Annotated in this window: 178 protein-coding genes, 3 tRNA genes, 1 other RNA gene, 1 pseudogene and 2 riboswitches (1 of these 185 running past the window's edge); of the genes and pseudogenes, 66 read left to right on the top strand and 117 right to left on the bottom strand. The window is 70.6% G+C overall.

The genetic code is table 11. From position 1 onward, the window contains the following. Positions 1-504: 504 nt before the first annotated feature. From E1202_RS03680 to E1202_RS03665, 4 genes are all read right to left on the bottom strand, one after another. Entirely contained in the window at positions 505-4,206 is a 3,702-nt protein-coding gene (locus tag E1202_RS03680) for an FkbM family methyltransferase (RefSeq protein WP_132680978.1), read from the bottom strand. A gap of 240 nt (positions 4,207-4,446) precedes the next feature. Further along, positions 4,447-5,790: a glutamine synthetase family protein gene (locus tag E1202_RS03675; RefSeq protein WP_132680976.1), complete on the bottom strand. Its 1,344-nt coding sequence runs from the start codon at positions 5,788-5,790 to the stop codon at positions 4,447-4,449. A 62-nt stretch (positions 5,791-5,852) separates the two neighbouring features. Beyond that, positions 5,853-7,466 (bottom strand): SLC13 family permease, encoded by a 1,614-nt coding sequence (locus E1202_RS03670; protein WP_132680974.1) that lies wholly within the window; start codon positions 7,464-7,466, stop codon positions 5,853-5,855. A gap of 58 nt (positions 7,467-7,524) precedes the next feature. Beyond that, positions 7,525-9,102, bottom strand: coding sequence for an alpha/beta hydrolase (locus tag E1202_RS03665; protein WP_132680972.1), 1,578 nt, complete (start codon positions 9,100-9,102; stop codon positions 7,525-7,527). Between the two features lie 83 nt (positions 9,103-9,185). Here E1202_RS03665 and E1202_RS03660 point away from each other — a divergent pair, with 83 nt between their 5' ends. The 5 genes from E1202_RS03660 (at position 9,186) to panB (ending at position 16,879) form a co-directional block, all read left to right on the top strand. Then, positions 9,186-10,931: an NAD+ synthase gene (locus E1202_RS03660; RefSeq protein WP_132680970.1), complete on the top strand. Its 1,746-nt coding sequence runs from the start codon at positions 9,186-9,188 to the stop codon at positions 10,929-10,931. Positions 10,932-11,123: 192 nt separating this feature from the next. Beyond that, complete coding sequence (locus E1202_RS03655) at positions 11,124-14,111, top strand: DEAD/DEAH box helicase (protein WP_132680968.1); 2,988 nt, start codon at positions 11,124-11,126, stop codon at positions 14,109-14,111. Continuing rightward, positions 14,104-14,907, top strand: coding sequence for an SWIM zinc finger family protein (locus E1202_RS03650; protein ID WP_132680966.1), 804 nt, complete (start codon positions 14,104-14,106; stop codon positions 14,905-14,907). The genes E1202_RS03655 and E1202_RS03650 overlap by 8 nt, the downstream gene beginning before the upstream one ends. Positions 14,908-15,109: 202 nt before the next feature. After that, positions 15,110-15,901 carry a transporter substrate-binding domain-containing protein gene (locus E1202_RS03645; protein WP_132680964.1) on the top strand — a complete coding sequence of 264 codons (792 nt, stop codon included), beginning with the start codon at positions 15,110-15,112 and terminating at the stop codon, positions 15,899-15,901. A 123-nt stretch (positions 15,902-16,024) separates the two neighbouring features. Further along, on the top strand, positions 16,025-16,879 hold the full coding sequence (gene panB, locus E1202_RS03640) for a 3-methyl-2-oxobutanoate hydroxymethyltransferase (RefSeq protein WP_132680962.1): 855 nt from the start codon (positions 16,025-16,027) through the stop codon (positions 16,877-16,879). A gap of 45 nt (positions 16,880-16,924) precedes the next feature. On the opposite strand, the gene E1202_RS03635 is transcribed toward panB, so the two are convergent. From E1202_RS03635 to cobC, 16 genes are all read right to left on the bottom strand, one after another. Next, a complete protein-coding gene (locus E1202_RS03635; RefSeq protein ID WP_235877634.1) occupies positions 16,925-17,332 on the bottom strand; it encodes a DUF4326 domain-containing protein in 408 nt (135 codons plus the stop codon). 119 nt (positions 17,333-17,451) lie between these two features. Beyond that, positions 17,452-18,117, bottom strand: a complete 666-nt coding sequence (gene npdG / locus E1202_RS03630; RefSeq protein WP_235877649.1) for an NADPH-dependent F420 reductase — start codon at positions 18,115-18,117, stop codon at positions 17,452-17,454. Positions 18,118-18,197: 80 nt separating this feature from the next. Further along, entirely contained in the window at positions 18,198-19,649 is a 1,452-nt protein-coding gene (locus E1202_RS03625) for an RNB domain-containing ribonuclease (RefSeq protein ID WP_132680958.1), read from the bottom strand. Positions 19,650-19,655: 6 nt separating this feature from the next. Beyond that, entirely contained in the window at positions 19,656-19,814 is a 159-nt protein-coding gene (locus E1202_RS03620; protein ID WP_324265350.1) for a hypothetical protein, read from the bottom strand. Positions 19,815-19,925: 111 nt separating this feature from the next. Next, positions 19,926-20,375: a hypothetical protein gene (locus E1202_RS03615; RefSeq protein WP_132680954.1), complete on the bottom strand. Its 450-nt coding sequence runs from the start codon at positions 20,373-20,375 to the stop codon at positions 19,926-19,928. A gap of 44 nt (positions 20,376-20,419) precedes the next feature. After that, entirely contained in the window at positions 20,420-21,433 is a 1,014-nt protein-coding gene (locus E1202_RS03610) for a C40 family peptidase (protein WP_132680952.1), read from the bottom strand. A 5-nt stretch (positions 21,434-21,438) separates the two neighbouring features. Beyond that, positions 21,439-22,023 (bottom strand): hypothetical protein, encoded by a 585-nt coding sequence (locus E1202_RS03605; protein WP_132680950.1) that lies wholly within the window; start codon positions 22,021-22,023, stop codon positions 21,439-21,441. 18 nt (positions 22,024-22,041) lie between these two features. Beyond that, a complete protein-coding gene (locus E1202_RS03600) occupies positions 22,042-23,958 on the bottom strand; it encodes a hypothetical protein (RefSeq protein ID WP_235877631.1) in 1,917 nt (638 codons plus the stop codon). A gap of 11 nt (positions 23,959-23,969) precedes the next feature. After that, a complete protein-coding gene (locus tag E1202_RS03595; protein WP_408006076.1) occupies positions 23,970-26,861 on the bottom strand; it encodes an ATP-binding protein in 2,892 nt (963 codons plus the stop codon). Further along, positions 26,836-27,381 (bottom strand): hypothetical protein, encoded by a 546-nt coding sequence (locus tag E1202_RS03590; protein ID WP_132680948.1) that lies wholly within the window; start codon positions 27,379-27,381, stop codon positions 26,836-26,838. The genes E1202_RS03595 and E1202_RS03590 overlap by 26 nt, the downstream gene beginning before the upstream one ends. A gap of 6 nt (positions 27,382-27,387) precedes the next feature. Then, positions 27,388-27,678 carry a hypothetical protein gene (locus tag E1202_RS03585; protein WP_132626116.1) on the bottom strand — a complete coding sequence of 97 codons (291 nt, stop codon included), beginning with the start codon at positions 27,676-27,678 and terminating at the stop codon, positions 27,388-27,390. Between the two features lie 691 nt (positions 27,679-28,369). Then, positions 28,370-28,760: RNase P RNA component class A (gene rnpB, locus E1202_RS03580), an RNA gene on the bottom strand. 55 nt (positions 28,761-28,815) lie between these two features. Further along, positions 28,816-29,925 carry a bifunctional RNase H/acid phosphatase gene (locus tag E1202_RS03575; protein WP_408006075.1) on the bottom strand — a complete coding sequence of 370 codons (1,110 nt, stop codon included), beginning with the start codon at positions 29,923-29,925 and terminating at the stop codon, positions 28,816-28,818. Continuing rightward, positions 29,922-30,647 carry a zinc ribbon domain-containing protein gene (locus tag E1202_RS03570; RefSeq protein WP_132680944.1) on the bottom strand — a complete coding sequence of 242 codons (726 nt, stop codon included), beginning with the start codon at positions 30,645-30,647 and terminating at the stop codon, positions 29,922-29,924. The genes E1202_RS03575 and E1202_RS03570 overlap by 4 nt, the downstream gene beginning before the upstream one ends. Next, positions 30,644-31,519 (bottom strand): Nif3-like dinuclear metal center hexameric protein, encoded by an 876-nt coding sequence (locus tag E1202_RS03565; RefSeq protein ID WP_132680942.1) that lies wholly within the window; start codon positions 31,517-31,519, stop codon positions 30,644-30,646. The genes E1202_RS03570 and E1202_RS03565 overlap by 4 nt, the downstream gene beginning before the upstream one ends. Continuing rightward, positions 31,500-32,546: an Rv2231c family pyridoxal phosphate-dependent protein CobC gene (cobC, locus tag E1202_RS03560; RefSeq protein ID WP_132680940.1), complete on the bottom strand. Its 1,047-nt coding sequence runs from the start codon at positions 32,544-32,546 to the stop codon at positions 31,500-31,502. The genes E1202_RS03565 and cobC overlap by 20 nt, the downstream gene beginning before the upstream one ends. A gap of 70 nt (positions 32,547-32,616) precedes the next feature. On the opposite strand from cobC, the gene E1202_RS03555 reads away from it, so the two are divergent. From E1202_RS03555 to E1202_RS03545, 3 genes are read left to right on the top strand one after another with little or no spacing between them, the layout of a single operon-like run. Further along, positions 32,617-33,072, top strand: a complete 456-nt coding sequence (locus E1202_RS03555) for a low molecular weight protein-tyrosine-phosphatase (RefSeq protein ID WP_132680938.1) — start codon at positions 32,617-32,619, stop codon at positions 33,070-33,072. Then, a complete protein-coding gene (locus E1202_RS03550) occupies positions 33,072-33,941 on the top strand; it encodes a fructosamine kinase family protein (protein ID WP_207918445.1) in 870 nt (289 codons plus the stop codon). The genes E1202_RS03555 and E1202_RS03550 overlap by 1 nt, the downstream gene beginning before the upstream one ends. Positions 33,942-33,988: 47 nt before the next feature. Then, the gene (locus E1202_RS03545; protein ID WP_132680934.1) at positions 33,989-34,924 is read left to right on the top strand and encodes an SURF1 family cytochrome oxidase biogenesis protein; all 936 of its coding nucleotides are present in this window, start codon (positions 33,989-33,991) and stop codon (positions 34,922-34,924) included. A gap of 49 nt (positions 34,925-34,973) precedes the next feature. Here E1202_RS03545 and E1202_RS03540 read toward each other — a convergent pair whose 3' ends face one another. Further along, on the bottom strand, positions 34,974-35,912 hold the full coding sequence (locus tag E1202_RS03540) for a cobalamin biosynthesis protein (RefSeq protein WP_132680932.1): 939 nt from the start codon (positions 35,910-35,912) through the stop codon (positions 34,974-34,976). A gap of 138 nt (positions 35,913-36,050) precedes the next feature. On the opposite strand from E1202_RS03540, the gene E1202_RS03535 reads away from it, so the two are divergent. From E1202_RS03535 to E1202_RS03520, 4 genes are read left to right on the top strand one after another with little or no spacing between them, the layout of a single operon-like run. Beyond that, the gene (locus E1202_RS03535) at positions 36,051-37,697 is read left to right on the top strand and encodes a TIGR02677 family protein (protein ID WP_132680930.1); all 1,647 of its coding nucleotides are present in this window, start codon (positions 36,051-36,053) and stop codon (positions 37,695-37,697) included. Further along, positions 37,694-38,893, top strand: a complete 1,200-nt coding sequence (locus E1202_RS03530; RefSeq protein ID WP_132680928.1) for a TIGR02678 family protein — start codon at positions 37,694-37,696, stop codon at positions 38,891-38,893. Before E1202_RS03535 ends, E1202_RS03530 begins: the two co-directional genes overlap by 4 nt. Continuing rightward, entirely contained in the window at positions 38,890-43,008 is a 4,119-nt protein-coding gene (locus E1202_RS03525) for a TIGR02680 family protein (RefSeq protein ID WP_132680926.1), read from the top strand. Before E1202_RS03530 ends, E1202_RS03525 begins: the two co-directional genes overlap by 4 nt. Before the next feature lie 36 nt (positions 43,009-43,044). Beyond that, positions 43,045-44,256, top strand: coding sequence for a DUF2399 domain-containing protein (locus tag E1202_RS03520; protein ID WP_207918444.1), 1,212 nt, complete (start codon positions 43,045-43,047; stop codon positions 44,254-44,256). 46 nt (positions 44,257-44,302) lie between these two features. On the opposite strand, the gene E1202_RS03515 is transcribed toward E1202_RS03520, so the two are convergent. Beyond that, complete coding sequence (locus E1202_RS03515; protein WP_132680922.1) at positions 44,303-44,788, bottom strand: GNAT family N-acetyltransferase; 486 nt, start codon at positions 44,786-44,788, stop codon at positions 44,303-44,305. 83 nt (positions 44,789-44,871) lie between these two features. Here E1202_RS03515 and E1202_RS03510 point away from each other — a divergent pair, with 83 nt between their 5' ends. Beyond that, positions 44,872-45,423 (top strand): VOC family protein, encoded by a 552-nt coding sequence (locus E1202_RS03510; protein ID WP_132680920.1) that lies wholly within the window; start codon positions 44,872-44,874, stop codon positions 45,421-45,423. A gap of 12 nt (positions 45,424-45,435) precedes the next feature. Here the strand turns inward: E1202_RS03510 and E1202_RS03505 are convergent, their stop codons facing one another. The 3 genes from E1202_RS03505 to E1202_RS03495 all read right to left on the bottom strand — a co-directional run bounded on the left by E1202_RS03505 (position 45,436) and on the right by E1202_RS03495 (position 49,194). Then, positions 45,436-46,482, bottom strand: a complete 1,047-nt coding sequence (locus E1202_RS03505; RefSeq protein WP_132680918.1) for a saccharopine dehydrogenase family protein — start codon at positions 46,480-46,482, stop codon at positions 45,436-45,438. A gap of 76 nt (positions 46,483-46,558) precedes the next feature. Then, entirely contained in the window at positions 46,559-47,140 is a 582-nt protein-coding gene (locus tag E1202_RS03500) for a TMEM165/GDT1 family protein (protein ID WP_132680916.1), read from the bottom strand. Between the two features lie 482 nt (positions 47,141-47,622). After that, complete coding sequence (locus tag E1202_RS03495; RefSeq protein WP_235877627.1) at positions 47,623-49,194, bottom strand: alpha/beta hydrolase; 1,572 nt, start codon at positions 49,192-49,194, stop codon at positions 47,623-47,625. Between the two features lie 203 nt (positions 49,195-49,397). Here E1202_RS03495 and E1202_RS03490 point away from each other — a divergent pair, with 203 nt between their 5' ends. Continuing rightward, positions 49,398-50,111 (top strand): maleylpyruvate isomerase family mycothiol-dependent enzyme, encoded by a 714-nt coding sequence (locus E1202_RS03490; RefSeq protein ID WP_235877625.1) that lies wholly within the window; start codon positions 49,398-49,400, stop codon positions 50,109-50,111. 181 nt (positions 50,112-50,292) lie between these two features. Here the strand turns inward: E1202_RS03490 and mshB are convergent, their stop codons facing one another. The 3 genes from mshB to E1202_RS03475 form a co-directional block, all read right to left on the bottom strand. Further along, positions 50,293-51,135 (bottom strand): N-acetyl-1-D-myo-inositol-2-amino-2-deoxy-alpha-D-glucopyranoside deacetylase, encoded by an 843-nt coding sequence (mshB, locus tag E1202_RS03485; RefSeq protein WP_132681034.1) that lies wholly within the window; start codon positions 51,133-51,135, stop codon positions 50,293-50,295. Positions 51,136-51,213: 78 nt separating this feature from the next. Next, the gene (locus E1202_RS03480) at positions 51,214-52,176 is read right to left on the bottom strand and encodes a DUF3048 domain-containing protein (protein WP_132680913.1); all 963 of its coding nucleotides are present in this window, start codon (positions 52,174-52,176) and stop codon (positions 51,214-51,216) included. 64 nt (positions 52,177-52,240) lie between these two features. Further along, a complete protein-coding gene (locus E1202_RS03475; protein WP_132680911.1) occupies positions 52,241-52,972 on the bottom strand; it encodes a Clp protease N-terminal domain-containing protein in 732 nt (243 codons plus the stop codon). 105 nt (positions 52,973-53,077) lie between these two features. Between E1202_RS03475 and E1202_RS31235 the strand changes: the two genes are divergently transcribed. Then, entirely contained in the window at positions 53,078-53,254 is a 177-nt protein-coding gene (locus E1202_RS31235; protein WP_165943724.1) for a hypothetical protein, read from the top strand. A gap of 11 nt (positions 53,255-53,265) precedes the next feature. Then, a complete protein-coding gene (locus tag E1202_RS03470; protein WP_132626080.1) occupies positions 53,266-53,481 on the top strand; it encodes a hypothetical protein in 216 nt (71 codons plus the stop codon). A 601-nt stretch (positions 53,482-54,082) separates the two neighbouring features. Here E1202_RS03470 and E1202_RS03465 read toward each other — a convergent pair. Further along, the gene (locus tag E1202_RS03465; protein WP_132680909.1) at positions 54,083-54,829 is read right to left on the bottom strand and encodes a D-Ala-D-Ala carboxypeptidase family metallohydrolase; all 747 of its coding nucleotides are present in this window, start codon (positions 54,827-54,829) and stop codon (positions 54,083-54,085) included. Positions 54,830-55,025: 196 nt separating this feature from the next. Beyond that, positions 55,026-55,829 carry a thioesterase family protein gene (locus tag E1202_RS03460; RefSeq protein WP_132680907.1) on the bottom strand — a complete coding sequence of 268 codons (804 nt, stop codon included), beginning with the start codon at positions 55,827-55,829 and terminating at the stop codon, positions 55,026-55,028. Positions 55,830-56,074: 245 nt separating this feature from the next. Between E1202_RS03460 and E1202_RS03455 the strand changes: the two genes are divergently transcribed. Next, complete coding sequence (locus E1202_RS03455; RefSeq protein WP_132680905.1) at positions 56,075-56,563, top strand: YbaK/EbsC family protein; 489 nt, start codon at positions 56,075-56,077, stop codon at positions 56,561-56,563. A gap of 66 nt (positions 56,564-56,629) precedes the next feature. Here E1202_RS03455 and E1202_RS03450 read toward each other — a convergent pair whose 3' ends face one another. Then, positions 56,630-57,205 (bottom strand): TetR/AcrR family transcriptional regulator, encoded by a 576-nt coding sequence (locus E1202_RS03450; protein ID WP_132680903.1) that lies wholly within the window; start codon positions 57,203-57,205, stop codon positions 56,630-56,632. Positions 57,206-57,270: 65 nt separating this feature from the next. Between E1202_RS03450 and E1202_RS03445 the strand changes: the two genes are divergently transcribed. The 5 genes from E1202_RS03445 (at position 57,271) to E1202_RS03425 (ending at position 60,867) form a co-directional block, all read left to right on the top strand. Beyond that, a complete protein-coding gene (locus tag E1202_RS03445) occupies positions 57,271-58,317 on the top strand; it encodes a DMT family transporter (RefSeq protein ID WP_132680901.1) in 1,047 nt (348 codons plus the stop codon). Beyond that, complete coding sequence (locus E1202_RS03440; RefSeq protein ID WP_165943723.1) at positions 58,256-58,738, top strand: class I SAM-dependent methyltransferase; 483 nt, start codon at positions 58,256-58,258, stop codon at positions 58,736-58,738. The genes E1202_RS03445 and E1202_RS03440 overlap by 62 nt, the downstream gene beginning before the upstream one ends. Before the next feature lie 13 nt (positions 58,739-58,751). Further along, positions 58,752-59,246 carry a DUF1059 domain-containing protein gene (locus E1202_RS03435; RefSeq protein WP_132680897.1) on the top strand — a complete coding sequence of 165 codons (495 nt, stop codon included), beginning with the start codon at positions 58,752-58,754 and terminating at the stop codon, positions 59,244-59,246. A 336-nt stretch (positions 59,247-59,582) separates the two neighbouring features. After that, complete coding sequence (locus E1202_RS03430) at positions 59,583-60,212, top strand: LysE family translocator (protein WP_165943722.1); 630 nt, start codon at positions 59,583-59,585, stop codon at positions 60,210-60,212. A gap of 76 nt (positions 60,213-60,288) precedes the next feature. After that, positions 60,289-60,867, top strand: a complete 579-nt coding sequence (locus E1202_RS03425) for a dihydrofolate reductase family protein (protein WP_132680893.1) — start codon at positions 60,289-60,291, stop codon at positions 60,865-60,867. A gap of 58 nt (positions 60,868-60,925) precedes the next feature. Here E1202_RS03425 and E1202_RS03420 read toward each other — a convergent pair whose 3' ends face one another. After that, positions 60,926-61,522, bottom strand: a complete 597-nt coding sequence (locus E1202_RS03420; RefSeq protein WP_132680891.1) for a TetR/AcrR family transcriptional regulator — start codon at positions 61,520-61,522, stop codon at positions 60,926-60,928. Positions 61,523-61,532: 10 nt separating this feature from the next. Further along, positions 61,533-62,027: an FAD-dependent oxidoreductase gene (locus tag E1202_RS03415; RefSeq protein WP_235877623.1), complete on the bottom strand. Its 495-nt coding sequence runs from the start codon at positions 62,025-62,027 to the stop codon at positions 61,533-61,535. 125 nt (positions 62,028-62,152) lie between these two features. Between E1202_RS03415 and E1202_RS03410 the strand changes: the two genes are divergently transcribed. Next, positions 62,153-62,962, top strand: coding sequence for an SAM-dependent methyltransferase (locus E1202_RS03410; protein ID WP_235877621.1), 810 nt, complete (start codon positions 62,153-62,155; stop codon positions 62,960-62,962). Positions 62,963-63,076: 114 nt separating this feature from the next. Here E1202_RS03410 and E1202_RS03405 read toward each other — a convergent pair. From E1202_RS03405 to E1202_RS03395, 3 genes are all read right to left on the bottom strand, one after another. Next, positions 63,077-63,148: transfer RNA gene (locus E1202_RS03405), tRNA-Val, on the bottom strand. A 94-nt stretch (positions 63,149-63,242) separates the two neighbouring features. Then, positions 63,243-63,707 (bottom strand): peroxiredoxin, encoded by a 465-nt coding sequence (locus tag E1202_RS03400; protein ID WP_132677399.1) that lies wholly within the window; start codon positions 63,705-63,707, stop codon positions 63,243-63,245. A 110-nt stretch (positions 63,708-63,817) separates the two neighbouring features. Next, positions 63,818-64,252 (bottom strand): DUF3052 domain-containing protein, encoded by a 435-nt coding sequence (locus E1202_RS03395; RefSeq protein ID WP_093420851.1) that lies wholly within the window; start codon positions 64,250-64,252, stop codon positions 63,818-63,820. A gap of 302 nt (positions 64,253-64,554) precedes the next feature. Here E1202_RS03395 and aceE point away from each other — a divergent pair, with 302 nt between their 5' ends. Continuing rightward, positions 64,555-67,329 carry a pyruvate dehydrogenase (acetyl-transferring), homodimeric type gene (gene aceE / locus E1202_RS03390; RefSeq protein ID WP_132680889.1) on the top strand — a complete coding sequence of 925 codons (2,775 nt, stop codon included), beginning with the start codon at positions 64,555-64,557 and terminating at the stop codon, positions 67,327-67,329. A gap of 204 nt (positions 67,330-67,533) precedes the next feature. After that, complete coding sequence (locus tag E1202_RS03385; RefSeq protein WP_235877620.1) at positions 67,534-68,577, top strand: isocitrate/isopropylmalate dehydrogenase family protein; 1,044 nt, start codon at positions 67,534-67,536, stop codon at positions 68,575-68,577. Here the strand turns inward: E1202_RS03385 and E1202_RS03380 are convergent. Beyond that, positions 68,564-69,211: a nicotinamide mononucleotide transporter family protein gene (locus E1202_RS03380; RefSeq protein WP_132680888.1), complete on the bottom strand. Its 648-nt coding sequence runs from the start codon at positions 69,209-69,211 to the stop codon at positions 68,564-68,566. The two genes, E1202_RS03385 and E1202_RS03380, sit on opposite strands and share 14 nt — an antisense overlap. A gap of 98 nt (positions 69,212-69,309) precedes the next feature. After that, positions 69,310-69,437: riboswitch (FMN riboswitch) on the bottom strand. Positions 69,438-69,599: 162 nt separating this feature from the next. On the opposite strand from E1202_RS03380, the gene E1202_RS03375 reads away from it, so the two are divergent. Then, positions 69,600-69,827 carry a DUF3263 domain-containing protein gene (locus E1202_RS03375; protein WP_093420858.1) on the top strand — a complete coding sequence of 76 codons (228 nt, stop codon included), beginning with the start codon at positions 69,600-69,602 and terminating at the stop codon, positions 69,825-69,827. Between the two features lie 18 nt (positions 69,828-69,845). On the opposite strand, the gene E1202_RS03370 is transcribed toward E1202_RS03375, so the two are convergent. Both E1202_RS03370 and E1202_RS03365 read right to left on the bottom strand, forming a co-directional pair. Then, positions 69,846-70,709: a peptidoglycan recognition protein family protein gene (locus E1202_RS03370; RefSeq protein WP_132680886.1), complete on the bottom strand. Its 864-nt coding sequence runs from the start codon at positions 70,707-70,709 to the stop codon at positions 69,846-69,848. Between the two features lie 125 nt (positions 70,710-70,834). Beyond that, a complete protein-coding gene (locus E1202_RS03365; protein WP_165943720.1) occupies positions 70,835-71,596 on the bottom strand; it encodes a mechanosensitive ion channel family protein in 762 nt (253 codons plus the stop codon). A gap of 242 nt (positions 71,597-71,838) precedes the next feature. On the opposite strand from E1202_RS03365, the gene E1202_RS03360 reads away from it, so the two are divergent. The 5 genes from E1202_RS03360 (at position 71,839) to E1202_RS03340 (ending at position 76,715) form a co-directional block, all read left to right on the top strand. Beyond that, positions 71,839-73,053, top strand: coding sequence for a PucR family transcriptional regulator (locus E1202_RS03360; protein ID WP_207918438.1), 1,215 nt, complete (start codon positions 71,839-71,841; stop codon positions 73,051-73,053). Positions 73,054-73,257: 204 nt separating this feature from the next. Continuing rightward, the gene (locus tag E1202_RS03355) at positions 73,258-74,178 is read left to right on the top strand and encodes an ACP S-malonyltransferase (protein ID WP_132680882.1); all 921 of its coding nucleotides are present in this window, start codon (positions 73,258-73,260) and stop codon (positions 74,176-74,178) included. Continuing rightward, the gene (locus E1202_RS03350) at positions 74,175-75,155 is read left to right on the top strand and encodes a beta-ketoacyl-ACP synthase III (RefSeq protein WP_132680880.1); all 981 of its coding nucleotides are present in this window, start codon (positions 74,175-74,177) and stop codon (positions 75,153-75,155) included. Before E1202_RS03355 ends, E1202_RS03350 begins: the two co-directional genes overlap by 4 nt. 79 nt (positions 75,156-75,234) lie before the next feature. Further along, on the top strand, positions 75,235-75,474 hold the full coding sequence (locus E1202_RS03345; protein WP_132680878.1) for an acyl carrier protein: 240 nt from the start codon (positions 75,235-75,237) through the stop codon (positions 75,472-75,474). After that, the gene (locus E1202_RS03340) at positions 75,471-76,715 is read left to right on the top strand and encodes a beta-ketoacyl-[acyl-carrier-protein] synthase family protein (protein ID WP_132680876.1); all 1,245 of its coding nucleotides are present in this window, start codon (positions 75,471-75,473) and stop codon (positions 76,713-76,715) included. Before E1202_RS03345 ends, E1202_RS03340 begins: the two co-directional genes overlap by 4 nt. A 161-nt stretch (positions 76,716-76,876) precedes the next feature. Here the strand turns inward: E1202_RS03340 and E1202_RS03335 are convergent, their stop codons facing one another. Further along, positions 76,877-77,458: a hypothetical protein gene (locus E1202_RS03335; RefSeq protein ID WP_132680874.1), complete on the bottom strand. Its 582-nt coding sequence runs from the start codon at positions 77,456-77,458 to the stop codon at positions 76,877-76,879. A 60-nt stretch (positions 77,459-77,518) separates the two neighbouring features. After that, on the bottom strand, positions 77,519-78,034 hold the full coding sequence (locus tag E1202_RS03330) for a DUF3145 domain-containing protein (RefSeq protein WP_132621199.1): 516 nt from the start codon (positions 78,032-78,034) through the stop codon (positions 77,519-77,521). Positions 78,035-78,416: 382 nt separating this feature from the next. On the opposite strand from E1202_RS03330, the gene E1202_RS03325 reads away from it, so the two are divergent. Then, positions 78,417-79,661, top strand: coding sequence for a hypothetical protein (locus tag E1202_RS03325; protein WP_132680872.1), 1,245 nt, complete (start codon positions 78,417-78,419; stop codon positions 79,659-79,661). Here E1202_RS03325 and E1202_RS03320 read toward each other — a convergent pair. From E1202_RS03320 to E1202_RS03310, 3 genes are all read right to left on the bottom strand, one after another. Then, complete coding sequence (locus E1202_RS03320) at positions 79,658-80,260, bottom strand: hypothetical protein (protein ID WP_235877643.1); 603 nt, start codon at positions 80,258-80,260, stop codon at positions 79,658-79,660. The two genes, E1202_RS03325 and E1202_RS03320, sit on opposite strands and share 4 nt — an antisense overlap. Positions 80,261-80,390: 130 nt before the next feature. Further along, positions 80,391-81,395 carry a hypothetical protein gene (locus E1202_RS03315; RefSeq protein WP_235877618.1) on the bottom strand — a complete coding sequence of 335 codons (1,005 nt, stop codon included), beginning with the start codon at positions 81,393-81,395 and terminating at the stop codon, positions 80,391-80,393. Then, positions 81,392-81,883, bottom strand: a complete 492-nt coding sequence (locus tag E1202_RS03310; protein ID WP_132680868.1) for a SigE family RNA polymerase sigma factor — start codon at positions 81,881-81,883, stop codon at positions 81,392-81,394. The genes E1202_RS03315 and E1202_RS03310 overlap by 4 nt, the downstream gene beginning before the upstream one ends. A 442-nt stretch (positions 81,884-82,325) precedes the next feature. On the opposite strand from E1202_RS03310, the gene E1202_RS03305 reads away from it, so the two are divergent. The 6 genes from E1202_RS03305 (at position 82,326) to E1202_RS31230 (ending at position 87,621) form a co-directional block, all read left to right on the top strand. Continuing rightward, positions 82,326-84,464 carry a carbon starvation CstA family protein gene (locus E1202_RS03305; RefSeq protein WP_165943719.1) on the top strand — a complete coding sequence of 713 codons (2,139 nt, stop codon included), beginning with the start codon at positions 82,326-82,328 and terminating at the stop codon, positions 84,462-84,464. Continuing rightward, complete coding sequence (locus E1202_RS03300) at positions 84,461-84,667, top strand: YbdD/YjiX family protein (protein WP_132677385.1); 207 nt, start codon at positions 84,461-84,463, stop codon at positions 84,665-84,667. Before E1202_RS03305 ends, E1202_RS03300 begins: the two co-directional genes overlap by 4 nt. Positions 84,668-84,835: 168 nt before the next feature. Then, positions 84,836-86,008, top strand: a complete 1,173-nt coding sequence (gene pobA, locus E1202_RS03295) for a 4-hydroxybenzoate 3-monooxygenase (RefSeq protein ID WP_132680866.1) — start codon at positions 84,836-84,838, stop codon at positions 86,006-86,008. 43 nt (positions 86,009-86,051) lie between these two features. After that, a complete protein-coding gene (locus tag E1202_RS03290) occupies positions 86,052-86,750 on the top strand; it encodes a class I SAM-dependent DNA methyltransferase (protein WP_207918436.1) in 699 nt (232 codons plus the stop codon). Between the two features lie 414 nt (positions 86,751-87,164). Continuing rightward, the gene (locus E1202_RS03285) at positions 87,165-87,365 is read left to right on the top strand and encodes a cold-shock protein (protein ID WP_132621185.1); all 201 of its coding nucleotides are present in this window, start codon (positions 87,165-87,167) and stop codon (positions 87,363-87,365) included. A gap of 94 nt (positions 87,366-87,459) precedes the next feature. Continuing rightward, on the top strand, positions 87,460-87,621 hold the full coding sequence (locus tag E1202_RS31230; protein WP_165943718.1) for a hypothetical protein: 162 nt from the start codon (positions 87,460-87,462) through the stop codon (positions 87,619-87,621). Positions 87,622-88,356: 735 nt separating this feature from the next. Here the strand turns inward: E1202_RS31230 and E1202_RS03275 are convergent. The 3 genes from E1202_RS03275 to E1202_RS03265 all read right to left on the bottom strand — a co-directional run bounded on the left by E1202_RS03275 (position 88,357) and on the right by E1202_RS03265 (position 89,242). Next, a tRNA-Ile gene (locus E1202_RS03275) sits at positions 88,357-88,431 on the bottom strand. Positions 88,432-88,593: 162 nt separating this feature from the next. Continuing rightward, positions 88,594-88,890 (bottom strand): hypothetical protein, encoded by a 297-nt coding sequence (locus tag E1202_RS03270; protein ID WP_132680864.1) that lies wholly within the window; start codon positions 88,888-88,890, stop codon positions 88,594-88,596. A gap of 145 nt (positions 88,891-89,035) precedes the next feature. Then, the gene (locus E1202_RS03265; protein ID WP_132679158.1) at positions 89,036-89,242 is read right to left on the bottom strand and encodes a hypothetical protein; all 207 of its coding nucleotides are present in this window, start codon (positions 89,240-89,242) and stop codon (positions 89,036-89,038) included. A gap of 734 nt (positions 89,243-89,976) precedes the next feature. On the opposite strand from E1202_RS03265, the gene E1202_RS03260 reads away from it, so the two are divergent. Continuing rightward, positions 89,977-90,819 carry an SAM-dependent methyltransferase gene (locus tag E1202_RS03260; RefSeq protein ID WP_408006078.1) on the top strand — a complete coding sequence of 281 codons (843 nt, stop codon included), beginning with the start codon at positions 89,977-89,979 and terminating at the stop codon, positions 90,817-90,819. Positions 90,820-90,950: 131 nt separating this feature from the next. Next, positions 90,951-92,099: a magnesium and cobalt transport protein CorA gene (locus tag E1202_RS03255; protein WP_235877615.1), complete on the top strand. Its 1,149-nt coding sequence runs from the start codon at positions 90,951-90,953 to the stop codon at positions 92,097-92,099. Between the two features lies 1 nt (position 92,100). Here E1202_RS03255 and E1202_RS03250 read toward each other — a convergent pair whose 3' ends face one another. From E1202_RS03250 to dnaG, 6 genes are all read right to left on the bottom strand, one after another. Further along, on the bottom strand, positions 92,101-92,301 hold the full coding sequence (locus tag E1202_RS03250; protein ID WP_132680860.1) for a DUF4177 domain-containing protein: 201 nt from the start codon (positions 92,299-92,301) through the stop codon (positions 92,101-92,103). Positions 92,302-92,383: 82 nt separating this feature from the next. Further along, positions 92,384-92,953 carry a thymidine kinase gene (locus E1202_RS03245; RefSeq protein ID WP_132680859.1) on the bottom strand — a complete coding sequence of 190 codons (570 nt, stop codon included), beginning with the start codon at positions 92,951-92,953 and terminating at the stop codon, positions 92,384-92,386. 99 nt (positions 92,954-93,052) lie between these two features. After that, positions 93,053-93,125: transfer RNA gene (locus E1202_RS03240), tRNA-Asn, on the bottom strand. A 112-nt stretch (positions 93,126-93,237) separates the two neighbouring features. Continuing rightward, positions 93,238-93,999 (bottom strand): trans-aconitate 2-methyltransferase, encoded by a 762-nt coding sequence (locus E1202_RS03235; protein WP_132680857.1) that lies wholly within the window; start codon positions 93,997-93,999, stop codon positions 93,238-93,240. A gap of 81 nt (positions 94,000-94,080) precedes the next feature. Further along, the gene (locus E1202_RS03230) at positions 94,081-94,608 is read right to left on the bottom strand and encodes a hypothetical protein (protein WP_235877613.1); all 528 of its coding nucleotides are present in this window, start codon (positions 94,606-94,608) and stop codon (positions 94,081-94,083) included. Next, complete coding sequence (dnaG, locus tag E1202_RS03225) at positions 94,605-96,497, bottom strand: DNA primase (protein ID WP_132679151.1); 1,893 nt, start codon at positions 96,495-96,497, stop codon at positions 94,605-94,607. The genes E1202_RS03230 and dnaG overlap by 4 nt, the downstream gene beginning before the upstream one ends. Before the next feature lie 69 nt (positions 96,498-96,566). On the opposite strand from dnaG, the gene E1202_RS03220 reads away from it, so the two are divergent. After that, complete coding sequence (locus E1202_RS03220; RefSeq protein WP_132680855.1) at positions 96,567-97,460, top strand: sigma-70 family RNA polymerase sigma factor; 894 nt, start codon at positions 96,567-96,569, stop codon at positions 97,458-97,460. Here E1202_RS03220 and E1202_RS03215 read toward each other — a convergent pair. The 6 genes from E1202_RS03215 to E1202_RS03190 all read right to left on the bottom strand — a co-directional run bounded on the left by E1202_RS03215 (position 97,457) and on the right by E1202_RS03190 (position 103,444). Then, the gene (locus E1202_RS03215; RefSeq protein WP_132680853.1) at positions 97,457-98,023 is read right to left on the bottom strand and encodes a carboxymuconolactone decarboxylase family protein; all 567 of its coding nucleotides are present in this window, start codon (positions 98,021-98,023) and stop codon (positions 97,457-97,459) included. The two genes, E1202_RS03220 and E1202_RS03215, sit on opposite strands and share 4 nt — an antisense overlap. 78 nt (positions 98,024-98,101) lie before the next feature. Next, complete coding sequence (locus E1202_RS03210) at positions 98,102-99,193, bottom strand: serpin family protein (RefSeq protein ID WP_132680851.1); 1,092 nt, start codon at positions 99,191-99,193, stop codon at positions 98,102-98,104. A 238-nt stretch (positions 99,194-99,431) separates the two neighbouring features. Next, entirely contained in the window at positions 99,432-99,617 is a 186-nt protein-coding gene (locus E1202_RS03205; protein ID WP_093420954.1) for a hypothetical protein, read from the bottom strand. A 175-nt stretch (positions 99,618-99,792) separates the two neighbouring features. Next, on the bottom strand, positions 99,793-101,067 hold the full coding sequence (locus tag E1202_RS03200) for a deoxyguanosinetriphosphate triphosphohydrolase (RefSeq protein WP_132680849.1): 1,275 nt from the start codon (positions 101,065-101,067) through the stop codon (positions 99,793-99,795). A 249-nt stretch (positions 101,068-101,316) separates the two neighbouring features. After that, positions 101,317-101,970, bottom strand: a complete 654-nt coding sequence (locus E1202_RS03195) for a YdcF family protein (RefSeq protein WP_165943717.1) — start codon at positions 101,968-101,970, stop codon at positions 101,317-101,319. An 88-nt stretch (positions 101,971-102,058) separates the two neighbouring features. Then, positions 102,059-103,444 (bottom strand): glycine--tRNA ligase, encoded by a 1,386-nt coding sequence (locus E1202_RS03190; protein WP_132680847.1) that lies wholly within the window; start codon positions 103,442-103,444, stop codon positions 102,059-102,061. A 181-nt stretch (positions 103,445-103,625) separates the two neighbouring features. Between E1202_RS03190 and E1202_RS03185 the strand changes: the two genes are divergently transcribed. After that, positions 103,626-104,081: an ArsR/SmtB family transcription factor gene (locus tag E1202_RS03185; protein ID WP_132680845.1), complete on the top strand. Its 456-nt coding sequence runs from the start codon at positions 103,626-103,628 to the stop codon at positions 104,079-104,081. Further along, positions 104,078-104,503, top strand: a complete 426-nt coding sequence (locus tag E1202_RS03180) for a Fur family transcriptional regulator (RefSeq protein ID WP_132680843.1) — start codon at positions 104,078-104,080, stop codon at positions 104,501-104,503. The genes E1202_RS03185 and E1202_RS03180 overlap by 4 nt, the downstream gene beginning before the upstream one ends. A gap of 189 nt (positions 104,504-104,692) precedes the next feature. Here E1202_RS03180 and E1202_RS03175 read toward each other — a convergent pair whose 3' ends face one another. The 17 genes from E1202_RS03175 to hemW form a co-directional block, all read right to left on the bottom strand. Next, positions 104,693-105,394: a TIGR03943 family putative permease subunit gene (locus E1202_RS03175; protein WP_132680841.1), complete on the bottom strand. Its 702-nt coding sequence runs from the start codon at positions 105,392-105,394 to the stop codon at positions 104,693-104,695. Further along, the gene (locus E1202_RS03170; protein ID WP_132681010.1) at positions 105,394-106,338 is read right to left on the bottom strand and encodes a permease; all 945 of its coding nucleotides are present in this window, start codon (positions 106,336-106,338) and stop codon (positions 105,394-105,396) included. Before E1202_RS03170 ends, E1202_RS03175 begins: the two co-directional genes overlap by 1 nt. Before the next feature lie 204 nt (positions 106,339-106,542). Next, on the bottom strand, positions 106,543-106,968 hold the full coding sequence (locus E1202_RS03165; RefSeq protein WP_132680839.1) for a hypothetical protein: 426 nt from the start codon (positions 106,966-106,968) through the stop codon (positions 106,543-106,545). 3 nt (positions 106,969-106,971) lie between these two features. After that, complete coding sequence (locus E1202_RS03160) at positions 106,972-107,802, bottom strand: isoprenyl transferase (RefSeq protein WP_132679134.1); 831 nt, start codon at positions 107,800-107,802, stop codon at positions 106,972-106,974. Between the two features lie 61 nt (positions 107,803-107,863). Next, on the bottom strand, positions 107,864-108,676 hold the full coding sequence (gene recO / locus E1202_RS03155; protein WP_132680837.1) for a DNA repair protein RecO: 813 nt from the start codon (positions 108,674-108,676) through the stop codon (positions 107,864-107,866). A gap of 43 nt (positions 108,677-108,719) precedes the next feature. Continuing rightward, positions 108,720-109,160, bottom strand: coding sequence for a DUF2752 domain-containing protein (locus E1202_RS03150; RefSeq protein WP_235877611.1), 441 nt, complete (start codon positions 109,158-109,160; stop codon positions 108,720-108,722). Between the two features lie 3 nt (positions 109,161-109,163). Continuing rightward, positions 109,164-109,889: an RDD family protein gene (locus tag E1202_RS03145; protein ID WP_132680835.1), complete on the bottom strand. Its 726-nt coding sequence runs from the start codon at positions 109,887-109,889 to the stop codon at positions 109,164-109,166. 123 nt (positions 109,890-110,012) lie between these two features. Continuing rightward, positions 110,013-110,918 carry a GTPase Era gene (gene era / locus E1202_RS03140; protein WP_132680833.1) on the bottom strand — a complete coding sequence of 302 codons (906 nt, stop codon included), beginning with the start codon at positions 110,916-110,918 and terminating at the stop codon, positions 110,013-110,015. Between the two features lie 127 nt (positions 110,919-111,045). Continuing rightward, a complete protein-coding gene (locus E1202_RS03135) occupies positions 111,046-111,411 on the bottom strand; it encodes a cytidine deaminase (protein ID WP_132680832.1) in 366 nt (121 codons plus the stop codon). Next, complete coding sequence (locus tag E1202_RS03130; RefSeq protein ID WP_132680830.1) at positions 111,404-112,726, bottom strand: hemolysin family protein; 1,323 nt, start codon at positions 112,724-112,726, stop codon at positions 111,404-111,406. Before E1202_RS03130 ends, E1202_RS03135 begins: the two co-directional genes overlap by 8 nt. 10 nt (positions 112,727-112,736) lie before the next feature. Continuing rightward, positions 112,737-113,297, bottom strand: a complete 561-nt coding sequence (ybeY, locus tag E1202_RS03125) for an rRNA maturation RNase YbeY (protein WP_132679432.1) — start codon at positions 113,295-113,297, stop codon at positions 112,737-112,739. After that, on the bottom strand, positions 113,294-114,355 hold the full coding sequence (locus tag E1202_RS03120) for a PhoH family protein (protein WP_132681006.1): 1,062 nt from the start codon (positions 114,353-114,355) through the stop codon (positions 113,294-113,296). Before E1202_RS03120 ends, ybeY begins: the two co-directional genes overlap by 4 nt. Positions 114,356-114,473: 118 nt before the next feature. Then, positions 114,474-114,839 (bottom strand): histidine triad nucleotide-binding protein, encoded by a 366-nt coding sequence (locus E1202_RS03115; protein WP_132680828.1) that lies wholly within the window; start codon positions 114,837-114,839, stop codon positions 114,474-114,476. 286 nt (positions 114,840-115,125) lie between these two features. Beyond that, complete coding sequence (locus E1202_RS03110; protein ID WP_132680826.1) at positions 115,126-115,860, bottom strand: 16S rRNA (uracil(1498)-N(3))-methyltransferase; 735 nt, start codon at positions 115,858-115,860, stop codon at positions 115,126-115,128. Positions 115,861-115,868: 8 nt separating this feature from the next. Beyond that, positions 115,869-117,041 (bottom strand): molecular chaperone DnaJ, encoded by a 1,173-nt coding sequence (gene dnaJ / locus E1202_RS03105; RefSeq protein ID WP_132679438.1) that lies wholly within the window; start codon positions 117,039-117,041, stop codon positions 115,869-115,871. A gap of 61 nt (positions 117,042-117,102) precedes the next feature. Continuing rightward, positions 117,103-118,125 (bottom strand): heat-inducible transcriptional repressor HrcA, encoded by a 1,023-nt coding sequence (gene hrcA / locus E1202_RS03100; protein WP_132679440.1) that lies wholly within the window; start codon positions 118,123-118,125, stop codon positions 117,103-117,105. Positions 118,126-118,309: 184 nt separating this feature from the next. Next, complete coding sequence (gene hemW, locus E1202_RS03095; protein ID WP_132680824.1) at positions 118,310-119,533, bottom strand: radical SAM family heme chaperone HemW; 1,224 nt, start codon at positions 119,531-119,533, stop codon at positions 118,310-118,312. On the opposite strand from hemW, the gene E1202_RS32895 reads away from it, so the two are divergent. The 11 genes from E1202_RS32895 to E1202_RS03045 all read left to right on the top strand — a co-directional run bounded on the left by E1202_RS32895 (position 119,429) and on the right by E1202_RS03045 (position 134,067). Continuing rightward, the gene (locus E1202_RS32895; protein ID WP_408006074.1) at positions 119,429-119,692 is read left to right on the top strand and encodes a putative leader peptide; all 264 of its coding nucleotides are present in this window, start codon (positions 119,429-119,431) and stop codon (positions 119,690-119,692) included. The genes hemW and E1202_RS32895 overlap by 105 nt on opposite strands. Before the next feature lie 119 nt (positions 119,693-119,811). Then, the gene (locus E1202_RS03090; RefSeq protein ID WP_132680822.1) at positions 119,812-121,509 is read left to right on the top strand and encodes a nitrite/sulfite reductase; all 1,698 of its coding nucleotides are present in this window, start codon (positions 119,812-119,814) and stop codon (positions 121,507-121,509) included. Next, entirely contained in the window at positions 121,506-121,661 is a 156-nt protein-coding gene (locus E1202_RS03085) for an Insertion element protein (protein WP_132621128.1), read from the top strand. The genes E1202_RS03090 and E1202_RS03085 overlap by 4 nt, the downstream gene beginning before the upstream one ends. Beyond that, on the top strand, positions 121,661-122,389 hold the full coding sequence (locus E1202_RS03080) for a phosphoadenylyl-sulfate reductase (RefSeq protein WP_132680820.1): 729 nt from the start codon (positions 121,661-121,663) through the stop codon (positions 122,387-122,389). The genes E1202_RS03085 and E1202_RS03080 overlap by 1 nt, the downstream gene beginning before the upstream one ends. 66 nt (positions 122,390-122,455) lie before the next feature. Further along, on the top strand, positions 122,456-123,382 hold the full coding sequence (gene cysD, locus E1202_RS03075; RefSeq protein ID WP_132680818.1) for a sulfate adenylyltransferase subunit CysD: 927 nt from the start codon (positions 122,456-122,458) through the stop codon (positions 123,380-123,382). A 139-nt stretch (positions 123,383-123,521) separates the two neighbouring features. Continuing rightward, positions 123,522-124,865 (top strand): sulfate adenylyltransferase subunit 1, encoded by a 1,344-nt coding sequence (locus E1202_RS03070; protein WP_235877609.1) that lies wholly within the window; start codon positions 123,522-123,524, stop codon positions 124,863-124,865. After that, entirely contained in the window at positions 124,862-125,617 is a 756-nt protein-coding gene (locus E1202_RS03065) for a sirohydrochlorin chelatase (protein ID WP_132680816.1), read from the top strand. Before E1202_RS03070 ends, E1202_RS03065 begins: the two co-directional genes overlap by 4 nt. Positions 125,618-125,749: 132 nt before the next feature. After that, the gene (locus E1202_RS03060) at positions 125,750-125,974 is read left to right on the top strand and encodes a hypothetical protein (RefSeq protein ID WP_132680814.1); all 225 of its coding nucleotides are present in this window, start codon (positions 125,750-125,752) and stop codon (positions 125,972-125,974) included. A 265-nt stretch (positions 125,975-126,239) separates the two neighbouring features. After that, positions 126,240-130,868, top strand: a complete 4,629-nt coding sequence (locus tag E1202_RS03055; protein ID WP_132680813.1) for a type VII secretion system-associated protein — start codon at positions 126,240-126,242, stop codon at positions 130,866-130,868. 6 nt (positions 130,869-130,874) lie between these two features. Further along, positions 130,875-133,214 (top strand): ADP-ribosylglycohydrolase family protein, encoded by a 2,340-nt coding sequence (locus E1202_RS03050; RefSeq protein ID WP_132680811.1) that lies wholly within the window; start codon positions 130,875-130,877, stop codon positions 133,212-133,214. 76 nt (positions 133,215-133,290) lie between these two features. Then, positions 133,291-134,067, top strand: a complete 777-nt coding sequence (locus tag E1202_RS03045; RefSeq protein WP_132680809.1) for an enoyl-CoA hydratase family protein — start codon at positions 133,291-133,293, stop codon at positions 134,065-134,067. Between the two features lie 67 nt (positions 134,068-134,134). Here the strand turns inward: E1202_RS03045 and E1202_RS03040 are convergent, their stop codons facing one another. The 12 genes from E1202_RS03040 to E1202_RS31225 all read right to left on the bottom strand — a co-directional run bounded on the left by E1202_RS03040 (position 134,135) and on the right by E1202_RS31225 (position 144,606). Beyond that, positions 134,135-134,497 (bottom strand): barstar family protein, encoded by a 363-nt coding sequence (locus E1202_RS03040; protein WP_408006073.1) that lies wholly within the window; start codon positions 134,495-134,497, stop codon positions 134,135-134,137. Between the two features lie 50 nt (positions 134,498-134,547). Next, the gene (locus E1202_RS03035; RefSeq protein ID WP_132680807.1) at positions 134,548-134,961 is read right to left on the bottom strand and encodes a ribonuclease domain-containing protein; all 414 of its coding nucleotides are present in this window, start codon (positions 134,959-134,961) and stop codon (positions 134,548-134,550) included. After that, positions 134,958-135,191, bottom strand: a complete 234-nt coding sequence (locus E1202_RS03030) for a hypothetical protein (RefSeq protein WP_132679645.1) — start codon at positions 135,189-135,191, stop codon at positions 134,958-134,960. Before E1202_RS03030 ends, E1202_RS03035 begins: the two co-directional genes overlap by 4 nt. A 136-nt stretch (positions 135,192-135,327) precedes the next feature. Beyond that, positions 135,328-136,215 carry a 3-hydroxyisobutyrate dehydrogenase gene (gene mmsB, locus E1202_RS03025; protein WP_132680805.1) on the bottom strand — a complete coding sequence of 296 codons (888 nt, stop codon included), beginning with the start codon at positions 136,213-136,215 and terminating at the stop codon, positions 135,328-135,330. Positions 136,216-136,264: 49 nt separating this feature from the next. Continuing rightward, entirely contained in the window at positions 136,265-137,299 is a 1,035-nt protein-coding gene (locus E1202_RS03020; protein ID WP_132680803.1) for an enoyl-CoA hydratase/isomerase family protein, read from the bottom strand. A gap of 47 nt (positions 137,300-137,346) precedes the next feature. Then, entirely contained in the window at positions 137,347-138,510 is a 1,164-nt protein-coding gene (locus E1202_RS03015) for an acyl-CoA dehydrogenase family protein (RefSeq protein ID WP_132680801.1), read from the bottom strand. 58 nt (positions 138,511-138,568) lie between these two features. Beyond that, the gene (locus E1202_RS03010) at positions 138,569-140,068 is read right to left on the bottom strand and encodes a CoA-acylating methylmalonate-semialdehyde dehydrogenase (protein ID WP_132680799.1); all 1,500 of its coding nucleotides are present in this window, start codon (positions 140,066-140,068) and stop codon (positions 138,569-138,571) included. Between the two features lie 219 nt (positions 140,069-140,287). Then, positions 140,288-140,809: an EF-hand domain-containing protein gene (locus E1202_RS03005; RefSeq protein ID WP_132680797.1), complete on the bottom strand. Its 522-nt coding sequence runs from the start codon at positions 140,807-140,809 to the stop codon at positions 140,288-140,290. Positions 140,810-140,922: 113 nt separating this feature from the next. After that, the gene (locus E1202_RS03000; protein WP_132680796.1) at positions 140,923-141,573 is read right to left on the bottom strand and encodes an MOSC domain-containing protein; all 651 of its coding nucleotides are present in this window, start codon (positions 141,571-141,573) and stop codon (positions 140,923-140,925) included. 58 nt (positions 141,574-141,631) lie between these two features. Continuing rightward, on the bottom strand, positions 141,632-142,678 hold the full coding sequence (locus tag E1202_RS02995; RefSeq protein ID WP_132680794.1) for an NAD(P)H-dependent flavin oxidoreductase: 1,047 nt from the start codon (positions 142,676-142,678) through the stop codon (positions 141,632-141,634). A 415-nt stretch (positions 142,679-143,093) separates the two neighbouring features. Further along, positions 143,094-144,407: an isocitrate lyase gene (aceA, locus tag E1202_RS02990; protein ID WP_132680792.1), complete on the bottom strand. Its 1,314-nt coding sequence runs from the start codon at positions 144,405-144,407 to the stop codon at positions 143,094-143,096. Further along, positions 144,373-144,606 (bottom strand): CreA family protein, encoded by a 234-nt coding sequence (locus E1202_RS31225; RefSeq protein WP_165943716.1) that lies wholly within the window; start codon positions 144,604-144,606, stop codon positions 144,373-144,375. Before E1202_RS31225 ends, aceA begins: the two co-directional genes overlap by 35 nt. Between E1202_RS31225 and E1202_RS02985 the strand changes: the two genes are divergently transcribed. Further along, complete coding sequence (locus E1202_RS02985) at positions 144,526-145,992, top strand: helix-turn-helix transcriptional regulator (RefSeq protein ID WP_132680790.1); 1,467 nt, start codon at positions 144,526-144,528, stop codon at positions 145,990-145,992. The genes E1202_RS31225 and E1202_RS02985 overlap by 81 nt on opposite strands. 48 nt (positions 145,993-146,040) lie before the next feature. Here the strand turns inward: E1202_RS02985 and E1202_RS02980 are convergent, their stop codons facing one another. The 5 genes from E1202_RS02980 to lepA all read right to left on the bottom strand — a co-directional run bounded on the left by E1202_RS02980 (position 146,041) and on the right by lepA (position 152,152). Next, entirely contained in the window at positions 146,041-146,925 is an 885-nt protein-coding gene (locus E1202_RS02980; protein ID WP_132680789.1) for a LysR family transcriptional regulator, read from the bottom strand. Positions 146,926-147,001: 76 nt separating this feature from the next. Then, complete coding sequence (locus E1202_RS02975; protein ID WP_132680787.1) at positions 147,002-149,347, bottom strand: arylsulfatase; 2,346 nt, start codon at positions 149,345-149,347, stop codon at positions 147,002-147,004. A 294-nt stretch (positions 149,348-149,641) separates the two neighbouring features. Then, positions 149,642-150,010, bottom strand: coding sequence for a Uma2 family endonuclease (locus tag E1202_RS32760; protein WP_328590938.1), 369 nt, complete (start codon positions 150,008-150,010; stop codon positions 149,642-149,644). A 6-nt stretch (positions 150,011-150,016) separates the two neighbouring features. After that, positions 150,017-150,214: a hypothetical protein gene (locus E1202_RS32755; protein ID WP_328590937.1), complete on the bottom strand. Its 198-nt coding sequence runs from the start codon at positions 150,212-150,214 to the stop codon at positions 150,017-150,019. An 84-nt stretch (positions 150,215-150,298) separates the two neighbouring features. Beyond that, entirely contained in the window at positions 150,299-152,152 is a 1,854-nt protein-coding gene (gene lepA, locus E1202_RS02965; protein ID WP_132680785.1) for a translation elongation factor 4, read from the bottom strand. A gap of 243 nt (positions 152,153-152,395) precedes the next feature. On the opposite strand from lepA, the gene E1202_RS32750 reads away from it, so the two are divergent. Then, positions 152,396-152,725: a DUF397 domain-containing protein gene (locus tag E1202_RS32750; protein ID WP_328590936.1), complete on the top strand. Its 330-nt coding sequence runs from the start codon at positions 152,396-152,398 to the stop codon at positions 152,723-152,725. Here E1202_RS32750 and E1202_RS02955 read toward each other — a convergent pair. Both E1202_RS02955 and E1202_RS02950 read right to left on the bottom strand, forming a co-directional pair. Beyond that, positions 152,722-153,102 carry a VOC family protein gene (locus tag E1202_RS02955; protein WP_132680781.1) on the bottom strand — a complete coding sequence of 127 codons (381 nt, stop codon included), beginning with the start codon at positions 153,100-153,102 and terminating at the stop codon, positions 152,722-152,724. The two genes, E1202_RS32750 and E1202_RS02955, sit on opposite strands and share 4 nt — an antisense overlap. 173 nt (positions 153,103-153,275) lie before the next feature. Beyond that, positions 153,276-153,989, bottom strand: a complete 714-nt coding sequence (locus E1202_RS02950; RefSeq protein WP_132680779.1) for a GntR family transcriptional regulator — start codon at positions 153,987-153,989, stop codon at positions 153,276-153,278. An 85-nt stretch (positions 153,990-154,074) separates the two neighbouring features. Between E1202_RS02950 and E1202_RS02945 the strand changes: the two genes are divergently transcribed. Together E1202_RS02945 and manD are read left to right on the top strand one after the other, a co-directional pair. Next, entirely contained in the window at positions 154,075-155,412 is a 1,338-nt protein-coding gene (locus E1202_RS02945) for an MFS transporter (RefSeq protein ID WP_132680777.1), read from the top strand. Between the two features lie 21 nt (positions 155,413-155,433). Then, entirely contained in the window at positions 155,434-156,645 is a 1,212-nt protein-coding gene (manD, locus tag E1202_RS02940) for a D-mannonate dehydratase ManD (RefSeq protein WP_132680775.1), read from the top strand. A 59-nt stretch (positions 156,646-156,704) separates the two neighbouring features. On the opposite strand, the gene rpsT is transcribed toward manD, so the two are convergent. Continuing rightward, the gene (gene rpsT / locus E1202_RS02935; protein ID WP_132680773.1) at positions 156,705-156,965 is read right to left on the bottom strand and encodes a 30S ribosomal protein S20; all 261 of its coding nucleotides are present in this window, start codon (positions 156,963-156,965) and stop codon (positions 156,705-156,707) included. 208 nt (positions 156,966-157,173) lie between these two features. Here rpsT and E1202_RS02930 point away from each other — a divergent pair, with 208 nt between their 5' ends. After that, on the top strand, positions 157,174-157,980 hold the full coding sequence (locus tag E1202_RS02930) for a TSUP family transporter (protein WP_132680771.1): 807 nt from the start codon (positions 157,174-157,176) through the stop codon (positions 157,978-157,980). A gap of 105 nt (positions 157,981-158,085) precedes the next feature. On the opposite strand, the gene holA is transcribed toward E1202_RS02930, so the two are convergent. Then, complete coding sequence (holA, locus tag E1202_RS02925) at positions 158,086-159,072, bottom strand: DNA polymerase III subunit delta (protein WP_132680769.1); 987 nt, start codon at positions 159,070-159,072, stop codon at positions 158,086-158,088. Positions 159,073-159,169: 97 nt separating this feature from the next. Continuing rightward, positions 159,170-159,307, top strand: a riboswitch (SAM riboswitch). Positions 159,308-159,321: 14 nt separating this feature from the next. Here holA and thrC point away from each other — a divergent pair. After that, positions 159,322-160,590, top strand: a complete 1,269-nt coding sequence (thrC, locus tag E1202_RS02920; RefSeq protein WP_132680768.1) for a threonine synthase — start codon at positions 159,322-159,324, stop codon at positions 160,588-160,590. An 85-nt stretch (positions 160,591-160,675) separates the two neighbouring features. Here thrC and E1202_RS02915 read toward each other — a convergent pair whose 3' ends face one another. The 10 genes from E1202_RS02915 to E1202_RS02870 form a co-directional block, all read right to left on the bottom strand. After that, complete coding sequence (locus tag E1202_RS02915) at positions 160,676-163,018, bottom strand: DNA internalization-related competence protein ComEC/Rec2 (RefSeq protein WP_207918434.1); 2,343 nt, start codon at positions 163,016-163,018, stop codon at positions 160,676-160,678. Further along, complete coding sequence (locus E1202_RS02910; protein WP_132680766.1) at positions 163,015-163,821, bottom strand: ComEA family DNA-binding protein; 807 nt, start codon at positions 163,819-163,821, stop codon at positions 163,015-163,017. Before E1202_RS02910 ends, E1202_RS02915 begins: the two co-directional genes overlap by 4 nt. A gap of 123 nt (positions 163,822-163,944) precedes the next feature. Continuing rightward, positions 163,945-164,805 carry a DegV family protein gene (locus tag E1202_RS02905; RefSeq protein WP_132680764.1) on the bottom strand — a complete coding sequence of 287 codons (861 nt, stop codon included), beginning with the start codon at positions 164,803-164,805 and terminating at the stop codon, positions 163,945-163,947. Positions 164,806-164,840: 35 nt separating this feature from the next. Beyond that, entirely contained in the window at positions 164,841-165,461 is a 621-nt protein-coding gene (locus E1202_RS02900; RefSeq protein ID WP_132680762.1) for a histidine phosphatase family protein, read from the bottom strand. Then, positions 165,458-165,841, bottom strand: coding sequence for a ribosome silencing factor (gene rsfS, locus E1202_RS02895; RefSeq protein ID WP_132680760.1), 384 nt, complete (start codon positions 165,839-165,841; stop codon positions 165,458-165,460). The genes E1202_RS02900 and rsfS overlap by 4 nt, the downstream gene beginning before the upstream one ends. A gap of 362 nt (positions 165,842-166,203) precedes the next feature. Beyond that, a complete protein-coding gene (gene nadD, locus E1202_RS02890; RefSeq protein ID WP_132680758.1) occupies positions 166,204-166,815 on the bottom strand; it encodes a nicotinate-nucleotide adenylyltransferase in 612 nt (203 codons plus the stop codon). A gap of 280 nt (positions 166,816-167,095) precedes the next feature. Then, positions 167,096-167,317, bottom strand: a complete 222-nt coding sequence (locus E1202_RS02885) for a ferredoxin (protein WP_132680756.1) — start codon at positions 167,315-167,317, stop codon at positions 167,096-167,098. Positions 167,318-167,348: 31 nt separating this feature from the next. After that, positions 167,349-168,557 carry a cytochrome P450 gene (locus E1202_RS02880; RefSeq protein WP_132680754.1) on the bottom strand — a complete coding sequence of 403 codons (1,209 nt, stop codon included), beginning with the start codon at positions 168,555-168,557 and terminating at the stop codon, positions 167,349-167,351. Between the two features lie 86 nt (positions 168,558-168,643). Next, the gene (locus E1202_RS02875; protein ID WP_132680752.1) at positions 168,644-169,225 is read right to left on the bottom strand and encodes a TetR/AcrR family transcriptional regulator; all 582 of its coding nucleotides are present in this window, start codon (positions 169,223-169,225) and stop codon (positions 168,644-168,646) included. A 2-nt stretch (positions 169,226-169,227) separates the two neighbouring features. Then, positions 169,228-170,556, bottom strand: a complete 1,329-nt coding sequence (locus tag E1202_RS02870) for a glutamate-5-semialdehyde dehydrogenase (RefSeq protein WP_132680750.1) — start codon at positions 170,554-170,556, stop codon at positions 169,228-169,230. A gap of 210 nt (positions 170,557-170,766) precedes the next feature. Between E1202_RS02870 and E1202_RS02865 the strand changes: the two genes are divergently transcribed. Then, complete coding sequence (locus tag E1202_RS02865; RefSeq protein WP_132680748.1) at positions 170,767-172,887, top strand: RecQ family ATP-dependent DNA helicase; 2,121 nt, start codon at positions 170,767-170,769, stop codon at positions 172,885-172,887. Here the strand turns inward: E1202_RS02865 and E1202_RS32745 are convergent. Both E1202_RS32745 and E1202_RS02855 read right to left on the bottom strand, forming a co-directional pair. Continuing rightward, positions 172,865-173,041, bottom strand: a pseudogene (locus E1202_RS32745) (DUF885 family protein); the annotation flags it as partial. The gene E1202_RS02865 and the pseudogene E1202_RS32745 overlap by 23 nt on opposite strands. Positions 173,042-173,059: 18 nt before the next feature. Next, on the bottom strand, positions 173,060-174,313 hold the full coding sequence (locus E1202_RS02855) for an RNA-guided endonuclease InsQ/TnpB family protein (RefSeq protein WP_132680746.1): 1,254 nt from the start codon (positions 174,311-174,313) through the stop codon (positions 173,060-173,062). A gap of 194 nt (positions 174,314-174,507) precedes the next feature. Between E1202_RS02855 and E1202_RS02850 the strand changes: the two genes are divergently transcribed. After that, positions 174,508-175,779: an MFS transporter gene (locus E1202_RS02850; RefSeq protein WP_132680745.1), complete on the top strand. Its 1,272-nt coding sequence runs from the start codon at positions 174,508-174,510 to the stop codon at positions 175,777-175,779. 1 nt (position 175,780) lies between these two features. Here E1202_RS02850 and proB read toward each other — a convergent pair whose 3' ends face one another. From proB to rplU, 4 genes are all read right to left on the bottom strand, one after another. Next, entirely contained in the window at positions 175,781-176,896 is a 1,116-nt protein-coding gene (gene proB / locus E1202_RS02845; RefSeq protein ID WP_132680743.1) for a glutamate 5-kinase, read from the bottom strand. Continuing rightward, on the bottom strand, positions 176,893-178,392 hold the full coding sequence (gene obgE / locus E1202_RS02840) for a GTPase ObgE (RefSeq protein WP_132680998.1): 1,500 nt from the start codon (positions 178,390-178,392) through the stop codon (positions 176,893-176,895). Before obgE ends, proB begins: the two co-directional genes overlap by 4 nt. 182 nt (positions 178,393-178,574) lie before the next feature. Beyond that, the gene (rpmA, locus tag E1202_RS02835; RefSeq protein WP_093421130.1) at positions 178,575-178,832 is read right to left on the bottom strand and encodes a 50S ribosomal protein L27; all 258 of its coding nucleotides are present in this window, start codon (positions 178,830-178,832) and stop codon (positions 178,575-178,577) included. Between the two features lie 14 nt (positions 178,833-178,846). Further along, the gene (gene rplU, locus E1202_RS02830) at positions 178,847-179,155 is read right to left on the bottom strand and encodes a 50S ribosomal protein L21 (RefSeq protein ID WP_132680741.1); all 309 of its coding nucleotides are present in this window, start codon (positions 179,153-179,155) and stop codon (positions 178,847-178,849) included. Positions 179,156-179,593: 438 nt separating this feature from the next. Here rplU and E1202_RS02825 point away from each other — a divergent pair, with 438 nt between their 5' ends. The 4 genes from E1202_RS02825 to E1202_RS02810 all read left to right on the top strand — a co-directional run bounded on the left by E1202_RS02825 (position 179,594) and on the right by E1202_RS02810 (position 186,505). After that, entirely contained in the window at positions 179,594-181,294 is a 1,701-nt protein-coding gene (locus E1202_RS02825) for a hypothetical protein (RefSeq protein ID WP_132680739.1), read from the top strand. After that, on the top strand, positions 181,291-182,262 hold the full coding sequence (locus tag E1202_RS02820; RefSeq protein WP_132680738.1) for a glycosyltransferase family 2 protein: 972 nt from the start codon (positions 181,291-181,293) through the stop codon (positions 182,260-182,262). The genes E1202_RS02825 and E1202_RS02820 overlap by 4 nt, the downstream gene beginning before the upstream one ends. Before the next feature lie 132 nt (positions 182,263-182,394). Further along, entirely contained in the window at positions 182,395-185,622 is a 3,228-nt protein-coding gene (locus E1202_RS02815) for an arabinosyltransferase domain-containing protein (protein ID WP_235877607.1), read from the top strand. 94 nt (positions 185,623-185,716) lie between these two features. Next, positions 185,717-186,505 (top strand): helix-turn-helix transcriptional regulator, encoded by a 789-nt coding sequence (locus E1202_RS02810; RefSeq protein ID WP_235877605.1) that lies wholly within the window; start codon positions 185,717-185,719, stop codon positions 186,503-186,505. On the opposite strand, the gene E1202_RS02805 is transcribed toward E1202_RS02810, so the two are convergent. The 4 genes from E1202_RS02805 to E1202_RS02790 all read right to left on the bottom strand — a co-directional run. Continuing rightward, on the bottom strand, positions 186,490-187,395 hold the full coding sequence (locus E1202_RS02805) for a hypothetical protein (RefSeq protein WP_132680734.1): 906 nt from the start codon (positions 187,393-187,395) through the stop codon (positions 186,490-186,492). The genes E1202_RS02810 and E1202_RS02805 overlap by 16 nt on opposite strands. Before the next feature lie 69 nt (positions 187,396-187,464). After that, a complete protein-coding gene (locus E1202_RS02800; RefSeq protein ID WP_132680732.1) occupies positions 187,465-190,473 on the bottom strand; it encodes a translation initiation factor IF-2 N-terminal domain-containing protein in 3,009 nt (1,002 codons plus the stop codon). 167 nt (positions 190,474-190,640) lie between these two features. After that, entirely contained in the window at positions 190,641-191,435 is a 795-nt protein-coding gene (locus E1202_RS02795; protein WP_132680730.1) for a TIGR03936 family radical SAM-associated protein, read from the bottom strand. A gap of 219 nt (positions 191,436-191,654) precedes the next feature. Continuing rightward, on the bottom strand, positions 191,655-192,547 hold the 3' portion of the coding sequence (locus tag E1202_RS02790; protein WP_132680729.1) for a TIGR03960 family B12-binding radical SAM protein. 1,072 nt of this gene lie beyond the right edge of the window; the window shows 893 of its 1,965 coding nt (coding positions 1,073-1,965); its start codon lies beyond the right edge, outside the window; the stop codon is at positions 191,655-191,657.

The following is a 192,547-nucleotide window of genomic DNA, read 5'->3' as shown; positions in this document are numbered from 1 at the left end:
GCATCACTGGTCAGGGGCATAAAAGAACACTAACCAAAACAGTCCACTGTTGAGTTCTCAAAGAACACACCCACACCATCGCCACAACCCCATTCAGGGCCATGAACTCCGGGGAGTCATTTCCTCGTTCTTGTGTTGGTAACTCTAGCAGGCTCTCTTTTCGGCGTTTTCAGGGGGGTCCCCTTACTTTCTCGCCGGAAGCGCGAGCCCTATTCGAGTTATCAACTGCCGGTCGGATGCGGAACCGGAGCTCCGCCTCTACCCGGCGACCGCCTTACGTTACCCGGTGCGCTTCGCGGTGTCAAACCGCGCGCCCCGAACCGGTTTGCGCTGTCACGTGGGCCCGGACCGAGTCCGGAACCTCGTGGCGCTCCCGGTGCCGTTCGCCGCGAACACTCCGCGTCGTTCGGCTTTCCGTGCGACGAAGAGAAAGTTACGCACACTCTGCGTCAATGTCAAATCGCCTGCTCAGGCCTTGACGCCACCCGTTCGGCCCAGCGCGGGTCACTTCTGCTTCGGCCGCAGCCAGAGCTTCACGCTGCTCCCCCCGCCGGCCGCCTTCATCGCTTCCAGCAGGTCAGAGGCCTCGACCGGACGGTCGCGGCCGACCGGCACCAGCTCGTAACCCCACGTTCCGAACTCACGGAGCGCAGCTGCCGGATCATCGCCGAGGCCGCTGATCGCGTCCGGTGTGAACGAGCACACGATCGAGGGACGATCGCGGCGCAGCATCCGCACCAGGCCTCCCAGGACCCGGTGCACCCTGGCTCCGACGTCCACGTGCACCACGGAGAGCTTGAGCTTCTCCAGCGAGGCGTGGTTCTCCAGCTCCTTGTCCAGCCGGAACGCCGGCACCCGGTCGCCTTGTTCCCCGGCGTCCGGTGCGATCGGGCTGACCGACACGCCGCCGGCGAGTGCGGGTTCTTCCGCGAGCTCCCCCGGGCCGTCCCAAGCCGCGCCCTCGATGAGCAGCAGCCTGTTGGCCCACGCCGAGGGCACGTTCATCTCGACGTTGTGCTTGAGCAGGGCGCGGGCCTGCCGGCTGGGCTCGACCGCGACGACCGCACCGCTGTTCCCGAGCCTGCTCAGCACCCGCACGGTCTGGTAACCGACGTAGGCGCCGACGTCGAGGAACACCCCGTCCGGTTCGAGCAGCGAATCGATGAGCGCGGAGACGTCGGCGTCCCAGGAGGGGTTCGACGACAACCACGGCAGCATCAGCGCGTCGTCGGCGGGCAGGCGCATCAGCCCGGCGTCGCAGAGAACCGGCGTCGTGGTGCCGTCGGCTCCCCCGGTGGCGCGCTCGTGCTCGCGCAGCAGGATCCGTTGCAGCACGTCGGTGCGCTGAAGCGCGTTCGCCGCGTCGCCCGCCGCGCTGCGGACACCGGATTCGAGGTCGTGCCGGGGCTGCCGGGCCTCCATCGCGTCCATGCGGTCGAGGACCTTCTCCAGCGCTCCGGTGAGGCCGTCGATCCGCTCGGCGAGCGCGTCGACCCGCTCGTCCGAACCGCCGGTGCTCGCCGGGACCCCGGACTCCTCCAAGCGCCGGAGCCTGCGGTGCTGATCGGCGAGGTCAGCGCGGGCGCGGACCAGGCCATCGTCGGTGCCGACCAGTTGCGCGCCGAACTGGTCCTGCCTGCGCAGCAGCTGCGCGAGCTCGGCGCGCATGCCTTCGACGTCGCCGTCGCCGTCCGACTCGTACTGTCGGCGCAGCAGCTCGCCCGCGGTCTGCTCGACCCCGTCGACCAGCGAGCGGAGGACATCGCGGATGTGGTCGTCGTAGTGGCTCAGCGCGCGCAGCACCGCCTTGCGCAGGGTCGGTGCGATCGCGTTGCTGCTCTGCCCCACGTCCGGCGCCCGGTGCAGCGCGTGCCGCGCCACCAGCAGCGGGCGCAGCGGGTCGTCGAACTGGCCGTGCTTGTCACCGGACCACTTGGTGCGCCAGTTGCGGTAGGCGTGCTCGACGCGCTCCCGCAGGCGGGCGCCCGCGCGGGCCACGGTGTGCGTGCCCAGCAACGTCTCCCTGGCCGCGATGCCGAAGGCCGCGGTGCCCTCCGGATCGTCGGCTGCCTCGCGCATGATCTCGGCGGCGGCCTCGAGGTCCGGTTCGCTGACGCCTTGGCAGGGCACGAGGCGCGCGCACTCGGCGCCGAGGAGTTCGGCGACCGCGCCGTGCTCACCGGCGATCACCGGTACGCCGTGCGCGGCGACCTCCAGCAGCCGCAGGGCGTGGTCGTCGCCCGCGTCGCCCCGGTGCAAGGAGACGAAGCAGTCCGCTACCGCGAGCAGCGCGTGCAGGTCGACGTCCGTTTCGACGAGCCTGACGCGAGGGTCGGCCGCGGTGGCCAGGCGGAGCCGCTCAGCGGCCTCCGGGTGGCGGGCGGCGCTGTTCACCGCCATCAGCAGGCGCACGTCGTCGCGCTCGGCGAACGCGGTGAGAAACGCCGAGACGAGGCCGAGCGCGTTGTCCGCGCGCTCGGCGGCGTGGTCGACGTGAGCGGCGATGACGAACTCCTCGGAGAGCTCGAACCGCGCGCGGGCTCCCTTGCGGGTCGGCAGGTCGATGCGCTCGCGCTCCGGCGCGGGCAGCGTGACCACGCGCGTCTTGAGCCCGTTCCGGCGGACCGCGGCGCGGCTGCTCTCCGACAGGACCCAGGTCTCGGCCGCGTCCGAGTCGAGGCCATCGCTGCCGGTGTGCACGTCGATGACGTAGCGGCCTGCCGGCACGGACAGCCCGGGGGCGCAGCGCAGCACCACCGGGTAGTACGCGGTGTCGGCGGAGGGCAGTCCGGAGGCGCCGACCGCGGTGCGCATCAGGTCGGCGAGCGGCCCGCTGCCCAGGACGGCGACCCCGAGCTGGTCCACGAGCGCCAGGTCACCGCCGGTGCGGCGGTGCACGGCCTCGGCGGGCACCCGGCCGCTGGCCACGCCGACGCCCGCGCACCACTCGTGGAACGCCTCGGCGTCGGCGCCGAACGGATCGGGGTAGTCGCGGCGGAGGAGGTCGTCGTCGGCCCAGACCGCCGCCGTCCAGCGGGATCCGCCCGAAGTGCGCTGGCGGTCGTCGGCCGGGGCGCACGCCCACTCCTCGAACGCCGGGGCTCCGTCGGGTTCGAACGGGCTCGGCGGTGCGTCACCGTCGCCGAGCCAGACGTCGAGGTACTGGCTGCGGAGGCTGTCGGGCAGCTGGACGCCGTCCGCCAGGGCGTCGAAGGGGTGCGGTTGTTCGCGGCTGTAGCCGGCGTCGACCAGTGCGTTGCGGTAGCTCGCGCACAGCCCGGCCAGCACCGGGTTCTCCGACAGCAGCAGTCGCGGGTTGTCGGCGTAGTCGGCCGACAGCAGCCACGGGCGCTGCGGCTGGAAACCGTCGAAGTGCACGCTGCGGAGCACCGATCCGTCCACGACGTGCTCGCCGTCGGCGACGTCCAGGTCCCGCTGCGCGGCGTTGAACACCGACAGGCCGACGCCCGGATCGCGGATCACCTTGTGGTCGACGAGCGCGGGAGCTCCGTCGAGGACGGGCGCGGTCATCGTCGGGTCGTGGCGCAGCTGCTCGATCCAGGTGGTCAGCAGGTCCTCGGCACCGGGGCGGACCGCGAAAGCGCTGGAGTCGAAGGTGCCGGATTCGGCGAGGTCGGCCGGGCTGGGGCGCAGCCCGTCGGCGGCCAGCGGGTGCAGCACGCGGGGAACGAGGGCGACCGGGCGCTCGGCGGTCAACCCGGTGAGGAGCTCGGTGAACGGGCCGAAGACCTGCACCCAGGGTTCGAAGTGCAGCACCGTCGATCCCGACCGGAGCAGGTGCTTGAGCAGTCGCGGACGCAGCACACCGCGGAGCTGCTCGGCGGTGCAGCCGATGGCCAGCCTGGCGAATTCCTGCGGGTCGACGCCGATGTCGGTGATCGACAACGCGTCGGGCTCCTCGCGGACGGCGCCGGGCTCGTCGACGATGAGCAGCACGAACCCGGATCCGGGGTGGTGCTCGCGGAAGCTCTTGCGCAGCACGCGCGCGGCGGGCAGCTGGTCGCGGCAGGCCAGGGTGCAGCCGAGCAAGGTGATCGCGGAGGACCGGCTCGCTGCCGGCTGCTCAGCGGGCCACTCCGGTTCGACGGACTCCGACGCCTGCTCCAGAACGCCCGACTGGAGCTCGACGGCGGACTCGCCGGAGCGCGTTTCGTCGTGCTCGGGGTGCGGCTGCGAATCAGTCACGCCCGCAACCTATCGCCCCATCGATCCCAGAAGAACTCTGTGGTCCCGTCAAGCAAGCGGCGAAGCCGGTTTCTCCTTGCCCCACCAGAACCCCCGGCACCGCCGGGGGTTCTGAGCAGTGCTGTGGCGAGCACGCCGCGACGCCGTGTATTGGACATACATCAGGAGTGGCGCGCGGAGTCCACAGCGCCGCTCAGGTTCCCCCACCCGCACCGCCGAGCAAGAAGAGCACAAGTTCAGTCACAGGACCGGGAGCATCGAGGAGAGTTCGTACGGGGTGACTCGGCTTCGGTAGTTATTCCACTCCTCCCGCTTGTTGCGGAGGAAGAAGTTGAACACCTCTTCGCCGAGGGTTTCGGCGACGAGTTCGGAGTTCTCCATCTCGCCGAGCGCTTCGGTGAGGTTCTGCGGCAGGTTGGCGTAGCCGGCGGCCTTGCGCTCGTACTCGGTGAGGCTCCAGACGTCGTCCTCGGTGGCCGGCGGCAGCTCGTAGCCCTTCTCGACCCCGCGCAGGCCGGCGGCGAGGATCACCGCGTAGGCCAGGTACGGGTTGCAGGCCGAGTCGGGGTTGCGGACCTCGACGCGACGGGACGAGGACTTGCCCGGCGAGTACATCGGCACTCTGACGAGCGCGGACCGGTTCGCGTGGCCCCAGCAGACCGCGGTCGGGGCTTCGCCGCCGACGACGAGTCGCTTGTAGGAGTTCACCCATTGGTTGGTCACGGCGCTGATCTCACGCGCGTGGTGCAGGATGCCCGCGAGGAACGCCCGGCCGGTCTCGGACAGCTCGTACGGGTCTTCGGGGTGGTAGAAGGCGTTCTGGTCGCCTTCGAAGAGGCTGAAGTGGGTGTGCATGCCCGAGCCAGGCTGGTTGCTGAAGGGCTTGGGCATGAACGAGGCGCGCACGCCCTGGGTGATCGCGACTTCCTTGACCACGTAGCGGAAGGTCATCACGTTGTCGGCCATCGTGAGCGCGTCGGCGTAGCGCAGGTCGATCTCCTGCTGGCCGGGCGCGCCCTCGTGGTGGCTGAACTCCACGGAGATGCCCATCGCTTCGAGGGTTTCGATGGCGTTGCGGCGGAAGTGCGGGGCGGCGTCGTGGCTGGACTGGTCGAAGTAGCCGCCCGAGTCGGCGGGCTCGGGTTCGCTGCCGTCACCGGGAAGCCCCTTGAGCAGGAAGAACTCGATCTCGGGGTGCACGTAGCAGGTGAAACCGGATTCGGTGGCGCGCGACAGGGTCCGGCGCAGGACGTGGCGCGGATCCGACCAGCAGGGCGACCCGTCGGGCATCTGGATGTCGCAGAACATCCGGGCCGAGTAGTGCTCGCCGTCGGCGGTTTCCCAGGGCAGCACTTGGAACGTGCTCGGATCGGGCTTGGCGACCATGTCCGACTCGTAGACGCGGGCGAAGCCCTCGATCGCCGAGCCGTCGAACCCGATGCCCTCGGCGAAGGCGCCCTCCAGTTCCGCGGGCGAGATCGCCACTGACTTGAGCATGCCGAGGACGTCGGTGAACCACAGCCGCACGAAGCGGATGTCACGTTCCTCCAGAGTGCGGAGCACAAACTCCTGCTGGCGGTTCATAGCCGCACTCTAACTTCCTGGCCTCGGGATCGTCTTGATCGGCGTGGCCGGTGCCGAGGTGCTCACCCGAACCCGAGCGCGGCGACCATCAGCGGCAGCACGAGTCCGATGACGAGCGCGCCGGCCACGTCGAACACCGCGCCGGAGCGGATCATCTTGGTGATCGGGACAGCCCCCGATCCGTAGACCACGGCGTTCTGGGGCGTGGAGACCGGCAGCATGAACCCGAACGACGCCGCGAAGGTGGCGGCCAGGGCGGGCACGAACGGGTTGGTCCCCGCCGCCAGGGCGACCGGGATGACGATCGGCACCACCACCGAGGCGGCGGCGGTGTTGGAGGTCGTCTCGGAGACCGCCACCGCCAGCACGATCGCGAAGACGGTGATCGCGACGCCGCTGGTCAGGCCGAGCGCCCCGGCCGTTCCCTCGCCGATGGTCTTGGCGAGCTCGGTGTCGGCGAGCAGCGAGCCGAAGATGATGCCGGTGCCGAACAGGACCACCGTTCCCCAGTCGATGCGGGAGGCTTCGGTCCAGGTGAGCGTGAAGCGGCGCTGGGACCAGTCGGTGGGCAGCAGGAACAGCAGGGAGGCGCCGAGGACGGCGACGATGCCCTCGTCGAGGCGGTCGCTGACGGCGTCGTAGGCGGCCGAGTCGTTGCCCGCGATCAGCGCGACGAATCCCGGTGTCACCCAGAGCACGACGGTGATCGCGAAGGCGATCAGGGTGTTCTTCTCCGCGCGCGACAGCGGGCCGAGCTTGGCGCGCTCCCCGGCGACGTACTCCTCGACCCCGGTCAGCTCCTTGATCTCCGGGCGGTTGAGCAGCAGGAGCGCCACGGCCAGCACCGCGAACATCAGCAGGCACACGGGTGCGGCCATGGCCATCCACTGCAGGAAGGAGATGCGCTGGCCGGTGACCTCCTCGATCAGGCCGCGGCCGATGAGGTTCGGCGGTGAGCCGATCGGGGTGAGCAGTCCGCCGACGCTCGCGCCGTAGGCGAGCATGAGCATCAGGGCGACGCCGACGCGCAGTCGCAGCGGGTCGAAGGGCTCGCCTTCGGGGAGCTGCTTGCGGACGAGTTCGGCGATGACGGCGAGGATGCCGACGGCGGTGGGCAGCAGCATCGCGACCGTGGCGGTGTTGGACACCACCGCCGAGAGCACGCAGGTGATCACGCCGAACGCGGTGATGACCCGCCAGGCGCTCTTGCCGACGCCCGGCAGCGACAGGATGGTGAAGGCGAAGCGCCTGGCCACGCCGTGCCGCAGCATCGCCTGGGCGAGGATGAACGCCCCGATGAAGGTGAACACCGTCGAGGAGCCGAACGGTTCGAGCACGTCGTCGGGCGGCATGACGCCGAGGACCACGATCGCCGCGACCCCGATGAGCCCGCCCACCGGGATGGGCACCGGCTCGCACACCCACAGCACGATCACGCCGAGCAGCACGGCGGCGAGCTTGTGCTGGGCGGGTTCGAGCTGGGTCGGCAGGAGCAGGAACAGGATGGTCAACGCCGGGGCGAGGAACAGGCCGGTGGTGCGGCGGGCGCGTTCGAACCGCTCCTCCGCCGGGGAGAGCACCTGCTCACCGAGGCTCTTGTACGTGCTGCCGGAGAGCAGGACCGAGGTCACGCTCTGCTCCGCGGGCTTGCCGCCCGTTCCGTCCGCTTGATCCATGCACCGACGATAGGTGCCATGTGACCTGTTTCACCACCGCTCTCTTCGAGCGGATCGATCAACCCGTGCAGCGGGTTCCCTCCGGCGGCACCTGGAGGTCGACCAGGTACCCGGTTCCGGCATCGTCCACGCAGCTCACTCCCTGCAGGTAGACGGTGTGCTGGGTGCCCTCGTAGGTCAGCAGCCTGCCGTGCAGCGCCTGCGCGAGCTGCACGCCCGCCTCGTACGGCGTGGCCGGGTCCGCGGTGGTGGAGATGACCAGCACCGGCGGCAGCGCGCCGACCTGCGGCTGGGTGGGCTCGCCGGTCACCGGGACCGGCCAGAACGCGCACATGTCGCGGGCCGAGCTCGGCGGGTTGCCGTCGTCGAGGAACGGCGCGGCCTGCCGGTAGCGGCGGTCGGCCTTGCGGACCTCCTCGGGATCGGTGACCCGCTTGTCGTCGACGCAGTGGATCGCGTCGAAGGCGTCGGTGGTGTTGCTGTAGCGACCGCTGGAGTCCCGGCCGAAGTAGCTGTCGGCCAGGCTCAGCATCGTCTGGCCGCGGCCCTGCTCGAGCTCGGCGAGTCCGGTGTCGAGGCTCTCCCACAGCGTCGGTGCGTAGAGCGCTTGGATCGCCGCCATGGTCGCGTCCGGATAGGACAGTTCGCGGCCGTAGCCCGCCTGCACCGGGTTGTCGACCAGCGGGCGGGTCAGCCGCTGGAACTGCTGGACCGCCTGCTGCGGGTCGTGGCCGAGCGCGCACCGCGAGCGGGCCCCGCACCACTCGGCGAAGTCGTCGAAGGCGCGCTGGAAGCCCGCGCCCTGCGCCACCAGGGCGTCCACCGTGGTCTGCCCGGGATCGATCGCGCCGTCGAGGACCATCGCGCGGACGTTGCCCGGGAAGCTCTCGGCGTACTCCGAGCCGATCCGGGTTCCGTAGGAGTAACCGAGGTAGTTCAGCTTCGGTTCGCCGAGCGCGGAGCGCAGCACGTCCAGGTCGCGCACCACGTCGCGGGTTCCGACGTTGGCGAGCATGTCCACGCCGGTGCGCTCGGCGCACTTGCCCGCGTACTCGCGCTCCTCCCGCTCGGACTGGGCGACACCGGCCGAGGAGGTGTCGGCGTCGGAATCGAGGCGTTCGGCGTCGCGCTCGGAGTCGGTCAGGCAGCGCACCGCCGGTTCGGAGGCGCCGATGCCGCGCGGGTCGAAGCCGACCAGGTCGAAGCGCTCCCCCAGCTCGTTGTCGCTGACGCTCGTGGTCAGGCTCGCCGCCGCGCTCATCCCCGACGCGCCGGGACCGCCCGGGTTGACCATCAGGGACCCGATGCGCGACTGCTGGTCGGTGGCCGGCTTGCGCAGGACGCCGATCCGGATCGTCTTGGCCTCCGGATGCGCGTAGTCCATCGGCACTTCCAGCCGCGCGCACTCCAGAGCCGGGTCCTGGAACGCGGTCCGGTCGGCGGAGGTGGTGGCGTAGTCCGAGCACGGGCCCCACGCGAGTTCCTGGCCGTAGTACCGGTCGAGCCCGGTGGGGATCGGGCCGACCGGCCCCTTGCGCTCGTTGTGCGGCCGCAGGGCTTGATCGCTCTGGACGCACCCTCCGGCGACCAGCACGAGCAGGGTCATCGCGGCGAGCACTCGGTGTGGTCGGGCCATTCCGAGATCGTGACATGAACATGCCCATGTGATTCATGTCGGGCAGGGGCACACCACCTGGGTGGGTGCGCGAAGATGGGCGCATGCCCCAGTTGCGGATCGCACTCGCACAGGTCAACACGTGTGTCGGCGACGTCGCCGGCAACAGCTCGATGGTCCGGGACTGGACCCGTCGGGCTGTGCAGGACGGCGCCCACGTGGTGGCGTTCCCGGAGATGACGCTGTCCGGTTATCCGATCGAGGACCTGACGCTGCGCAAGTCGTTCGCCGCCGCGAACCGCGACGCGCTCGAGCAGCTGGCGCGCGATCTCCAGGCCGACGGCTGCGGTGACGCGCTGGTCGTCGTCGGTCACCTCGGGCGCGACGACGAGGGGCCGCGCAACTCCGCCTCGCTGCTCTACAGCGGCGAGGTCGTGGCCACCTACAACAAGCACCACCTGCCCAACTACGGCGTCTTCGACGAGGCGCGCAACTTCGCGCCCGGCTTCGAGCTGCCGATCGTCAAGCTGCACGGCGTCGACGTCGGTCTCGTGATCTGCGAGGACATCTGGCAGAACGGCGGCCCGGTGGCGGCGCTGGGCAAGGTCGGCGTGGACATGGTCGTGTGCATCAACGCCTCGCCGTACGAGCGCTCCAAGGACGACCAGCGGGTGCCGCTGGTGTCGGCCCGCGCGGTCGAGGCGGGGGCTCCGCTGGCCTACGTGAACCTGGTGGGCGCGCAGGACGAGCTGGTCTTCGACGGCGATTCGCTGATCGCCGACGCGGAGGGGCGGATCATCGCGCGGGCGCCGCAGTTCGCCGAGCACCTGCTGGTCGCCGATCTGGAGCTGACCTCGGGCGGGCACACCTCGACGACGGTTCCGGCCGAGCCGGGTCCGATCCGGATGCCCGCCTTCGACGTGAGCCGGACCGTCCTGCAGCCCGAGCCGGTGCCGAGCTACGAGCCGCGTCCGCTGCCGGTTCCCGCCGAACCGCTGTCCGACGAGGCCGAGGTGTGGGGCGCGCTGGTCACGGGCCTGCGCGACTACGTGCACAAGAACGGCGCGCGGACGGTGACGTTCGGGTTCTCGGGCGGCATCGACTCGGCGGTGTGCGCGGCGCTGGCCGTCGACGCGCTGGGTCCCGATTCGGTCTACGGCGTGTCGATGCCGTCGGTGTACTCCTCGGAGCACTCGCGCTCGGACGCCGCCGACCTGGCTCAACGGCTCGGCTGCCACTACGAGACCCACGCGGTCGCCGACATGGTCGACATCTACGTGCGGCAGCTGGAGCTGACCGGGCTGGCCGAGGAGAACGTGCAGGCCCGGGTGCGGGGCGTGCTGCTGATGGCGCTGTCCAACCAGCACGGTCACCTGGTGCTGGCCACCGGCAACAAGACCGAGCTGGCGGTGGGCTACTCGACGATCTACGGCGATGCGGTGGGCGCTTTCGCGCCGATCAAGGACGTGCCGAAGACGCTGGTGTGGAAGCTCGCCCGGTGGCGCAACGACGCCGCCGAGAAGCGCGGCGAGGTGCCGCCGATCCCGGAGAACTCGATCAGCAAGGTCCCGTCGGCCGAGCTGCGCCCGGACCAGACCGACCAGGATTCGCTGCCCGAGTACGACGTGCTGGACGTGGTCCTGGACGGCTACGTGGAGGGCGACAAGGGCTACCAGGACCTGGTGTCGGACGGTTTCGACGCGGAGCTGGTCGAGCGGGTGCTGCGGATGGTCGACCGGGCGGAGTTCAAGCGCCGGCAGTACCCGCCGGGCACCAAGATCACGTTCAAGGCGTTCGGCCGCGACCGCCGGTTGCCCATCACCAACCGCTGGCGAGAGATCGCGCCGTAGGCGTCCCGGCTTCGGCCCCGAACCGACCGGGCACGAGGGAGTTCGACCACGGGCGGTTCGGACCAGAACCGCCCTGATCCCGCCGCCGCCACCCGAACGTGAGGGGAAGCGCGGACCCTAGACTCGCGGGAACTCGTTCCGGGAGCCGCTGGGCGGCTGACCGCGTTTCGTCCGAGGCATTGGGGGCCGGTTGTGTGGGTTGTGCATGCGCTGTGCGACTCCGCGGACCGGTTGCTGGTGTGGGCGGAGGACTCGGAGCTGCCCGCTCGGCATCCCGGCCGGGCTCCTGCCGGGGTCCTGGCGCATCCGTTCGGGGTCCCCGCGGACGAGCTGCTCGAGGTCCTCGCGGTCGAGGGCGTCGCCGTCGACGGCGTTGAGCTGGCGCTCCCGTCGTTCGCCGCCGCGCCGGTGGCGTCGCCGGAGCTGGTCCGGGACCCGCTGACCGCCGGCGCCGCACCGCGCGGCAAGGTGCGGTTGCGGCACTGGCAGGTGCCCGCCGTGGCGATCCGGCCCGCCGACCTGCCCGAACTGCTCGCCACCGACCTGCCCGGATGCCGGATCGGATCGGACGCGCGGTTCCTGCGCGAGCTCGCCGATTTCGCCGGATCCCTGGTCACGGGTGGCAGGGTGCTGCCCTCGCTGGTCTTCGAGGACGAGCGGCCCGCCGCCCGCTGGACCCCGGCGCTGTCGGGTTCCGACTCGGCGCGGTTCGTCGCGCTGCGCGAGTCCATGCCGCACGCGCTGCGCGCCGCCGGCGGCGACGCCCCGGAGAAGGTCCTGCACGCGGCTCTCAACGCGCTGGTCGACGGCATCGCCCGCAGTCGGCTCACCGGTGAGCTCACCGACGGCAGAGGGGTCGCGGCGTCGTGGCTGAACGCGCTGTCCGGTGAACCGCACTTCGACGGCGACCGCGCGCAGCTGCGCAAGCTCGCCCACCAGCTGGAGTCCTGGCGCAGCGGCCTCGCCGGGCAGAGCCCGCTGCGCACCTGCTTCCGGCTGCACGCACCGGACGACGACGATCCGGACTGGATCGTGGAGTTCATGCTGCAGGCCGTCGACGACCCGGGCGTGCTCATCTCCGCCCAGGACGTGTGGGCCGACAACACCCAGGTGCTGCGGCGCTGGGTGGATCAACCGCAGGAACTGCTGCTCGCCGAACTCGGCCGGGCCAGCCGGATCTGCCCCGAGCTCGACACCGCGCTGCGCTCCTCGCACCCGACCGAGCTGGTGCTCGACACCGAGGACGCCTACGAGTTCCTCAGCCGCGCCGCCCAGCTCGACCAGGCCGGGTTCGCCGTCCTGCTGCCGTCCTGGTGGGGCCGCAGTCAGCGCCAGCTCGGGCTGAAGCTCAACGCCACCAGCTCCGGGACCGCGGGCACGGTGACCAAGGAATCTGGCATCGACAAGAACGCCCTGATCGACTACCGCTGGGAACTGGCGCTGGGCAACGAGACCCTGACCAAGGACGAGCTCGCCGAACTCGCCGCCGCCAAGGTCCCGCTGGTGCGGATGCGCGGCCGCTGGGTGCAGGTCGACCGCAAGCGGCTCGCCGCCGGGCTGGCGATGCTGGAGCCGGACGCGACCGGCCAGATGACCGCGCTCGACCTGCTCAAGCAGGCCGGCGGCGAGGGCGAGGAGCAGCGGCCGCTGCCCGTGGTGGAGGTCAACGCCACCGGATGGCTCGGCGAGCTGATGTCCGGCCAGGCCGACCAGCACCTCGAACCCGTCGACCCGCCCGACGGTTTCGGCGCGGCGCTGCGCCCGTACCAGCGGCGCGGACTGGCGTGGCTGGTGTTCCTGAACCGGCTCGGCCTCGGCGGTTGCCTGGCCGACGACATGGGCCTGGGCAAGACCGTGCAGCTGCTCGCGCTGGAAGCCCTCACCCGCCAGGAGGAGTCCCGTCCTCCGACGCTGCTGGTGTGCCCGATGTCGGTGGTCGGCAACTGGCAGCGCGAGGCGGAGCGCTTCGCGCCCGGCCTGCGGGTGCACGTCCACCACGGCGGCCGCAGGCTCAGCGGCGAGGACCTGCGCGAGGAGGTGGAGCGCTACGACCTGGTGGTCACCACCTATCCGCTGGCCGCGCGGGACTCCGAGGCGCTGCGCGAGATCCGCTGGGAGCGGGTGGTCCTGGACGAGGCGCAGAACACCAAGAACAGCAATTCCCGCCAGGCCAAGGCCGTTCGCGGCCTGTCGGCCCGGCAGCGGATCGCGCTGACCGGCACGCCGGTGGAGAACCGGCTGGCCGAGCTCTGGTCCATCATGGACTTCGCGAACCCGGGGATCCTCGGTTCGCTGAGCACCTTCCGCGCCCGCTACGCCGTTCCGGTCGAGCGCGACGGCGACACCGACGCGGCCGCCAGGCTGCGCCGGGTCACCGGTCCGTTCGTGCTGCGGCGGGTCAAGACCGATCCCGCGGTCATCAGCGACCTGCCGGACAAGATCGAGATGAAGCAGCTCTGCAACCTCACCTCCGAGCAGGCGACGCTCTACCAGGCGGTCGTGGACGACATGCTCGCGCGCATCGCCGAGAGCGAGGGCATGGAGCGCCGGGGACTGGTGCTGGCGACCATGTCCAAGCTCAAGCAGGTCTGCAACCACCCCGCCCAGCTGCTCGGCGACGGCTCGGCGCTGTCCGGCCGTTCCGGCAAGCTGGCGCGGCTGGAGGAACTGCTCGAATCCGTGCTCGCCGAAGGCGACAAGGCCCTGGTGTTCACCCAGTTCGCCGAGTTCGGCGGGCATCTCGTGCCGCACCTGTCGGCGCGCTTCGACACCGAGGTGCCGTTCCTGCACGGCGGGACGCCGAAGAAGGCCCGCGACGCCATGGTCGAGCGGTTCCAGGACCCCGAGGGGCCGAAGATCTTCCTGCTGTCGCTGAAGGCGGGCGGCACCGGGCTGACGCTGACCGCCGCCAACCACGTCATCCACCTCGACCGCTGGTGGAACCCGGCCGTCGAGGACCAGGCCACCGACCGGGCGTTCCGCATCGGGCAGCGCCAGGACGTGCAGGTGCGCAAGCTGACCTGCATCGGAACCCTGGAGGAGAAGATCGACACGATGATCGAGGACAAGAAGGCGCTGGCGCAGCTGGTGGTGGGCAGCGGCGAGAACTGGCTGACCGAGCTGTCCACCCAGCAGCTGCGCGAGCTGGTCACGCTGGACGCGGAGGCGACCGGTGCCTGAGCAGTGGAAGTTCGAGGCGCGCGGACCGATCCGGGTCACCGGCGGCATCAAGGCGCGCAGCAAGCGCGGCACGATCGCGCAGACCTGGTGGTCGCAGCGGTTCATCGAGGTGCTGGAGTCCTTCGGCATGGGCGGCCGGCTGCAGCGCGGCAAGAACTACGCGCGCTCCGGCCAGGTGCTGAACATGACCCTGTCGACCAGCGTCGTCGTCGGCCTGGTGCAGGGCTCGCGGGAGGAGCCGTACCGGGCGCGGATCGGCATCAAGGCGTTCACCTCGCAGCAGTGGGCGCACATCGAGCGGGAGCTGGCGGGCCAGGCGCTGTACGCCGCGAAGCTGCTGGCCGGGGAGATGCCGACCGACCTGGAGGAGGTGTTCGCCGAGCTGGGGCTGGAGCTGTTCCCGTCGACGATGCGCGAGCTGACCATGGACTGCACGTGCCCGGACTGGGAGATTCCGTGCAAGCACCTGGCCGCGACCTGCTACCTGCTCGCGGAGTCCTTCGACGAGGACCCGTTCCAGATCCTGGCGTGGCGCGGCCGCCGCCGGGAGGAGTTGCTCGACCGGCTGCGCGCCTTGCGCGGCACCCAGCAGGTCACGCCCGAGGAGACCTCGGAGGAGGCACCGCTGTCGGACCACCTCCACGACTTCTGGACCGGTCCCTCCCCCGCCGGAACCCCCGAATCCGCCACGAGCGGGACTCCCGTGCTCGACGAGCTGGAGCCGCTGCCGCTGAAGGTCAACGGCACCGCGGTCACCGACCTGCTGCGGCCGGCGTACCGGGCGTTCACCGGATGAGCGGTGCGGGGAGGGGAGTACCCCCAGGTGGCTCCCCTCCCCGACTCAGCACGACTCCCACGCGCTCCAACCGTGAGACGCCTCCCACCGCACGAGGTTGCCTGCCGGGATTTCCCGTTATTACCGAACCTCACAGCCCCGGGTCTGGCTTTCCCGGCGCCGGCGGGTTATGCCTTGTCCTGCACGAAGATCGGGAGGCCGCATGCGCTGGGTGAAGTTCGGTATCGGGTTGGTCATGGCCGCGGCGGTCACGGTGGGGTGCTCCGCACCGCCGCCTGCGCCGCAACCGGCGCCGAACCGGCTGCAAGAGGTCGAGCAGCGCGGTGAGCTGCGGGTGTGCAGCACCGGCGACTACCGGCCGTTCACCTACCGCGACGCCGCCGGGGCGTGGAGCGGCATCGACATCGACGTCGCCCGCGACATGGCGACCAAGCTCGGCGTGCGCGCCACGATCGTGCCCACCACGTGGAAGACGCTGCTGGACGACTTCGTCGCGCGCTGCGACATCGCCGTCGGCGGTGTGTCGGTGACGTTGGAGCGGGCGCAGCAGGCGTTCTTCAGCACGTCGTTCGGGGTGGACGGCAAGACGCCGATCACGCGATGCGAGAACGTCTCCCGCTTCCAGACGCTGGAGCAGATCGACCAGCCCGGCGTGCGGGCCGTGGTCAACCCGGGTGGCACCAACGAGAAGTTCGCCAAGCAGAACCTCGAGCGGGCCACCATCGTCGAGCACCCGGACAACAACACGATCTTCCAGCAGATCATCGACGGCCACGCGGACCTGATGATGACCGACGCCTCGGAGACCCGCTGGCAGGCCCGGCAGCACCCGGAGCTGTGCCCGGTGCACCCCGATCAGCCGTTCACCTTCGCCGAGAAGGCCTACCTGCTGCCGCAGGGCGACGTGGCGTTCCAGCAGTGGGTCGACCACTACCTCGACATCGTCCGCAACGACGGCACCTACCAGCGCTTCGCCGCCCCCTGGATCGGCTGACCGGCTGTGATGTGAGGCAGCAGTCATCGCCTCTCCGAGGTCCGCGTGCGACGCTGGCGAGTACAACCATCCGCGACGACCCGGGGACCCGTTTCGGGCCTCGAGGGAAAAGGACGGTCAACGATGACTGCTGCCCACAACCAGGGCGAGACCGCGGCCCCGTACGGATCGGGACCGACCCGGCGCAAGGTGCGCATCCACCACCTCCAGCAGCTCAAGGAGCGCGGCGAGCCGTGGCCCATGCTCACCTCCTACGACATGTACAGCGCCCGCATCTTCGACCAGGCCGGCATCCCCGTCCTGCTGGTCGGTGACTCGGCGGCCAACAACGTCTACGGCTACGAGACCTCGCTTCCGGTGACCGTCGACGAACTGCTGCCGCTCACCCGCGCCGTGACCGGTTCGGCCGAGCGCGCGCTGGTGGTCGCCGACCTGCCGTTCGGCTCCTACCAGGCCTCTCCCCAGCAGGCGCTGGAGACCGCGACCCGATTCATGAAGGAAGGCCGCGCGCACGCGGTGAAGCTGGAGGGCGGTCGCCGCTTCGCCCCGCAGATCGAGGCGCTGACCGCGTCGGGCATCCCCGTGATGGCCCACATCGGCTTCACCCCGCAGCACGAGCACGGCCTGGGCGGCTACCGCGTGCAGGCCCGCGGCGACCAGGCCGACCAGCTGCTCGAGGACGCCCTGGCCGTGCAGGAGGCCGGCGCGTTCTCGGTGGTGCTGGAGATGGTCACCGCCGAAGCCGCCAAGCGCGTCACCAACGAGCTGCGCATCCCCACCGTGGGCATCGGCGCCGGCCCGGACTGCGACGCCCAGGTCCTGGTCTGGACCGACATGGCGGGCATGAACACCGGCCGCACGGCCAAGTTCGTCAAGAAGTACGCCGACCTCGGCGGCATCCTCTCCGGCGCGGCCGAGCAGTTCGCCGAAGAGGTCAAGGGCCACGCCTTCCCCGGCCCGGAGCACTCCTTCCACTGACCCGATGAAGCCGGGGTGTGCTTGGCACGCCCCGGCTTTCGGTCGTCAGTGCGCCCGGTGGGCGAGGACGTCGGCGTGGCAGGGCTTGGGGGCGCACCAGCAGCCCAGCGCCCTGCCTGCGAGCTCGCCTTCGCGGAGGCGTTCGAGGAGGTCCGGGCGGCCGTCGAGCCATTGCTCGTAGTGCCGGACCATGGCTTCGCGGTCGGTCTTGGCCTCGGAGACGAACGGGCTGGCGAATTCCGACTGCGGCCACGAGTGCCGCGGACCGGAATGTCCCACGTAGGTCACCAGGTCCTGCTCGAGGAGCCACGGGACGAGGTGCTTGTGCGGTCCGTCCTTTCGGACGTTGACCACCACCGCGTGCCCGTCGAGCAGGGCGTCCGCCCGCTCGCGCTCATCATCGCTCCAACAGCTCGCTTCCTCCGGCAGCACCCGAACCACCTCCGCCTCCACGGTGCCACCTCACCCGCACTCCCACTCACCCCGATCTCCGCGGAAACCCCGTTCCGGGCTTCCACTGAAATCGGGAACTTCAGTGGGTGGTGGCGAGGCGAGGTGGGTGGCGGTAGGGGTCAGACGTCCGTGATTCGGAGGCCCGCGTGGGCCTTGTAGCGGCGGTTGATGGCGATGAGGTTGGCCGTGAAGGCCTCGACCTGGTGGGCGTTGCGGAGGCGGCCTCCGTAGATGCCCCGGACGCCGGGGATGACGTCGGCCAGTTCGCGGACGGTGTCCGTGGCCCCGCGGTCGTCGCCCAGGACCAGGACGTCGAGGTCGACGTGGCCGACGGCGAGGTCGGCGAGGGTGACCGCGGAGACGTGGTGGAACGCCGCGGTGACGCGGGAGTCGGGCAGGATCTGCTCGGCCTGCTGGGCGGCGCTGCCCTCCTCGACCGGCAGCGCGTAGGGGCCCTTCTTGTCGAAGCCGAGCGGGTTCACGCAGTCGATGACGATCTTGCCCGCCAGCTCGGTCTGCAGGGACTTGAGCGTTTCGGCGTGGCCCTCCCACGGCAGTGCCGCCAGCACCAGATCAGAGGCCGCCGCGCAGCCCGCGTTGTCCGCACCGGTGACGTCGCCGCCCGCGATCTCCTTGATCTCCTCGGCGGCCTGCTGAGCGCGCTCCGCGTTGCGGGACCCGATCACGACCTTCAGCCCGGCCTTGGCCCAGCGGATCGCCAGCCCTCGGCCCTGAGCCCCGGTACCGCCCAACACTCCGACGGTCATCTCCCGCACGCCAGTCACCTTCACGGCCCCTCTCGTCGCCATCGACCTTCACGATCCACAATCGACCCACCGGCCACGAGAATGCCACGAGGTGTGCGTCAGGCCACTTGGAACTCGACGTCGCGACGCTGCGGATCGGCGGTCACCAGCCGCACGCGAACCTGCTGGCCCTCGCCCAAACCACCACCGGTGCAGCGGGCGATGATCGGCGGATCGGCGACGAAGACCTCACCCGCGACGCCGTTGGGCACCCGCAGCACCGTCGCCGGGAACTCCTCACCGACGCGCGAGACCAGCGACCACGCCTGCGTCTGGGCGATGCAGGCCCGCTCGACCTGCGCCGCGACCCGGTCCGAGCCGCCCATCGCCGAGGGGAGCTCGCCCAGCGCCTCGGTGACCCACTCCGGGATCTCGCGCCCGGCCGTCACCGCCAGGCAGATCTCCGCGCAGTACCGGTCCACCAGCCGCCGGATCGGTGCGGTCACGTGCGCGTAGGAGGCTCCGATGCCCGCGTGCCCGGACTTGGCGGGCGCACCGGAGTCGAACGCGGTGTAGCCGGCGCCGCGGAGCAGCCGGGTGGCCGCCACGTGCACCGCCAGCGCTTCCGGACGTGCCGGGTCGAGCTCGGCGAGCGCCTCGGCCGCCGACAGTCCGACCGGCCAGTGCACCCCGAGCTGGTTGGCCGAGCGCCGCAGCACGTCGACGGTGGCGGCATCGGGTTCGGGCACCGTGCGCAGCACACCGACACCGGCATCCAGCATGATCCCGGCCGCGCACATGCCGGTGAGCAGCGAGATCTCGGCGTTCCACTCCTCCACGACCAGCCTCGGCCGCAGCGCCAGCCGCCAGCCGCCCTCGCCGTCGGACTCCACCTGCTGCTCGGGCAGCCCCAGCTCGATCGCACCGCGCCGCAACGCCTGCTCGCGGCGCAACCTGCCGATCTCCGGCAGCAGCTCGATCGACGGGTGCGCGCAGCCGTGCGCCAGGGAGCGCTGCACGCCGTCGTAGTCCAGGCGGGCGACCGAGCGCACCAGCGCGCGGCGCACGTCCACCCGCTCCGGAGAACCGTCGGGATCGAGGTCGATGGTCCACAGCACCGCCACGCGCACCTGGTCGGGCAGCAGGCTCGCGGCGTCCTCGCTCAGCCGGGTCGGGTGCAGCGGGATGTTGCCGTCCGGCAGGTAGAGCGTCTGCCCCCGGCGCCGCGCCTCCAGGTCGAGGGCACCACCGGGCGGGATGAACGCGGCGACGTCGGCGATGGCGTAGTGGATCCGGTATCCGCTGCCGCGGCGTCGCAGCAGCACGGCCTGGTCGAGATCCTTGGCGCCCGGTGGGTCCACGGTCACCAGCGGCAGATCGGTGGCGTCGTGGCGGAATCCGGTCGGCAGCGGCTGGGCGACGGTCTGCTCGACCTCGGCGAGCGCGCTGGTCGGGTAGTCGCGGGGCAGGTTCAGCTCACGCCGGACAGCGGCGAAGTCCAGCCCCAACGGGTGCGCGGCAACGGGAGGAACAGCGTGGACGCCGTCCGGGGACCTCTCCGCCGCCGCCACGAGAACTCAGTCCTCTTCTTTCCAGCGGCGGTCGGCCTCGTCGGCCGCCTCGTTGCGCTCCTCGGCTATCTCGAGCGCGCGAGCAGCGGTCTGCTGGTCCGGGTACGGGCCCAAGCGGTCGGCGGCACGGCAGCCCGATTTGGGCTCGACCTGCCGATGCTTCAAACAGAAGTACCAACCTCCGCGGGCCATGCCCCGAGCCTCGCACGACATCGCCCGGCTGTCACGCTTCGCGCGCCGGGTCGACCGGGATGTTCGAACGGCCGTCACGAGTCGTCACCAGGCCGGCGGTGGCGGCGGGGCCGCCGGGGGCTGGACGCCGCGCGGCGGGATCGGGTCCAGGCAGGACACCAGCACCTGGTGGTCCTCCGGGTTCTCGATCCGGCGGCCGTCGCGCATCCGGTACTCCAGCTCGCCGTCGTCGCCGACCTCGACGGTGCAGCCGACCTCGGCCAGCTGGTCGTCGTCGAGGTTGGCGAGCCGCTCGTAGCGGGACGGCACCACCCGGTAGACGGGCCATTGGACGTGCCCGAACGCCTGGTGGAACTCCGCGAGCAGGTTGCGCATCTGGTGCTGCCACGGCAGCGGCATCGCCTCGGCGAGCGAACGCGGTAACACGGCGTAACCCGACGAACTTCCGGGCGGAGCCTGGTTCAGGTAGTCACCGAGCGGCGTGCTCGACGCGGGCGGACCGGTCGGCCGCGGGATCGGGTCCGGCGTGAACATGAGCAACCCTTTCCGGAGTTTCAGCAGGCCGACGCCATTGTGACCTAACGCGCGCCTCCGGCGGCGGGTACCGCGCCGGGCGGCGCGGGCGTGTCCGCTGCGGGCCGGACGACCACCGGCAGCAGCTGCCCGCCGTCCCACAACTTCGTGACCTCGACTGATTCACCCGGTTGCGGTGCGTGCAGCAGCTGATCGTCGCCCAGGTAGAGCCCGACGTGGTGAATTCCGTTCGGGTCGCGGCCGTATCCCCAGAACACGAGATCACCCGGTTGGGCCTGTGCCAGCGGCACGTGGACGCCGCCCTGGAAGTACTGGGTCTGCGAGTACTTCGGGATCTCGACGCCCGCCGCCTTCCACGCCTGCTGGGTCAGACCCGAGCAGTCGAACGACGCCGGACCCGCCGCGCCCCACACGTAGGGCTTGCCGAGCTGGCCCTTCGCGTACGACAGGGCCTGGCCCGCCAGCACGCTGGCCCCGGGCAGGTCCTCGCAGCCGGAGATGCCGGGGACGTTGCCCTCGACGCTGACCAGGTGCGCCGCCATCGGCTCCCAGCGGTGGTAGCGCAGCGGGAACGCGGAGCGCTCGACGCGCTGAGCCGCGGTGCCGGGCCGCAGCTCCTCCCAGCCGGGAACGGCCAGCAGCACGTCGTAAAACTTGTTGATCTGGTAATCGACGTCGGTGACCTGCGCGACCGTTCCCCAGCCCATCGACGGCCGCATCTGGAAGATGCCCAGCGAGTCGCGGTCGCCGTGGGTCAGGTTGGCCAGGTTCGACTCGGTCTTGCCCGCCTGGATGGCGATCTGCCACGCGCGCGGCGGCAGTCCCCGCTGCTTGCCGACCTCGATGATGCGCTTGGCCAGCGCGACGGACTCCGGCTTGAGCGAACCGGCGTCCTGCTCACCTCTCCCGGCGCCGTTGCCCCACGGCCCGAGATTGGCGCTGCAGTTGGACCAGCCCTGGTTGCCGCCGCTGCTGCTGATCAGCATCGTCAGCGCGCCGAGCCCGATCATTCCTGCGAAACCCGCGAGCACGATGAAAGCGACCACGAGCTTGCGCATGCGCGTCAACCTTCCTTGTCGTACTGGGCCACCCGCCAACCGGCCGGGGTCCTGTTCACGGTCACGTTCAGCACCCCGATGTCGCTGGGCAGCCGGACGACCATCGAGCCCTCGGTCGAGCTCACCGCGGACGGAGCTCCGGTGATCACGTTGCCCGCGTTCACCGGGTCGACGGTCGACAGCTCGGTGAGGAACTCGTCAGTGGTCAGCGGGCGCAGGCCGTTCAGCCACTGCTGGCGGTCGGCGCCGACCGGGTGATTCACCCAGGCCTCGCCCCACTTCTCCACGATCGCGACGCCCGCCGGGTCCGGCGCGGTCGGGGTGGGCCCGGCCTGCGGCACGGAGATCGTCGGCGGTCGCTTGGTCGTGGGCACCACGGCGGAGCGCTGCGGCGGGAGCGTGTACTCGGTCGTCCGCCCACCGGCGGCCACGTTGCGGCTCGGCGGCGGCTCGGGCAGCAGGAATCCGACGACGGTGGCCACCGCACCCACCACGACCAGGGCGGCCGCCAGGTGCTTGGGCGAGCGCAGCGGCCAGCCCCAGAACCTGCGGTACACCGCGGCTCGCCCGCGGTGCGTCCGGATCGGCATCAGCTCCCCCTCTTGTGGTCAGCCATCGGCCACTTCCAGTCCCCGGGACGGCCGGTAGATCACGTGCACCGGACGGCCCTGCACGACCTCGCGATCGGCCAGGCGCGGCGAGTCGGCGCCGGCCGGTTGGTCCGACACCCGCTCCACCGTCGCCCGCGACGGGATCAACACCGGATCTTCGTCGTTCCCGTCCCACTTGGCATCCGCCACCGGGTTGGTATCGACCACCCGACTGGCTGCCCGCATCTCCGGGACGCCCTGCATGCCGCCCGGTCGGCGCGGCGAGCCGCCACCGGCCGGCAGCGCTCCGGCCGTCGCACCGCCCGAGCCGATGGAGCCCTGCGGCGCGGAGTCGTCGTCGCGGTCCAGCCGCTGGGCGACGGCAGGCAGCAGCGCCTCCGGGCGCCTCCGGCGCGGCCGGTCGCCGTACTCGTCGTCGGTATCGCTGTCGCGGACCTGCTCCCAGAACTCCCCGCCGGAGGGGTTCTCGCCCCGACTGCCGAAGCGGGCGAAGACCCCGCCCTGCGCGCGCGGCGCCGCGCGTCCGACCGTGCCCACCGACAGCTCGACCATCTGCGCGATCCGCCGGATCGGTCTGGCGATCATCAGGAACACGATGGTGATCAGGGCGGCGAGCAGGATCTGGGTCAGCGCGGAGAAACCGCGGGTCGGGTCGAAGATCCAGGTCAGGAGCAGGGTGTGCAGACCGGCCAGCGCCGAGACCATCACGACGTTGAGCACCGCCGCACCCGCGACGCGACCGATCATCCGCAGGATCTGGTGGTAGACCAGCGCGATCAGGCCGATCAGCGGACCGGCCAGGATCAGCACCCGCAGCAGCACCTGGGCCAGCAGGATGGTGGCCTTGGCCAGCAGCTGGAACGAGGCGTAGGCCAGCGACTGCACGCTGCTCAGCACGCCCGCGCCGACGCGGCTGCCGTCGATGCCCTGGAAGTAGCCGTAGGCGCTGCCCATCTTGCCCGCGACGTCCTCGAACGCCTGCTTCTTGGCCTCCGGCGAACCGCCGTCCGCCCCGGCGTTGACCTCCTGCTTGGTCCACGCCTGGGCGCGCAGCAGTTCCCGGCCCAGCTGCTGTGCCTGCGGGGAGTCCGGCGAACCGAACTCGCCCCGCAGCCAGTTGCGGTAAATCACCTGATCGTGCAGCAGCGTTGGCAGGGCGTTGGCCTCGTCGACGCCGACCTCGTGCAGGAAACCGGCCTGCACCGCCGAGGTCCCGGTGATCACGATCTCGTCGAGCGCGTGGGTGTAGACCAGCGGCGTCAGGTAGGTCGCCGAGGCGAACCACAACCCCGCCAGCGCCCACATGCCGCGCTTGCCGATGCTGGCCAGGTCGCCCTGCCAGATGTAGCGGAACAGCACGACCGCCAGCACCAGCGCGACGAGGCCGAACCAGGGCGCGAACACGCTGTCGTAGAGCGCGACCGTGCCGGTGGCGATCACCTCGTCCAGCGGGTCCATCAGGTCGCCGTTGAGCAGCGCGTAGTGCAGCCCGTTGGTGGCGCCCACCAGGTTCTTGGCGAGGTTGAACAGCTCGTTGCCGACCCAGGTGTCGACCAGCGCGTTCGGGTTGGTCACGCCCTGGGGACCGCAGCCGAGGTCGTAGGTGTGCCAGATCAGACCGGCGTAGCCGACCTCGTCGTAGGCGCTGCCCGGGTTGCCCGCGCCCATCGGAGCCGGGTCCAGCGCGCCCACCATGCCCGAGCCGGGGCGCTCCGGGTTCGGAGCCTCCTTGCAGTCCAGGCTCTGGCCCCAGGCCGGGGCCGCCATCAGCGACTGGATCGCCAGCAGACCCGCGATCAGCAGGTAGGCCCTACGGCGTCGGGGCGTCAGCACTTCCGCCGAACGCGTCCGGCGATTGACCACCAGCACGGCGACCACCGCTGCGAGCGCGGCGGCGATCACCACGATGCTCACGACCGCGCCGCTCACCTCGCGTCGTCCCCACCCCGCTCGCCCGGCCGGCGGGTCGAGCTCTCGGTGCCGTCATCGAAACCGATGCCGACGCTTTCGAGTTCAAACTCGTCGAACGATTCGAAATCGTCCCCGTAGTCGTCCTCCGCCGGGTTCAGCGCGGACGTGCTGGAGTCGGAGTTCACGCCGTCGCCGTCCGGTGCCGGGCTCAGCGCCCGCGGTTCGGCGTCGGGTTCGGAGGCCGGTGTGGTGTCCAGCGCGTCGCGCAGGTGCTCCAAGTGCGAGCCGGAGAAGTCGATGCGGATCTTCTCCACGCCGCCCGCGCCGTCGCCGAAGATGAACTGGCGCGGCGCGCGGTCCCGCTGGGTGGCGTTGCGCGCCGGGCCGGGACGGCGTCCCAGCGCCGAGACGACCTGCTCGTAACCGGCGTCGACCGGCACCTTGAGCAGCCGCAGCGCGTCGGCCTGGGCGCTCTCGTCGTCGAGCCGGCCGATGAACACCGAGTCCAGCAGCGACACGAAGCCCTGGATGCGCAGGAAGTCCGCCGGGATCTGGCTGGACAGCAGCACTCTCACGTTCCACTTCCGCGAGTCTCGCGCGAAGCGGTTCATCAGGACTCGACCGGTCGGCACCTCGGAGAGGAAGAACGCCTCGTCGATCCAGACGCCCTTGCGCTCGCCCTTGGGCCGCTCGTAGATCGACCGCTGGGTCAGCCACGCCGCCAGGTTGAGCATCTCCACGCCGAGCGCTTCGGCGTCGGTCCAGTGCTCGCGGCCGACGCCGTCCTTGGGCAGCGTCAGACCGGCCATGGTCAGCACCGTCAGCCGGTCGTCGCGGGTCTCGGAGTACGGGTCGGCGTTGCTCTCCGGGATGAGCAGCGCCATCCGCTCCCGGATCTCGTCGAGGAAGTCGGCGACGACCACCGCGTGCTCGTGGTGCTCGCTGGCGTCGCGGCGCAGCGCCTCGAAGACCATGCCCGGGTGCGCGTCGACCCGTCCGCCGACGGCGCGGACCGCGCGCAGCAGCACGATCCGGGTCTGCGGCAGCTTCGCGACCTCGTAGGGCAGCAGGCCGGTGAGCACGTCGAGAACCAGGCGGCGCCGGGTCGCGGCGGCCAGCGCGCGTTCCCGCCGCCAGCCTCGCTCCGGGTCCTCCTCGTCGACGAAGTGCTCCAGCTCCGGTTCGGCGACCACCCGGTACGGGTTGAGGATGCCGGGCTGGGCGTTGAGCAGGTTGATGTTGCGCGCGTAGGGCTTGAGCTCCGGCAGGTTGCACAGCTCCGAGAGCGGCCCCGACGGGTCCAGCAGCGTCCAGTGCGCACCGGCCCGCAGCGTCTTGTAGACGATGCCGCCGCCGAGGAAGGACTTGCCGCCACCGAGCCCGGCGACCATCGCCGTCAGACCGGAGGCGTCGCGGACCTCCTGCGCCATCCACGGGTCCCAGGCGACGGGACGCCGGGTGGCGGTGCAGGTCTCGCCGAGCAGGATGCCGCGCCGGTCACCGACCTCGGCCGTGGCCTGCGGCACCGCGGAAGCCGCCCACACCACCGAACCGCGCCGCAGGTAGGCGGTGTTGGCCAGCGGCTCGCCCGGGATGAACTCGCGCGCCATCGCGTACTGCGCCTCGGGGTGCTCGATGGCGACCTTCGGCTTGTACAGGTCGAGGATCTGCTGGGCCAGCCGCAGCGCGTCGCGCTCGGTGGGTCCGGACACCGACATCCGCCACCAGGACTTGACCCGGGTGGCCAGGGCGGTGAAGCCGGAGGTCATCTCGTCGTCGATCTCCAGCACCCGGCCGGCCTGGCGGGCCAGCGAGGTCGGCGGCTCCAGGCCGTGCTCCTCGGTGTAGTGCCGGACCTGGGAGCGGACCTTGTTCATCTGCCGCTGGAGCTCGCCGCCGACGTCCTCGGGACGCCGCACGTAGATCCGCGCCGACCACTCCACCGGAGCGGGCAGCCGGTCGGAGTGCTGCATCCACGGGTCGTCGATCTCCGGGATCTGCAGGCCGTGCGTCTGACCGACCGTGAGCACCGCGACGTGCCGGGTGACGCCGGCGTTGGAGCCGGTCCGGCCGCGCACGGTCACCGTCGGCGAGTACGGGTCCTGGTGCATGTCGGAGGCGTCGGTGAACGACGCGAGGTCCTCGGGTTCCCACGGCGCTCCGGGCACCGCGGGCAGGTTGCGCGGAGCCGGCAGGCCCAGCGAGCAGGACCGGTGCATCAGCCAGGAGATCTCCTCGGCGGTCACCGGGCGGCCGTCCAGCCCGGCGGAGCCGATCACCTGGTCCAGGTGCTCGATCTCGCTGTCGAGCGCGACGAGCTCGGCGTCGACGGCTTCCGGGAAGACCTTGTGCAGCAGCGGGGCGGCGCGTTCCACCGCGCGGTCCACGACGTTGCGGGTCTGCACCTGGACTCCCAGGTAGACCTCCTTCTCCGCCATGGACCGGCCCATCAGCTGCTGCTGCTCGCCGACCATGTAGTCGTCGAAGGACAGCGCGCCGTCGGCGTCGGGAAGCGGGTTGCGCGCGTTGTGCACGTGCGCCTCGGCCCACATCCGGATCGGGTACGGCCGGTTGGTCACCCGCAGGTGCAGCCAGCGCCCTTGCAGTTCCGCGTACTGGCCCGCGATGGCCGCGACGAGGTCCTGGCGCTGCGAATCCGAGCGGAAGGACCAGCGCTGCGGGGAGAGCCGGTACCAGGCGAAGACGTCCTGGCCCGTTCGCAGCAGGTGCCCGTCGATGGTGCGCGCGGCGATCGACGGGGTGTAGGTCGGGATGGACTGCTCGTCACCCAGACCTCGTGCGCGCTTGCGCGGCTTGCCGTTGCCCTTGGCACCGCGGATCTTGCCGCTGGAGCCGCGGGGTACCTGCTGCGGCTGCTGCTCACCGCCTCGACGGCGACCGAACACCGCGAACCTCCTTGCTACGCGTGCGCCTGCTTCCGACCTGCTGCCCGCTCCGGGTGGAGCGCGGCTGAGCCTGCCGGGCTTGTTGCCTTCTGGCCTGCGACTGTCGCGGGGCCTGCCCCTGCCGCTGCTGTCCGCGGCGGGGGCGCTTGTTCTTGGGCACGGGACGACGCCGCCGGACCCGGACTCGGGCGGCGCTGGCCGCCCCGCCGGTGGACTGCGACTTCTCGCGGGGCGCGGTCAGTTCGCGCATCCACATCTGCATCACCGCGCCGAGCGGGCGCTCGTGCCCGATCTTGGCGCAGATGAGCCTGGTCAACGCCACCGTGATGACCAGGGCCCAAGCCGTGGAGAAGAAGCCGAAGCCGATGTTCATCCGGCGTTCGATGGCCAGCACCAGCAGGAACACCACCGTGCCGACACCCCACGCCACGTAGCGCGCACGCCAGGGGAAGGTCGCCTTCGGCGGGCCGAGCCAGACGGCGTCTACCCGGTAAACCTCGTCATCGGTGCGTATCCGCACTGGACATCACCCGTTGGTGCTGAAGAGCTGTGCGATGAAGGTGCCGATGTCGATTCCCGCGTTGGTGACCGCGATGCCGACGATGGCCAGGGCCACGAGCACACCGCCAACACGGCGCATCACGCCGGCGTTGTCGCCCTTGCCACCACCGAGCCACAGCAGCAGGATCGCCACCGTGAGCAGCAGCAGCGGTAGCACGTTGTTCAGGATCCAACCGCGGATGCCGTCGGTGCCCAGTTGTGTCTGCTGAGCGAGTACGTCCAGGTGCGCCAGTGTTTCCAGCGGCATGGCGGTCATCTCTTTACCCCTGAGTACGCGGAGTGTCTGCGGGCCGGTACCTCAACGCGTCGCGGTGATCCGCAACGCGCAGATACGAGTAGAACATGACATGGTCACCAGAAGTAGTGGTTGCGAGCTCGGGTGTGGCGGGTTACAGCGCGACGGCGAAACGGACATCACGCGGTGAATAGGCCATTCGAGCAAGCCCCCACTGGCTGGTCATCGCGGAATAGGCGCTCGTTCGGCCGGTTTCGAGCCTGATCCTCGTGGCTGTTCACCCGCTTGCGAGCCCCTTCGTAACGCACCGTGAACGTTCCGGTGGTCCAGTGGATTTTCCGCACATCGCGCCAGGAAGCACCCGACCGGATCACTCGACGTGATCGCCGAACCCGAAAGAACGAGGTGATCTTGACGCGCACGAATCAGGGTAACGGCACCCACACGAAGAGTTCCCCCCAGGGCATGGGTTGCGACCCGTAGACCACAAGCACGAAAACCACTGCAACGAACGGACCAACACCGTCCGAAGCTGCTTTCCGGTACCCACCGTCAGGCAAGCACCGAAGGTGCTTCCTCTTTCACCACCCGAGCAACCGGCACCGCCACGCACGAAGACCACAGAGCAGTTGATCAGTACGGCCGAGCCACCCCGGGACGGACCGCTCGGGCCGAACGCGCCCCGAGCGCGAGGAGAAACCTTGAGAGAATGCGGAAGAGACGGTCTGTAAGCCGGATTCTGTTCCCGGTGGTCTCACGACCTGCCGTTCGGTGACCATCTATCTAGGCCCGCCGTCGCCGACGAGCTCGTGCGGCCTACCCGCGAACCTCGGGCGAGCAACCCTCGAACGTCCGCGCAGGCGTCGGAACGCCCATCTTGGCCTTGCTCCAGGTGGGGTTTACCTAGCCACCTCGGTCACCCGAGGTGCTGGTGGTCTCTTACACCACCGTTTCACCCTTACCCGGCGCGAGCGCCGGGCGGTCTGCTTTCTGTGGCACTGTCCCGCGGGTCTCCCCGGGTTGCCGTTGGCAACCACCCTGCTCTGTGGAGTCCGGACTTTCCTCGACGGGTCGTGACCCGCCGCGGTCACCCGACCGACTCTTCCGCACCGGCGATTTTACCGCCGTGCCCGCTCCTCGTTCCGGCCAGCCCGGGGTTCAGGCCCAGTGGGAGATGTCGTTGACCAGCCGGACCGAGGCGTTGCCGTCCGGGTAGAACTCCACGATGGACAGCGACGCCAGGTCCAGGTGCAGGCGGTAGAAGACCTCGGGCCCCACGTCCAGGCCCATGCGCAGCAGCGACTTGATCGGGGTGACGTGGCTGACGACGATGATCGTCTTGCCGGCGTAGCGCTCGACGAGGTCGTCGCGGGCGGCGGCGACCCGCTGGTGGACGGCCGCGAGGCTCTCGCCTCCGGGCGGCACGACGGCGGGGTCGCCGATCCACTTCCGGTGCAGGTCGGGGTACGCGTCGGCGGCTTCGAGGAAGGTCAGGCCCTCCCACTCGCCGAAGTCGGTCTCGATCAGGCCGTCGTGGAGCTCCAGCTCACCGCCGGTGGCGTCGGCGACGGCCTGCGCGCTCTGGCGGGTCCGGGTGAGCGGTGAGGCGATGATGGGGGCGGGGCCGTCGGGGGTGACGACGCCGTCCATGGCGGCGAGGCGCTTGGCGGCGGCCTGGACCTGCCGCTCCCCCAGCTCGGTCAGCTCGACGTCGCCGCGACCGGAGTAGCGCTTGTCGACCGACATGGCGGTCTGGCCGTGCCGCACCAGCAGCATCTTGGTGGGCGCGCCCTGCAGGTTCTGCCAGCCGGACGGGCGGGTGCGCGCCGAGGCTCTCTCGGTCTCGGTGACCGTCCCGGTTTCGACGGTGTTGCCGTCCATCGCGTCGTTGGCGAGCTTGTCGGCGGCGGAGTTCTCTGCGCGCGGGATCCACTCGTAGTCGACCCGCTCGAAGTCGGCGGCGAGCTCGCGCGCGACGGCGTTGAGCGGCTGGAGGTTGGCGTGCTTGACCTTCCAGCGGCCGGTCATCTGCTCGATGACCAGCTTGGAGTCCATCCGGACCGACACCTGCGCGGCGCCGAGCTCGTGGGCGGCGCGGAGTCCGGCGATCAGCCCCTGGTACTCGGCGACGTTGTTGGTGGTCTCGCCGAGTCCGATGGCGTGTTCGGCGAGGACGGCGCGGGTGTCGGCGTCGAGCACGACCGCGCCGCAGCCGGCGGGGCCGGGGTTGCCGCGCGATCCGCCGTCGGCCTCGACGACGACTCTCACTTGTTCTCCCGGACCATGATCGCGCCGCACTCCTCGCATCGGACCACGTCGTCGGCGGCGGCTTCGCGGACCTCGTTGAGGGCGTGCCGGTCGAGTTCGATGCGGCAGGCCCCGCAGCGGGCGCCCTGCAGCAGCCCGACGCCGATCCCGCGCTGGGCACGCACCCGCTCGTAGAGGGCCACGAGGTCGTCCGGCAGGGACTTGGTGATGAGGTCGCGCTCGTTCTGCCTGCGGGTCTCGGCGACCTCGAGCTCGTTGAGCGCCTCGTCGCGGCGGGACTGGATGTCGCCGAGCCGCTGCTCGGCTTCGCTGACGGCCTCGCGGGACTTGGTCACGTTGGTCTCCAGCGCTTCGCGCTGCTCCATGACCTCCAGCTGCTCGTCCTCGAGCACGGCCTGCCTGCGCGCGAGGGTCTGCAGCTCGTGCTCCAGCTCCTCCTGCTGCTTGGCCGGTCCGCCCGCGGCCATCAGGTCGCGGTCGCGGGCCTCGCGCTTGCGGACGTTGTCGACCTCGGTCTCCAGCCGCTTGACCTCGCGGTCGAGGTCGTTGAACGCGGTCTGGGCGACCACGAGCTCATCGCGCTTGGTCTGGACCTCCCGCTCAGCGGCACCGATCTGCTCGAGTTCCGGCAACGTGCGCCTGCGGTGCGCGACGCGGTTGATCTCCGCGTCGGCATCCGCGAGATCGAGCAGCCGTCGTTGTACGGCGGGGTCGGCTTTCACGCGAGCGCCCTCCCTGGGTCTGGTGTCGCACCGGCGTGCACGGTCCACGGGTCGGTGCGTCGGGTGGATACGAGGACTTCGACTGTATCCGGCAGCGCGGCGGACACGAGGTCCGCGGCCTGCTGGCACCAGGGCCATTCGCTGGCCCAGTGCGCCACGTCGACCAGGGCCGGCACCGAGGCGCCGGGCACGTCGGCCTGGGCGAGGTGCTCGCCCGCGGGGTGGTGGCGCAGGTCGGCGGTGACGTAGGCGTCGACCCCGGCTTCGGCGGCCGTGGTCAGGAACGAGTCGCCGGCTCCGCCGCAGACGGCGACGCGGCGGATCTCGCGGTCCGGGTCACCGGCGCCGCGCACGCCCCACGCGGTGCTGGGCAGGCCGTCGGCGACGCGGCGGACGAAGACCCGGAACGGTTCGGGCCGGGCGAGTTCGCCGATGCGGCCCAGGCCGGTGTCGGCTCCGGGAGCGGTGGGCAGCAGCGGCCGCGCCGCGGTCAGGCCGAGGGCGCCGGCCAGCGCGTCGGACACACCGGGGTTGGCCTTGTCGGCGTTGGTGTGGGCGCAGTAGAGGCCGATGCCGGAGCGGATCAGCCGGTGCACCACGCGTCCCTTGTGGTCGTCGACCGGGACGCCGTGCACGCCGCGCAGCAGCAGCGGGTGGTGCGAGATCAGCAGCTGCGCGCCGAAGTCGATGGCCTCGTCCACCGTGGCCTCGATCGGGTCGACGCAGAACAGCACGCGCTGCACGACCGAGTCGGGGTCCCCGCAGACCAGGCCGACGGCGTCCCAGTCCTCGGCCAGCCCGGTGGGGTACGCCTGCTCCAGCGCGCCGATCACGTCCCGAATACGCACCGTTTCACCCACGTTCCACTGCATCGCGAAAAGCCTTGACCAACAGCGAGTTCTGCTCCGGCGCGCGCACCGCGACCCGGAGGTGATCGGTGTCGAGACCGGGGAAGGTGTCTCCCCGGCGCACCGCGACGCCGCGGTCCCGCAGCGCCTCCCGCACCTTCTGCCCGTCCGGCACCCGCAGCAGCAGGAACGGCGCCTCGGCGGTGCGCACCACGTCGACGCCGGGCAGGTCGGCGAGCTCGGCCAGCAGTCCGGCCCGGTGCTCGGTGAACTCGGCCGCCGCGCGCTGCGATTCGTCGATCGCGTGCGGTTCGCAGCAGGCGCGCACGGCGGTCAGCACCAGCGAGTTGACCGGCCAGTGCGGGCGGTTCCGGCCGAGCTCGGCGAGCAGTTCCGGGGCGCCCAGCGCGTAGCCGGCGCGGAGGCCGGGCAGACCCCACATCTTGGTGAGGCTGCGCAGCACCAGCAGTCCCGGTTCGGCGAGGTGCGCGAGGGATTCGCGTTCGCCGGGCACGGTGTCGATGAACGCCTCGTCGACGACCACGGTCCGACCGGGCCGCAGCAGTTTCCGGATCTCGTCGGCCGGGTGCAGCACCGAGGTCGGGTTGGTGGGGTTGCCCAGCACGACCATGTCCGCCTCGTCGGGAACCTGGTCGGCGTGCAGCCGGTAGCCGTCGGCGGGGTCGAGGACGACGCGCTCGACCTCGACGCCGGCGTTGCGCAGGGCCAGCTCGGGTTCGGTGAACGAGGGGTGGATCAGCGCGGCCAGCTTCGGGCGCAGCGCGGGCAGCAGGGCGAATCCCTCGGCGGCTCCCGCCAGCACCAGGACCTCGTCGGGGTGCCGGTCGTGCCTGGTGGCGACGGCTCGGCGGGCGGCGTCGTCGGCTGCGGCCGAGGGGTAGGAACCGAGGTCGTCGAGGGCTTCGGCGAGGCGGGCGCGCAGCCACTCCGGTGGCCGCTCCAACCGCACGTTGACGGCGAAGTCGGCGAGTCCGCGCGCCGCGTCCACGTCACCGTGGTGGCGCAGTAGTTCCCGATCGTCCCCGCTCATCGGGGGCAGTTTAAACGTGCTCGTCGGAACGCTTCAGAGCACGGGGCGCGCTCGTCCGTACCCTCGGGGCGTGCATGTGTCTTTTATCTGTACGGGCAACATCTGCCGGTCGCCGATGGCGGCGCTGATCTTCGCCGAGGAACTGCGCCGAGCCGGGCTGGACTCGCAGGTCGAGGTCTCCAGCGCGGGCACCGGTCCGTGGCACGTCGGCGAGCCCGCCGATCCGCGCACCGAGAAGGTGCTGGCCGCCCACGACTACCCCACCGATCACGTCGCCGCGCAGATCGACGATCGGCACCTGGGCGCCGACCTGCTGGTCGCGATGGACGAGGGGCACCTGCGCGCGGTGCGCAGGCTGGCAGGTGATCCCGACCGGGTGCGGCTGCTGCGCTCCTTCGACCCGGACGCGGACGGGACCGAGGTGCCCGATCCTTACTACGGCGGGCCGAACGGGTTCGACGACGTGCTGGCGATCGTGGAGGCGGCGATGCCGGGGCTGGTGGCGTGGGTGCGGGAGCGGCTGTGATCGCTGACGAGGTCTCCCGGATCACCGGGCGCGGCGTCGCCGAGACCCGGCGGCTTTCGGGCGGGGACACCGCGGCGGCGTTCGCGGTCCGCCTCGACGACGGCACCGAGGTGTTCGCCAAGTCCACCTCGCCGTCGATGCCCGGCGCTGCCGAGGCGGAGGCGGCCTCGCTGCGCTGGCTCGCCGAGCCCGGTGTCGTCGCGGTGCCCGAGGTCTTCGGCGACGGCGCGAACTGCCTGGTCACCGAGCACGTCCCCAGCGCGTCGCCGACGGCGCGGGCGGCCGAGGAGCTGGGTCGGGGCCTGGCCCGGTTGCACGCCTCCGGGGCTCCGGCGTTCGGGACCGCGCCACCGGGCGGCCCCGCCGACGCCTGGATCGGGCTGGCACCGATGCGCAACGAGCCCGAGGACGACTGGCCGACGTTCTACGCCCGGCACCGGGTCCAGCCCTACGTGCGCCGCGCGGTCGACCAGGGGGCGCTGAGCTCGGAGCCGGCGACGGTGCTGGAGCAGGTCTGCGAGGACATGGCCGAGCTCGCCGGCCCGGCCGAGCCGCCGTCGCGGCTGCACGGGGACCTGTGGAGCGGGAACGTGCACTGGGGCTCGGAGCGGGCGTGGCTGATCGACCCTGCGGCGCACGGCGGTCACCGCGAGACCGACCTGGCGATGCTGCACCTGTTCGGGTGCCCGCACCTGGAGCGCATCGTCGCCGCCTACGAGGAGGTCAGTCCGCTGGCCGAGGGGTGGCGCGACCGGATCGCGCTGCACCAGCTGTTCCCGCTGCTGGTGCACGCGGTGCTCTTCGGCTCGGGCTACGGCGATCAGGCCGCCCGGTCCGCTCGGCGAGCGCTGGCGACGCGGTCACACTGAGACGGGGTCACAGACTCTCCCCTGGCGGGGCCGCCTACCGTGTGGGTGTGCGTCTCAAGTTCTTGCTGCGGCCCGGGTGGCTGGGTGCGATCGCGCTGGTGGTGGTGTTCGCCGCGTTGTGCTTCACGACGCTGGCGCCGTGGCAGTTCGGGCGCAGCGAGGAAACCGAGATCCGCAACAAGGCCATCGCGGAGTCCTTCCACGCCTCGCCGAAGCCGCTGAACGAGGTTCTGCCCGCAGGTCGCGCGCCCGACGTCACCACCGAGTGGTCGCAGGTGCTGCTGACCGGTCAGTACCTGCACGCGGACGAGACGCTGGCCTGGCAGCGCACGGTGCTCGGCGAGCCCGCGTTCGAGGTGCTCACGCCGTTCCGGCTGGACGACGGGACGACGGTGCTGGTCGATCGGGGCTTCGTGCGCCCGGTCAACGGCACCCAGGCGCCCGACTACGCCGCCGCGCCCTCGGGACCGGTGACGATCACGGCGCGGATCCGCGCCGACGAGACCGACAGCAAGCAGCGTCCGCTGTTCGACCACGACGGGCACCGCTGGGCCTACGCGGTCAACGCCGGGACGATCTCCGAGGGCACCGGCGTCCCGCTGCGCCCCGGCTACGTCGCGCTCGCCGAGGGCCAGCCGGGCGTGCTCGGCGCGCTGCCGCTGCCCCGGCTGGAGTCGGGGCCGTACTTCTCCTACGCCCTGCAGTGGATCGCCTTCGGCATCATGGCGATCATCGCCATCGGCTACCTCATCTACACCGAGCTCCGGCCCGAAGCGGCCCCGGCGTGGCGCCGGGAGGCCGACGAGGAAGCATCCGGCGACGGCCCCGAGCCCCGTTCCACCGCGGTCTCCCGCGACGGCGGGTCGCGCTACGCGGGATCGCACACCCCGACCCGGAAGCGCCGCCGCAAGCTCTCGGTGGCCGAGGCCATCGCCGAGGAAGAGCGCCGCGAGGCCGAATCCCTCAACAAGCCCACCGACTGACCGCTGCCACCGGCGTGGGCAGCGGGCGACCACGCCCCAGGCGTCGGAGTCAGCGGTCGCGGCGGAGGATGGCTGCGGTGGCCGCCACCGCCCCGGTGACCGTGCCGATCAGGCGGGAGAGCTCGACGCTGCGCGTCACGTCCCCGGCGTCGGCCGTGCGGCCCTCGCCCATGATCGGGCGCTGCTCGGTGACGTAGCCGTAGATGGTGCGCCCGCCGAGGCGGATCTCCAGGGCACCGGCGAAGGCCGCTTCGATCTGCCCGGCGTTCGGGCTCGGGTGGGCCGCCGCGTCGCGCCGCCAGGTGCGCCAGGCACCGCCGCCGGACCCGCCGACGACGGGTGCGCACACCGCGGTGAGCGCGGCGGCGAAGCGGGACGGCAGCAGGTTCAGCAGGTCGTCCAGCCGAGCCGACGCCCACCCGAACTCGCGGTAGCGCGGCGATCGGTGACCGACCATCGCGTCGAGCGTGTTGGCCGCCCGGTAGGCCATCAGCCCCGGAATCCCGGCGACGGCTCCCCACACCAGCGGCGCCACGACGGCGTCCGAGGTGTTCTCGGCGATGGACTCGACGGTGGCGCGGGCCAGGCCCTGCCCGTCGAGGACGGCGGCGTCGCGCCCGCAGAGGTTGCCGAGCCGGTCGCGCGCGGCGTCGATCTCGCCGGCGTCGAGCAGCCGCGCCATGGCGGTCCCCTCATCGGCCAGCGACGTGCCGCCCAGCACCGCCCAGGTGACCACCCCGGTCGCGGCCGCCTCCAGCACGGGGCTGCGGCGGGCGGTGCGCTGCACCAGGGCTCCGAGCACGGCGGTGCCGCCGACGAGCACGCCTGTGTAGACGATTCCCGCGGAACGGCGGTCCTGGTAGAGCGCCTTCTCCGCGGTCTGCGCCGCGCGTCCGAACAGCGCGACCGGATGTCCGCGCCGGGGGTCGCCCAACGCCGCGTCCGCCGCCACGCCGAGCAGCAGCCCGACCGCTCGTCCCGCGCTCACCGGCACCTCCAGCACCCGAAGGAAAGGATCTCGACCACCTCGAAAGCAGCACCGCACGCTACCCCGCGAGCGGCTGTGACCGATCACGGCATCCCAGGTGACCGGCTGTGTCCGGGCGACGGGATATCGTGGCGGACCGTGACGGCCCCTGATCACGAAGCCGATGTGCTGCGCGCCGGTGTCGCGGGAAACGCGACCGACGTGCCGCCACCTGCTGCCGAGACGCCGCTGGACGACGCCCAGCGCCTGCAGCTGTTCGTCTACCTGCAGGCCCCGGAGCACCGCACCTACCTGGCGATCATGCGGCTGTTCACCTCGACGCTGCTGGCGGACCTGTCGGCCGGTGAGGTCGCGGCCGCGCTGGCCGCGGCCGAGCGCGAGGGCCGGGTGGCCGTCGGGGAGTCCGATGTGGACACCGTGATCGACCGGCTCAAGCAGCTGGTCAAGTGGGGCAACCTGGTCGTCGGCCGTCGGGAGACGATCGCCTCCAGCATCGCCGAGTTCCAGCACGGCAGCGTCCGGTACCAGGTCAGCAAGCTCGCCGTCCGCGTCCAGCGGGACGTCGACGCGCTGCTGCGGGTGCCCGAGGGCGCCCGCGAGGTCTCGCGCGAGCTGCTGCCCGCGATCGACCGGGGGCTGGCCGGCATCGGCAAGGCCCTGTCGGACGCGCTGGCCGCCGAGCGCCACGACCCGAGCACCAAACCCGCGCGGCAGGCCCGCGAGCGGCTGGCGGAGCAGGTCACCACCGTGTTCCTGCAGCACGCCGAGCTCGCCGCCACGGTCCGCGACTTCTACGCCTACCTCGGCCAGGTGGTCACCCGCCACCAGCTGGCGCCCGACGAGATCTCCGGGTTCCGGAACCTGCTGGTCGAGTACATCCAGATGGTCGTGGAGGACGTGCTGCGGCACACCGAGACCATCGCCGGTTCGCTGGCCGGGCTGACCGGCGTGCGCGGCGAGCTGCTGCGGCTGCTCGGCCCGGCCGACCAGCTGGGCACCGACGTCGAGCGGGCGCGCGGGCGCACCCCGGCCGACTGGCAGGAGCTGACGGACTGGTTCGTCGACGCTCCCGGCCGTCCCAGCCAGGTCGCCGCGCTGCGGGAGGCGACCGCGCGCGCCATCGGTTCGCTGCTGGCCAGCGTCAAGCGCGCCACCTCCGGCGGCGGCCTGGTGCCCGGCAGGCGCGGCGAGCTGCTGAAGCTGGCGAAGTGGTTCGACCGCGCCGACGAGAGCACCTCGCACCGGCTCTACGCGGCGGCCTTCGGCCTGCATTCCGCGCGGCACCTGCAGCCCGCACCGGACTACGACTCCGACAACGACAAGGTGCCGTGGCGCGACGGCCCGGTGCAGGACGTGACGGTCAGCGTCCGCAGCCGCGGCGATCGCGGGGCGCGGGGCCGCACCTCGCGGGTGCTCGACGACCCGATGACCGAGGAAACGCTGCTGCAGCAGGCCCGCCAGGCCGATCAGCAGCGCAGCGCGGCCGTGGCCGAGCTCGCCGAAGCCGGTGCCGACGTGGGCCGGCGGACGCTGTCACCGGACGCGCTGGGCGTGCTGTGCGAGCTGCTGACGCTGGCGATGGCGCAGCGCGACGGCTCCGACGACAAGGGCACGGCGCTGGACCCGGTGCACCGGCTGCGCGTGACCATCCGTCCCGAACTCGGTCAGGACACCCGGATCTGCAGCGCGGCAGGCGAGTTGACGCTGCGCGACACGGTCCTGGAACTGGCCGGTGATGGCGGAGTGCCCGACCCCGAGGCACCTGCCCGAGGAGCCGCCCGATGATCTCGACGTTCGAAGAGCTCCCCGACATCGACGCGGCGAACGTCGTGCGCTGCGCCCGAGTGCTGCTGCGCAGGCCGCTGCTGCGGGCCGACGGCCCGGACGGCGACCTGCTGCCGATGATCTACCGCCAGCGGACCGCGCTGCAGGACGTCTTCTCCGGGCTGCTCGGCTACCGGTTGGTGGTGGAGCGCCGCTTCGCGCGGCTGTACAAGTCGGGTCCGGGCGAGGACGCCGGGCGCGGCGTGGAGTCGCTGAGCCCGCGCGGCTACGCCTACTTCGCGCTCACCCTGGCCGCGCTGACCGGCATCGGCCGCCAGGTGCTGCTGTCGCGGCTCGTCAGCGACGTGCGCGCGGCGGCGTCCGAGGTCGGCATCGAGATCGCCGACGACCCGGCCGACCGACGAGCGCTGACCGCCGCGCTGCGGCACCTGGTCGCGCTGGGCGTGATCACCGAGACCGAGGGTTCGGTGACCGCCGAGTCCACCGCCGAGGCGCTGATCACCATCGACACCGACATGCTCGGTCAGCTGGTCGCCGGCCCGCTGGCGGAGGCGAACGACCCGCAGCAGCTGGTGGAGCTGGCGTCGGCGGCCGGCCCGCGTCGGACCGAGCACGCGGTGCGGCGCAAGCTGATCGAGGACCCGGTCGTGCTCTACGCGGACCTGCCGCCCGAGCAGGCGACCTGGCTGCGCGAGCACGTCATCAACGAATCCCGCTTGCTGGAGCGGTTCTTCGGCCTGGTCGGCGAGGCCCGCGCCGAGGGCGTGGTGGTGTGCGATCCGGAGGACTACCTCACCGACCTCGCCTTCCCGGGCCCCGGCACGGTGGCGCGCATCGCGCTGCTGGCGCTGCCGGAGCTGCTGGACCGGGGCGAGCCGGACTCGGCGGGCAGGCATCCGGTGAGCTGGCAGGACTTCGCCGACGTCTGCGAGGACCTGGTCGCCGCGTACCCGTCGGCGTGGTCGCGGGCGGCCACCGAGGACCACCAGGACCTGGTGCGCGCGGTCATCGACCTGCTGGGCAGGCTCGGCCTGCTGCGCGAGTCGGAGGGATCGTGGTTGCTCAGCCCGGCGGCGCACCGCTGGCTCCCGCAGCCGGACGCGACACCGGCGCAGCAGCAGCGCGAACCCGAACCACCCGCGCCCGAGGCACCGGGCTGGTCATTGTTCGACGAGATGGAAGAGGCGGCCCGTTGAGCGCACACAACACCGAAGCGGCCGTTGCGGAGACCGCCAACCGGTGGCGACTGCACCGCGGCGGGATCGTCAACATCTGGCAGTACGCCGAGACGACGTTCGACCTCGACGGCGGACGCGCGATCTTCCAGGGCACCAACGGTTCCGGCAAGTCCCGGACCTTGGAGCTGCTGCTGCCGCTGTGCCTGGACGGCGACCTGCGGCAGCTGGGTTCCAAGGGCTTCGACACGGTCAGCATCCGGCGGCTGATGCTCGACGAGTACCCGGGCGGACCGAACCGCATCGGCTACGCCTGGATCGAGCTGCGCCGCGAAACCCCCGAGGGCGGCGAGGAATTCCTCACCTGCGGGCTCGGCGTGAAGGCGTCGAAGACCTCGCAGTCGATCAGCGACTCGTGGCGGTTCATCACCAGCCGCCGGGTCGGCATCAACCTGCACCTGGTCGGTGCGGACCGGGTTCCGCTGGGTGCCGCTCAGCTGCGGGAGCTGCTGGGCGCGGACTGCGTGCTCGATGACCAGTCGTTCCGCGCGAAGGTGGCCGCCACGGTCTACGGCGTGCCCGCCGCGCGCTACGGGGACCTGCTGCACCTGCAGCGCACGCTGCGCAACCCCGACGTGGGTCTGAAGGTGCTGGAAGGGCAGCTGGAGCAGATCCTGTCCGACGCGCTGCCGCCGCTGGACGCGGGCTTGATCGAGCGGCTGGCGACCTCGTTCGACGACCTGGAGTCGATCCGGGAGAACATCGTCCGGCTCACCGGCGCGGACAAGGCGCTGACGGCGTTCCTGTCGACCTACTCCGGTTACGCGTTCGGCGCGCTGCGCGACCGCGCGGAGGCCATGCGCATCGCGCAGCAGAAGCTGGCGTCGCTGCGCAAGGAGCTCGCGAGCCTGGACAAGCAGTTCACCGGCAAGCGCGAGGACCGGGAGACCGCGCAGCGCACCATCACCGAGCTGGAGCAGCGCGAGAGCGAGCTGGAGTCGAGCATCGACGCGCTGCGCTCCCACCCGGCCTACTCGGAGCTGCAGAACCTGCGCGACCGCGAGAAGCTGGTCGAGAGCTCGCGTGCCGCAGCGGTTTCCGCGCTCGACACGGCGACCCGGCACCGGGCGCAGGAGACGCGGTCGGCGGAGTCCGTCCTGGGCGTGCTGCGCAGGCTCGCCGGTGACGCCGAGGCCGCCGGGCAGGCCGCGACCCGCGCCGGGCAGCAGCTGGGCACCGCGGGACTGGGCGGTGCGGGCGTGCCGCAGCCGCCGCCGGTTCCGGCCGCCGAGCTGGTCTCCGAGTCCGATTCGGTGCGCACCTCACCGGAGCCGGACGCCGAACCGACCGATGTGGACCGCTACCAGCCGCCGCAGCTGGACGCCGACGCGCTGGCGTCTCAGTTCCGCGCCGTGGTGGGAAGTTCCGCGCAAGCCGCCACCGAGGCGCGGGAGCGCGCCGCGCTGACGCTCGCGCTGCACCAGCAGGCCCGCGAGCTCGACGCCGAGCAGGCGCAGGTGGCCGAGCTCCAGCGCAACGCCCGGCAGTCGCAGCTGACCTCGACCGAGGCCGCCGGCCGCCGCAACCAGGCGCAGCAGGAGCTCTCCGACGCCGCCGCGGTGTGGGTGGAGCTGGCCCGCAAGTGGGCCACCGAGTGGCCCGCCTCCTCCGAGGAGCCGGCCCCGGAACCGCCGAACGTCGAGGACCTGATCAACGACCGAGGCGCCAGCCGCAAGGCCCGCGAGCAGGCCCGGCAGTGGGCGCGTCCGCAGCTGCACGAGGCGCGGCGCGCGGTGTCGGCGGTGGAGCAGGAGATCACCGAGCTGCGCGCCGAGAACCGCATGCGCGAGGGCGAGCTCGCCGAGCTGCGCGCCGGTCACGAGCGCCGCCCGGACCTGCCCGCCTGGGCCGAGGCCGAGCGCGACCCGTCGCAGGGCCGGGCCTTCTACGAGCTGGTCGACTTCGCCCCGTCGCTGAGCGACGACGACCGCGCGGGCCTGGAGGCGGCGTTGCAGTCCAGCGGGCTGCTCAACGCCTGGGTCACCGCCGACGGCCAGGTGCCCGGCCTGGCCGATCTGCTGGCGGCCCCGGCCGCTCCGGTCGATCCGACGACCGGGGGCACGCTCGCAGCGCTGCTCTCCCCCGCCGCCGTGGCGGATTCGCCGGTGCCCCGCGAGCGGGTCGCCGGGCTGCTGGCGACGGTGTCGACCGGTGGTGGCACGGGACTGTCGGTGTCCACCGACGGGTCCTGGAAAGCCGGTGTGCTGAGCGGGACGTGGCGCAAGGACGCCGCCGAGTACGTCGGTGCCGGTGCGCGGGAGGACGCCCGGTCCCGCCGGATCGCCGAGCTGGAGGACGAGCTGGCCCGGTTGCGCGAGGCGATCGGTGAGGCCGAGCGGCGCCAGCGCGAAGCCGGTGAGCACGCCGCTGCGCTGGAGCAGCACTTGGAGGTGTTCCCCGACGACGGCGAGCTGCTGACCGCGCAGGCGAAGCTGGCCACCGCGATCGAGACCGCGGAGGACGCCGAACGCCAGGTCGTGCAGCTGCGCGAGCAGCACCTGGAGGTCGAGCAGCGCTGGCAGGCCTCGCAGTCCGAGCTGGTCCGCTCCGCCGGTGAGGCCGGGCTGCCCGCCGAGACGCAGGCGCTCGACGCGGCGCACCGGGCGGCCGTGGAGGCGCGTTCGGGGATCGACGCGCTGCGCGAGGCCATCGAGTCGCGCTGCCTGCCGACGCTGGCCGAGCTGCGCGAGATCTCGCTGCACCACGACGTCGCCGTGGCCGACCGGATGGAGGCCGAGTCGCAGGCCGAGCGCCGGTGCGCCGAATACGCCGAGCAGGCGGGCGGTCTCAGCGAGCTGACCTCGGCGGTCGGTGGCGCGGCGCAGGAAGTCGCCGACAAGGTCAGCGGTTTCGAGCGCGAGCGGGCCGAGCTGCGGGAGAAGCTGCCGCAGGAGCGCGAGCGGATCAGCACCCTGCGCGAGGCCGCCGCCCGGTTGGAAGCGCAGCTGGAGAACAAGCAGGCGCAGCTGGCCGGACGCGAGCAGGACGCCGAGTCGACGACCACCGCTTTCCGCCAGGCGCTGGGCATCCCGGGGCTGTGGACGGCGGCCGACGTCGCCGAGGAGGTGCCCGGCGAGCTGGAGGAGGCCGCCGAGCTGCTGGCCGGTTCCGACCGCAAGGGCTCGACGGAATCGACGGTGCTCAACCGGTTGCAGACCCTGCAGCACTCGCTCAGCGGCAACTACGACATCACCGCCTCCGACCACCACGGCCTGCTCACCGTGACCGTCACCGGCGAGGAGGGCCCGCAGCCGGTCGCCGAGGCCGCGCGCCGGGTTTCCGAGCGGCTCGGCGAGCAGCGCGGATATCTCAACGAGCGCTACCAGTCGATCTTCGCGGACTACCTGATCCGGGACTTGGCTGAGCGGCTGCGCGGGCAGATGACCATCGCCGAGGACCTGTGCAACAGGATGAACGAGGTCCTCGACGGCGCGCGGTCCAGCCAGGGCGTGCACGTCCAGCTGGACTGGCAGCCGTCGGCGGCGCTGGGCGACGACATCAAGCAGGCCATCGATCTGGTGCGCACGCCGTTCGCGAACCGCAGCGATGACCAGGACGCGCTGCTGCGGCGGGTGTTCACCGACCTCATCGAGTCGGAGCGCGACAGCGCCTCCGGCGGCTACGCGGAGATCCTGTCGCGGGCGCTGGACTACCGGTCGTGGTTCGCCTTCACGGTGCGGGTGCGCGACACGGGGCCGGACAGCAAGCCCCGCGTCCGCCGCCTGCGGCAGCTGTCCTCCGGCGAGACGCGGCTGATCTCGTACGTGACGCTGTTCGCCGCCGCGGCGGCGTTCTACGACGCGGTCAGCGTGGCCTCGGACGGGCGCGGTCCGCTGCGCCTGGTGCTGCTGGACGAGGCGTTCGAGCGGCTCGACGATCCGACGATCGCGCGGATGCTGGGCCTGCTGGTGGATCTGGACATGGACTGGCTGATCACCTGGCCCAGCGGCTGGGGCGTGTCGCCGAAGATCCCGAAGATGCACATCTACGACGTGCTGCGCCCGCGCAGCGGCCACGGCATCGCGACCACGCACACCACCTGGACCGGCACGGACCTGCAGCGTCCGAACGCCTGACCGGGAAATCAGATCGGAGGTTTCGCCGTGGCGGGCATGGACGAGGTCCGGGACGCGCTCGACGTCGCGGAGTTGCAGGGCCTGTGGGCGGCTGCGCGGGAGGCGATGTCGGGCTCGAAGCCGACGTTCCGGCTGGAGCTGCCCGACGACGCCACCCGCGCGGCGGTCGGTGAGCTCTACGGGCGCCCGATGTGGGGTGAGGGCACCCGGATCAGCGTGTCCAAACTGGACGAATCGCTGCGGAACCGGTTCGGCGTCGGGCTTTCCCAGGTGATCGAGGCGCTGCACGGCTCGGTCGCGGTGGCCGAGCCCGCGCCGGAGTCGGCCGACGAGCTGCTGCCGGTGCTCGACGAGCACGGGCTCGCGGGCGCGTCCTGGGCGGTGCCGTGGTTGCGGTGGATGCGGCAGTACGGGCGGATCGCCGAGTCCGAGCTGACCGGCATCACGCACGCCGCCGCCCGGGTGCTGACGGCGATGTCGCTGACCGAACCGCCGCGTTCCTGGACCTCGCGGGCGGCGCTGGCGGGGCGGACCGGCTTCCCGCACTCGCTGGACGACGGGACCGCGCTGAGCAGGGTCGTGCTCAAGGCCGCGGCGCTGGCCCAGGGCATCGACCCTCCCGGCAACGAACGCGACCGCAGGGCCCTCTGGGAGCGCTGCGGCGTCGCTCCCGACGCCGTGTCGTCCACGGTCCTGACCTGGGCGCTGCCGGTCTCCGGCGACGATGCCTGGTCGGCGGGGGTCCGCGCCCGCACCGAACTCGGACTGCCCGCGCACCTGACGCACCTGGACCTGGACGCCGCCCCGGCCCGGCTGGTCGCGGACGGGACGGCGATCGCGGTCTGCGAGCACCCCCGCGTCTTGGAGGCGGCCGTCCGAGAGGGCCTGCGCCACCCGGTGATCTGCCTGTCGGGCCTGCCCTCGACGACGGCCCGCGAACTGCTCGACCGGTTGTCCGGCGACGGGGCCGTCCTGCACGTGCACACCGACTTCGACTGGCCGGGCATCGCCGCCGCCCTCACGGCGCAGCGCCACGGCGCGACGCCCTGGCGCATGTCCGGCGACGACTACCGCGCGGCCCTCGACCGAGCGGCCCAGGACCGCACGGACCTCCCGAACCTCATCGGCAGCCCGGTCCCCACTCCGTGGGACCCCCAGCTCGCCGATCTCATGTCCACCACGTCCCGGGCCATCGAGGAGGAGCAGACGCTCGAGCCCCTCCTCACCGACCTCCGCAACGGCCTCTGACCCGGCCGACTCGAACTTCGCGCGAAACTCGAAATCCCGTTCGGGGTCAGAAGCGCCGGTACATGACGTGGAGGCCTACGTAGCCGCGGGTCGGGTGGTGGAAGGCCTCGGGCAGGGTCGTGGCGATCTCCATGCCGAGGGACTTCCACAGCTCGACGGCGCGGGTGTTGGTCTCGACAACGGCGTTGAACTGCATCGCCCGGAACCCGTCCGCCTCGGCCCGCTCCAGCACGTGACGCCCCAGGGCGCGGCCGACACCGCGTCCGCCGGTGTCCGGGTCGACCATGAAGCTCGCGGTCGCCACGTGCGCGCCCGGACCCTCGCGGTTCGGACCGCAGATCGCCGTTCCCAGCACCCGGCCGTCCTCGACGGCCACCACGGTTCGCCACGGCGGGGCCGGGAACCACCGCTCCCGGGCCCGCTGCTCGTCGAGGTCCCGCTCCCACGAGAACGTCTCCCCCGCGAGCACGATCTTGCGCATGAACGGCCAGATCGCATCCCAATCCGCTGCTGCGGCCTCCCTGATCTCCATGCGTCCAGCCTCGACGATCGACCGCTCGGGTGCCAACCGTTTTCCAGCCCGGCTTCGGCGTCCGTTTCAGGTAGTTTCCCGGTATGCCGTTGGTGGTGGAGTTCGCCGCGCAGGAGCCGGAGTGGCTGGCGCGCTGGTGGGCCGAGGTGCTCGGCTGGACCGTGGTCGGCGAGGCGGAGGTGCGGCCCGACGGGCCTGGCGTGCCGCTGCGGTTCGTCCCCGCCTCCGAGCCCAAGACCAGGCAGAACGACGTGCACCTGGACCTGCGCAGTGAGTCGCACGGCGACCAGACCCACCTCGTGGAACGCCTGTTCAACCACGGAGCGCGGTTCGCCGACATCGGGCAGAGCACCGAGGTCCCGTGGGTGGTGATGGCCGACGTGGAGGGCAACGAGCTGTGCGTCCTGGAGCCGCGCAAGGTCTACGCCTACACCGGCCCGCTGGCGGCGGTGGTCGTGGAGACCACCGACCCCCGCGAGCAGGCCAGGGCGTGGGCCGAGGAGCTCGACTACGACATCGTCGCCGAGCACGGCGAGTTCGCCTCCCTGCGCCCACCCACCGGTGAGGGCCCCTACCTGGAGTTCCTGCACAACGAGGAGCCCCACCCGGGCATGCTCAGACCGCTCTCGCACTGAGCGAGACGCGCCTCAGGCGGGTTCGATGATCTTGACGCCGTGCAGGCGGCGGATGAAGTCCCTGCCGAAGGCGGTCGAAGGGGTGTGCGCTCCCGGGCTCGGGGAGTCGGCCGCGAGCGCGTTGACCGCGCGGAGCACCGAGTCGGCGGTCATGTCGTAGGTGTCCGGCCCGATCAGCGCGGCCGACACCGAGCGGCCGGCGTCGTCGGTGGCTTCGGCGTAGACCTCGACCCAGCTGTGCGAGCGGGTCCCCTTCCCCGGCCCCTTGACGAAGGCACCGATCGCCGCCTTGCCCGCCCGCTGGACCGGGGACGATCCGAGCACCTGCTGCCCGACCTTCCCGAGCCCGTCGCCGAGGTCGGGGATCGGCAGCCGCGCGAACGTCGTGATCGTGCCGATGCCGGTGCTGCGGTAGGCGGTCGCCACGTCTCCCCAGGGCAGCGAGGTCACCTGGCGCGGTCCGGACGGGAACGCCACCTCGCGGCGTCGCCACGCCATCGGAACGGTGCGCAGTGCGCCGTCGACCCGGACGCGTCCGCCGAGAGCGGCACCTTCCAGCGCGCTCTTGAGCGTGCCGGGGCTGATCCGCCCGCCCGCCTGGAAGGCCAGGTCGAGGCTGGTGGCGCCGGGGAGCTCGGCGGAGACCATGGCGGCGAGGCAGTCGGTGGGCACCACGTCGAACCCGGCGCCGGGCAGCAGCACCACACCGGCCTCGCGGGCCTCGGCGTCGCGGGCGAAGATCGACTCGAAGACGTCGATCTCCCCGGTGATGTCCAGGTAGTGGGTGCCCGACCGCAGGCACGCCTCGACCATCGGCGCCGAGGTCGCCGAGAACGGCCCGGCGCAGTGCGCGACGACGTCGATGTCGTGCAGCATCTCGGCCACCCGGGCCGGTTCGGAGAGGTCGAAGATCCGCGATTCCAGTCCGCGCGGAGCGGCGAACGCGGCCACCTTGCCCGGGTCGCGGCCGGCGACCACCGGGCGTTCGCCGCGCTCGACGGCCAGATCGGCCACCAGCCGTCCGGTGAAGCCGTTCGCACCGTAGATCATCCAGGTCATCGCGGTCCTCTCGCCGTGCTCACCCCGCTAACGAACACCGCCGCGCGTGGTCACGGGTTGCCCGGCGTATCCCCGATCACCCGTTCAGCGCGATGAGGGAGTCGATGATCAGCCAGCCGCCGAAGAGGACGAACAGGGCGGTGGCGCCGTAGCGGACGGCCTTCTCCGGCAGGTGGCGCCCGAGCAGCAGCCCGACGCCGATCGCCAGCGCGTCGGCCAGCACCATCCCGATCGTCGAGCCGATCCAGGTGCCGAGCCAGTCGTGGTGGGTGGCGAGGGTCACGGTGGCGAGCATCGTCTTGTCGCCGAGCTCGGCGAGGAAGAACGCCAGCGTCACCACCATCACCGCGGAGCCGAACCGGCGGTTGGCCCTGCGCTCGTCGTCCTCGGTGAGGTGATCGCCGCGCAGCGTCCAGGCCGCGAAGAACAGGAAGGCGATTCCGGCGATCAGCGCGATCCACTCGGTCGGCAGCAGTTCACCGAGACCGAATCCGAGCGCCACCGAAATGGCGTGGACGGCAGTGGTGGCCACGGTGATGCCGAGCAGCACCTGCCACCACCGATAGCGGGTGGCGAACGTCATCGCCATCAATTGCGACTTGTCTCCGAGTTCTGCCACGAAAATGGCAGCGGAGCTCAAGGCAACACTACCGAGCATGGTGAGACACACCTTCCAGCAATTCCGAAGGTCTCGCCCACCTCGAACGCAAGGCTCGCGACCGGGTGCGAGAACGGCGCACCATCATGTCGACCGCGAATTCGCGGACTACTCCCCTTCAATTGAAGATGACCTTACCGGCAACATCGGAATCGTAAAAGCGCGGGGCGCGGAGGAATTTCCATTTCCATTTCGCCAAACGCGCTTTTCGGCGTTCCGCAAAGTCGAATGCGCCGGAGCGATGAGAGCGGGGTCACCGCTGGGGCCCGGAACAACACCGCGGCGCGGTCCGTTGAACCCGTTGGTCGATGCGTTCCGTGTCCCCGGGCCTCATCAACCGCCTTCGCGGAATACCGTCCGGCTGGAGCCGCGTCGCGCCTATCGCCGAGAGGCGACCGGCGCATCGACCCCTACCAACGCGAGGCCGTCGCTCCTTCTCCTCGGAGCGACGGCCTCGCCTGGTTCTTGCCAGGACCCGGAGGTCAGAACGGCTGCTCGTCCGGTTGGCAGACCTCGCCCGGCTGCGGGATGCGCAGGTCGATCAGGTAGTCGGCGGCACGGCTGTCGGCGCAGGAGCTGTCACCGAGGATGCAGTGCCCGAAGGCGTCGACGCTGACCAGGCGCGCGTTGCCCAGTTCCCCCTCCATCCGCCGGGAGAACTCGTACCGGGTCGCCGGGTCGTAGAAGTTGCCGAACAGCAGCACCGGGTTGGCCGCCCGGTTCTCCCACGGGCCGCGGTGCACGTCGGGGCTGGTCGGCGGCCACTGCGAGCAGCCGGCGAGATCGCTGAACGCCTGGGTGCGGCCGAAGGTCGGCGACTCGGCCTCCCACTGCGCGGCGATGGCCGGAACCCGCTCCGGCGTCTTCGGGATCGGCTTGTCGGTGCAGTTGACCGCGAAGTACGAGTCGTCGACGTAGGACTCCGCGGCGTCGCCGCCGTCGAAGCGGTGCTTGCCGGAGGGCAGGTGCAGCACCCGCAGCAGGTCGGGGATCAGCCCGGCCTCGGGGTGCAGCTGCAGGTGCAGGGCCTGCAGATCGCTCGCCAGCTGCCGGAACTGCTCCGGGTCGTACAGCGCGCTGCTGACGCCGTCGGTGAACTGGTCCAGGGTGATCTTCGAGTCGTCGGGCATGGTGATCGGACCCCGCCGCAGGACGTCGCGGATCTCGTCGAACTTCGCCCGCACGTCGCCTTCGCCGAACGCGCACTTGCTCGCCTCGGCGGCGCAGCGCTGGAGGAAACCGTCCAGCGCGAGCTCGAAACCGCCGGCCCGCTCCCGGTCGTACTGCACGCCGTCAGCGGTGCGCAGCGCCGGATCGACGTTGCCGTCGAGCACGATCGCGCGGCTGCGCTCCGGGAACGTGGCGACGTAGGTCGCACCGAGCAGCGTTCCGTAGGAGAAGCCGACGAAGTTGAGCTGCTCGTCGCCGACTCCGGCGCGCATCAGGTCCAGGTCGCGGGCGACGTCGGCGGTGCTCATGTGCCGCTGCAACTCGCCCGCGTTCTTCGCGCAGGCGTCGCCGTAGTCGCCGTAGGCGTCCATGGTGCTGCTGATCTGCTCGCCGGTGACCGGCACCGACGACATGCGGCCCAGCACCTTCTCCGCCTGCTCGGCGTTGCTGAAGCAGCGCATCCGGGTGCTGCGGTCGACGCCGCGCGGGTCGAACCCGATGATGTCGAAGCGCTTCAGCACGGCGGGGTCGAAGCGGTCCACGGCGCCGACCGGCATGGCGAACCCGGCACCGCCGGGGCCACCGGGGTTGAGGAACAACGAGCCGATTCGTCCCTTTTGCTCGGTCGCGGCCCGGCGCATCATCGCGATGTCGACCGCTCCCCTGCCCGGATCGGCGTGGTCGACCGGAACCGGGTACTCCGCGCAGCTGAACAGATGCCGTTCGGTGATCGGAACTTCTTCGAGCGCGGCCCGATCGCACGGTCCCCAGGACACCGGCGACGCCTGCGCCACCGACGTACCCGCGACCACGGCGGTCCCCGTGACCAGCGCGCTCGCCGCGACGGCCAGCGTTCTGCGTAATCGCACGCGTCGCTTCGCCACGCGCACCCTCCTCTTCTCGGTTGGCTGATCTTTCGCAGATCAAACAATCCGAAGAGGATCTTCGACACCGCAGAACGCACGAATCCCGTTTCGCGACAACACGGTTTGATAACCGCCCCAGTAGCCTCTTTCGGGTACCGATCGAGCCGAGGTGGTTTCAAATCCCCGATCCGCCCCTAGGATCACGCCGCGTGATGCCTCCGTTGAAAGCTGTTGCAGAGGGCCACCGGCGGCTGCTCGGCCTCACCGCCATGCTCACCGATGAGCAGGTGGCCGCCCCCTCACTCCTGCCGGGCTGGTCCCGCGGGCACGTGCTGGCACATCTGACCGACAACGCCCGGGCCTTCGCGCGGGTCTGCTCGCTGGCGCTGAACGGCGAACTCGTCGACGCCTACGAAGGCGGGCAGGCCGAGCGCGACGCCATCATCGAAGGGCTGTCGGGCGGGAACGCCTTCTCCCACCACGACGGCCTGAACCGCCACATCGGCGTGCTCGAAGCCGTCTGGTCGCACGCCTCCCCCGCCGACTGGGAGCGCCCGGTGCGCTTCCGCAACGGCGAGCTGTCCGAGATCGTGCTCATGCGCTGGCGCGAGGTGTGGATCCACCTGGTGGACCTGGACCTGGGCGTCGGAGCGCAGGAGTGGACCGAGGAGTTCTGCCACCACGTCATCGAATTCCTGCTCCCCCGCCTGCCGACCGGTGTCGCGCTGCGACAGACCGACGGACCGCGCCGCTGGTCCGCCGCCGGTGAGATCAGCGCGGTGACCGACACCGAGATCACCGGCAGGGCGCAGGATTTGGCGGCGTGGCTGGCCGGGCGGCCCGGCCAGCGACTGCCCACCGGCGACCTGCCCGACCTCGGCCCGTGGCCACCGCACCCCGCCCCCGCCGACCGATCCCGGCTCGCCGCCGGTTAGGAGCAGTCCGGGGATGCGGCGGAGCCGCATCCCCAAGGCACTGGGGCTGCCGCGGGTTCTTCAGCGCCTTCGTGGCGGTTACGCCGTGACGCCGCGTACGACATGATCACGGAGCGGCGCACGAAGTCCGCGGAGGCGCTCAGGTACCCGCACCACCCGCGAAGCACTTCCTCGGCAGCTCTCAGTCCAGGCCGGAGAACAGATCGGTCTCCCAGTCGAAAGGACCTTCGCCCGGTCCCCGCTCGCCTCGGACCAGGACGAAGTGCTCGCGGCCGAATTCGGGGTCGTTGACCATCTTCGCGAAGAAGCCGTCGTCGTCGATGTTGACCTGGCTGCGGTAGGTGCGCAGGGCCGCGAGCTTGTTGGCGTGGAACTCGCGACCGTCGATCTGCGTGGTCAGGTCTTCATCGGGGACGGTGCTCGGCTCGAAGGCGGCGACCGCCTCCTCGGACAGCAGGCCCTCGTCGACCGCGCGCTTGAGCAGCGAGCGCGGCATCGCCGTCCAGTACACCTTGGGAACGTCCCACGCCTCGCCGAGATCCGGTTCGTAGTCCGGGTCGGCGGCGGGGCCGAGGGCGCCCATGAGCGCCTTGTGGGCGGCGATGTGGTCGGGGTGGCCGTAGCCGCCGTTCTGGTCGTAGGTGACGGCCACCTGCGGGCGCTCGGCGCGCAGGACCGCCACCATGGCGCGGGTCACCTCCGCCGGGTCGGCGGTGGCGAAGGCGCCCTCGGCGTTGTTGGACTCCTCCCCTGCCATGCCGCTGTCGTGGAACCGGCCGGGGCCGCCCAGCCAGTGCTGGCGGATGTCGCCGAGCTCGACCAGGGCGCGCTCGATCTCGCCGCGCCGGTACTCCCCGAGCGCCTGGGGGTTGTCGCGCAGGTGGGCGAGGTCGTCATCGATGACCTCGCCCAGTTCTCCGCTGGTGCAGGTCACGAGGCTGACGGTGGCGCCTTCGGCGCTGTAGCGGGCCATGGTGGCGCCGGTCCCGGTGGCCTCGTCATCGGGATGGGCGTGAACCAGCAGCAAACGGCGATCGCTCATGTAATCCGAGAGTAGCGACTGACACCGACAGGGGCGGGCGATGTGGCGTTCGTCGCGCGCTCACGGCGCCTTCGGCACGAGCACGACCCACACCTGGCCGGGTGCGAACCGCATCGGTTCGCCCGCCTCGGTGGTCAACGACGTGCCCGCTTCCGGCGCCGGTCGGTTCCAGTGCGCGTTGAACTTCAGCCCGTCGCGCAGCACCACGGCTCGCCCACTGCCGACCGTCTCGGCGAACGGCGAGACGTTGCCCGACACGTCCTGGAACGGCGAGCTGAACACCGGGACTTCTTGCAGCACAACGGTGCTCGCGGCACCGCGGCCGCTGTCGGTGGTGACGTAGGGCCGCCCGTCCATCGACACCAGCCAGCGCGCGCCGTCCCAGTCGAACCCGACGCGCGCGAAGCGATAGGCGATCTCCTCGTGCCCGGTGGGCACCCCGCCGGCTGCCGGGGCGGGCCCGAAGACCAGCGGTGAGGCCGGTGACCAACCGGCACCGGGCGGCAGCCGGTCGGTCCGGGCGAACAGGTTGTGCGGAGCCGCGCCCGAACCCCGGTAGAACGCACCGGGAATCGTCTGCTGCGAGGCGTTGTTGACCGAGGAACGCCCGATCTCGGGCAGGAGTTCCGGCGCGGCGCCGGAGAAGGCGAGCGTGGGTCGGCCGAACTGGGGAAGCAGGCGCAGATCGGTCTGCCGCGCGCTCCGCACCGGGCCGACCACGGGCGGCGTGCGCGAGGCGAAGACGCCGATCAAGCGGCTGATCCCGGCCTCGACCGGCTCGACGTAGATCACGTCCGCGGCACCGGTTCCGGTGTGCGGGCGGGCCTGCGGGGCGTTGTCGATCTTGACCGCGAGCACCGGAGGTCCGGGCGGCGGTGGCGGTGGCGGCGGCGGTTCAGGTGCGGGTTGCGGCACCGGGTCGATGACCGGCAAGGACACGGTCTCGGTCGGCTGCAACGCCAGTCCCGCGACGACCAGCAGACCTGTCGACACCAGGGTGCCGATCACGCGCAAAACCCACATCGCCCCTCCACCGCGTAGCCTCACCCGGCCTGCGGAGGAGAACAAGCGGCCGAACGGCCCAGCTTCAGGGCTGCCGGCGCACGATCTCCTCGATCATGGCGGTGATCCGGGATTCCGACGTCCGCTTGTCGACGCCGAAGCCGGACAGGAGACCGTCGCCGTCCTCGTGCTCCAGCAGCGCGAGCAGGATGTGCTCGGTGCCGACGTAGTTGTGGCCGAGCCGCAGGGCCTCGCGGAGGGTCAGCTCCAGGACCTTCTTCGCGGAGGCGTCGAAGGGGATCAGCGCGGGCGGCGTCTCGACGCCACCGGGAAGCGCGGCGGTGGCGGCCCCGCGGACGGCGTCGAGGTCGACGCCCTGAGACTGGATCACCTTGGCCGCCACGGCTTCCGGCTCGCCGATCAGGCCGAGGACCAGGTGCTCCACCCGGATCTCGTCGTTTCGGGCCTCGCGCGCGGCTTCCTGCGAGAGCACGACGACGTTGCGCGCGCGTGGCGTGAACCTGCTGAAACCGGCGCCGGAATCGAGGCCCGGGTCGTCAGAGCCCTTGGCCACGAAGCGCTTCTGCGCGGCTTGCTTCGACACCCCCATGCTGTGCCCGATGTCGGTCCAGGACGCGCCGGACCGGCGGGCCTGGTCGACGAAGTGACCGATGAGGTGGTCGGCGAGCTCACCGAGGTGGTCCGCGACGATCACCGCCCCTTCCAGTTGGGAGAGCGCGTCGTCGTTGGCCTTCTTGATCCCCTCGATGAGGTCGTCCAGCCGGATGGTTCCCGGGATCTGCTGCGTGTCCGTCATGCGTCAACCATAGGTTGACGTTCGGCGGCTCGTCAACTGTCGGTTGACGAAATCGACGGGGTGGAGCGCCCGGCGGTAGCGTCGGAACGACGGAGGTGAGCGCGGATGTCCGAGGAAGAGGACTCGGAATGCCGAGGATGCAGCGGCACGGGCAACATCAAGGTGGCCCGGCGGTTCCTGGCGCTCGACACCGGCGAGGTGTCCACGGTGATGGCCTTGGGACGCTGCCCCTACTGCCGGGAAACCCCGGGCCGACAGCGAGGCGGCGGGCCGCCCGTGTGAGGATCAACCCCATGTCGGACGAGGGTGGCGACGACGCCGGTATCGAGGCCAACGGGCCCAACGCCCTGTGCTTCACCTGCGGCGGCCTCAAGAAGATCAGCGATCCGCGCCTCTACATGATCCAGGCGACCGAGGAAATGCAGACCGGCATGACCATGGCCGAGTGGCGCACCTGCCCCCAGTGCACGGGCAAGGGCTACATCCGAGGCATCGAACCCCCCGCCTGAGAATCCGCTCCCCTTCCGGGAAGGCGCCGCGCGTTTCAGCGCAGAAGGTGAACGGGCCGGATCGGAGGTGGGGGGAATCACTCCGTCCGGCCCGCTCAATCCCCACTGGGGGATTCACGAGCCGGGACCCCGGGGAACGGGGGCCCGCCTCGCTTCCGCTGACCGGGGGTCCGACTGGGGGTTCGGTCCGCGCCCGGTCAGGGCGGGCCGCGCAGTGGTGCGGCCCGCGTCTCCGCTCCCCACGCCCGCGGCGCACAACGAGGAGCGGAGGTCGGGGAAGGCAGGGTCGTGCACGGGTCCGCCGCTTCTCGGGCGCGGCGAACCGCGGTCGGCAGTTCGTGGTGACGGCGAGAGCGGCGTTGCGCACCTGTCCGGGTGGCCGGCTTCCCGCGGAACGCTCCCAACGACACCGCGGAAGCTTCAACCATTGTGTCGGACATGACGCGGAGTTGTTAGCGGTGACCGCGGATAGTCGCGTCACACGTCATGCCCGCCGCACCCGCGCAACACCTCGCCGTCACCGGGCGAACACCTGTCGTTGGCCTGCCGATGCAGCGCGGGCACCCGGCGAACCCGGGCGCCCGCAGCGCGAAAGCGCTTGTCAGAGACCGCAGTCCGGCGCGGACCAGGTGTCGGCCCCACCGGCGACGTGCACGTGGTCGTCGTGGCCGGGGTAGCCCGGTCCGAGGATCTCCCCGAAGCCGTGGTCGCGGGCCTGCAGCGCCAGCGCGCAGAAGCCCTGCGACCCGGCGCCGAGGTCGGCGGCGTCGCCGTAGAGGTGGCGGCTGTTCGGGGCGCCGCCGACGGAGTCGTTGCAGGAGACGCTGCGGAAACCGCCGTTCACCTGGATCGCCGCGTCACCCATCGCGTGCCGCATGGCCTGCAGCTTCCACATGGTCACCAGCGCGTTGGCCTTGGCCTCGTCGGCCGAGAGCTTGCCGCCGGACCAGTCGGAGTTGCAGGTGTTGAGCTCGGAGTAGTCGAAGTTGACCGGCGAGCAGTCGTCGTCCTGCAGCTCGTAGATCTTGGCGAAGGTCGACTCGCCGGCGACGCCGTCCGCGGGCAGGCCGTAGGCCTGCTGGAACCGGACGACGGCATCCTGGGTGCCGGGGCCGAAAACGCCGTCGATGGCGAGGTTTCCGCCGCTGCCGGGGTAACCGGCCACCCTGATCTGCAGGTTGCGCACGTCGTCACCGGAGGCGCCCTCGCTGAGCGTCTTGCTCCAGGAGTAGCAGCCGTCGGCGGTCGGCGCGGGAGCGGCCGGGGACGAGACCGCCACTGGCGCGACGAAGGATGCGACGGCACCGGCCACGAGGGCGGCGGTCACACCGGCTAATCGGGTCTTCATGCGGGACACCTCTCGCTGCAAAGGATCATCTGCAGCTGCGGATACTCCCGGACGAGACCTGCGAACTCGCCGTTCTGTCAGGAATTCACCACAGAAGCCACGCTCCGGTCGAATCCCGCCGTCCAGACGGCCGACCCGCCGCGGCACCGGCGGCCCACACCCCACCCCGCAGCAACCCCTAGCGCGGGGCGCCGCTTCAGGTCGTCAGGGGACGCACGGTGAGGATCTGCTCCGCGTGACCCACCGGGCCGTTGACGTCGTGCAGATCGGTGCTGGTCAGACCTTGACCGCTGGAGCCGAAGGTGACCCGGGTGTCGAGACCGGTCCAGCCGCCCTCGGGCTGGCGGTGGAGGTGGATGGTGAGGTCGACGTTGGGGAACATCCACTTGGTGGGTTCCTGGCGCACGGCGATGCCGTTGGCGGTGTCGATCAGCGCGACGAACGAGGCCAGCGGGCTGGCCTCCTCGCCCTCGACGAGGTCGTGTGCGGTGGACACCCACGCGGTGGTGCGGCCGGGCTCCGGCCGACCGACGACGCGGGTGTGCAGCGACTCGATGAAACCGCCGGACCACACCGAATCCATCGCCCACGGCTCCAACTGCTCCGGCGGGGTCAGCGCGTCCGGCCCGCCACCGGCGACGACGTCGGTGTCCACGGCCGCCAGCAGCCAGGCGCGGGCCCGCACGACGGCCCGCCCGCCGATGACCACGGTGGCCTCGGTGAGCTCGATGGTCTTGCCGGGCCGGACGGTCTCGACGCGGACGTCGAACTCCTCCAGCGCGATCTTGCCGAGGATGTCGAAGCTGATCCGGCTCATCAGCAGCTCCGGACGCCCCTCAGCGGCCCGGGCCTGCTCGATGGCGTGCACGATGAGCCCGCCGAGGGGGCTGAAGTGCTGCTCATCGGTCCGCCAAGCCCCGCCCACGTGCGCGGTCGGCTTGTACCGGCCCTCCCCGGTGCGCTCGAAGTACCCGGACCTGTCCCCAACCGTCTCGACCAACGAACTGCGCTCCCCCGTTCAGCGGAATGTGCCGCCCCAGGATATGGGCCGACCGCACCCGCAAGACCCAAACAGGACCGGAATCACGACGGGCTACCAGGTGCCGCGAAACCTACGACCTCAACACAGCGTTCCGTACATCCAGATGTACCTTTCGCTGCATCAGGGGTGAACGTTTCGCTGCACCGACGGGCCCGTCCGAGGGAGTCAGCAGCACGACCTGACGCCGAGAGGAGTCGTCGCGGATGACCGATGACCAGCACCTGCCCGAGCGGAGCCGCATCGTGCAGCAGCAGCTGTCCGACGCGGGGGTGGCCGCTCAGGTGCGCGAACTGCCCGACTCCGCGCGCACCGCCGCCGAGGCCGCCGCCGCGCTCGGATGCGAGGTCGGCGCGATCGCCAGCAGCCTCCTCTTCCTCGCCGACGAGCAGCCGCTGCTCGTGATGACCAGCGGGCGCCACCGGGTCGACACCGACCTCCTCGCCGAGAACGTCGGCGCCGGCGAGATCCGGATGGCCTCCGCGAAGCAGGTCCGGGCCGTGACCGGCCAAGCCATCGGCGGGGTGGCGCCGGTGGGGCACCCGTCCCCCGTGCGCACGGTCATCGACGAGGCGCTCAGCGACTACGCGACGATCTGGGCCGCCGCCGGCACGCCGCACACCGTGGTCCCGCTCGACCTCAGCCAGCTCATGATGCTCACCGGCGGCGAGAAGGTTCAGGTCGCGACCGATTGAGCAGGTCAGCGGCGGGCGATCGATCCACCGGGTCTCCGGGATGCTCGCCAAGCGGTGGTCGTGGACTCACCCCTCCGCCACCAGGACGCGGATGGTTTCCCTGGCCTCGTCGAAGGCGTCGGTCATGCCGCCGACGGTGAGGTTGACCATGGCCCCCTCGTAGACCGTGTGGACCCGGGCACCGACGGTTTCCGCGTCGGGAACCCCGGATTCGGCGAGCAGGGCGACGAACTTCGCGCGGGCGCGGCGCTTGCCCTCGCGCAGCACGTCGCGACCGGGGTGGTCGCTCTCGCCGAGCTCGGCGTGGGCGTTGACGAACGCGCAGCCCCGCCTGCTGCCCGCCCACCACGCCTCCTCGGCGTCGAGCACGGCCAGCACCCGGTCGAGCCCCGACTCGGGGCGGTGGGCGCGCATCCACTCGTCGAGGAACTCCTCCCAGCGCTGCTCGCGACGCTTGAGGTAGGCCGCGACCAGGGCGTCCTTCGAACCGAAGCGGTCGTAGAGGGTCTTCTTGGTGGTGCCCGCCTCCTCGGCGATCAGGTCGACCCCGACCGCGCCGATGCCTCGCTCGTAGAACAGCACCCCGGCGACTTCGAGGATCTTCCTCCCCGCGGGCGTGTCCGGATTCGCAGTCCTCGCCATCGTCACTCCCGGCGTCTGAGAACAGGACACTGCGAGTATACCGACCGGTATGGTTACTTGGCGACATGCGAGCACTGCTTCCGATCGCCTTCGTCGTCTTCTGGAGTTCCGGTTTCGTCGGCGCGGGGATGGCGGCCGACACCGGCGCTTCCGCCAACACCAGCCTGTTCTGGCGCTACGCGGTGACGGCCGCGATCTTGCTGGTCATCGCGGTGGCGAGACGCCGCCGGTACGGCCGCGCGTTCCTGGTCCGCGAGATCGTGCTCGGGGTGTTCGGCCAGGCCGTCTACCTCTCCGGCGTCTTCCACGGCGCGTCGCTCGGCGTTCCGGCCGGCGCCAGCGCGCTGATCGCCTCGCTGCAACCGGTGCTGGTCGCGGTGATCACCAGCAGAGCCGCGCACGAATCCCTCGGCGCGCGAAGGCTTCTCGGCCTCGCCGCAGGGGTCAGCGGTGTCGCTCTGGTGGTCGTGGCCGACATCGGCGCGGGTGGGGGCGCGCTCGGCGTTCTCGCGGTCGTCACCGGCATGGTCGCGCTCACGGCCGCGACGCTGCTCGGAGACCGCCGAGCCCGTCCCGGCGGCTACGACCTGCTCGACTCGCTGACCGTGCAGTCCGCCGCCGCTTTGGCGGGCTTCGGCCTCGTCGCCGCCGCGGGCGGCGGATTCGTCCCGCCCGCCACACCCGAGTTCTGGACCGCCGTCGCCTTCCTGGTCCTGCTCCCCTTCGTCGGCGGCTACGGCTGCTACCTGCTGGTCCTGGACCGCTCGGGGTCGCTCGCCGTCAGCGCGCTGCTGTTCCTGACCCCGGCGGTCGCCGCGACCTGGAGCGCGCTCGCCCTCGATCAGCCCTTCCAGCTCACCACGATCCCCGGTTTCCTCCTGGCCCTGATCGGGGTCCTCGCCCTCCGCCGGAACGATGATCCCGGCGCGCCGGGCCGGACCAAAGCCTCTGGTCGCTCGGTGGAGGCGGACACATGCTTCGTCCATGACGGAACTCCTGCCGAGCGCGGTGTCGAGCGAGCGGGTGTCCGGGCCGTGGGAGCGGTTCCGGATGTCGGCCGGACGACGGGCGTCGGGCCGGGTCCTCGACATCGGAGCGAGCCGCACCGATGACCTGCCCTCCTACGCGCACCTCTGCCACCTGGCGCTCGTCGGAGCGGGCGAGCTCTCGGAGGCGGATCTCCCGCTGCAAGCGGAGAAGGTCGACGCCGCACCGGAAGACCTCCCGTTCCCGGACAGGGCCTTCGACGTCGTGGTCTGCCGATTCGCGCTGACCCGCGCGGAGCACCCGGCCCTCGCGGCGCAGGAGATCGCCAGGGTGCTCCGCCGAACCGGGCAACTGCTGTTCCTGGACACCGCCCCCACCACGCGGCTCGGCGTCGACGCCCTGATGCACCTCCGGCACGGAGGGCTCATCACGCACGACGTCGACTGGTCCTGGCCCCGTTCGACACCGCCGCTGGTGCAGGGCGTCGCGACGCACCCGGCTCCGCAGTACGTCCGCGAAATCGCTTGGCTGCGCGGAGCGACATGAGGAGGGAACCACGATGACGAGGAAAGTAGCGGACTGCCGCAAGACGCCCAGTGACATCAACTGCTCGCTCACCATCATCGGCGAGGAGGACGAGGTGGTGCGCGCGGCCGTCGAGCACGCGGTGTCCGCGCACGGTCACGAGGACACCACGGAGCTGCGCGAGCAGGTGCGCGGCATGATCGAGACCGAGGACCGGTCCGCCCGGGGCGGGATGCAGTTCGTCCAGCTGATCGAGTTCAAGACCCGTCGGCGCGAGGAGTTGAGCCGGCTGCTCGACGAGTGGGAAGTCCGCACCGGCGGCAAGCGCACGGCGACCCGAGCGGTGCTCGCCGAGGACCACGAACAACCGGACCTGTACTACGAGCTGGTCGAATTCCCCTCCTACGACGAGGCGATCCGCAATTCGCACCTGCCCGAGACCGAGGAGCTCTCTGAGCGCATGCGCAACCTCTGCGAGGGCGAACCGACGTTCCACAACCTCGACGTCGTCCGCGCCGAGGCGCTCTGACCAAGACCGAACGCGCCTGGCATCCATCACGGGTGCCAGGCGCGTTCCGTTTCAGAGCCGGGCGGTAGTTGGGCAGAACGTCGCCGGACCGACGTGCTCCGCCGCAGCTCGAGCAGGCCCGCGGCGGGAGCCACGCTGCCGAAGCCCCCGATCTCCTCGCCTGCCCGGGCTTTCAGCCCTCGACGAGGTCATCACCGTGCGGCGATCGGTTTTCGCCGTCGAGGCCGCGCCTGAACCTGTGAGCCGGAGAACAGCCCGGGCCATCCAGGACTCGCCTCTCCCGAGCGCCGGGGATCATCGTGCTGTCCGCACAGGTTGGAGATGAGGGGGTATCGGGTGTCGGGGCAGTTGCTGGCGTTCGTCGGTGCGTGCTTGGCCGTGATCATCGTTCCGGGACCCGATCTCGCGTTGCTGCTGCGCAACGCCGCCCTCGCCGGACGCCCCGCGGCGATCGCCACCGCGACCGGGATCATGACGGGCAACACGATCCTCGCCGCGGCCGCGGTCGCAGGCCTGACCGCCTTGCTGCAGGCCTCCGGACCGCTCTACAACACCATTCGCCTCGCGGGCGCGGCGTACCTGATCTACCTGGGCGTTCGCGCGCTGATCGGCCTCACCCGCAAGGCGCCGGCGCGTGGGGCGGAGGAGGCACCGGACCGCCCGAACCTCCCCGGCCGTCACGCGTTCCGGCAGGGCCTGCTCAGCAACCTGCTCAACCCGAAGGTCGCCGCCTTCTACCTCGCCCTGTTCCCCCAGTTCACGTTGCCGGGAATGCCGACGCTGGCGCAGCACACCCTGCTCGCCTCGCTCTTCTGCCTGCTCTCGCTGACCTGGTACGTCCTGCTCATCGCGGTCCTCGGCCAGGTACAAACGTGGTTGCAGCGCCGGAAGGTCCAGCGAACCATCACCGGCGCTTCAGCCGCGGCCCTCATCACCCTCGGCGCGGGTCTGGCGATCCAGAACTGACGAGAGCGATGAGTTCCGAGCCGGGCTCCGGTCCTCATCTCCGAGACGCGAGACGACTGCGCTGGGAGAACCGATCATGACCGCGACCTACACGTTCGACGTCTTCTCCAGCCTCGACGGCTTCGGCGCCGCCGGTGGCGACTGGACCGGCTACTGGGGCAAGCAGGGACCCGAACTCCTCGACCACCGCCGCGCCCTGCACGAGGGCGAGCAGCGGATGGTCTTCGGCGCGAACACGTATCGGGCGTTCGCGCGGATGCTCGCCGCGAGCGACGAGAACTCCGACGTGCGCGACGCCTGGGTCACGCTGATGAGGAAGAAGCCCGCGACGGTCGTGTCGGACACGCTGCAGGAACCGCTCGACTGGCCCGATGCGCGGATCGCCAGAGGAGATGCCGTCGATGTCGTCGCCCGGCTCAAGGAGGAGTCCGATGCGCCGCTCCGCTCGCACGGCAGCCTCTCGATGAACCGCGCGCTGATGGCCGCCGGCCTCGTCGACCGCGTTCAGGTCACGCTCTTCCCCGTGATCACCGGCCGCACCGGTCTGGACCCGATCTTCACGAACGCGGCCGACTTCGACCTGGAACTCCTCGAACACCGAACCCTCGACGCGCACGTCCAAGAGCTCACCTACCGGCCCCGACTGCACCCCTGAGCGCCGGACGGGGGCGAGGGTTTCGAGCGCCGACCTCCCGACCGGGAAGCCGGGCATGTCAGGTGGCGCGGATGCCGGCGAGCACCACGCCGGTCACCCTGGCGGCGTCGGCACGGGTGAACGCGCGGGCTCCGCGGGTGACGAACAGCTGGACGGGTCCGGCGAGCATCTCGGCGACGAAGGAGGTCTCGACCGGGGGCAGCTCCCCGCGCTCGATCGCGAGCTTCAAGCGATCGTCGAGCGTGCTCAGGCGCCGTTCGAAGACCTCGTCGACGACGGCGCGCAGCTCCGGGTCCTCCCGCGCCGAGGCCACCACGGTCAGCAGCGCCCGGCCTTGCGGGCTCGCGGTGGCGGCGGCGAGAGCTTCGAGGAAGTCGACGAGGTCGGCGTCGATGTCGCCTGAGTCGTGCAGGGGCGCGACGTCGGCGGCGAAAGTGGCGAGCGCGTCGGCGATCAGCGCGTTTCGGTCGGGCCAGTTGCGGTAGACGCTGGTCTTGTTGACCTCGGCGAGCTCGGCGACCTGGTCGTAGCGCAGCCCGCCGATCCCGTCGCGGGCGATCAGCTCGGCGGCGGCCTCGAGAATCCGGCGCCGCACTCGCGCGGTGCGCCCGCCCGGACGGCGGGTCCGTTCTCGCGCGGGTCCATCCTCGGCCACGAGCCGCAGCCTACCGCTGAGCCGCGCGCAGCCGGGTGTTGCGCGCCTCGATGGCTTCCCAGGTCGCGGGGACCACGAGGTCCGCCCCGCCGCGCGCGAACTCCTGGGCCGCCGCCGCGTGAGGACGCTGGCGCTGCTCGTAGGCGCTGAAGGCCGCCTCGACGTCGTCGTGACGGCCGAGCTCCTCGGTGAGCGTCCACGCCCCGAGCAGGGCCAGCGAGGTGCCGCGCCCGGCCATCGGAGTCGCGCAGTGGGCGGGCGCGTCCGCGATCGCGACGTGGACGCCGAGGGGCTCGGAGAAGTCCGCCTCCGGGCCGAAGACCAGCCGGCGCACCGCGGAGTGCACCCCGTCGGCGCCGACGACGATGTCGTAGTCGGCCTCGCGACCGGAGGCGAAGGTGACCGCGACCCGGTCCCCCTCGTCGACCAGTGCCGCGATGGACTCCTCGAAGCGCAGGTCGACCTGCTCGGGCGGGCGAACCGGCCCGCAGCCGCGAAAGCTCACCTCGCCTCGCGAAGCCCGGGCCGCCTCGCGGCCCAGAACCGACCGGCACCGAGACGGCGGTTGACACCGGCCACGACGAGACGATCAGCTGATCGGCGGCGTGGCACCGAAGGAGGGGGCAGCAGGTGAGCGAGGCAACGAGCTGGGTCGGTGGCGAACTCGACGTCGAGACGCCGAACGCGGCCAGGATGTACGACTACTACCTGGGCGGTTCGCACAACTTCGCTCCCGATCGCGCAGCTGCCGCACGAGCGGTGCAGGTGACTCCCACGATGATTCCCGGCGCCCGCGCGAACAGGGCTTTCCTGCGGCGCGCGGTCAGGTTCTGCCTCGACGCCGGCATCCGGCAGTTCCTCGACCTGGGATCCGGCATCCCCACGGTCGGGCACGTCCACGAGATCGCGCACGCCGTCGACCCGTCGACGCGGGTGGCCTACGTCGACATCGAGCCCATCGCGGTCGCGCACACCAAGCGCATGCTGTCGGAGAGCCCCGCGGTCACCATCACGCAAGCCGACCTGCAAGCTCCGCAAGAGGTGCTGAACTCGCTCGGAGTCGCCGAGCTGCTGGACTTCAGCCAACCCGTGGCGGTGCTGGCCGTCGCCGTCCTGCACTTCGTCCCGGACGCCAAGGACCCCGCGGCGATCCTGGACGCCTACTGCCGAGCCGTCCCCTCAGGCAGCTACCTGGCCGTCTCGCACATCACCGACCACTACGACACCCCCGAGAAGGTCGCCGAGATCGATCGCCTGTACTCGAGCACCACGAATGCGGCCCGGCACCGCAGCTTCGAGGACTTCACCGCCCTCATCAGCGATCGAGAACTCGTCACCCCCGGCGCGGTCTACGCCACCGACTGGCGCCCCGAACCAGGAACCGTCCCAGCAGAAGGCGCCCGAACCGCCTTCTGGGCCGCCCTCGCCCACATCACGTGAAAACCCCACAACGGGCTCCGGCCATGGACCGAGATGGGGAGCTGTTCGCAGCATGAACGGGGCCGCGAAGACGCGATCCGAGAAGAAGGAGCCCACAAATGGCCGGTTCAGAAGTGGGCGCAGTTGGGTTCGAACCAACGACCCCCTGCTTGTAAGGCAGGTGCTCTTCCGCTGAGCTATGCGCCCTGGTGGTCGAACGGCTGAGCCGGTCGGACACCTCGGTAACACTACCGGGGTGTCGCGGCCGGCTCGGTGGCCGGTCGACCCGTCCGCGAGCAGGTCAGGCGGTCAGTTCCGCCACGGCCTTCTTCCAGACGTTCTGGTCGCGGGCCTCGCCGGGCTGGTTGACCTCGGCGAAGCGGACCTTGCCCTCGGTGTCGATGAGGAACGTGCCGCGGTTGGCCATCCCGGCGGCGTCGTTGAACACGCCGTAGGCCTTGGCGATCTCGCCGTGCGGCCAGAAGTCCGACAGCAGCGGGAAGGTGTAGCCCTGCTGCTCGGCCCACGCCTTCAGCGAGAACGGCGTGTCCACCGAGACGCCGATGACCTGCACCTGGTCGTTCTGGAAGTCGCTCAGGTCATCGCGGACCTGGCAGAGCTCGCCCTCGCACACGCCGCTGAAGGCGAACGGGTAGAAGACCAGCAGGACGTTCTTCTTGCCCCGGAAATCGGCCAGCGAGACCTTTTCCTTGTTGTAGTCGGGCAACGTGAAGTCCGGCGCCTGCGCACCGACCTCAACAGCCATGAGACCACCCTCCTGTTCGACATGACCTTGTCCCGGCCGAACCTACACTTCGCAGCGAAAGTGGGCACCGATGGCGACATCGGTGCCCACGTTTCGAAACACGAACTACCTCAGCGACGGGCCTTGGCCCGGCGGTATGCCAGCCGGGTTCCCATCCAGCCTTCGCTGACGCTTGCGTTCGCGGTCTGTGCCAGGTTCGCCGTAGAGGCGGCCTCGGCGATGTCGGCCGGTTCGACGTATCCGTCGCGGCCGGTCTTGGGGGTCATCACCCAGATGACCCCGTCGTCGGACAGGGGCGTCATCACATCGAGAAGCGTGTCCGTGAGGTCGCCATCGTCTTCGCGCCACCACAGCAACACGACATCGACCACTTCGTCGGCATCTTCGTCGAGCAGATCGCTCCCGCAACGCTCCTCGATCGAGGCCCGGACGTCGTCGTCGACGTCCTCGTCCCAGCCGATTTCCTGGACAACCATCTCCGGCTCGATGTCGAGCCTCTCGGCGACGTCGGCTTCGCCTTTACCGGCGTCTCCCGCGGCGACCACGGTTTGCTCACTCCTCCAATGCACCGGTGCGGTGACCATCTGGCCCCACACGACTTTCAAACCTGGCCGATAGCGAACACTGCGGACCGCCACCGGCGCAACTGCTAGGCGCACGACACGCCGTAGCAACGCGTTGAGGTTCGACTCTAGACCGGCAAGGCTCGCACCAACAGCCTGCGGTGCATCGTCGTGGGTGTCGGATGCGCCCATCAGGGCCGAACATGAGGGACGATAGCGGTGTCGGACGTCACGTCCGACCCCAAAAACCCTGCCACGAATCCCGACGTAGTCGAGGAGTTCCCTTGTCCGCGCTCAACAACGACGCCACCAACGACGCGGTCCCCGCCCAGCGGGTCCGGGTGATCCGGGAGGGCCTCGCCTCCCACCTGCCCGACATCGATCCGCAGGAGACCGACGAGTGGTTGCAGTCCTTCGATTCGGTGCTGTCGGCCAACGGGCAGCAGCGCGCCCGTTACCTCATGCTGCGGCTGCTCCAGCGCGCCCGCGAGACCGGCGTCGGAGTCCCGTCGCTGACCAGCACGGACTACGTCAACACCATCCCCACCGAGCAGGAACCGTGGTTCCCCGGTGACGAGGAGACCGAACGCCGCTACCGGGCCCTGATGCGCTGGAACGCCGCGATGATGGTGCACCGCGCGCAGCGGCCCGGCATCGGCGTCGGCGGGCACATCTCGTCCTTCGCCTCCTCGGCGAGCCTCTACGAGGTGGGCTTCAACTGGTTCTTCCGCGGCAAGGACCACCCCGGAGGCGGCGACCACCTCTACATCCAGGGCCACGCCTCCCCCGGCATCTACGCGCGCGCGTTCCTGGAGGGCAGGCTCACCGAGCACCAGCTCGACGGGTTCCGCCAGGAGCACTCGCACGCCGGGGCCGGCGGCGGACTGCCGTCCTACCCGCACCCGCGGCTGATGCCGGACTTCTGGGAGTTCCCGACCGTGTCGATGGGCCTGGGCCCGATGAACGCGATCTTCCAGGCCCGCTTCAACCGCTACCTGCACGACCGGGGCATCTCCGACACCTCGCAGCAGCGGGTGTGGGCGTTCCTCGGCGACGGCGAGATGAACGAGCCCGAGTCGCGCGGCCTGCTGCACGTGGCCGCCAACGAGGGCCTGGACAACCTGACCTTCGTGGTCAACTGCAACCTGCAGCAGCTCGACGGCCCGGTGCGCGGCAACGGCAAGATCATCCAGGAGCTGGAAGCGTTCTTCCGCGGCGCGGGCTGGAACGTCATCAAGGTCGTGTGGGGCCGCGAGTGGGACTCGCTGCTGCACGCCGACCGCGACGGGGCGCTGGTGAACTTGATGAACACCACCCCCGACGGCGACTACCAGACCTACAAGGCCAACGACGGCGCCTTCGTGCGCGAGCACTTCTTCGGACGCGATCCGCGCACCAAGGAGATGGTCAAGCACCTGACCGACGACGAGATCTGGGGTCTGCGCCGCGGCGGCCACGACTACCGCAAGGTCTACGCGGCCTACAAGGCGGCCACCGAGCACCACGGGCAGCCGACGGTCATCCTGGCCAAGACGATCAAGGGCTACGGCCTCGGACCGCACTTCGAGGGCCGCAACGCCACGCACCAGATGAAGAAGCTGACGCTGGACGACCTCAAGCTGTTCCGCGACAGCCTGCGGATCCCGATCTCCGACGAGCAGCTCGATCCCTACGAGCCGCCGTACTACCACCCCGGTCAGGACTCGCCGGAGATCCAGTACCTGCAGGACCGCCGCCGTCAGCTCGGCGGGTACCTGCCGGAGCGCCGGGCCAAGTCCAAGCCGCTGGTGCTGCCCGGCGACAAGGTCTACGAGGTGATCCGCAAGGGCTCCGGCAAGCAGGAGGTCGCCACCACGATGGCGTTCGTCCGGCTGCTCAAGGACCTGGCCAAGGACGCCGAGATCGGGGCGCGGATCGTGCCGATCATCCCCGACGAAGCGCGGACCTTCGGCATGGACTCGATGTTCCCGTCGCAGAAGATCTACAACCCGCAGGGCCAGCTCTACACGCCGGTGGACTACCAGCTGATGCTGGCCTACCGGGAGAGCGAGTCCGGGCAGATCATGCACGAGGGCATCAACGAGGCCGGTTCCACCGCCTCGTTCACCGCCGCGGGAACGAGCTACGCCACGCACCGCGAGCCGATGATCCCGGTCTACATCTTCTACTCGATGTTCGGCTTCCAGCGCACCGGTGACGGGTTCTGGGCGGCTGCGGACCAGATGGCGCGCGGTTTCGTGCTCGGCGCCACGGCGGGCCGCACGACGCTGACCGGCGAGGGCCTGCAGCACGCCGACGGGCACTCGCAGCTCATCGCCGCGACGAACCCGGCGGTGGTGGCCTACGACCCGGCGTGGGCGTTCGAGGTGGCGCACATCGTCAAGGACGGTCTGCGGCGGATGTTCGGCGAGAACGCCGAGAACGTCTTCTACTACCTGACCGTCTACAACGAGCCGTACCAGCAGCCGGCCGAGCCGGCCGAGCTGGACGTGGACGGGTTGTTGCGCGGGCTCTACCACTACCAGCAGGCCCCTTCGGGGCCCGGGCCGCGCGCCCAGCTGATGGGGTCGGGCGTGCTGCTGCCGGAGGTCCTCAAGGCGGCACGGCTGCTGGCCGAGGACTGGGGCGTGCGGGCCGACGTGTGGTCGGCGACGTCGTGGGCGCTGCTGCGCCGGGAGGCCGAGCAGGTCGACCGGCACAACCTGCTCAATCCCGGTGCCGAACCGCAGGTCCCGTACGTGACGCGGGCGCTGTCGCAGGCCGAGGGGCCCGTGGTGGCGGTCAGCGACTGGATGCGGGCGGTTCCCGACCTGATCCGCCCGTGGGTGCCGGGCGAGATGGTCAGCCTCGGCGCGGACGGCTTCGGCTTCTCCGACACCCGTCCCGCGGCGCGTCGGGTGTTCCTCGTCGACGCCGAGTCCACGGTGGTCGCGACCCTGGCCGCGCTGGCCCGGACGGGCCAGGTCGACAAGGCCACGGTGGTCGAGGCGGCCCGCAAGTACCGCATCGACGACGTCCAGGCCGCAGGCCCGCAGACGTCGGACCCCGGAGACGCCTGACTCCGGATGCTCCCCGAAGGCCCCGGCGGCCCCGCTCACGACGCGGTGGTCCCCGGGGGCCTCGTCGTGCCGGGGGTCCTGGAGGTCCCGGATTTGCACTGAGATCCGGGACTCCACGCGGACGGGTGCGGTGCGTCGTGGTCGGGTTGTGAAGCCGGTTTCAGGAGGGAGGTCCGGCGGGGCGTCGTGTGGTGGAGTGGGGCCGTGCGAATCGCGTGCATCGATGGCGATGGGATCGGACCCGAGCTGATGGACAGCACCCGGGAGGTGCTGGCCGCCGCCGCGTCGAGGGACGGGCTGGCGGTGGAGTTCGGCGACGAGCGCGGCGGGGCCGCGACCTACCTCGAAACCGGGGAACCGCTGGTGACCGGGGCCCTGGAGCGGTTCCGCAACGAGTACGACGCCGTGCTCAAGGGCCCGGTCGGGCTGCCGGAGGTGCGCAAGCCCGACGGGACCGAGGCCGGTGTGCTCGGCGGAGTGCTGCGCAACGCGCTCGACACCTACGCCAACGTGCGCCCGGTCCGGCTCCTGCCCGGAGTCCGGGACTCCGCGAGCCCGATCGACTACGTGATCGTGAGGGAGAACACCGAGGGCCTGTACCTCTCGCGCGGCTCCGGAGTGCGCAACGAGCGGGCGGCCAGCGACCAGCTGCTGATGACGCGCGTCGGCGTCGAGCGGATCGTGCGGTTCGCCTTCGAGACCGCGCGAGCGCGCAACGGCGCCCCGAGCGACGGAGTTCGCCGGGTGACCTGCGTGGACAAGAGCAACGTGCTGCGCAGCTTCGCGTTCTTCCGGGACGTCTTCGACGAGATCGCCGCCGACTACCCCGACGTCGAAGCCGATCACCGCTACACCGACGCCGCCGCGCACGACCTCGTCGCCGATCCCGGCCACTTCGACGTGCTGGTCACCGAGAACTTCGTCGGCGACATGCTCAGCGACCTGGGCGCGGCGACCGTGGGCGGGCTCGGCACGTGCCCGTCGGGCAACATCGGCGAGCGCACCGCCTACTTCGAACCCGTGCACGGCAGCGCTCCGTCGATCGCCGGGCAGGACGCGGCGAACCCGACGTCGCAGCTGCTGACCGCGGCGATGCTGCTCGACCACGTGGGCGCCACCGGCACCGCGAAGCGCATCACCGGCGCCGTCGAAGCCGCCTACGCCGACGGTGCCGTCCGCCTCAACCCCAACGGCACCCCCACCTGCGGCACCCAAGGCGTGACCGCAGCAGTCCTCAGCCGCTTGTGACCGGGGTGGTCAGTTCGCGTTGGGCTCGGGCCGTGCGGGTCCAGGACCACCAGCCGTGGATCACGAGGGCTGCGAAGACCAGGTAGATGGCGGCGCTGAAGTGGAGGCCGGAGGCGATCTGCAGCGGCACTCCGACCGCGTCCACCGCGAGCCAGACCAGCCAGAACTCGACCAGGCCCCGGCCCTGCGCCCAGAACGCGACACCCGTGCCGATGAAGATCCAGGCGTCCGGCCAGGGCGCCCACGAGGCGTCCAGGGCGCTCAGCAGCAGCGCGAACGCCGAGGTGCCGAGGGCCAGAACGCCGACGAGCACCAGCCGCTCGACACCGGTGGCCTTGCGGATCGCCACGCCGTAGACCGGGTCGCTGCGGCGGTTCCAGGCCCACCAGCCGTAGACGGAGATCAGCAGGATCACCACCTGGCGGACCGCCAGACCGCCGAGGTGGGCGGAGGCGTAGACCGCGAACAGCAGCACGGTCGCCGACACCTGCACCGGCCACGTCGCCACCCAGCGCCGCTGCGCGAGGAAGACCACCGCGAGCGCGCAGAGCTGCCCCACGAGTTCGGCCCAGGAGATCTTCTGGCCCAGCACGGTGATCCCGTTGCCGAGCAGCCATTCCGCCACCGCTTGCACGCCCGCTCCTCCCGCCGAGTGCGCCGGGGTGTGCGCGGGCGACCGCGGAACCGCCGAAACACGGCGTGAACTGCCGGGATTCGCGCACCGCGGTGGCCCGTGCGCGCCTCTCATCCGGACTTTGACCGTCGGTTCCGGAATTCCACCGGATCGGCCGGCACCCACGAGGTGCCGGTTCGCGGACTTTCACCGCCGGTTCGGAGTTTCACCGACCCCGGAGCGCACGAGTTCGTACTGCACTGGCCAACATCCTGCGCCGGTCGATCTGTTCCGCGATCCAGACGTGGGTCGGATCACAACGAGCCGACACCACTGATGGCCGATCGAACACCCGTACCCCGATCACCTAGACTTGATCGTCCGAAGCTGAACGAGGGGGTAACGCCGGATGAACGACACCGACCGCGCCATCCTCGCCTTCGAGCTGGAGCACTGGCAGTACCAGGGCAACAAGGAACGGGTCATCCAGGAGCGCTTCGGGTTCTCCCCGAACCGCTACTACCAGCGCCTCAACCGCCTGCTGGACGAGCCCGAAGCCTTAGCCCAGCAGCCCGCTCTGGTGAAGCGCCTGCTCAACCGGCGCGACCAACGCGCCCAGCGGCGCCGCGCGGTCTAGGCAGCCCCTCGACGATCCTCAAGCCCCCGGCGCCGGTTGGCGTTGCTGCTGGATGCGGACCAGTTCGGCGAGCAGCGGAGCGGCCTGATCGGCCGGCATCGCTTCGAAAGCCGCCTTGATCGCCTCCGGCCCCTGGACGGCTCCCTGCGGTGCCGCGGGCTGGTTGTTCGCGGCCATGCTGTTGACCAGGTCCACCAGCATCGCGACGATCGTGCGCGGGCCGACCGCGGTCTGCCACCCCTGGATCTGCCCCTCGGGACCGCGCGGCCCCAGCAGTTCGTGCTCCAAGCGCCGCAGCACCGCGTCCTGTTCCGGGGTCATCTCGTCCTCCTGGTCCTTGGTCACGAGGTCAGCGCGAAAGCGGTCCATGTCGACGTGGCCGGGGTCGATCTTGCCGGTGACGCTGGTCTCCTTGTGGCCGCGCGCCGCCTCCAGCGGCCGGCCGAGGTGACGCAGCACCGCGGCGGTGGCGGTGATCGCCGCGCCGTACTGCTCGGGACTCGGCCCCTGCTCGACGCCCTGGTAGTCCCACTCGAACCCGACGTAGAGGGTGTTGCCGTCGCCGGCCGGGTTCGGCCCGGAGGCCTTGGCCTCGCCCGCGTGGTTGGCGCGGCCCGCGGCGATCACGTGGACCACGCCGTCGAAACCGATCACCGCGTGGCACAGCGGCCCCTTGAGATCGCTGCGCCCGTCGATGCACAGCTGCACGCTCGGAGCCGGGTTCTCGTACGAGGCCGGGGTCGCCGTGTGGTGCTCGAGAACGCCGACCGCGGCGGCGGGCTGCACGCCCGAGGCCGTGCGCTCCTTCCACCCGGACGTCTCCACGACGGCCAGGCCGGCCGCGCGCAGCACGTCGGCGAGCCACACGAGAGGTAGTGCCATCGGTGATCACCCCCAACGAGATCCCGCGCACCATGGTGTCGGTTCCCCGCACCCGTCCGGAACGGCCAAGAGCGTGAAAAATCGGGACCCACCCGACGGATGAGCCCCGATCTCCCAGCCTCGCGTCAGAGGGTTCCGCTGTGCCCCTGCTGGCCCGGTCCGGGCTGGCCTGGCTGCCCCGGTGCGGGCATCTGCTGGGTGGGCTGGTCCCCGGCGACGTTGCGCTTGCCGCCGAACTGCGACTCGGCGTTGTCCAGCCACCGGCTCCAGCGGTGCTGCATCGGCTGGATGAGGCCACCGCCGACACCGACGATGACCACGCCCGCGGCCGCGGCCAGCACGGCGACCAGCAACGGGGTGGTCACGGTGACCGCGATCCCGATCTGGTTCAGCGCCGAGATGATGCCCAGCGCCAGGATGAAGCCGAAGGCGATCTTGCCGAGCATCGGGCCGAACGAGCGGTTGCCCAGCGAGCTCGTGATCAGGTCGCCGACCGCGCGACCGATCGCACCGGCCACCAGGACCAGGACGACGGCGACGACGATCCGCGGCAGGAACAGCACGACCTGGTCGATGAGGTCCTTCACCGCGTTCGGACCGAACGCGCTCAGCGCCAGCTGCAGGAAGATCAGCAGGATGAAGTAGTAGATCAGCTTAACGAGGATTCCGCCGATGTCGATTCCCGAACCCGACGTCATGTCGTTCAAGCCGGACTTCGCCAGGAGTTTGTTGAATCCCAGCTTGTTGAACGCCATCTGAACAGCCTTGGAGACGGCCTTGGCGATGAGCCAGCCGACCAGCAGGATGATCAGGAAGACGACGAGTTTCGGCACGAACGTGGCGACCGCGGACCACGCCGCGGACAATCCTTGCTGGAGAGCTCCCATAGTCCTTGCTCCTCGGTGAAACCGGAAAATCGATGGCGAATTCGCGTCTCGGAAATCGTTCTCGAACATCAACTCCGCAGCAACTCCGACAGGCGCCACGTCCGGACGACTTTCGTAGCTCTTTCGATTGAATTGTTTGACCAATCCAATTACGCCGTGAATACGAATTCCCGGCGGTGAGGCTGCTCGCTTCCCCGCGCTCCCCGCGAACGTGCTGATCTCGGACATGCGATTCTGTCGGCATGAGTACCGAAGACGCTGGTGAGCGGGACACCGGTACGCAAGATCAAGTGTGCGCGGCGACGCTGCGCCGGCTCGAGCGCGCGTCCGGCGGGCTCGCCGGCGCCAGCATCACCGCGATGGAGCAACGACTCCCCTGGTTCCAGCGGCTTCCGGCCGACCAGCGAGCGAGCGTTCAGCTGGTGACCCAGACCGGGGTCTCCAACTTCGTCTCCTGGATGCAGGACCCCAGCCAGTCCATCCGGCTGACCGCCGAGGCGTTCCGCAACGCGCCCCGCGACCTCTCCCGCTGGGTCAGCCTCCGCCAGACGCTGGAACTGGTCCGCGTCGCCATCGACGTCTTCGAGCAGCAGCTGCCGGAGCTCGCCGAGAAGGAGCACGAGCGGTTCGTGCTGCTGGAGTCGATCCTGCGCTACACCCGCGAGATCGCCTTCGCCGCCGCCACCTCCTACGCCGCCGCGGCCGAGTCGCGCGGCGCGTGGGACGCCCGGCTCGAAGCTCTGGTCGTCGACGGCATCGTCCGCGGCGATGCCGAGGAGTCGCTGCTGTCCCGGGCCGCCGCGCTGGGCTGGGACCCCGCCTCCGAGGCCACCGTGCTGGTCGGCAACGCCCCCTCCGACGACCCGCCGACCGTCGTCTACCAGGTGCGGAGCCGCGCAGCCCGGGTCGGATGCCCGGTGCTGCTGGGCGTGCAGGGAACGCGGCTGGTGGTCGTCTTCGGCGGTACCGGCGACGGGCGCGACAACGAGCAGATCGCCATCGGGCTGACCGAGGCGTTCGGCGAGGGCCCGGTGGTGGCGGGACCGAGCATGCCGAGCCTGGCCGACGCGCACCGCTCCGCCTCCGACGCGATGTCGGCCCTGCGAGCGGTGGTGGCCTGGCCGACCGCGCCGCGCCCGGCCCCCTCCGGCGACCTGCTGCCCGAGCGAGCGCTGGCCGGTGACCCCGAAGCCGAGCGGCAGCTGGTCGAGCGCATCGTGCTGCCGCTGGTCGACGCGGGCGGCGCGCTGATGGAGACGGTCGACACCTACCTGGAGGTCGGCGGTGTGCTGGAGAACTGCGCCCGCCAGCTCTACGTCCACCCCAACACCGTCCGATATCGACTCCGCCGCGTCGCCGAGCTGACCGGGCGCACGCCGTCCAACGCCCGCGACGCCCACGTGCTGCGGGTCGGGCTCGCGGTCGGCCGGCTCGCCAAGGCCCGAGGGCTGTGGTGAGCCCGCGACGAGACCGCGAACACAGGGCGAAATCGGTGGCGCGGGGTTCACCAGGCTGTCACCGACCGGACACGCCCAACAACGATTCCCCAGTTAAGAACGACCGCCGCAGGTGGCGCTTGTAGACACTCCACAACTTTGCGCGCAGGACTTAGTCCTCGTCGGCATCACCCCGATCCCGCCACCGGGTGTTCAGTAGCAAGAGTGATCGCGCTTCTCGCCCCCGGACAGGGGTCCCAGGCCCCAGGGATGTTCAACCCGTGGTTGGAGCTCGACGGCGTCGAGGACCGCCTCGGACGCTGGTCGGAGCTCACCGGCCTGGACCTGATCAGACTCGGCACCACCGCGGAGGCCGACGAGATCAAGGACACCTCGGTCACCCAGCCGCTGGTCGTGGCGCTGTCGCTGATCGCAGCCGAAGAACTGCGCCGGCGCTTCGAGGTGCCCGCCGACACGCCGGTCGCCGGCCACTCGGTCGGCGAGCTCGCCGCAGCGGCCGTCGCAGGAGCGCTCAGCGCGGACGACGCCGTGGCGCTGGCGGCGGTGCGTGGCCGCGAGATGGCCGCCGCCTGCGCGCTGGAGCCGACCGGCATGGCCGCGGTGCTCGGCGGTGACGAGCAGACCGTGCTGGAGACGCTGGAGCGCCTCGGCCTGGACCCGGCCAACCGCAACGGCGGCGGCCAGATCGTCGCCGCGGGCAAGACCGGCGCGCTGGAGCAGCTGGCCGCCGAGCCGCCGGAAGGCGCTCGGGTCCGCCCGCTCCCGGTCGCCGGCGCGTTCCACACCCGCTTCATGGTGTCCGCGCGCGAAACCCTGGCCAAGCACGCCGAGAGCGTCGAAGCCACCGACGCGGTGCTGCCGCTGCTGTCCAACGCGGACGGCTCGGTGGTCTCCTCCGCCGACGACATCCTGAGCCGCCTGGTCGACCAGGTGACCAGCCCGGTGCGCTGGGACAGCTGCATGACCGCCCTCGGCGAGCGCGGTGTGGACGCCGTCGTGGAGTTCCCGCCGGCCGGTGCGCTGACCGGAATGGTGCGCCGCGCGCTCAAGGGCGTCCAGACCACCGCCCTCAAGACCCCTGCCGACCTCGACAAGGTCGCCGACCAGCTCCGGAGCGCCGCGTGAGCCTGCCCCACATCGCATCGAAACCCGCCGTCGCGGGTACCAAGCTGCTGGGCTTCGGCAGCACCCAGGGCAACCGGATCGTCACCAACGACGACCTGGCAAAGCTGGTGGACACCAACGACGAGTGGGTCCGCCAGCGGGTGGGCATCATCCACCGCCGCATGGGCGACGAGCACCAGACGGTGGTCAACATGGCCGTCGAGTCCGGCGCCAAGGCGATCGCCGACGCGGGCCTGACGCCGTCCGATGTGGACCAGGTCATCGTGGCCACCTGCACGATGCCGGGCGGGATCCCCAACGCCGCGGCCCAGGTCGCCGACCAGATCGGCATCAAGGCCAAGAGCGCCTACGACCTCAACGCCGCCTGCGCCGGTTTCGTCTACGCCCTCAACACCGCCTCCGACGCGGTGCGCGCCGGTTCCGCCCGCAACGTGCTGGTGATCGGTTCCGAGCGCTTCCAGGAGTGGATGGACTGGGAGGACCGCTCCAACCTCATCATCTTCGCCGACGGCGCCGGTGCGACCGTGGTCGGCGCGTCCGACGAGCCGCAGCTCGGACCGGGTGTGCTCGGCAGCGCCGGTGACCTGGTGGACACCATCTACCTGCGCGAGAACAAGTACATCCACCAGGAGGGCCAGTCGGTCTTCCGGTGGGCGACCACGCAGATCGCGCCGGTGGCCATCGAGGCCGTCGAGGCGGCCGGCTTGCAGCTCTCCGACATCGACGTGCTGGTGCCGCACCAGGCGAACCTGCGCATCGTCGAGGCCATCGGGAAGAAGTTGCAGAGCAAGGGTGCCCGCGATGACCTCGTCGTCGCGCGTGACATCGTCTACTCCGGCAACACGTCATCGGCGTCGATCCCGCTGGCCATCGACCACATGCGGGCGGCCGGGGAGATCCCCAGCGGCGCCGTGATGCTCCTCGTGGGCTTCGGTGCCGGGCTGTCCTACGCCGCCCAGGTCGCCATCTGCCCCTGATGTCACGCCACAACCGGAAAAGCCACCGCGGGTGACGCAACCCGGCGGTAGGAACGTAAGAACCAGGAAGGAAAAACCAGTGTCGAACGAAGAAATCACCAAGGGTCTCGCCACCATCGTCGAGGAGGTCGCGGGTGTCGACGCGGCTGACGTGACCATCGACAAGTCCTTCGTCGACGACCTGGACATCGACTCGCTGTCCATGGTGGAGATCGCCGTGCAGGCCGAGGACAAGTTCGGCGTCAAGATCCCGGACGACGAGCTGGCCAACCTCAAGACCGTCGGTGATGCGGTGGACTACATCACCAAGAACGCATGACCACCGAAGTCGTCATCACCGGGCTGGGCGCGACGACACCGCTGGGCGGTGACGTCGCGTCCACTTGGGACGGGTTGCTCAACGGCGCCAGCGGCATCCGCCGCCTGGAGGCCGAATGGCTCGACACCTACGAGCTGCCCGCCAAGATCGGCGCCCCGCTGGCGGTCGACCCGAGCGAGGTGCTGCCCCGCGTGCAGCTCCGCCGGATGGACCGCTGCGAAGCCATCGCGGTCATCGCGGCCCGCGAGGCGTGGGCGGATGCCGGCTTCGACATGCCCACGGACGAGTCCGAACCGGTCGACCCCGATCGGCTCGGCGTGTCGCTGGGCACCGGCATCGGCGGCCCGCTGACCCTGCTGCAGCAGGACGACCAGCTGGAAGCGGGTGGCCTGCGCAAGGTCTCGCCGCTGACCGTGCCGATGCTGATGCCCAACGGCCCGGCCGCCATGGTCAGCCTCGAGGTGCGCGCTCGCGCTGGTGTGCACTCGCCGGCTTCGGCGTGCGCGTCCGGAGCCGAGGGCCTGGCCAAGGCCGCCGAGATGATCCGGTACGGACACGCCGACGTGGTGGTGGCCGGTGGTGCGGAGTCCTGCATCCACCCCGTCACCATCGCCGGTTTCGCCCAGGCCCGGACCCTGAGCACCCGCAACGACGAGCCGGAGCGCGCCTCCCGCCCGTTCGACGTGGACCGCGACGGGTTCGTCATGGGCGAGGGCGCCGGCGTGGTGATCCTGGAGAGCGCCGAGCACGCCAAGGCGCGCGGTGCCCGGATCTACGGCCGGTTGGCCGGATCCGGCATCACCTCCGACGCGTACCACATCACCGGTAGCCACCCGGACGGTCTGGGCCAGGTCGCGGCGATGCGCAAGGCGCTGGCCGCAGGCGACCTGCAGCCCTCCGACATCGGGCACGTCAACGCGCACGCCACCTCCACGGTGGTCGGCGACGTGGGCGAGGCGAACTCGGTGCGCAAGGCCATCGGGGACGGTGCGGTGGTGACCGCGCCGAAGGGTTCGCTCGGGCACCTGGTCGGCGGGGCCGGTGCGGTGGAGAGCATCGTCACGATCCTCTCGCTGCACCACGGCGTCATCCCGGCGACGCAGAACCTCGACAACATCGACCCCAAGGTGGAGCTGGACGTGGTGACCGACAAGCCGCGCCACGTCGAGCAGACCGCCGCCATCAACAACGCCTTCGGCTTCGGCGGGCACAACGTCGCGCTCGCCTTCGCCAAGGCATGATCGCGGTCCGCGGGGACGGGTGACATTCCCGTCCCCGCCACGGCCCGCTCCCTCCCGCCCCGGTGAAGACCGCCCGGAGCTCGGACGCATCGCAGATCCCCGCGCACGACGTCGTACTTCGGACGCCTGCAGATCCCTGGAGGACTCCTCCTACCGGGGCGTCACCCGCAGGGGACGGCGATGGCGCTGTTGGGCAGCCTGCTGATGTCGAGGACCGCGTTGCCGTCCTCGTCGACGACGACCGGGTAGACGACGTCCCACTGCACGCAGCGGGCCTTGGCCTGCGGCGGAGCGTCAGCGATGTCCTGGTCGCTCTTGAAGCTGAGCATGACCAGCGCGGAGCGGTCCTGGCCGGGATCGATGCGGTGCACCTTGATGTCGAAGTCCGTGGTGCTGCCGTAGTCGTCGTTGAACTTGCTCAGGGGCAGCTCTCGCCACTTGCTGGGCGGGACCGTGGACTTCCACAGCTCGTAGTTCCTGCGGTTGATGCCGTCGAAGTAGTTGTCCAGCAGTCCCTCGATGATCCGCTGGTCCGGGTACGCGGCGGCGTCAGGCGAGTACTCGACGCCGGAGCGCGACACCTTCTGCTGCGCGGCGACGACGCCCGACGGTGCGGACTCCGTGCCCGGAGGCGACTCGTGCTCGCCGTAGTAGACCTGCTGGGCCAGCAAGACCCCACCGCCGCCCGCCGCGAGCAGCACGACGACGGCGAGCGGAATCCCCCATTTCAGCCAAGAACGCACCTGATCAGCTTCGCACAACCCGATCAGCCGGATGAGGGCTTCCCCGCGATCGGCCGGAAATCAGCCGACGCGGTGCAGCACCGTGACGGGCGCGCCGTCGCCTGCGCGGCGGAACGGCTCCAGGGCGTCGTCCCACTCCGCGCCGAGCAGCTGGCCGACTCGGTGCGAGAAGGCCTCCGGGCCCTTGGCATTCGCCGCGAGCGTACGGAGTTGATCTTCGCTCACGACGATGTCACCATTGGCGCTTGTGCAGGCACGCCACAGGCCGAGCCCGGGCGCGTGGCAGAACCGCTGCCCGTCGACCCCATGGCTGGGGTCCTCGGTGATTTCGAAGCGCAACATGGGCCACGCGCGCAGCGCGGTCACCAGGCGTGCTCCAGTACCCGGCTCGCCTGTCCAGGTGCACTCCGCGCGGAGTTGTCCTGGGGCTGCCGGTTGCGCCGTCCAGCGGAGTTCCGTCCGAGTGCCGAGTGCGCCGGAAATCGCCCACTCGACGTGCGGGCAGACCGCAGACGGCGACGAGTGGATGTAGACCACACCGCAGGTGAGGCCACTGTCGCTGCCACGGGTGCTCACTGCTGACCTCCGCTATTCGACGAGGGACGTCTTCCCCTACGACCTCGCGAACCCGACGATCACCAGTTGCGGCGCCATTCTGCATCGCCGGTGGAGATCTCCGCCACCGCGAGATCGTCAACCGTCCACCTGCGACGAAGCCCGGTACCAGCCGAGACCAGTCGGCCCTCGGTGACGGTGATTCACTGAAATCGCTGATCCCAGCGCCGCGCCGGGCGGTCGACGTCCCTCGGACGCACCAACGCCCCCTCGGCGGAGGAGTGGCGATTACCACTCGAAAGGGTTAATGCGCAATCCGGGGGACGTGACCTGACCGCCCCCGCTACCGTCTTCCGGGTCGGCTCGAAAGGACCCGGCACACCGGAACTCTCGAGGAGGCCTGATGCACCTGGTGCGGCTCGGAGCGGAACCGACCGAGGTCGGCGCCGACATCCGGGCGGCCATCGCCGCGTGGGGCGCCGGCCGCTCGGTGCTCGGCGGCGTCACCGTGTTCGGCTGCCGCCCTCCGGGCAGCCCTCGCCCGCTGGACGCGGTGATCGTGCTGCCGCGCGGGGTGATCGTGGTGCTGGGTGTGGACCTCCCGGAACCGGCGCTGAAGCTCGACGCCCCCGTCGGCACGCCGTGGACGGTGGACGGCTGGCCGCTGGTGCGCACCGAGGGCAAGGTCAACCCGGCGCAGGAAGGGCTCGAGTCGGCTGCCGCGCTGGCCCGCAGCCTGCAGACGCGCGGGCTCGAACCGCTGCCGGTGGCCGCCGTCGTCGCGGTCGGCCCCTACGTCGGGCAGGTCATGCAGCCGACGACCGACCTGCACCGCGGTGTCCGGGTGGTCTCGCCGAACACGACCTCCGTCCTGTCGGCGGCGCGGGAGCTGGCGACCTACGAGAGCCCGTGCGGCGCGGTCCCCGCGCTGGGCCTGCTCCACGTGCTGGGAGCCGAAGCGAGCGGAGAAACCCTGGTCGAGGAGGGTTTTCCGGCGTCGCCGGAGGTCGACCTCGCCAGCATCGACACGATGCTCATCCCGAAGTACTCCGAGGACCGGCCCTTCGACCGCGTGCGCGAGGTCGCGAAGTCCCGGACGTACCCGCGCGGCAAGCTGATCGCCGCGGTGGCGGCGGTGGCCGTGGTGTGCGCGCTGCTCGGCGTCCTGACGCTGGGAGCGCCCTCGGCGAGCCCGCCCGAGCCGGCGGCGCAGCGGGTCGACGGCGTGGAGTTCACGCAGCACGCGACCGACCGGGGGAACGCCTGCGGGCCGAACGCCTACGGCGACGTGCAGCGGTGGTTCCAGCAGCAGCCGTGCCGGAGCCTGCGGCGCGGAGTCTTCGAGGCGCGCCTGGGCACCTCGTCGGTGGCGGTGTCGATCGCCGCCGTGGATCTGGCGGACCCGAAGTCGGCGACCGAGCTGCGGACGCTGCTGGAATCGGCGGGAACGGGCGGCATCAGCGACCTGGTCGCACAAGGCCGGAGCTGGCCCGGGGCACCGCGGGACTTCGGCGACGCGGCGCAGTCGGTGCAGCAGAGCGGAAGTCAGGTCCGGGTCGCGCAGGCCGTGTGGTCGCACCAACCCTCCAGCCCCGATGACCTCGAACTGCGCGCCATGGCGGAACGCGGCCTGCGGCTCGACGTCTAGGAGCGCTCCTGGTCGTGGACGCGCGATTCCTCGCGCCGCTGCGCGGGAATCGGCCGCGGCCCCTTGGTGAGGTAGGGATTTCCGAGCCTGGCCAGGAACAACGTGGGTGCGAACAGCGGCACCACCGCCGAGAGCGCGGCTGCCGTGACTCCTGCTCGCACGACGTCGTTCGGGAACAACGTGGTCCGGTCCAGGAAGCGGCGGGAGATCTGCGCGGTGATCCACAGCAGCACCACGAAACCGACCATGCTCGCCACCGCGACCAGCATCGCGGGCCGGTAGCCGAGCCGCTCGGCGCCCAGCATCACCGCGACCCAGCCGAGCAGGGCCGGGAGCTGCCCCCGCTCGGTGGTGGCCGCCCACAGCAGTCCGCCGAAGATCGCGAGTCCACCCCCGCTGTGCTGCCAGGTCTCGGCGACCCGCTCCGCCCAGCCGCCACCGGTCAGCCCGACGCGCGCGGCGAGCTCTCCGAGCACGCCCAGCGCGCTCGGTCCGTGCGCGGGTGCGATGAACTGCCCGACGATCCACGCCAGCGCCCACAGCGACACGCAGCACGCCACGAACTGCTGCCACCGAGGCCGGTCCAGAGCCACGAGCACCAACCGCCGCAATCCCCGCACAACCACCCCAACCTCTCGGCCGATCTTCCGAGGATGAGCCACCCCCTCCTCCCCGACCAGCACATCGCCGATGTCTCGCCCGCTTGGGTGAAGCACAGGGATGATGCGGTCAGAACGTCGCGGGGAGAGCGGTGCAGGGCTCGGATGCCGCGCAGGGCAACGGGATCTGCAGGACTTCGGTGCCGTCCACCAGCCACTGGGCCCGGCCCGGGACGGAGGCGAGGACCCGGCCCTGGGGGTCGGCGGAGAGGCCTAGGTGCGCCGGGTCGAGCGGCGGGGTCGCGAACGGCACGCCCGCTGCCAGCTTCCGGCCGGTGTCGGCGGCGTAGGTCGCGACCCGGGCACGGCCCGGAGCGGTGCAGTCTGCGGGTTCGAGGGCGGCGATGTCGGGGCCGGATCCGGCGATGGCCAGCGGTCCGCACGGGCCCGTCGGGGCCGCGCGAGTCACGTCGACGGCGGTCGGATCCGGGTCGGTGATCAGGAGTTCGGCCGGTCCCCCGCGTTCGGCCAGCAGCGCCAGCCGTCCGTCGCCGGACAGCGCGAGGTCGATCACGCGCAGCCCGGGGGTCGGCAGATCCCGGCGGTCGCCGCCGATCCACAGCACGACCCGGTCGCCGTCGGCGTAGGCGACCCGACCGCCTGCCGCGGTCAGCGCACGGGCGTCCCCGGCCTCGGCGAGATCTCGCTGCCCACCCGCGGTCGCCTCGACGACCCGATGACCGTCCGATGTGGACACCAGCGCGAACACCCGGCCCTGGTCCTCCGCCAGCTCGGTCACCTCGCCACCGGACACCTGGGCGACATCGTCCTGCTTGCGCCCGGACGCCACGTCGAACGACGCGATCGCCCCGGCCCCCACGGCGGCGACGTAGTTGCCCGGCCGCACGCTCACCGGCTGCGGTTCCGGCGTCTGGAAACTCAGTGCCACGCCGACGAAGACGGCGGCCACCGCGGCTGCGACGACGACCAGGAACGTCGGACGGCGGTACGGCGCGCGCCTGCGACGGGCAGCGGCCAGCAGTCGTGGCAACGAGTCCGGCGCCGGTTCGACATCGGCGACGGCCCGGTGCATCCGGGCGCGCACCAGCTCGGTGTCGCGATCGAGTTCGTTCACACCCGCTCCCCCAGCAACTCCGACAGCCTGGCCACCCCGCGCGAGCAGTAGGACTTCACCGACCCCTGGCTGCATCCCATCACCTCGGCGGTGCGGAGTTCGCTCAGGTCGGCGTAGTAGCGCAGCACGATGGCCTCCCGCTGCCGCCGCGGCAGCCGCGCGAGGGCCTGGGCGAGCACGGCGCGATCGAGCCCGCGCCCGGTGTCGTCGGGGAGGCTGTCGGCCACGGCCAGCTTCGGCAGGTACTTGCGGGCGACCAGCCGTCTGCGCAACGTCGATCTCGCCCGGTTGAGCACCGCCTGCCGCAGGAAGGCCAGCGCCTTGTCGGGATCGCGCAGCCTGGTCCGCGAGTCGAAGACGCGCAGGTAGGCGTCCTGCACGATGTCCTCGGCGGAGGCTCTGTCGTCCACCAGCAGCACCGCGATCCGCAGCAGTTGCGCGTAGTGCTCCTGGTAGAGGTCGGTCAGCTTGCTCGTCAGCTCGTCCATTGCCGCCGACCCGTCACCCGGCCGGACGGTCACAGGCATTGCGATCGACACCGTCACATCTGTGCACGACGCCCGGGACCCCCTTCTGGGTTGTGGCCGGTATCCGGTCGTTACCGAATCGGCTGTGATCAACGGCGGCGACTCTACCGACGCGGCGCGCTGTTGATCAGTCCATCCGGCGACTTCACGCCAGTGGACCAAGATCGGGCCGCGGCGCGAACCCGGAGCGGAAGCCGACATGCCGGTTGCCTGCCGATCTCACCCGAGCAGGCTGCCCACCTCTTCACATCCTGATTACTGTCGCGAAACGGGCTGGACATTCCAGACGCGCGAGCCGATGCTCTAGAACTGCTGTGCAACCGCATCTCGCGCAGCAGGATTGGAGTCCGAGACGGTGGCTACGACAACGGCCCCGAGCGGTGGATCGGCTCGGAAACGCAGAATGAGTCCCAAGGAAATCACCATCTGGGTGCTGGTCGCGTTGGTCGGCGCGGTCAGCTGGGGTGTGATCGCGCTGGTGCGCGGTGAGGAGATCTCGGCCGCCTGGCTGGTCTTCGCGGCCCTGGCGTCCTATGCCATCGCGTACCGGTTCTACGCCCGGTTCATCACCAACCGGGTCCTCAAGACCGACGACGAGCGGGCGACGCCGGCCGAGCGGCTCAACAACGGAGCCGACTTCCACCCGACCGACCGGCGGGTGCTGTTCGGCCACCACTTCGCCGCGATCGCGGGCGCCGGCCCGCTGGTGGGTCCGGTGCTGGCCGCGCAGATGGGTTACCTGCCCGGCACGATCTGGATCATCATCGGCGTCATCTTCGCCGGTGCCGTGCAGGACATGGTGGTCCTGTTCTTCTCCACCCGCCGCAACGGCCGCAGCCTCGGCCAGATGGCCCGCGAGGAGATCGGTCCGGTGGGCGGCGTGGCGGCGCTGATCGCCGTGCTCGCGATCATGATCATCCTGCTGGCGGTGCTGGCGCTGGTCGTGGTGGGTGCGCTCAAGGGATCGCCGTGGGGCGCGTTCTCCATCGGCATGACGATCCCGATCGCCCTGTTCATGGGCTTCTACCTGCGGTACCTGCGGCCCGGCAAGATCGTCGAGGTGTCGATGATCGGCATCGCGCTGCTGCTGCTGAGCATCGCGGGCGGCAGCTGGGTCGCCGAGTCCGGCATGGCGGAGTTCTTCACCCTCACCGGCAACGAGGTCACCTTCGCGCTGATCATCTACGGCTTCGTCGCCTCGGTGCTGCCGGTGTGGATGCTGCTGGCTCCGCGCGACTACCTGAGCACCTTCATGAAGGTCGGCGTGATCGTGCTGCTGGCGGTGTCGATCCTGGTCGCGATGCCGGGGATGAAGACCGCGGCGGTCACCGACTTCGCGCTCAACGGTCAGGGACCGGTGTTCTCCGGCGCGCTGTTCCCGTTCGTGTTCATCACGATCGCCTGCGGTGCGCTGTCCGGGTTCCACGCGCTGATCTCCTCGGGCACCACGCCGAAGATGATCGAGAAGGAATCGCAGATCCGGGTCATCGGCTACGGCGGCATGCTCACCGAGTCGTTCGTGGCGATCATGGCGCTGGCCGCGGCGTGCATCATCGATCCGGGCATCTACTTCGCGATGAACATGCCCGACAGCGCGCTCGGCGACACCGTGCAGTCGGCGTCGCAGGCGGTGGCGGGCATCGGCTTCCATGTCACCCCGGAGCAGCTGTCGGCTGCCGCGGCGGCGGTCGAGGAGGAGACGCTGGTGGGCCGCAGCGGCGGCGCACCGACCCTGGCACTGGGCCTGTCCGAGGTGTTCTCGCAGGTCATGGGCGGGGACGCGATGAAGGCGTTCTGGTACCACTTCGCGGTGATGTTCGAGGCGCTGTTCATCCTGACCACTGTGGACGCCGGCACCCGAGTGGGCCGGTTCATGCTGCAGGACACGGTCGGCAACGTCTGGAAGCGCTTCGGCGACGTCAGCTGGAAGCCGGGCAACTGGCTGGCCAGCGCGGTCATCGTCGGCGCGTGGGGCTACTTCCTGTGGGCCGGCGTGAACGACCCGCTGGGCGGGATCAACCAGCTGTTCCCGCTGTTCGGCATCGCCAACCAGCTGCTGGCGGCGGTGGCGCTCGCGGTGGCCACGACGCTGCTCATCAAGGCGGGCAAGGCGAAGTACGCCTGGGTGACGCTGATCCCGCTGGCCTGGGACGCGGCGGTGACGCTGACGGCGAGCTGGCAGAAGATCTTCTCCTCCGACGCCAAGATCGGGTTCTTCGCCCAGCGCGCGTCCTACCAGGCCGCGCTGGACGCCGGGCAGACCAGCAAGGGCACGGCCGACACCGTCGAGGAGATGCAGAAGGTGGTGGTCAACTCCACTGTGGACGGCGTGCTGAGCGTGCTGTTCGCGGTGCTGATCATCATCGTGCTGGTGGACGCGGTCCGCGTCTGGATCAAGGCGCTGCGCACCACCGAGCCGCTGCCCAGCACCGAGGCCGAGTACGTGAAGTCGGAGTTGTGGGCGCCCTCCGGCCTCATCCCCACGGCCGAGGAACGCCAGAAGCAGAAGGAGCTCGCTTCCTCCGGGAGTGGCGGGAGTTGAGCGGCACGACGCTGACCAGGCTGCGCGGATCCGTCCGCGCGGCCTGGCAGATCGTGCGCGGTGTCGTGGGCGAGACGGCCTACGAGACCTACCTGGAGCACCACCGCGCCCACCACGGCTCCGAGCAGCCGATGACCGAGCGCGAGTTCTGGCGAGCCCACATCGATCGCAAGGAGATCGATCCCGGGTCCCGCTGCTGCTGATCCGACGACGCGAGGGCGGAAGTTCCACCGGGAACTTCCGCCCTCCGTCGTTCGAGGACATTCCTGGGCAGCAGGTTTCCGCTCAGCGGTAGCGAGGCATCCTCAGGGGCGGTGGCGGATCGCGACAGTGATGCTCGTCCGTGGTCCCCGAAGAAGTGAGGCCCCACCTTGCGCACCCAGGTCGCGATCGTCGGCGGTGGTCCCGCCGGTCTGCTGCTGTCCCACCTGCTGCACCTGCAGGGCATCGACTCGGTCGTGCTCGAGCGGCGCAGCCAGGAGCACGTCCAGAAGCGGGTCCGCGCGGGCGTGCTGGAGCAGGGCACGGTCGACCTGCTGCGGGAGGTCGGCGTGGGCGAGCGGATGCTGCGCGAGGGCGACCGGCACGAGGGCGTGCACATGCAGTTCGACGACGAGCGGCTGCACATCCCGTTCACCGAGCTCACCGGACGCGCGATCACCGTCTACGGCCAGCAGGAGGTCGTCAAGGACCTCAACGAGCGGCGGCGGGCCGACGGCGGCCAGGTCCTGTTCGAGGTCGACGACGTCGCGGTGCACGACGTGACCACCGAGAGCCCGCGCGTGACCTTCACCCACGAGGGCCGGGCGCAGGCCCTGCAGGCGGACTTCGTCGCCGGCTGCGACGGCTTCCACGGGGTGTGCCGGGACGTCATCCCGCCGGACGTGCGCCGCGTCTACGAGCGGGTCTACCCGTTCGGCTGGCTGGGCATCCTCGCCGAGGTCGCGCCTTCCACCGATGAGCTGATCTACGCCAACCACGCGAGCGGATTCGCGCTGCACAGCATGCGTTCGGCCAGCATCAGCCGCTTCTACCTCCAGTGCGAGCCGGACGAGACGCTGGCGAACTGGCCCGACGCGCGCATCTGGGACGAGCTGCACGCCCGCCTGGCCTTCCCGGGCTGGAAGCTGCAGGAGGGGCCGATCATCGACCGGTCGGTCACCGCGATGCGCAGCTTCGTGGCCGAGCCGCTGCGCCACGGCAGGCTCTTCCTCGCGGGCGATTCGGCGCACATCGTGCCCCCGACCGGCGCGAAGGGGCTCAACCTGGCGGTGGCCGACGTGGACCGGCTCGCGGAAGCGCTCGTCGACCACTACCGCACGGGCAGCGACGCCGGACTGGACGAGTACTCGGCGAAGTGCCTGGAACGGGTGTGGCGGGTGCAGCACTTCTCGTGGTGGATGACGTCGATGACGCACCGCTTCGAGGGCCCGGACCAGGACTTCGAGCGCCGCCTGCAGCGCTCCCAGTTCGACTACCTGCGCTCCTCGACGGCCGCGGCGACGACGCTGGCCGAGAACTACGTCGGGATGCCGCTGCGCTGAAAATCGGTTTCGCACCGGTCGACCGGGCGGAACAATTCGGCGAGTGGATTTCGAGACGTTTGACGCGCGGGGATACCGGACGGTCGATGTCCGGACCGGATATGGCGAGTGGGTCGCCGACTACGAGAACACCGTCGAGGACGTGATGGACCTGGCGCTGCTGGAGCGCCTGGTCGAGCCGAGGTGGTCGGCGGTGAGCCGGGCCGCCGACCTCGGCTGCGGCACCGGCCGCACCGGGCAGTGGCTCCGGGAGCGCGGTGTCGAGCGCATCGACGGCGTGGACGTCACCCCGGAGATGCTGGACCTGGCGCGCCGCCGGGGCGCGCACGAGCGGCTGGAGGAGGCCGACGCCACAGCCACCGGACTGCCCGGCGGCGCCTACGACCTGGTGATCTGCTCGCTGATCGACGAGCACCTGGACGAGCTGCGTCCGCTCTACTCGGAAGCGCACCGGCTGGCCGCACCCGGTGCGGCGTTCGTGCTGGTCACGTTCCACCCGCACTTCATCATGACCTCGGGCATGCCCACCCACTACACCAACGCCGAGGGTGAACCGGTCGCGATCGCCACCCACGTGCACCTGATCAGCGACCACGTCGCGGCAGGTCTCGGCGCGGGCTGGCGACTGGCCGAGCTCCACGAGAACGTCATCGACGACGCCTGGCTGAAGATCAAGCCCAGGTGGGAGCGCTTCCGCAACCACCCCTTCTCGGCCGCCTACACCTGGCGCAAGGACGCCTAGCGCCCCGGAAAATGCGCCGACGCCGGCGGTTCCAGGCAGCGGGGCTTCCCCGGGAAGCCCACCGGGCCGCAGCGAGGGCCGGGACTCCACGACGCGGAACTTTCGCATCCGCCCCGGCGCGCTAGGAGAATCTTTTCAGTCTGCGCTGAAGTGGAAAAGCCTGTTCACGGCTTCACGCGTTCCCCCAAACGAGTGGACAGCCGGATGTCCGATGAGTCCGCCGCGAGTGGTGTGTAAGCTTGGCGCTGGTCGTTGTTTTTCTGGGTTCGTGTTTGCGCACGCTCGCAGGATTTGATGCGAGCGAGCAGCTTGTCCGTGGTTGTAGCTGGAAAGCCGCCGTTCGAGATCCCCGGCCCGGGCTCCCACGAAGTGTGGGCTCCCGTCAAACGCTCCAGCTCCCAGGAGGAGACAGACATGGCACAGGGAACTGTGAAGTGGTTCAACGCTGAAAAGGGCTTCGGCTTCATCGCCCCCAACGACGGTGGCCCGGACGTCTTCGTCCACTACTCGGCCATCGACGCCAGCGGGTTCCGCAGCCTCGAAGAGGACCAGCAGGTCACCTACGAGGTCACCCAGGGCCCGAAGGGCCCGCAGGCCAGCTCGGTTCGCGTCTGAGCCTCGCAAGCATGAACGCCGCCGGCTGCTCGCCCTCGGGCGAGCAGCCGGCGCGCTGCTATCAGGAAGGTTTCTCATAACCACCGCAACACCCGTGTCCTCCGGGACACCGGCACCCAGGCAGGCCGCTCCGGACGAGATCGCCCCGGTCCAGTTCGTCGAGCCAGAACCCGCCGCCGTCGAAGAGCACGCTCAACCGGTCGCCGATCACAGCGAAGCCGGAATGCTCGACCTCCGCAGCCCCTTCACCACGTAGACCACCCCCGAGGCGCTCGCTCCCGACGATTCCTCGAGCAGTTGCGCACGAGCGGCAACGTCGAGCTGAGCGACGGCGTCACCCCGGACCGCGAGGCTTCGACAACGAGCACAGTGGACGAAGAGTTGCGTCTCTCCCACGCTCGTCTCCAGCCATGCACGCCCCGGCTCAACGCTGACCGCCGTGCTGGTCAACACCCGCGGCACCGGGCCGGGGACCGCTCGGCCGGCTCGCACTGACCTCCCTCTGCGGCCAGGTGCTCGGGTGGCTGCTCATCCCCGTCGGAAGCCCCCGGTTGCGCGTCGAGGTGGGCTCCTCCCTGCTGCTGCTCACTCCCGTCGGAGCTCTCCTGCTGGGCGCCGTCGCGCTCGGAGAGGTTCCCTCGGCCCTGCATGCACTCGGATGCGCCCTCGTGCTCGGCAGCGCGCACCTGGTGGCCGCCGGCAGCGGCCGAGAACCCGGGGCCGAGGGGCGGCTGAAAGGAATTCTCCGAGCACCTGGGCTCACCGGCCGGATCTCCCGCCTCGCGCGATTTCCCGCCCGAAGCTGCTCGCGGCGATCACGCTCGACTCGGAGCTTTCCGCCCGCGACATCGCGGATCGGCATGGGCGCGCGACGATCTCGACGACGCAGGAGCCGGATCGGAGATCAGGAGGTTCAGGAATTGAAGTGTGGGGAAAGTGTCGAGATGATCTCTCCGCCCTTTCCCCGCCACTCGTTTCACCTGGGAATACGTGGGGCAGGTGGGACTTGAACCCACGACCTGACGGATTATGAGTCCGCTGCTCTGACCAGCTGAGCTACTGCCCCGTGGGGTGCTCGGTATCGGCGATCGTATCGAGGGCGTCACTGAGCGAGGTCGCCGGGTGTTCCGGCCGGACGGCCCATCGTGATAATGGGCGGAACGGCGGAAAAGGCAGCGCATCGGGGTTGCGTCGGTTGGTCTACCGATCTTCGCGAGCGGAGTCGGAATCAGCACTCCGACGGATCGATCGAACCGCGTTCGCACAGGTGAGCGCGTTGTTGTTCACCGCTGGTCGGTTCTCGGCCGCAGGCCGTGCCGCATTGCAGATATCCCGGCAGCTGGTCGTATTCCTCGACGGAGTGCGGGTATCCGGAATCTTGCTGGAATTGCTGGAAATCTTCGCCGGCCGTCCCCCGCTCGACGCGCGACTCGGCCGGCGCGGGCGGCGGGGTCATCTCGGTCGGGGCGCCCTCGCAGGCGAGCAGTGCCACCGCGAGAGCAGTGGTCGCGATCGGTCTGCTCATCACCGCTCCTCCGCCTCGGACGCACCAGGGACGCACGAGTATCGGGGGCGCTGCGGCGGCCCGCGACCGCAGTGATCGGCCCGGGCATGACGAAGGCCCGGCGCCTGTGGGGTGCGCCGGGCCTTCGAAGGAGGTGCCGTGGTCTTCAGCCGAGCAGGCGGAAGATGTCGAACGCCCCCGAAAGTTGACCGATGATCGCGATGGTGGCCATCAGCGCCCCGAGCGCGGCCACCGTCAGCACGGACATGATGATCAAGTACACGACCGCCTTGATCGGCTTCGGCAGCTTGCTCACCGAATCCAGATCGGGCAGCGTGAAGTGCGGTTCCTTGCCGATCCCTGGTGCGGACATCTGACTCCCCCGTCCCTTGTCAGTTCCCTCGGACGACCACCTTCATTCGAGGGACGAAGCGCGAACGGAAAACCGTTGCGCCGAATCGCATCACGAATTCGTCTCGGTCAGAAATCGATCGAATCATCCAACGCGGTCGGCCCCTGCGGCTCCGCGCGCCACGAGGGCTTGGCACGAATCATCCGCACCAGAACCCTCGGCCGCGAGCCGAATCAGGACGTCATCGCGCATTTCGACCCTGGATCGTTATCCGGCCGGCGGTCCGCGGCGTGCGGACCGGCGATGCTGGTGGATCGGGGTGCCGCCACGCTGGAACACCGCCGCCCACACCAAGATTCTCGCATCCGCCACCTTTGATCTTCGTCCGGGTGGCACTGCGCCGAAACCGCCGATCGGGCATCGAACAACGTTCGCGATCGCACCACCCGATTCGCGTTCGGAATCGATCGACCTGGCTCGAATGCGAATTCGAGAAGAGAACTCCCGGGGTCGGAACGAGAGCCACCGATGCGATTCCGCGATTCTTCCGAGTCCCCCGAGCAACATCGTCGGACCGCCGGCCGTCCGCCCGAAGCCTCCGCTAACCGGAAGGAAATCAACCTGATGGGTGCATGACCGGACACCCGTTCGGTGGCAGACTACAGCCGCAAGTGAGCGTGACGTGATCGCTACGATGCGTTACGGCAGTACGCGTACCGCGAAGGGGTTGAACCGTGAGTCAGTCGAAGGCGGAGATGTTCGCCCCGGAAGGCGTGGACCTCGAACACCCCAACGTCGCCCGGGTCTACGACTACTACCTCGGCGGACGGGCCAACTACGCGGTCGATCGGGTCTTCGGCGAGAAGGCGCTGGAGCGCTACCCGTTCGTCGCACCCGCCGCCAAGGCCAACCGCCTGTTCCTGCACCGCGTGGTGCGCTACCTCTGCAAGCAGGGCATCCGGCAGTTCATCGACATCGGCTCCGGCGTTCCGACGATGGGCAGCACCCACCAGGTCGCCGATGAGCTCGTCGACGACGCCAACTGCGTCTACGTCGACAACGAGCCGGTGGCCGTCGCGCACTCGCGCATCCTGCTCGAAGAGGAAGAGGTCACCGACAAGCACTGCGTGCTGCACGCCGACCTGCGCGAACCCGACGAGCTGTGGAAGCAGATCGAGGAGAGCGGCGTCATCGACGTCGAGCAGCCGGTCGCGTTACTCCTGATCGCCGTCCTGCACGTGACCCAGCCCGGCCCGAACGGCGAGGACATCGGTCCGCAGGCCGTCGCCCGCTTCCGCGAGCTGATGCCCGAGGGCTCCTACCTGGTGATCACCCACGGCACCGCCGACGACGTGCCGGACAAGCGCAAGCGGGAGATGGCCGAGTTCGGCAAGATGTACGACCAGTCGGCGACACCGGTGATCTGGCGTCCGCACGACGAGATCGAATCCTTCTTCGGCGACTACGAGCTCGTGGAGCCGGGCTGCACCTGGACTCCGCTGTGGCACCCGGAGGAAACCGGGGAGAACGCGCCCGTGATCGAGTTCGACAGCCCGAACGACTCGGTCGTCTGGGCGGGAGTCGCCCGCAAGCCCTGATCAGCACCGCTCGCAGCCGCCGCGACCCGCTGGTCGCGGCGGCTGCGACGTCTGCCCGGAACCAGCACGCACCTGGCGCCGCTGGGTACGCTCGAAGCGATCACCCGGCCCGACGACCTCGGGAGGTCCCCGTGCCCGAATGGCGCCCCCGCCCGCTGCGCAGGCGCGGCAGGCATCCCGAGCCGGTGATGCCCCACCGGGAATCCGCCCCCGAGCACTCGATGGACCCCCGAGCCGCCGACGAGCGGCCGCTGGCCGACCGGCCGCTGATCGACACCGCCATCTACCGCCACGGCGTCCGCATCGCCACTCCGGAGAGCCTCGGCGAGACCTACCGGCAGCTGCCCGGCGCGGACGGGACCATGGCCTGGATCGGCCTGTACCGGCCGGCCGAAGAGGAGCTGCTGGCCGCCGCCGACGAGTTCGACCTGCACAAGCTCGCGGTCGAGGACGCGATCGTCGCTCACCAGCGGCCGAAGATCGAGCGGTACGGGGACACGCTGTTCGTCGTGCTGCGCGCGGCCACCTACCTCGACGACGTCGAGGAGGTCAACTTCGGCGAGCTGCACCTGTTCGTCGGCCCGAACTTCGTGCTCACCGTCCGCCACGGCCAGGCCCCCGACCTGTCGGTCGTGCGGCGGCGGATGGAGACCGACCAGGACCTGCTCCGGCGCGGTCCCGAAGCCGTGCTCTACGCGGTGCTCGACCACGTCGTGGACGGGTACGCGCCGGTCATCGCCGGGCTGCAGAACGACATCGACGAGATCGAGACCGAGGTCTTCGACTCCGAGCCGCACGTGTCGCGGCGCATCTACGAGCTGTCCCGCGAGGTCATCGAGTTCCAGCGCGCGACCCGGCCGCTGCTGGCGATCCTGCGCAGCCTGGAGGCCGGGTTCGAGAAGTACCAGATCGACGAAGAGCTGCAGCGCTACCTGCGCGACGTCGCCGACCACGCGACGACCGTCGCCGAGCGCGTCGACGGGTTCCGGCAGATGCTCGACAACATCCTCACCGTGAACGCCACGCTGGTCACCCAGGCGCAGAACGAGGAGATGAAGCGCATGACCGAGGCCAGCTACGCGCAGAACGAGGAGATCAAGCGGATCTCCTCGTGGGCGGCGATCCTGTTCGCCCCGACGCTGATCGGCACGGTCTACGGGATGAACTTCGACGTGATCCCGGAGCTGCACTGGTCGCTGGGCTACCCGTTCGCGCTCCTGCTGATGATCATGGTCTGCCTCAGCCTCTACGCCATCTTCAAGCGCCGCAACTGGCTCTAGCTCAGACCTGGCGCTCGAAGGTCACCAGCAGTCCCTCGACGCCTCCCGGCCCCATGCGGCCCCTCACGTCGGCACCGGTGATCGCCTTGAGCTGCCAGCCCTCGCCCGCGTGGTCGTTGAGCACCTTCTCCAACTTGTCACCGGACATCTTGCCGCCGAGCCACTTCTCGCGGAGCTCCACGACCTTGTACTCGTAACCCACGACGACTCCCCCGTTCCCGACGTCTTCCCCACCGGTCAACGCTGCGCTCGCGCGCGGAGTTCCGCGCGCCGGCGGCCGCAGGTCACTCGAAGGTGCCGACCTTGCGCAGATAGCAAGTGCCGCACATGGATTCGTAGCCGACGTCGCCCTCGATGGCGACCTGGCCGCCGTCCTGGGTGAACTCGCCGTTGACGGTGCGGGCGTTGAGCGTCGCCTTGCGGCCGCAGCGGCAGATCGTCTTGAGCTCCTCGATGGAGTGCGCCAGCTCCATCAGCCGCAGGCTGCCCGGGAAACCGCGGGTGCGGAAGTCGTTGCGCAGCCCGTAGGCGATCACCGGGATCCCGTCGAGCACCGCCAGCCGGAACAGGTCTTCGACCTGCTCGCCGGTGAGGAACTGCGCCTCGTCGACGAGCACGCAGTCCGGCGCCCCCGCCGCCAGCACGACGCCGCGGACGGCGGTGTCGGCGTCGCAGACCAGGTCGACCTCCCGCGTCACGTTGATGCGCGAGAGCACCACGGGACTCTTGGTGTCGATCTCGGGCTTGACCACGAAGACGCGATGCCCGCGTTCGGCGTAGTTGTGCGCGACCTGGATCAACGCGGTCGACTTGCCGGAGTTCATCGCCCCGTATCGGAAGTAGAGCTTCGCCACGACCGAACACGGTAGCCACACCCGATCACCCGACGCCCCAGGCCCACGTCCTCGCGTGAGGGGAACGAAAAAGCCCAGACCGTTGGCCTGGGCTTCGCGCTCCTCCGACTGGACTCGAACCAGTAACCCTTCGGTTAACAGCCGAATGCTCTGCCAATTGAGCTACGGAGGAATGTTCTCTTGTCGTCGGCGCTCTCTCGCGCTGACGGGAACTACTTTAGCGGATGCCCGAAAGGCGTTTCACGGCACCCCCCGCTTTTCTTCATCCCGAACATCTGTGCAGGTCACGCGCAGTGAGCGGCGACGAAGACCCTGCGGAACGGGAACCAGGTCACGCCGTCGGGCCGTTTCGGATAGGCGATCGAGAGGCGATGGGACAACTCGCTTCGGAACTCGGCCCACTCCTCGTCGTCCAATGCCGCTCGCACCGGGCGCAGAGCGGTTCCGCTCACCCACTCCAGGACCGGGTTGTCCCCGCGCAGCGCGTGCACGTAGGTCGTCTCCCAGGCGTCGACCTCGACGTCCGGATCGGCCAGCTCGTCGGCGTAGGACAGCGGGTCGCGCACGACGTCGTCGTGGCGCAGCACCCCGTCGAGCTTGCCGCGCCAGCGCTGCTCGGCGGCCAGCTCGCGGATGGTGGCGTGCGACGGGGCGTCGAAGTTGCCGGGGACCTGGAAGGTGAACCAGGCACCGCTGGGCAGCTCGGACAGCCAGCGGTGCAGCAGTTCGACGTGATCGGGGATCCACTGCAGGACCGCGTTGCACAGCACCACGTCGGTGTCGGGCTGCGGCTTCCAATCCCGGACGTCCTCGACCCGCGCGGGCACACCCCGCGAGCGGGCCTCGGCGACCATCTCCTCCGAGGAGTCCAGCGCCTCCAGCTCGGCGCGCGGCCAGCGGCCGGTGAGCAGCGAGGTCAGGTTCCCCGCACCGCATCCGAGATCGACGACCCGCCTGGGGCTCTCGGCGCGCACTCTGGCGATCAGGTCGAAGGCCGGGCGGTCGCGCTGATCGCTGAAGGTCAGGTACTTGCCGGGATCCCACATGCCGCCACCTCCGCTAGCAGTACGCCCGTACCGTATACCGGGCGTTCGATCGCGTCGAGGACGTTTCGAGGTGGAACGACCTCAGGAAGGCAGGTCGCGGGACTGCCGCAGGCTCGCCACCAGCGCGCCGACCAAGCGGTCCAGCGCCGGTTCGTCCGTGCCCTGATCGGGCCGGATCTGCAGCTCGATGCCGTCGCGGCCGGGAACCTTGCGCTGGATGAACCAGGCGCCACCACCCGGCAGGTCCCGGTGGTGGCGGGACCGGATCGAGCGGTTCACGCGCTCGTGGACCACGTCGGGCAGCCGGCTCTCACCGGTCAGCGCCAAGCGCTGAGGCCGCAGGTCGCGCAGGTAGACCGCGCCGTCGACGTGGCGGGTCTCCTCGGCCTCGGTGATGGTGAGCACGCCACCGCCCCAGGCCGCCTTGCTGATCAGGTGCCAGCCGACCCGCCGCCCCTCCGGGAGCCAGAGGCCCAGGTGGGTGGCCACCACCGAGCCGTCCTCGCTGGGTGCGACGGACAGGACCTGCTCGTCGGGGTCGAGGCTGCCCGGGAAGTTCGCCGGGACCTCGGCGGTTCCGCTCAACTTCGCCAGCAGCCTCTTGATCACAGAGTCGTTCCCATCGCCTGGTCCAGCAGTGCCTTGCGGTAGCCCTCCAAGGCGACCATGTCGCCGAACAGGGCGTTGTACTCCTCGGCGTCCTCCAGCGGCGACATCCGCTGGACCTTGGACTTGATGTCGGCGATCTGCCTGCTGACCAGCCGTTCTTGCAGCCGGGCGATGATCGCGCTGACGTAGCGCGGATCGTCCTCGGTCGTCCACTCCAGGGCCTCGACCGCCAGCTGCGTGCACAGCCGGGCGCCGATCTGGCTCTCGCACTGCTGCGCGACCGCGTCGACCAGTCCCGCCCCGCTCAGCCCGGAGGCCGTGCCGCCCGCGGCCAGCAGCGCCTTCTGCACCTCGGCGTAGACCGGCTCGGTGAACGCCTCGGCGGGCAGCGAGTCGTAGAGCGGACCGGCCAGGGCCGGGACCTGCAGAGCCGCCTTGATGGCCTCCCGCTGCAGCCAGCGGGGGTCGTGCCTCGGCGGGCGCTGCGGCAGCTCGACGTCCATGCCCAGCGACTGCTGGTTCTCCTCGCGGCGCGGACGGCGCTGCTTGCGGACCGGGGCTCCCGAGCTCTCCCGAACCCGCTTGACCACCTGGTTCTCGTCGTTCCAGCCCGCCCACCAGGCGAGCCGGGCCGCGTACCCGTCGCGACTGGCCGGGTCCTTGATCTGGGCGATCAGCGGAACCGTGCGCTTGAGCGCGGCGACGCGCCCGTCCACCGAGTCCAGGTCGTAGTCGGTGAGCAGGCTGCGGATGGCGAACTCGAACAGCGGCCTGCGCCGGGCCACCAGGTCGCGCACGGCGGCGTCGCCCTGGGCCTCGCGCAGCTCGCACGGGTCCATGTTGTCCGGGGTGATCGCCACGTAGGTCTGGCCGGCGAACTGCTGCTCGCCGTCGAACGCCTTCATCGCCGCCTTCTGCCCGGCCTCGTCACCGTCGAAGGTGAAGATGACCTCGCCGCGGAAGGCGTCGTCGTCCATCATCAGCCGCCGCAGCACCGAGATGTGCTCGTCGCCGAACGCGGTGCCGCAGGAGGCGACCGCCGTCGGCACGCCCGCCAGGTGCATGGCCATCACGTCGGTGTAGCCCTCGACGACCACGGCCTGGCGGCGCTTGGCGATCTCCCGCTTGGCCAGGTCGATGCCGAACAGCACCTGCGACTTGTTGAAGATCGGGGTCGCGGAGGTGTTGACGTACTTGGCCTCGATCGGGTCGTCGTCGAAGATCCGCCGCGCGCCGAAACCGACGACGTCACCGCCGAGGTCCTTCAGCGGCCACAGCAGCCGCCGGTGGAAGCGGTCCATCGGACCGCGCCTGCCTTCGCGGGACAGTCCGCACTTGATCAGCTCGTCGACCTCGAAACCCTTGGTCAGCAGCAGTTTCGTGAGCTTGTCCCAGCCGCTGGGCGCGAAACCGCAGCCGAAGCGCTGGGCGGCGGCCTCGTCGAAGCCGCGCGTGGTCAGGTACTCGCGGGCCGGCTGGGCCTCGGGCGAGCGCAGCTGCTCGGCGTAGAACTCGGCGGCGAGGCGGTGCGCCTCGACCATGCGCGAGCGGCTGCCGCGGTCGCGCTTCGGGCCCGGCGTGCCGCCCTCGTACTGCAGCTGGAGACCGACCCGATCGGCCAGCCGCTCCACGGATTCCACGAAGCCGAGGTGCTCGATCTTCATCATGAAGGCGATCACGTCGCCGCCCTCACCGCAGCCGAAGCAGTGGAAGGTGCCGTGGCTGGGGCGGACGTTGAACGACGGCGTCTTCTCGTCGTGGAACGGGCACAGGCCCTTCTGCGCGCCACCACCGGCGTTGCGCAGAGCGACGTACTCGCCGACGACGTCGTCGATCCGGTTGCGATCGCGCACCTCGGCGATGTCGCTCTCCCGGATCCTGCCTGTCACGTCACCCAGTCTAGGGCCAAAGAGATCGGCCACGACCGGGTGTCCGCTCGGTGCGGCAGAATCGATCGCGTGAGGCCTGACACCAGCACGCTCGCCGCGGAGTTCGACCGGCACCGAAGCCGTCTGATCGGCCTCGGCTACCGGCTGACCGGACGGCTCGCCGACGCCGAGGACGCGGTGCAGGACGCCTGGCTGCGGCTGACCGACACCGATCACGACGAGATCCGCGACCTGGGCGGCTGGCTGACCACCGTGGTGAGCAGGCTGTGCCTGGACCGGATGCGCTCGGCCGCCGTGCGGCGCGAGAGCTACGTCGGCCCGTGGCTGCCGGAACCGCTGGTGAGCGCCGTGGATTCCGATCCGGGCGACATCGTGGCCGGCCAGGACGACCTGCGGATGGCAGCGATGCGGGTGCTCCACGAGCTGCCGCCGGACCAACGGCTCGCGCTGGTGCTGCACGACGGCTTCGACGCGCCCTTCGCCGAGATCGCCGAGGTGCTGGGCTGCAGCGTTCCCACCGCGCGCCAGCACGCGTCGCGGGCGCGCCGGACGATGGTCCAGGCCGCGCCGCCGGAGCGGGTCCCGCTGCCCGAGCAGCAGCGGGCGCTGGAGGACTTCCTGACCGCGGTGGCCGCCAAGGACCTCGCCGCGCTCACCCGGCTGCTGCACCCCTCGGCCACCGTCTACGGCGACAGCGGCGGCAAGGCCCGCACCGCCCGGCGCCCGGTCGTGGGCGCCGACAAGGTGGCGCGCTTCGCCATCGGGCTCATCGACAAGTACGGCGCGGAGCTGCTCGGCGCGGCACGTCCGGTGCTGGTCAACGGCGACTTAGGCGTGATGCTGCCGGGCGACGACGCCGAGGTGGCGCCTCGGGTGTTCACACTGGCCGTCCGCGACGGACGGCCGGCGGAGGTGTTCGACATCGTCAACCCGGACAAGCTGACCCGCGTGGAGTTCGACTAGGGCATCGGCACTCGGCACGCCTCTCCGCTGGTGAAGCCCTGCGCGGTCAGGCCCAGCGCGTGGTTGATGCGGGTGCGCTGGTTCTCCAGTGCGATCATGTAGGTCAGCTCGACCATCCCCTTGTGGCCGAGGCGCCGGTCGAGTTCGGCGACCTGCTCGTCGGTGACCTGCATGGGCTGCTCGGTCATCGCGTCGGCGTAGGCGATCACCAGCCGCTCGATCTCGGAGTACTTCTCCGAGGTGCGGTAGTCGTCGATCTCCTTGAGCCGGTCGATGTCCAGGCCCTCGTTGCGCTGCAGCATCGTGCCGAAGTCGACGCACCACGAGCAGCCGATCTTGGTGGCCACCCGGTAGACCGCCAGCTCGCGCAGGTTCGCCGGCAGCGCCTTGGCCGCCTTCTCCACCGCCATCTCCGACACGCCGGTGGCCATCAGCAGGCCCTGGTGGTGCGCGACCACGGCCAGCGGGTCCAGCACCGCGCCGTAGCGGCGCCGGGAGAACCGGTAGGTGAGCCTGGTCAGCAGGTTCGCTTCGCTGGTGGGCACGCCCGGAATGCGCGGCATCGCTCGCTCCCTCCTCGCCACCCCGGTTTTCGGGGTTCGTCACCGGAGTGACGAGACAGGTCGCCGGAGCGTGACAGCTCAGCTCGGATCGGTGATGCGGGCCAGGAAGTAGAGCGCACCGCTGTCGCGGTGGCGGACCAGGAACAGGAACGGGCGGTCCACCTCGACGCGCACCGGTTCGGGCTCCCGGACGATGGCGGTCAGCCGCATCATCATCGCGGTCGCCGCCGCGCCTTCCAGACCCGCTTCGTCGACGTCGAGCACCGACTCGTGCAGCACCTCCGAGACGCGCAGCGACCGGTCGGTCAGCGGGGTGAAGTCGGCGGCCGGGGTGAACAGGTCCCGCACGCCCAGCTCGCCGAGCGGTTCGGTGAGCTCCGCACCGCCGGAGACCTTGAAGCGCGGCAGGAACAGCTCGACCTTGCGCTGCTCCAGGGCGCCGAGCAGGCCGGTCAGGCGCTCGGTGGTGAGCTCGGGTTCGGCGGTGGCCAAGTCGCCGTCCGGGAGCAGGACGACCGCTTCCACTCCCCCTGCGGCCGGGAGCCCGATCGCCTGCCAGCCGTCGGTGGCGGCGTGGCCGAGGGTGCGCGCGGCCGTCATGGTGGGCACGTCGTGGTCGCCGTCGGGGGCGTGGAACGGGCGCTGGGTGGTCTTGGTCTTCTCGAACGCCTCGCGCCAGGAGACCTTCAGGTAGAGGGCGTTGACCAGGGCTGCGACGGTCTGCGGGTGGACCGCGCCGGTGGGCAGCAGTTCCGGGATGAGGTCCCGGGTGGTCTCGGCGACGTCGGCGTTGATCAGCTCGCGGGCGGCTTCCGGATCGTCCTGGAACGGGGCGTTGCGCACCGCGCTGCCGGGCCAGTCCTTGAGCGCCAGCCGGTAGGACTCCTCGATCGGCAGGTCCGCGTGCGCCCAGAGGGTGTTGGCGACCGCCAGCACTGGCTGCTCGCCCGAAGCCGCGGCGAGCTCCGAGGCCGAGCCCAGCAGCTCCAGCAGGTTCGCCGGTTCGTCGCGCAGCGCGGCGACGAGCTCTTCCCTGGTGTTGCCACCGGTCGCGGTGGCCGCCAGCCCGAGCGCGCTGCTCACCGAGTACGGCGACCAGCAGAAGGTCTTGGTCGGCGGCGGAGCCAGCTTTCCGTGCAGTGCCAGGGCGAAGTCGAGGTGATCGTTCACGTCCGCAGGGCTCCGTTCCGCGTCGAGGAGACTCGGGCTTGATCCCGAGTCTGCCAGAGCGCGGCGCTGGGACCCGTCGGCGAACGCTCCCGGCTTCCAGCCGGATTTCCCGTTCCGCTGCCGGCGGGTGCTGACACGCCTTCTGGTGGGCACGCCGGTGGGCACCGGGAGAGCCGCGCGGAGTCCAGAAGGCGTGTCAGGTTCGGCTACCCGAGCGAACCTGCGCAGGACCACGAGGTCAGCGGAGGGATTCCTCGATGTCGCTCAGCCCCATGAGGCGGAGTTCCTGGGCGATGTACTCGGCGGCTCGCTGGCCCGCGGGGTCCTGCCAGCGAAGATCTTTGATCCAGTCGGCCAGGTTGTCCGCGTTGACGTACGGCTCGCCTCCGACGACGAGCTTCTGGATGTAGTGCCGGTTGCGCATTCGGGGTCTCCTCGCGGCCCGGCGTCGGGGGAACGACGGGCCGCCGCCGCTCGGCTCGGGATGCCGCGCGGTACGGGGATCAGGGCACATGCCGCCAGCAGACCTGCCAGTCGACACTCTGGGTGAGGATTGTCCCCGACGACCCGAGATCCATTCACCCCCATTCGGATTAACGTCACAGTGGTTTGGACACGCTGTGTACATGGCGTTCATGCCAGATCACAGCCTGCGCATCCGTCAGCGATGCGACCTGGTCCAGAACCACCCGATATCGGGACGAATCGTCCGAAGCTCGCAGCCAGGCATCGCGCATCACCGGATCGAGTGAAGCCGGTGCGCTCTCGCTCAGCGCCTCGACGAGCTCGGCCAGCCGCTCCCGCTGCCTGGCCTGCATGCGCCGCCGTTCGCCGTCGTGCAGCACGTAGCGCACCGCCATCGCCTTGAGCACCGTCACCTCGGCGACGGCCTTCTCCGGCAGCACCAGGTCCGCGCGGTAGCGGCTCAGCCCGGGCCCGGAGCGCGCCACCGTGCCGCCGACCGCCGCGGCCACGAACCGGCCGACGAGCTCGCTGGTCAGCCGCTTCAACGCGACCTGCGCCGACAGCGTCCCGTCGTAGTCGAGGACCGCGGCCACCACCGGCCAGCGCACCAGCTCCTCGGCCGCCTGCTCCAGCAGCGCGGTCTCGCCGCTGCGCAGGAACCGGTCGTCCGCCAGCTTCGCGATCTGCGCGCGCTCCTGCGGATCGGTCAGCGCCCGCAACGAGATCCGCCCGGAGATCACCGCGTCCTCGACGTCGTGCACCGAGTAGGCCACGTCATCGGCCCAGTCCATGATCTGAGCCTCCAGGCAGCGCCGGTGATCCGGCGAGCCGTCGCGCAGCCACTCGAAGACCTCCAGGTCGTCGTCGTAGACGCCGAACTTGATCTCACCCGGGCGTTTGCGCCACGGGTACTTCGTCGCCGCGTCCAGGCAGGCGCGGGTCAGGTTCAGGCCGCGCCCGATCTCGCCGGAATCGGTGACCTTCGGCTCCAGCCTGGTGAGGATCCGCAGCGTCTGGGCGTTGCCCTCGAACCCGCCGTGCCCGGCCGCCAGCTCGTTGAGCGCGCGCTCGCCGTTGTGCCCGAACGGCGGATGGCCGATGTCGTGGGCGAGACCGGCGGTGTCCACCAGGTCGGGGTCGGCGCCGAGCGCGCTGGCGATGCCCCGCCCGATCTGCGCGACCTCCAGCGAGTGCGTCAACCGGGTTCGCGGCACGTCGACGCCCTCGTTCGGCCCCATCACCTGCGTCTTGCCCGCCAACCGGCGCAACGCGGCGGAGTGCAGCACGCGAGCGCGGTCGCGCGCGAACGGGGTGCGGTCGTCCGGATGCGACGACGCGGCCTCCTTCGGCGCCTCGGGGTGCAACCGCTGGAGGTCGTGCTCGCCGTACCCGGCCAGTTTCGAGCTCATCGCAGTGAGGCTAAGCCCCGAACATGACATTTCCACGCCACAACCCCGACAACGAGGTCAACTGGGAGGCCATGCCCTGCTTCAGGTGTGGGACTCAGCCGGCACCGCCGCGGGTTCTGAGGCGGTTCTCCTGCGAGGACGTGCCGACGTGGTGTATTGGACATGCATGAGTCGGTGCGCCCGGAGCACGAGGATCGCCTCAGGTTCCGCCACCCGCACCGCCGCGCAGAACGACGACGGGTACAACGCTCACCCGAGGCCGTCGCCGTTGAGTTCTGCTGGGGCGTGGGTCAGCCGGTAGAACAGCAGCGCGCCCGTCTCGCGGACGATGTACTTCATCTGGATCTCGCGCGTCTGGACCACCGGGCCCGAGCGGGCCGGGGAGGCCCACGCGTCGAGGCCCATGTCGTTGGCCATGGTCCGGGCCCGCAGCGAGTGCCACGGGTCGCTGACGATCAGCGCGCTGTCCCAGCGGCGCTGATCGGCCAGGTCCGACACCGCCTGCATGCTGCCGAGGGTATCGCTGCCGACGTCGACGTCGACGATCTTGTCGCGCGGAACGCCCTTGTCCACCAACCAGTTCTTGCCGGCCTGCGCCTCGGTGTAGGCGTCACCGGCCTTGCGGCCGCCGACGGTGACGATGTAATCGGTGAGCCCGTCCTCGTAGAGGCCGAGGGCCTGCTTCAGCCTGGCTTCGAGGATGTCGGACGGTTTGCCGTGGTACTGCGCGGCACCCAGCACCACCACGATGTCCACCGGCTGCCGGTCGTCCGCGCGGGCCACCTGCCACACGCGGACCGCGGTACCGCCGACCACCAGGATCGCCACCAGCAGCGCGCCGGCCAGGGCGCGCGAGAGGGTGCGACCGGTCCGCGACCGGTGGGCGGGATGATGTGCGCTCACCGGGGCATCTTCGCAGATCCACCACCGGCACCGAGCGGGCCGGGCCCGCAGCGAAACCGACCTGGTGCTCCGGAGTTCCGCATCGGGTTCAGCAGCCGATCAGCCGGGCGCCCAGGTACTCCTCCAGCTTGTCGACGGCCACGCGCTCCTGGCTCATCGTGTCCCGCTCGCGCACCGTCACCGCGTGGTCGGACAGGGTGTCGAAGTCGACCGTCACGCAGAACGGCGTGCCGATCTCGTCCTGCCGCCGGTAGCGGCGGCCGATCGCACCGGCGTCGTCGAAGTCGACGTTCCAGTTGCGGCGCAGCGTCGCGGCCACATCGCGGGCCTTCGGCGAGAGCTCGGCGTTGCGCGACAGCGGCAGCACCGCGGCCTTCACCGGGGCCAGGCGGCGGTCCAGCTTGAGCACGACGCGCTTGTCCACACCGCCCTTGGCGTTGGGCGCCTCGTCCTCGGTGTAGGCGTCGATCAGGAACGCCATCATCGGACGTCCCACGCCCGCCGCCGGCTCGATCACGTACGGCCGGTAGCGGGAGTTGCTGGCCTGGTCGAAGTAGGTCAGGTCGACGCCCGAGTGGTTGGAGTGCGTGGTGAGGTCGAAGTCGGTGCGGTTGGCGATGCCCTCCAGCTCGCCCCACTCCTGACCGCCGAAGCGGAACCGGTACTCGATGTCCACGGTCCGCTTCGCGTAGTGCGACAGCTTCTCCTTCGGGTGCTCGAACTCCCGGAGGTTGTTCGCGTCGATGCCCAGCTCGGTGTACCAGCCCATCCGCTGGTCGATCCAGTACTGGTGCCACTGCTCGTCCTCGCCGGGCTCGACGAAGAACTCCATCTCCATCTGCTCGAACTCGCGGGTCCGGAAGATGAAGTTGCCGGGAGTGATCTCGTTGCGGAAGCTCTTGCCGATCTGGCCGATGCCGAACGGCGGCTTCTTGCGCGCGGTGGTCATCACGTTGGCGAAGTTGACGAAGATGCCCTGGGCGGTCTCGGGCCGCAGGTAGTGCATGCCCTCCTCGGACTCCACCGGGCCCAGGAAGGTCTTGAGCATCATGTTGAACTCGCGCGGCTCGGTGTACTGGCCGCGGTTGCCGCAGTTCGGGCACGGGACATCGGAGAGGTCGTCCTCGGTGACCTCCTTGCCGGTGCGCTCGGTGTACTCCTCGGCGAGCTGGTCGGCGCGGAAGCGGCGGTGGCAGGAGGTGCACTCCACCAGCGGGTCGTGGAAGGCGCCGACGTGGCCGGAGGCCTCCCACACCTGGCGGGGCAGGACCACCGAGGAGTCCAGGCCGACGACGTCATCGCGGCCCTGCACCATGTGCTTCCACCACTGGCGCTTGATGTTGTCCTTGAGCTCGACGCCGAGCGGTCCGTAGTCCCACGCCGACCGGGTACCGCCGTAGATCTCGCCGGACGGGAAGACGAATCCGCGGCGTTTGCAGAGGCTGACGATCGTGTCGATCTGGTCGGCGGGCACGTTCAACTCCGGAAATTTCACTGGAAACACATCGAACCAGCCGTTCGAGCTGGAGTTTCCCAGCGTACCGATGGCACGGGCTTCACATCCCGGCCGGGCCGTGAGCGCTGCGGGGCCGTCCGCTCGCGGCGGGTGACCGCACGGCATCGACCGATCGGGGAGCCCACCCGCTACCCGTAGGATGGTGCGCGTGGAACGTCATGGCGTGGCCCCCGGCCAGAGCAGCGCTCCGCGTCCGGACCGGCCGGAGGACCACGTCCACTCGCCGGACCGCGACGTGCGGCCGGTGCCGGTGCGCGACCAGCGGGTCCTGCACGACGCGGGTGAGCTGCTGCGCGCGCTGGCCGCGCCGGTGCGCATCGCGATCGTGCTGCAGCTGCGCACGTCGGAGCGCTGCGTGCACGAGCTGGTCGACGCGCTGGGCGTGGCGCAGCCGCTGATCAGCCAGCACCTGCGGGTGCTGAAGTCGGCGGGCGTGGTGTTCGGCGAGCGGCACGGCCGGGAGGTCATGTACCGGCTGGTGGATGAGCACTTGGCGCATATCGTGGTGGATGCGGCGACGCACGCCGAGGAGACCGCCCGCGCACGGGCGGGCGACGACGCAGACGACGGCGGACAGGAGACGGAGACAGCGTGACCACCGGCCAGGAGCCCACCGTAGGCGTACCGGGACTGCGCGCCACCAAGCAGCGGGCTGCGGTCTCGCAGTTGCTCGACCACGTCAACGACTTCCGCTCGGCCCAGGAGCTGCACGAGGAGCTGCGGCGACAGGGCGAGGGCATCGGTCTGACGACCGTGTACCGAACGCTGCAGACGCTCGCCGACGCCGGCGAGGTCGACGTGCTGCGCACCGCCTCCGGCGAGGCCGTCTACCGCCGCTGTTCGAGCCACCACCACCATCACCTGCTGTGCCGGCACTGCGGTCGCACCGTCGAGGTCGCCGACCCGCCGGTGGAGAACTGGGCCGAGCGCATCGGCCAGGAGCACGGCTTCTCCGAGGTCAGCCACACCGTGGAGATCGTCGGCACCTGCCCGGACTGCACGGCCAAGGGCCTCTAGGGCTCTCTGCTAGTCCTGCTTGGCGGTGCGGGTAGCGGAACCTCAGGCCCGCTGGCTCCGGGCGCCACTCCTGATGTATGCCAACGCACGGCGTCGCGGCGTCCTCCCCAGCGACCCGCTGAGAACCCGCGGCGGCGCCGGTTGCGAGGGTGGTGAAGGAGGAAGCGACTTCGTCGCTTGCTTGCGCCCTCAGTACTCGTAGGTGTCCGGTGGGGCTGGGATCTGGTCGATCGTGAGCGGGTCGACTGTGGGGACGTAGTCGTTGGCTTCGGTGGCCGTGCCCGGGCGCAGGCGGCCGGTGATCTCGATCCAGGTGTCGGCCGGGAGTTCTTCGGCGCGCGGACTGGCGAGGTCGACCTTGACCGCGGTGGCGTCGGCCGCGCAGCAGCTGATCCGCATCCTGGCCAGCTGGGTGGTCTCCGGCGTCGGGTGGACGACGAATCCCTGCAGGCGGACGGTTCGGTGGTTGAGCTCGCCGGTGTCGTCCCAGACCACGCGGGTCAGGAACTCCGACATGCTCAGCATCGGCGCCTCACCGGGTGGCAGCGGGGGGAACCGTGCCTGGCTGGGGGCCGCCGGTGCTCCTGCGGCGCGGTCGCGGGTGACCGAGTCGGAGCCGAGCGCGGGCGGGGCGACCAAGAAGATCGCGAACACCGGCAGCAGCAGCATCCAGGGGCTGCGGGTGCCGTGCTCGTGCTGGTCGGCGGCCTGCCCGGCGCGGATGTCGCGGACGATGGCGAATCCGGCGAGGCCGATCATCACCAGTCCGGCGGCGATCAGCCACGGCTGCAACGAGGGTTTGACGTAGCGCAGGTAATCGCCGGTCAGCGAGATCTTCAGCAGGGCGCCGCCGAGCAGCACCAGCAGGATGTTCTGGCTCTCCCGCCGCATCACGCACCTCCCAGCAGTGCGGCGCCCACGACGCACGCGCATCCGATCGCGACCAGGAACGTCGCCGGCGCGAAGCGGGCGGCGAAGCGGCGGCCGAAGGCACCGGACTGCAGCGCGATCAGCTTCAGGTCCACCGCCGGCCCCACCACCAGGAACACCAGCTTCGGCAGCAGCGGCAGGCCGGGCATGGAGGCGACCACGAACGCGTCGGCCTCGCTGCACAGCGCGAGCACCACGGCCAGCACCGCCATGACCAGCACGCCGAGCACGATCTGACCGCCCAGCGTCTCCAGCCACGCGGCGGGCACCAGGACGTTGAACACCGCCGAGGTCAACCCGCCCAGGACCAGGAAACCGCCGGCCTCCACCAGGTCGTGCCGCGCGGACTCGGCGAACACCGCCCACCTGCTGCCGCCGGCCTGGTGCGCCTCGACGCGGCGCAGCGCGCGCTCGGCCAGCCACTCGGCGCGGCCGAGCTTGGCCCACAGCCAGCCCATCACGCAGGCGGTCAGCAGCGAGCCGAGGAAGCGGGCGGGCACCATCCACGGATCGGCGGGGAAGGCCACCGCCGTGGAGACCAGGACGACCGGGTTCACCGCCGGTGCGGCCAGCAGGAACGCGAGCGCGGCGGCCGGGGCGACGCCCTGCTGCATCAGCCTCCGCGCCACCGGCACCGAGGCGCACTCGCAGCCGGGCAGCGCCACGCCGGCGAGCCCGGCGACCGGCACCGCCGCTCCCGTTCTCACCGGCAGCGCCCGGTGCAGCACGTGCGGTGGCACGAACGCCGCGATCAGACCGCTGACCAGCACGCCGAACACCAGGAACGGCATCGCCTGCACGCACACGGCGACGAACACGGTCGATCCGGTGCGCAGCGCGGGCACGTCCAGGACCGCGGTCAGCTGCGGCTGGAAGATCACGGCCAGCACCAGCAGGCCGCACATCACCTCCAGCGAGGTGATCACGGGACGGCGCGTCCGCTGCTGCTCGGCGATCTCGGTCACGGGCGCAATCGTGCCAGTGCCGAGGGGGCACCGTTGCGGGCTCGGTCCCCGATGTGACGAAACCCCAGATCACCCGGGGTTCCGACACACCACGCCATCACCCGGGCGGGTGCTCCCGGCTCGGGATGAAGGATCTCCGCGAGGTCAGGCCGTGCCCTCGGACTCCGCGAGGAGCTCCGAGCGCAGCTGCGACGCCGTGGCGACCACCAGCATCAGCAGGGTGCCCAGCGGCGACGGCTCCATGCCTTCGGCCGGGAACGCGTACCGCAGCGTCACGTCCACGCCCCGCTCGGTGCGCACGACGCCCAGCGTGCCGAACAGTCCCTGGCCCGCGCGCTCGGCGACGGACTGCGCGAGCTCGTCGCCCGCGGGCAGGTCCCACGCGACCACGCAGGTCAGGCTCAGCACGGTCAGGCCCTCGGCGAGCTGCATCGCCTGAACCGCGCACGGCACCTCGGAGTGCCTGAACGTCAGCGCGCCGTCGTCGTCGACGTGCACGTCGTGGTAGTTCTCGAGCGCTTCCTTGGCCGCGGTCATCAACCGCGCGGTGGTAGCGGCCTCTTGGGTCATCAATTAGCCCTCCTGGGCCGACGTGGCTGTCGCCGACCGATCGATTGCACCGCCGAAACGGCGGTCCCGGCGCGCGTACTGCTCGCACGCCTGCCAGAAGTGCGTGCGATCGACGTCGGGGAACAGCGTGTCCTGGAAGACCATCTCGGCGTAGGCGGACTGCCAGAGCAGGAAGTTCGACGTCCGCTGCTCACCCGACGGCCGGATGAACAGGTCCACGTCCGGCATCTCCGGTTGGTAGGTGTACTTGGCGATCGTGCGCTCGTCCACCCGTTCCGGGTTGATCTTCCCGGCGGCCGCCAGTCGCGCGATCTCCCGCGCGGCGTCGCCGACCTCCGCCCGACCACCGTAGTTCACGCACATCGTCAGGTTGAGGACTTCGTTGCCAGCGGTTCGAACCTCGGCCGCCTGCAGGGTGTTGACCACGCTGCGCCACAGCTTCGGCTTGCGGCCCGACCAGCGCACCCGCACGCCCATCTCGTCGAGCTCGTCGACGCGGCGAGCGATCACGTCCCGGTTGAAGCCCATCAGGAAGCGCACCTCTTCGGGGCTGCGCTTCCAGTTCTCCGTGGAGAACGCGTACAGCGAAAGCCACTTCACACCGAGCTCGATGGCGCCCTTGGCCAGCTCCAGCACCACCGCCTCGCCGCGCTTGTGGCCCTCGACGCGCGGCAGCCCGCGCTCGTTGGCCCAGCGACCGTTGCCGTCCATCACCACCGCGACGTGGTTGGGCACGAACTCCGGCGGCAACGCCGGCGGCTTGGCCCCCGAGGAGTGCGGCTCAGGTGCCCGAACGGTCGGGTCGTCCTTGCCTCGCCCGCGGCGTCGCAACATATCCAGGTTCTCCTTCGGCGTGCTCGACGTGCGCGGCCATTGTCCCCGCCGAGCTCGATCCTCAGTTCAGCGGCTGCCCGCTCTCCCCGTCCACGGCTCCGACCAGCGCCGCTTCCGAAGCGCGTTCGCGGATCAGCTCGGGCACGGTCCGCTCCACCAACGGCAACGACCGCAACTGCCGCTCCATGTACCACTGCAGGTGCGCGGCGACCAAACCGCTGGCCTCCCGGCGAACCGGGCCGGTGGCGGCCTCGGCGGTGTCCCAGTCACCGTGCAGCAGCGCCTCCATCAGCGGCAAGGTCAGCGCGGAGGGCCGGACCGAACCGGCGGGCCTGCACGTCGCGCACACCGCGCCACCGGCCTGCACGTTGAACGCGGCGTGCGGACCGCCCTGGCCGCAGCGGGCGCACTCGGTCAGCGCGGGAGACCAGCCGGCGAAGGACATCGCGCGCAGCAGGAACGCGTCGAGCACCTGGGAGGAATCGCGGTCCCGCCCGGACAGGGCGCGCAGCGCCCCGACGGCCAGCAGGTACAGGCGCAGGACCGGCTCGCCCTCCTCGGCGGCCAGCCGGTCGACGGTCTCCAGCACCGCGCAGGCCGCGGTGTAGCGCTGGTAGTCCTCGACGATCTGCACGCCGAAGGCGTCGACGGTCTGCACCTGGGTGATGACGTCGAGCGTGCGACCGGTGTAGAGCTGCACGTCGACGTGGCAGAACGGCTCGACCCTGGCGCCGAAGCGGGAGGTCGTCCGGCGCACGCCCTTGGCGACCGCGCGCACCTTGCCGTAGCGCCGGGTCAGCAGCGTGATGATCCGATCCGCCTCACCCAGCTTCTGCACCCGCAGCACGACCGCGGTATCCCGGTAGAGGCTCACCGGTCCATTTTCGCACTTCGGGGTGACGAGCAGCGGGTTGTCCCTAGAGGCGCAGCGCGGGGACGGCGTTGCGGACGACGACCCAGGCCACGACGACCGCCAGCAGGACCTGCGGTGACCAGCGCCAACGGGTCCACGTCGGCAGGCGGTGGCCGAGACGACCGGCGACCCACGCCGTCCAGGCCCAGGCCGCCAGCGGCAGGAGCAGCACGGCGAGCGCGTTGAAGTGCAGGGCTGCGGGGAGGTCGGCGTGCAGGAGGCTGAACAGCATCCGGGTACCGCCGCAGCCCGGGCAGTCGAAGCCGGTGAGGAGCTTGATCGGGCACGGCGGCAGCGGGAGGCCGGAGTCCGAGGTGGGGTCGGCGGCCAGCACGAGCGCGGCGCCCGCGCAGCCCGCGAGCACCGTCGCGCCGGGCAGGCGCATACGGTGGAGGAACAACGATGCCGGTGCGGGTCGTCCCGCACCGGCATCGACGTCAGTCAAGGGTCACCACTGCTGCGGCTGGCCGTAGCCCGGCTGCGGGGGCTGGCCGTAGCCGGGCGCCTGCGGGACCTGCTGCACGTCCGGGACCACGACCACGACGGTCTTGACGATCTTGTCCGCCCAGGTCTGCTTCTTCTCGTCCCACAGCGGCGCGAGCCAGCCGATGGGAAGACCGCAGATCGCGGAGTCCACGATGTGGCAGATCTGGCGCAGGAAGGCGTTGCCGAAGCCGATCGGCTGACCGGTGGCCTCGCCGACCGTCTTGATCTTGGCGACCTTCTGCCCGAGCGTCTGACCAGTGGTACCGCGCCGGTAGCAGAGGTTCCAGATGGTGAACGCCGCGAGCGCGAGGTAGGCCAGCAAGCCCACGATGAGCACGATGATGCCCACCGTCTCCATCCCGCTCTCGCTGCCGGTGCTCGCGGTGCCCGCGATGACGCTCATCATCACGATGTAGAGGATCACGTAGGCGGCTCCGGGGATCGCGCCGTCGATCAGGTAGCCCAGCACTCGGGTTCCCCACTCGGCGAGCTGACCGGCCGGGTGCGCGCCCGGCGCGCCGTAGGGCTGCGGCGGGTACTGCTGCGCGTAGCCCTGCTGCGGCGGGTACGGCTGCTGGGGCTGGGGACCCGACGGCGGGCCGAAGGGCTGCTGCGGCTGCGGGCCCGAGGGCGGGCCGCCGTAGGGCTGCTGCGGACCGGACGGCGGGCCGCCGTAGGGGTAGTTCACGACAGAAGTCCTTTTTTCCAGGTTTTTCGGGGATTCTCCGGCCCGCTGCGAGGCCGACCGGAAACGTAGCTCAGACGCGCGTGCGTCGTGGGCGGTTCCGAAGAAGCCGGCTGGAAAAAGTGATCAGAACCCCAGTTTGCGGAGCTGCTTGGGGTCGCGCTGCCAGTCCTTGGCGATCTTGACGTGCAGATCGAGGTAGATCTTGCTGCCCAGCAGCGCCTGGATCTGCCTGCGCGCCTGGGAGCCGACCGTGCGCAACCGCTCTCCGCCGCGGCCGATGACGATGGCCTTCTGGCTGGAGCGCTCGACGTAGATCAGCGCGTGCACGTCGATCAGGTCGTCGCGGCCCTCGCGCGGGTTCATCTCCTCGACGGTGACCGCCAGCGAGTGCGGCAGCTCGTCGCGCACGCCTTCCAGCGCGGCTTCGCGGATCAGCTCGGCGATCAGCGTCGTCTCGGGCTCGTCGGTCAGCTCGCCGTCCGGGTAGAGCTGCGGGCCTTCCGGCAGCTGCGAGACCAGCACGTCGGAGAGCTCGTCGACCTGGAAGGAGTCCTTGGCCGAGACCGGGATGAGCTCGGCGAAGTCCATCACCTCCTGCAGCGCCAGCAGCTGCTCGGCGACCTGCTGCTTGGGCACCAGGTCGGTCTTGGTGACGACGCCGACGACGGGGGTGCGGCGGGAGACCTTCTTGAGCTGCTCGGCGATGAAGCGGTCGCCGGGACCGACCTTCTCGTCGGCGGGCACGCAGAAACCGACGACGTCCACCTCGGACCAGGTCTCGTAGACCAGGTCGTTGAGCCTGCGGCCGAGCAGGGTGCGCGGGCGGTGCAGGCCGGGGGTGTCGACGATGATCAGCTGGGCGTCGGGGCGGTGCACGATGCCGCGGATCGCGTGCCGGGTCGTCTGGGGCTTGCTGGAGGTGATCGCCACCTTCGTTCCGACCAGGCGATTCGTCAGCGTCGACTTGCCGGCGTTGGGCCGGCCGACGAAGCAGGCGAATCCGGAACGGTGGGCATCTTCGGAGGTCACCGCCCCATTGTGACGGTCCCCCGTCCCCACCTGCTCACCACCCACCGCACGTCCCGCTCCCAGCCTCCCGCACTCGGGACCCGGAGCTCCGCTGAGATCGGGGTCCCGATTTCCACTTCACATCGGGTCAGTCCGCGATGAGGGCTTGGGCTTCGCCCTTGGCGTTGGCCCGGAGGATCGGGGTGTTCTTGGTGAGGTCGTGGGCGGCGGCGACCGAGGCGTGGTCGAGGGCGTCCGCGTCGGTGACGACCGCGGCGGCCTCCAGGCCCTCGGCGCCGCTGGAGACGGCTGCGGCCACGGCGGCCTGCAGGGCCGTGAGCTTCAGGGACGACAGGTCCACGGTGGTGGCCGCGTAGGTGCGGCCGTCGGTGTCGCGGACCGCCGCGCCTTCGGCCGCGCCGTTGCGGGCGCGGGAGGAACGCGCGAGCGTGACGATCTTGGCGTCCTCCGGGTCGAGCTCCTGCGGTGCCGCCTTCTCGACGTGCTCAGCCACGGCTGTTGCTTCCCTCCTGGTCGGCACCGCGCAGCGGTGCTTGATCGGTGTTCACCCGGTGGACCAGCAGCGCGTTGATGCGGATCCGGCCCCGGTGGTCCTTGCCGCCCTCGGCGCGCAGCCGGAGGCCGGCGATCTCGGTCTCGGCACCCGGCAGCGGCACCCGGCCCAGCCGTTGCGCCAGCAGACCGCCCACGGTCTCCACGTCGGAGTCGTCGAGCTCGACGTCGAACAGCTCGCCCAGGTCTTCGACCGGAAGCCGGGAGCTCACCCGGACCGTGCCGTCCTCCAGGTGCTCGACCGGGCGGTGCTCCTCGCGGTCGGACTCGTCGGTGATCTCGCCGACGATCTCCTCCACGATGTCCTCGATGGTCAGCAGCCCGGCGGTGCCGCCGTACTCGTCGACCGCGATGGCGAGGTGACCGCGCGAGATCTGCATCTCGCGCAGCAGCTCGTCGAGCCGCTTGGTGTCGGGCACGAAGGTCGCGGGCCGCATCAGCTCCCCCACCGCGGGTCCTGCGGCGTCGGTGGTCTCCAGCACGATGCGGGTGAGGTCCTTGAGCGTGACCAGACCGACGATGTCGTCGACGCTGTCACCGATCACCGGGATCCGGGAGAAGCCCGAGCGCAGGCACAGCGCCAGCGCCTGCCGGGCGGACTTGGTCTGCTCGATCCAGATGATCTCGGTGCGCGGCACCATCACCTCGCGCGCGAGGGTGTCGCCGAGCTCGAAGACCGAGTGGATCATCTCCCGCTCGCCTGCGGCCACCACGCCGCGCTCCCCGGCCAGGTCGACCAGCTCGCGCAGCTCCACCTCCGTCGAGAACGGTCCCTCGCGGAAGCCCTTGCCCGGCGTGATCATGTTGCCGATCAGGATCAGCAGCCGGGTCAGCGGGTTGAGCAGCCGGGCCAGGACGCGGACCGGCACCGCGATCTTCAGGCCGATGCCGTACGGGTGCTGCCTGCCGAGCGTGCGCGGTCCGACGCCGACCAGCACGTACGAGGCGACCAGCATGATCAGCACAGCGATGACCAGCGCCCAGGCCTCCGACTCCGCGATGCGCAGCGCCACCACCGTGACCAGCACGGTCGCGCCCATCTCGCAGGTGAGTCGGAGCAGGAGCAGCAGGTTGACGTGCCTGGGCCGGTCGCCGAGCAGCAGGACGAGCTGCTTGGCGCCGGCGCGGCCCTGCCGGGCCAGGTCTTCGGCGCGCGCGTGGGAGGCCACGGTGATGGCCGCCTCGGAGGCGGCGAACACCCCGGCCGCGAGCACCAGCAGCACCGCGAGCACCAAGAACGCGGTGGAACCGGCCAACTCCACTCCCCTAGTTCGCCGGAGCCGGGCCCGCGCCCGGCTCGTCGTCCAGACCGACCGCGCCCAGGACCTTGTCGTCCGCGCTGCGCTGGGCCTGCGCCCGCTCGGCCTCGTCACGGGCTTCGCGGTACTCGGCCAGGATGCGGTTCTGCAGCCCGAACATCTCGCGCTCCTCCTCCGGCTCGGCGTGGTCGTAGCCGAGCAGGTGCAGGACGCCGTGCACGGTCAGCAGGTGCAGCTCGTCGAGCGTGCTGTGACCGGCCTTCTTCGCCTGGTCCTTGGCGAAGGCGGGGCACAGCACGATGTCGCCGAGCAGCGCCGGGCCGGAACCGGCCGAGTCGGGGCGGCGGGCCGAGTCGTACTCGTCCATCGGGAAGGACATCACGTCGGTGGGACCGGGCAGGTCCATCCACCGCTCGTGCAGGTCGGCCATCACGTCGAGGTCCACCAGCACGATGGACAGCTCGGCGAGCTGGCTGACGCTCATCTTGTCGAGCGCGAAGCGGGCCACGGAGACGATCGTCTCCTCGGGCACCGCGACGCCGGATTCGTTGGCGATCTCGATGGTCATGCTCGTCCTCGTCGCTGGCCGTTGCGCCGTTCGTCGTGCTGGTCGGCGTCGTTGATCGCGTGCCAGCGGTCGTAGGCGTTGACGATGTCGGTGACCAGCCGGTGCCGCACCACGTCGTGGCTGTCCAGCTGGGAGAAGTGCACGTCGTCGACGTCGTCCAGGATGTTCTGCACCATCTTCAGGCCGCTGCGCTGGCCCCCGGGCAGGTCGATCTGGGTGACGTCGCCGGTGACCACGATCTTGGAGCCGAAGCCCAAGCGGGTCAGGAACATCTTCATCTGCTCGGGCGTGGTGTTCTGCGCCTCGTCCAGGATGATGAAGGAATCGTTGAGCGTGCGCCCGCGCATGAAGGCCAGCGGGGCGATCTCGATCGTCCCGGCCTGGGTCAGGCGCGGCACGGATTCCGGATCGACCATGTCGTGCAGCGCGTCGTAGAGCGGCCGCAGGTAGGGGTCGATCTTCTCGTAGAGGCTGCCGGGCAGGAAGCCCAGCCGCTCACCGGCCTCGACGGCCGGACGCGTCAGGATGATCCGGTTGACCCGCTTGGCCTGCAACGCCTGCACGGCCTTGGCCATCGCCAGGTACGTCTTGCCGGTACCGGCGGGGCCGATGCCGAACACCACGGTGTGGTTGTCGATGGCGTCGACGTAGCGCTTCTGGTTGAGCGTCTTGGGGCGGATGGTCCGACCGCGCCGGGACACGATGTCCAGGCTGAGCACGTCGGCGGGCGACTCGTTGTGGTCGGCCGAGAGCATCCCGACGCTGCGGCGGACGATGTCGGGATTGAGCTGGCTGCCCTTGCCGATGAGGGCGATGAGCTCGGCGAACACCCGTTCCGCGAACGCGACCTCCGCAGGCTCCCCGGAGAGAGTCACCTCGTTGCCCCGGACATGGACGTCGGCGGTGAGCAGGTCCTCGACGACCCGCAGGTTCTCGTCCCGGCTGCCCACCAGCGTCAGCACGACGTCGTCGGGGATGTTCACCTTGGACTGAGCCGTTGCGGTCTCCGGCTGCTCTCCGGGCTGGGCGGCGGCGCCACCCGCTGCGATACCGGCCACGTAGTTCGGGCCTACCTTCTGCGCGTTGCGCGCGGGTCGTTCGGTCAGTTCTCCCTGGCACCGATGGTAGTCCAAGGGAGCAACCGAGTTGCCGACCTGCTCCCCCGGAACTCGCCGGTCAGCCCTTGAGCGGACCGCCGGTCATGCCACCGAGCCATTCGCCGCCGAGCAGGTGCAGGTGCACGTGGAAGATGGTCTGGCCCGCGTCGGCGTTGGTGTTGAACAACAACCGGTAACCGGGCTCGGAGATTCCCTCCGCCTCGGCGATCTCGTGCGCGGTGGTGATCAGCTCGCTCAGCAGCGCCGGGTCCGCGGCGGCCAGTTCGGCGGCGTTGCGGTACCGCTCCTTGGGGATGACCAGCACGTGCGTCGGGGCCTGCGGGTTGATGTCGCGGATCGCGATGACCCGCTCGTTCTCCCGCACGATGTCGGCCGGGATCTCCCGCGCGATGATGCGCAGGAACAGCTCCTTCTCCTCGCTCATGCCCCGAAGGCTAGCCGAAGTCGATGTTCGAGCCGCGGGCGGAAGTGACGCGTGCGCCGTCTTTGAGGTGCTGCGCCGCAACCGGGGCTGGGGGGAGTGCTCCACTTGCGGCGCAGCTCTCGCCGGACCAAGGGGGGAGGTGTCCGGCGAGTGCGGAGAACCCGATGTCCGTGCGACATCGGTGACGACGTTGCCCGTCGCACTCTCGCAGCCACCGAGCGTATCCCCGCGTCAGCCGATCGCGCTACGCAAACGGGTAAGTTCTCGATCTTGGTCACCCGAGGTATCAGGACCAGCGGGTGGTCACAGCTCCCAGCGCGCCCAGCGCCACGGCTGCGGCGGTCGAGGCGCGCAGAACCGTGCGCCCCAGGCGGGTGACCTGCGCTCCGGCGTCGCTCAAGGTGGTGAGCTCGTCGTCGGCGATGCCGCCCTCCGGGCCCACCACCAGCAGGACCTCACCCGAAGCCGGCAGGTCGGCGGAGGTCAGCGGGCCGGTCGCCGACTCGTGCAGGACCAGCGCGGCATCGGCGTCGGCGATGAGCGCGGCGAGCTGCTTGGTGCTCACCGGCTCGGTGACCTCGGGCGTCCAGGCCCGGCGGGCCTGCTTGGCCGCCGCCGCGGCGGTGCTGCGCCAGCGGGCCAGGGCCTTGGCGCCGCGCGGTCCGTCGTCCCACTTGGCGACGCAGCGGGACGCGCGCCACGGCACGACCGCGTCGACCCCGGCCTCGGTGGCCAGTTCGACGGCGAGCTCGCCGCGATCGCCCTTGACCAGCGCCTGGACCACCCGGACGCGCAGCTCCGGCTGCGGCTCGTGCCAGATCTCCGACACCGCCAACCGCAGCGAATCGCGTTCGGCCGCCTCCACGACGCAGCGCGCCATGCCGCCCTGCGCGTCGGAGAGCAGCAGCTCTTCGCCGACGCGCAGGCGGCGCACGGTGGCGGCGTGCTTGCCCTCGGGACCGTCCAGCGTGGTGGATCCGACCGCGGGCAACCGCTCCACCGAGAAGACCGGCAGCGACACGGGCTACCTCAGCGGTGCCCGAAGGAGCGGAACCGCGAGAACAGTCCCTGCCTGCCGTTGCCGTTGGCGGTGACCGTCGGCTCGGGCTGCTCCTCGCCGCGCAGCTTGGCCAGGTCGCGCAGCATCTCCGACTGGGTGTCGTCGAGGTTCGTCGGAACCACGACGTCCAGGTGGATGTGCAGGTCGCCGTGGCCGCTGACCTTGCCGTTGGAGCGCAGCTTGGGCAGTCCGCGTCCGGTGATCACGTGCTCGGTGCCGGGCTGCGTGCCCGCCTCGACCGCGATCTCCTCGTGCGAACCGTCCAGCGTCTCCAGGAGCAGCACCGTGCCCAGCGCCGCGGCGGTCATCGGCAGTTCGACGTTGCAGTGCAGGTCGGCGCCGTCGCGGGTGAACCGGTCGTGCGGCTGCTCCTCGACCTCGACGAACAGGTCGCCCGCCGGGCCACCGCCGGGGCCGACCTCGCCCTCGCCGGCGAGCCGGACGCGCATGCCGTCGCCGACTCCCGCCGGGATCTTGACGGTGATGGTGCGCCGCGCGCGGACCCGGCCGTCACCGGAGCACTGCTGGCAGGGGTCGGTGATGACCTCGCCGAAGCCGCGGCAGACCGGGCACGGGCGGGAGGTCATGACCTGGCCCAGGAAGGACCGCTGCACCGATTGCACCTCGCCGCGACCACCGCAGGTGTCGCAGGTCGAGGGCGCGCTGCCGGCCTTCGAACCGCCGCCGTCGCAGACGTCGCAGAGCACCGCGGTGTCCACGGTGATGTCGCGGTTGACGCCGCTGGCGCACTCCTCCAGCGTCAGCTCCAGGCGCAGCAGGGCGTCGGAACCGGGCTGCACGCGGCTGCGCGGGCCTCGGCCACCGCCGCCGCCTCCGCCGCCGAAGAAGGCGTCCATGATGTCGCCGAGGCCGCCGAAGCCGGCGAACGGATCGCCACCCATGCCGCCACCGGCACCACCGCCGTTGCCCAGCGGGTCCCCGCCGAGGTCCACGACCTGGCGCTTCTTCGGATCGGAGAGCACCTCGTAGGCGGTGGTCACCTCCGCGAACCGCTCCTGGGCCGCCTCGTCCGGATTGACGTCGGGGTGCAGTTCCCGGGCGAGTTTGCGGTATGCGCGCTTGATCTGCTCGGGTGTCGCGTCCTGGGAAACCCCGAGGGTCGCGTAGTAGTCCCTGGCCACCTTCTCCGTACTTCCTCTGCTCGATTAAGTCGAGTGAATGCCGGTCATGCCGGTGCGAACCTCACCGGCCGTCCAGGATCTCACCCACGTACGCGGCCACGGCACGGACCGCCGCCATCGTTCCGGGGTAGTCCATGCGGGTCGGGCCGACTACGCCCAGACCGCCCAAGACCATGCCATCCGAACCGTATCCGGTGGAGATCACCGAGGTCGTCTGCATCTCCAACGCCTCGTTCTCCGCCCCGATGCTGACCCGGACGGTACTCGAATCGCGGGCGGCGGCGAGCAGCTTGAGCACCACCACCTGCTCCTCCAGAGCTTCGAGGACCTGGCGCAGCGAGTTCGGGAAGTCGGCGACGTTGCGGGTGAGGTTGGGCGTGCCGCCGAGCACCATCCGCTCCTCCGGGTGCTCCACGAGCGACTCGATGAGCACGCCGCAGACCCGGATGAGCACGTCGCGCAGTTCCGGCGGCGCCTGGTCGGGCAGTTCGGCCACGGCGGCGGAGGCGTCGGCGAGCCGCTTCTCGGCCATCGCCGAGTTGAGCACGGTCCGCAGCCTGGCCACGTCGTCGTCGGTGATGACGTCGCCGAGGTCGACCATGCGCTGGTCGACGCGGCCGGTGTTGGTGATCAGCACCAGCATCAGCCTCGCCGGGGTGATCGTGACCACCTCGACGTGCCGGACCGTGGACCGGGTCAGCGTCGGGTACTGGACGACGGCGACCTGCTGGGTGAGCTGCGCGAGGAGCCGCACGCTGCGGCGCATCACGTCGTCGAGGTCCAGAGCGCCGTCCAGGAAGTTGCGGATGGCACGGCGTTCGGGACCGGTCAGCGGCTTGACCTCGTGCAACCGGTCGACGAACAACCGGTAGCCCTTGTCCGTGGGCACTCGTCCTGCGCTGGTGTGCGGCTGGACGATGAAGCCGTCCTCCTCCAGCGCGGCCATGTCGTTGCGCACGGTGGCGCTGGACACACCGAGGTTGTGGCGGTCGACCAACGCCTTCGACCCGACCGGCTCCTTGGACGACACGAAGTCGGCCACGATCGCCCGCAGGACCTCGAAGCGGCGTTCATCCGCGTTCACCCGCGCACCTCCTCAACAGCCTGCCCAGCGGATTTCGCGGTGACACGGGCCCGCACCAATCCGCGCACCCCGAGCTCGGGGCCCTGGGCGCCCCCATCGAGTTTACGGTGTTCGTCCCCCAGAACCGAGAGCCGCAGCTCACCCCCGACGGGCACGCGGCGGCGCGGCTGCTGATGACGGCCGGTCAGGCGAGGAGGTCCTGGACGACCGCGTCGGCCAGCAGGCGGCCGCGGTCGGTGAGGACGCAGCGGCCGTCGGCGAGGGCGTCGGGCTCCAGCAGGCCGTCGGCGGCGGCCTGGTCGGCGGCTCGGCGGCCCGCGTCGTCGAGGGTCCGCACCGACAGACCGCTGCGCACGCGGAGCTCGAGCATGACCCGCTCGATGCGCTGGTCCTCGGCGGTGAGCAGTTCGCGGGCCTGCGCCGGGGAGCCGCCCTCGGCGAGGGCGGCCGCGTAGCGGGCGGGGTGCTTGACGTTCCACCAGCGGACGCCGCCGACGTGGCTGTGCGCACCCGGGCCCGCGCCCCACCAGTCGCCGCCCTGCCAGTAGCCGAGGTTGTGGCGGCACTCGGCGTCGGCGTCGCTCGCCCAGTTGGAGACCTCGTACCAGTGCAGACCGGCCTCGGCCAGCTTGGCGTCGAGGAGCTCGTAGCGGTCGGCGAGGACGTCCTCGTCGGGCATCGGCAGTTCGCCGCGGCGGACCTTGCGGGCCATGGCGGTGCCGTCCTCGACGATCAGCGAGTACGCCGAGACGTGGTCCACGCCCGCTTCCAGCACCGCGTCCAGCGAGTCGCGCAGGTCCTGCTCGCGCTCCCCCGGCGTGCCGTAGATCAGGTCCAGGTTGACGTGCTCGAAACCGGCGGCGCGGGCCTCGCGGGCGGCGGCCACGGCACGCCCCGGCGTGTGGGTGCGCTCCAGCACGCGCAGCACGTGCTCGGCGGCCGATTGCATGCCGAGGGACACGCGCGTGAAACCGGACTTTCGAATCCGTTCGAAGAACTCCGGGGAGGTCGACTCCGGGTTGGACTCGGTGGTCACCTCGGCCCCGGCTGCCAGGCCGAATGTGTCCCGAATCGCATCGAGGACCGCGCCGAGCCGTTCGGCACCCAGCAGCGAGGGCGTGCCGCCTCCCACGAAGACGGTCTCAGCGGCCGGTGCGGGGCCCGCGGAGAGGACCTTCGCGCCCAGTTCCAGCTCGGCGCGCAGACCGTCCAGCCAACTGCCGAAGCTCGCCGAAGATCCCAGCTCATCGGCGGTGTAGGTGTTGAAGTCGCAGTACCCGCAGCGGGTGGCGCAGAACGGCACGTGGACGTAGACGCCGAAGGGTCGCGAACCCAGCCCGGTCAGGGCCGATTCGGGGAGGCTCCCGTCGGCCGGGGCCGGTTCGCCGGTAGGGGGTTGAGCAGGCACGCTTCCACTGTCTCACCATGCGGATGGGGTTGGTTCCGCCGGTTCACGCGTGGCACGCTGCGCGACGTGGGTGCGACTCTGCCAAAGCTTCTCCTGGTCGCCCGCAGGTACGTTGACCTGCGGCGGGTGGCCAGCGCGCTCTGCCTCGGCAAGGTCTGATCCCCCGCCGTCTTTTTGTCTTGTTCAGTCGGCGCCGGGCCTCCGAGGAGTGAGAGCCGTCACGCCGACGGTACTTCCACGCGGAGGCTTCGCGCCTGGAAGTCCCGGAGGTCGCGGACATGGCTCCCCCCACGGAATCGCCTGCTCGTCCTGCCCGCAAGCGCAAGACCCGCGGCGAGGGCCAGTGGGCGCTCGGTTACCGCGAACCGCTCAACGCCAACGAGCGCTCCAAGAAGGACGACAACCCGCTCAACGTGCGCGAGCGCATCGAGAACATCTACGCCCACCGGGGTTTCGACGCCATCGACCCGGGTGACCTGCGAGGCCGCTTCCGCTGGTGGGGCCTGTACACCCAGCGCGCGCCCGGCATCCCCGGTGCGCGCACCGGCACGATCGAGCCCGAAGACCTCGACGACCGCTACTTCATGATGCGGGTGCGCGTCGACGGCGGTGCGCTGACCACCGAGCAGCTGCGGGTCATCGGCGAGGTGTCGCAGACCTACGCCCGCGACACCGCCGACATCACCGACCGGCAGAACGTCCAGCTGCACTGGGTGCGCGTCGAGGACGTGCCGACGATCTGGGAGAAGCTGGAGGGCGTCGGGCTCTCCACCACCGAGGCCTGCGGCGACTGCCCGCGAGTGATCCTCGGTTCGCCGGTGGCGGGCATCGCCGCCGACGAGATCATCGACGCCACCCCGGCGATCGCCGAGATCACCGAGCGCTACATCGGCGACCGGTCGCTGTCGAACCTGCCGCGCAAGTTCAAGACCGCGATCTCGGGTTCGCCGCGCTGGGACACGGTCCCGGAGATCAACGACATCTCGCTGGTCGGCGTGGTCCACCCGGAGCACGGCCCGGGCTACGACCTGTGGGTCGGCGGCGGCCTGTCGACCAACCCGAAGCTGGCCGTGCGGCTGGGCGCCTGGGTTTCGCAGGAGGACGCCGCCGAGGTCTGGCACGGGGTCGTGCAGATCTTCCGCGACTACGGCTACCGCCGCCTGCGCAACCGGGCCCGCCTCAAGTACCTGCTCGCCGATTGGGGCGCGGAGAAGTTCCGGCAGGTCCTGGAGGACGAGTACCTGGGCCGCAAGCTGATCGACGGACCGGCTCCCGAGACGCCCTCGGGTCACCGCGACCACCTCGGCGTGCACCAGCAGGTCGACGGCAACCACTACGTGGGCGTCAAGAGCGCCGCGGGACGGGTCAGCGGTTCGACGCTGATGGAGGTCGCCAAGGCCGCCGAGCGCGTCGGCTCCAAGCGGGTGCGCACCACCGTCGAGCAGAACCTGCTGGTGCTCGACGTGGCCGAGTCCGACGTGGACGGTCTGACCGCGGATCTCGCCGAGCTGGGCCTGCACGCCGACCCGTCGCCGTGGCGGCGCGGAGTGATGGCCTGCACCGGCATCGAGTTCTGCAAGCTCGCGATCGTCGAGACCAAGCAGCGGGCGATCGACCTGGTCTCCGAGCTGGAGAAGCGGCTCGCCGACGTGCAGGCCGGCGTCACCGACCCGGTGACGATCAACCTCAACGGCTGCCCCAACGCCTGCGCCCGCACCCAGGTCGCCGACATCGGGCTGAAGGGCCAGATGGTCCCGGACGCCGACGGCAACCAGGTCGAGGGCTTCCAGGTGCACCTGGGCGGTGGCCTGGCCATCGACACCGGGTTCGGCCGGAAGATCCGCGGCCACAAGGTCATCTCCTCCGAGGTCGGCCCCTACGTGGAACGGCTCGTGCGCAACTACCTCGACCAGCGCGCAGAGGGCGAGCGGTTCGCGCAGTGGGTGGCCCGCGCCGAGGAAGACGACCTCAAGTGAGCGAGCGCGCGGTGCCGCAGTGCTGCCCGTACTGCGGCGACGAGGACCTCACCCCGGAGGAAGAACCCGCCGGGGCCTGGAAGTGCCATGCCTGCCGACGGGTCTTCACCGTGCGGCTGGTCGGGTTGGCTCTGGGAGGGAACGGAGACTGATGACCGCCGAAACCACCACGCAGATCGGATCGCGACGCAGCGACGAGGAGCTCAAGGCGCTGGTCGACCAGGCCGCGCCGGAGCTGGCCGACGCCACCACCGAGGAGGCGCTGCGCTGGGCCGCGGAGAACTTCGGCGACGGCAAGCTGATCGTGGCCTCCAACATGCAGGACGCGGTGCTGGTCGACCTGGCCGCCAAGGCCATGCCCGGCGTGGAGATCCTGTTCCTGGAGACCGGCTACCACTTCGCCGAGACCATCGGCACGCGCGACGCGGTCGAGCAGGTCTACGACGTGAAGATGGTCAACGCGCTCCCCGAGCAGACCGTCGCCGAGCAGGACCAGGCCGAGGGCCCGCGCCTGTACGAGCGCGACGCGCAGCGCTGCTGCTTCCTGCGCAAGGTCGTCCCGCTGCGCAACACGCTGTCCCGCTACGAGGCGTGGGTGACCGGCGTGCGCCGGGTGGAGGCGCCGACCCGCGCCAACACCCCGATCCTGACCTGGGACGACCGCAACGGGTTGGTGAAGATCAACCCGCTGGCGGCGTGGTCCGACGAGGAGATGCAGCGCTACATCGACGACAACGGAGTGCTGGTCAACCCGCTGGTTCCCGCGGGATATCCGTCCATCGGATGCCAGCCCTGCACCGCCAAGCCGCAACCGGGCGCGGACCCGCGCAGCGGGCGCTGGGCGGGCAGCTCCAAGACCGAATGCGGATTGCACGGCTGAGTTCTCAGCGCACACGAGCACGACTTCGATCCGGGTGCGGGTGTCCCGGGGGACGACGGAGGGGAAATGACCACAGCAGACACCGAGGTGTCCGCGCCGCCGCAGGTGGACAACCTGGCCGCGCTGGAGTCCGAGGCGATCCACATCTTCCGCGAGGTGGCCGGTGAGTTCGACCGGCCGGTGATCCTGTTCTCCGGTGGCAAGGACTCCACGGTGCTGGTGCACCTGGCGATCAAGGCGTTCTGGCCGGCTCCGGTGCCGTTCTCGCTGCTGCACGTCGACACCGGCCACAACTTCCCGGAGGTGCTGGACTTCCGCGACGACATCGTCGAGAAGCACCAGCTGCGCCTGGTGGTGGCCAAGGTGCAGGACTACATCGACGACGGTCGGCTGTCCGAGCGCGCCGACGGCACGCGCAACCCGCTGCAGACCCAGCCGCTGCTCGACGCCATCGGCGACAACAAGTTCGACGCCGTCTTCGGCGGCGGTCGCCGCGACGAGGAGCGCGCCCGAGCCAAGGAGCGCATCTTCAGCCTGCGCAACGCCTTCGGGCAGTGGGACCCTCGCCGGCAGCGCCCGGAGCTGTGGAACCTCTACAACGGGCGGCACCGCCCGGGTGAGCACGTGCGCGTGTTCCCGCTGTCGAACTGGACCGAGCTGGACATCTGGCGCTACATCCAGCGGGAGAAGATCGAGCTGCCGGAGATCTACTACGCGCACCGCCGCGAGGTCTACCTGCGCGACGGCATGTGGCTGACCTCCGGCCCGTGGGGCGGTCCGCGCGACGGGGAGAACCCGGAGTCCAAGACGGTGCGCTACCGCACGGTCGGCGACGGTTCCTGCACCGGCGCGGTCGAGTCCGAGGCCTACACGGTGGACGACGTCATCGCCGAGGTCGCGGCCAGCAGGCTCACGGAGCGAGGCGCCACCCGAGCCGACGACCGGATCAGCGAAGCCGCCATGGAAGACCGCAAGCGCGAGGGCTACTTCTGACAAGAGGGGGTCGCAGTTGACTTGCTCAGCGGCGCAAGTTGCTCAGGTCGCGAAAGAAAGCGGCTGACGCCCCTACGCCCGAACCCTTTGACACCTTTTCCCGACGGCAAAGCCTTGACCACCAGGAGTGGGTTTCCAGATGACCGAGACCACGACTCGCACCGCGCCGGACAGCGGCACCGAGGTGACGCTGCCGGTGAACACCGATCTGCTGCGGCTGGCCACCGCGGGCTCCGTCGACGACGGCAAGTCCACGCTGGTGGGTCGGCTGCTGCACGACACCAAGTCGGTGCTGGCCGACCAGCTCGACGCGGTGCACCGGGCCAGCGCGGACCGCGGCCTGGCCACCCCTGACCTGTCGCTGCTGGTCGACGGCCTGCGCGCGGAGCGCGAGCAGGGCATCACCATCGACGTGGCCTACCGCTACTTCGCCACGCCGAAGCGCACCTTCGTGCTGGCCGACACGCCCGGTCACGTGCAGTACACCCGCAACACCGTGACCGGTGCCTCGACCGCCCAGCTGGCGGTGCTGCTGGTCGACGCCCGCAACGGCGTCGTCGAGCAGACCCGGCGGCACGCGGCGGTGCTGGCGCTGCTGGGCGTTCCGCAGCTGGTGCTGGCCGTGAACAAGATCGACATGGTGGACTTCGACGAGGCGACCTTCACCCGCATCGCCGAGGAGTTCGCCACCCACGCCAGGGCTCTCGGCTACGCCGACGACGCCGTGGTGACCATTCCGGTGTCGGCGCTGCTCGGCGACAACGTGGTGGAGCGCTCGGAGAACACGCCCTGGTACTCCGGCCCGCCGCTGCTGGAGCACCTGGAGAGCGTGCCGGTCGCGCCGGACCCGCACGACGTGCCGTTCCGGATGCCGGTGCAGTACGTGATCCGGCCGCGCACCGCCGAGCACCCGGACTACCGCGGCTACGCGGGCCAGGTCGGCGCGGGTGTGGTGCGGGCCGGGGACGACGTCGTCGTGCTGCCCGCCGGAGTGCGCACCAAGGTGTCCAAGGTGGACACCGCCGACGGCGAGCGCGCGGAGGCCGCGGCGGGTCACTCGGTGACGCTGCTGCTGGAGGACGACGTCGACATCTCGCGCGGCGACCTGATCGCCGCGGCGGACACCGCTCCCCGGCTGACCGACGAGCTCGACGCCACCGTGTGCTGGCTGGCGGAGAAGACGCTGAACCCGGGCGCGAAGGTGCTCGTCAAGCACGGCGCCCGCACCGTGCAGGCGATGGTCACCGAGCTGTCGGCGCGCTTCGACGAGCAGCAGCTGACCAACGTCGCCGGCCCGGACTCGTTGCAGCTCAACGAGATCGGCCGGGTGCAGCTGCGCACCGCCGAGCCGCTGCCGGTCGACGACTACGCCGACAGCCGCCGCAACGGCTCCTTCCTGGTCATCGACCCGGCCGACGGCACCACCCTGGCCGCAGGCCTGATCGGTGTGCCGCTGGCCCCGTTCGCCGAAGCGTCGCGATGACCACCGCGCCGCTGGTCGCCGTCGCGCACGGCAGCCGGGATCCGCGCTCAGCCGCGACGATCCACCGGCTGCTGGGCGTGGTGCGCGCGCTGCGGCCGGAGCTGGACGTGCGCGTGGCGTTCCTGGACCTGTCCCAGCCGCTGCTGGGCGACGTCCTGGACGCCGTGCGCGCCGACGGGCACCGGGAGGCCGTGGTGGTGCCGCTGCTGCTCGGCCACGCCTTCCACGCCCGCGTCGACGTGCCCGCCGCCGTCGCCGACGCGCAGCAGCGGCATCCGGACCTCCGGGTGCGCATCGGCGACGTGCTGGGGCCGGACCCGCGCCTGGACGCCGCCGCGTGGCGCCGGCTGCTGGCGGCCGGCGCCGATCCCGACGATCCGGAGCTCGGCGTTCTGCTGGCGGGCGCGGGTTCGTCGCACGCACCGGCCAACCGCCTGGTCGCCGACGTCGCGGCCCGCTGGCAGTCCCGCACCTCCTGGGCCGGGACGGTCGCGACCTTCGCTGCCGCGGCGGCCCCGGACGTCCCGGCGGCCATCGCGCTGCTGCGCGCTCGGGGTGCGCGGCGGTTCGCGGTCGGGTCCTGGTTCCTGGCCCCGGGACTGCTCCCGGACCGCATCGTGGAACTGGCCGAGGCCCACTCGGACGCTCCGCTGATCGCGGGTCCGATGGCCGATGATCCGGGCGTGGCCGATCTCGTCCTGCACCGCTACGATCTCGCCACCGTCGACGCGCCGCTGCCCGTCCTGGCGTGAGAGTGGGCGACGCGTCTCGCGCGCAACGGTTTGGCGAGAATTCGCCAAGTGGCTTCGCCCTCGCGCCCTCATCTGCATGATGTGATCTGTGCCGTTCACGCCAGGGTTGCGCGCGCAGGGGGTCGCTTCGCGATGACGTCGATCCCGCACCTGATCGCGCGGGTGCGCCCTGAGTTCGCGCGCAGCGAGCAGGACAAGTCCTGCCACTTCTTCCCGCTCCCGAACGGTGGCCCGCTGCCCGAGACCCTGCGCGCCTACTGCGGTTTCAGCATCGCCCACGGCCAGGCCGAAGCGCTGGACGGCCCAGCGGGGATGCCGTGCCTGGGCTGCTTGATGGCCGCGGCGCTGTCCGACTGAACGCCCGGCTCCGTCCGGGTGAACCATTGCCGTCCCGACCTACGTGTGATCCACCGGACCGCACCGCTGAGTTTCACTCAGAGTTGTTCTCTCAAAGACTACGATTCATCCCATGAGGCCATGAGAGAGTGCGTTACGGCGCTTGAACGGGGAACCGGCAGCTCACCGTGCATCGTTGACCCGTCAGGCCCACGCGATCGAGTGACCGTCGCTGTGGGGGCGATCAATGCAAGGCTGGACAGGGAGTCAGGGACAACAGGTCGAGATGAACACGCAGCAGCCGAGTCGACCGGTCATCACGCCGGCTATGCGGGAACAGGCCAAGAAGCAGCCCAACACCTGGCTGTACGTGGTCGACCCGATCTTCACCGACCCCAACGCCGAAGTGCCGCCGTGGGGTTTCATCGGCGGTTACCGCGTCGACGAACAAGGTGAGATCACCGACGACTTCTCCCCCAACCCGAACTACCGGCCCTCGCCCGTGGCGCTGCGGCTGCCCGCGCCGACCAACGACGTCGAGCGCGCGCTGCAGCTGACCACCACCGGGTACGCGCAGGGCCACTCCCTGCTCGCCGCGATGCTCGACTCCGAGCTGATCCTGTTCGCCCAGCCGCAGGGCAGCGGGCTGTTCACGATGGAGCACGAGTCGGGCCGCCGCCAGCTGCAGGTGTTCACCTCCGACGGCTTCCTGCCGCCGAACTGGACGACCTGGCAGCGCATGACCGGACGGCAGCTGGCGACCAACCAGCTCTCCGGCATCGACCTGCAGATCAACCCCACCAGTCCGGTCAAGGCCCGGATGCCCGGTGAGGACCTGGTCAAGATCGCCGCGTCGGTCCCGCCGAAGCCGGTGGGCGTTCCGATGTCGCCACCGGTGGGCACGCCGATGCCTCCGGTTCCCGCGGCCGGCCCGGTCTCGCCACCCGCCGGGACGCCGATGTCCCCGCCCGCGGGCGCACCCGTCTCGCCACCCGCCGGGATGCCGGTGTCCAACGCGGCTCCCGCGGTGCCGGTCGGTCCCGCGACTCCGATCGTTCCCCAGCAACCCGCGGCTCCGGCGGACCCGGCCGAGACCGAGTTCGGCCGCCGGTTCCTGGGCTCGATGCTGGCCGGGGCGATCGGCGACGCGCTGGGCGCGCCGGTGGAGTTCTACCCGATCGACCAGATCCGCAGCCGCTTCGGCGAGGACGGCGTCACCGAGTACGACCGCAGCGGCGAGCACCCGGGCGAGTTCACCGACGACACCCAGCTGACGCTGTTCACCCTGGAAGGGCTGATCCGCGCGCACAGCCTGGCCCGCAGCGGCGACTCCGCCGGTCCGCTTCCCGTCGTCCAGCTGGCCTACCAGCGCTGGCTGCACACCCAGGGCTACGCGTGGATGCGATCGGCCGGGCCGTTCGCGGCCAAGCACCCCAAGGCCAACGGCTGGCTGATCGAGCAGTCCGACCTGTTCGCCGTGCGCTCGCCGAACAGCGGTTCCATCAGCGCGCTCCGCGAGTTCGCCTCGGTGGGCGCGCCCGGCACGTTCGAGCGGCCGATCAACGACTCCGACGACTGCGGTGGCGTGGTCCGCGCGGCCCCGGTCGCGCTGTGGTCGGACGACCCGCGCTCGGTCTTCGAGCTCGCCGCCGCCACCGCCGCCCTGACCCACTCGCAGCCCAACGCCTACCTGCCCGCCGGCGTGCTGGCGGTGCTGGTGCACCGGCTGCTGCGCGAGGAATCGCTGTCCTCGGCGCTGAAGCAGGCCCGCGAGCTGCTGGCCGCCTACCGCGATCACGAGGACACCGACCGCGCGCTGCAGGCCGCCGAAGAGCTCGCCGAGAAGGGCAAACCCACTCCCGAGCAGCTCAAGGACGCCCTCGGCAGCGGCTGGGCCGGTCACGAGGCGCTGGCCATCGCGGTGTGCGCGGCGCTGTGCACCGACACCATCGCCGACGCGCTGATGCTCGCGATCAACCACTCCGGCGACAGCGACTCGACGGCCGCGATCTGCGGCAACATCGTCGGCGCCCGCAACGGCGGCGCCGCGCTGCCCGGGGTGTGGCTGCGCGACCTGCGGCAGCGCGAGGTCGTGGAATCGCTGGCCAAGGACGGACTCCTGGAGTTCCGTGGCACCCCGCCCGCCGGGGACGCGTGGGCCAAGCGCTACCCGGCCTCCGGCGACGTCTCCGACCTGGACTTCGCCTCGTCGCTGCCCCGCGCGGAAACCCCGGCGGAGACCGCGCCGGCGGAGACCGAGGAAGCGCCTGCGGAAACCGACGAGGCGGAGGACACGACCCCCGAGGTGCAGCCCGAACCGGAGGCGGCCGCCCCGCAGGTCGAATCCGTCGTCTCCCCACCGGAATCGGCCGCACCGCCACCGCCGTCGTCCCCGGAAGACCTGCGCACGCAGCGGATCCTCGGCATGGTGCTGGGCGCCGCCGCCGGTGACGCGCTCGGCTTCCCCATCGAGGCCGACTCGCTGGCGGAGATCCGCGCGAAGTACGGCGACTCCGGGCTCATCGACTACGTCGACGGACACCACCCGGCCGGGTCGATCAGCGACGAGACCCAGCTGACCGCGTTCACCGCCGAAGGACTCATCCGCGCCTCGACCGCGCGCCGCCGGCACGGCTCCGCCGACCCGGCGACCCACGTGCAGCAGGCCTACCAGCGCTGGCTGCACACCCAGGGCGTCGAGTGGGCCGAGGCCGGGGGCAGCGCGGAGGAACCGGACGGCTGGCTGGTCGGCCAGCGCGAGCTGTTCGACCGCCGCGTCCGGGGCATGACCACGATGCAGGCGCTGCGCGGCTTCGCGGGCGGCAACGAGCCGGGTTCGCTGGACGAGCCGCCGAACGACGCGGCCGACTGGGGCGCCGTGATGCGCGCTGCTCCGGCGGCCCTGTGGTCGGACGACCCGTCCGAGGCGTTCCGCACCGGAGCCCGCACCGCTGTGCTCACCCACGGCCACGCCAGCGCCTACCTGCCCGCCGGTTCGCTCGCCGTGCTGGTGCACCAGCTGCTGGCCGACCGCTCGCTGCCGCAGGCCGTGGACCGCACGCTGCTCGAACTGTCCGAATGGGACGGTCACGAGGAGACGATCACCGCGCTGCGCAAGGCCGTCGAGCTGGCCGCGACCGGCACGCCGACGCCGGAGCAGATCGAGGAGTCCTTCGGCACCGCGCACTCCGGCGCTCAGGTGCTGGCGATCGCGGTGTGCGCGGCGCTGACCCACCCGGAGTCGTTCCCGGAGGCGTTGGTGCTGGCCGCCAACCACTCCGGCGCCAGCGACTCCACCGCGGCGATCTGCGGCGGCATCATGGGCGCGGCGCACACCGCCTCCGCGATCCCGCAGCACTGGCAGGACAAGCTGGAACTGCGCGAGACCCTGGAGTTCCTGGCCGCCGACGCGGACCTGGAGTTCGGCCCCGAGCCGCCGTCCGGTCAGCTGTGGGCGGCGCGCTACCCGGTGCCCGAGGAGCACCCGGTCGAGGCGGAGCCCGAGGAAGCGGTCGAGGAGGTGGCCGCGGCCGAGGAGGAGCCCGAACCGGAGGCGACCGAGCCCGAAGCCACCACGCCCGAGCCCGACGATCCCGAACCTTCCGCGCCGGAGGAAGCGACCCCCGCGGCCGAGGAGGCTCCCGCGGACAAGGACGACTCCGACGACGGGTTGTCCGACGAGGAACTGCGGTTGCTGCTGGCGTGGCGCAAGTTCCGCGACAACGACGACGGCAACGGCAACGCCGACCTCACCCAGGGCCTGCACAAACTCCTGGTGGAGGCGTTCGGCGAGGAGCGCGCCGCTCAGCTCATCGGCGAGTCCGCCGCCGAGGAGGCCGAGGACGCGGAGGTCGCCGACGAGGTCGAAGCCGTCGAGGAGGAGCAGGTCCGGCCCAGCCGCCGCGACCGGCTCGCCGGCTGCGTGCTCGGCAGCGCGGCGGGCGACGCCCTCGGCGCGCCCTGGATGTTCAGCGACCTGCTCACCACGCTGCGCGAGAACCCGGACGGGGTGCGCGCGCCCGCCGAGCTGTTCGGCCGGTTCGGCGCCGCCACCGCCTACACGCAGCAGACCGCGTTCGTGCTGGCCGCGCTGAGCGGCGAGAACCCGGACCGGCCGTCGCTGGTGCGGGCCTCGCTGCGCGACTGGGTGCGCACCCAGGGCGGCCGGCCGACCCCGGACGGCGGCGGCAAGCTCAGCGACGTGGCATCCCTTCGCGCGCAGCGGTTCCCGGACGAGGCGACGCTGACCGCGGTGGCCCGCTGGGGCGACCGGGGTGAGAACCCGACGCCGGGCAACCCGCCGAACGACGCCCGCAACGCCGCCGCCACCGTGCGCGGTGCCGTGATCGGTTTCGAGGCCACCGACCCGGTCGAGGCGATGACGCTGGGCGTCGGCGTCGGCGTGCTCACCCACGGCCACCCGGACGGTTACCTGCCGGCGGCCGCGCTGGCGGGCCTGGTCTGCGGGCTGGACGGCGGCCGGACGCTGATCGAGGCCGTGCAGTCGGTGCTGGCCGAACTCGACCGGATGGAGGGCGCCGAGAACACCGCGCGCGGCCTGCGCACCGCGGTGGAGATCGCCACCAGCGGTCCCGTGTCGCCGACGGTGCTGGAGTCGCTGGGCCTGGGCTGGCACGCACCGGAAGCCCTGGCCATCGCGGTCGCCGCGGCGCTGTCGCACCCGAACTCGGTGCCCGACGCGGTCTCGCTCGCGGCCACGCACGCGGGCAACAGCGCGGCGACGGCGGCGATCTGCGGCGCCCTGATGGGCACCGCGCGCGGCGTCGAGGAGCTGCCCGAGGAGTGGGTCGACGGGCTGGAACTGCGGGAGGTCCTGGATCGGCTGCTGGCCGAGGTGGACGTCTCCGAAGTCGAGGCACCCGAGCCCCAGCCCGCCGCCAACAGCGCCGGGTAAGCCGCAGTGGACGAACGCGGGTTGGACGAGGACGAACGCGCGCTGCTGGCCGCATGTCGGCGGGACCCGGTGGAACGCCGCCTGCTGACGGTCTGGCGGCACTGGGAGAGCCACCCCGCGACCCGTCCGCTGTGGGCCGCTGAGCTGCAGCAGCGGATCGCGGCGGAGTCCGACGCGGCGGCCCCGGAGACCGGGCTGGCCGACCGCGCCGGTGTCCTGCCCGGTTCCTCGGCCCGCGTGCTGGGCATGCTGCTCGGCGGCGCGGTCGGCGAGTTCGCCGCGCTCGGTCGCGTCGGTCAGCGCACCGGTGCGCTGCTGTTCGTGCTGGAAGGGCTGATCCGCGAGCACACGCAGCTGCGCTCGACGGGCTCCGGCGAGCCGACCTCGGCGGCGCTGGCGGCGTTGCGCCGCTGGCTGCACACCCGGGGTGTGCCGTGGCGGGACTGCGGGGGCGGCTCACCCCGGCCGAGCGGTTTCCTGGTCACCGAGCGGGATCTGCACGATCCGGCGACCGATGAGCCGACGCTGCTGACCTCGGCGGCGAAGGTCGTCGCCGGGCATCCGCAGGGCACCCGGCAGCAGCCGATCAACAGCTCGGACACCGCCACCGCCGTCCCGTTCGGGGCCCTGGCCGCGCTGTGGTCTGGCGACCCGGGCGCGGTGTTCGCGCTCGGCGGCGACCTGGCCGCGCTCACCCACGGGCATCCGCACGGGCACAGCCCGGCCAGCGTGCTGGGCACGACGACGCTGTGGCTGCTGCGCGGGCATGACCTGGAAACCTCGCTGAGCCAGGGCATTTCCGGCTGGCAGTCGGGTCGCACCGCGCTGGGTGACGCCCTGCGGCTGGGCCTGCTCAGCCCGGCGGGCTTCCGGCCGGGACCGGCGCACCTGGGCGCGAACCGCAGCGGGCTCGGTGCGCTCGCGGTCGCCGCGCGGGTGGCGCTGGCCTGCGAGGACGACTTCGCCGCCGCCATCGCCTCGGCCGCCGAGCACGACGGGGACACCGCGAGCGCCGCGATGCTGTGCGGTCAGCTGCTCGGCGCGCTGCGCGGACCCACCGCGATCCCCGCGGAACTGCTGGAGCGGTTGCCGATCCTCGACGTGATCGAGCGCCTGGGCCGGGACGCGGCGACCGAGTTCGGCCCCGAGCCCGACGAATCCGCCGCGTGGGAGAACCGCTACCCCGCCGACGATTCCACCCCGACGGCCACCACCGCGACGTCGGACTACCGGACCGGGCTGACCGAGGTGCCGCGACTGGCCGCCTCGCGGGACCGGTTCCTCGGCGCGGTGCTGGGCTGCGCGGTCGGCGAAGCGTTGGGAATGCCGATCGCCTCCGACAGCTGGGACGAGATCCGCGCACGTCACGGTGCCGCCGGGCTCACCGAGTACGTGCCCGCCGGGCATCCGTCGGGTCGGCTCGGCAGCGACACCCAGCTGCTGCTGTTCTCGGTCGAGGGCGTGCTGCGGGCCAACGTCGCCCGCCGCGCGGGCGAGACCGACGACCCGATCCGGCACCTGCAGCATGCCTACCAGCGCTGGCTGCACACCCAGCACCTCAGCTGGCCGCGCGCGGCGGGCGATTTCCTCCGCGAGGCACCGGAACCGGACGGCTGGCTGGTCCGGCAGCGAGCGCTGTTCCAGACCCGCAACCCGGGGCGGACCATGATGCGCACGCTGATCGCCTTCGCCAAGGGCCAGCAGCCGATGGGCACCCCTGAGAAGCCGGCCAGCGACTCGGCGGGCAGCGGCGCGATCATGCGCGCGGTCCCGGCGGCCCTGTGGTCCGACGACCCGTCGGAGGTGTTCGCGCTGGGCATGCGCAGCGCCGCGCTCACCCACGGCCACCCCACCGCCCTGCTCAGCGCGGGCGCGCTCGGGTTCGTGGTGTCCAAGCTGCTGAACGGCGAGCCGCTCGCCGAGGCGGTCACCGCAGCACTGGCGGAACTGGCCCCGCACACCGGCCACGAGGAGGTCACCCGCCGCCTCACCGCCGCCAAGGACCTCGCCGGTGGTGCCCGCCTGACGCCGGAGGAGCTCGAACGCGAGCTCGGCACGGCGGGCACGGCCGCCGAAGCCCTCGCCATCGGCACCTACGCGGCGCTGGCGGCCGACGGCGACTTCGACACCGCCCTGCCGATCGCCGCCAACCACTCCGGCAACAGCTCCACCACCACCGCCGTCGCCGGCGCCCTCACCGCGGCCACCACCGGAGCCGCGAAGATCCCGCAGCGCTGGACCGCGGAGCTCGAGCTCCACGACGTCATCGACCGGATCAGCCGGGACGCCGCCCAGGAGTTCGGTCCTCGCCCGCCCGCCTGGGACACCCGCTACCCGCCCACCTGATCACCGCCGAGACCGGGCTGGGGCGTGGGTCTCCGGGTGTGGCGCTAGAGGTGCGCAGCTGGTTAACGTCTCGGGCATGGATGAGCTCGTGCACTTCGAGGTGGCCGACGGGGTCGGAACGATCACCCTGGACTCGCCGCACAACCGCAACGCCCTGTCCGCCCAGCTCCGCCGGGAGCTCAAGGGACACCTGGACGCCGCGACGAACGACGACGCGGTGCGCGTGATCGTCCTGGCCCACACCGGCAAGGTGTTCTGCGCCGGGATGGATCTCAAGGAGTCGCGCTCGGCGGATTCCGATCAGCAGGGCGTCAACGAGTTCCCCGCGCTGCTGGAGCAGATCTGGACCAGCCCGAAGCCGGTCGTGGCCAAGGTCGCCGGACCCGCCCGCGCGGGCGGCGTGGGACTCGTCGCGGCCTGCGACATCGCGGTCGCGGCCGAGAGCGCCACGTTCGCCTTCACCGAGGTCCGCATCGGCGTGGTCCCCGCGGTGATCTCGGTGACGGTTCTCCCCCGGCTCAACGCCCGCCAGGCGCACGAGCTGTTCCTCACCGGCGAGACCTTCGACGGCCGGCGCGCCGCGGACATCGGGCTGCTCAACTCCGCCGTCGCGGCCGAGGACCTCGACGCGGAGGTCAAGCGCTACACCGACATGCTGGCGCTCGGCGGACCCACCGCCCTGGCCGCGACCAAGAGCATGCTCACCAGCCAGCGGCCGGAGTCGATGAGCGACGACTTCGCCGAGATGCTGCAGCTGTCGGCCCGGCACTTCGCGGGCGAGGAGGGCCAGGAGGGCATCACGGCGTTCGCGGAGAAGCGCAAGCCCGGCTGGGTCCCGGAAGCGCTGAGGTGAACGGTGGTCAGTGGCGCCGCTGCGGCGCCACTGACCAACTGCAGCCGCTATTACGAGCGGCTGCTGATCAGGAGCGGGTCAGCACCGCGGTGAAGCGGCGCCCGCACATGGGGCGTTCCGCCGCGTCGCGCAGGACCGAGTTGATGCCGTTGAACGCCTTGGGATCGTGGTCGGCGAGGTCCTGGAACCCGGACCAGATCAGGACGTGCTCGCCTTCCGGAAGCCAGGACAGATCCGTCAGGCAGTCGTAGAGGGAGTCCAGGTTCCGCCCGGCCCACTCGGGGAAGTCCAGGACGGCGGCGATGCCGTCGAGAGTGGTCCGCTTGCTGGTCAGATCGACGCCGTCGAGGACGTGGGCGGTCGCGCCTCGTTCCTCGGCTGAGACGACGGCTTCGCGAGCCGTGATGCCGGCGCCCGGCTGATCACTCACCGGCTGCTCCTTCCGCAACCTGCTGGCCAGTTTCGCTCCGAACATGGCACTCAACCCGCCGTATCCACAACCACGAACGACTCGTAGTGATCACCGGTGTAGTACACCTCGTCCTGACCACCCGTGACCAGTCGGCGCGCGCCGCGATCCTTCGAGCCCGGGGTCGGCACGGTGTACTCGTGGTAGTAGCCGGACTTCTGCTCGGGCAGCTCGCCTTCGCGGTTGCCGAACACCGAGCCGTCCTTGCCCGGGTACGGGAACGGCCCGCCCTTGACGATGAGCCGGTAGGTCTTGCCCGCCTCGGGCGGCAGCTCCGAGAGCTGCTGGACCTGCAGTCCGGACTGGCCGGCACCGGGCACCTCGGTGCTCGGTGAGTCGGCGACGACGTCCTTGCCGAACCACCCCAGCACGACCAGGGCGACCAGCCCGACCAACGCCGACGAAATGCGCTTGCGCGAGCTCACGCCGTCTTTCCCCTCCGCCCGGTCTCACCGTCGCGGCCGACCGGCGGTTCGGCGCCGCGCACGCGGGTGAACTTGGCACCGAGCCCGTCCACCGCGCGGTCGACGACTCGCGCCACCCCCCAGCACAACGGCACCAGGACTGCAAGGACCAGGGCGACCTGCAGCGGATAGACGAGCTGCACCAACCACAGCTCGACGCCGTCGTACCACTCGACCAGCAACTCCAACACAACGCGCAGCGTACGCGCGCCACCACGACGCTGCGCGCGCCCCCGGACCACCGCGACCGGCCGTTCGGCCGCGCCGGGTGGGGTGAGAGGCGCACCACTGCGGCGCGTGGTGCCGGTGTGGCACCTCCCGCCGCGCTCAGGAGCCGGAGTGCTCGCGGATGGACTTGATGATGGCGCCGAAGTCCTGGCCGCCTCCGCCTTCTTCGTTGAAGCGGCGGTAGAGGTCCGTGGCGAGGCGGCCGAGGGACGCGTCGGTGCCCGACTGCTCCGCGGCGGAGAGCGCGAGGTTGAGGTCCTTGAGCATCAGGGCCGCCGCGAAGCCGGGCTCGTAGTCGTGGTTCGCGCGGCTGGTCTCCACCAGGTCGGGAACCGGGCAGTTGGTGGTCAGCGCCCAGCACTGGCCGGTGGAGACCGCGGCGACGTCGTAGAGCGCCTCGTGCGAGAGGCCGAGGCGCTCACCGAGCACGAACGCCTCGCTGACCGCGATCATCGAAGCGCCCAGGATGAGGTTGTTGCACATCTTGGTGACCTGGCCGTTGCCGGGACCGCCGCAGTGGATCACCTTGCGCGCCATCGGCTCCAAGACGCTCTCGGCGCGCTGGAAGTCGGCCTCGGAGCCGCCGACCATGAACGTCAGCGTCCCCGCCTCGGCACCGGCCGTGCCGCCGGAGACGGGCGCGTCGATGCTGCCGAAACCGGCTTCCTGCGCGCGCTGGTGCGCGGCGCGGGCGTCAGCGACGTCCACGGTGGAGGAATCGACGAGCAGCGAGCCGGAGGCCGCGTGGGGCAGCACCTCGTCGTAGGCGTCCAGCAGGTGCTTGCCGCTGGGCAGCATGGTGATCACCGCGTCGGCCCCGCGGACCGCGTCCGCGATCGAGGACACCGTGGTCACGCCGTTGTCCGCGGCGGCGGACAGGGCGGCCGGGACGAGGTCGTAGCCCTGCACGGTGTGGCCGGCCTTGACGAGGTTCGCCGACATCGGACCGCCCATGTGACCGAGTCCGATGAAACCGATGACAGCCATTGTCACTACCTTTCTGCTCGAACGTCCGCCAAGACCGGCGAATCCGCGCTCAGCCGAACAGCTTCGGCTCGTCGGAGGCCGGTTCGAAGAACTTCTGCACCCGGGACTCGTCCACTTCGGACAGCGTCGTGGGCGACCACTGCGGGTTGCGGTCCTTGTCGACCAGCGCGGCGCGCACGCCCTCGACGAAGTCGCCGATCCGCACGCACGCCATGGCCAGCCGGTATTCCAGGGTCAGCGCCTGCTCCAGCGACTCGTAGCCGCTGCGCATGGCGCGCAGGGTGACCTTGAGCGCCGTGGGCGATTTGGTCTCGATGGTGGTCGCGGCGTCCTGCGCGGCCTGCTCGGGACGTTCCCGCAGGCGGGCCAGGACGGACTCGACGTCGGAGGCGGCGTAGGCCGCGTCGATCCACTCGCGGTGCTCGGCCAGGGCCGGCTCGGGCACCGGCGCGGCGAAGGCCGCCAGCACCTCGTCCACGTCACCGCTGCTCAGGGCCTCGACGAGCTTCGGGAGCCGGGCGCTGTCGACGTAGTGGTCGGCCAGGTCGCAGTACAGCGCGTCCGCGCCGCCGACCGCGCCGCCGGTCAGCGCGAGGTGCGTGCCGAGCTCACCGGGGGTGCGCGACATCAGGTAGGTGCCGCCGACGTCGGGGATGAAGCCGATGCCGGTCTCGGGCATCCCGACCTTGGAGCGCTCGGTGACCACCCGGTGCGATCCGTGCGCGGTGATGCCGACGCCACCGCCCATGCAGATGCCGTCCATGATCCCCACGACCGGCTTGGGGTAGTTGGCCAGCGCGGAGTTGAGCCGGTACTCCTCGGTCCAGAACGCGGCGGGCAGCGACTCGTCACCGGCCTTGGCCGCGTCGTGCAGGGCGCGCACGTCGCCACCGGCGCACAGACCGCGCTCACCAGCGCCGTCGATCAGGATCGCCCTGATGTGCTCGGCGTCGCGCCACCGCTCGACCGCCTCGGTCATCTCCCGGACCATGCCGAGGGTCAGCGAGTTGAGGGCTTTCGGGCGGTTGAGCGTGATCCGCCCGAGCGAGCCGTTCTCGCTGACCAGGATCTCGGACTCCGTCATGGTGCGAAACTCCATCGTTGTGCGAGGTGCTGCCCCCGAGGCCGCGGTCAGGCCGCCAGCAGACCACGGGAGATGATCAGCCGCATGATTTCGTTGGTGCCTTCCAGGATCTGATGCACCCGCAGGTCGCGGACGATCTTCTCCAGGCCGTACTCGGCAAGGTATCCGTATCCACCGTGGATCTGAAGTGCCTCGTTGGCCACGGTGAACCCGACGTCGGTGGCCAGCCGCTTGGCCATCGCGCACAACCGGGTGGCCGCCGGGTCCTTGGTGTCCAGCGCCCACGCGGCCCGCCACAGCAGCAGGCGCGCGGCCTCCAGCTCGGTGGCCATGTCGGCGAGCTTGAACTGCAGCGCCTCGAACTCGCTGAGCTTGGAGCCGAACGCGCTGCGCTCCCGCACGTAGGCCAGCGACTTGTCCAGCGCGGCCTGCGCTCCCCCGAGCGAGCAGGCGCCGACGCTGAGCCGGCCGCCGTCGAGCCCGGCCATGGCGATGCGGAACCCGATCCCCTCGCCGCCGAGCCGCTGATCAGCGGAGACGCGGACGCCGTCGAAGATGACCTGGCGCGTGGGCTGGGCGTTCCAGCCCATCTTCTTCTCGTTGGCCCCGAAGGACAGCCCTTCGGCCCCGGCCTCCACGACGAAGGTGGAGATGCCCTTGTGCCCGGGTTCGCCGGTGCGGGCCATCACCACGTAGACGTCGGAGCTGCCGCCGCCGGAGATGAACTGCTTGACCCCGGTGAGCAGGTAGTCGTCGCCGTCGCGGACCGCGCGGGTCTGCAGCGCGGCGGCGTCGGATCCCGCGCCGGGTTCGGTCAGGCAGTAGCTCGCGAGGCGTTCCATCGAGCACAGCCCCGGCAGCCAGCGCGCCCGCTGGGCGTCGGTGCCGAAGCGGTCGATCATGCCCGCGCACATGTTGTGGATGGAGATGTAGGCGGCGATCGACGGATCTCCGCTGGCCAGCGCCTCGAAGATCAGAACCGAGTCGAACCTGCTCAGGCCGCTGCCACCGAAGGCCTCATCGACGTAGACGCCGCCGATGCCGAGTTCCCCCGCTGCGCGCAGCGTCTCGACCGGGAAGTGCTTGTCCTGGTCCCACTCCACGGCGTGCGGGGCGAGCTGGTCTTGGGCGAATTCCAGCGCGGCGTCTCGAATGGCGCGCTGGTCGTCGGCGAGCTCGAAGGGCGAGCTCGCCACTGCTGCGACGGACACGTCGACTCCCTCCTCGCGTTCGGGCGGGGACCGGGATCGCCGGTCCCCGCCCGCGCGATCAGTGCATCGTCGGGATGGTGAAGCTGGCGCCTTCCTTGAGTCCGGAGGGCCAGCGCGAGGTGACCGTCTTGGTCTTGGTGTAGAAGCGGATCGCGTCGGGGCCGTGCTGGTTGAGGTCGCCGAATCCGGACCGCTTCCAGCCGCCGAAGGTGTGGTAGGCGATCGGCACCGGGATCGGCACGTTCACGCCGACCATGCCGGTGTTGACCCGGTTGACGAACTCGCGCGCGGCGTCGCCGTCGCGGGTGAAGATCGCGACGCCGTTGCCGTACTCGTTCTCGTTGGGCAGCCGCAGCGCTTCCTCGTAGTCGGCGGCCCGCACGATCGACAGCACCGGGCCGAAGATCTCCTCGCGGTAGATGCGCATCTCCGGCGTGACGTGGTCGAACAGCGAGGCGCCCATGAAGAAGCCGTCCTCGTTGCCCGCCAGCGAGAGGTCGCGCCCGTCGACCACGAGCTGCGCGCCTTCGCCGACGCCGACGCCGACGAGGTCGTGCACCTTCTGCCACGCCTGCTTGGTCACCAGCGGACCGAAGTCGGCGTCGGCGTCGAAGCTGGTGCCGACCTTGAGGCCCTGGATCTTCTCGACGAGCTTGTCGACCAGCGCGTTCGCGGTGGCCTCGCCGACCGGCACGGCCACCGAGATCGCCATGCAGCGCTCCCCCGCCGAGCCGTAACCGGCGCCGATGAGCGCGTCGGCGACCTGGTCGAGGTCCGCGTCCGGCATGACGATCAGGTGGTTCTTGGCGCCGCCGAAGCACTGGGCGCGCTTGCCGTGGGCCGCGGCGGTGGAATAGATGTACTCGGCGATGTCGGAGGACCCGACGAAGCCGATGGCCTCGATGCGCGGTTCGGTCAGCAGCGCGTCGACGGCGGTCTTGTCGCCGTTGACGACGTTGAAGATCCCCGGCGGCCCCCCGGCCTCGACGAACAGCTCGGCCAGGCGCACCGGCACCGAGGGGTCGCGCTCGGAGGGCTTGAGCACGAAGGCGTTGCCGCAGGCGATCGCCGGTGCCGCCTTCCACAGCGGGATCATCGCCGGGAAGTTGAACGGCGTGATGCCGGCGACCACGCCCAGCGGCTGGCGCAGCGAGTAGACGTCGATGCCGGTGCCGACGCTGTCGCTGTACTCGCCCTTGAGCAGGTGCGGGACGCCGATCGCGAACTCCACGACCTCCAGGCCGCGCTGGATGTCGCCCTTGGCGTCGGCGACGGTCTTGCCGTGCTCGGAGGCCAGCACGCGGGCCAGGTCCTCCATCTCGTCGTTGATCAGCTGCACGAACCGCATGAGCACGCGGGCCCGCTTCTGCGGGTTCGTCGCGGCCCACGCCGGCTGCGCCGCAGCCGCGTTGTCGACAGCCGCCGTGACCTCGTCGGTCGAGGCCAGCGGCACCCTGGCTTGCACCTGGCCCGTGTTGGGGTCGAACACGTCACCGAAGGAACCGGACGTCCCCGGCACCCGCTTTCCACCGATGAAGTGCTCCAGCTCGCGTGTCATCTCGCACCGCACCTCCGCCGAACCGGCCATCGAAATACTAGGAAGGCAAACTGTTTGTAGCCCAATCTTTCCCACAAGGAACGCGCGCACAACAGGGTGTGCCGCATCACAGTATCGATTCTGCGCACTTCACGCCGTTTTATCCACCGGCGGAGGAGGAGGGATCGGGCGCGAAGAACCGGGGCCGGGAGGCGTGCGGAACGGGAGGGCCGGGGCCGGTCAGACCTCTCCGAAGAGATGGGTCCCCGGCGTCTCGACGTCGTCGCCGACCCAGAACTCCACCCAGTGGGTCACGAACTCCGACTTCCTGAGCTCACCGTCACCGTTGAGGTCGAGCCGGGCGAACGCGTCGTCGCCGGGCACGTCCCGGCCCGTCCACGCCTGGATCATGCGGGCGTACTCGGACGCGGTCACCCGGCCGTCGCCGTCCTCGTCCACCGCCTCGAACATCGACTCGGCGGTCGCCGTCACCAGGTCGAGCATCGCGCTCAGGTTCTCGACCGCGGCCAGCATCTCCTCCTGCGTGACCCGCTGGTCGCAGTCGCCGTCAGCGGTCGCGCTCAGCGCGTCCCACCAGCGCATCATGATCTCGCGCAGCCGATCCGCCCCGTCCTCACCGCGGATGCGCGTCCACCGGTCGGTCAGCGCCTCGAAGTCCGCGCGCTCCAAGAACCCGTCGTCGTTGACGTCCATCGCGGTGAACACGACGGAGGCCTTCTTCCGCTGCAAGTCGCTCGCCATGACACCAACCTGGCAGGGGCTCGGCGACGGCGACAACAGCCCGGTCGGGCGTTCCGCCGGGCGTGCGAGTGATCACCCTCGACGCAGTTGGTGACGCACCGTGTCGGTCCGGATCAGGCGGTGGCGCTGGAGGATTCGATCCTGGCGGCGGCGGTGGCTCGCCACTTCTCCGGGAGGTCCGGCAGGCAGCCCGCGACGTGGCCGGCGAGGTCAGCGCGCCCCTGCATGGTCAGCGCGAACAGCTCCGCGACCTGGACGCCGTGATCGGGCCGGGACAGCACGCGCACCTCGTCGCCCGCGCTGATCTCGCCCGGCTGCTCGACGGCCAGGTAGACGCCGGTGCGCCCGTGCTGGGTGAACTTCTTGACCAGGCCGGGGACGTCCCAGAACCCGGCGAAGACGCGGCAGGGCTGGCGCGGTCCAGTCACCCGCAGCACGGCACCGCCGATCGCCCAGCGCTCGCCGATCAGCGCCGAGGTGCTGTTCACGCCGGTCAGCGTCAGGTTCTCGCCCGCGTTGCCGGGCACCAGGTCCTTGCCGAGCTCGACGGACCAGTGCGCCAGCTCCTCGCCGTCGAAGGCGTAGGCGGCCTGGTACCAGGCGCCGTGGTGCTCGGTGTCGCACACCGCATCGCCCTGGACACCGGTTTCGGTGAACAGCACCGGTGCGTCGGCGGGGCGCTTGTCGATGCCGCTCTTGCCGAGGCGCCCGGCCCACTCCCCGGACCGCACGACTGCCAGGTTCACCGACGACACGACGCTCATGGCGATCAACCTACGCGACCTCTCCGAGCTGCCCCAACGGGTTTGACGACCGCGAAGGTCACAGTCGTCCGGTGACCGCCTGCAGCGCTTCGCTCGCCTCGCGGCGCAGCAACCCGACCAGGTCGGCGGCCGGCATCGGACGGGCGTGGGCGTAGCTCTGGCCCGCCCACATCGAGATCGCCTCGGCGTCGCCCGCCTTGCCCGCGGCGCCGCGCATCGGCTTGGTCAGGTTGTTCACCTGCGGATACGCCGCCGGGGCGTCCGGGTTGTCGAGCATGAAGCGGTTGACCAGGCCGCGCGCGGGTCGGCCGCTGAACGCACGCGTGATGTCGGTCTGCCGCTGTCCTTCGGCCATCTGGGCCCGTTGCGCCTGCGCGGTACCCGCCTCGTCGCAGACCAGGAACGCGGTCCCCAGTTGCGCGGCGGCAGCTCCGGCGGTCAGCACGGCCGCGACGTCCGCGCCGTGCACCAGTCCGCCGGCGGCGATGACCGGCAGGTCCACCGCCGCGCGCACCGAGCGGATCGCCGGCAGCAGCCCGAGCAGCGGGCCACCACCGGGCATCTCGGGGTCGTCGTGGAACACGCCTCGGTGCCCGCCGGCCTCCGTGCCCTGCACGCACACCGCGTCGGCGCCCACGCGGGCCGCCTGCCGGGCCTCGTCGGCGGTGGTCACGGTGACCACGACCTCTGATCCCACCGCGTGCAGCTGCTCCACGGTGGACGCTTCGGGGAGCCCGAAGGTGAACGACACCACCGGGATCCGCTCGTCGACGAGCCGCTGCACCTTGGCCGGGTAGGAGTCGTCGTCCCAGTCGGCCGAGCCCGGTTCCGCCCCGTACCTCCCGGCGACCTCGGCGATCCGCGACCGGTAGTCGTCGAGGTCGACGTCCCTGCGGTCGCTGGGCACGAAGAGGTTCACGCCGAAGGGCTCATCGGTGAGCGAGCGGACTCGCGCGATCTGCTCGACGAGCTTGTCCTCGGTCAGCATCGCGCCCGCCAGGAACCCCAGCGCCCCGGCTCCGCTCACCGCGGCGGCCAGCTCCGGCGTGCTGGGACCACCGGCCATCGGCGCGGCCACCAGCGGAATCCTCGACTCGACGATCATGTTGAAAACGCTACCTCCGAACCGTCCACCACAGCAGACCCGTTCAACGATCCCGAACGGCGTCCACGCCCCCGTCAGGCAAGCGACGTAGTCGCTTTCTCAGTACCCCACCCGAGCAACTCGCACCGCCGCGGGTTCTGAGCGGCTTCGTGGCGAGCACGCCGCGACGCCGTGTATTGGACATACATCAGGAGTGGCGCGCGGAGTCCACGAAGTCGCTCAGGTTCCGCCACCCGCACCGTTGAGCAAGCGGACCACTGGCCGAGCACAAAGAAAAAAGTGAGCGGGAACCCGACGCCATGGGTTCCCGCTCACTCGCACCATTGCGATTTTTCCGACACCCCGCCACAGGGCCGCTGGTGCGTTCAGGGGGTGGCCGGCGCAGCAGGCGCGCCGGCCACCATCAACCACACGATCAGTGGAACTGCGCGGTCTCGGTCGAACCGGCCAGCGCGGTGGTCGACGATTCCGGGTTGATTGCAGTGCTGATCGTGTCGAAGTAACCGGTACCGGCCTCGCGCTGGTGGCGAGTCGCGGTGTAACCGCGGTCTTCCGAGCCGAACTCCTTCTCCTGCAGCTCGACGTAGGCGGTCATGCCGTCGCTGGCGTAGCCCTTGGCCAGGTCGAACATGCTGTAGTTCAGGGCGTGGAAGCCCGCCAGGGTGATGAACTGGAACTTGAAGCCCATGTGGCCGAGCTCGCGCTGGAACTTGGCGATGGTGGCGTCGTCCAGGTTCTTCTTCCAGTTGAACGACGGCGAGCAGTTGTAGGCCAGCATCTGGTCCGGGTACTCGGACTTGACGGCCTCGGCGAACTTGCGGGCCATCTCCAGGTCCGGCGTGCCGGTCTCCATCCAGATCAGGTCCGAGTACGGCGCGTACGCCTTGGCGCGGGCGATGCAGGGCTCGATGCCGTTGTTGACCTTGTAGAAGCCCTCGGCGGTGCGCTCACCGGTGAGGAACGGCTTGTCGCGGTCGTCGATGTCGCTGGTCAGCAGCGTCGCGGCCTCGGCGTCGGTACGCGCGATGACCAGGGACGGCACACCGGCGACGTCGGCGGCCAGACGGGCGGCGTTGAGCGTCTTGACGTGCTGGCTGGTGGGGATGAGCACCTTGCCGCCCAGGTGACCGCACTTCTTCTCGGAAGCGAGCTGGTCCTCCCAGTGCACGCCCGCGGCGCCGGCGCCGATCATGCCGCGCATCAGCTCGTAGGCGTTGAGGACGCCACCGAAGCCGGCCTCGGCGTCGGCGACGATCGGGGCGAGCCAGTGGGTGTCCTCACCCTCGATGGCGCCACCCTCCGGGTCGAGCGCCTCGGCCCAGTTGATCTGGTCGGCGCGCTTGAGGGCGTTGTTGATGCGGCGGACGACCTGCGGGACCGAGTTGGCCGGGTACAGCGACTGGTCCGGGTAGGTCTCGCCCGCCAGGTTGGCGTCGGCGGCGACCTGCCAGCCGGACAGGTAGATGGCCTTGAGGCCGGCACGGACCTGCTGGACCGCCTGGTTACCGGTCAGCGCGCCCAGCGAGTTGACGTAGTCGAGCTCGTGCAGCAGCTTCCACAGCCGCTCCGAGCCCTGGCGGGCCAGGGTGTGCTCTTCCTGCACCGAGCCGCGGAGGCGGACGACGGTCTCAGCCGAGTGCGTACGCTCGATGCCCTTCCAGCGCGGGTTGGTGTCCCATTCGCGCTGCAGCTCCTCAGCGGCCTTCTTCGCCTGCTCGCGGATGCTCATGATTTTTCCCCTTCCGGGATCGCTGGCGACCTGCTGGAATCAATATTGCGCGCTGCCAAGCGAAACCGCGCCAGATTTTCTTGGTAAATTTCAGAGTTTTTCTGTTAGCATCAACGCCATGACGGAGTTCGCCAGCGAAGAAGACCGTAGTTTTTCTACGGAACACGACCTTCTGGTCTTTGGTCAGCGGCTCAGGCACTTGCGCCGAGCCGCTGGATTGACTCTTGTTGAGCTCGGCGACCGCGTGGGGAGAGCGCCGTCACAGCTGTCGCTGCTGGAGAACGGCCACCGCGAGCCGAAGCTGTCGCTGCTGCGGTCGTTGGCCGACGCGCTGGGCACCTCCGTCGACGAACTGCTGTCGAAGAAGGCCCCGAACCGGCGCGCCGAGCTCGAGATCGCGGTGGAGAAGGCCCAGCTCGACCCGATCTACCAGCGGCTCTCGCTGCCGCCGCTGAAGGTCGGCAAGCGGCTGCCCACCGAGGCGCTCGAACACGTGCTCGCCCTCTACGAGGAGCTCAAGCGCCGCGAGACCCAGAAGGTCGCCACGCCGGAGGAGGCCCGCAAGGCCAACGCCCAGCTGCGCGGCATGATGCGCAAGCACAACAACTACTTCCCGGAGATCGAGAAGGCCGCCAGCGACCTGCTCAAGCGCTCCGGGTACCACGGTGGGCCGCTGTCGGAGGGCCTGATCCAGTCCATCGCCACGCACATGGGCTTCGGGCTGAAGTTCGTCACCGACCTGCCGCGTTCGGTGCGGTCGGTGACCGACATGAAGAACCGCCGGATCTTCCTGCGGCGGGAGTCGCTGGGCATGCACAGCCCGCGCACGATCCTGCTGCAGACGCTGGGCCACCTGACGCTGGGCCACAGCCAGCCCCGCGACTTCGCCGACTTCCTGCGGCAGCGCGTCGAGGCCAACTACTTCGCCGCCGCCGTGCTGGTGCCGGAGCAGGCCGCGGTGCCGTTCCTGCAGGACGCCAAGTCCGAGCGCGACCTGGCCGTGGAGGACCTGCGCGACGTGTTCTCGGTGTCCTACGAGATGGCGGCGCACCGGTTCACCAACCTCGCCACCCAGTACCTCGACCTGGTGTGCCACTTCGTCCGCAACGACGAGACCGGCATCATCCACAAGGCCTACGAGAACGACGGGCTGGTCTTCCCCACCGACCCGACGGGCGCGATCGAGGGCCAGCGGATGTGCCGGTACTGGTCGGGGCGCCAGGTCTTCTCCTCCCCGGACCGGTACTCGACGTACTACCAGTACACCGACAAGCCGGGAGCCACGCACTGGTGCGTCGCGCACGTCGACCCGAGCCGCGGCCGGGACTTCGCGATCACCCTCGGCGTGCCCTACGCCGAGTCGCGCTGGTTCCGCGGGCGCGACACCAACAACCACTCCAAGTCCGGCTGCCCGAACGGCGAGTGCTGCCAGCGCCCGCCGGCCGAGCTCGCCAGCCGCTGGGAGGGCATGGTGTGGCCGTCGGCGCGAGCCCACTCCCACGTCCTGGCGGCGCTGCCCGCCGACACCTTCCCGGGGGTCGACGAAGCCGACGTCTACGCCTTCGTGGAGGCCCACCAGAGCTGAGCGGTCCAGGTGCGGGACTCAGCCCGCACCGCCGTCCTGAAGACGATCTCAGCGGCGCAGTTCGGCGATGGTTTCGGCCATCGCGACGAACTGCGCCGCTGCTGGTGAGAGGGGCCCTCGGCGCCAGAACAGCACACCTCGGCGCACGACCTTGGGCCGCAGCGGCAGCACGACCGCGCCGCGCGCGGCGGCGTCACCGGCCATCGCCCGCGGCAGCAGCGTCGCGCCCGCTCCGGCCAGCACCAACGGCACGATCATCGCCTGGTGCGCGGTCTCCACCGCGAAAGTCGGCTCGCCACCGCGGGTTCCCACGGTGTCCTCGATGACCGCCCGCGTCGCGGTGCCGGGCGGGGTCGCGATCCAGTCCAGGGTGGACAGCTCGGGCACGCTCAACCGCTTCTGCCCTGGCACGGCACCCGGCGGCAGCACGGCGAAGATCTCCCGGCCGCGCAGCACCATGCTCTCCAGGTCCCCGATGGGGTGTTCGGAGTCGACCAGGCCCAGCTCGCACTCACCGGCCCGCACCGCCGAGGTCACGTCCGTCCCCAGCTCGGGGTCGGCGATGTTGACCGCGACCTTGGGGTTCTCGCGCAGGAAAGCCCCGATGAGCTCGGCGAGCGGATCGACGGCCAGCGTCGTCTGCGCCACGACGTCCAGCCGACCGCTGGAGAGCCCCAGCACCTCGCGGACCGAGGCCGACGCGGTGCTCAGGTCGCGCATCACCTGCCGGGCGGGTTCGACGAGCGCGTCGCCCGCCGGGGTGAGCGAGACGCCGTGCGGGAGCCGGTGGAAGACCTTGCCGCCGAGCTGCTTCTCCAGGTTGCGGATGGCGTGCGACAGGGACGGCTGGGCGACGTGCATCGCCTGCGCGGCGGCCGTGAAGCTGCCGTGCTCGACGATCGCCAGGAAGTACTCCAACTCCCGCCGGTCCATGCCACCTCTCCCACGCGACGATCCCGCCTGCCCGGCATTACACCAGGCAGGCGGGACATCGCCAGGTCGGTACCGCCTACTCGTGGGCGGTGCGGAAGGCCGACGCGGCTTCCACGTCGGCCCACTGGTCGTCGTCGAGGTCGACGCGCAGCCGCCGCAGCCCTCCGGTGAAGGCGTTGTCGACCGGCGCGTAGTCGTCGGTGACCGGGCTGGCCCGGTCCACGCCGATGTCGAAGGTCTCGTCGAAGGCGAAGTAGTACGGGATCGTCGCGTCGACCCGGCCCGAGGCGACCTCGGTGCCGTCCACGCGCAACGTCACCGCGCCGCCCTTGCCGACACCGCCGCCGTCGTAGTCGAACCGCAGGCTGACCTCGTGCTCACCCGCGGCCACCGGCTCCGGAGCGCGGACGTGCTGGACGACCGAGCCGAAGTAGTTGTAGGCGTAGCCCGGCTTGCCGTCGTGGAAGTAGAACGACCAGCCACCGGTGTGACCGCCCTGGGCGACCAGAACGCCTTCGGCACCGCCTTCGGGCACGTCGACCATCGCGGTCAGGGTGTGCGAGCGGTTCTTGACGTTCGGCGCGGTCTCCTCGGTCAGCCGCTTGGCACCGGCGTGGAAGGTGACCGAACGCCGGTCGCCCATCAGGTCCAGCCGGCCGGCTTCGAGGGGGTTCTCCCGCTCGGTCATCCGGTCGTCCAGCGGCAGCACGTCGTGCTTGGCGGCCTCCACCAGGAACAGCTGCTGGAGCTCGCGCAGCTTCTCCGGGTGCTGCTCGGCGAGGTCGTGGGACTGCGTCCAGTCCACGTTGGTGTTGTAGAGCTCCCACTTGTCGTCGTCGAAGGAGCGGCGGACACCGTCCTGGACCATCACCCACGGCGTGCCGTGGCGGGTCACGGCCATCCACCCGTCCTGGTAGATGCCCCTGTTGCCGACCATCTCGAAGTACTGCACGCGGTGCCGGTCGGGCGCGTCGGCGTCGTTGAAGCTGTAGAGCATGCTGGTGCCCTCGATGGGCTGCTGCGCAACGCCGTTGACCTCGGTCGGGTGCGGCAGACCGGCCGCCTCCAGGATCGTCGGCACCACGTCGATGACGTGGTGGAACTGGTCGCGCAGCCCGCCGCGCTCGGCGATGCCGTCGGGCCAGTGCACGATCATGCCGTCCCGGATGCCGCCGAAGTGCGAGGCGACCTGCTTGGTCCACTGGTAGGGCGTGTTCATCGCCAGCGCCCAGCCGACCGGGTAGTGGGCGTGCGTGGTCGCATCGCCCAGCGAGGCGTCGTGGGCGTTGATGAACTCCGCGCTGTCGGGGATGCCGCTGGCGAAGCGGTGCTCGTTGAGCGTCCCGCCCAGTCCGCCTTCGGCGGAGGCGCCGTTGTCGCCGAGGATGTAGACGAACAGCGTGTTGTCGAGCTCGCCCAGCTCGTCGAGGGCGTCGACGAAGCGCCCGACCTGGTCGTCGGTGTGCTCGGCGAACCCGGCGTAGAGCTCCATCAGCGACGCCGCGGCCCGCTGCTCCTCGGCGGAGAGCTCGTCCCAGTGCGGTACGCCTTCCGACCACGGCGCCAGTTCCGCGTCCTGCGGGACGACGCCGAGCTCCTTCTGCCGCTCCAGGGTGATCTCGCGCTGCCGGTCCCAGCCGTGGTCGAACTTGCCCCGGTAGCGCTCCCGGTACTCCTGGGGCACGTGGTAGGGCGCGTGGGTGGCGCCGAAGGGCAGGTAGGCGAAGAACGGGTTGTCGGGCTTGAGCGAGGTCTGGTCGCGCACCCAGTCGATCGCGTTGTCCACCAGGTCCTCGGACAGGTGGTAGCCGTCCTCGGGCTTGCGGGTGGGCTCAACGGGTTTCGTGCCGTCGAACAGCACCGGGTACCAGTGGTTCATCTCCGCGCACAGGAACCCGTAGAACTTCTCGAAGCCCTCACCGGTGGGCCACCGGTCGAACGGCCCGGCGGCGCTGACGTCGCGGGCGGGTGTCTGGTGCCACTTGCCGAAGGCCGCGGTGTTGTAGCCGTTGCCCTGCAGCATCTGGCCGATCGTGGCGGCGCTGAGCGGGCGGATCCCGCAGTAACCCGGCGCGGCGCTGGCCATCTCGGTGGTGACGCCCATGCCGACGGAGTGGTGGTTGCGACCGGTCAGCAGCGCCTGGCGGGTCGGCGAGCAGATCGCGGTGACGTGGAACCGGTTGTAGCGCAGGCCGCCCTCGGCCAGGCGCTCGGCGGTGGGCATGTTGCACGGCCCGCCGAACGCGCTCGGGGCGCCGAAGCCCATGTCGTCGATGAGCACCACGACGACGTTCGGCGCGCCCTGCGGCGGGCGCAACGGCTGCCGGGGCTGGAAGGCCGGGCTCTGGTCACGGGCGTCGAGGGATGTGGCGGCGGGGGGCTGAGGGTCGGGGATCGGTAAGCGTTCGCGGGAGAAGTCCACCAGCAACCTCCAGGCAGCGTCGAGCCCGCCACTTTTGGTGGCGCACCAGGGAAAACATCGATGTGCTCGGCGGAAACCGAAACACCGCAAGACCTTTGCGATCGAATGCTAACCACAGGTCCGGACCGCACAACCCCGATCCACCGGCTGAGACCGTGACCCGAGACACGATTCACCCGTGTTTCCCCAGATCACCACCAGAGCAGACCAATGCTCGATAAACCCCATAGAGGACTTCTATGCGGATGCGCGAGTTGACCTTCACGACACCCGTTGGCCGACGACGTGGAGCCCTCAGCACCCCCGACGGCGGCCGATGAGTTCGGAAGGAACGACTCGGACCGGGAACGGGCTGGCCGCGTCGAAAGCCTCTGGGCCGGTGAACTTGCCCAGGGTTCGGTACTCACCGTCGTCCAGCTCGAACACGGTCAGCCGGGGCTCCAGCGGATCGATGACCCAGTAGCTCGGGACGCCGAGTCGCTCGTAGAAGGCCTTCTTCGAATTCAGGTCGTGGAGCTTCGTGCTCGGGGACAGGACTTCCACCGCGAGCACTGGCGCCGTCGGCAGGTACGCCTCCGTGAGGTCCTCATCCCGAGCGACCAGCAAGTCGGGCTGAAGCTCGACCGTGACGGACGGGCGAACCGCGAAAGGGGCGGGCAGCACGTCCAGCTAGTCCGGGCAGGCTGCATCGAGCAGCGCTCCAAGACGCAGAACCACTTTCTGATGCTTGTACTCAGGCGCGGGCGTCACGAGAAGCGCCCCGTCGAGAAGCTCATACCGGTGGCCGTCATCGGGCATCGTCTCCAGGTCGTACACCGTGAACGGGCGACCTTGGACGATGCCGTGCGGACCGGTCGTCTCTGCCATTGACTGACATGGTGCTCTCCTTTCCGATCGATGGAAAGTCAACCAGAGGGCACCGACAGTCGGTCACCGGCATTGCACGGAGCGTTACTTCTTGCCGCCCTTGGACTTGTCGTCCTTGCCCTCTTCGGTGGACAGGGCTGCGACGAAGGCTTCCTGCGGGACCTCGACGCGGCCGATGGTCTTCATCCGCTTCTTGCCTTCCTTCTGCTTCTCCAGCAGCTTGCGCTTCCGGCTGATGTCACCGCCGTAGCACTTGGCCAGCACGTCCTTGCGGATCGCGCGGATCGTCTCGCGGGCGATGATGCGCGAGCCGATGGCCGCCTGGATCGGCACCTCGAACTGCTGGCGCGGGATGAGTTCGCGCAGCTTGGTCGCCATCTTGGTGCCGTAGGCGTAGGCGCCGTCGCGGTGCACGATCGCGCTGAAGGCGTCGACCGGCTCGCCCTGCAGCAGGATGTCGACCTTGACCAGGTTCGACGCCTGCATCCCGGACTCCTCGTAGTCCATCGAGGCGTAGCCGCGGGTGCGGGACTTGAGCTGGTCGAAGAAGTCGAAGACGATCTCGCCCAGCGGCAGCGTGTAGCGCAGCTCGACGCGGCTCTCCGACAGGTAGTCCATGCCCTCGAGCTGGCCGCGGCGGCTCTGGCACAGCTCCATGATCGTGCCGACGAACTCCGACGGGGCGATCACCGTGCACTTGGCGACCGGCTCGGAGACCTCCTTGATCTTGCCCTCGGGCCAGTCGGAGGGGTTGGTCACCACGAGCTCGGTGTCGTCCTCCATCTCGACCTCGTAGACCACGTTCGGGGCGGTGGAGATCAGGTTCAGGTTGAACTCGCGCTCCAGCCGGTCCCGGGTGATCTCCAGGTGCAGCAGACCGAGGAAGCCGCAGCGGAAGCCGAAGCCCAGCGCGCCCGAGGTCTCCGGCTCGTAGGTCAGAGCGGCGTCGTTGAGCTGCAGCTTCTCCAGCGCTTCGCGCAGGATCGGGTAGTCGGACCCGTCGATCGGGTACAGCCCGGAGTAGACCATCGGCTTGGGCTCGCGGTAGCCGGCCAGCGGCTCGGTCGCACCCTTGCGCTCGGCGGTGATGGTGTCACCGACCTTGGACTGGCGGACGTCCTTCACACCGGTGATCAGGTAGCCGACCTCGCCGACGCTCAGGCCCTTCGACGGCTTGGGATCCGGCGAGATGATGCCGACTTCCAGCAGCTCGTGCGTGGCGTTGGTGGACATCATCTTGATCCGCTGGCGCGGGGTGATCTTGCCGTCGACCACCCGGATGTAGGTGACCACGCCGCGGTAGGTGTCGTAGACCGAGTCGAAGATCATCGCGCGCGGCGGGGAGTCGGCCTCGCCCTGCGGCGCCGGGACCTGCTTCACGACCTCGTCGAGGACCGCGTCCACACCCTCACCGGTCTTGGCCGACACGCGCAGCACGTCCTCGGGCTCGCAGCCGATGATGTGCGCGAGCTCCGCGGCGTACTTGTCCGGCTCCGCGGCGGGCAGGTCGATCTTGTTGAGCACCGGGATGATCTGCAGCTCGTGCTCCATGGCGAGGTAGAGGTTCGCCAGGGTCTGCGCCTCGATGCCCTGCGCGGCGTCGACCAGCAGGATCGCGCCTTCGCAGGCGGCCAGCGAACGGCTGACCTCGTAGGTGAAGTCGACGTGACCGGGGGTGTCGATCATGTGCAGCACGTGCTCGTCGCCGTCGAGGACCCACGGCAAGCGCACGTTCTGCGCCTTGATCGTGATGCCGCGCTCGCGCTCGATGTCCATCCGGTCGAGGTACTGGGCCCGGTAGGCGCGTTCCTCCAGCACACCGGTCAGCTGCAGCATGCGGTCGGCCAGCGTCGACTTGCCGTGGTCGATGTGCGCGATGATGCAGAAGTTCCGGATCCGCTCCGGCGGGGTGAACGTGGTGTCGGCGAAACTGCTCACTCAGGGTCCTCGGATGTCGGCGGCGTTCCTACGGCTGTCGGCGTTCGTCGGCAGACGTCGGCCCGGTCTCCCCCGGGCGGATGACGCGCACGGGGCCACCCCATCGTCCCACGCCACGCCCACTACCCGACGCCCAACTCCCGGACGCCCCGCACGAGCCCCGCTTGCCGGGGCGGCAAGCCCCACCGCCTCGGCGGGGAGCTGCGGGGTGTTCGCTTCATCGGGAGCCCTCAGCGGGCCAGCATGATCACCATGCGGACCACAGCGCGTCCGTGCGCGCTCGCCGGCTGGGCGCCGAGCTGCGTCGGTCACGGACCACCAGCGGACTCGCCGCCGATCTGGTCGCCAAGCGCCTCGACCTGGAGATTCGGACGTCTGCGCACGAGGGGAACGGCCATGCGGGAACGACTCCAGCCAGTGACATGGCGGAGGAGCAGCCGTAGCAGCCACACCAACCGCGTGGAGGTGGCGTTGAGTCCTGAGGTCGTGGCCGTGCGGGACTCGAAGGATCGCCACGGGCCGGTGCTGACCTTCAGCGCGGCGGCGTTCCTGGCTGGGCTGAAGCGGTGCTAGTCACCGCGGGTGTCGCGGCGGATGGGGTGGTCGGCGGGGACTTCGACGAGGACGATGCGCATGCCGTCGGGATCGGCGATCCAGCCCTCGTGCAGACCCCAGGGCTTGTGCTCGGGCTCGGCGAGGACCGTGACGGCCTGCTCGCGCAGGTCGTCGACGGTGGCGCGGAGGTCCCGCACCTGGAGCCACAGCACCTGGTCCGGGCTCGGTCCCTGATCTCCCTGACCGGAGACCTCCAGGTACCCCTGCCCCAGGAAGAACACCGTGCCACCGGGGAACTCGCGGCAGACCGCCAACCCCAGCACGTCGCGGTAGAACCGCACCGACCGATCGTGGTCACCGGGCCGAAGGATCATCCGGCTGTTCAAGACCTCCATGCCCGCATTTCTACCGGCAAACACCCCGAAGCACCGAACACGGGCAGATCAGCGCGCTCCGCGACAGCGACGCGCCTGGACCTCGGCACCCGCGTGCGGAGATTCCGATTTCGCGCGAAATGGGAATGCGTCGCCCCGATCGAGACACCCGGAGGGCGGTGATCACCGAATCGTCATCGGAGGACGGTGATGCTGCGCCTGACCGGGCGTTCGTCGGTGCTGTCGACGAAGAGCTCGGGGGACTCCGCTCGGATCCTCTCGACGTCCTCGAACACGGCGCGCAGGTGGTCGCGGAGCGCCGCGAGGGCCGCTTCGAGGTCGTGGGCTTCGAGACCGTCGACGATCGCGGTGTGCTGGTCGATCAGGGCCGAGACGGGGCTGACCGTGCGCAGGCCGAGGCGGCGGGCGCGGTCGAGGTGGGCCTTGGCCTGCTCGACCGTGCGCCAGGCGTTGGTGTGACCACCTGCGGTGAGCAGGCGCTGGTGGAAGGCCTCGTCGAGCTCGAAGAACCTGCCCACGTCATCGGCGGCCGCGCGCTGCTGCCCCAGCAGGTCGCGCAGGGCTTCGACGTCCTCGTCGGTGCGGTGCTCGACGGCGTCGGTCAGCGAGGCGACCTCGACGGCTTCGCGGACGAACTGGGCGTCGGCGATGCGCTGCGGGTCCACCCGGGCGACGAACGAACCGAGCTTCGGGAAGACCCGGACCAGGTCTTCCTCGGCGAGCAGCAGCAGGCTCTCGCGCACCGGGGTTCGGGAGACCTCCAGCTCGCCGGCCAGCTCGTTCTCCGACAGCGGATGTCCCGGCGGCAGCTGCAGGGTGATGATGCGCTGCCGGATCTCGCGGTGCACCGTCACCCGGGCCGAGGTCTTTCCCGCCGTGGTCGCCATGGTCACCACCCTATCGACCACCCTTGACCCGTGGCATCCCAGCGCTTGTATGGTACCGCTGGTATTCATGAATTGAGGAGGGTCAATGCCGACGGACCTCGAGCCGCGCGCCGGCGGGACCAGATCGCTGCGCCGCACGGTCGCCGCCTCGGTGATCGGCACGATCGCCGAGTACTACGACTTCTTCATCTACGGCACCGCATCGGCGCTGGTGTTCAACAAGGTCTTCTTCCCCGAGGTCGACCCGCTCGTGGGCACCCTCGCCGCGTTCTCCACCTACGCGGTCGGGTTCTTCGCCCGCCCCCTCGGCGGTCTCGTGTGGGGCCACGTCGGCGACCGGCTCGGCCGCAAGAAGACGCTGGTCTACACGCTGCTGCTCACCGGCCTCGGCACCTTCGTGGTCGGCCTGATGCCCACCTACGAGCAGATCGGGCTGTGGGCGGCGATCATCCTGGTCCTGGTCCGGCTGCTGCAGGGCTTCGGCGTCGGCGGCGAGCAGGGCGGAGCGCTGCTGCTCACCGCCGAAGCCGCACCACCGGACAAGCGCGGCTTCTACGCGAGCTTCGTGCAGATGGGCTCGCCCGCCGCCTACCTGATCCCGACCGTGCTGTTCGCGGCGCTGGAGGCGCAGCTGCCCGAAGAGGCGTTCCTCTCCTGGGGGTGGCGCATCCCGTTCCTGCTCAGCGCCGTCGTGGTGATCATCGGCCTGTACATCCGGATGCGGGTGCCCGAATCCGAGACGTTCGAGGCAGTCAAGGAGCAGGAACCGCAGCGCGCGCCGGTGAAGGTGCTGCTGTCGGACCACCGCCGCGAGGTCTTCGGCGGCATGCTGGCCAAGTTCGTCGAGGCCGCCGTCTTCCCGCTCTACACCGTCTTCCTCGTCTCCTACGCCAAGGCGCACGACGTCGACAGCGGGATCGTGCTGGACGCGGTGATCATCGCGATCGTCGCCGAGCTGATCCTGCTGCCGTTCTGGGGAAAGCTCACCGACCGCATCGGCCGCCGCACCACCTTCATCGGCGCCGCCGTGCTCAACCTGGCGCTGGTGGTGCCCGCGTTCCTGGCCGTGGAGAGCGGCAACGTCGTGCTGATCACGCTGCTGATGATCGCCGGACTGGCCTTCGGCCACGCCGGGACCTACGCGCCGCAGGCGTCCTACTTCCCCGAGCTGTTCCCCTCCAGCGCCCGCTACAGCGGTGTGTCGGTGGTGTGGCAGTTCGGCGCGATGATCGCCAGCGGCCCGTTCACCGTCGTCGCCTCCGCGCTGCTGGTGCTCGCAGGCGGCGGCTTCACCTGGGTCGCGGTGTACGTGGCGGCGCTGATCGTGCTGAGCCTCATCGGCCTGCGCTTCCTCCCCGAAACCGCGCCGAATCGCCGAGGCGGCACCGAGTACGCCGACTGGCCCCGCACCGAGCAGAACTGACCGATCGCAGAGAGGACCGAGTTGTCCAAGATCGTTGATGCCAAGGTCATCATCACCGCTCCCGGCCGAAACTACGTGACGCTCAAGCTCACCACCGCCGACGGCGCGGTCGGCTGGGGCGACGCCACGCTCAACGGGCGCGAGCTCGCCGTGGCGTCCTACCTGCGCGACCACATCTGCCCGCTGCTGATCGGCCGCGACTCGCAGCGCATCGAGGACACCTGGCAGTACCTGTACAAGGGCGCCTACTGGCGGCGCGGCCCGGTGACGATGACCGCGATCGCCGCGGTCGACATCGCGCTGTGGGACATCAAGGGCAAGGTCGCCGGGCTGCCCGTCTACCAGCTGCTCGGCGGCGCGGCCCGGGACGGCGTGCTGACCTACTGCCACGCCACCGGCGAGGACGTTCCCGCACTGCTCGACGACGTCGCCGCGCACCTGGACCAGGGGTTCCTGGCGATCCGGGCGCAGGCGTCGGTGCCCGGCGTGGACAAGGCCTACGGAGTTCCGGCCAAGGGCGAGTTCTACGAGCCCGCGTCCTCAGCGGTTCCGGAGGAAGGCCACTGGGACACCGAGTCCTACCTGCGGCACGCGCCGCAGGTGCTGGGCGCGGTGCGGGAGCGGTTCGGCTTCGACTTCCACCTGCTGCACGACGTGCACCACCGGCTCACCCCCATCGAGGCCGGGCGGCTCGGCAAGGACCTCGAAGAGCACCGCATGTTCTGGATCGAGGACCCGACCCCGGCCGAGGACCAGAGCGCGTTCCGGCTGATCCGGGAGCACACCACGACCCCGATCGCGGTCGGTGAGGTGTTCAACTCGATCTGGGACTGCCAGCAGCTGATCACCGAGCGGCTGATCGACTACGTCCGCACCTCGGTCTCGCACGCGGGCGGCATCACGCACCTGCGGCGGATCTTCTCGCTCGCCGAGCTCTACGGCGTGCGCACCGGCTGCCACGGGGCCGGCGACCTGTCACCGATCTCGCTGTCGGCGGCGCTCAACGTCGACCTGGCCGTGCCGAACTTCGGCATCCAGGAGTACATGGGCCACACCGAGCAGACGGCGGAGGTGTTCCACTCCGGGTACACCTTCGCCAACGGCTACCTGCACCCCAGCGACGAACCCGGGCTCGGCGTGTGGGTCGACGAGGAGGCCGCGGAGCGGTTCCCCTACGAGCCCCGCTACCTGCCGGTGAACCGCCGCCGCGACGGCTCGATGCACGACTGGTGAAACGCGAAACGGCCCTCTCCCCGCTGCGGGGAGAGGGCCGTTTCGTCGACTGAGAAAACTCAGATCTTGTTCACGCGGGCGGCCATCGCCGACTTCTTGTTGGCGGCCTGGTTCTTGTGGATGACGCCCTTGCTCGCGGCCTTGTCCAGCAGACGACCGGCGGTCTGCTGCAGCTCGACGGCCTTGTCCTTCTCGCCGGCGTCAGCGGCCGCGCGGAACTTGCGGATGGCGGACTTCAGCGTGGTCTTCGCGGCCTTGTTGCGCTGGCGGTTCGCCTCGTTGGTCTTGATCCGCTTCATCTGGGACTTGATGTTGGCCACTGGTGCGCCTCTTCCTCGTCAGTCGAATCACGTGCCGCACTCGAATCGGCCCGGCCCGAAGGCCGGTTTTCCTCCACGGCGGAATGCCGTACGACACGGTCGTCCATGCTAACAAGGCTCACCTGCGCGTTCGCCGGGTGGTCCGAGTGCCGCGAGGACGCTCACAACCGCTCGGATCCGCTGTGCGCAGGCCATACGGTGATGCCTCGTGCTGACCGCGTTGAACTGGCCCGGATTCGCCGATCTCACCCTCGCCGGGTTGCTGTTCCTCTGCGCGGCGGCGTTCCTCGCCGGAGCCGTGGACGCGATCGTCGGCGGCGGCGGCCTCATCCAGCTGCCCGCGATGCTGGTGCTGCTGCCCGGCGGCGAGGTCATCTACTCGCTGGCCACCAGCAAGATCGCCGCGATCGCCGGGACCTCGGCCGCGGCCCGCACCTACGCCAAGCGCACGCCGATGGACTGGCGGGCCGCGCTGCCGATGGCGCTGGTCGCGCTGGTCGGATCGCTGGGCGGGGCGGCACTGGCCGACGCGCTGCCCTCCTCCGTGCTCAACGTCGTGGTGCTGGTCGCGCTGGTCGTGGTCGGCATCTACACGTGGCGCAAGCCCGACCTCGGCTCGGTGCACGCTCCCCGGTTCGCACGCCGGCTCCAGCTGGCGCTGATGCTGCTCGGCGGAGCGGTGATCGGGTTCTGGGACGGCATCGCCGGGCCCGGAACCGGCTCTTTCCTGGTGTTCTGGCTGGTCAGCCTGGTCAGTTTCGCCTTCGTCACCGCATCGGCGACCGCGAAGGTCGTCAACGTGGCCACCAACCTGGGCGCGCTGTTCTTCTTCATCCCCGCCGGCAAGGTCCTGTGGGGCCTCGGGCTGGTGATGGCCGCCGCCAACATCGCGGGCAGCGTGCTCGGCGCGACGCTGGCCGCCGGTCGCGGGTCGGCGTTCGTGCGACGGGTGTTCCTGACGGTCGTGGTCGGGCTCGTGGTCAGCCTCGGCTGGAAGATCGCGCTCAGCGGCTGATCGGAGCCGAGCATCGCCATCGTCGGCTGCCCTGGCGGCTGCTCGGTGAGGCGCGGCCGGTGCCGTCGTGGTGCTCGCCGGAGTGGTGCTGCTCGGCCGGCGTGATCAGGTGCGCTGGTTGCGCAGCGAGACCAGGCGCAGGACCGTCTTCTCCAGGGCGTAGTCGGCGTCGGCGGCCATGCCCTTGACTCCCGCGTTGACCTCGGCGACGACCTGCAGCGCCGCCGCCAGGCTCGTCGGCGTCCAGCCGCGCGACTGCGACTGGGCCTTCTTGACCTTCCAGGCGGGCATGCCGAGATCGCCTGCCAGCCGGTAGGGATCGTTGCGCCCGCCCGCCGCCGCGACGCGGCCGATGGTGCGAACCGAGTCCGCGAGGGCGTCGGCGATGAGCACGTGCGGCACGCCGAGCTGGATCGCCCAGCGCAGCGCTTCGAGCGCGCCGGCCCGGTCCCCGACCACGGCCTTCTCCGCGACCGCGAACCCCGTGACCTCGGCGCGGCCCCGGTAGTAGCGGCCGACCGCGTCCGCGTCGATCTTGCCGCCCGTGTCGGCCACCAGCTGCGAGGCCGCAGCCGCCAGTTCCCGCAGGTCCGAGCCGACCGCCTCGATCAGAGCGCTGACCCCGCCGGAGTCGGACTTGCCGCCCGCGCGGCGGATCTCGTCGCGGACGAACGCCTCGCGATCGGCGGGCTTGGTGAGCTTCTTGCACTCGGTGACCCGGGCGCCGACCTTCTTCAGCGCGTTGGGCAGTTCCTTGGCGTGCTTGGCCCGCCCGCCACCGCTGTGCAGGACGATCAGGGTCACGCCCTCGGCCGGTTGCTTGGCGTGCAGCAGCAAGGCCTCGGCGATCTCCTTTCCGGCGTCCTGCGCCGATTCGATCGCCAGCACGCGAGCCTCCGCGAACAGCGAGGGACTCAGCATCTCGGCCAGCTCCGGAGGGGTGAGCTCACTCACCTTCACCCTGCTGAAATCGGCCTCCGGATCGGCCGCTCGGGCTGCCCCGACCGCAGCCCACATCGCGCGCTCCACCAGCAGCTCTTCGTCTCCGAGAACCAGGTGCAGCGGGTCCGCGACAACGGTCGGTGAGCTCATGAACGAATGGTCCCACGGGCCCGCGACAGTCTCGCCATCTGGATGCGCACTGGCCAGGAATGCATTCGTTCAACTAACGTTGCCCGCACAACCGAATAGCTCATCCAGAGGGGCAGAGGGAACGGCCCGTTGAAGCCCCGGCAACCGTTCGTCCGCTGCATCGTGCAAAAAACCGGCGCGAGGTCACGGACGCAAACAGGTGCCAATTCCGACCCGTCCGCGGGACAGATGAGGAGAGGACCTCGCGCGATGACTGCTGCTGCCCCCGCCAACACGACCGCCGGCAAGAAGTTCGATCTCGGCAACGCCGTCGAACTGGTGTCCAAGGAAGAGGGACACCGGCAGCCGCTGGCTCCCGAATTCGTCTCCCTCGAAGACTTCTCGCCGCTTGAGGTCGCCTACGACTTCGGCAAGATCCGCCGCGAGGAGATCGAGGCCGGTCCGCGGTCGATCTGGCGCTACAAGCAGTTCCTGCCGGTTCCGGGCAACGTCGACCAGATCCCGAACACCGAGCCCGGCTGCACCCGCTTGATCCAGGCGGACAACCTCGCCAAGGCCCTCGGCGTGAAGAAGATCTGGATCAAGGACGACACCGGCAACCCCACGCATTCCTTCAAGGACCGCGTCGTCGCCGTCGCACTGGCCGCCGCCCGCGAGTTCGGGTTCAAGGTGCTGGCCTGCCCGTCGACCGGCAACCTCGCCAACGCCGTGGCCGCCGCCGCTGCCCGCGCCGGCTGGGACTCGGTCGTGCTGGTCCCCAAGACCCTCGAACGCGCCAAGATCCTGATGAGCGCGGTCTACGACGGCTCGCTGCTGGCCGTCGACGGCAACTACGACGACGTCAACCGGCTCGCGACCGAGCTCGCCGGCGAGCACGAGGACTGGGCGTTCGTCAACGTCAACGTCCGGCCCTACTACTCCGAGGGCTCCAAGACCCTGGCCTTCGAGGTCGCCGAGCAGCTGGGCTGGCGCATCCCCGAGCAGATCGTGGTGCCGATCGCCTCCGGCTCGCAGCTGACCAAGGTCCACAAGGGCTTCAACGAGTTCGCCCAGGTCGGCCTGGTCGACGAGAGCCCCGTGAAGATCTTCGGCGCGCAGGCCTCCGGCTGCTCCCCGGTCTCCACCGCCTTCCGCAACGGCCACGACGTGGTGCAGCCGGTCAAGCCGGACACCATCGCCCGCTCGCTGGCCATCGGCGCCCCCGCCGACGGTCCGTACGTGCTCGACATCGTCCGCAAGACCGGCGGTGCCATCGAGGACGTCACCGACGACGAGGTCCGCGCCGGCATCCGCCTGCTGGCCCGCACCGAGGGCATCTTCGCCGAGACCGCCGGTGGCGTGACCGTGGCGACCGCCAAGAAGCTCATCGAGGCCGGCAAGATCGACCCGGACGCCGAGACGGTTCTGCTGATCACCGGTGACGGCCTCAAGACCCTGGACGCCGTCGAGGGCGAGCTCGGCCCGAAGGCCACCGTCGCCCCGACCACCGAGTCGGTGAACCAGGCTCTGGGCCTCTGATTCCGTTGTAGGCGAATCCTCCTCTCTCAAGGTGGGTGGCCGTCCCGAGAGGACGCCACCCACCTTTTTCGTCCACTTCGGATGCTCAGTTGTCGGTGACGCGCAGCGGGTCTCCGCGTGCGACGAACCGAGGCCCCCGCGGCCCGGGGAGGACCGCGATGTCCCCTTCCTGGTCGGTGCGCAGCACCCGGGTGCCAGCGCGGGCCAGCGTGTCGACCACGAACGGGTTCGGGTGCCCGTAGTCGTTGCCCGCGCCGACGCTGATCAGCGCGAGCCTCGGCCGCACAGCGCGCAGGAAGCGCGGTGTCGTGTAGCGGGATCCGTGGTGTGGAACCTTGAGCACGTCGGCTCGCAGATCCGCGCCGGACGACACCAGACGCCCCTGCCCCGGCAGCTCCACGTCACCGGTGAGCAGCACGCGTCCCGCCGGGGTGGTCGCGCGGATCACCAACGACGCATCGTTGGCGTCGTCGGCGGTCTGCGTGCGGGTCACGCCCGGGTCGGGGGCGAGGACGTCGAGCACGAGACCCGGCCACGCCAGCCGCTGCCCGGCCTGCAGGGTGACGGTCGGCGTGCGGTGCGCACGGGTGTCGCGCACCAGATCACCGAAGGCCCACCGCGGTTCGCGCAGCGGCCCGATCGCCACCGCGCCGACCGGGATCTCACCCAGCACCGTGCGCAGCCCGCTGGCGTGGTCGGCGTGCAGGTGCGTGAGCACCGCCATCGACACCCGGCGAATCCCCAGGCGCCGCAGGCAGTTCGCCGCCCGGCGCGGGTCCGGGCCGGTGTCGACCACGACGGCCTCCTCCGGTCTCCCCGTCGCCAGCACCAGTCCGTCGCCCTGCCCCACGTCGCAGGCCACCACGCTCCAGCCCTGCGCTGGCCAGCCCGGCAGCATGGTGCGCACCGGCAGCACGACCAGCGCGCTGAACAGCACTGCGACCACCACGAGCAGCCGAATCCTCCTTCCTCGCAACGCGAGCAACCCCACCAGCAGCAGAACCGCCAGCAGCAGGCCACCGCCGGTGCCCGTCGGCCAGTCGAACACCGCACCCGGCACCGCCGAAGCACGATCGGCGACCAGCAGCACCCACTCCAGCTCCGGTCCGGCCAGCACGACGCCGACCGCCGCCGCCCACGTCGACACCGGTGCTGCGACGGTGGCCAGCACGCCGAACACCGTCGCCGGGGCGATCACCGGCGCCGCCAGCAGGTTGGCCGGCACCGCCACCAGGCTCACGCCACCGGAGATCGCGGCGATCAGCGGCGCGGTGACCACGTGCGCGGCCACCGGAACCGCGATCGCCTCGGCCAGCCCGACCGGCACGCCACGCGCCCGCAACGCTGCCGCCCACACCGGTGCCAGCAGCACCAGGCCCGCCGTGGCCGCGACCGACAGGGCGAACCCCGCGCTGACCGCCAGCTCCGGCAGCAGGACCAGCAGCCCGATCACGCTCGCCGCCAGCGCAGGCAGTGCCGAGCGGCGGCGGCCCAGCACCAGCGCGAGCAGCGTGATGGCTCCCATCACCGCGGCGCGCAGCACGCTCGGTTCGGGCCCGGTCAAAGCGACGAACCCGACCAGCGCCGCCCCCGCGCCCAGCGCGCAGACCACGGGGCCCATGCCCAGCAGGCGCAGCAGCACCAGGACCGCACCGCACACGATCGCCAGGTTCGCCCCCGAGACAGCCGTGAGATGGCTCAGGCCGGCTGCCTCGAACTCCTGCTCCACCTCCGGGTCCAGCCCGCTGGTGTCACCGACGACCAGTCCCGGCAGCAGCCCAGCCGCTTCCGGTCCCAGATGTCGCCCGGCGATCTCGCGCAGTCCCGCGCGCATGTCCGCGGCCACGCGCTGCCACTGCGGTGGCGCAGCGACCTCGCTCGGCGCCCGGTAGACCGGCACCAGCGCCAGGACGAGCTGTCCGTCGCGCGGCGGTGCCGCCTTGCCCCGGACGGTGAGCCGCTGCCCGGCGATCAGTCCGCGCCACGACTCGGTCGGCACCAGCAGCACCACCGAACCGCCTGCCGCATACCGGCGTCCGGCGATCTCGGCGCTCACCAGCTCCGCTCTGGCCAGCGAGCGGTCCTGCGCCCGGCTGGCGCCGAACGCCGCCCCGCGCAGCGGAGTTGGCGCGGCCGTCAGCTCCACCCGCACCACCACCTGCTCACCGGCACCCGACGCGCGGCGGAGCGGATGGTTCTCGACGTCGTGAGCCCGGATCGCGATGCCGGTCGCCGACACCGCGGCGAGCAGCAGAACCACCAGCACCGCTTTGGGCCCCGAGCGACGCGAGATCATCAGGACCACCGGGATCGCCGCCGCGAGCGCCGTCACCGCGGCCGGCACCCAGCCCGCCAGCAGACCGAGCAGCGTCACCGCCCAGACCGCCGCTGCCGCCGGGACCAGCCGCAGGTCCAGCCGCCGGATCACACCCGCACCAGATCACGCAGCTTGGACAGCCGAGCGTCGCCGATCCCCCCGACATCCCGGAGCTGATCCACCGAGTCGAAGCGTCCGTGTTCGGTGCGCCACTGCAGGATTCGCTCGGCGGTGACCTCGCCGACCCCTGGTAGTCCATCGAGCTGCTCCTTCGTCGCGGTGTTGAGGTCGACCTTGCCGTCGCCGCCGGCACCCGCGCCGGTCTGACCCGGCTGGGCCCCCGGTGGCACCGGGATGGCGACGTAGAGCTGCTCGCCGTCGGCCAGACGGCGGGCGAGGTTGAGTCCGGTCAGGTCGGTGTCGGGAAGCGGCCCGCCCGCAGCCGACACAGCGTCGGCGACCCGCGCACCGGCTGAGACCGTGACCAGACCGGGGCGCTGCACTCGGCCGACGACGCTGACCACCAGCTCCGCCGGAGCGGCGGCGCTGGTCGACACCGGTGGCGGCGGAGCGGGAAGCGGTGGCGGAGCGGACTCGGCCGTCGGGCCTTCGGACCAGGTGAGGACGAGCACACCGAGCAGCACGAGGGCCGCCACCAACGACAGCGCGAGCACCCCGGCGCGACCGGGGTCGACTCTCGACCGCAGCAGGGATTCGGGCAGCCATCGCTCGGCGAGCCGCGACAACGGCGAACTTCGGCCGCCACCAGGCGGTTTCACCGAGTAGTGGGCCTGGATTCGTTGCGTCGGCTCGTCGTGCTCGGCCTCGCGGCGCAGCGTCTGCAACCGGGACCTGGTGTCGAGCTGCTCGTAGGAGTCGTCGTCAGCGGCGCGGAAGAGCTTGGTGTCGAACATGTCGACGACGGTAGCGCGATCGAAACGCGTTGCGCACCATTATTTTTCGTGCATCTGACTACTGTGAACCGAACATCGCCGAGATTCAGCTCGATGGTGTGGAATCCGCGCCCCGAAGGATTTTCACGCGCCGAAACGCCACCCGTTCGGGAGAACCACCACGCCCACGGACCCGGGGCCGATGTGCGCCCCGATGACCGCGCCGACCTCCGAGACGACGCACTCCACCGACTCCCCCAGCTCGGCGGTGAACCGCGCCGCCAGCTCCTCGGCGTGCTCGGCGGCGGCGAGGTGGTGCACCGCGATCGCGGCCGAACCGGAACCGGCCGCGTCCAGCGAGATGTCGCGCAGCCGCGCCATCGCGCGAGTCGTGGTGCGCACCTTCTCCAGCGCGTCGATGCGCCCGTCGTCGACGTGCAGCAACGGCTTGATCGACAGCGCCGTGCCCAGCACCGCCGCCGCGGTGCCGATGCGCCCGCCGCGTCGCAGGTACTCCAGCGTCTGCACGGAGAACACGGTGGTCGTGCGCGCGGCCGTCACCGCAGCGGTGTGCTCCACCTCGTCCAGGTCGGCGCCCGCCTGAGCGGCGTCGGCGGCGCCGAGGACGGAGAACCCCAGCCCCATCGCCGCTGATCGCGAGTCCACCACCCGGACCCGGTCAGGGTCGGTCTCGCGCGCGGCCAGCCGAGCGGCGTCCCAGGTCCCCGACAGCTGCCGGGACAGGTGCACCGCCACGACACCGTCGGCACCGTCGTCCAGCGCCTGCCGGTAGGCGCGGGCCAGCTCTCCCGAGGTGGCGCTCGCGGTGGTCACCCGATGCTTGTTCGCCAACGCCTCGGCGAGGTCGCGAGGCGAGAACTCGGTCTCGTAGACGTGCTTGCCACCGTTCACGCTGACGTGCAGCGGAACGACCCGAACCCCGTACCGCGCGGCGTATCCGGACGGCAGGTACGCCGTGGAATCGGTGACGACGGCAATGGACACGGACGCAACCCTACGACGTCAGACGGCAGATGCGATCACACGTGGGCTTGCGCCCCGGCGTTGTAGACCATCAGGCGCCAGCGGTGGTCGCTGGGGCTGCGGCGGTTGAGGACCACCCAGTGGCAGTTGCGCACCCCGCCCAGACCCGGCCACAGCTCCACCGGCAGCGCCAGCAGCTTCGCGGTGAGCGCGGTGATCAGCCCGCCGTGCGCGCACAGCAGCGCGGTGCCGTCGTAGTGGTCGTCGAGCTCGGTGACGACCTCGACGGCACGGGTGGCGACCTCGATGCGGGACTCCCCTCCGGGCGGCGCCCAGTCCGGGTTCGCCCGCCAGGTGTTCAGCGCACCGGGCCAGCCGTGCTCGACCTCGGCTCCGCTGAGCCCCTGCCACTCCCCGACGTGGGTTTCCCGCAGCCGCTTGTCCAGCTTCACCGGCTCGCCGCTGACCTTGGCGTAGGCGGCGGCGGTGGTGCGCGCGCGGTTCAGGTCGGAGCTGATGGCCACCGACGGCTCGAAGGCCGCGATGGAGGGAGCGGCCTGCTCGGCCTGCTCGACGCCGTTGGCGGTCAGCGAGCTGTCGAGGTGACCCTGGATGCGGCCGGCGAGGTTGTAGTCGGTCTCGCCGTGCCGCCAGAGCACGAGCCGGTCGAGGCTCACTCGTCTTCCTCGGCCGACACGCCCTGATCGACGAACTCGATCCGCGGGCAGTCCTTCCACAGCTTCTCCAGCTGGTAGAAGGAGCGCTCCTCGGCGTGCTGGACGTGCACCACGACGTCGACGAAGTCCAGCAGGACCCACCGGCCCTCGCGGGCGCCCTCGCGCCGGACCGGCTTGATGCCCGCCGCGCGCAGCTTCTCCTCGACCGAGTCGACGATCGCTTCGACCTGCCGCTCGTTCGAGGCCGACGCGATCATGAAGCAGTCGGTGATGACCAGCTGCTCGGAGACATCCAGCAGGACCACGTCGGTGGCCTTCTTGTCGGCCGCGGCTTGGGCGGCGATCAGGGCCAGCTCGCGGGCGTTCTCGGTGGCTGCCACGTCACTCCTCTCGGCCGGGCTCGGTGTGCCCATGCCGGGTAGCAGGATAGGCCGCCGGTCCCGACCAGGAGCCGCCCGGCCTTCGCATACAAGTCCTTTATGCCCGAGCGGTGCGCTCGGGTTCAATCGCCCTGACGGTCCCCATCCCGCCGGAGCGTCGCGGTGGAGGCCGCGCTCGGTGATGAAGTGCACCACGAGACCTCCCGACCAGCGACAACACCCCTGATGAGCACCTTCGGCCAGCGGGGTGGTATCTACCGCTCGCCGCTGCCGGAGGGGCTCCGGCGCTCTGCGACCCGGGCACCACCTCGTGGCGACCGGGGCGCGGAGTCCCCATCGAGCCTCGCCGAGGACGAACCCTGCTACGGGCCCCACTCGGCGGGAGCATCATCGCGGTAGAGGCCGCGCTTCGTTATGTACTGCACGATGCCGTCGGGCACGAGGTACCAGACCGGCAGGCCCGCCCGGACCCGGTCGCGGCAGCCGGTGGAGGAGATCGCCATCGCCGGGATCTCGACCAGCGACACCGACCCGTCGGGCAGGTGCGCGCTGTTGAGCGAATAGCCGGGCCTGGTGACGCCGATGAAGTGGGCGAGCTGGAACATCTCCTCGACCCGGTGCCAGGACAGGATCTGCTCCAGGGCGTCGGCCCCGGTGATGAAGTACAGATCAGCGTCCGGGAACTGCTCGTGGAGATCGGTGAGCGTGTCAGCGGTGTACGTCGGCCCCTTGCGGTCGACGTCCACCCTGCTGACCAGGAACCGCGGGTTGGAGGCGGTGGCGATCACGGTCATCAGGTAGCGGTCCTCGGCCGGCGAGACGACCTCGTGGCTCTTCTGCCACGGCTGCCCGGTGGGCACGAAGATCACCTGTTCGAGGCCGAACTGCGCCTGCACTTCGCTGGCGGCCACGAGGTGTCCGTGATGAATGGGATCGAAGGTGCCACCCATGACCCCGATCCGGCGACGAGACATAGCTGACCACCCTAGATAAGCGTCACGACCAGGCACGTCAGCGGGTCACCCCGGGGTGTCGGAGGCCACGGTCCCGGCACGGATCCCCTCAAACCCCACGCCGGGACCGCAGCCGGCTGCGAGGCCCGGTCCAGGCTCCCCCCTCGACCGGACCCCGCCGCCCTGCGCGATCCTCCGCGGCTGGGGGCTCACTTCGGATCGCGGGCGCTGCCTCTTGGGCGCGCACGGGTGGGACCCGCGAGCGCCGGGAATCATGACGGTATTTTCGCTGTGACGCCGGTCACTCCTCGGGTGCGACGACCTTCCCGGTCGCGACCGCCTTGACCAGGATCGCCTCCACCGGGCAGGACTCGGCGGCGTCCACGACCTCCTCGGATGGCTCGGACCGGTCCTGCAGGGTCTTCGAATAGCCCTCGACCAGCTCGAAGTGGTCCGGGGCGACCCCGGCGCACATCCCCGACCCGATGCAGGTGTTCGTGTCGATCTCGATCGACCAACTCATCAGCTCACCTCTTCCGTCCGCATGAGCGAGATCACTCGACACCTTGCCACGACACCATCATCCGCTGCGGCCCCCGGACCAGAAGTCCCGTCTTCCACGTCACGTCCTGCTCGGGCGAGTTCGGGAAGTCCAGCCCCGGCAGCCGGGTGAGCAGGGTGCGCAGCGCGACCTGCAACTCCATCCGGGCCAGCTGGGCGCCGAGGCAGTGGTGCGGGCCGTGGCCGAAGCCGACGTGCGATGCCTCCGCGCGCGCCAGGTCCACCACCTCCGGGTCGCCGAAGACCGCTTCGTCCCGGTTGGCCGAGCCGATGCTCGACAGCACCGGTTCGCCCGCGCGCACCAGCACGCCGCCGAGCTCGACGTCCTCGGTGGCGTACCGCGCGAAACCGGCGCCGACGCCCAACGGCACGAAGCGCAGCAGCTCCTCGACGGCGGAGGGGATCAGGTCCAGGTCCGCGCGCAAGCGCCGAAGCTGCTCGGGGTGGGTCAGCAGCACGTGGAGGAAGTTGGGGATCTGCGAGGCGGTCGTCTCGTGCCCGGCGACGAGGATTCCGGCGGCCAGCCGGACCATCTCGTCCTCGCTGAGCTTGTCGTGCTCGTCGCGGGCGGCGATGAGCCCGGTGATCAGGTCGTCGGCGGGCTCGGCCCGGCGCTGCGCGATCAGACCGGCGATGTAGTCCATCATCCGGTCCGTGCAGTCGGTGACCTGCTCGGCGGTGAGCTTGCTGGTCGACAGGAACGCGTCCGACCAGACCCGGAAGTCCTCGCGGTCCTCGAAGGGCACGCCCAGCAGCTCGCAGATCACCGTGATCGGCAGCGGCAGGGCGAAGTCCTCGACCAGGTCGACCGGGCCGCCCCGCTCGATCATCGAGCTCACCAGGCCATCGGCGATGTCCTGGGTGCGCGGGCGCAGCTTCTCGACGCGGCGCTGGGTGAACGCCTTGGCCACCAGTCGGCGCAGGCGGGTGTGGTCGGGCGGGTCCATGCTCAGGATGCCGCCGACCTGCTGTCGCGGTCGCAGTCGCGGTTCGTCGCGCTCCATCGTTTCGGCGCGGCTGAACCTCGGGTCGCCGAGGACGACCTTGACGTCCTCGTAGCGGGTGGCCAGCCAGGCCTCTTCGCCGTAGGGCAGCTTGATGCGGCTCAGCGGCTCCTGCGCGCGCAGCCGGGCGTAGAGCGGGTCGAGGTCGAGGACCTCGGCGACGTTGAACGGATACGTCCTGGGCTCCGTGGTGGTCATGCGCAGCTCCCCGAGGGACAACTCGTTTGTAAGCAGTCGCTTACAAACGCACGGTACGCCCGGGAAAGACGCTGCGCACGCCGCGATCAGCGATCGTCCGAAAGGTCCGTTCGCTCCAGCAGGACGGATGACGCACGCGTGACGTAGCGGACGATGACCTCGGGGTCGGCCTCCGCCAGCGGGCTCTTCCCGAGGACCGAACGCACCATCCCGATGCCGAACACCCACGCCAGCACGAGATCGGCGCGCAGCTGCGCGTCCTCGGCGTCGGAGAGCTCGGAGAGCCGCTCGGTGTAGCGGGCACCCAGCTCGCCGCGCAGCATCTCCGCCGCCCGCTCATCGCTCCACGAGCGCAGCATCGCCACCAGCGGGTGCTCCCCGTTGGGCTCGGCGCTGTCGAGCAGGTTGATCAGCAGCTGCCGGGGCAGCTCCTCAGCGGAGAGCTCCGCGATCACCTGCTCGCTGTTGCGCGTCAGGACCGCCGCGAACAGCTCCTGCTTCGAACCGAAGTAGCGGAACAGGAGCGCCTGGTTGGCCCCGGCGCGCGCCGCGACGTCGCGCACCGTCGTCGCGCTGAAACCGCGCTCGGTGAACAGCTCCGCGGCCGCCTGCAGCAGGGCTTCCTTGGTGGCGGCGGAGTCGCGCTTGCGTCGCGGCGCCTGCGTCAAGCTCAGCTCCCCGGCTTGGCCGGGGCGGAACCCGGCCGCACGTGGCCGTCGCCGAACGCGAGCCACTTGGTGGAGGTCAGCTCCGGCAGCCCCATCGGGCCCCGCGAGTGCAGCTTCTGGGTGGAGATGCCGATCTCGGCACCCATCCCGAACTCCCCGCCGTCGGTGAAGGCGGTGCTGGCGTTGACCATCACCGCGGCCGCGTCGACCTGCGCGGTGAACTGCTGGGAGGCGCGGAAATCGCTGGTCACGATGGCCTCGGTGTGCCCGGAGCCGTGCTCGCGGATGTGCTCGACAGCGGCGGGCAGCGACTCGACGACGGCAGCGGCGATGTCCAGCGACAGGTACTCGGTGTCCCAGTCCTCGTCGGTGGCGGGCACGACGTTCGGACCGCCGACGGCCACCACCTGCTCGTCGCCGTGCACCGTCACGCCGGCCTCGCTCAGCTCGGCGATCGCGCGCGGCAGGAACTCCTCGGCGATGTCGGCGTGCACCAGGAAGGTCTCCGCGGAGTTGCACACGCTCGGGCGGCGGGCCTTGGAGTTCAGCAGGATCCGCAGCGCCATGTCGAGGTCGGCGCTGGAGTCGACGTAGACGTGGCAGTTGCCCACACCGGTCTCGATGGCCGGAACCGTGGACTGCTCGACCACCGCCGAGATCAGGCCGGCGCCACCGCGCGGGATGACCACGTCGACCAGCCCCCGAGCGGTGATCAGGTGGTGCACCGAGGCCCGGTCGTGGCAGGGAAGCAGCTGGACGGCGTCCACCGGCAGGCCGTGCCGGGCGACGACGTCGCGCAGGATCCACACCAGGGCGGTGTTGGAGCTCTCCGCCGACGACGAGCCGCGCAGCAGCACCGCGTTGCCCGACTTCAAGGTCAGACCCGCGGCGTCGACCGTCACGTTCGGGCGGCCCTCGTAGACGATGCCGACCACCCCGAGCGGCACCCGCACCTGGCGCAGCTGGACGCCGTTGGGCAACACCTGGCCGCGCAGCACCTCCCCCACCGGATCCGGCAGTCCGGCGACCGTGCGCAGACCGTCGGCCATCGCCTCGACGCGGCCGGTGCTCAGGACCAACCGATCGATCAGCGCCTCGGTCGTCCCGGACTCGCGGGCCGCGGCCACGTCGCGCTCGTTGGCCTCCAAGATCTCCGGTGCGCGCTTGACCAGCTCGTCGGCCATGCCCTGCAGCAGCGCGTCCTTGGCGCCGCGGGTGGCCTGCGCCAGCTCGGCGGAGGCCTCGCGGGCCCGGCGGGCGGCGTCCCGCACCTGGTCGCGCAGGTCGTCGCCGGTCGCCTTGTCAGAGGTGGGGAACTCGATGACGGTCACCCCACCAGCCTAATCCGTGACCGCACGCGCCCGGCAACGCATTTCCCGCCCCTCAGGACAGCGCCACCGGCAGCACCGAGAACCGCCGGATCCGGAAGCCAGGCGACCGCTCCGGCTCCGCGAGGCGCTGCGGTTGCGACCGAGGGTCCCCGACACGCCCGCGCTGCCCCGGGGGCGTGGCGTCAGCGGCGTCCGGTAGGAATTCGGGACGTGGACGAAGAAGCGCTGCGGGAACTCGCCGAAGAACGACTCCGAGCACTGGCCGGCCCCGAGGCCGCGCTGCGCGAGGACCAGTGGGCGGCGATCCGCGCGCTGGTGCTCGAACGCCGCCGCGCGCTGGTCGTGCAGCGCACCGGCTGGGGCAAGTCGGCGGTCTACTTCATCGCCACCGCGCTGCTGCGCGAGCTCGGCGAAGGACCGACCGTGATCGTCTCGCCGCTGCTGGCGCTCATGCGCAACCAGGTCGCCGCCGCGGCCAACGCCGAGGTGCACGCCGCCACCATCAACTCGGCCAACCCCGAGGAGTGGACCGACATCGAGGAGCGCGTCGCCGCGGGCGAGGTCGACGTGCTGCTGGTCAGCCCGGAGCGGCTCAACAACCCCGACTTCCGGGACACGATCCTGCCCGAGCTCACCCAGAACGCCGGGCTGCTGGTGGTCGACGAGGCGCACTGCATCTCCGACTGGGGACACGACTTCCGCCCCGACTACCGGCGGCTGCGGACGCTGCTGACCGAACTGCCCGAGGGCGTTCCGGTGCTGGCCACCACGGCCACCGCCAACGACCGCGTGGTCGCCGACGTCTCCGACCAGCTCGGCGTCGGCGGCGAGTTCACCGATCCGCAGGAGACGCTGGTGCTGCGCGGCACGCTGGACCGCGAGAGCCTGCGCCTCGGCGTCGTGCGGCTGCCCACCGCGCAGGCCCGGCTGGGCTGGCTGGCCGGGCAGCTCAAGGAACTGCCCGGTTCGGGCATCATCTACACCCTCACCGTCGCCGCGGCCCACGAGATCACCTCCTACCTGCGCGAGCAGGGCTACGAGGTCGCGGCCTACTCGGGCCGCACCGACCCGGCCGAGCGGGAGCAGGCCGAAGCCGACCTGCTGGAGAACAAGGTCAAGGCGCTCGTGGCGACCTCCGCGCTCGGCATGGGTTTCGACAAGCCCGACCTCGGTTTCGTGGTGCACGTGGGCGCGCCGTCCTCGCCGATCGCCTACTACCAGCAGATCGGCCGCGCCGGTCGCGGTGTGCAGCGCGCCGAGGTGCTGCTGCTGCCCGGCCCGGAGGACCGCGAGATCTGGAGCTACTTCGCCTCGCTGGCGTTCCCGCCGGAGCACACCGTGCGCGCCGTCCTCGACACCCTGACCGAGCAGGGCAAGCTCTCCACCGCCGCCCTGGAACCGCATGTGGAGCTGGGTCGCAACCGGTTGGAGATGGTCCTCAAGGTCCTCGACGTCGACGGCGCCGTCCAGCGGGTCAAGGGCGGCTGGGAGGCCACCGGCGAGCCGTGGCACTACGACGCCGAGCGCTACCGGCGCATCGAGGCAGAGCGCCAGGCCGAGCAGCAGGCGATGATCGACTACCAGACCACGTCGTCCTGCCGGATGGAGTTCTTGCGCCGCCAGCTCGACGACCCGCACGCCGAGCCCTGCGGGCGCTGCGACAACTGCACCGGGTCGGGCTACTCCGCCGAGGTGGACGAGCAGGCCGTGCAGCAGGCGCAGGAACGGCTGCAGCGTCCGGGCGTGGACATCGCACCGCGCAAGATGTGGCCGAGCGGCATGTCCGCGCTGGGCGTCGACGCCTCCGGCAAGCTGCCCGCCGACGAGCAGTCCACCACGGGTCGCGCGATCGGCAGGCTCACCGACATCGGCTGGGGCAACCGGCTGCGGGAGCTGCTGGCCGCCGGGGCGCCCGACCAGGAGCTGCCGGACGACCTGTTCCAGGCCGCGATCAAGGTGCTGGCCGCGTGGGAGTGGGAGCAGCGCCCGGTCGGCGTCGTGGCCCTGGGCTCGCGGACGCGACCGAAGCTGGTGCGCAGCCTGGCCGAGCGCATCGCCGGGATCGGCCGGTTGCCGCTGCTCGGCGAGGTCCTGACCAACCCGAACACGACGCCGAACCGCGCCACCAACAGCGCGCAGCGGGTGGCTTCGCTGTGGCGCCAGTTCAAGATCGACGAGGAGCTGGCGGGCAAGCTGGCGGCCCTGGACGGCCCGGTGCTGCTGATGGACGACTACGCCGACACCGGCTGGACCGCAACGGTCGTCGGCCGCATGGTCCGCCGAGCCGGTGCGCCCGCGGTGCTGCCGTTCACCCTCGCCTCGACCAGCTGACCACCACCTCGGCCAGCGCCGGCAGCGGCAGCGGGCCGTGGGCCAGCACCAGGTCGTGGAAGGCGTGCAGGTCGAACCCCGGATGGCGTTCGGCCTGCGCGCGCAGCCGCTAGATCTCCAGCCGTCCGACCATGTAGGACAGCGCCTGACCCGGAGCATCGATTTGACTTCCTCACCGCTGTGAAAACCGGTGATTCCTACCGCGCCCGACGGCACGGTTGTCCGTGCGCATCGGGTCGCCTCGGTGGGTTCCTGCTTCCTCGCGCTGTGCCCGAACGTGTTCGGGTCTTACCTGCGCTCCACAGGCTGTCACCGCCAGCCCGGCGGCCTTCGCGACGTTGACCGCCGCGTTGATATCCCGATCCAGCCACACACCACAGGCCAGGCACTGCCAGGTGCGGACGTGCAGCGGTTTCGGGCCGTCCTTCACAGCGCACTTCGAGCACACCTGAGAGGTGGGTTCAAACCTCCCTATCTTCACCAGCTTGCGCCCATACAGTGCGGCTTTGTACTCCAACATCGACACAAACGACGACCACCCAGCATCGTGCACCGACTTCGCCAGACGGGTACGCGCAAGTCCTGATGCCGCCAGATCTTCCACCGCGATCGCTTGGTTCTCGCGAATCAACCGAGTGGAAAGCTGGTGATGGAACTCCCGACGCGCATCAGCCACCCGCACGTGCGCACGAGCCACCTTGGTCCTGGCCTTATCCCGATTCTTGCTTCCCATCTCCTTTCGGGAAAGGTCTCGTTGTGCCCGCTTGAGCTTCCTCTCCGCTCTGCGTAGAAACCTCGGAGACTTGATCTTCGTGCCGTCCGAGAGCACCGCGAAGTGTTCCAAGCCCAGATCCACACCGATCTCCGGAGCCTCATCGACAAGGGACTCGGGGTTGGTGTCGACGACGAACGACGCGAAGTACCGCCCAGCGGCGTCCTTGATCACGGTCACGCTCGACGGCTTCGACGGCAAAGTGCGGGACCAGCGCACCGGCACCTCACCGACCTTCGGCAACCGCAGCTTGCCGCCCGGCGTGATCGACCAGCGTGCATTGGCGGTAAATCTCACCGACTGACGACGATCACGGCGAGTCTTAAATCGGGGCGCACCCACCTCACGGCCTTTGCGTTTCCCGCTCAGTGAGCCGAAAAAGTTCTCATACGCCCGCTGAGCATCCCGAAGCGCCTGTTGCAGGACAACAGCCGATACCTCGCCTAGCCAAGCCCGCTCCGGGGTGTTCTTGGCGTTGGTGATCAGCTTCTTGGACAGCTCCGATGCCGTCGGGGTCTTGCCTCCTGCTTCGTAGACGTCTCGCCGGGCCGCGATGGCGTCGTTGAACACCACACGCGCACACCCGAACGCCCGGGCCAGCACGGATTGCTGGCCCGGTGTCGGGTACAGACGGAAACGGTATCGAAGCTGCACGCCGTGACCATAAAGTGACCCACTGACAACAGGGTCGCTCCGCGCAGCACGAGACACCTTGCCCGGCTACCCCAAGACCTGCGTGGTTCTCATCCGGATTTCGGTGATTCCATATTGGATTCGGATCTTTCGTGCGGACCCACGAGCGCTTACCGTGTCGACACCCCATTCTCGGGCGCGACGCGGAGGTTGCGATGTCCCAGGACGAAGCCGTGGCCCACAAGCTGCCGGTCCGAACGCTGGTCGCGGCGAGCATCGGGAACGCCATCGAGTGGTACGACTGGACGATCTACACCGCGTTCAGCGTCTACTTCGCGTCCGCGTTCTTCCCCGGCGAATGGGCGCTGATCAACACGCTGGCGACCTTCGCGCTCGCGTTCTTCTTCCGCCCGCTCGGCGGCTGGATGCTCGGCCGCTTCGCCGACCTGCGCGGCCGCAAGACCGCGATGCTGGTGACGATCTCGCTGATGGCCGGCGGATCGCTGATCATCGGTGTCCTGCCGACCTTCGAGTCCATCGGGTGGCTCGCGTCGATCCTGCTCATCCTCGCCCGCATCGGGCAGGGACTCTCGCTCGGCGGCGAGGTCTCCAACGCCTCGGCCTACCTCGCCGAGATCGCGCCACCGTCGCGGCGGGGCCGGTACTCGTCGTTCTTCTACATCTCCACGGGTGCCGCGCTGCTCATCGCCTCGCTGCTGGGATTCCTGCTGACCTCCGTGCTCAGCGAGGACCAGCTCACCTCCTACGGCTGGCGGATCCCGTTCATCGTCGGCGGCGTGCTCGGGCTCGTCGGCATGTGGTTGCGGCGCACGCTGACCGAGACCGAGCAGTACGAGGAGAACAAGACCAAGGCCAAGGCCCTGAAGAACCCGCTGATGCTGACGCTGCGGGAGCACCCCAAGGCCGTCGGGCAGCTCATCGGGTTCTCGATGCTCTCGACGCTGTGCTACTACACGTTCTTCAGCGCGCTCACGCCGTTCGCGGTGAAGAACCGCGACGCCGACGCCACCGACGTGTTCCTCGCGCTGTCCATCGCGACGGCGCTGTTCATCGCGCTGCAGTACCCGATGGGCGCGGTGTCCGACCGCTACGGCCGCAAACCGCAGCTGCTGGTGTGGTCGGCGGCCATCGCGATCCTCATCGTGCCGCTGTCCAGCCTCGTGCGACCGGGCCTGGGCAGCCTGCTCGTCGTGTTCTGCGTCGGTGTCGGGCTCTACACCGCGATGACCTCGATCGCACCGGCGATCATGTCCGAGCTGTTCCCCACCGAGCTGCGCGGGCTGGGCATCGGCGCCTGGTACAACCTCACCGTCGCCGTCTTCGGCGGCACGGCACCGCTGGTCATCCAGGCCTTCGCCGAGTTCGGCATCGCCACGGGGTTCTTCTGGTACATCGCGGTGGGCGCGGTGATCGCGTTCTTCGTCATCCGCACGCTGCCCGAGACCCGGGCCACCGAACTGCGCTGAGTCAGCGCAGCGGCACGAGGTCGTCGGCGTGGACGACCTCGCGGCGCTGCTCGGGCGGGAGGTCGTGGGTGGAGCGACCGATCAGGGTCGGGAGCTCTTCGGCGTCGTAGGCGACGACACCGCGGGCCACGACCTTGCCGGTCGGGTTGAGGAGTTCGACGACGTCGCCGCCGTCGAAAGCGCCCTCGACCGCCGTGATCCCGGCGGCCAGCAGGGACCGGCGGCGCTTGACGACCGCGGCGACCGCACCGTCGTCCAGCCAGAGGCGGCCGTTGGCCCCGGCGGCGTGGGCGAGCCAGAAGCGCCGGGCCGACAGGCGGTTCCCGGTCGCGGCGAAGGCCGTTCCCACGTCCGCCGCGCCCAAGGCGCTCCCGGCGTTGGCCGACGACGTGAGCAGGACCGGAATGCCGGAGGTGCAGGCGACTTTCGCCGCCGCGACCTTCGACGCCATGCCGCCGGTGCCCAGCCCGGACGCACCCGAGCTGCCCGCGTCGACGCCGGCCATGTCGGCTGCGCCGGTGACCTCGCGGATCACCTTCGAGCCGCCCTTGCGCGGATCACCGTCGTAGAGGGCGTCCACATCGGACAGCAGGATCAGCGCGTCGGCGCCGACCAGGTGCGAGACCAGCGCGGCCAGCCGGTCGTTGTCGCCGAAGCGGATCTCGGTGGTGGCCACCGTGTCGTTCTCGTTGACCACCGGCACCACGCCCAGCCCGAGCAGCCGGTTCAGGGTGCGCTGCGCGTTGCGGTAGTTGCTGCGGCGCACCACGTCATCGGCGGTGAGCAGCACCTGGCCGACGGTGAGGTCGAAGCGGGCGAACGACTCGGCGTAGGCGTGCGCGAGGGCCAGCTGCCCCACCGACGCCGCGGCCTGCTGCGTCGCCAGGTCCTTCGGCCTGCGCCGCAGGCCCATCGGCGCGATCCCGGCGGCGATGGCGCCCGAGGAGACCAGCACGACCTGTCCCCCGGCGGCGACCCGCTTCGCGACCGTGTCCACCAGGACCGACAACCGCTCGGAGTCCAAGCCGCCCTCGGTGGTGGTCAACGAGGACGAACCGACCTTCACCACGATCCGCTGCGCGGCCGCGACCGCCTGCCGAGTCGTCGAGAGGCTCACTCGTCGTCCTCCTCCTCGCCCCCGACGTAGCGGCCGAACTCGTCCAGCCCGCTACCGCGGCGCGCCTGCTTGGCGATCTTGCGCTCGTGCGCCGAAACCCGGTCGTCGGACTCCAGCCGCAGGTCGTGACCGCGTCGGCCGAGCAGGTTCGCCATCCCCGCTGGGGTGGAGGGCTCCCAGTCGAAGGTCATGGTGCCGATGGTGACCTGGCTGCCGGGCTCGGCGCCCTGCTTGGCCAGCGCGTCCTCCACGCCCAGCTTCGCCAGCCGGTCGGCGAGGAATCCGACGGCCTCGCTGTTGTTGAAGTCGGTCTGCCGGATCCAGCGCTCCGGCTTCTCGCCGCGAACGATGAAGGCGTCCTCGTCCTCCGGGTCGGGTTCGACGGTGAAACCACCGTCGTCGACCGCGGTCGGCCGGACCACCACGCGCGCCGGTTCGGGCTCGGGCAGAGTCTCGCGGTAGCGCTCGACCTCGGCGCCCATGGCGAAGCTCAGCTCGCGCAGGCCCTCGCGGGAGGCGGTGGAGATCTCGAAGACCGGCCAGCCCCGCTCCTCGACCTCCGCGCGCACGAAGTCGGCGAGCTCGCGGGCCTCCGGCACGTCGATCTTGTTCAGCACCACCATCCGCGGGCGGTCGGCCAGGTCGGCGCCGCCCTGCTCCGCGGCCAGCGCCGGGGTGTACTCGGCGAGCTCGTTCTCCAGCGCGTCGATGTCGGAGATCGGGTCGCGACCCGGCTCCAGCGTCGCGCAGTCGACCACGTGGACCAGCACCGCGCAGCGCTCGATGTGCCGCAGGAAGTCCAGGCCCAGACCGCGTCCCTGGCTGGCACCGGGGATCAGGCCGGGCACGTCGGCGACGGTGAACACCGTCTCGCCCGCGGTCACCACGCCCAGGTTGGGGACCAAGGTGGTGAAGGGGTAGTCGGCGATCTTCGGCTTCGCGGCCGAGATCACCGAGATCAGCGAGGACTTGCCCGCCGACGGGAAACCGAGCAGGCCGACGTCGGCGACCGACTTCAGCTCCAGCACCAGTTCCAGCTCTTCGCCGGGCTCGCCCAGCAGCGCGAAGCCCGGCGCCTTGCGGGCCTTGGAGGCCAGCGCGGCGTTGCCGAGCCCGCCGCGACCGCCGGCCGCCGCGATGAACGTGGTTCCGGTGCCGACCAGGTCGGCCAGCACCTCACCGTCGGGAGACAGCACGACGGTGCCGTCCGGGACCGGCAGCACCAGGTCCTCGCCTTGGGCGCCGTTGCGGTGGCCGCCCTTGCCGGGCTGCCCCTTCACCGCGCGGGCGTTGGGCCGGTAGTGGAAGTCGAGCAGGGTGTGCACGCCGGAGTCGACGACCAGGCGGACGTCGCCGCCCTTGCCACCGTTCCCGCCGTCCGGACCGCCCAGCGGCTTGAACTTCTCCCTGTGCACCGAGGCGCAGCCATTTCCACCGTCGCCCGCGGCGACGCTGATGGTCACGCGGTCAACGAACCGCGACACGAATGCCTCCAGGAAGATCAAGCCGAGCGGCCGCCCGGCGGGTAGAGCTCTTGGTCTCGATTGCAACAGCGGCGCGACCGGTGCGCTTCCCGACCGCGGTGCAGGTCACCCCGGACAACACAAAGCGAGGGGCGGCCCGGTCATGCCGGTTCCGCCCCTCGCCGGGAAGTTGCTGGCCTGCGTCGAGAGCCGGATCAGGCCTCGACGGGCTGCACGCTGACGGCCTTGCGGCCGCGGTAACGTCCGAACTCGACGGTACCGGCGGACAGCGCGAACAGGGTGTCGTCGTTACCCCGACCCACGTTCAGACCCGGGTGGAACTTGGTCCCACGCTGACGGATCAGGATCTCACCGGCCTTGACGACCTGGCCGCCGTAGCGCTTCACCCCGAGGTACTTGGGGTTCGAGTCGCGGCCGTTCCGAGAGCTGGATGCGCCCTTCTTGTGTGCCATGACTACTCAGGTCCTCACTTGTTGATGCCGGTGACCTTCACCCGGGTCAGCTTCTGCCGGTGACCCTGGCGCTTGTGGTAGCCGGTCTTGTTCTTGAACTTGTGGATGCGGATCTTGGGGCCCTTGGTCTGCTCGACCAGCTCGCCGGTCACCGACACCTTGGCCAGCACGTCGGCGTCGGTCGTGACCTCGGAGCCATCGACGACCAGAACCGCCGGGAGCGCGACCTCGGAGCCCAGCTCGCCCTCGAGCTTCTCGACCTGGACGACGTCCCCGACAGCCACTTTGTACTGCTTGCCGCCGGTCTTGACGATCGCGTACATGAGTCGGAAGTCTCCTGCTGCTCGGTTTCGCTAATTCACCAGTGTGCGGCGGACGTCCGCCCCGCCGTGAAGGCCGGGGCTTCCTACCACGCCGCTGGTGCAGCGTCTCGGTGGGTTCCTGTCTCAACAGCGAGGACCGCACGAGCGACCGCACTCGAAACAGGCGTTTAATCTCTCCGCCCGTCCGGCGGCGAGAAGTTCTCACCCATCATACAGACCAGGTTTCCGTCCCCGATCGACCGGGGCGGTACCACCAGTGCGGATCCGCGGATCACGCGCTGACGGGCGAGCCGGAACAGCATAAGCGAGCTCGCCGCGGACCGGCGAACCGCCCCCGCCACCGTGGCGGATCCTGGCCGGATCCCGCCGTTCCGCAACCATCGTGACCTGCTCTTGCTACCGTCAGTGGCCGCTCGTGATGATCTAGGGAAACGCAGGGTGACTGACACCGCTTCGGAGACCGCCCGCCAGGCCGCCGCACCCACGACACCAGCCGCCCCCGGTCCGGTGCGCCGGTTCGGTCCGCTGCTGCTGGGGCTGTCGGCCGTCGTGCCGCCGCTGATGATGCTGCGCGAGATCCTGCGCTACCCGCAGATGCACTTCTACGACTACTGGTGGGTCCTGCTCGACATCACCGACGTCGACGGCTCGCTGCGTCCCGAAGCGCTGCTGGGATTCCGCAACGAGCACCCGTTCGTGCTGCCGAGTCTCCTGTTCTGGCTCAGCGCCCGCTTCGGGCACGGCCTCAACCAGCCGCTGGGCCTGGCCGTGCTGGCGATGGGCGTGGGCTGCGTCCTGCTGGTCCTGGCGATGCTGCCGAAGCACCTCGACCCGTGGCAGCGGGCAGGCCTCCTCGCGGCGACCTCGACGCTGGTGTTCAACCCGCACGGCATCCACAACTACGTGCGCTCGATGAGCGGCGCCTCGTGGATCCTGGCGATGTTGCTGGTCCTGGGCGCGCTGCTGGCGATGCACCGGGAGCACCGCTCGATCGCCGTGGTGCTGGGCCTGCTGGCCTCGATCAGCTACGGGACCTCCTTCGCGGTGTGGCCGGCGCTGGCGCTGGTGGCGTGGCTGCGCGGCGACCGGCGGAAGTGGGTCGCGACCCCGCTGGTGGTCGGGTTCGCGGTGGTCGCGACCTGGCTGGTGCTGCGCGGCCCGCAGGGCGGCGGCGGGAGTTCGCCGACCGATGATCCGGCGCAGGCGATGCTGGCCGGGCTGAGCATGCTCGGCATGGTGTGGACCGGCACCGAACCCTCGGTGGCGCTGCTGGCGGGTGTCGCCGGGCTCGGCGTGCTGGTGCTGCACGCGAACCAGACCACCGCCGAGCGGCGGATCGCCGCGCCGTGGTGGGGGCTGGCGCTCTACGCGCTGGGCTGCGCGGTGATGATCTCCGGCTCGCGCGCCGCGTTCGGCGAGTCGGCCGGGCTGCAGAGCCGCTACAACAGCATGACCGCCGCGCTGTGGATCGCGGTGCTGGTCATCGTGGTCGCCTGGGCGCGATGGCCGCGGTTCCGCGCGGTCGCGGTGGGCGCCACCGCGCTGGCCACGGTCGCGCTCGGGGCGCCGATGGCGCAGAGCGTGCGGGCCGACGCGCCCAACCAGCAGTTGCTGGCGGTGGCCGCGCGGATCGGGCATCCCGACGCCTTCACCGACCGCTTCCCCTCGCCCGGTCAGCTGCTGCCCCGCCTCCAGGCGCTCGGGCACTACCCCTTCTCCCCCGAGTTCTCGCTCGGCTGCCCGGACGGGCTCAACGTCGGCGACCGGGTCAGCACCGCGACCTGGCGCACGCCCAGCGTCGACTCGCTGCGCGAACCGCGACCGGACGGCCGCGACGTCGTGCTCAACGCCGAGACCGACCAGGTCCAGGGCGGCGCGCGGATGCTCGAGGGCTGGGCGATCTCCGGCATCGAACGCGCTCGCTGCGTGGCCGTGCTCGATCAGACCGGGACCGTCGTCGGCGGCGGCGTGGTCGACATCCCACGCTCGGACGCCGAGGCCGCCACGCCCGGCATCGAGAGCGGGCTCGGCTTCCAGGCCGTCGCTCCCGCCCGGACAGGTCCGCTGCGCGTGGCGTTCCAGTTCCCCGACGGCTGGTGGATCCGGCCGCTCACCGAGAATCCGCAGGTGGCGCGATGAAGGTCCCGGAAGTCTCCCTGCTGGCTCCCGCCAAGGACGAGCGCGACAGCCTGCCGAAGCTCTTCGCCGAGATCAGCGAGGCCATGGCCTGCCAGCACCGCGAGTGGGAGCTGGTGATCGTCGACGACGGCAGCACCGACGACAGCTGGCAGGTGATCATCGAGCACGCCGCGCTGGAACCGCGCATCCGGGGCATCCGGCTGCGCCGCAACTTCGGCAAGGCCGCTGCGCTGGCCGCCGGGGTCTCCGAGCTGCGCGGCGAGCTCGTGGTCACCCTCGACGCCGACCTGCAGGACGACCCCTCCGAGATCCCCCGGCTGCTGGCCGAGCTGGACTCCGGCGCGGACCTGGTCAGCGGCCACAAGGCGCAGCGCAAGGATCCGCTGGGCAAGCGGCTGCCGTCGAAGGTGTTCAACTGGTTCACCGGGCTGATCACCGGGCTGCGGCTGTCGGACCACAACTGCGGGCTGAAGGCGGCGCGCACCGAGGTGTACCGGCGAGTTCCGCTGTACGGGGAGCTGCACCGCTACATCCCGGCGCTGGCGCACCAGCTCGGCTACCGGGTGGTGGAGCGGACGGTCAACCACCGGGCGCGGCAGCACGGGGTGTCGAAGTACGGGCTGGAGCGCTACGCGCGCGGCGCGCTGGACCTGCTCACGGTGATGGCGCTGACCCGCTACGGACGCCGTCCGGCGCACCTGTTCGGCGGGCTCGGGATGCTGGCGGGAACGCTGGGGACTCTGGTGCTGCTGTACTTGACCGGGGTGTGGTTGTTCACCGACGAATCGATCGGAACTCGTCCACTTCTGACGCTCGGGATTCTGTTGGAGATCTTCGGAGTTCAGATGATCTCGTTGGGTCTTCTGGCCGAACTCGTGCTGCACCGAACCGGACGTGAGCACGACGTGACGGTGCTGGTCGCGGACCAGACCACGCGAACTGCGAATGCGGCTCAACACGCTTCGTGACCGAACATTTCAACTCGGAACACAGCGCGGTAACGAGCTCCTGACAAAGCGATTGCGCATTACCTGACGCAAATGCGAAATAGGCCGGGGGGCGGCAGAACACACCCTGTCATCGCCCGTAGGGTCTCCCCCGTGCAGCAAGAGTCGGCGAAGAAATTGCGGTTGCTCGCCACGCTTCTCGGGCTGGTGGGCACCGTCCTGGCGCTCCTCGTCCCGTTCCTCCCCGTCAACCACAAGGTGGGGACGTTGCGGTGGCCGACAGCGGAGGGAACCAAGTCGGTCTCCGCCCCACTGGTGACCTACGCACCGGTGTGGCTGGACGCGAAGGTCCCGTGCGCCTCGGCGCGGAGCCTGGACGCGAGAACCGAAGGCCCGGGGTTGTTGCTGAGCACCAACTCGCCCGATTCGGACTCCGGTCAGCTGACCGGTCTCGTCCTGCAGGTCGACAACGGGCAGGCGCTGCTCTACTCCAAGGGCCAGCAGATCGGCACCACCCCACTGCCCGCCGGTGACTGCACCCTGAAGGTGCACGCCGACGCCGGAGGCACCACCGCCACCATCGGCAAGGAGCGCTGGGTCAACCAGACCGGCGACCAGCGCCCCCAGCTGACCGGCATCTACTCCACTTTGGACAACACCCGCGACGACGTGCGCGGGCTGGACTTCCAGGCCAGGGTGGACAACCGGTTCAGCTCGTGGGCGACGCCGCTGAAGACGACCGTCATCGTGCTGACCCTGGCCTCGTTCATCGGCTCAGTGCTGTGCCTGCGACGACTCGACGTCCTCGCCGGTCGGCGCGCTCCACGCCTGGCGCCGAAGCGCTGGTGGAAGCCGACGCTGCGCGACATCTCGGTGTTCGTCGCGCTGGGGATCTGGTGGCTGATCGGGGCGATGACCTCCGATGACGGCTACGTGCTGAGCATGGTGCGCTCGGAGCAGAGCGCCGGCTACGTCAGCAACTACTACCGCTGGTTCGCCAACCCGGAATCGCCGTTCGGCTGGTTCTACGAGGTCTACTCGTTGTGGGTGAGGGTGTCGACCGCCACCCCGTGGGTCCGGTTGCCCGCGCTGCTGATGGGCATCATCAGCTGGCTGCTGATCTCCCGCGAGGTGCTCCCCCGGCTGGGCCAGCAGGTCCGGCGCAGCAACGCCGCCGGCTGGGCCGCGGCCGCGGTGTTCCTCGCCTTCTGGCTGCCCTACAACAACGGTCTGCGCGCCGAGCCGGTCGTGGTGCTGTTCTCGCTGCTCGCGCTGTGCGCCGTCGAGCGCGCGGTGAGCACCGAGCGGCTCACGCCCGCCGCGCTGGGCCTGGTCGCCGCCGCGCTGTCGGTCGGCGTCAACCCGCACGGCCTGATCGCCGTGCTCCCCTACGTCGCCGGGTTCAAGCCGCTGCACCGGATGGTGCGCAAGCGAGCGCAGCAGTTCGGCTGGCTACCGGTGCTGGCGCCACTGGCCGCGTCCGGGTTCGTGATCCTCACGCTGGTGTTCTACGACCAGACGTGGCGTTCGGTGATGGACGCGATGGAGCTCAAGACGACCTTCGGGCCCAACGGGCACTGGTACGAGGAGCTCAGCCGCTACCTGCTTCTGTTCAGCGAGAGCCCGGACGGTTCGCTGAGCCGCCGTTTCCCGGTGCTGCTGGTGGTCCTCTGCGTGGCGACCTGCGGCGTGGTGCTGCTGCGCCGCGGACGGATCCGCGGTGCGGCGCTCGGTCCGAGCCGGCGGCTGCTGGCGGTGGCCGCGATGTCCTTCGCGGTGCTGGCGCTGACCCCCACCAAGCACACCCACCACTTCGGCATCTTCGCCGCGGTCGGCGGCGCGCTGGCGGCGCTCACGGCGCTGGCCACCAGCACCACGGTGCTGCGCTCGCGACGCAACCGGATGGCGTTCGTGACCGGTCTGCTGGTGATGCTGGCCTTCGCGGCCACCGGCCCGAACGCCTGGTGGTACGTGTCCGGCTGGGGCGTCCCGTGGTTCGACAAGCCGCCGTCGATCAAGGGCTACAAGGCGAGCACGATGATCCTGGTGGTTGCGATGATCACCGGCATCATCGCCGTGGTCGAGCACCTGCGGATCGACGAGAAGAACCCGAAGGTCGTCGACGAGAGCTGGGAGAGCAAGGAGAAGCGCAACCTCGCGTTGCGCTGGGGCACGGCGCCGCTGTCGGTGCTGTGCGCGCTGATGGTGCTCGGGGAGCTAGCCGCGTTCGGCAAGGGCATCGTCGAGCAGGGGCCGAGCTACACGCTGGGCACCGACAACATCAAGCAGCTCACCCAGCAGAGCTGCGGTCTGTCCGACTCGGTCGGGGTGGAGACCAACCCGCGCGAGGGCGTGCTCAAGGCGTCCGCGCAGCAGCCGACCGTGCCGGCCCCGGCCAAGCAGCCCGATCTGAAGCTGCCGCCGCAACGCCTGGCCAACCAGGAGAACGCCCAGCAGTACCTGCAGCCCAAGCAGGTCGGTTTCGCCGATCCGGGCGTGCCGCCGACCGACGAGTCCTCCCCGGACGCGCCGAGCTGGCGTCCGCCGAACCAGTTCGGCGGACCCGAGGCCCCGGTGTGGGGCAGCTACGACGATGAGGGTCAGGGCACCGGTGAGCTGCGCACTCCGTGGTTCGACATCCCGGAGGAGGCCCGGTCCGGCAAGCTGCCGGTGGCCATCAGCATCGCGGGTTCGGAGACGGGCGCGAACCAGGTCTACTTCGAACTGGGCAAGGACACCCCGCAGGGCTTCCAGCTCACCACCCGGTACCCGGTCCAGCAGGGCCCGCCGCCGGGATGGCGCGAGCACCGCTACCTGCTCGGCGGGGAGGCCGAGGGCGCGACGAAGCTGCGGATGGTGCTGGTCGACCAGTCCCTGGGTCAGAGCGGCTGGCTGGCGGTGTCGGCGCCGCGCGTGCCGAAGCTGACCCAGCTCACGAAGTTCGTCGGCAACGACCCGACGTTCGTGGAGTGGCCTGCCGGGCTGGTGCACCCGTGCCTGGAGATCTCGGGGCTGTACAACGGCATCGCGGAGATGCCGAAGTTCCGGGTCAGCGCGGGCGAGGAGGTCCGGGGCATCGGTGAGGGCTGGTCCTCGCCGGACGCCGGTGGGCCGTTCGGCTGGATGACGGTGGCGTCGAGCGTGCGGAACCTGCCGACCTACCTCACCAACGACCCGCAGAAGGACTGGGGCTCGCTGTACCAGGTGCACCCCTACACACCGGACGCGTTGCCCGCCTCCGCGGCGCTGGAGCTGCACACCGAGACGCACTCGGGCCTGTGGTCTCCCGGGCCGCCCGCGCAGGGCCTGGACCTGCCGGGCGACATGCCCAGCTCCGACGACAGGACCGACATCCCGTCCTTCGACACCGAAGAGAACTGATCCACCCAGGCGGAGCCCCGGTCCCGAGGGACCGGGGCTCCGCGCGTTTCGGTTGTCTCACGGACGGCTCGGGCCGACAATCGCCGCTGGCGACGTGACGCTCCCCCGGCAGGACGCCTGGTGGCGGGTGGCTCCGTCCGGGCGGCATCGCATACTGCTGGGTGTGCGGTACTGGGAGTCGTCGCCTTCGGCGGAGCTGCGGGGGTTCGTGTCGTGCCTGTGGGGGCACGGCCCCGCTCCGGTCGAAGGCTTTCAGCTGGTCGTTCCCGACGGCTGCGTCGACCTGATCTGGCGAGCGGGACGGGTCGAGGCCGTCGGTCCCGACACCAGGGCGTGGGTCTCCGGGCTGGACGCCGGAGCACCGGTGTTCGGCATCCGGGCCCGACCGGGGATGGCCCGGCTGCTGCTCGGCGTCCCCGCGGCTGAGCTGCAGGACCTGCGCGTGGACGCCACCGAGCTCTGGAGCTCCCGAGGACGCGACCTCGCCGATGCCATCGACGAGCGACCCGAGCTGGCGCCCGCGCTGCTGGAGCGCTTCGCGCGGGAGCGCCTGGCCGACTGGGAGCCCGACCCGGCCGTGGCGGTCGCGGTCGCCGCCCTGGACGCTCCGCGACCGCCTTCGGTGCGTGCGCTGGCCGGCCGGATCGGGGTGTCCGAGCGGCAGCTGCGGCGCCGGATCGACGACGCCGTCGGGTACGGGCCGCGGACGCTGGTGAGCGTGCTGCGGTTCCAGCGGGCCGTGCGCAGCGGCGGCGAGCACCGGCTCGCCGACCTCTCCCACCGCTGCGGCTACGCCGACCAATCCCATCTGACCAGGGAGTTCCGCCGGCTGTCCGGCCTGACTCCGAAGCGGTACTTCGCGCGGGATCAGGCCGCGTCGTAGGCGCTCAGGACGCGCAGGGCGTCGAGCGTGACCCGGGGCCTGCCTTCCAGCGCGGTGCTCGGCGCCCACTCCAGCCAGTGGATCGGCCAGCCGCCGTCCTCGCGCTGCTGCGCCGCCAGGTGGTCCAGCCCCCGCTCGATCTCGGCGTCGCTGAACCACCGCCGGGCCAGGCTCGCCGGGCTCGCCGCGTAGTCGCAGACCCCCGGGATCTCACCGGAGGCGTAGCCGGGCGCCACCCGCGCCAGCTCCGGGCGTTCGGGGTCGAGCAGCACGTACCCGGCCTCGCGGATCAACCCGCCGATGCGCTCGGCCGCTCGCTCGGCCCGCTCCCGGTCGGGCACGTGGTCGAGGAACGCGACCGAGGCGATCGCCTCGTAGGGGTGGGTCTCGGTGAGCGCGTCGACGCGCTTCCAGCAGAACTCGGTCGCGCCCGACAGCCACGGGTGCTCGACGGCGTTCTTGTGCAGCACGCCCGCCATCAGCGCGGTCGACAGCAGCGACCCCTCGGGTTCCTCGACCACCGGGATCCACGGGGCGTGCGGGTAGTCGGCGAGCCGGACGTCGCCGCCGGGCACACCGCCGTCCGGGCGGGTGATGGTGGCGAGGTGGTCGCAGATGGCCGGAGCGTCCTCGGCGCAGCGGCCGATCTCGTCCAGGATCGTCAGCGCCGTCCAGGTCTGCAGCGGCTGGCTGATGGGGCCGCGCGCGTCCGGTTCCAGCCCGTAGCCGTACCCGCCGTCGGAGCAGCGGTAGGCCTCCAGCGCGGTGTGGACCGCCGCTGCCGAGCCTCCGGCGTGGAGGTGTTCGAAGCGGCGTTGTTCCAGCACGCGGGCCGTGAGCCAGATGAAGCGCTCGGCGTCCGCCAGGCGCTGCGGTGTGCAACGAGTCATACCACCGACGTTAAGCGAAAATGGCCGACCCGTTCTTGAACGGATCGGCCATTTCCGGTGTTGATCGGGTCAGCCCTCGACCGGCGGACCGGACGGGCGCGAGACCGCGCGGCGGCGGGTCCTGCGGACCGGGGCGGCCGGTTCGACGTTGGCCAGGCCGTCGTCGGTCGACTGCTTCGGCTCCGGCTTGGCCACCACCAGCGGCTGCGCCGGGGCACCCGCGCTACCTGCGGACCGAACGGCCTTGCGACGCGGACGGGCCCCGTTGGACTCCACCTGCGACTCGGCCGGCTCCGGCTGCTTCTGCTCGACCGGGGCAGCCGGGGTCTCGGCGACCTGCGGCTTCGGCTCGGCGACCGGCTCGACGGGCTTGGTGGCCTCGACGGGCTCGGGCGTCGGCTCGACGGCCTTCGGCTCCTCGGCCTTCGGCTCGACCGGCTCCGGCTCGACCGGCTCCGACTCGACCGGGGCAGGCTCGGGCTTGCGCTCCTCGGCCTTCGGCTCCGGCTTCGACTCGGGCTTGGCGTCCGGCTTGGCGGCCGGCTTGGACTCCGCCTTCGGCTCCGCCTTGACCTCCGCCTTCGGCTCCGGCTTGGCCTCGGTCTTCTGCTCGGCCTTGGGCTCGGGGGCCTGCTGGTCGGCGTCCTGCTGCTTGCCGCGGTTGCGGTTGCGGCGGCCACCGTTGCCACCACCGCTCTGGGCGTTGCCGCCGCCGTTGCCGCCGCCGCCGTTGCCGCCACCGCCGTTGCCGTGCTGGTGGTTGATCGGCTCGGTGGAGACCATGAGCCCGCGCCCGCGGCAGTGCTCGCAGGTGCTGCTGTAGGCCTCGAGCAGACCGGTGCCGACCCGCTTGCGGGTCATCTGCACCAGGCCCAGCGAGGTCACCTCGGCGACCTGGTGGCGGGTGCGGTCGCGGCCCAGGCACTCGGTGAGCCGGCGCAGCACCAGGTCCCGGTTGGACTCCAGCACCATGTCGATGAAGTCGATGACGATGATGCCGCCGATGTCGCGCAACCGGAGTTGGCGGACGATCTCCTCCGCGGCCTCCAGGTTGTTGCGGGTGACCGTCTCCTCCAGGTTGCCACCGGAGCCGGTGAACTTGCCGGTGTTGACGTCGATCACCGTCATGGCCTCGGTGCGGTCGATGACCAGGTAGCCGCCGGAGGGCAACCAGACCTTGCGGTCCAGCGCCTTGGCGATCTGCTCGTTGATCCGCTTCTCGTGGAACACGTCGTTCTTGCCGACGTGCTTGTCCAGCCGGGACGCCAGGTCGGGCGCCACGTGCTGGACGTAGGCCTCGATGGTCTCCCACGCGTCGTTGCCCTGGACGGTCATCGACGAGAAGTCCTCGGTGAACAGGTCGCGGACGACCTTGATCAGCAGGTCCGGCTCCTCGTAGAGCAGCTGCGGGGCGTTCGCACCGGGGGTCTCGGCCTTCTCCTTGATGACCTCCCACTGCGCCTGCAGCCGCCGCACGTCGCGGTCCAGCGCTTCTTCGCTGGTGCCCTCGGAGGCGGTGCGGATGATCACGCCGGCGTTGTCCGGCACGATCCGCTTGAGGATCTCCTTGAGCCGCTTGCGCTCGGTGTCGGGCAGCTTGCGGCTGATACCGGTGGCGCCGCCGCCCGGCACGTAGACCAGGAACCGGCCAGGCAGGCTGATCTGGGTGGTCAGCCGCGCGCCCTTGTGACCGACCGGGTCCTTGGTGACCTGCACCAGGACGCTGTCGCCGGTCTGCAGGGCCTGCTCGATGCGGCGGGCCTTGCCGGCCAGCCCGGCGGCGTCCCAGTCGACCTCGCCGGCGTAGAGGACCGCGTTGCGGCCCCGGCCGATGTCGACGAAGGCGGCTTCCATGCTGGGCAGCACGTTCTGCACGCGGCCCAGGTAGACGTTGCCGACCAGCGAGCCGGTGCCCGAGGAGGTCACGAAGTTCTCGACGAGGACGTTGTCCTCCAGAACCGCGATCTGGGTCTGCTCACCGTTCTGGCGGACCACCATCTTGCGGTCGACAGACTCGCGGCGGGCCAGGAACTCCGACTCCGACAGCACGGGCGCGCGACGCCGACCGGCTTCGCGGCCGTCCCGTCGGCGCTGGCGCTTGGCCTCCAGGCGGGTCGAACCCTTGACCGCGCGCACCTCGTCGTCGCTGGAGTCCTGCCGCGAGGTTTCGGCGGCGGGCTCGCGCACGTGCACCACGGTGTTCGGCGGGTCGTCCTCGCGGCTGCCGCTCTCGTCGTCCGACGAGCCCTTGCGACGACGACGGCGGCGACGACGGCGGGAGCCCTCGGACTGGCCTTCGGACTCGCCGGATTGCTCGTCGGAGTCCTCGGAGCTCTCACCGGAGGTCTCGGCCTGGGCGGCCTCGGACCGGTTGTCGTCGGAGCCGTCCTCGCCACCGGACTCGGTGTCGGAATCGGCGCCGCGACCCCGGCCACGACCCCGGCGACCACGACGGCGACGGCGGCGGCTGCCGGAGTCACCCGAGTCGTCATCGCCGTCGGAGGCGGAGTCGGAGTCGGAGTCCCCCTCCTCGGAGGTGGTCTCAGCGGCGGGCTCCGCGGCCGGCGCGGCGGGCGCGGCCTCGGCGGGCTCCGGCTCGGCGGCGGCCGGGCGCTGCGCCGGCGGCTGCGGGGCCAGGAACATGGCCTCCGGAGCCGCGAACAGCGGCGTCAGGCCGACCGAGGACTCCTCCGCCTCCGACGGAGGGGACGCGAAGTCCGCAGCGGGCACCGAAGCGCTCTGCTCGGTCTCCGCGGCCTCGCTCGACCCGGCGGCAGGTTCCTCGGGAGCCGGGGCGGCCTCGGCCGCGCCCTCGCCTTCCTCGGCCACCAGCTCCGGGTTGAGCGTCTGCACGACGCGCAGGGCCAGATCCCGGTTGATGTTCGACTGGGCGCTGCGGACGGGCTCGCCGAGCTCGTCCAGCGCCTTGATGATCTCCCGGCTGCTGGCTCCCAGCAGCTTGGCGAGCGCGTGCACCCTGAGCTTCGCGGGCAACTCGATGGTGTCCTGCGCATCCTGGGTGGGTGTGGGCGATTGCCCGCTGGCGTTGTTCCCAGCGGGCGTATCCATGTTCAACATCCAGCTCCTCCGCCCCCGGGCGCGTCCGGGTGGACGCGGCCGCACAGAGGCATGTGCGATCTTTTAGTTTCCGCCGCCCGCGGGCGACGGCAATTCTTCGTGGTCCCTCCGCCCCGGACCTGCAGGCCGGGAAGCCGTACGGCGGGTCGACGACGTCACGCCGCCCGTCACCCGGCCGCGGGCTCTCCCGCCGGAGTCCGGTCGCCGTCTGAGTCCTGGGCCAACGGGTCGGCAATGCCTCCCCCGTCATCGAGCCGACCCTGTTCCAGCCGGGTCGCGCTCGCGGCGGCCGACGGTTCCAGACCGGCGACGACACGCAGGGCGCTCAGTACGTCGTCGGGTCGTACGACGGGTGTTGTCTGCCGCACGACCGTTACGAGTATCCCATACGGTGCGGACGCCTCGGGCCAATCGTCCACCTGGGCGGTCGCGTGGCGTTTTTGATCACGCTGCGCAATCGGCCGAGGACCTTCCCGGACCTCCGCGCTGAGCAGCGCGGCACGCGCGTCGATGGTGCGCCGACCGTCCTTGGTCATCCGCTCGACCAGCGCGCTGTCGGCAGCCATCAGCTGCTCGGCCGCCTGGCGCAGCTCGGCCACTCCAGTACCGGGCATGTCGATGCGCCACTTGCTGACCACCAGCCGGTCCGCGAGCGGCCCTGGGGTCGCCTCCACCGCCGTGAGCAGGTCGATCCCGTCAGGCAGGGCGGCGTCCAGTTCGGCGCGCAGCGACTCGGGCTCCACGCGTTCGACTAACTGCAGCTCGAGGTACTCGGCCTCGCTGGACACACCGGTGGGCACGGCTCCCGCCCACGACACCTTGGGGTGCGGGCTGAAGCCCTGGGAGTAGGCCATCGGTACGCCGGCCCGGCGCAGCGCGCGCTCGAAGGTGCGCGCCACGTCGCGGTGCGAGGTGAACCGCAGCCTGCCCCGCTTGGCGTAGCGCAGGCGCAGCTTCTGCACCGGCGGCGCCGAGGGATTGGGGTGATCTCGCCGACTCAGAATGCCTCCCCGACCATGATCGTCACCGCCGGTCCCCCAGGACCGCTGTCGACGACGATGCTTGCTTGCTCAACCGCGAGGTGACAACACCCAACGGGAAGTTTTCGATCCAGACCGTACCTGTCCGACGGCTGCACGCACGTTCGTGCGCGATCGCACGACCGCGCACGAACACGCAGGTCAGCCGTTCGTGAACGCCGGATTTCGCACCGGAGAGCCCTGTCCGACCGGCGAGATCGGAAGCAGTTTTCGCCCGGTCGGGCCGACCTCGATGTCGGTGCCCATGGTCGGGCACACACCGCAGTCGAAGCACGGGGTCCACCGGCAGTCGTCCTGCTCACGGGCTTCCAGGGCGTCCTGCCAGTCCGCCCAGAGCCACTCCTTGTCCAGACCGGAGTCCAGGTGGTCCCACGGAAGGATCTCGTTCTCGGTGCGCTCGCGGGTGGTGAACCAGGCCAGGTCCACGCCCAGCTCGGCGAGCTCGGACTCGGCGCAGTCCACCCAGCGCTCGTAGGAGAAGTGCTCGTTCCAGCCGTCGAACCGGCCGCCCTCGCGCCACACCCGCTCGATGACCCGGCCGAGCCTGCGGTCACCGCGCGAGAGGAGTCCTTCGATCAGCGAGGGCTTGCCGTCGTGGTAGCGCATGCCGATGTTGCGGCCCAGCGAGCGGTCGGTGTTGATCGCCTCGCGGAGCTTGCGCAGCCGGTCGTCGACGGTCTCCGGGTCGGTCTGCGAAGCCCACTGGAACGGGGTGTGCGGCTTGGGCACGAACCCGCCGATGGAGATCGTGCACCGGATGTCCTTGCGCCCGGACGCCGCGCGACCTGCGCGGATGACCTCCTTGGCCATCTCGGCGATCTGCAGGACGTCGGAGTCCTCCTCGGTGGGCAGACCGCACATGAAGTACAGCTTGACCTGCCGCCAGCCGTTGGCGAAGGCAGCCGAGACGGTGCGGATGAGGTCTTCCTCGGACACCATCTTGTTGATCACCCGGCGGATCCGCTCGCTGCCGCCCTCCGGGGCGAAGGTGAGCCCGGAGCGGCGGCCGTTGCGGGACAGCTCGTTCGCCAGGT

The sequence above is a fragment of the Saccharopolyspora karakumensis genome (assembly GCF_004349225.1).
Lineage (GTDB): Bacteria > Actinomycetota > Actinomycetes > Mycobacteriales > Pseudonocardiaceae > Saccharopolyspora > Saccharopolyspora endophytica.
This window is presented reverse-complemented; position numbering and strand designations above follow the sequence as displayed.

Bases quoted from the DNA above. Each gene is read 5' to 3' on its own strand.
- E1202_RS03675 (WP_132680976.1), bottom strand. From the start codon at position 5,790: ATGAACCGCCAGCAGGAGTTTGTGCTCCGCACTCTGGAGGAACGTGAC.
- E1202_RS03670 (WP_132680974.1), bottom strand. From the start codon at position 7,466: ATGGATCAAGCGGACGGAACGGGCGGCAAGCCCGCGGAGCAGAGCGTG.
- E1202_RS03665 (WP_132680972.1), bottom strand. From the start codon at position 9,102: ATGGCCCGACCACACCGAGTGCTCGCCGCGATGACCCTGCTCGTGCTG.
- E1202_RS03660 (WP_132680970.1), top strand. From the start codon at position 9,186: ATGCCCCAGTTGCGGATCGCACTCGCACAGGTCAACACGTGTGTCGGC.
- E1202_RS03645 (WP_132680964.1), top strand. From the start codon at position 15,110: ATGCGCTGGGTGAAGTTCGGTATCGGGTTGGTCATGGCCGCGGCGGTC.
- panB (WP_132680962.1), top strand. From the start codon at position 16,025: ATGACTGCTGCCCACAACCAGGGCGAGACCGCGGCCCCGTACGGATCG.
- E1202_RS03615 (WP_132680954.1), bottom strand. From the start codon at position 20,375: ATGTTCACGCCGGACCCGATCCCGCGGCCGACCGGTCCGCCCGCGTCG.
- E1202_RS03610 (WP_132680952.1), bottom strand. From the start codon at position 21,433: ATGCGCAAGCTCGTGGTCGCTTTCATCGTGCTCGCGGGTTTCGCAGGA.
- E1202_RS03605 (WP_132680950.1), bottom strand. From the start codon at position 22,023: ATGCCGATCCGGACGCACCGCGGGCGAGCCGCGGTGTACCGCAGGTTC.
- E1202_RS03585 (WP_132626116.1), bottom strand. From the start codon at position 27,678: ATGACCGCCATGCCGCTGGAAACACTGGCGCACCTGGACGTACTCGCT.
- E1202_RS03565 (WP_132680942.1), bottom strand. From the start codon at position 31,519: ATGCAGTGGAACGTGGGTGAAACGGTGCGTATTCGGGACGTGATCGGC.
- cobC (WP_132680940.1), bottom strand. From the start codon at position 32,546: ATGAGCGGGGACGATCGGGAACTACTGCGCCACCACGGTGACGTGGAC.
- E1202_RS03530 (WP_132680928.1), top strand. From the start codon at position 37,694: ATGATCTCGACGTTCGAAGAGCTCCCCGACATCGACGCGGCGAACGTC.
- E1202_RS03520 (WP_207918444.1), top strand. From the start codon at position 43,045: ATGGACGAGGTCCGGGACGCGCTCGACGTCGCGGAGTTGCAGGGCCTG.
- E1202_RS03515 (WP_132680922.1), bottom strand. From the start codon at position 44,788: ATGGAGATCAGGGAGGCCGCAGCAGCGGATTGGGATGCGATCTGGCCG.
- E1202_RS03510 (WP_132680920.1), top strand. From the start codon at position 44,872: ATGCCGTTGGTGGTGGAGTTCGCCGCGCAGGAGCCGGAGTGGCTGGCG.
- E1202_RS03505 (WP_132680918.1), bottom strand. From the start codon at position 46,482: ATGACCTGGATGATCTACGGTGCGAACGGCTTCACCGGACGGCTGGTG.
- E1202_RS03500 (WP_132680916.1), bottom strand. From the start codon at position 47,140: ATGCTCGGTAGTGTTGCCTTGAGCTCCGCTGCCATTTTCGTGGCAGAA.
- E1202_RS03480 (WP_132680913.1), bottom strand. From the start codon at position 52,176: ATGTGGGTTTTGCGCGTGATCGGCACCCTGGTGTCGACAGGTCTGCTG.
- E1202_RS03475 (WP_132680911.1), bottom strand. From the start codon at position 52,972: ATGACGGACACGCAGCAGATCCCGGGAACCATCCGGCTGGACGACCTC.
- E1202_RS31235 (WP_165943724.1), top strand. From the start codon at position 53,078: ATGTCCGAGGAAGAGGACTCGGAATGCCGAGGATGCAGCGGCACGGGC.
- E1202_RS03470 (WP_132626080.1), top strand. From the start codon at position 53,266: ATGTCGGACGAGGGTGGCGACGACGCCGGTATCGAGGCCAACGGGCCC.
- E1202_RS03465 (WP_132680909.1), bottom strand. From the start codon at position 54,829: ATGAAGACCCGATTAGCCGGTGTGACCGCCGCCCTCGTGGCCGGTGCC.
- E1202_RS03455 (WP_132680905.1), top strand. From the start codon at position 56,075: ATGACCGATGACCAGCACCTGCCCGAGCGGAGCCGCATCGTGCAGCAG.
- E1202_RS03450 (WP_132680903.1), bottom strand. From the start codon at position 57,205: ATGGCGAGGACTGCGAATCCGGACACGCCCGCGGGGAGGAAGATCCTC.
- E1202_RS03445 (WP_132680901.1), top strand. From the start codon at position 57,271: ATGCGAGCACTGCTTCCGATCGCCTTCGTCGTCTTCTGGAGTTCCGGT.
- E1202_RS03440 (WP_165943723.1), top strand. From the start codon at position 58,256: ATGTCGGCCGGACGACGGGCGTCGGGCCGGGTCCTCGACATCGGAGCG.
- E1202_RS03435 (WP_132680897.1), top strand. From the start codon at position 58,752: ATGACGAGGAAAGTAGCGGACTGCCGCAAGACGCCCAGTGACATCAAC.
- E1202_RS03425 (WP_132680893.1), top strand. From the start codon at position 60,289: ATGACCGCGACCTACACGTTCGACGTCTTCTCCAGCCTCGACGGCTTC.
- E1202_RS03400 (WP_132677399.1), bottom strand. From the start codon at position 63,707: ATGGCTGTTGAGGTCGGTGCGCAGGCGCCGGACTTCACGTTGCCCGAC.
- E1202_RS03375 (WP_093420858.1), top strand. From the start codon at position 69,600: ATGAACGACACCGACCGCGCCATCCTCGCCTTCGAGCTGGAGCACTGG.
- E1202_RS03370 (WP_132680886.1), bottom strand. From the start codon at position 70,709: ATGGCACTACCTCTCGTGTGGCTCGCCGACGTGCTGCGCGCGGCCGGC.
- E1202_RS03365 (WP_165943720.1), bottom strand. From the start codon at position 71,596: ATGGGAGCTCTCCAGCAAGGATTGTCCGCGGCGTGGTCCGCGGTCGCC.
- E1202_RS03360 (WP_207918438.1), top strand. From the start codon at position 71,839: ATGAGTACCGAAGACGCTGGTGAGCGGGACACCGGTACGCAAGATCAA.
- E1202_RS03340 (WP_132680876.1), top strand. From the start codon at position 75,471: ATGACCACCGAAGTCGTCATCACCGGGCTGGGCGCGACGACACCGCTG.
- E1202_RS03325 (WP_132680872.1), top strand. From the start codon at position 78,417: ATGCACCTGGTGCGGCTCGGAGCGGAACCGACCGAGGTCGGCGCCGAC.
- E1202_RS03310 (WP_132680868.1), bottom strand. From the start codon at position 81,883: ATGGACGAGCTGACGAGCAAGCTGACCGACCTCTACCAGGAGCACTAC.
- E1202_RS03305 (WP_165943719.1), top strand. From the start codon at position 82,326: ATGAGTCCCAAGGAAATCACCATCTGGGTGCTGGTCGCGTTGGTCGGC.
- E1202_RS03285 (WP_132621185.1), top strand. From the start codon at position 87,165: ATGGCACAGGGAACTGTGAAGTGGTTCAACGCTGAAAAGGGCTTCGGC.
- E1202_RS03270 (WP_132680864.1), bottom strand. From the start codon at position 88,890: ATGAGCAGACCGATCGCGACCACTGCTCTCGCGGTGGCACTGCTCGCC.
- E1202_RS03265 (WP_132679158.1), bottom strand. From the start codon at position 89,242: ATGTCCGCACCAGGGATCGGCAAGGAACCGCACTTCACGCTGCCCGAT.
- E1202_RS03260 (WP_408006078.1), top strand. From the start codon at position 89,977: ATGTTCGCCCCGGAAGGCGTGGACCTCGAACACCCCAACGTCGCCCGG.
- E1202_RS03235 (WP_132680857.1), bottom strand. From the start codon at position 93,999: ATGTGGGATCCCGGCAAGTACCTGACCTTCAGCGATCAGCGCGACCGC.
- E1202_RS03215 (WP_132680853.1), bottom strand. From the start codon at position 98,023: ATGCCGCGCATTCCGGGCGTGCCCACCAGCGAAGCGAACCTGCTGACC.
- E1202_RS03205 (WP_093420954.1), bottom strand. From the start codon at position 99,617: ATGCGCAACCGGCACTACATCCAGAAGCTCGTCGTCGGAGGCGAGCCG.
- E1202_RS03200 (WP_132680849.1), bottom strand. From the start codon at position 101,067: ATGAGCTCGAAACTGGCCGGGTACGGCGAGCACGACCTCCAGCGGTTG.
- E1202_RS03185 (WP_132680845.1), top strand. From the start codon at position 103,626: ATGGTGCGCGTGGAACGTCATGGCGTGGCCCCCGGCCAGAGCAGCGCT.
- E1202_RS03175 (WP_132680841.1), bottom strand. From the start codon at position 105,394: ATGCGGCGGGAGAGCCAGAACATCCTGCTGGTGCTGCTCGGCGGCGCC.
- E1202_RS03170 (WP_132681010.1), bottom strand. From the start codon at position 106,338: ATGTGCGGCCTGCTGGTGCTGGCCGTGATCTTCCAGCCGCAGCTGACC.
- E1202_RS03165 (WP_132680839.1), bottom strand. From the start codon at position 106,968: ATGACCCAAGAGGCCGCTACCACCGCGCGGTTGATGACCGCGGCCAAG.
- E1202_RS03160 (WP_132679134.1), bottom strand. From the start codon at position 107,802: ATGTTGCGACGCCGCGGGCGAGGCAAGGACGACCCGACCGTTCGGGCA.
- ybeY (WP_132679432.1), bottom strand. From the start codon at position 113,297: ATGACCATCGAGATCGCCAACGAATCCGGCGTCGCGGTGCCCGAGGAG.
- E1202_RS03115 (WP_132680828.1), bottom strand. From the start codon at position 114,839: ATGAGCGAGGAGAAGGAGCTGTTCCTGCGCATCATCGCGCGGGAGATC.
- E1202_RS03090 (WP_132680822.1), top strand. From the start codon at position 119,812: ATGGCTCCCCCCACGGAATCGCCTGCTCGTCCTGCCCGCAAGCGCAAG.
- E1202_RS03080 (WP_132680820.1), top strand. From the start codon at position 121,661: ATGACCGCCGAAACCACCACGCAGATCGGATCGCGACGCAGCGACGAG.
- cysD (WP_132680818.1), top strand. From the start codon at position 122,456: ATGACCACAGCAGACACCGAGGTGTCCGCGCCGCCGCAGGTGGACAAC.
- E1202_RS03070 (WP_235877609.1), top strand. From the start codon at position 123,522: ATGACCGAGACCACGACTCGCACCGCGCCGGACAGCGGCACCGAGGTG.
- E1202_RS03065 (WP_132680816.1), top strand. From the start codon at position 124,862: ATGACCACCGCGCCGCTGGTCGCCGTCGCGCACGGCAGCCGGGATCCG.
- E1202_RS03060 (WP_132680814.1), top strand. From the start codon at position 125,750: ATGACGTCGATCCCGCACCTGATCGCGCGGGTGCGCCCTGAGTTCGCG.
- E1202_RS03055 (WP_132680813.1), top strand. From the start codon at position 126,240: ATGAACACGCAGCAGCCGAGTCGACCGGTCATCACGCCGGCTATGCGG.
- E1202_RS03045 (WP_132680809.1), top strand. From the start codon at position 133,291: ATGGATGAGCTCGTGCACTTCGAGGTGGCCGACGGGGTCGGAACGATC.
- mmsB (WP_132680805.1), bottom strand. From the start codon at position 136,215: ATGGCTGTCATCGGTTTCATCGGACTCGGTCACATGGGCGGTCCGATG.
- E1202_RS03020 (WP_132680803.1), bottom strand. From the start codon at position 137,299: ATGACGGAGTCCGAGATCCTGGTCAGCGAGAACGGCTCGCTCGGGCGG.
- E1202_RS03010 (WP_132680799.1), bottom strand. From the start codon at position 140,068: ATGACACGCGAGCTGGAGCACTTCATCGGTGGAAAGCGGGTGCCGGGG.
- E1202_RS03005 (WP_132680797.1), bottom strand. From the start codon at position 140,809: ATGGCGAGCGACTTGCAGCGGAAGAAGGCCTCCGTCGTGTTCACCGCG.
- E1202_RS03000 (WP_132680796.1), bottom strand. From the start codon at position 141,573: ATGAGCGTCGTGTCGTCGGTGAACCTGGCAGTCGTGCGGTCCGGGGAG.
- E1202_RS02995 (WP_132680794.1), bottom strand. From the start codon at position 142,678: ATGATCGTCGAGTCGAGGATTCCGCTGGTGGCCGCGCCGATGGCCGGT.
- aceA (WP_132680792.1), bottom strand. From the start codon at position 144,407: ATGAGCATCCGCGAGCAGGCGAAGAAGGCCGCTGAGGAGCTGCAGCGC.
- E1202_RS02985 (WP_132680790.1), top strand. From the start codon at position 144,526: ATGACGGAGTTCGCCAGCGAAGAAGACCGTAGTTTTTCTACGGAACAC.
- E1202_RS02980 (WP_132680789.1), bottom strand. From the start codon at position 146,925: ATGGACCGGCGGGAGTTGGAGTACTTCCTGGCGATCGTCGAGCACGGC.
- E1202_RS32755 (WP_328590937.1), bottom strand. From the start codon at position 150,214: ATGGCAGAGACGACCGGTCCGCACGGCATCGTCCAAGGTCGCCCGTTC.
- E1202_RS32750 (WP_328590936.1), top strand. From the start codon at position 152,396: ATGATCACCATGCGGACCACAGCGCGTCCGTGCGCGCTCGCCGGCTGG.
- E1202_RS02955 (WP_132680781.1), bottom strand. From the start codon at position 153,102: ATGGAGGTCTTGAACAGCCGGATGATCCTTCGGCCCGGTGACCACGAT.
- E1202_RS02950 (WP_132680779.1), bottom strand. From the start codon at position 153,989: ATGGCGACCACGGCGGGAAAGACCTCGGCCCGGGTGACGGTGCACCGC.
- E1202_RS02945 (WP_132680777.1), top strand. From the start codon at position 154,075: ATGCCGACGGACCTCGAGCCGCGCGCCGGCGGGACCAGATCGCTGCGC.
- holA (WP_132680769.1), bottom strand. From the start codon at position 159,072: ATGAGCTCACCGACCGTTGTCGCGGACCCGCTGCACCTGGTTCTCGGA.
- thrC (WP_132680768.1), top strand. From the start codon at position 159,322: ATGACTGCTGCTGCCCCCGCCAACACGACCGCCGGCAAGAAGTTCGAT.
- E1202_RS02910 (WP_132680766.1), bottom strand. From the start codon at position 163,821: ATGTTCGACACCAAGCTCTTCCGCGCCGCTGACGACGACTCCTACGAG.
- nadD (WP_132680758.1), bottom strand. From the start codon at position 166,815: ATGTCTCGTCGCCGGATCGGGGTCATGGGTGGCACCTTCGATCCCATT.
- E1202_RS02885 (WP_132680756.1), bottom strand. From the start codon at position 167,317: ATGAGTTGGTCGATCGAGATCGACACGAACACCTGCATCGGGTCGGGG.
- E1202_RS02880 (WP_132680754.1), bottom strand. From the start codon at position 168,557: ATGACCACCACGGAGCCCAGGACGTATCCGTTCAACGTCGCCGAGGTC.
- E1202_RS02850 (WP_132680745.1), top strand. From the start codon at position 174,508: ATGTCCCAGGACGAAGCCGTGGCCCACAAGCTGCCGGTCCGAACGCTG.
- rpmA (WP_093421130.1), bottom strand. From the start codon at position 178,832: ATGGCACACAAGAAGGGCGCATCCAGCTCTCGGAACGGCCGCGACTCG.
- rplU (WP_132680741.1), bottom strand. From the start codon at position 179,155: ATGTACGCGATCGTCAAGACCGGCGGCAAGCAGTACAAAGTGGCTGTC.
- E1202_RS02820 (WP_132680738.1), top strand. From the start codon at position 181,291: ATGAAGGTCCCGGAAGTCTCCCTGCTGGCTCCCGCCAAGGACGAGCGC.
- E1202_RS02805 (WP_132680734.1), bottom strand. From the start codon at position 187,395: ATGACTCGTTGCACACCGCAGCGCCTGGCGGACGCCGAGCGCTTCATC.
- E1202_RS02800 (WP_132680732.1), bottom strand. From the start codon at position 190,473: ATGTTGAACATGGATACGCCCGCTGGGAACAACGCCAGCGGGCAATCG.